Genomic DNA, 230,686 nt, shown 5'->3' on the forward strand with positions numbered 1-230,686 from the left:
GCTGTCCTCTTCTTCATGTTTGCTGAATTCGAACGGTGCTCTGAATTCCTGGTATTCTACAGGAGTGAGCCAATCATCTGGCTTGAAGAGGTAATGCCTTTGGGTTTCCTCTATGTAGGCTATCCTAGGTTCATTGTCAGAATCGAAACCATTGATATGCGTAGGCAGCTTACACCTTCCCGGAGACAGGTACTTCATGCCTTTTTTCTCCTCCAGATAATACTTCAGTTCCTTTTCATCTATCCTGTATTTGCTCAGTGCCGGATCATTGAGGTATTTGAGCATGGTCTTTCTATTGACCCTAATGGATGGAAGCTTGTAGGTGAGGAAAAGGTCTTTGATCCAGTTTTCTACCACCACATCAAGTCTGGCCTTGGTGACTTCGATGATCTTCCGCATTTGATCGGTTTCGAAGTCTTTGGGGTCAAACCACAGCCTTGAGGTTTTCTTGTGGAAGATTTTTCGGTTTGAAAGAAAGCTGATCCAAGCGGGGATTTCTGTTTTGAGCTTATTCTCCAAGTCTGGATCCTCTTTGTCGGTCTTTTTTACTTTGACCACAAACCAACGGGTATCTTCCTCCTCCATTTTCATCAGGTTGTCCGCGTCATTGGAACAGATAATCAGATGCCCGAAATATGGAATAGGCTTCACGTCGATTCCTTTGAGTTCCATGAATATCTCCTTGGCGGTAACCATCTGCTTGAGCCTTTCCCGTTCCGCTTTTTTCTCGACATCCAAGAAACCTTCATCAAGGCCGATGATAAACTTGGAAGCCCAGTGGGCGTTGAAGTTTTTCTTGAACTGGTCATTGTTCAGCACGATGCCATTGCCATTGTACACCATGCACAGCCATTCGAGAAAAGTGGACTTTCCTGTCTTTTGGTCCTTGGATACCAGGCAGGGAACAAAGGTCTTTTGGGTGGGATGTTGATGGAGAATGGTCAGGTAGTCCAATGCTATGGTGAATTGATCGCCCTTGTAAGCCGTTTCTTTGTACACTTTTTCCTCTTCATCCCATTCCACTTTTCCTTCTCCTTGGAATAGGTGTTTGACAAAGCCAAGTGTAGTGTCAATCCTGCCCGGCTTTGGATCCCACATCAAAGGTTCCATCAGGTTGTAGCAGCCGTATATTGTCCTTCGGTATCCTTTGGGGTCCCAAGAGGGCAGCGAAAAGAATCCGTCAAAACGTGGGATATCCTTATTGATCATCTGCTCTGCCTGGTGCTTGGGATAATCCCTTTTTATTTCAGTCACAGACCATTTTTCAATCCTTTCTTCCGTGATTCCTCTGTGGTTGGGCAGGCGGACTCGCTTGATCCAGTTGATTCCTATTCTGGCGAATCGGTCTGCTTCTTCCGACTTGACATATTTTAGCTCCTCTCCTGTCCACTCGTACTTAGTGCGGTTGAAGATGAAAGGCCTACTGCCAATATATTCCTTATAGATGGCGTAGAAATCAGACTGATTGTTAGTGCCGAAATAGCGGTATATCCCCGAAGTCTGACCGTCAGTAAGTGGCAATCCATCAAAGTAGGTTTTCGCAAAGTGCAGCTGCGAAAGGTCATCCATGATCTGCTGCTGCTTAGCCGGCAGCGAGACCAAAAGATCATCCAAGCCCTTAGTATGCTCATACATTTTGGTCTTGAGGTGCATAAAGTAGACATGCGTGAGGTTGACGCTTTTGTCTTCAATGAGCAGGTGAAGACTGTTGCGGAAATTTGCCACTGCATTGGCAAAAGACATGGGGCGTGTCCTTAGGTCTTTGTTGTCTTTCCACTTGACAGTAAGGGTATCTGCGTCAAGGAGCATGACAATATTTTTGACTTCACAGTCCAGAATAATCTGCTGTATGATTTCATTGATTTCCCGACGGTGGTTGGTGTCTCCTCCATAAAAGCCGTGAATACCTGGAATGCCGACAAATTCCCAGTTTTCCATTTCCCCGATTTTGTCCTTGACCATCCAAGCTTTGAAAGCCTTGAACTCCCCTTCCACCAAGACCAGAGTTTCAATTTTCTTATCCGTATTATATGCCTTGATCACCCCGGGGGTGAGATAAGGGACCAGCGGAGAGCCTTTTTCCTGATGGTACTTGGCAGTGTGGATATTACCGTCCTTTTCATAGGTATTTTCTTTGGTCAGACGGATTCGGGAAAAGTTCTTAGACCACTTCAGTCCATCAGGTTTCCAGTCAATCGGGTAACCGGTGGGCAGGAAGTAATTGATCTGAATTCCTTTTTCATGGATTTCAAATGCCTTGTTTTCTTTGGTTTTGGTGGTGCGTATCCAAGCTGAATTTTCTCCATGCTCATAGTCCGGACTGGTGATCGTATTGATCTCCTCGGTAATGCCGAGGCCGCGGAGTCGCTCCTCGTAATATAATTTTGCTTCATCGGGTATGGTGGTTTTCGGATTGCTCATTGTCGGGGTATACTTCTGCTTCGAGTTGCTGTATTTCGGTAAAAAGGGCGGTCATTTCTTTGGTCAACTGATCCAGTCGCTGTGAAGGGATGTCAGGATCTTCAAGGACTTTCTTCCGTTTGGCTTCCAGTTGGGCCTTGAGGTTGGAGAGTTGTATGGATTTATCCATGGTCAACCTCCTTTCCTGAGAAGCGAGATACGAGAGGCGAGAGATTAGACATGAGCTACCTCCTCTCCTATTACTTGCAGATGATTTTTGAGAATGGTTTCCTCAGATGGATGGCCAGTGCGGGATAGTTCTCTGAACTTGATCACCCATACCCAGGGGTTGGCTTGCCAAGAGGCTTGACCGTTGATTGATTTCCAGAGTGTTTTAAAAGAAGATTTTGCATTTGAAAGGTTATAGAGATTTGCTTCATAATCGTAATGCCAACCTTTATAGTCTATTCCTTTTCCAAATTGGATACCCTCATCAATCGCATCCTCCTCACTGATATGCTGCAATCTCTCTACCTTGACGTCCTCGACCATCAGCCAGATTCGGGCAGCTGCTTTGGGCATATGGATGGAGGGTTTCCATGTAAAATTATTCTTCTCTGTACTTGCTCTAAATCTTATTCCATTGTCTTCAGGTTTAGAGGCGGTCTGCATATTACACCAAGTCTCCCTCACCCAAAGGAGGTCGCCAGGTTTGCCGTAGGGGCAAAAGAAATCTAAGCCAGAACTATTAGGATAATTGATATGCTTAAAGAAAAATCTCTCTATTAGTCTTAAATCAAATATCCAATCCGATGGAGTGTTTATATTAAGATAATCAAGTCCTTTTGTTCTTCTAGTCTGCTTTTTCAATCCATGCAGCACAGACTTCACCATTTCTGTTTGGTATAGTATAGGCCTCTCAGTGATCAGGTGGCTGTCAAGGAGGAATTGGTTTGGTTTTAGCTTAGCCATTGGAGACCTCCCTTTCTGCCATTAAATGGATCTCATTGATATAGCGGGAAATGTTCTTTTCGTCCTCTCTGGCCATGCTCATATAGAGGTTGGCCTTGAGTTCCTGTAGCCTGTAATTGCTGTCCGTGTCTGGAAATTCTTCGAGATAATCTTCGAGTTCGTATTCCTCCAATTCCAGTTCCTTTATCATTTTGAGAAGTACTTCAATCTGGCTTTCGGCTTTGTTGAGTGCCTGGTGATAGAGCCATAGGGCAGTACCGATTTCCTCGTCTTTGGCGTCCCTTCCTTCCTTGTATATTGTGAGACTGGGGCCTTGGTCAAGCCGTAGGATCATAAAAAGCCTGTCACCCATAGGATAGGATTCCAAAGAATCGATGGCGTTGAGCTTGGCGGGGACCTTTTCTATAAGTGCTGAATTAGCCATTGGTGACCTCCTTTTTCTTAAAGTGTTGATCTCTGATGGCTTCAAATTCCTTTGAAGTGATCTCAATGATATTTGGGTCTGTTGGAATGTGCTTGTCATCGAGGAAAAGCAGGATGATATCACAGCATATTTCCATATATGGGATAGTGAATTTTCCATATATCCCTTCTTCTATCGATGCTGCTTCAAGGACATAGGAATAATTGCTAGATGGAAGACCTTGCAGAAATTCTCTAATTTCTCTTCCAAGCTTGTACCGTGTGTTTGACACAAAGACATCCGGAAGATTGGAGTCCCTTTTCCAGGTCTTAGTGTCCACTTTTTCAGGGTTTTTGAATACAAAGCCCGAGTAAATCAAAGTCCTTGTAAAAGTCTGATTGGTACTGGTTCCAAAATACTTCTGATAGTCAAGACCTGTTTTTTCTTTGATGGCCTTTTTATTGTCCTTGTCTATCTGAAGCTCTCTGGTCCTAAGTGCATGGAGCTTTTTGTATGCAGCACTGCTTTTTCTGGTGACTTTATAAAACATCCTTCACCTCCATTTCCAGATCGTTCTCCTGATAATCAATTCCACTGTATTCAGTAAGCTTAATCCCCATGCTTCCATCAATCGGGGCAAATCCTTCTTGATTCCAGGAATGTATTATCTGATAGTCAGAACTATCACCACCAACTCTTAACACTTCCAAGGCATATTTTTTCAATACTTCATCGATAGGATCTGCTTCCTTATCATAATCCCATGAAAAAAAATCAAGGGTTTCTCTGGCCATTTCCTCGGTGAATTTTTCGAGATCGACTTCAAATTCAAGCTGTGCTGTATAGAAGTCATAATTGAAACTGTAAATTTTCTTAGTCATTGGGTTGTGGTTTTTTGATTCGATTGAATTCTGATTTTTTGTGAGGATATTTTTCAAGAGAGCACATGTATTGCTCAGATGGAAAATCAGGTTTGTTTGCTGCGATCATGGCATCTACCTTTTTTTTGGGAAAGCCTGTGATGTTGAACTGTGCCACCCTTTCACCTGTATTGTAGGGCTTGGTGGTGTAGCAGAGGTATTTAAAGTAGTTAGGCATTGGATACCTCCTCTCTTTCTTTAAAACATGTAAAAGTCTGAACCATGGTACTATGCCGGCAAAGCCTTATTCTTTGGGTAGTGCCATTATAATCTACCGGTATAAATGGCTTAAAATAATGGCAATGCTTGCACGGAGGCTCTGTGATGGACTTGAGGGCTTCCAGGTTTTCGGGTTCCTGTTCGGCCTTTTTTCGGATTTCCTCAAACATCGGTGACCTCCATTTCTTCAATGTTCTCAATTGGATATCTTAATTGCATTAAATCAGGATTTCTATTGGTTACAAAAAAAATACGATCACCAGTTTTAAGTACCGTTTCTGAATAATTCACAAGCTTAGATCCTATCCATATACTTTGTTGAAATGGTCCACAATTCACAACTGTACCATCTTTATCTAAATCCCACCACAGAAAATCCTGTCCGTGATCCTCAAAGTGGAGTCTTTTAATTTTATCCATTGGACACCTCCTTTTTCATTTTTGCACTTCTTACTAGGAATAGTTCTTTGTCGGGAGCAAACTCGAAGGTGTTCTTTCCCCATGTGGTTATCTTGACGGTATCGGTTACTTCTATCGTATCCACCCAGTATTCTTTGTACACCATGGAGTTGGTTTTGAATACATCTCCGGGCTGTAGTTCTTTGGCTTTTATATGTGGTCTGTACATAGCTGATTTTTTAATTCTTGAAGTTCTTTTTCTTTGATTTCCTTCCAGTGGCGGAGTTTGATGCGGTCTTCCTCCTGAAGCTCATGGATATAGCGAAGTTTGTTTTCATAGACCTGTATATCGATTTCCAAAAGGAAGATGCCCGTGTTTACTTCTTCCTGTGTCATCTGCGAATCCTTTTGGTATCACACCAGAAAAAAGCAGGGTACACATCCCTGAGAAGTTCGCGTGTCATATTGAGGTCATTTTCTTCGCAGTACTTGACGATCTTGTTCTGTTCCTGCATTCTGCCGATCAGTTGACCGGCCATAAAAGCTATCCATCCGGCAAGTGCCATGAAAAATACCAGTAGCATTGCCATTGCTGAAGTTGTAATCATTGTTGTATGGGTTGAAGTGTGAGAATTGCTTTGAATTTTTCTTTGTTGACTATTCCCTCTCCTGGGACATAGTACCATTGGCCTGAATATGTGCCGGGTTCTCCAAGTGCGTCCTCAAAAAGGATGAAGACCCTGTCCGGCTCGGCTTTGAGGATGATACCCTCCGTTTTCAGCCCAAGCACTTTTGGAGTTCCGCAGCGCATGGCCATAAAGAGCAGGAGAAAACCGAAGATGATGGCTGTTACCACTGCCCGAAAACAGCCTTTCCCGCTGTTTTCCAAGCCATCGTCCGTATAATAGGGCTCTTGAGAATCTATCATTTGTAGGGATGTTTGGATGGATTGCTGCGCTGACGGATGTTGCTTCCCGGTCTGACCGGTACCTGAGTGATTGACTCGGCGCGTTGGGTTCCTTGGGACCAATTGGTCTTGGTGACAAAGTCAAAATAACCTTCGAGCACTTCTTCTATGCTCACACCTATCTTGCAGTAGTTCTGTCCCAGATAAGTGATATCAAGACTATATACTCCTTGCCCATGCACAATGGGCGGCAACTGATATGGGGCTGTGCCCATGATCTGGCCAATCAATACATCTCTGCTTTTCATGGCTTCTGGGATTTATATGCTCTTGGATTGTTGCCGAGGTCGATGCCCTGTCTCTTGGCATACTTGAGTTTATAGCCCTTAAAGCGTTTTTGCTTTTGGGTCTTTTTCACTACCGCTTTTCCGTTGCGTGGCTTGAAGATGCCATCTGCAAAAGCCGGAGTAGCCATCAAAAAGGAAAGGCAGATTACCAGGGCTTTTTTCATCATTCGGGAGATATTGAACAGTGGTGCCTCTCCGGTGATGACTACTCTTTTCTTTGCTTTTTTGGGGAATGCTTCTTTGACTTTAATGAATTCGCCACTGGCCTGGTCACAGATCAGGATCAGGTCGTCTCCGTAAAGGATGATCAATACATGATCACCCTGGTGTTCGTTTCCGTTTTTTTCAGGTCGGCAGAACTCTGATTTCCATTCTTCCAGCGTTATGGCCAGCTGGTCAAGGCTGTCAAAGACGTGATCATTTTGAAGGTGTTCCTCAATGGCAAGCAGCCAAGCCTCCAGGTGTTCAAGTGTGGGATTTGTGAGTTCTGATTTTTCTATTTCTAGTCTCATAATGTAAAAAGGTCAAATGTTTTTTTTCTTGCTCGTCGTACTTTTGATCGGAGGGCCTTTGAGGGCTTTTCCGTTTTCCATAAATCAGGTCTGATTTCCTGTGATATCATCACTGCGGATATGAGGCAGATCATGAGGAAAGACACAATGAATTTCAGTGTGAATTCCCTGGCTGTCTCAGTCGGGACTGCGAAACCCAGGTGTTGGGCTCTGATTGTAGCGTTCATCTGTTAAAAGTTTAAGTATCGGCACGTTGTGATCGGGAAAAAATGCCAATACGATTAGGTCTTCGATTTCATTTTCAATTTCTCTGAGTTCCAAAAGGATCTCCATGATGGATGTTGACAAAGCTTTGTCATTATCCGGAGAGCTTGGAGCATCGATAAACTCTTGTTCGAGGGATTTCAATCTGCGCTTGAGCATAATCTCGTCATCGAGCAGTAGCTTGGAATAGCGAATGTTGATTTCCTCCGGAAGCGGATACTTTTTCATGGTACTTGGTTTTAGCGGTGTTGATGAGTTCTAGCATATCAGCGCGGAGTTTGGAAAACCTGCTTTCTTCATGAGGAAGGAGCAGGATGATTTCAGACTCCAGCTGCAAGACAGCGTTCAGCTGTACCGTTTCTGACTTTTGGGAGAAAAAATCCGCCTTGAGGAGGATTTTGCTGATGGCCTTCGCTCTTGCACCATTGAGATAGCCGGTCATTCCATAGGCCTTTTCTCTTGCTTTTGCGAATTTTTTCAGTTTGGCTAAAGCTCCCATAAGTAGATATTACTTAATTAAACCTAATTTTTCAGTCAAACATGACTTTTCTGCAATCTCTCCAACCAATAAATCAGTGTCTACCATTTGAAATCCGGAAATCCACTTTTTGATTGATTCCAATTCATGTACATTAATTGGTGTTTTGTTTGTATTTTCTAGCAGTTGAGTGAATCTACGGCGAGAAATTTCCATTTTTTCAAGAGCCTCTTCAGTTGGTCTAGCTTCTTCAAGTCCTGCTCTTAGCAGTAATTTTTTCAGGTTTGTTTTGATCATAATGGTATTTGATATACAACAATTATGTATTTGTTACGTATCAAAACAAGTAAAAAGTATATATAAAGTCAAGTAATATTAATATATTTTATATATTTTTTGCGTAATCAACTGACATTCAATACGCTAATTTTACATAATACAAGTAAAAAGCATTTAATGAACGATTTCAGAAGCAGGATAGCAGAGGGTTTAAAATCTCTTAGACTTCAAAAAAATTACTCTCAGGAGTATATAGCTGAAAAGCTTGGTAAAAGTGATTATACAGGTTATCAACGTATTGAGTCAGGTCGAACAGAATTAAAATTTGAAGATGCTTATAAATTAGCGGACATATACAATGTCCCAATGGAAAAAATTTATAATCCGGATCTCAATGAATCCAGTACTTTTTCGGAAGGTTCTGTAGCTCCCTATGGAAAAAGAGAAGTCCTTCATCTCAACATTTACCTCGATGGCACAGAGACTCAACTTGATAAGCAAATAGAGCTTTTGAAGCGCGTCAATTCCTGCATTACATCTGACTAATTGAAACAGTTTCTGAAACAAAAGTAGGTTTTGAAACAGTGAAACAAGATTAAAAAACGCTGTTTTAGGCCGTTTTAAGGTATATGAAAAAGAATATGCGTGATCCTTCCGAGTGCACTATAAACATCGATTATTGGTTTAAAAACGGCTTTTTTTATAGCTTCACTTTATCATTTAGGATTAGAAGTTTGTTGATTAAGTCCATATTTGAGGAAAGAAAGCAATTTTGAATCAAATTATTTGTGATAGCATATAAAATACCCACTTCTGACAAGAGGTGGGTATTTTTTTGGTTTATATATAGTCTAAAAATTTACGAATTACACCTATTTTTTTCATCATCCGTGGTGTCACTCCCCTTAAATTAACTTATAACCTAAACTGAAAAACTCTTACCTTAAAGAATAAAAAAACTATAATTCAAAATGAAATTAAGGATGCAAAAACTATTGGCTTTTCAATTGTTCTTCTAAAAGTTTAATTTTATGCTCCATGGAAGCAAGTCTTTTTTCCAATGGAGTTTTATCCTTGACAGGACTATAAATTCCAAGCACTTCATAGAGACCTTTAGATTCTTTTAGGCTAAAGGTTGAATTATCTAGTATGATGCTATTTGGTTTATAGTCATCAACTTTTCCTATTTTATATACGCCATTTGATTGCACTACAAATAGTTTTCCCACAACCGGCTCATGCGGCACTGCAAAAATTATTTCATCTGGTTTTATATAAGCATTTGCTTCGACTTGATCAGATAAAATGAAAATTAGATTATTTGGAAAGATTCCCGAATTTTCTCTTGAAAATATCCCTGAAGATAATTGATTAACTGGGTTCTGAATGATTGTTGGTAAACTAAAGCCACTTAATTGATTGACAGTTACGTTGCTTGAAAGGAGGATATCAGTTGAAAGGTGAAATACTTCTGCTGTTTTCAATATGGTTTCAATTTTTGGTTCTGCCCTTCCCTCTTCATAAGAACTTATTACACCTCTGCTAACCTCTAGCAAATCTGCCAATTGAGTTTGTGTCAAACCTCTCACATTTCTTATTTTTTTTATGTTTTTACCAAATTTTGACATGCCTTTGATTTTCGTAAATTTATGATGCAAACAAAATTAGCATTAAATAGCTAATAATAATTGCAAAATTAAAATTTTTATTTATTATTGTAAAACAGTTGATCTAAATATAATTCATTTTTAAAAAAACCCTATAAAGAGTTGATTATGGAGCATTATTTTAAAATTGTAAAAGAATATGTACTTGAACTTGGTTCTGTCATCCAATATGAAAATGAGTCTGACAACTTATTGGTAATAGAAAATGAAGATATGGGAGTCAAGAACATGGTGATTGGTGTAGCAACTCCCATCATTATTATCGAACAGTACTTGTTCGACTTGAAGGATGAGGCAAATATTTACAAACAGTTGCTTATCAAGAACAGAGACATTGTACACGGTGCATTTGTATTGGATGAAACAGGCAAAAAAGTCATTTTCAGAAATACATTGCAGGCAGAAACTTTAGACCTGAAGGAATTGGAAAGTACCATCAATTCGCTCGGCCTTTTGCTTTCTGAGTATTCAAACGAAATATTATCATTTTCCAAATAAACCTTACTGTTATGAACGTTTTAAAAAGATTATTCAAAATAGGACAAGCAGAAACCAATTCAGCCATCGACAAACTAGAAGATCCAATCAAAATGATTGAACAGGGTCTTAGAGACATGCATGAAAATCAAGACCGTGCATTAAAGGCACTTGCGGAAGTTAAAGCAATGCATATTAGAAGAAGCAGGGAACTAAAGGAATCCATCAGTCAAGAAGAAGACCTTCAGAACAAGTCTGTCTTACTCCTGAAAAAAGCACAGACGGGTGAGCTGGACAAAACAGAAGCTGACAATTTTGTTAAAGAAAACCTAAGAAGAAAGGCCAAATTAAGCCAGGAAATCAAATTGATAACAGAAGATGTCAGCAACCTGGAAAAACAAGTGGCAAGTCTTGAACAAAATGTAAACAGAATCAAAGCAGGGATCAAACAGTGGGAAAATGAGCTTGGTACCCTGAGAGCAAGAATCAAAGTTAGTAGCGCCACTCAGAAGATCAACAAACAGATGACCAATATGGATAGCACAAGTGTGGTGTCTATGTTAGAGCGTATGAAAGACAAAGTCATACAAGATGAAGCTCTGGCAGAGGCTTATGGAGAAATGGCTGAAAGCAGTATTACACATGAGGAAAAGCTTAAAAAAGCCCTGGAAGATATTTCTGTAGAGGATGAATTGGCCCAAATGAAAAGAAACATGGGACTCTCCGATTCAAAGGAACAGTCAGAAAATACTTGAGTAAACCAAGTGTTCAAGAAATTAAAGACTGTCCAGCAAAACAAATCTTTCAAACTAACAGCGCAACATGGAAAGACTAATTGAAATATCTTTTGCCCCAGCCAATTTCATACTAACCCTCCTGGGGATTATCATGCTGATTTATTGGCTTGTAGTCATCTTCACAGGTTTTGATTTTGAAGTGGCGGATCTGGATGCAGAAGCTGATCTGAGCAACCCAGAGGTGGGTGTTGCTGAAGGACAGGGGTTTTGGAATGCATTTATGGAGTTTTTCTATATCGGAGAATTGCCTGTCATGTTTATCATTTCCATTGTCGTATTCACCATGTGGCTGATCAATGTAAATGTGACCGCAGTATTTGGAATTTCGGATAGTCTTTTGGGATTCTTGGTGTACATTCCAGGGTTGGTGGTTAGCATGCTCGTCACAAAAGTAGTTGCCAGACCCTTTGTAAAACTGTATGGGCATTTCAATCACAAAGGTGAAGTTGCAATAGATTTTATAGGAAAAACAGGACGTGTAGTCTCCCCTATAGGAAAAAACAAAATCGGTCAGATCGAAATACAGATTGAAAGTGATGTCGTAAAGGTCTACGCCAAATCGATTGATGAGGACTTTATTAAGTTCAATGAGACAGTCATCATTTTGGAAGAGTCCTCGGATAAAAAATATTTTTTAGCTCAAAAATATCAACTATAAACCAATAAAATCTTATGATGGAATCATTTTATGTAATAGCAGGAATAAGTGTAGTCGTGCTATTAGGGCTATTTGTTTGGCTCATTTCAATGTACAAAAAAGTTAGCCAAGGCCGTGTATTAGTTCGGACAGGTCAGGGTGGTGTAAGGATATTCTTCAATGCAGGATTGGTGGTACCAATCCTGCACAAAGAAGAAATCATGGACATCTCAGTCAAAAAGCTGGAAATCTCCAGAATGACGAAAGATGGTCTGATCTGCAAGGACAACATGAGAGCTGACATAAAAGTGGCCTTCTTTGTCCGCGTCAACAAATCTGTTCAGGATATCATTAATGTAGCCCAGACCATCGGATGCGCCAGGGCCTCTGATCATGAGACACTTGAAAGTTTGTTTGAAGCCAAGTTTTCGGAAGCATTAAAAAGTGTGGGGAAAAAATTTGAATTTATAGAGCTTTATGAAGCTAGGAGAGAATTCAGGGACGAAATTATCGACATCATTGGTACAGATCTAAACGGATACGTGCTTGATGACTGTGCAATTGACTATTTGGAACAAACCAAAGTAGAAAATCTGGACCGGGACAATATCCTTGATGCTGAAGGTATCAAAAAAATCACAGAGCTGACTGCTGCACAAAACATCAAAGCTAACTTGATCAGAAGAGATGAAGAGAAAATCATAAAAAAGCAAGATGTAGAAGCTAGAGAAGCAATTTTGGAGTTGGAAAAACAACTCAAAGAAAAAGAAGAATCCCAAAGACGTGAAATTGAAACCATAAAGGCCCGAGAGCAGGCAGAGATTGACAAAGTAACATCTCAGGAAAGGCTTAAGTCAGAGGAAGTACGTATCCGTACTGAAGAGCAGTTGCAAATCCAAGAAGAAAACAAACTTCGACAGGTAATTATTGCATCCAAGAACAAAGAACGAGCAGAGGCTGTAGAAACCGAAAGGGTGAAAAAAGACCGTGATATTGAAGCCACAGAACGTGAGCGAGTAGTTGCCCTTGCTCAAATTGAAAAAGAGAAGGCCGTTGAAATTGAAAAGAAAAACATTCAGGATGCCATTAGGGAGCGAGTAGCTATGGAAAAGACTGTAGTGGAAGAGCAGGAGAAAATCAAAGATGTAGAAGCACTAAAAGAGGCACATAGACAGAAAGATGTCGCCTTAATAATTGCTTCTAAAGAGGCTGAGAAAAACCTGATTGAAGAAGTGAAAGCTGCAGAATCCAAAGAAAAATCTGCCAAGCACGAAGCAGCTAAAATCATCATCGAGGCCAATGCACGCAAAGATGCAGCTGATAAGGAGTCTGATGCAAGAAAAATCATTGCCGAGGCAAAAGCCAAAGAAGAAGCTACCATTGGTATGTCAGAAGCACAAGTGATGCATGCTAAAGCTGATGCTATGGAACGTCAGGGAACTGTAGATGCCATAGTAATTGAGAAAGTGGCTGAAGCGAAAAGAAAAGAAGGATTGGCAGAGGCTGAAGTAATTCAAGAAAAAGCTATTGCAGAGGCGAAAGGTATTCAGGAAAAAGCAGGTGCTATGAAGCAACTCAATGATGCTGGGAAAGAGCATGAAGAATTCCGATTGAAGCTTCAAAAGGAAAAAGATGTCGAGTTAGCACAAATCAGCATTCAAAAAGATATCGCAGATGCGCAGGCGAAAGTACTTTCAGAAGCATTTAAAACTGCTAAGATTGACATTGTCGGAGGAGACAACACCTTCTTTGATAATCTTATCAAGCAGATTTCTACCGGAAAAGGAATTGATAAAATGGTTGAAAACTCAACTACCATCACACAATTTAAGGATGCACTTATAGGAAACGGTATCGACGATACGCCTACGGACTTGATAGAGAAAATAAGAAGCATTGCCCACAAATACGGCATAACCACAGAGGACCTCAAAAACATCTCGATTGCTGCTCTAATAGCACAAATTCAGATGAAAGCAAGCGATGAGGATAAAGGCTTTTTGGCAAGCATGCTGACCATGGCTAAAGGAATGGGAGTAGAAAACAGGAGGATCTTATAAGATTCTCCTATCTTACCCATTTCCATCAAAACCATCCTGGACTTGACGACAACTATTTATTGATTTGTCAAAGTTTAGAAAATTAAGCCTTGGTTTTCATTTTAGTCTGTTAAATAACCCAACCAGTTTTATTATAACTTTTATCCATTAATATGGAAACGAATATAGAAAGAGGTACTTACGAAATCATACAAGGCCGTCTCCAACAGCAACGGTCCCAACTGATCGAAAGGCTGCAAAAACTTAATAGAGAAAGGCAACAAATATTTGGCGCCGTTGATTTTAAACTGCTCTCAAATGTCCGTATCAATACCCAGCACAATTGTATTGCGAGGGATATTGTGTCCGTTGGCGGAATATGTCTTTTCGGATATAATGTCCGTCTTGGTCTGAAATCAGTCCTGGAAGTTGCAGATGTATTTAGTGCCTTCCGCTTTACAGAAAACGAATTTCACCCCCTCTCTCTGGATATTATTCAGGACAAAAGTTTTGCTGATGAACTACAAAACCTATATAAATTTTATAGGTATACCCAGTTTTCCAGATTTTTTGTCAAAGGAAATTTTCTCTATATGGTTTTTCAGCTTTCGGAAAGTCCTACAGATATCAAAGCTTTTAAATGGTTGATCGAAGAGGAAAAGCTTCAGTTCCTAAATTCCAGAAGTGCTGCGGAAGTCACTTTTCCATTACAACACGAATTTGAATGGGTGAGAGCTACCCGTGACATGCAGAGAATTGGAAAAAACCCTCATGTTTCAGTGGTAGATAAGGTATTTGTAGAGACTACCAAAGGTAACTTGACCATCAAAGTAGAAGACAATACAGATGACGGATTGGGGATATACTCTGAAGATGTGGAACATGCCGATCAGTCTTTGGATGATGGTGAAATACATTATTGCGACTTGGGAAACCTTGTACTGTTAAAAATTCGCCCTTATTTAGAAAGTGACCGATATTTTATTTTTAATCATCGAATTAAAAATGTGGTAAGAGTGGATACTCTCAGGGATGCCGGAATCCTTTTACCAGATGATCAAGGCATCATGCTTTCCAATGGTTATTATTTACAGACTGGGGAAAATAAGATTTTTGACAGAAAAATTGAAGGAGTCAAGTTTTTAAGAAAAATACAGTCTCCAAATGGAGAAGATTACCTTTTTATCTTCTACGAAGAAAAAAACCATGACTTTGTGATTCTGTCCTATAATGTCATAGAACAGACAGTAAAAACCCCGATTTTCTGTAATGGCTTCACTCTTTTCAATGACGGTGAACTTTGCTATTTTAATACAGAAAAAGACCCGAGTAAGCATCACCTGATTCAAATATGGCAAACTCCCTATACCAAGGAGCTCTTACCAAACGAGGCTTTCAAGGATCATGAACTTTACAAAATTGGCAATCGGCCAATTGTAAAAGCCATGGCCGAAATCCAAGAACTTGTTGTTTTGCTGAATAAAGAAGACAGTTATAATGGCTTGTATGAAGATATTGAAAAACGAAGTCAAAGCATTCTGGACGGTTACTTTTGGTTGAAAAACAATGCCCCGGAAGGACTACAGCAACCCTTACAACAAGTTAAGGAAATAGCCCTTTCAGCCATTGATGAGTATGAAAAAGTAGTCCAAATCAGAGAAAATACGGTCGCTACTTCGAATAAGGTCAAAGAAAAAGTAGAGAAAATACTTTTTGACACACGTAGCGCCAATTTTGACAGCCTTGACAAATATGTTTCATTGCTTTCGCAGATGAGGGGAATTCGAGGTGAGATTATCGGACTCAAAAATCTGCGGTACATAGACATGGAAATGGTGGATCAGCTTGAAGATCAGATGTCTAAAAGATCAGAAGAGCTATCCAAAGGTTGTGTACAGTTTTTGTTGCAAGACAATGCTCTTGAGTATTATCAGACTCAAATGGAACAATTGACGGAGTCAGTTGGAGGGCTGTCCAAGGTCATAGATGCTAAGGAATTGGAAAAGGAATTAAATGCCCTTTCTCTACAGTTAGAGTTGTTGATTGATATAGTAAACAACCTTAATGTAGAGGACACTGCGCATTCCACCCAAATCATTGAAAACATTTCCTTGATTTTTGCCCAACTTAATCAGCAAAGGGTTGCCCTTAACAACCGAAGAAGGCAGCTTGGAGAACGGGAAGCCAGAGCTGATTTCCAAGCACAAATGACCTTATTTGAACAATCTATAGTCAACTATTTAGACTTGGCCAATGATCCGGTCAAATGTGACGAATACCTCACAAAGCTTTCAATACAGCTAGAAGAACTGGAAGGACGTTTTGTTGATTTTGATGAATTTATAGACAAAATAAGTGAAAAAAGGGAATCAGTTTATGCTGCTTTTGAATCCAAAAAAGTCAACCTAACTGAAGCTCGAAATCGCAGAACCAACTCTCTATTCAGTTCCGCTGAACGTATCTTGAAAAGTATTAAATCACGGGCCGGAAGTTTTGAAACAGATGTTGAAATTAACGGCTATTTTGCATCAGATCTGATGATTGAAAAGGTACGTGATGTGGCTTCGCAGTTACAGCAGTTGGATGATGCAGCCAAGTCAGAGGATTTACTGTATCAACTGCAGGTATTACAACAAGAATCCATACGTGCATTAAAAGATAGAAATGAGCTTTTTGAAGATGGTAATCAAGTCATCAAACTTGGGGAATACCGCTTTGCTGTCAATCAGCAAAAACTAGACCTTACTTTGGTGATAAAAGAGCGCCAATATTATTTTCACCTTACAGGAACCTCCTATTACGAACAAGTAAATGCTCCTGAAATCGAGGCTTTGAAAGACCTATGGGAACAGGAACTGCCCTCAGAAAATCAGACGGTTCATAGAACAGAATACTTGGCTTGGCAGGTTTTTCATACGCTCGATAAAAGCAAACCATTAACAGAAGCCGAATTAATAAGTAGTATAGCGAAATATACCTCCAAACATTATGGGGAAGGTTATGTCAAAGGCGTACATGATCAAGACGCCCTGTTGATCTTGAAAACGCTGCTTGAAAAAGACAGAGACCTAGGGTTACTCCGCTTTGCTGCCGATACCAGAGTATTGGCACAACTTTTCTGGCATTTCTTTGCTGAGGATCAAAAGGCTTTTTTCAAAAAACAGTTTGTCTTCCTCAACTTGCTCAAACAAGCTTTTAGCCACTCACGGGAGGAGCTACACTTACTGGAAACACTCAGGAAAGCCATTTCACAATTTTCTAAAGCACACAAATTATTTGAAAGTACCGATCCATATCAGGCTGCTCTATATTTGGCAGAAGAACAGGCATCAGAAGGCGTTGTGATGGAGGCTAATGCATTTGACTTGCTTCAAAACTTCAAAAAGGAACTGAAATCAAAAAATGCAGACTTAACTTTTACTGAAGCACAACAAGAGATCGCAGCATTCCCAGCTGAAGTCTGGCATCTATCAAGGCAATGGCTCAGTACCTATGCTGAAAACCAACAACTTTCACTCCCTGATAGCATTTTGGATGAAGCCACAGCGTATATAGTTACCAAAGCTGCAAACATTCAAAGTGTTCAACAAATTTCAGGTAAAGCCAGTCTAGAAGGGCTAAAAGAAGCCATAGGTCAACAGGATGGAGAAGAGAATCTTTACCAATTCGATTACCATGACTTTACCCGTAGACTAAAGCATTTTACAGAAGAAATTCAACCCAGATATCAGCAATTGCAGAGTTTGAAACACCAGCTAATTTTGCAGAAAAGACAAGCTCTTCGTTTGCATGAATTCCAAACGCAAGTTCTGACCAGTTTTGTACGAAATAAGTTGATCAACCAGGTATACTTCCCTTTGATCGGAGCCAATTTCGCCAAACAGTTGGGGGCATTTGGCGCAGACAAACGAACCGACCGGTCAGGGATGCTGCTGCTTATTTCCCCTCCTGGATATGGCAAAACCACCCTGATGGAATATGTAGCAGATCGCTTGGGATTAATTTTTATGAAGATAAACGGTCCTTCCATAGGGCATGAAATCACCTCGGTGGATCCTTCAGAAGCAAGAAATGCCGCGACTAGACAGGAACTACAGAAACTGAACTTGGCATTTGAAATGAGTGACAATGTGATGCTCTACCTGGACGATATTCAGCATTGTAATCCGGAATTTCTTCAAAAGTTCATTTCTCTCGCAGATGGACAAAGAAAGATAGAGGGTGTTTTTAACGGCGTTTCTAAAACTTATGATTTCAGAGGCAAGCGCTTCTGTGTGGTTATGGCAGGTAATCCCTATACCGAAAGTGGGGATAAATTCCAGATCCCAGATATGTTGTCAAACAGGGCTGATATTTACAACTTAGGTGACACCGCATCCAATAGAGCTGATTTGTTCAAGCTGAGCCTAATAGAAAATGGATTAACTTCCAATTCCCACCTCAAATCCATTACCCAGTATGGGTTGGATAATTTATATAAACTGGTGGAATTTATAGAAAGCGAACAACAACAGTTGCCTGATTTGGAGGGCAACATAACCTCCCAAGAAATCCAAGATTGTGTGCAAGTATTGCGAAAAACGATGGTTATCAGAGATGTTGTATTGAAGGTCAATGCCCAATACATTGCTTCTGCAGCCATGTCCGATGACTATAGAACTGAGCCACCGTTCAAGCTACAGGGTTCTTATCGGGATATGAATAAGCTGATGGGTCAAGTAGTACCGATTTTGAATGATGGTGAAATAACTCAATTGCTGTTGGACCATTATCAAAACGAATCCCAGACATTGACTTCCGATGCTGAATCCAATTTATTGAAATTATCCGAAATGATGGATTTGCTAGATCCCAAAAAACTAGCCAGATGGGAAGCTATTAAAACTGCATTTGTTCGAAACAACCGGGTTAAAGGCATGGGAGATTCTGACAGGATGGCACAGGTAATTGGTCAAATGACTCTGTTTGTTGAAGGTTTGGAGGGCATAAAGAATGCTCTAAATCAATTCAACAAAAATGATAAATTATAAAATATCTATAGCTTGAAAGCATCAATGCCTAAGCAATTGAGTCATTATACATGATTAAAATTCAGACCTTAAATACTTAAGATCGCATGAGAAGCGGGCAGCTTAAACAATGCTATAACATCCAACTCAGTATCCAAGGTTGCTTTTGGTCAACTATATACCTTGTACCAAAAAAAAATACGATGCCACAACATTCATCCCACTTAAGAATACCTACAGGCAGATATGCGGGACTTACCCCGAAACACTGACTACTGATGGGGGTATGTAAGCCAAGAAAATGGGAAGTATTAGCAAAATTTATTTCCCATTTAAATGAATTGATTTGAACACTCAAAAATCACCCCCATACTTATAGAGAACTCCTCATAGTCCTAAATATTTGGTTTAGATTTTATCAATTTCCATGAACATTATATAGGCTAACCCTTACACAGAAATCTAAACTGCTGTACCAGTGATTACTACTAAACCAATTATAGGTAGAATTTAAGTTATAGAGGAGTTTTCCATTGCATTTACTCCTTGACTAAGATTTGATGTAGTGATTTTAATAATACTATTCAGTAAAATATTTTTATCCAAGATACCTGGCCCAACATTGACGATATTACCTTCACAATTCACAAGATTATTCCCAGTGAACTGAAACATCTTTTGGGTATTTATTTCAAATTTCCCACCCATACAATTATTATAATTGAATCTGTTTGCAAACCCAAAACGGCTACCGTAGAAATTACGAATATCAAATGGACGCTCGCAATTGTTGAAGTTATTCTTATAAATATTGTTCCCAATAGCATAGTTGAAAAATTCAGGATTTGTCACTCCAAAACTCCCGAATCCAGCTAGATGCATTCCATGCTTGCATCCATCGACGGTATTGTTTTCTACATTGCAGTAAAAACTGGCACCCCAAAGACTGATACCATGTCCCGGTTGTCCACTGGCTGGTATTGCACCATAGACTATGTTACCAGATATGTCACAATTGTATGCGCCGGTAAACAAAGCGACTTCTGTCCCTTTTGACAGTTTTGATTTATCTAAACTTGCCTTTAAAAAAAGTCTATAAGTAGTACGCCCTTCAAAATTAATCACTTCTGATCTCTCAATAAGGGATGTGGTTAACTCCAATGCACCAGATTCAATCAAAAACAGGAAATTTTTCGGGTCATCAATTTGATCAGCATTTATTGTTCTATGCTCAAAACCTCCCCCATTATCCTTTTGTTGAACAAAAATCAATTGCTGAAGGTCAATGATTCTACCTACGACAAAATCTCCCTTCATCCAATCTCTTACATTTTCGATTTTTGTTCTTGCTATTACCGGAAACAATCCAAGATTATTTCCAAAAGCATCAATTGAAATACTTTCTTCTGTACAGTTCTTTACCTCATTATCCCTGATTTTTACATTTCTTAATAACTTTCTCCTTTGAGTTGCTACCTGAATACCAGTGGTCCCATTTTTTACTTTATTTTTTGACACATCACATGCACCAATGAAATCATTTACCCGAATCGGATGCGAAGACGATTCTATATTCATATCACAGTATTGAATTTCCACATTATTTGCTGTACCCACCCAAATACCACAATAGACGCTATCGGCATTAATTTTTACACCATGACAATATATATTTGATTTTGAATGATTAACATTGATAAGATAAGTTGATGATGTAGTAATGGTCTTGAAATTCAATTCAACGTTCTTAAGATAAAAATCCCTATCCAAATGTCTGCTTCCCGTTGAAGGAATAATGTTGTGCAAAGTCAGGTTTTCGAGCTTGCTATCGATTGAGGCGATAATGTCAGGATTAGTGCTGACACCGATCAATACCGAATTGCCCGACCCTTTTATTTTCAATGGTTGCTGATCAAAGAAAAGTGTATTGAGTCCATGCCCTTGTAAATGAATAAAAGTGCCATTCGGAACCAGCACTTCGCAACCGCATAAATTGTATTTATTCAAATCATCTGCTGAAATAAAACCAATTGCATTTTCAAGTACGAATGAACCATTGTTATTTTTCAATATATGAGGTGATATTGACTGTATGCTAAAAGTAGTAGGTTGACCGTTGGTCAAAATATTGTTATAAGTCACATCACCTTTCTCTGTAGGATATAAAATATAATACACTTTCTCATTACTATTTTCAATGACTATTCTACTATGATAAGTATCCTTGAATGTATAGCCATGAACTTGTGAATCGATTGACCTTGCCCCTAGTGAAGTGATATCAATAGTCCCGGCAAGGCCTTCAGAGGTAGGTTGAAGGCTTGAATGAGGATTAGGTTCCGGATTTGAATGAGACGCCTGTACAGGAACTGATTGGGAAATAGGCACAGGAATAACGGCAGGATTTGGTTCTGGCTGTTTTGAATGAGTTTCAATATTATCAACCAACTCTTTTAAGGTTTTAAGCCTTGAAGTAATATCATTCGCCAGATTTACTATAGTGTCAGCATCTACTCTGATTGTCTCTGCATTTTGAATAATTCTTTCTTTATTGTTCATTTTTCAAATCAGTTGTTTTTCGGTTTTTACTTCCGACTAGCTCCTGCACAAAAAATTAAATCCTAACGTCCAATCGGCTTTCTTTTTTTAGATTTTTAACATTTTTTTAATTTAATATATTTTTTTTAAAGTCCAATTTGGGAACGTTACGATTTTTCAAACAATATACTGTCAACAGTAGCACTCATTAAATTTTTATACTTGTCACATTCTGAAATTGTTATTCAAATAAGGGTATTGCCTTTTAACTAGGTTTCCACTTAAAGCTATATATTTCTGCAATAATACCAGTAAGCATGGGACTTTCTTGTGCTCATCATTTAGTTACATATAGAAATTTGTGACCAATTTTAATGGTTAAGATGCGGGTAATTATAAAAAACATTTTACAGTCTTGTGTATCTAATTGGTAATTTGATTTTTATCAAGCTGTTCACTGATTTTGATCAGGGTTTTGGGGTAATTTTTCACCTACTTTTACTCATGAAATTTAACCCAAACAGATAGAAACCATGAAAAAAATCCTAATTCCTACCGACTTTTCCGCCTGTGCAAAAACAGCTGAATCATATGGGATGGCATTAGCCAAACAGATCAAAGCGGAATTGGTCTTTCTCCATATCATCATCACACCAGTAAACTGGTCTAAGCTGACCAAAGAGCAGGAAAATTTATTTCCTGAAACCAAAGAAAAAATTAGTAATGCCAAAATGGAGTTGAAATCCCTGATCGAACAAGCTGAAAAATCCGGCATCAAAGCAACAAAGCTACTGGTCTTCAATAGTGGCAATGAGAAAATTCATCAGTTTATCGATTCCGAAAAAATAGACCTTGTGGTAATGGGTTCTCACGGCCAATACGGCTTCAAAGAGCATGTGTTAGGGACAAATACCTACAGTATGCTAAGAAGGGCTGAAATACCTGTCATAGTTGTCAAAGAGGAAAACCCTAAAGCGGCAATTAAGAACCTGGTATTCGCTACTAACTTTAAAGAGGAAACAGGGACCTCCTTTGCCCATATTGAAAGAATGGCTGAAGAACTTGGTGCAAAATTACACATACTCTTTGTGAACACACCGACATACTTCATGGAGACCAATGATATTCTTTCAGTTGGCAATTCTTACTTAAGTGAATTTGGCAACTATAATTATGATATTACAATAATTGATGCATTCAAGGAAGAAAGAGGTATACTCCAGTTTGCGGAAAAATTAGATGCTGATGGCATTGCAGTGATAACATTTGGGAAGTCTGATTTGATGCAATACTTCTCTCCTAGCATTACTGAAAACCTTATTGCCATGACTGAATTACCAGTGATAAGTATTAGAAAAACAAAAAAATAGTTTGCAGAATAAGTAGAATCTGTGGTATTAAAGCAACTTCATTTTGGAGTTGCTTTTTTTAAATAAAAAAGCGGGAGAAACTCTCCCGCTCTTTATATGAAAACTAAACCAACTATTATTTAACTACCACAATTAAAACAAAAATAGCACTTAAATATAAAATTCAAAATTTTTATCAAAAAAGGTAAACAGATACCTATTTTTTGTTACTCACTTTATATAAAATGCCCAATGCCAGAGCTTGGCTATATTGAATTCCAGGATCCATATCGATATCATAAACATTAATACTAGTCAAAGTAACATCAACAAATTCTGTGATTTTTGCAATCACAGTAATATCCAATCTATGATCAATTGTATTGAAAGCTAGTGTTTCGTAATTGGCGAATAGCTGATACCTGGTGTTGATAGCAAAATTTTCAGTGATTGCCTTATTGTAAGTCATGAAAACTTGTGCTGCAAGCCACTCAGTTCTTATTTTACTTCCAATTGGTACACCATAATTTTCAGGTACATTATCAGCTATAGTGAGGTTGTTGACAAAGGTAAGTCTTGGAGATATGGGAGCAATTCTAAGCGCAAACTCATCATTAGGCTTATATTCTGCACCAAAACCCGTCATTAGGAAGGCTGGTGCGAAAAAACTTGAAATTAGCGTTGGTTCATCAGGCCCGTAATCAAAGCCATCAGCGAATTGAGTTATAAAATTAAGAGAACCAAAGTAATTCCATTTGTCTGAAATTTTATACCCCACTTTGGAATCGAAGAATATCCTATCATTTGATTTCCTCAATTCTTGACCTTCATTTTTGACTACTCCAAAAATCATTTCTAGCTGATTATCCCAAGTCCATTTATCTTTGGCATAATTAGCATTTCCTGTCAATAATGACCCGAAGGCGACTGAGTTGACACCACCTGCTTTCCAATTACCACTGAAGGAGGCTTGGTTGAAGTTCAACCCAAAACTTAATCCCGAATCCCAATAAGTAGTATCCTGAACTATATCACTATCTAAATCTTGAGCGGAGGCCTGGTAGATTAAAACAAAACAAAAACATACAAGTAGAACTTTTTTCATCGTAAATAATTTAAGTTAAAGAATTATTCAAAGTAAATAATTAATCTAAAGAATTTGAAATGCGTAAACATAATACTAAAAAAAAATAATAAGTACCTTCTGTTCTATTCACCATTCAATAAATAAAGGCATAAAACCCATATCTCCTATAAAATGCTTAACCACCAAACTTTCAAAATCGTGTTATTCCTTTCTGTTTTAGCTCTCAGTAGTTGCAGCTCTATTGAAATGTTCAAAGAAAAAACCGAATTTGCTCCCTATAAGAAATACTCCACATTTGCCATATTAAATAAAGAGTTTGACCAAAAAGGTTTTAATGATCCATTTTTGGACGCTTTAGTTTTGGATGGACTTGAATTCTTGTTGGCAGAACAAGGCTTGGTATATGATGCAAATGAACCGGAAATTATCCTGAGATATACATCTAATGAAGATCCTCGGCAAAAGGAAATAGTAAATAACAGAATGCCCATGTGGGGATTTAGGGTTTGGGATCCTTGGATGTATGATCCTAGATTTATGAATCAATCACCTGTAAGCACGAAAAACTATGAATTGCTGCAACTTATCGTCGATTTTATAGATCCCAAAAATGACAAAATGCTAATGAGACTTACAGCTGTCTCAGAAGTGACTTCAGTGAAAGACAAAAGAAAAAAAGTGAAAAAATCAGTTCAAAAAGTAGTTGAAACCTATACTGCACATATCAAAGTCAATTAGTTTAAACCCCTATCATTATGGAAAAAAAATTCAATTCACTTAGAGATTTTTACCCATATTACCTTTCCGAACACCTAAATCCCACGTGTAGAAAGCTACATTTCATAGGCACAGCTTTACTTTTTGTTATCTTGGCTTATGCCCTTTTCACAGCCAACTACTTGTTTCTACTTCTAATACCTGTGGTCGGATATGGGTTTGCTTGGGTTGGACATTTTTTCTTCGAAAAAAATAAACCAGCAACTTTTCAATACCCTTTTTACAGTCTTGCTTCTGATTTTATCCTCTTTTTTGACTTATTGATTGGTAAACAAAAGTTCAATCCTGATTAATTATTTTTATATACAAAAAAACGTTATTTAAATATTGGATATAAAAAACAATATGCTATTTTTGTAATTATATTTTTGCATTTCAAATTAATAAAATTGCATGTTGATGGTAAGGATAGTTCTAATAGACGATGATCCAATAAGTACATTCGTGACAGAAAAGCTGATTTCTAAAAATATCAGATTCCCTCATCAGATATTTAAATACGATAGCGCCGTAAACGCTCTAAAAGAAATGGATAATATTCAACCTAATTATCTATTTCTAGATTTGAATATGCCGGAAATGACTGGATGGGACTTTTTAGAAGAATTTGAACCCTGTCAATCATCCCCGGAAGTTTATATTCTCAGTAGTTCTGTTGATGAAAGAGATATTGATAAAGCAAGAAATTATTCAGTCGTCAAAAAATATCTTTCTAAACCTCTTATCAAAAAATACATTAAAACCATCTTCAACTGATTTACTTTTTGCTGTTGGTATCAATTTCTGATTGATACTTTATCCATGATGTAATTATTTAACTTTTACTAAAATCAACTTCCACTACTTTCTTATCCTTAGGAGAGCAATACGGCGTGCACTAAAACTGTTTTTTACTTTATCAGATTTTATTATGGCAGGATAGTCTTACTTTTTTTTTAAACGAACAAACAAGTGAAGCTTCAAATTGGTTAATTTTAAGAGTAATTAATTGAAACCATTATGGCGAAACCAAGCGAACACCTAATAGAAGCTTTTAGAAAAACTATTTACAAACTAAAACACAATGCTCCATATCAGTGGGGACACATGGGAGCGTGCAATTGTGGTAATTTAGCCCAAGAACTTACAAAACTCAGCAAAGGTGAAATTCACAGCTTTGCAATGCAGAAATCGGGTGATTGGAACGATCAATTAGTCGATTATTGTCCTACCAGCGGTTATCCTATGGATTTGATGATAAGCAGAATGATTGAGGCTGGCCTCACAATTGATGAGTTGAAACACCTAGAGACCTTATCTGATCAAAGAATACTTGAAAAGATTCCTTTTGAAAGAAGAATGAAGATGAAAAAAAATTCAAAGGAAGATGTAATTCTATATATGGAAACATGGTTAGGAATCATTGAGGAAGCATTTTTGAAAAATATTGAAATTCAACTTCCTGAAAATAAAAGGTTAAAATCTTTTGCTTAAAAGAGTAACAAAAAATAAACTTTCGGAGTATTAGCGTAAAACAATCCTTTTAATATATTTGGGAAAATAATTTAATCACGCTATGGAAGAATTCGACGACGATTTTGATGAGTTTGATGACACTGAAGATGATGATGAGTTTGCAGAAGAATTTCAGGATGAAGTCTATGACCTAGATGAAGATTCTGAGTTTCTTGATGACAACATCATAGACTTCGATGATGATGACCTTGAAGAAGACTTCGACGATGATGATCTCGAAGATGATCTTGACGATTAAATGAAACTAATCTCAAACTGAAAAGCAGGTTATATTTAATCTGCTTTTTTTATTTTCCCTTTGAAGGCTTAATGTTGTCCCGTATATTTCGGAAAATTTATAGAACTAAAAACACAAAAATATGACCTTGTTAGAAATATTTAGCTCTCCGATTGCTTCCGGTGCCCAAACTTTTATCCTGATCGTATGCATCTTGATTGGACTTGGAGCAGGAATCAGCGCTATTGACGTAAAAAACACTAAAGAACCAAAAGAAAAATAAAAGAGGTCGATAAGACCTCTTTTTTTATAAATGATTTTTTAATGGACATTGCCCATCAACTTTCTTATGGGCTTGCTAATCAAGAGTAATAAGAGCCCTGCACCAACAGCAATAGATACAATCAGAAAATACTGGCTGGGCATTTCAGCCAAAGCATCTTCTGTGCCCCCACTTACTTCTCCTGAGATCAAACCTGCAAAGAGATTTCCCAAAGCAACTGAGATGAACCACATGCCCATCATTTGGCCTTGAAATTTCTTAGGGGCCAGTTTAGTAGTAAGACTTAGTCCAACAGGACTCAGGCTCAACTCTCCAAAAGTATGGAGCATATAAGTAAACACCAGCCAAGTCGGTGCTGCTAATTCTCCTGATGCAGCAATCTTAGCTGCAAAATACATCACCAAGAAGCCCAAACCGAGTAAAATCAAGCCAAAAGCAAATTTTGCTGGTGAACTTGGTTCAAGATTTCTCCTGCCTAACCACACCCACATAGCCCCAAAAAACGGAGCGAATATGATGATGAACATCGAGTTGATGGATTGAAAATAACCGGTAGGTATTTCCCAGCCTAAAAACGATCTGTCTGTAAATCTTTCTGCAAAAAGATTCAGCGTACTTCCTGCTTGTTCAAAGCCTGACCAAAACAAGGCTGAAAATAAAATTACAATTACTATCGCACCTGTCTTTTTCTTTTCGTCCGACGTAAGCCCTCCAAAAGCAAAAACATAGGCAAAATATACTACTGTAATCACTCCTATAATCTTATACGATAACCTAGCGATACCAAAAGCATCAATTTCTACAAAACCGGTAAAAACTATTGCAACCAACAAAAACAATGCAACGACAAAAGCCAATCCACCCCTTTTCATCGATTTCAATTTTCTTTCCTCGGATTCACCTTGAGGAGGCAATAGTTCTCCTTTACCTTCTAGGGTTCCCAATGACATCTTATATTGAATCAAACCTATCACCATACCAAGTCCAGCCAATCCAAAACCGAAATGCCAATCGTATACTGCTACAGTGGAACAAGCTATAGGCGCTATGAATGCCCCTAGGTTGATACCCATATAGAAGATAGAAAAACCCGCATCCCTTTTAGTACTGCCATCTGGATACAGTTGGCCTACTATCGAACTGATATTTGGCTTCAGCAAGCCTGTACCGACAACAATCAGAATCAATCCCAGGAAAAATGAATTGGTATCCAAGCTATCCAATGAGTTTTTTTGGAGGGATTCTCCGAAAAGGCTGAATATGCCGGGAAGTGCCATTGTAAAATGCCCTATAGCTATAATGATCCCACCATACCAAACTGTCTTTTTCAATCCAAACAACCTATCCGCAAACCATCCCCCTGGCAAGGCTAGCAAATATACCCCCATAGTGTAAAGACCATAGATAGCACCTGAGGTCCTATCATCAAATCCTAAGCCTCCATCAATCACCGCTGTGGTCATAAAGAGGATTAGCAAAGCCCGCATTCCATAATAACTGAACCTTTCCCACATTTCTGTGAAAAACAGGGTCATTAAGCCCTTGGGATGACCAAAAATAGTTGGCCCAGGAAATAATTCTAAATTTCCGTCTGTAGGAACCTTTCCAAATTTATTTTCCAAAATACTAGAGTTAGTTAAATCAAAATTTTTTATTGGCTACAATGATAACTCAAATTTTTGAAATCTACTATTCTAAAAATCCACTATGATAAGGGGTTTTTTGATTGCCAAACAACAACTTTTAAGCATTTTTATTCTATATGACTATTCTGATTTATATTCTATAATAATTTAGCAAAAAAACTTTCCGTAATCGATTGAAACGCTTAATTAAGCCTGTTCTTTGTTTTTATTAAAATATAATGAGTTATCTTTGAAAGCATAATTTTAGACTATAAAAATAACCTTATGAGTACACAAGAACTCGAAAGTCAAGCTATGCCTAAAAGCTTATCAGATTTAGGGATTGAAACCTCTAAAAAAGTTTTTTGGAATCTTCAACCTGCAGAATTGGTAGAACATGCAATCAAAAATCAAGAAGGTGTCTTAACAGATACAGGAGCATTGATGGCTGACACAGGTGCATTTACCGGACGTTCGCCAAAAGATCGTTTTATTGTAAAAGATGAGCTTACCAGAGACAGTATTTGGTGGGGAGATATTAACATTCCAATAGAGGAACAGAAATTTGATCAGATTTATAGCAAGATGCTTGACTTCATAAAGGACAAAGACCTTTATGTAAGAGATGCTTATGCTGGTGCAGATCAAAAATACCGTCTCAATATAAGGGTAATCAACACCTTGGCATGGCATAACATGTTTTGTTATAACATGTTTTTAAGGCCTTCAAAAGATGAACTAGAAAACTTCAGTAATGAGTTTACCATCATTTGTGCTCCTGATTTCAAAAGCGATCCAAGTGAAGATGGTACACGTCAAGAGAATTTTGCAATCATCAATTTGAGTAAAAAAATACTTTTAATAGGAGGTACAGCTTATGCTGGAGAGATGAAAAAAGGAATTTTTTCCGTTTTGAACTTTATACTTCCCCACAAGCACAGTGTACTTTCAATGCATTGCTCGGCCAACGTTGGAAAAAATGGTGACAGTGCAATCTTCTTTGGACTTTCTGGCACTGGAAAAACTACTTTATCCGCAGATCCAAACAGAGGACTGATTGGCGATGATGAGCATGGCTGGAATGAAGAATCCATCTTCAACTTCGAAGGAGGATGTTACGCTAAGGTCATCGACTTGACTAGAGAAAAGGAACCGGAAATATGGGATGCCATTAGATTTGGTGCTATAGTAGAAAATACGCGTTTCCTGCCAAATACAAGAACTGTAGATTATACCAATAAAGAGGTGACTGAAAATACAAGGACCTCCTACCCGATCGAACATATTTTCAATGCCATAACACCATCAAAAGCGGGTATCCCCAAAAATATTTTCTTCCTTACTGCGGATGCATTTGGAGTCATACCTCCTATTTCCAAACTCAATAAAAGTCAGGCGATGTATCACTTTATATCAGGCTATACCGCAAAAGTAGCTGGAACTGAAGTTGGTGTAGTAGAACCTAAAACAACTTTCTCTGCATGTTTTGGGGCTGCATTCCTTCCTCTCCATCCAACAAAGTACGCGGCTTTATTCGGTGAGAAAATGGAAAAACATCAAGTCAATGTGTGGTTGATCAATACTGGATGGACTGGTGGACCTTACGGAGTAGGCAAAAGGATGAAACTTGCCTATACAAGGGCAATGATCACAGCTGCACTCAACGGTGAACTGGATCATGTTTCTTACCGTCAACATAGCGTTTTCGGAGTTTCTATTCCTGAAAGCTGTCCAAACGTTCCAGTTGATGTATTGAGCCCAAGAGCTACTTGGTCAGATAGAGAAGCGTATGACAAAAAAGCCAGGGAGCTTGGAACGGAATTTATCAAAAACTTCGAAAAATACAGCGATTACGCTACTGAGGATATTTTGGCAGGTGCGCCAAAATTTTAGTCAATTGACACTTTAGAGTATAACCCAAATGACAGGAGTGCTTCGGCACTCCTTTTTTATTCTTTCTTGCTTTACTAGTAGAAATGAATTGCTAATTTTGAAAAAAAATAAAATGAAAAAAGCTGAAATACTTACCGAAAAAGGCACAATGCTAGTAGAGTTTTACGAGCAAGATGCCCCAAAAACTGTCGAAAATTTTATTAACCTTTCAAAAGATGGATTTTATGATGGACTTACTTTTCACCGCGTAATCCCAAACTTTGTGATTCAAGGTGGCTGTCCAAAAGGAAATGGTACAGGTGGACCAGGTTACAAAATTGATTGTGAATTGAACGGAGACAATCAGTATCATGAAAAAGGAGTGCTTTCAATGGCTCATGCTGGTAGAAATACTGGGGGATCACAGTTTTTCATATGCCATAGCAGAGACAATACCAGTCACTTGGACAGAAACCACACCTGTTTTGGAAAAGTGATAGAGGGTCTTGAAATTATCGATGACATCCGACAGGGAGATAAAATAGAGAAGATCACCATAATTGAAGAATAACAATTTGAAAGGCTGTTGAAAGACAGCCTTTTTTGTTTTACCCAAACAGTGCTCCAGCTATGGTTGCAGTCATCAAACAGGCTAAAGTAGCTGCCAGTAATGCGTGCATTCCCAGCTTTGAAAGATTTCCTTGTTGGTTGGGTGCGATGCTTCCAATACCTCCAACTTGAATTGCTATCGAACTGAAATTTGAGAAACCACAAAGTGCATAGGTTGCAATCACCACTGACTTTGGAGATAGACCGCCCGCACTTTTCATCTCTGCCAAACTCAAATAGGCTACAAATTCATTGATTACCGTTTTTTGACCTAGTAAGGAACCTACTTGAAGTGAATCTGACCACTCTACACCAATTACCCATGCAAAAACCCTGAAAATTTGACCTAATAAGTATTCCAATGAGAATCCGGCAAACTGTCCGTTTGTAGAGGACACCACATAAGCATTCAATCCTGTGTACTCACCTATCAATCCTGAAAGGATATAATTCAAAGCAGCAATCACAGCAATAAATGCCAGAAGCATACCACCTACGTTTAATGCCAATTTCAAACCTTCGGAAGCACCGATTGACATTGCATCAATCAAGTTTACTCCCATGTTTTCACCACTGACCTCGAGTTTGTCATTGACGACCTCTTTATCAGTTTCCGGTATAATGATCTTAGAAATGACAATTGCTGCCGGAGCATTCATAATACTGGCACCAAGAAGGTATGCCGCAAAACGACTTTGTTCCTCTAAACTATCTCCTCCCAAAAAGGCAACATATCCTGCCAACACCCCACCTGCAATAGTTGCCATTCCTCCAGTCATGAGACACATGAGCTCAGACCGGGACATTGTAGGTATAAATGGTCTTACCAAGAGCGGGGCTTCAGTTTGACCAAGGAAAATATTTCCTGCGGCAGAGAGACTTTCAGGTCCTGATAATCTCATGGTACGGGACATCACCCAAGCAATGACAAACACCACCTTTTGCAATACTCCCAGATAATATAGACCAGAAGAAACTGTAGAGAAGAAAATAATAGTAGGAAGTACCTTAAATGCGAAAATGAATCCAAAAGTATCCGTAGCTAAGTCCCCAAAAATAAATAAAGCTCCGTCTTCAGAAAAGCTCAACAACTTTACAAATGCCCTACTGACAACGGCAAAAATCCTTGCAACGAAATCAACTTTTGTAATCAAAAAACCAAATATGGCCTGTAACACCACTCCTATTCCGACCAATCTCCAATCGACTGCTTTTTTATTGGCAGAAAATAAAAAGGCGAAAGCTAGAATAACAATGATACCAATGAAACCTCTAAGATAATCCATAAGGAGGGTGCAGAATGGTTAAATAATAAATGAGCCGATTGAACTTTTGACAATATTGGAAGCAATAATCTCTTTAAAAAAGAAAAGCCTGGATAAACCAGGCTTTCTAATTTCTCCTGTTGATTTCGTCCCTTATTCTCGCAGCCTTTTCATAATCTTCATTATTGATAGCCTTGTCCAAGAGTTGATTCAATTTATCTAAACTGAAATCTTTCAGGGAATCAGAACTTTTACTTGAACTTGAAGCAGAAGCAGGAGTTTTTTTGGATTTCCCACTCTTTTCATGCTCTCGTCGTTCATCTTCTTCATTAAATTCTATACCTGCTTCTGACATTACTTTTTTAGAGCAATAAATTGAGGCGTCAAATCTAACCGCTATAGCAATAGCATCAGAGGGACGGGCATCTATTTCTACAGTTTTATTGGAATCTTTACACACGATTTTTGCGTAAAACACCCCTTCTCTCATATCTGAAATCAGAATATGATCTATAGAATAGTTAAAATTTGAGGAAAAAGATTTAAAAAGATCATGGGTCATTGGCCTATTGGGAATGATTTTTTCAATCTCAATAGCAATGGCCTGAGCTTCAAACATCCCAATTACGATTGGCAATCTTCGAATACCACCCACTTCACCCATCACGAGTGTAAATGATCCTGATTGGGAATGATTTGATGATAATCCAAGAATTTCAAGTTCTACAGTTTGATCCACAGGTTTTATTTTATGGCTTTTACAGCTTCAATTAATTTAGGTAAAACCTCAAATGCGTCCCCAACAATCCCATAATCTGCGGCTTTGAAAAATGGAGCCTCTGGGTCTTTGTTTATGACAACAATATATTTAGAGGAATTTACTCCCGCAAGATGTTGAATAGCCCCCGAAATTCCAACTGCTAGGTACAAAGTAGGTGCAACTTTTACTCCAGTCTGTCCTACGTGCTCATGATGTGGCCTCCAGCCAATGTCAGAAACAGGCTTAGAGCAACCTGTTGCAGCTCCTAACTCTTTTGCCAATTCCTCTATCATTCCCCAGTTTTCAGGGCCTTTCATTCCACGACCTCCAGATACTACAACATCAGCTTCGGGTAATAGAATTTCTCCTTCGGCTTTGTCCGTTGAAGTGATTTTTGCAGCAAAATTTTCATCCGCAATCGATAAACTCACCTTTTCAACTGTAGCTTCAGGACCGTTTGTCAAAAGATCTACAGCATTCTTTTTAACTGCTAATATTTTATGGTCTTTATTTACAGTGGTCTCGGCAAATGCTTTTCCTGTGTAAATGCTCCTTTTGACCTTATAACCTCCAGTAGTGTCAGGAAGGTCAACAACGTTGGAAACCAATCCTGCATCCAGTTTTACAGCAAGTCTTGCAGCCACAGCATCTCCTAAAGATGACTTGGACAACACCAAGGTATTTGCTCCTACTTGCTTGTAGACCTGCGCTACAGCATCAGCATGCGCCTGAATTACTCCGGCATCCAAATTTCCATCAGCTACATGCATCACTTTTGATGCTCCAGCTGTACCTGCTATTGCCAAAGCTTCATCAGAAATTGATCCTAAAGCCAATGCAATTACTTCACCTCCTGAGGTTTTATCCGCTAGGGCTTTACCAAAAGAAACAGCCTCTAAACTTGTTTTCTTAACCGAACCTTCAGCGTGTTCTATATATACTAAAATTGACATATCTATCTTATTTTCAATTTATTAAATATTTTTAATTAAAGCACTTTTGCTTCATTTTTCAAAAGTTTCACAAGCTCTTCCACATTGTCTTTGTCGACTAATTTGACAGAACCTTTAGCTGGTGGAAGTTTGAAAGCTGTCACGTCCGTTGCTACTTCACTATCCACAGCTTCCACCACATTCAAGGGTTTGGTACGGGCTGACATGATTCCCCTCATGTTTGGGATTTTCCATTCGGCTATTGGTTCTTGGCAGCCTGCGATCAAAGGTAATTTTGCTTCAAGATATTCTTTTCCACCTTCGATTTCTCTTGCCATTTTGACTGTCTCTCCTTCCACATCAAGTTTCATAACAGGAGAGATTGAAGGCATTCCCAACAACTCACCTACCATTCCATGAACCATTCCTCCATTAAAATCGATTGACTCTCTACCCATAAGGATAAGATCATAACTATTTTCTTTCGCAATAGCGGCAATCTGTCTTGCAACAAAAAGTGCGTCTGTTGGAAAAGCATTTACACGGATAGCGTCATCAGCACCGATAGCAAGCGCTTTTCTCAAAGTAGGCTCTGTGTCGGCTTCACCTACATTCAAAACAGTCAAAGAGGCACCCAATGCATCTTTAAGCTCTACCGCTCTGGCAAGGGCATAATCGTCATATGGACCTATTATAAACTGAACGCCACTTTTATCAAACTTGGTGTCGTTGTCAGTAAACTGAATTTTGGATGTAGTATCCGGTACGTGTGTAATACAAACAAGAATTTTCATCTATGAATATTTAGGTTATTTATTTTTAAATTGCGTGAATTTAGTCATTAGACCATAATTAAAAAAAGATTTCATGAGCAAAATGTCCCGTCTGGAAATGCTTAAATCGTTTGCAGAACAAGAACCACAAAATCCTTTCAATTGGTATGCTTTGGCCTTGGAGTTCAAAGAGCTTGATGTTGAAAAGACAGCTGAATACTTTTCTAAACTTCTTGAAGAATTCCCAGACTACTTGGCAACTTACTATCAGGCAGCTGAATTTTTTGCGGAAATAGACCAGCTCTCACTCGCCAACTCTATCTATCTCAAAGGCATTGCTCTTGCTGAAAAACAACAATCTGCCAACACCCTTAGAGAACTCAAAAACAGCTATCAAAATTTTCTGTTTGAATATGACTTTGAAGACGATTAGGAAACTTGAATTACCAATTTCCCTAACTGATTGCCTGATTTCATCTTATTAAAAGCTGCCACAGAATTCTCCAAGGAGAAAACCTCATCTACAATAGGCTTAAGCCTGTTTTCGTCTACAAATTTCAACATGTTGAGGAAGTCAGTATCTGAGCCCATAGTACTGCCTATCAATTTGATCTGATTCCAGAATACTTTCCTTGTGTTAAATCCTTTAGGATTGCCCTGAGTAGCCCCATAAAATACAATTCTAGCTCCAGGTGCGCTTGCATTGATCAAATTATCTAAGGTGTCTCCCATTGCACTATCTATAATCAAATCAAAACCACCTGTTTCTTTCAAGGCATCTTTTACCCAATTTTCATGGTTGTAGTTGTACACCCCTGAGACGCCAAGCTTTTTAGCTTCCTCAAGTTTGCTATCACTGCTGCTGCTCGTGTAAACTTCTGCACCTAATGAAAGCGCAAACTGAACAGCCATCTGTGCTACTCCACCACCAAAGCCGGTGACCAATATCTTTTTGGAAGCTTTTGCCTTTCCTTGAACAATCAGAGCCCTATAAGCTGTAACTCCAGCCAAGGGAAGTGCCGCCGCTTCATGCCAATTCATGTGTAGTGGCTTATGATGCAATCTGTCTGAAGCAACAACCAGATATTGAGCTATCGTACCATTATCTGGCATTCCTAAAATCCTGAAATCACTTCCCTGAGCCCTTTGGTTTTCACCCCAATGCATTGCAGGATTAATGATGACCTCTTGACCGATCCACTTACTATCTACTTGACCACCTACCTCTTTGACTATTCCTGCACCATCGGAGCCTAAAATCACTCCATCTTTTAAATTTGGATATAACCCTTGCCTACACCATTCATCCCGGTGATTCAAAGCGGCTGATTTGATCTGGATCAAAACCTGATCTACATTCAAATCAGGAAGTGATACATCTGAGATTTTAATCGCATCAGGTAATTCCCTGTCTAAAACTAAAGCTTTCAATATATTTGGATGTATAAAGTTGAAAATAACAAGCTCCATTTTTGGAGCCAGCGCTAAAACTACAAAATTAACACCCCGCTAAAAGTAAAAGTTTTGATTATACCTTTAAATTCAAAAAGAAGGTACTAAAAAGGGGCTGGTTCATTGCTTCCTACTCCACCTGGAAAAGAAGAATCGTTATCACCTCCGTTGGCTTTACTTTGCAACCTGATGGTATTGCCAGACTCAAATTCCTGACCACTTGCCGCTGACGGAAACTTATTGCCATAGAGTGCATCTTGGGGTTGGTAAGCAACATTCATTTCCAAATCAGTAAACTTGGTATACTTTCCTATAAATCTAAGTTTAACATTTTCAAGAGAACCATTTCTATGTTTTGCAATGATCACTTCTCCTACTCCTAAAGTAGAATTGCTGTTTTCATCCTCTGTGATACCATAGTATTCAGGCCGGTAAAGGAACATTACCATATCAGCATCCTGCTCAATGGCGCCAGACTCCCTCAAATCTGAGAGTTGAGGTCTTTTATCACCACCTCTTGTTTCTACAGCCCTTGAAAGCTGTGAAAGGGCAATAACAGGAATACTCAGTTCCTTTGCAATTTTCTTCAAAGCCCTGGAGATACTTGCAATTTCCTGTTCCCTGTTCCCTCCAGGTCCACCGGATTTGGAATCTCCCGACATCAACTGCAGATAATCAATTACCACCATTTGAATATCGTGCTGGGCTTTTAGTTTTCTACATTTTGCCCTCAATTCCAAGATAGAAAGTGCTGGGGTATCATCTACAAACAAAGGTGACTTAGAAAGTTTTCCTGTTTTATGAATCAACTGTTCCCACTCATAATCAGCTAAATTACCTTTTTTTATTTTTTCTGAGTCAAGTTCAGCTTCAGAAGAAATTAACCTGTTGACCAACTGCACAGACGACATCTCCAAAGAGAAAATGGCTACAGGCCGGTTGTGATCTACAGCTGCATTTCTAAGTACTGACAATACAAATGCTGTTTTCCCCATTGCGGGACGTGCTGCTATGATCACAAGATCTGATTTCTGCCAACCGGAAGTAACCCTGTCTAAAGCTGTAAATCCACTTGGAACACCCGTAAGCCCATCTTTTTGCCCCTTTTTTGACTCCAGTTCAACAATGGCCTCTTTCATAATATCCCTCAGGTTAGAGTAATTCTTCCTGATATTTTTCTCAGATATTTCAAAAAGCGATTGCTCCATTTTGTCAAGCAATTCAAAAACGTCAGTGGTGTCTTCATAGGCATCTTTCTGAATCTCCGAAGCAATACTGATCATTTCCCTTTTCATGGACTGCTCCGTAATGATTCTGGCATGGAATTCAATATTGGCGGCAGAAGATACTCTTGAAGTAAGTTCGGTGATGAAAAATGCACCACCTGCAAGCTCCAACTGACCATTTTTCCTAAGCTGATTGGTGACAGTCAGCAAGTCGATTGGTTGGCTATCTCCGAAAAGATCCAAAATAGCTGAATAGATAGCTTTATGCGCTTCTTTATAAAAACTTTCAGGCTTAAGGATATCTACTACCGAAGTTAAAGCATCCTTTTCCAGCATCAAGGCTCCCAATACAGCTTCCTCAAGATCAATGGCTTGGGGGGGTAACTTCCCCATTCCAGAACTTAAATTTAAATCAGGTTTCCTTTTGCCTGTAGGTCTGTTGCTGTTGCTGAATGTATTCTCTGCCATGGAAACAAATGTAACGGCTTTATACAAGAGTTTTTAAACAAGTTATTCACTAGATATCCACATTAACTTAATAACGATTGATTATCAGTTCTATATGAATTTTTCTCCAAACTTTATTTTAAACTTGATAACAATGGGATCTCATTTTTTCAAAGTAATCAGAAAATCAAAATGCAACCATTTTTTAATAACAGAAAATATAAAAGGAGAAGATACTTTTGAGATTTTAAAAAAAATGGTCCAGTCTCTTCTACCATATGCTTACATTTGAGTTTCAATTTTTACCCAACATGAATAAGAAATATCATTTTATTGCCATTGGTGGGGCGGTAATGCATAACCTCGCACTTGCTCTACATCAAAAAGGATACACCGTAAGTGGTTCAGATGATGAAATATATGAACCTTCTAGATCAAGGTTGCAAAATGCGGGTATCTTGCCTCAAGAAAAAGGCTGGTTCCCCGAAAAAATCAATCAGGACCTAGATGGCATTATATTGGGGATGCATGCCCGGATAGATAATCCCGAACTGGTCAAAGCTAGAGAACTAAATATCCCAGTATTTTCTTTCCCTGAGTTTATCTACGAACAAAGTAAGGATAAAAAGCGTGTGGTGATATCAGGATCTCATGGCAAAACCACTATCACTTCGATGATTTTGCATGTGCTGAATTTCCACAAAATGGAATTTGACTACCTGGTAGGTGCACAGATAGAAGGGTTTGACCTGATGGTAAGCCTTTCCAATGCACCGGTCATTATCATTGAAGGTGACGAGTATCTCACCTCTCCACTCGACAGAAGACCCAAGTTTTTCCATTATTTTCATGATATACTCCTTATGAGTGGCATTGCTTGGGATCATTTCAATGTGTTCCCAACATTTGAAAACTACAAGGAACAGTTTGAAAGATTGGTGGAAATGACGCCGGATAGCGGTACTTTTATTTACTGCAATGAGGATCCGTACGTAAGAGAGATAGGCGAAAAAAAATCCAAAGAGAAATTTTCGCTTATTCCATATAAAGCACATCCATTTCTAATCAAAGATGGTCAAACATTATTGATGGCAAATGATGGGGAGATGCCTATACATATTTTTGGTGAGCACAACCTGCAAAATCTGATGGGAGCTTTGGAAATTTGCCTTGCTTTGGGACTAACGAAAGAGCAGTTTTATCTAGCAATCAAAAGTTTCAAAGGAGCAGCTAAAAGACAGGAAGTATTGGCTAGTTCCGATAATAGCATATTTTACAGGGATTTTGCACATGCTCCATCCAAACTAAAGGCGACTACAGATGCAGTAAAAAACCAGTTTCCTGACCGAAAACTTATAGCTGTACAGGAATTACACACTTACAGTTCTTTGAATAAAGACTTTGTAGTCAATTATTCGGGCACTATGGATGCCGCAGATGTGGCGATTGTCTATTTAAATCCAAAAGCTGTATCTTTGAAGAAGCTGGAACTTATGGATGAAGCTACCTTAAGGACTGCCTTTAATAGAGAGGACTTGATACTTTTTACTGAAATAGAAAAATTGAAATCCTATCTTGAAGCCCAGAAATATGACGCCACAAACCTTTTGCTTATGAGCTCTGGAAATTATGATGACATGGACCTGAGTGTATTGAAATCAAAAATTAACAAATAAATTTTGACATGAATTTAAAACTAAAAAACCCTATCGCATTTTTTGACATTGAGTCCACAGGGATAAACATTTCTACCGACAGAATTGTAGAAATATCCATTCTTAAACTTCACCCTGATGGTAAAAAAGAAATCAAGACGGAATTGATTAATCCTACCATACCTATTCCCAAAGAGACTTCATTGATTCATGGTATATATGATGCCGATGTCAAAGACTCTCCTACTTTTAAAGAATTAGCAAGAGATTTACATCAATTTTTGGCGGGTGCTGACCTATCCGGTTTTAATGTACTGAAGTTTGATATTCCAATATTGGTAGAAGAGTTTTTGAGGGCAGGGATTGATTTTGATATCGAAAAAAGGAGTATTCTGGACTCTCAGAAAATCTTTTTTATGATGGAAAAAAGAAACCTTACTGCCGCTTACAAATTCTATTGTGGGAAAAGTCTGGAAAATGCGCATTCAGCTGAGGCTGATACAATTGCTTCTTATGAGGTCTTTGAAGCCCAGATAGAAAGGTATTTAGGGGAGGAAGCAGAAGACTTACAAGGAAACAAGGTTGGTGTTTTTGAAAATGACATGAAAAAAATCCATGCCATTCTCAACGAAAAGATGGTAGACTTGGCAGGGAGGTTTATTTTCAATGATGAGGGGGTTGAGTGCTTCAATTTCGGGAAACATAAGGGTAAACCCATTGCTCAAGTATTGAAAGAAGAGCCTGGATACTATGATTGGATGATGAAAGGTGATTTCCCATTGGATACCAAAAGGAAATTTACACAAGTGAAGCTTCGAGAATTCCAACAACGCTAGGAAGCATTGTGCATTCCTAATGCTTGTGCGGTTGAATCGTCAAGAAGGAATAAGATAATATAAAGGCATTTTATAAACTGCATATAAAGAAAAAAACCTGCCAAAATTGGCAGGTTTTTTTTATCTCTTTTGGCTTCTTTCGTAGTATTCCATAGCCTGAGGCATATTATTATTGAGTTGATCGATCCTTCTGTTTGGACCAGGGTGGGTGGATAAAAATTCAGGTGGACTTTCACCAGAACTCGCATTACTCATTCTTGTCCAAAACTCAGGAGCATCTCTTGGGTCATACCCGGCCAAAGCCATAAAATTCAACCCCAATTGATCAGCTTCCAATTCATGTCTTCTTGAAAATTTAAGCATTCCTAGTTGTCCTCCTACACCAAAAGCCTGAAGGAAAAGATTCTGCGTCAAAGATGGGTTTTGACCCATAGCCGCCTGAACTCCTCCCAATAGCCCATTGAGCAACATACCATTAGACATTCTTTCTCGACCATGATGCGCTATAGCATGTGCTACTTCATGTCCCATTACAACAGCAATACCTGTTTCATCTTCGCAAATCGGGATAATACCAGTGTAAAAAGCAACCTTTCCCCCAGGCATACACCAAGCATTGACAATATCTTCCTGAATAAGATTAAACTCCCAAGCAAAACCTTCTAAGGTTTCATCATAGCCTTTCTCTTTGAGATAAACTTCTACCGCATCGGCTATCCTTCTGCCCACTCTCAATACCATCTGACCTTCTGATGTGTTGGTCACCACCCTACTCTCTGCAAGCACTTGATCGTACTGTTCGTATGCGAGTGGCAACAATTCTTCATTCCCGATAAGGGCAAGTTGATTTCTTCCGCTGAGAGGAACTCTTGCACATGAATAGATTAAAAGTCCAAGCGCAAACAAAAAACTTATTTTTTTCAACATATTGATTGATTTTTTCCCGAAAATGACCAAAAAAGGTGCCATTTCAAATTAGTCCATTTAATTTTTCGCTAAATTAAAAACTTAATTTATTTACCTATGAACGAAGAGGCAAAAAAGTATTTAAAGAGAATGACCAATCCATTCATATTTTGGTGGGCAATGTTTTTCAAACTTCCCTCGGCTGTTTTCTGGAGGCTAAAAGTCAAGTCCTTGGACCTCAATTCATGTACAGTTACCATCCCCTATTTTTGGAGGAGTCAAAATCCCTTCAATTCAATTTATTTTGCTGCAATGGCAGGTGCTGCTGAATTAAGTACCGGAGCTCTTTGTCAATTGGCCATGGCCGGAAAAGGAAAGTTCAGCATGCTAGTAGTGGATTTTAGAGCTGAATATTACAAGAAAGCAAATCAAAGAATTGCCTTCTCATGCACTCAAGGTGATGAACTTTGCCAATTGATCGATTTTCTAGAAGTAGATGAGAGTGATAAATTGACCACGGTATCAACAGGGGTTTCCCCAAGTGGAGAAATTGTGGCAAAGTTTTATGTTACTTGGTCTTTTAAAAGAAAAGCTTAATCTCTGAACCTACTATTTCTAGGATCAATCGGGTTTCTTCTATCCAATTGAAGTGGTTCTTCTTTTCTATACCTTGTTCTTTGATTGAGAAAATCAGTCAACATCTGTTCCACCCTTTCCCAATCCATATCCAAAAATTGATGATCTAAATTGGCCATATTAAATTCAATGATCAAATCATCCATATCTCTGTCAGTCAGATTATACTCCAACTTGAGTGCCTGCATAACAGAATCCGATTGGATCAGGTCAAGGTAATCTTTCTGTCTTGCCAAAAATGTCAACTTCTTGGCATATTGACGTTTTTGTCTCTCACTTTTCATAAAATACGAAATTGGACCATCGATAGTCAGACCAGGCATCAAGCTTTCATTATCTGCAAGTCCCATGTAAACTTTCCCAGGTCCTGTAGCCCTGTCTCCTAAGGAACGCATGGAAGATTGGTTTCCTGCCTTGAATGGAATCACCAACCTCTCACCATACAAATCAAACATAGGGAGAGTTCTGGCATCAAGATAGATGTCTGTAAAAATGTGTGTATCTTCTCCAACCACCATTTTTTTGGGAATGTAATAGTCTCTCCTGAAAAGGAGGCTGTCTCCTTTTTGTCCCTTTACCCTGAAGTACCCTCTTTCATTGGTGATAATACTGTCTTTTTTATCCAGGTTTATTACCCAGACATTGTCCAAAAAATTCCGATCCATTCCCTCTACCACATTTCCAGTGATCACCTGTGCTTGTGCTTGGGCAATCAAAGAAATACCCAGGAAGAATAATATGATATATTTCGCTTTCAACATTCTAAATTACCAACACACATTGTAGCTAAAAAATTTATCAGGTTAAAAATTATTAATCCATTCAATTATCGGAAATCATTCCCTGTTTTATCAAAATTTCCAATAAAAGTACCCATAAGATTATTGCTATCCATTTAATACTTGTATTTTGAATGCCATTGTCCAACAACTCTTTTGGCTTCATGAAAATGACAAAATCACATAGCATAAGCAGGTATGCGCCGACTCCAAGTGGATATTTACACTTTGGAAATATTTACTCTTTTATACTCACTTACCATATTGCAAAAAAGGAAAATGCCAAAACCCTTCTCCGAATAGATGACTTGGACAAGGAGCGAACTAAGAATAATTTCCTCCATGATATTTTTAACACCCTTGATTTTTTAGAGATTCCTTATGATTTGGGACCTAAAAATTTTTCTGATTTTAAATCCAATTATTCTCAGTTGTCGAGAATGAGCTTGTACAAAGAGGCTTTGGAAAACTTAAAAACAAAAAAGTTGATTTTTGCCTGTGACTGTAGCCGAAAAAAGATCCTAAAATCAAATCCAAAAGGTTTCTACAATGGTTTTTGCAGAAATAAGAAACTTGATTTCAACAAGTCTGATGCTGCTTGGAGGGTCGCAACTCCAAAAGATATAGAAGTTAACCTCAATGATTATTCAGGAGTAACTGTCTCAGGAAAGCTGCCATCACTTTTAAGTGATTTTATTGTTAGGAAAAAAGATGGTTTCCCATCCTATCAACTGGCATCCTTGGTAGATGACCTACATTTTGGTGTTGACCTCATTGTCAGAGGAAAAGATCTCTATGGCTCAAGCTTGGCGCAGGTATATTTGGCTGATATTATGGGCAAAAACGATTTTCCAAAAAGTACATTCTATCACCATCAGATTATCAAAAATGAAAACAAAGAAAAACTTTCCAAATCGGCAGGCAGCACCTCCGTTTTTTATTTGAGAAATCAGGGTAAAAAGAAAAGTGAAGTATATCAGGCTTTGGCAGAATTACTAGGTTTGCAAGGAACATTCACGCAACTGCAAGACTTCAGCATCTTGGTAAAATAAAAAAGCCGATCATATCGACCGGCTTTTTAAATCTATTTTTTCAAATCTTCCCGCTATCGGGACTAGAATCTTAAATCTAAAATCTAAATCTAAAATTTAAATCAATACTTAGCAGGTATGCCATCACCTGGCAAACTCATTTTGATAAACTCTCTGATATCTTCGTTGGAATTAGCCAAATCTTCAGCTCTCAAATACATCATATGTCCTGATCTATATCCTTTGAAGTGTAACCTATCTTGCATTTTTCCAGCTGGATCCATTTGCCACATGTTGTATTTGGCATTAAAATAATCAGTACCACCATCAAAATATCCTGACTGAGTCATTACGTGCATGTATGGATTTTGCAACATGGCTTGAGCCAATTGCCTACCGGTGTTTTCATTACTTCTATCCCATGGGTGAACTGGACCAAATAGGTTGTAAGTCAAGTCAGTATCATACTTCAAGATGTTTTTAGCATAATAGTTCATGGCTGGTGAAAAAGCATGGTTCCATGAAGTAAGGGCTGGATCATAATCATAACGCTCTCCAGCATCTGTTTGATCTATGCCTCTATATCTGCTGTCCAATCTACCAATTGTCAGGCCTTGATCTCTCATAACTTCTTTCCAGTAATAGCTCGTAGGAACTGCCAATGCATGCTCTAAAATCACTTTTTCACTAAGACCAGTATAATATGACATTTTTTTAGCAATTTCTTTTCTTTCAGCTGGATCCAAAGTACCTCCTTTAGATAAGGCAGGAATCAAGACGTCAAGCGTATATGCCTCTACTTCAGGAATGATTTCATCCAAATCTTTGCTCTGTAGCTCTGAAGGCAGCACTTTATGGTACCAAGAAGTTGCTGCAAAATACGGCAAGTAATTAGCCGCAGCTACAGGCCCACTTCTATCTAAGCCCATTCCTGTTGGAGAAACCAAGATTACCCCGTTGAGGTACATCCAATGTGCGTTTTGTAATTCATGTGCCATTCCGGCAACTCTTGTAGTACCATAACTTTCGCCAATAAGATACTTTGGTGATTGCCATCTGTTATTACGTGTAGTGAATGTCTTTACCCAATCAGAAAGGTATTTGATGTCACTGTTGATACCAAAAAAGGTCGATCTCGGTTCGTCTTTGTCTACCACTCTAGAGTAACCGGTATTTACTGGATCTATATATACAATATCAGCTACATCCAAAATAGAATGTGGGTTTTTGCTGACACCATAAGGCTGTAAAGGATTCCCTTCATCATCAATATTCAATTTGTAAGGACCAGTGTAAGCCAAATGCATCCAAAGAGAACCTGAACCAGGACCTCCATTGAAAGAGTACACCAAAGGTCTTCTTGCCTTGTCAGTTACGTCAGTTCTTTCGTAATAAGTGTAAAACAAAGTCGCTATTGGCTCACCAGCCTCATTCCAAACAGGCATAGTGCCGGCTGTGGCTTTATAGGGGACTTTTTGACCTTTGATGGTCACTTCTCCATTGGTGACAGAACTGGATTCTACTTTGACTTCTCTTTTTTCCTGAGCCATGCTCCAGGTGAAGGTTAGAAGTATTAGGGTGAGTGTAAGTAAGTTTTTTTTCATAGTATGCGCGATTAATTATACTCGAATATAACACATACAAGCCCAAGCCAATTGGAATTTATGTTACACCACTGCCTTTTAGGATGAGTGGAAAATAGGGCCTAGTTCCTTTGATTCGTGAGTTTTATACTGAAAGGCCATTCAAAAAATAAAGTCTCTCAACTTTTACCGCTTGTGTAGGAATGTTGTCATTTCACAAATTTAGTTTAAAGACAAAATGGATTTGAATTAGTTTCAAAGATTAAAAAAGAAATTATTGATGAAAAAAGTAATTGTATTGATCAGCATATTCCTTTCTGTGACCGCTGTATTTGCACAGCAGTCAAGCACTAAAGGAAACTATGAGTTGGCATCGGGATTTTCCCCTGAAAAGCTGAAAAAGATGATCTTTTCTACAGATGTCAAAGCTCATTGGCTTAAAAATTCAGACCGTTTCTGGTATGAATATGAGACTACGGAAGGGAAAAACTGGTATTTGGTAAACCCTGCCAACAGAACTAAAACTCCTCTGTTTGATAAAGATGTACTCGCAGCCCGTCTGACACTGATTGTCAAAGATCCTTTTGATGGACAGCACCTTGACCTGAATGATCTTAAATTCATTGAAGATGAAAATGAAGTTCAGTTTAAAGTAAAGAGTACGGAGGAAGTGCTCAAGAAAGATTGGGAGGAGATTAAAGCCAAAAATAAAAGTGCCAAAGACTCACTTGAGAAAAAGACTTTCTTCTTTAGATACAATCTCGGAAATGGCACCTTGACAGAAATAGAAGATCCAGAGGAAAAAAAGAAAAGGCTCTCTTGGGCAAATATCGCCCCTGACTCTTCTAAAATAGTTTTTGCTAAAAACGAAAACCTGTTTTGGATGGACAAGGAGAATTTCCTGAAGGCAGTAAAAGATGAAAAAGACAGCACTATTGTAGAACACCGCATTACTGAAGATGGTGAAAAAGACTATTCATATGGTGCTTCTGGAAGGGGTGATGACAATGAAGAAGAGGAAAAAAAGAAAGATGACCGCAAAAGAGCTTCGGTTTACTGGTCTGCCAACTCAAAAGAGTTTGTATTGACAAGAACTGATTCACGACATGTCAAAGACCTTTGGGTCATTCACAACACCAAGAATCCAAGACCAACACTTGAAAGCTATAAATATGCCATGCCGGGTGAAAAAGATCAGCCGCGAACGGAATTGAAACATTTTTCTTTTGATACTAAATCAATGTCTGAACTTGATGTCAATACATTCAAGGATCAGAGTTTGAGTGTATGGTCAGCTGACTTGAAAGCCAATCAACAAGACGATGAGTTTAAACCAGTCAAATGGCTTGGAGATGAAAATTTCTTCTATTTCACTATTACCTCAAGAGACTTAAAGCGGGTGGATGTTTGTAGATGGAATTTAAAAGAAAGTAAAAAGGAAATATTGGTTGAGGAAAGAAGCAATACTTATATAGACATACAAAAACCAAAAGTATTGACCAATGGAACGGAATTTATCCATTGGTCAGAGCGCGATGGCTGGGGTCATTATTACCTTTACGAAGTAAACGGGACTTTGAAAAAACAATTGACCTCAGGTCCCTACCATTCCGAAAGTATAGAACAGGTAGATGAAAAAAACAGAACGTTATATTTCACTGCAAATGCCAAAGAAAAGGGGGAAGACCCTTATTACCTACACTTGTATAAAGTAAGTCTAAACGGAGGCAATGTCACCTTGCTGAATCCAGGCAATTACGACCACAGTGTGTCGGTAAATGACAATGCTACTTTTTTTGTCAATAATTACTCAAGGGTAAATACCATTCCTACAGCTGTGTTGCATGACAACCAAGGCAGAAAAGTCATGGACCTGGAAGAAGCTGACCTGACTTCTTTATTTGCTGCGGGGTATCAATTCCCTGAGCCTTTTAAAGTAAAAGCTGATGATGGCATTACAGACCTTTTTGGTGTCATGTACAGACCTTTTGACTTTGATAGTACCAAAAGTTACCCAATAATCGAATATGTATATCCAGGACCACAAACTGAAGCAGTAAACAAATCCTTTGGAAGGTCTATGGACAGGATAGACAGACTTGCCCAGTTGGGTTTTGTAGTAGTTACCGTAGGTAATAGAGGTGGGCATCCGGGAAGATCTAAGTGGTATCATAATTATGGCTATGGCAATCTTCGCGACTATGGTCTTGCCGATAAAAAGGCAGCTGTAGAACAGTTAGCGGCAAGACATAATTTCATCGATAAATCCAGAGTAGGGATCCATGGTCACTCAGGTGGTGGTTTTATGTCCACCGCTGCGATGTTGGTTTATCCTGATTTCTTCAAAGTTGCTGTTTCTTCTGCCGGAAATCATGAAAACAACATTTACAATAGGTGGTGGTCTGAAAAACACCATGGAGTAAAAGAAGTCATTACCCCTAAAGGTGATACTACTTTTATCTATCAGGTAGAAAGGAATCCTGACCTTGCCAAAAACCTCAAAGGCCATTTGCTTTTGGTTACCGGAGATGTAGATAACAATGTTCACCCAGCCAATACCATCAGAATGGCGAATGCCCTAATCAAGGCCAACAAGAGATTTGATTTCATCATCCTTCCCGGCCAAAGACACGGTTTTGGAGATATGACTGAATATTTCTTCTGGAGAATGGCAGATTACTACGTTCTGCACCTATTAGGGGACAACACGCCACCTCCAGTGGATATGTTGGAGATTCAGCGCGAAAAGCCAATGAGCAAATAACTACATATTGATATTTTATTTGAGAAGGCCGTGCCATTTTTTGGTACGGCCTTTATTATTTGATAACTTAAAGGACAAATTCAGAATAAAATTTTTAACCAAAAAACTACACCAATGAAAAGACATGCAACTGCCGTTTGGCAAGGATCCGGAAAAGAAGGTAAGGGAAATTTGAGTACTCAGACTGGCGTACTTGATAGCACCCAATATTCATTTTCTTCAAGATTTGAAGAAGGAAAAGGTACCAATCCGGAAGAGTTGATAGCTGCCGCACATGCTGGATGCTTCGCTATGAAGTTAAGCTTTGTCTTGGGAGAATCAGATCACAAAGCTGATGAACTGAATGCCAAGTGCACCATCACACTTGAAGATGGCAAAATCACTCAGTCCAAAATAGAATTAAAAGCAAAAGTACCTGGCATCTCTGCTGAAAAGTTTGCGGAGGCTGTTAAGGATGCTGAGAAAAACTGTCCAATATCTGTATTATTGGATACGGAAATTGTGGTGGAACACAGTTTGGAATCTTAAGACTATGGCGGGTGATACCCGCCATTTTTTTTACCCAAGGAATATTTGACTTCAAATTGAGCATGCCCTCAACTTTTGACCTTCGAGATTTAGCTCCTTTTTACCTAAACCAATATAGATGAACACAAGGATTTTTCAATCACCCCATTTCTGGTTTTAAATATTCATTGTAAAAATTAGCTGCCGCCAATTCATGAGGCATCAGCACATTTTTGGCACCAAGATCCACCAAATATTTCTTATCAAAAGAATTGATAGCGGTTAGGTACAATTTCCCTTTGAAATCAGACCTTTGAAGTTTGAGTAAAAGGTGCTTGGCAGACTCAGGCACCGGGACTGTATTGATGATACATTTCGCATTTTCATAAGGTATATGTGTCAATAACTCCGGATCTTCAATATCGGCATAGATCACCTCTTTACCTCTTTCTCTATATGATTTGACCACGTTGGGATCAAAATCAACACCAAAATAGGTGCATTTTTCTTTCTGATCCTCTATGCGTCTTGTAATTTCAGACCCGATTCTACCCAAACCAATGATCACAGTGTGAAATTCCTTTTGTTTTGATGCTTTCTGATTCTCATTTGCATTTAATTTTTTTCTTTCAAAAATAGAAAGTGCTGGAGCTATTACTTGATAGATTTGATGAGAGTACAAAATCAAGTAGGTAGAAAGTGCTATGGTAATCAAGCCAACCAAAGTGATGAGTCCTAGAATTTCCTCATTGATATGGCCCACGCTCAGACCTAGGCCGGCAAAAATCAATGAAAACTCGGAAATTTGTGCAACTGTAAGACCTGCAAGGAAACCTGTTCTCTTTTTATAGCCCATTATCCCCATGATGATCAGAACGATAATAGGATTACCAATCAATACAAAAAATGAGAATATAAATGCACTGGGAACTTGCTCACCAATCACAGAGAAATCTAGCTCTGAGCCTAGATTGACAAAGAAAAACAATAGTAGAAAATCCCTGAGGCTTGTCAATCTTCCTGACACCAAATCCTTGAAGGGTGATGAGGCCAAGGTTACACCAGCTAAAAATGCACCCACCTCGCCACTAAATCCAATCAATTCTCCAATTCCAGCCAAGGAGACAGCCCAAGCTATCGCAAATAGCGTTAATAGTTCAGCTGATTTGGCCAGAAAATGACTTACTCTTGGGATCAGATATCGCATCATCAAAAAAGTAAATGCCACGAATATCAAACTATACAACAAAGTTTTCCCTATCTCTTCAATTACAGAACCGTCTCCTTCCCTGCCGATTGTAGCCAGTACGATCATCACCAGTATTACTACCAAATCCTGTACAATCAAAAAACCAATTGCTATCTGACCATGAAGGGAGTCAATTTCTTTTTTATCTGAAAGAAGTTTGACAATAATTATGGTACTACTGAAAGTGAGAGCCACAGCAATGTAAAAACTCTCCAAGTTTCCAAAGCCAAGAGCGAGCCCAATCATGTATCCAAATAAGGAAGTGAACAAAACCTGACCAAGCCCGGTAAGTAAAGCAATTTTTCCAGTGGATTGAATCAACCTCAAGTCTAGCTTTAAACCAACAATAAACAAGAGAATGGCTATTCCTATTTCTGCCAGAAGGTGGATATTCTCTTTGGATTGGACGATGTCTAAAAAAGAAGGTCCTAATAAAATCCCCAAGAAAATAAACATTACAATCAAAGGCTGCTTCAAAAATTGCCCAATGCCACCCAAGATAGCAGCAAATAAAAAAATCAAGGCAAATTCAGTAAATGGATTTTTTGCAAGTTCCTGTAAATACTCAATCATGGAATTATAATTAAAGGAGCAAAATTATTATATACCAATTCATTTACCATAAACTTTCGGAAAACATGATCTGAGAAAGATCTTGAGCCTCTTTGCACCACTAAAAAGGTATGGTCAAGTTCTCCATAAAATTGTTTTAGCGAAGTCAATGCATTTTGTCCTTCAAATGTTTTAAAATCTGTTTTTACTTGAGACGAAAATGGCCCTTGAATTTGTTGAAGAAATGAATCGGTTTTAGCTTTATCTTCATCAGCAGCCACCACAGATACGAATTCAACAAAATTCAATGTTGGAGAGATCAAATTTAATAAATCAGAAAAGCTTTTGTTATTCAATCCTGATTTATGATGTATGCCTACCATAAGTTTCTCAGGATACAATTCTTTCAAATCAAGAGGCACTGCAATAATCGTGTGATTGAGATTGTCTATCAATTGGGTAGTAGTGCTTCCTATTAATAGCTGTGTAAGCATTCCGGCACCTTTCATCCCGACTACAATAATATCCTCTTGGCTTAGTGATTTGGAATTCAAGATAAATGCCACCAAACTTTCAGTGAAAATGTATGTAGGAGTATTGATGTCCAAGCCTACTTCTTCCAATAATTCATTCACTTGATTTTTAGCTTCTCTTTTTAACTCATACTCCATTTTAAGGCGTATATCAGCACTTGATAACGATGGAAAAACCAAATTTATCTTATGCAGAATCACCAAATCAACATCATATTGTGATTTCCAGGAAGCTGCCAACCTCAACTGTTCTTTAGCAAAGGGGGAAAAATCTATAGGAATTATAAGCTTTTTTTTCATCGTAATTTGTTTGAATCCTACTCTGAAACTAAAATAACTCAATTCTTTTTAAGAAGTGAAGTGGAGCATTAAAAAGAAATAAAAAAACAAAATAAGGAAAAAAAGGCACCTGAGTTCAGATGCCTTTGAGAAAATATAATTAAGCTGCATTTCTCGCAGCATTGATAATCGCAAACATCGTTCGCAGGATAAGCATTTGCAGGTTTCTATCTTCTTTGCCGGATTCCAACATGGATTGAATGGCATATTGCTGAATAGTGATTACAGGGAGAACAATTTTTTCCCTGATGGCTATGGACTCCTTTGAGGTAAGGTTGTCTTGTAGCAAAGTGTCCATTCCCGAAACGTCCAAAAGCATATCGATTGAACGCTGATACTCCTCAAACATCAATTTCCAAAACTCAGCATAGTCATCATTATCCTTCAAATATGCCGTAGCCTTGTAAAAAGACTTGGCCAAAGACTGCATGGAGTTACCCAGCAATGACCTAAAGAACAAAGAGTCTTTGTAAAGTTTCTTCGCTTCTTCAAAATCCCCCTCGTCTTTCAATTTTGACAAAGCAGCACCTACCCCAAAGAAACCTGGAATATTCTGTTTCATTTGAGCCCAAGATCCCACAAATGGAATTGCCCTTAGGTCTTCAAACTTCAAGCCTGAGTCTTTGCCTCTTTTCAACGGTCTAGAACCAATATTGACTTGACCAAAAAACTTCAATGGCGTGACATGCTCTAGATAAGGAACAAATTTAGGATGGTTTTTAAAGTCCTTATAAAACTGATAAGATGTCTCGGCCATTTTATCAATCAACTTGCGCTGTTCTTCACTAAGATTCTTATCAGATGAAGGATAAAGCTCATTTTCCAATCCTGCACAAAGTAATTGTTCAAGATTATAAGTACAGGAAACCTGTTTTCCATAATTAGCAGAAATGGTCTGTCCCTGAATAGTAACCTGAATTTCAGCGTTTTCTACCTTTTCACCTAAAGAAGCATAGAAGTTGTTCATATTGCCTCCTCCTCTTGCAGGAGGTCCACCCCTACCATCAAAGAATACCACGCTTACATCATATTCCCTTGATACTTTCGTCAGTTCTTCTTTGGCTCTCAAAATAGACCAATTGGCTCGGATGTATCCACCATCTTTGGTGCCGTCTGAGAAGCCCAACATGATGCTTTGCTTGGATTTTCTATTTTTGAGGTGCTTTCGGTAATGCTCGTTTTCGTACAATTGCCTCATGATATCCGGAGCAGCTGCCAAGTCATCAATAGTTTCAAACAAAGGCACTATATCCAATGGAAGGTTTTCAATTTCTTTACCAAATCTCAGTTTGGACAATTGAAATACTTCCAAAATATGCAGCACTGACTGACAGTTTGAAATGATATACCGATGTAGCCCTTCCTCGCCATTGCTTTGTTGGACAGTCTTGACAGCATCAAAACTCTTCATCATTTCTTGATGAAATTCATCTTTAAGCTCTGACTGATCAGGCAATCCTTCTATTTCCAAGAGATATTTGACCTTTTCTTCCTCAGACAAATCATGATATTTGTCTAGTTCAGGTTTTCCTGATTTTACCTCTATCAGCTCATCCCATAGGCCATCATGTTTACGGCTGTCTTGCCGGACATCCATATAGGCAAAGTGGAATCCGAAAATTTTAACCTTAAGAATAAACTCATCCAACTGATCCAAAAACAATCCGTCATGTAGGTCTATTAGTCCTTGCCTGGCTTCCATCAAGTCTGCAAGCAGTTCCTCTTTGCTATTGTAATAACCTTGGTTTTCAAAAAGAGAACTGAACAGACCATTCTCTACTTTGATCATCACAGGCTCAACATTTTTGAAAGTCAACCTTCTTCTGAGTTTTCTTACATCCCTGTAATAACATCTCAAAATCCACTTTTGAAGTCTTTCTGCAACTTTGACCGTGATGTCATGTGTGACAAATGGATTGCCATCTCTATCACCTCCTGGCCAAAACCCAACCTTCAACAATCCAGGATTATCCCATTCATGAAGAGGCACGTCCAAACTTCTTAAGAGTCTTATCAGGATATCCGGTATACTTTGATAAAAAACATTGACCAAAAACCAGATCAAACTCACAGCTTCATCGAGCGGGGATGGTTTTTCTTTATTGATAAAAGCGGTTTTACCAAGTTGCTGTAAAAGCAAGTCGATGTTACCGAGGTCATTATTTCTGATAGCTGTTTCCAAGTCAGTGATGATTCCCAGTACGCTTCCAGGATAAAATTGGGTAGGGTGCGCTGTGAGTGTCAGCCTGACAGAAAAGGTCTTAAGTTTCTCGATTAAGGCTTCCCTTTTCCCGTCATTGCCAGCCCTGGCTATCAATGCAGCTACACTTCCTTTTCCCTTTAGGTCATGGATTTTTTCAAAAGCTGCGTCCTCAATAGAATCAAAAAGCACAACTTGACGCTCTACGTATTGTACCATTCTGAAAAGGAGGTCATGTTTATCCTGATCAGAATTTTGTGCCATCATTTCATCAAAAAAGCCCTGAATAATTTCCTTAGGTGTTTTGTCCTTTTCAAAACCTTCGTGACACTTAGATGATAAAATAGGTAAAAGCGTACCTGTTCGGTGAATGTCACTAAATGGCAGATCTAAAAATAGACTGTTGTAGATAGTAAAGCGCTTGGCTACTTCTGTTTGGTATGTGTTTATTGACATAATAGGTTTAATGGTTAATCGACGTGAATTTAGCAAAAAATAAATAAAACACCGTTATTATATCATTTTGATCAATGAAAAGACTGATTTGTTACTTAAAAAACAACAAACAAACCATTTATTATGAAAAAATGTAACTAAAGCTGATAAAACTTATCAGGAACGAAATATTTTAGGTTAAGATAATATTTGTACTTTCGTGTCTTTCATTTATCCTTGAATTCAAAGCTAACTATATGATTTTTGCAGTTATTTCCGGACTTATATCAGCTGCGATTTTACCTATATTTTCCCGTTTCAAAAAAGATTTAGTCCCTAAGTTATATCCATTTATTCCTTTGGGTATTTTCATTTATCTGGCTTCATTTCTACAACATGTTGTAAGTGAAGGTGCACAGTTTTGGTCTTACTCTTGGATCCCAAGTTTTGGTATCAACTTGGACTTCAGGCTAGATGGACTTTCTTTACTGTTTGGCTTGATGATTACCGGAATTGGTGCTTTGGTTTTCTTTTACACTTCATATTATTTAAAAGAAGACAAATACCTGGATAGGTTTTATGGGTACCTGAGTATGTTTATGGCCGCTATGTTGGGCTTGGTATTGTCTGACAATTTGATCAGCCTTTTTATATTTTGGGAATTGACAAGCATTAGTTCCTTTTTCCTGATTGGTTATAAAAATGAGGATGATTCCTCGCAAAAGTCGGCCCTAACAGCATTGGGAGTAACTGGATTTGGTGGTTTGGTATTGCTTGCCGGTTTGATTTGGATCGGGCATGTAGGCGGTACTTTTTCTTACACAGAGCTACTTAATTCCTCCGAAATATTGCAAAATCATCAATCTTACATTTGGATTGTAATACTGGTATTTGTCGGGGCTTTCACCAAGTCAGCACAATTCCCTTTTCACTTTTGGCTTCCTGGAGCCATGAAAGCACCTACCCCGGTGAGTACTTACCTGCATTCAGCTACTATGGTAAAAGCTGGGATCTACCTTTTGGCCAGGTTTACACCTTTATTGGGCGGAACAGACATCTGGAATTGGACTTTGATCATTGTTGGTGGTTTTACGATGTTATATGCCGCCATTCATTCACTTTTCAGGACAGACCTTAAAAGCATTCTTGCTTATTCCACGATCTCTGCACTGGGCATTCTGGTGTTTCTATTAGGAATTGGCACAGAAGACGCTTTGTTGGGTGCGGGTATTTTTATCCTAACCCATGCATTATATAAGGCTACACTATTCCTCATCACAGGTATCATTGACCATGAAACAGGCACAAGAGAGGTGACTTCTTTGGCTGGCTTGCAAAAAATCATGAAGCCAGTAGCTCTAGCAGGGTATTTAGCCGCTCTATCAAGTGCAGGTGTACCTTTTTTACTAGGCTTTATCAGCAAAGAAGTCATGTATGAAGCCAGTTTCCATTTTGGATCATGGGCTATATTGTTAACAGCTGCTTTGGTGATTACGAAGATAATACTGTTTGTAGCGGGATTTTGGGTGGGTATCAAACCATTTACAGGTTCGTTGCCTGAAGAACACAAGAGCGCCAAAATGCCAAGCCCACTCTTGTGGGTTCCTCCTGTTTTATTAGCATCTCTATCCCTGATTTTCGGAGCTTTACCCTGGCTCTTGGACGGACTCATGCAGTCAGTTTTCACAAGCATGCTGCCTGAGGCACCTGAAATCCACCTTGCTGTATGGCATGGTTTCAACTGGATCTTAGGTTTGAGTTTGATTACTTTAGCAGTAGGGTTAGTTCTTTATTACACCTTAAAACCATCAAAGAAATTAATTGAAAATGTCAAGACATTTGACAGAATAGCTCCTATCCAATTAATGGAAAACATCGCTATGTCATTCCAAGGTTTTGCCGAAAAATGGACAGGCTTTTTTCAAAATGGCTTTTTGCGAAATTATGTGATTACGATCTTATTGTTTTTGACCGTTTTGGCAGGATATCGACTCTATGATGGTGTAGATATCCATTTGGATTGGAATCAGATATCCCAGATCACCCCGTCTGAGTTTTTGGTGGTGATATTGATGGTGACTTCTATAATCTTCGCATTGGTGACCAAAACAAGAACCGGGGTCATTGTAGCATTGGGAATCATAGGCTTGGCAAACTGTCTGTTTTTCCTTTACTATTCGGCTCCGGATTTGGCCATGACACAGTTTTCAATAGACATTTTGTTGGTTTTATTGTTCATGTTAGTCTTGTTTCAACTTCCCAAGAACAGATCTTTTTCTACTAGGAAGATCAGGTACAGAGACGGTTTGCTTTCACTTATGTTTGGCTCCTTGATAGCCATTCTTGCATTGGAGGTATTTGAAGCTCCTTCTTATTCGGAAGTCTCTGATTACTATGCCGAAAATGCCTACATTTTAGCAAAAGGGAAAAACGTAGTCAATGTAATTTTGGTAGATTTCAGAGGCATAGACACCATGGTCGAAACTGTAGTATTGGTCATAGCCGCCATTGGAGTGTTCAGTTTGCTCAACCTTAACCTCAACCCGAAAAGTAAAGATTGATATGAAATCATTAATATTTCAAACCGCATCGAGGTACTTACTTCCTTTATTGTTGTTGTTTTCAGTATTTATCCTTCTTAGAGGACATTACCTTCCAGGAGGAGGATTTGTAGGAGGCTTGATGGCTGCGATCGCTTTTATCCTTTATTCCTTTGCTTTTGGGTTAAAGGAAACCAGGTCAATTGTAAAATTGAACCCAAGATACCTCATGCCTATCGGACTTGCTATTTGCATCTTGTCCGCCATCAGTCCTTGGCTTGTTGGTTTGCCGGTAATGACGGGGCTTTGGTACGATGAGCCGCTGCAACTGATCGGAATGGTTGGTTCTGCGCTTTTTTTTGACATAGGTGTGTATTTGGTGGTGATTGGCTCTACGCTTACCATCATGTTTTCAATTATAGAGACAATTTGAAATGGAGTTATTGTTAATATTTATCATAGGTCTTTTACATGCAGCTGGTATCTACATGTTGCTCAGAAGAAGTATGTTCAAAATGATCATAGGCCTGATTCTTCTGGGAAATGGAGTCAATTTACTGATATTTCTTCTTGGAAGGTTGGTCAAGGGTAAGCCACCTGTCATTGATGAAGCTTCAAAGGTCTTCACTGAAATTTATGCAGACCCTGTGCCACAAGCACTTATTCTTACCGCGATTGTAATAGGTTTCGGACTTCAGTCTTTTGCCATCATATTGATCAAAAGGGTGTATAAAGTTCTCGAAACAGATGATTTGGATGAGTTGAATTCAACTGACGAAGAAATATGAACAGCACTTGGATAGTATTACCCATAATTTTCCAAATGGCATCAGCGGTTTTGTTGTTGTTTTTCTGGAGCTATATCAAAGCGCAAAAATTCCTTAGTGTGATCCTGTCTTTAGTTGGATTGGGAATTTCTATTTGGCTATTTTCAGCTGTATATGATGGAGGCATGCTGGTTACCCAATCGGGAAATTGGTCAGCTCCATTCGGCATTTCCTTTGTAGCTGATACTTTTGCAGTTACTATGGTACTTCTGGCTGCAATTGCAGGCTTCGCCGTATCCGTATTTGCCACAGTCAGTATGAACAAGGCCAGGTTGCAGTTTGGCTTTTTTCCAATGCTTCATTTCCTGATTATGGGGCTTCAAGGAGCCTTTCTTACTGGAGATATTTTCAACCTTTATGTATGGTTTGAGGTCATCATTATTTCCTCCTTTGTCTTGATTACAATAGGTGGTAAAAAAGCACAACTCGAGGGAGCAATCAAATATGTAGCCCTAAACCTACTAGCTTCCATCTTTTTCCTGATTGGAATTGCCTTTTTATATGGATTGACAGGATCTCTAAATATGGCAGATCTGGCGCTCAAAGTACAGGAAATTGAAAATAAAGGTCTGATCAATGTCACAGCAAGCTTATTCCTGGTTGCATTCGGTATCAAATCAGCTGTTTTTCCACTTTACTTTTGGCTTCCAGCATCCTATCATACCCCTCCCCCAGCGGTAGCAGCTATTTTTGGAGGTTTGTTGACCAAAGTAGGTGTGTATGCTATGGTAAGAACTTTTACTTTGATATTTGTGGGAGATGATTTCCTGAGTTTGGTCCTTTCTGTCATGGCCGCTTTGACCATCTTATCCGGTGCACTTGGTGCTATGGTACACCAACACTTAGGTAAGATATTCGGATACCTGATCATTTGTCATATTGGCTTTATGATGGCTGGTATAGGTATGATGACAGAATTGGCCATAGTGGGGACAGTCTTTTATTTGGTGCACGATATTATTGTCAAAACAAATCTCTTCATGGTTTCTGGAATTATCCTAAAAATCAACGGTACTCAAAATATCAAAGAGCTTGGTGGAATGTATAAAAACTACCCTTTACTTTCACTTCTTTTGGCCATACCCTTATTTTCTTTGGTGGGAATTCCTCCATTGTCAGGCTTCTGGGCTAAATTATTTTTTATCCAAGGTGGTCTAGAAAGTGGTGAATACATTTTAATTACCTTTATCGTACTAGGTTCCTTTCTGACTTTGTGGGTGATAGCTAAGGTATGGGTTGAAGTGTTTTGGAAAAAAGGAGTAAATCTTCCCAAAAAAGCAATTGGCAGGTATTTCCATGAGTTACGCCAAAGGGAGAAGTGGGTTTTGCTACTCCCTATTGTTTTCCTAAGTATTATTTCTTTGTACATTGGATTAGGAGCTGAAAATATCATTTCCTTATCGCAACGCATTGCTTCTGAATTGATGAATCCGGCAGCTTACATTGAGAATGTAATGAGCCAAAACCAAATTGAGCTATGACAAAATCACTTTTATTGAGCAATATTTTATTGGCTTTGGTTTGGGTCTTTGCTACAGGAACACTTACCCAAGAAAATTTCCTGTTTGGCTTTATCATCAGTTTTGGAATACTTTGGCTCATTACAATCAATAGGGTTGAAAACAAGTATTTCACTATTGTGCCAAAAACGATCTGGTTTTTTATCGTGATCTTGGGGAAAATTGTGCAGGCTAACCTTCAGACAGTCAAAGAGTCTTTGTATTCAAAATCAAAGCTCAACCCAGCCATTATAAAAGTCCCTTTAGAAGCTGAAAGTGATCTTGAAATTACATTTTTGGCTAACCTTATTTGCCTGACGCCAGGAACAATGGTATTGGATGTTTCCACTGATAAAAAGGCCATGTTTGTCCATACACTCCATTGTGAAGACAAGGAAGAATTTATACAGGAGATCAAAATCAAATTAGAACACCGCTTATTGGAATTGATGAGATGAGTTTACAGGAATATTACAATTATGTGATTTTGCCCATACTGGGAATTTCAGTGATTTTGGTTTTTATCAGATTTCTGAAAGGTCCTAGTATACCTGATAGGGTGATTGCCCTGGATATGTTGATATTGATTGCGATTGGTATCATTGCTATATATAGCATGCAAAATGACCAAAGTACCTTTTTGGATATAGCCATGCTATTTGCATTAATTGCCTTTTTAGGCACTGTGGCTTTTGCCTATTTTCTAATTCAAAGAAGTAAAAATGATGAGTGAAATATTGATCATGATCATGATGACCTTAGGGTCACTTTTTATCCTTTCCACTGCTGTAGCTGTGCTCACAAAGCCTGATGTCTATATGCGTATCAACATTACGACCAAAACAGCAACACTGGGATTGGGTCTTATCTTGTTGTCGGCAGCCATCTATTTCCAAGATTATTCAGTGACTACCAGAGTGGTGTCCATCATTTTATTTATATTTTTGACCGCTCCTATTGGTGGTCATATGCTGATGAGATCGGCTTACTTCACCAAAACCGAAAAGTGGAAAGGAATGAAAATCGATGACCTCGATGGTCAGTATGATCCAATCACCAAAGAATTGTACAGCGAAGACAGAAAAGAAGGGATTTCACCAAAGACTTCAGAAGAAAATGAAAATCAATAATCAGATATTTTTCAAAACTTTAAGTCTGACACTGCTCGCAATGAGTATATGGTCATGCGATTACCAATCCGAAGAAGAAATGATTGAACCCAAATATACCTTTTTGATAGGTGCCTACACAGATGATGATAAACAGGGTATTGGAGTCCTGGAGTTTAACCCTGAAACCGGACTTTTAAATGCCAATGTGATAGCTTCTGAAGTGATAAACCCTTCATTTGTCATCAGCAACAAAGCACAAAGCCTTGTTTTTGCTGTTGAAGAAACATCAGGTGAAAGTGGCGGTAAAGTCAAAGTTTTTGATTTTGATAGGGATCAATTGAAGCTAGAACTCAAGGAAGAAAAGCCTTCATTTGGGGATCATCCATGTTACATAAGCTTAAGTCCAGAGGAGAACTTTTTGGTGGTCGGGAATTATTCCGGGGGTAATTTTTCGGCATATCAGATTGAAAACGGCAATTTGACTCACGTTCAGACTCTGCAACATGAAGGCCAAAGCATCAATTCAGCAAGGCAAGAAAAAGCTCATGTACACAGTACAGTTTTTCATCCTAACGGCAATAATCTCTTGGTTGGTGATTTGGGCACAGATAAAATACATCTCTATGATTATAATCCAGGTTACGCGGTACCATTTCAGGGCGCTTCCTTCCCTTATATCGAAGTAAATGCTGGAGCGGGACCAAGACACTTGGTTATCCATCCCAATGGAAAAGTGGTTTATCTCATTCATGAACTATCGGCAGAAGTGGGTGTTTACAGCTTTGATGAGGGAAAAATGAGTCCTATACAGGCAGTAAGTTTGACCGATAGGGAGTTTATTGGAGATGTAGGAGCCGCTGAATTAAGGTTTTCTCCAGATTCAAAGTTTCTTTATGCGTCCAATAGAGGCGATGCCAACGAGATCACAGCTTTTGAAATTGATAAAGAAGGAAAGCTGGAATTCGTAGAAAGAACCAAAAGTGGTGGAGTAATGCCTAGGAATTTTATCATCACAAAAGATGGCAAGTATTTGTTAGTCGCACATCAGGAATCATCTGATATAGTGGTGTTTGAAAGAAATCTAAAAAACGGAAAACTTAGACTTACCGATTTAAAAGTGACTTTCAACAAACCTGTCTACTTATTTGAATTGGAATAATTCAGAATTTTTCCCTGATATATATGGCTTACCTAGTGGTCTCATGAAATTATTTTTGGCCAATCCGCTAAAATACTTTTGAATTATTTTTACTGATTAGTTTTATATGTGAAAACTATCCGTACCTTTGAACTATTATTAATTCAATATCAATTATCATGAACACAGGAAAAGTTAAATTTTTTAATGAATCTAAAGGATTCGGTTTTATCGTAGACAACGAATCATCAAAAGAGTATTTCGTTCACATCACAGGCTTGATCGACGAAATCAGAGAAGATGACGAAGTTACTTTCGACCTTAAAGAAGGAAGAAAAGGCCTAAACGCTGTGAATGTTAAAGTAGTCTAAGCTATATACAACATTGACATCAATTGAAGAAGTCCCGAATATTTCGGGACTTTTTTTATGCCTTTACTTTTCAATTATTGTCCAATTAACCAGATGTTATTTTTCTGACTACAATCTTCTTTATCTATTTCATTAAATAAAAATACAATGGTTTTAAAATTGATATTCTACAGTCAAAGTATAGATTGCAAAAAATGTCAATTTTAAGAGGTTTTACCCAAGTCGCCCCATTCTTCCTTATCTGGATCATAAAACAAAGCACCTGATTCAATTACCAAAGGAGAAGCTACATTGTTATGGTACAATTGGCCAGTGCCGAGACCTTGAGGAAGCACTGTCTGAAATGTAGAAGTGAACTGTGCTATTGCGTTGAGACCGATATTGCTTTCCAATGCTGAAGTCATCCACCAATCTATCTCCATAGAAGAAGCAATATCAATCCATTCCTTGCTTGAGGCTATCCCACCCAGCAAAGTAGGTTTGAGAATAATGTATTGAGGTTTGATTTTTTCCAAGAGAGCTATTTTTTCATTCCGCCCATAGATCCCAATCAACTCTTCATCCAAGGCAATTGGTAAAGAAGTTTGCGCACACAATTCTGACATTGCTGCTAACTGCCCCTGTTTAATCGGTTGTTCTATACTATGCAAATCGTACGACGCAAGCTTTTGCATTTTCTGAAGTGCTTCTGAAGCTGTGAATGCACCATTTGCATCCACCCTCAAGGTGATGGTTTTTGCATCATACCTTTTTCTTATATAGCCCAAAAGGAAACATTCCTGATCAAAATCGATGGCACCGATTTTCATTTTGATACAATCAAAGCCTGATTCCAGTTTCTCATCAATCTGCCTGAGCATAAAATCCTTATCTCCCATCCAAATCAAGCCATTGATTGAGATTGGTTCTCGGGAATTATAAAATTCCGTGTTGAATATTTTCTTTTCGCCACCGTTTTTTAAATCCAGTAAGGCTGTTTCAAAAGCAAACCGCACACTTGGCAGTTCATAAGGAATGTGTTGGCTCACCCATTGATAAATCTCTTTTTCGTTATTGGGGATATTTTTGCCAGATAAATCAATACAGAGCTTGGAAAATAAATCTTCAAAGTCCGGAATATCATCTGGACTTAGATTCGGTAAAGGGGCTGCTTCACCCCACCCTACCAAGTCAGGAAGATCACTACAATAAGCTTTTAAGAAAAATGTTCTTTTTTCTGTCAAAGTACCTCTTGAAGTTCCAGCTTCAAATCTGAATTTGAGCAAATGAGGATAATAGGAGAAGCTAATTTTATTTAAATCTTGTGGCATTAGGACTATATTTGCAGGCTCAATCAAAAACAGAACAAGCTACCGATGACTTTGTTGAAATCAATTCAAAATATAAGGTTAACAGATTACGAATATACATTGCCTGATGAAAAAATAGCCAAATTTCCCCTTGAAAAAAGAGATGAATCTAAGCTACTGCATTATGACGGTTCAAAAGGTATCAGCCATCATGCTTTTAGAGAATTGCCACAACTAATTCCTGAAGGAAGCATGATGGTATTCAACAATACCAAGGTTATTCCAGCTAGGATGATTTTTCAGAGAGAGACAGGTGCTCGCATAGAAATTTTTCTATTGAAGCCTATACTTCCCAGCACAGTAATCAATGAGGTCATGATCAATACGCAAATGGTCACCTGGGAATGTATGATCGGAAACCTGAAAAAATGGAAAACCGGAGAAACTTTAAAAGGTGCTATTGAAATCCAAGGTCAATTGATTGAGCTAAAAGCAACTCTCACTGATAGAGAAAATCGCCTGGTGCAATTTGATTGGTCAGGCAATTTGGTGCCTTTTGTGTCGCTGGTAGAGGCTTCGGGGGAGGTACCCCTTCCGCCCTATCTCAACAGAAAAGCTACTCCAGAAGATAAGCCAAGATACCAGACTGTCTATTCCAAAAAAGAAGGTGCTGTAGCTGCTCCCACTGCCGGTCTCCATTTTACAGAGAATGTATTTGACCAGCTCAGGGATAAAGGCATAAAAGAGGAATACCTTACGCTACATGTAAGTGCTGGCACGTTTCAACCTATCAAATCTGAGGTGATTTCAGAGCATAACATGCACAGTGAACAAGTAGTGGTATCTTTTGAGAGCATTACAAATATTGCAGCCCACGATGCAAAAATAGTAGCAGTAGGGACTACATCTATGCGAACGTTGGAAAGTCTTTATTGGTACGGCGTGAAGTTACTGCATAACCAGAAAAGTGAATTTTTAATTGAAAAACTCTTTCCCTACGGTTCTTTCGAATCCCTCCCAAATAGGACAGAAAGTTTTAGTGCAATTAGTGAATACATGCAAAAAAATGATCTAAGAGAGATCACCGGATCAACTGAGATTTTTATCATGCCCGGATATAACTTTAAGGTATGTGATGGCTTGGTGACTAATTTCCACCAACCATCATCTACACTAGTTTTACTTATAGCAGCATTCACAAACGGGAAGTGGCGTGATATATATGATACTGCTTTATCCCAAGATTATAGATTCCTAAGCTACGGAGACAGCAACTTATACTGGAAGGAAGGCTGATTGTTATTCCCCCCCTCCAGAACCAAGTTTATTGATTCCGTTTAATAAGTTTTGATAATAAGTTCTTCCAACAGGAACAACATCTTTACCCACCGTCAATTCTTTGGGATTGATGGTGGTAATTTCTTCAACTCTTACAATGTAACTTTTATGAATTCTAATAAATTCTTCTGAAGGTAAGATGGACTCAAACTCTTTAAGAATGTTTCTCAAAGAATAAACACTGGTTCTAGTGACAAGCGTAGTGTAATTACCATCACCTTTCATCCACATGATGTCGCAGAACTTAACTTTGACCAAATTTCCTTTGTTTCTAACAAATATTGCGTCTTTTACTAATAAGCTGTTTTCATTCTTTAGAGCCCCATTACCGTTACTGTTTCCATTGGACTTTGATGAATATTCTTTCAAAACCTGATTCATGACTCTATTTCGTTTATTTACAGTGGTAACTTTTTGTTTTCCTAAATGTTTGTTGTAATCTGAAATCTTCCTTAGTTCAATTCAAATGCAGGATTTAAAAAATCAATTGTGAGTATGCGCTTAATGGATTAGATTTGATAAAATTAAATATCTCACCCTCCATGAAAATTAAAAACCAATATGTAATTCTGTTTTTCTTTTTGCTTGGCTGTGAGAAAAAAGAAGAACCATCTTTAAATGAAGGTCAAGTAAGGTTGAGTGCCATAGAACTGCAGGTATACAACCAGGGTAACCCTAATGCAAAATTGAGTTCTGGCTCAACTTGGACCCATGTATTTGATTCAGAGGCGAAAATCATCTTTACAAGCCAACAGACAGGTGAAAAGTATGAGCTTATTTATAACCCAAATAATTTTGGAAACAGTTCCTTGAGTCTACCTTACGCAGATTACACCTATAGCACAGTAGTGACAGGGAGTAATTATGAGGATTATTTACCCTACACAGCTGAAGGTGAATTCAGGCTAAATAGTCCATCAATACAGATTAAATTGGAAGCTGAAACGGAATATGGTTTGGTAACTGTGGAAAACAAAAATCTTGAAACTCCACCAGTGTTGGTAGATGCGGGAAACATTGAAATGCCACTTTTAGGCAATCACTATTATAAATATGCGATTTCAGGCAAGGAACCTGTTCTGGAAATAGTTGAAAGCATCTTTCAAAATACCATCAGAAGGACCATTACTGTAGAAGCATACAAACATTACAACTACAGGGTTGTCATTTCTAGCGGTTCGGGAGAAGTCATTAATCTACAAATGAGAGATTTCGAATTAATCGAAGAAGATCTGTTGGTAAATATTGAAACAGTACCTACATCACAATTGCCTCAGTTTGTCACCAACCTCGTCTCCGAGTTAAGAGAAAGTTCTGGATTGGCCTATTTCAACAACCAGCTTTGGACAATCAATGATAGTGGGAATGAAAACATTATCTATCAAGTAGACGAGACCAATGGCACTACTTTAAAAAGGGTGAGGGTCAGCAATGCCCCCAATGTAGATTGGGAAAGTTTGGCTCAAAATGATCAATACTTGTATATTGGAGACTTCGGTAACAATTCAGGAAATAGAAAAGACCTGACAGTTTATAGAGTAGAAAAATCCAAAATCATAAGTCAAACTGATGTTGAAGCTGATAAAATCACTTTCAATTATCCTGATCAGGTTGACTTTACACCAGCATTGAACAATAACAACTTTGATTGCGAAGCATTTTTTTTTGCAAATGGAAAACTCCATCTATTCAGCAAAAATTGGCTTGATAACAAAACCAAATACTATACGCTACCTAGTTCGCCTGGGGATTATGAAGCCGAATTCATTACTGAATTTGACAGTCAAGGTCTAATCACAGGAGCAGATATAAATCCTACAACTGGAGACATTGTAATGATTGGGTACACCAATCAGGGTTTTTCAACACAATGTTTTATTTGGCTTTTTTCAGGATACTCCTCATTTGATATATTCGAAGGCAAAAAAAACAGGATAGTTCTTGGGAGTCCAGCTGTCTTGGGACAAACAGAGGCAATTTTTTTAAAAGCTGATAATACCGGTTGGTTGTCTTCAGAAGAGATCTCAGCAGGAGGTTTTACAGTACCACCTAAACTTTTTTCTTTTGATTACAGCTCTTTTTTTTAATCCAGGTCAGAAACTTTTTTTGAATTTTGGCGGATAATTTTGTCTAAGTCTTGTGCTAAAGGCTTTAAATATGAGATATACTTCTTGTTTTCTTTATCAAGCTGAGTATCATCAACCAGTTCTAACAATCCTAGAATTGATGATAACGGAGAACGTAAAACTGTATTTTGATTATGTAAAATATCCCTCATTACCTTATTCTGTCCCTTTATTTTATTCAAAAAAGCTGTTTCATCATTGATATCTTTGCTGGCATATCCAAAGCCTACAATATTATCATGGTTGTCTATCAAAGGAAAAAACTTATGGGAGAATAAAACCTTGTCTTTTTTGCCTTTTTTAGAAATAGCAAGTTCAAAAGACTTGAATTTTCCGCTCAATATAGATTCAACCTCTTTGAGGAAAACATCATCAAGACCTTCAAATAGGTAATTGATAAATTTATCTCCATCCTGCAAATTTTTATTGAAATATTGCTTTACTAATTTTTCAGCCGCTGAATTATATCCAACTAATCTTAGGTCTTTACCTACTAAAAAAATATTTTCTTCTGCATTTTCCAAGACCGATTGTAAGGTAAATTGAAGCTGTTGGATCTCGTCAGACAAATTTTGAATCTGAGAAATATCCTTGAAAATGACATCTAATCCTGATTTTCTGGGTAGAATATACATCTTGTACCACCTGCCATTGAGGCTGTTGAAATCCTCAAAAACACGCATGGTTTTGCTTTCTTTTGCTTTCTTAAATTCTAAAGCATACCTGTAAATGTCTTTTTCAGGATAAATCTGCCAAATGGTATTGCCTATCAGATTTTCCTTTTTCAATTCAAAAAACTTTTCAGCGAGCTCATTGGCATTTTTAATCTGCCAATTATGGTTCAATTCAAAATAAATATCAGTGGCAGGATTTACCTCTTTTGGAAAAGTATAATCAGTCTGGGATGTACTTACCACCACTTGCTTTGGATAACCTACACCCAAAATACCTGAAAAGTCTCCTTCTGAATTCACAAGAGCTGTAAACTCCCATTTAGCAGGTTGTCCATTATGGTTCAATTCTACTGTTGCTCCTTGGTTAGGCTTTCCTGTCACATCAATCAAAAAAGAGTGAAGGTCAAATTCTTGGTTTTCTTTTATGCATTCAGAAAAATTCACCTCGCAAGTTGACAGACATTTTGAACCGATTAATTTTTGAAACTTATCATTAGCAAACCAAATCTGTCCTTCGATATCAATTACACATACATAAATCAAATCAGATTGCTTAAAATATGGGGGAATCATTGACTCAATTTCTGTAACCTTCAACATATCATCATTATTAATGTGGACTCAAACTTAAGGCATAAAATGCTTTAAAGAAGTTATAAAGTTAAGGATAGGAATATTTAAAATAAAGTATTGATCAACTAATAATTATAAAATTTTATTCTTTTTATAAATAATAAGTAAGATAAAATTTTGCCTATATATTTTTAAACTTCAAACTAAAATAAATGGATTTCATAAATAAATCAACTAATAAATCAATTGAATTTTTTATTGGGTTTTGGTTTAAAATAAGACAACAAGTACCTGTTTGTCCCAAATTTTTCAGAAATACCAGATGATCTTAAAAAATTAGAAGTCAGAGCTCAAGGGTTTCTAAATTAAAAATTATGAACTTTAAAGTGAAAAATTACTTGACTAAAGTTTGGTCAGAATTAAAGCTTGATTCATCAAAAACTTTTTCAAAATCAGTATAATCGATTTCTTTTATCATCATAATTAGAATATGTGCCAATTCCTGCTTGCATAAGTTGACAGAAAAATTAAACTTATCGTAACTCAGCAATGAAATTCTTTTTTCATCAAAAATTCTCTGAAGAGCTTCTTTTTTTCGTGCTTTGATAACTAACTTATCAGGATCTTCTTCTTGGATGCCAATTGAAAAGACTCCATATATTGATGATACTAGCATAATATTAGCGTAATTCTGATTAAATCATTTAAAAATAAATTCGAATAAGTCAAAATTGACTAGTCAAAAGTATCACTATTGAATTTTAAAAAAAATACCCTGTACAGGGTATTTTTTAATTTTAAATTCCTGAATATTTCAAGGAATGAAGGCATTTCTGATGATGATGTATCAAGATGGATGTTATTGAAGAAAATAATTGAAATAATTTTCAAAATTTTATTCTTGATAGACAAGACGTTAAAGCCTCAATACTTCAAAAGCCAAAAAATGCCTACGAAAATGAAGAATACATTTTGCTTAATTGTTTATTAATCATTTATATTTGCAGGGAATTCAGACATGATATAAGTCTGAACATACAGAGAGTTGGGTGAGTGGCTTAAACCAGCAGTTTGCTAAACTGTCGTACGCGTAATAGTGTACCGGGGGTTCGAATCCCCCACTCTCTGCTTTTTTAGTTTCAAATCTTTCAAAACCTCCCAAAATCAAGGAAATATCTGATTTTAACTAAAAGAAATAAGCTTAAAAAACGACCTATAAAGCCTTTTAAGAGCGATTTTCTAAAGTTATTCACAAATTTCATCATAAAAAGCCTGTATTTCACCAATACAGGCTTTTTGCGTTTTGGTGCCAAAATCACCAAAAATTACAAGACTAATCAAAAAAGATTACCTCGAAGCGGTGAGTCATTTTTACAATTGAAAATGAGTCACCGAATTAGCTATAAAATACTGATTCTCAGTATGTTTTAAAGATGAACATCTTACCGAAATGCAAAAGGGAAGACAAGCTGTATTCCTGCCAGAATTACCGTTGACGGTCAACGAACTGAAATTTTCAATAAACACAATGAAGAAATAGAAGCTTTAGTTGTTAAAGAGTATGCATCTGCGACATTGGAAAGGTATAGAGTAAAGTATCGAAATTATAATTGAGCTTTTTCATCACCTTGACCCTCATGATTCCCTATGAGAAGGATTAGTATTCTTGTTAAAATCAGATACACAAACCTTAAAATCCCTCAGGTAGATTTCTTTTAAAAGGAACTGATGCCCCTTAATTTGACAAGTCTCTCTTATAAATCCCTGAAGCGTCTGAAAAGCCGCATCGGTTAAAGTTTGGGTGCAGGTGATTTCTTTACCGTCAACTTTCCTTTCGAGTTTGATCACATATTCTTTCATGGCTATTTCGCAGACTTTTCACTCCTTGCGCTGGAGCTTTTGTTTAGCCCCCGCAAAGGAGAAATCTGACACTGAATGCAAGGTGGAGCGGAATAAATCCTCCTCTGTCACCCCTTACTGTTTATGCCGTCTATCTTGAAACCCATCAGAAAAAGTCCTCAGACATGTGTGGCTGATTTACTCCTAATTTTGAAAAATGACAAGGCCAAAACTAAATTTAAAATTTTCGGATTTTAGATTTTGAAATGTTATTTGTCTAGGAAAAATAGTTTTGTGATTACTGTTTTCAAATTTTTCAATTAAAAGGTCTGATTGCAAACGTTATTTTCACTAAAGTTTAGTCAAAACACAGCTATTTAATTTTTTTATTCTTCACTAAAGTATATTTACCAAATAAACATTTGCAAAAAATACATTAACCCAATTTTCTGTTTGAATAAAAATAACGGATAATGTAGGGAAAAATTCAAGTCAGGCTTAGGCGATATTGGCAACTATAATGCATTGAATGCTGATTGAGGTAAAATGAAGATGTCAATCCTGAAATTGTTTAAGTCTAAAATTTTATCATCGATTTTCTTCCATAAAAAACTATTCAAAACCCAAAAATACTATGAAATATAAATTTGACAGCTCTTGAATACAGCCATTTAGGTTTATGAATAGTCATCAGAAAGGTATGCTTTCAGATGAAACCTTTAATTATTTACTTAAACTTTAAACCCTCTCGAATACCACTATGAAAAGAATAATTACAACAATATTCGCAAGTATGCTGTTCCCGTTGCTTTTTGGTAGTTTCCTTTTTGCTGAAAATGATACTAATAAAAATAGCAGCCTTCAGTTCTCGGTTTCAGGAATAGTTGTTTCTGGTGAAGACAATGAACCAATGCCTGGAGTAAACATTACGGAAAAAGGCACTTCAAATGGAACTGTTACAGATATTGATGGGCGTTTCTCATTGACTGTTGCAAACCAAAGCAGCGTTCTTGTTTTCTCATTTATAGGATTTGAAAAACAAGAAATCCAAGTTGGAACAAGAGCAACCATAAACGTTACATTAAACCCAGACCTCAGCCAGCTAAATGAAGTAGTTGTGGTGGGTTATGGTACAGTAAACAGATCAGATTTAACAGGTTCAGTTTCTTCGATTTCAGAAAAGGATCTTCAGTTGGGAGTGAATGCTTCTTTAGATCAAATGATGCAAGGAAGGGCTCCTGGAGTTCAAGTGATTCAGGCTTCCTCTGCACCTGGAGGTGGAGTAGCTGTTAGGATCCGTGGTGGTAATTCAATAAGTGGAGGAAATGAGCCACTATATGTGATTGATGGGTTTCCTATATACAATAGTGGCAATGAAGTAAATCCTGGAGGTGGTCAATTCAATGAATTTAGAGTAGCACCTAATCCATTAGCATCAATCAATCCCAATGACATTGAGTCTATGGAAATTTTGAAAGATGCTTCAGCAACTGCAATTTATGGTTCCAGAGGCGCCAATGGTGTGGTAATCATTACTACAAAAAGAGGTAAAGCAGGCAAAGGTGAAGTCTCTTTTGATGTTTACCGAGGCATACAGACAGTTGACAGAAAAATAGATGTTTTAGATGCTCCCGGATTTATGAGAGGGGTCAATGAATCTGCCGCTATACAAAACCGGGTACCCGCTGGAGAAAGCGTAGGATCTTGGCCATTTTCACAAGAGGAAATCAACAATCCGGAATACAATACCAACTGGCAGGATGAAATATTTAGATCAGCACCTGTATCCAACTATCAGATAGGGTTCAACGGTGGCACAGAAAACATGGTTTATGCCATTTCTGCAAACTATTTCTCTCAGGATGGAGTCATCAGAGAATCCGGGTTTGATAGGTATTCAATGAGAGTCAACCTGGACGGAAAAGTAAACAACTGGTTGAAAATAGGTAATAGCCTGACTTTGAGTAGGTCAATCAACAATCAGATATTCGATGGCGGATCTGGTAATGCCAATGCCAGTGCAGTTCATGCTTCCCTTAATTACCTTCCTATTTTACCCGTTTTCAATTCCCAAACAGGGCTATACTCCCAAAGAGCAGATGCCAACAGGGCGGGATTTTCTCCATTTGACAGAAGAAATCCCGTTCAATTGATCAATGAAACTACTGACAATACAATAGCAGACAGGGTTTTAGGAAATATTTTTGCTGATGCCACCATAGCTAAAGGTCTAACTTACAGGATACTTTTGGGAATTGATTCAGAAGCCCGAAGAAGAAATTTTTACTTCTCAAACAATTTAGATCCTTTGAACAGGGCATCCAACACTTCCATAGGTACAGTCAACGCATTTACTTGGTTAAATACCCATCAACTCAATTATGAAATGCAGGTAGGAAAGCATAGACTTAATCTGACTGGGGTCTATGAAATCCAAAGAAGGGCAGTCGATAGGACATTTATGGGAAGAAGCCAATTCGATAATAATGTCACTAAATTCTATTCGATCCAAGCTGGAAATGATGTCCCAGGTGTTAGTTCGGGAAGAAACGAATGGTCATTGGCTTCCTATATGTTACGTGCCAATTATGTCTTTAATAACAAATACCTGATGACAGTGACAGCCAGGGCTGATGGTTCTTCAAAATTCGGTTCTGACAATAGATGGGCATTTTTCCCTTCTGTAGCTTTTGCTTGGAGGGCAAGTGAAGAACAGTTCATACAAAATCTTAATGTATTTAGTGACCTGAAGGTCAGGGCTTCAGCCGGGCAGATAGGCAATCAGGAAATAGGTTCCTACAATTCCCTACCCAATTTTGCTCTTCAGAAATACAGTTTTGGAGGAGTACCTGTCAATGCCTATTCTATGACAAGACTGGCCAACCCTGGCCTTAGATGGGAAACAACCACACAGGCTGACCTGGGAGCAGATATGGGGTTTTTCAATGACCGTGTCACTTTCTCAGTAGATCTATACTACAAAAGGACAACTGACCTTCTTATGAATTTTGAGATCCCTATAGAGTCAGGTTTTGGGTCGGTGCTTGGCAACATTGGTAGCGTAGAGAATAAAGGTCTAGAGCTAGCCTTAGGTGGTCACATTGTCAATTCAAGGAGAATAAAATGGTATTCTGACATTAATTACTCCATAAATAGAAATATGGTTTTAGATCTTGGCGGCACAGAGCAGATCCGGGGACCTAGAATAAGCTATGATTATGGTTCTGCTTTTGCGTCAGGTTCTTATGTCAGGGTTGGACAGCCTTTGGGTGTATTCTGGGGCGCCATATATGATGGTGTATATCAAAATCAGGAACAGATCGATGCACACGGAGTCACTTACAATAATGGAATAGTCCCTACCATTGGGTCTGGCAGATACCGTGACGTAGCCGGACCACCGGATGAAAACGGTAACCTTACAGGACCTGACGGAATAGTAGATCAGAATGACCTGACTGTCATCGGCGATCCAAATCCGGATTTTATATTTGGCTGGACCAACAGAATTTCTATCGGTAACTTTGAACTTACCACTTTACTTCAAGGAGTAATCGGAGGTGATGTTTTAAATGTCAACAAAAGAGATCTTTACGGTGATGCGGTTGCTTTCAATCTTTCAACCGACAGGCTGGAAAATGCTTGGAGAGAATCCAACCCCAATGCCATTTATCCTATGCTCCATCCAACTATTGGTCTTGTAAACAATACTCCTGGAGGTGGTATAAGCTCCATATTTGTTGAGGATGGATCATTTGTAAGACTTAGAAACATCATGCTTGCCTATAACCTACCGGTCACGAGTAAGATTTTTAAAGGTGGACAAGTCTATGTAAGTGGACAAAACATCCTGACTTTCACAAGATACTCAGGATTTAACCCTGAAGTAAACCAGGCAGGGCAAAACAACATCAATCAAGGGATTGACTTTGGCTCCTACCCTATGGCTAGGACTTACATGATTGGTATGAATCTAAGATTTTAATTTAAAAAGTTGAAGCCATGAAAAATTTAAAAATATCTATACTCTTAACCTCAATGTTTTTTCTCGGAGCTTGCCATGAAAGTTTCCTTGACGAACGAGCTTTTGACATCATTACTGAATCAAATTTCTTTACAAATCAAAATGATGCTATTACTGTCACCAACAGCATATACCAGTCGCTGTATGGAAACTATACTACCAATCTTCTTCAGTTGAATGAATATCCAACGGAAGCTGTAACAACACGTCTGGAGCTGAATTCTTCCCAGGGAAGATGGGATACCTGGCAGTTTCAGGTTGGAGATTTCAGCGGCATTTACGGAGCGAGCTATCTAACCATTAACCGAGCAAATATTCTGCTTGATAACATTGAAAGGATAGATATGGATATCGCTCTGAAAGAAAGACTAAAAGGTGAAGCTCTATTTTTACGTGCACTATCCTATTTCAATCTTGTCCGAGTTTTTGGTGGGGTTCCAATTAGAGTTACCTCTACCGTTGGGGTAGAAAATCTGGAACTGCCCAGAAGTTCTGCTGAGGAGGTCTATGAACTTGTAATCGATGATTTGAACCAAGCAGCTGAGTGGTTGACCTCCAAATCAGCACTTACAGGAAACAATAAAGGAAGGGCAAATAAAACTGCAGCATATACACTTTTGGGGAAAACATATCTGACAAGAGCAAGTGACCCTTCATCAGTCCAAAGTGGGGACTACCAAAGAGCCATTGATGCGCTAAACAATGCCATAACGGTTGGTGACAGCAACTTGCTTACTGACTATACTGCCATATTCGAAATTGGAAATGAAAACAATGAGGAAATCATTTTTGATATTCAGCGCATGGATGCACCAGATCTCGGTGGAAACTTGACACCTTTACTTGGTACTGCTGTTACCAATGAGCTGTTTCAAATCCCTTGGCATGATTACCTTGCCAATGTTGATTTCTACAAATCTTTTTCTGATGGAGACAGCAGAAGGCCTGCCACTTTCTATGATAGGATGCAAGTTCCTGAGAGTGCTGGTGGAGGAATAGTTTATTTTGACCCAAACCTCAGCCCAATAGAAGGTTCATGGAGAAGAGCAGATAACGATGAACAAGTTCCTGCAAGCCTTATTGACGTGCATGTTCCCGGTTTCAGAAAATTTGTTGACATGGGTGCTATTCAAGCCAATAGAGATCGAAATAATTACGTAATCTTAAGGTATTCGGACGTGTACCTGATGATGGCAGAAGCCATCAGTGGCCAAAACAATGGCCCCACTCCTCAAGCATTCGAATACCTCAATCGAGTTAGACGAAGGGCCTATGGAGTGGATATTTACAGCCCAAATCCCGACGTTGACCTTTCAGGACTAAATCCAGTGGAATTTACAGAAGCTCTTTACCGGGAGAGAAGAAAAGAGTTTGTAATAGAAGGGCATGGTTGGTTTGATGGAAAACGTATGTTTGACATATTTAGAAAAGTCATTGTGGAGTCTGCTTCCTCGGGTGGCAGCTTAGGCTTAAACAACAGGCCAAAAACAGTTATCGAAGCAAGTAGGATAGCCGATCCTAGATATTTCTTGATGCCTTTTGGATTGAATCTGTTTGAAAGAAATTCTTTACTCACCCAAAACCCTGGTTGGGAATAGTAAATTTCATACTATAAATCTAAGTAATAAGATACAACATGTTTTAACAAAAAAGCAGATCGAAAATATCTGCTTTTTTGTTAAAACATCTAGGAGTCAGAAAAAGAGGGCTTTTAATCAATTTGACTTTGATAAAAGTTACCTTAATTTTTAATTATAAGAATCAAACATAATTGTTAAGTACTTGCTGCAAACGTTTCGAAAAGGAAGTTTTTAACTTTATACACAATATTAGGTAGGTACAAAAGTGAAAAACTATATTTGACCTAACAGTTGGAAAAAGTTGAAACCCACTAGAGGGATAACGAATGTAACCTTTTTGAGATTTCTCCTGATTAATGAAATTTCAAGAACAATTATCAAACCCATGAAAAAAAACCTACTGATTGCACTTCTATCCACAACCATTTTTTTATACGCTAAAAACTCTAAAGGACAGGCAGATGACTTCAAAGCAGTAAAAGCCAAAGTTGACTTTAAAGACAAGTTAAGGGAGTGGGATGGATTTGGATTTAATTATGTTGAGACGGCCCAAACCTATGATCACAATAAAAACCCTCAGGATTATGGGGGATTCAAATATTTAAATGAAACTGCCAAAAATGAGATCATTGAATTGGTTTTTGGAGAAGAGGGACTAAGACCTTCATTGATCAAAATGTTCCTTGACCCCCTACATCAAGCAGAAGAAAACGGTGCATACGACCATAAAACTACCACTCAAAATATGCGATATTTTGTGAAGGCTGGTTTAGAGAAGAGCAAAAAAAGAAATGAGTCATTACAAATCATTACTACCCTTTATGCTCCACCTGCATATATTACCAATCAAAAAGTAATGAGAGGCAGAGATTTAGATCCTGATAAAATAGGACATCTGGCAAATTACCTAATTAATTGGGTCAAATTCTTAAAAGAAGAAAACCTACCTGTCAGTCATGTATCCATTCATAATGAGGGAGAGTCGTGGCTGAGATGGCCAGAAGATGGTACTACTGGTGGCGCCTTAGACGAAGGCCACGATTACAATTTCTTTTGGAACCCTGAGCAGACTTTAGAATTCATCAAATTCCTTAGACCTAAAATGGACAATTCCGGACTTCAGGATATTGGGATTACCAATGGGGAATATACCAATTGGTACAGGTTTTACCATTGGGGATTTGCCAAAGCTTTGGCATCTGACCAAAAAGCTCTGGACAACCTATCACTTGTTACTTCTCATGGTTTTTATGTCGGACCCGTTCAGTCCGGCCGCTGGCATGGTCCCCATAGCAATTTAGGTATCGATCTTATAAGGGAAAAACGACCTGAGTTAAAGTCATGGGTCACTTCTACTGCCTGGAATGTATTCGAAATGATCGATGGGAATCGAACCGGAATAATGGACTCCCACTTTATCAAAGAAATCCATGGGAACATTTATGAAGCTAAAGTAAATGGAATTATTCCTTGGGCCGGCATTCAAAACCACGTAGAATGGTGGAAGCCTGACCCTAATCCCGGCACTGCAATCAGAACATTCAAAGATGGAACATATGAAGTCCCTAAGGCCTATTATTTCTACAAGCAAGTATCAAGGGCTGGTAAACCGGGAATGGACATAGTCTATACAGAAGCAATGGATTCAGAATTTTCCCTGATTGGTTTTGCTCCGGGAAGCACTGCTCATCCAGGTGCTCTCGTGATCACCCATACAGGTAAGGAGGATAGATGGATCAATGTGGACATGATGGGCACCAATGAGGTCATCAAAGCTTATAGGACTACTGGATCAGAAACTTATTTTCAAAAAGAAACAGCACGAACAGAACCTCTTTCGGGAGACAATCATCTTGAGATTGACAGCTATAAAATGGAAAACAACACTTTGATCTACAAGGCACCTGCAGGATCTGTAACCACTTTCTATCTAAATCTAAAGCAATGAGAATAAAATCGCTCCTTTCATTTTTACTCCTTACACTCATACTCAATCCGGATGTTTCTGCCCAAAATCTAAAGATAGAATCTTTGGGAGAATCTTTGGAAAGGAATTCCCTTAACATCATTGATTTTCAGGATCTGTTTTCCACTGGTGGAAGTACCAGTTTGCGTAATAACCAACAAAATAATCTGATCTGGAAAAATCAAGGGTATTTTCAAAGAAATAGGGATCTTGGACAAGTCTTTCAAGCGCCTGCAAATTTTGAGATCAAAGCCATCATCCTTCGTACAGGTCCAAGTACTACTGCAATTCTAGAAAACACACCAGGAACAAGGGTTTTTATTCAATTGTTTGAAGTTTTTGGCACTCCCGTAATTCATGAAAATGATACCCAGGAAGGAAACCAAGCAAGCCATGGTTTTACCGAAAACCATAAAGGGGACGATTATATCGCAGGAATTTCCTATAAATCTATTGCAGTTATAAGAGGTGGGATTTTCCCTGAGATCGCACCTACTCTCATTGGTGGAAAAGAGAATAGTGATCAAAGTGGCAAACTCCATTACCTAAAGTTTCTGATTGAAGGCCTCGATTACAAATTTAAAAAAGATAAAAGATATGCCTTCCTCATAGGGTTTGAAGACGAGGGTGAAAATGTGGGGTTCACCTTAGCCAACTTCAACAGAGCATCTCATGACGATATTCCATCTCTCAATAGTCCCAACGATCCATATCCCGCAGGATGGGGAATCAGACGGGAAGGCAATGGGGAAAATCCACCAACACTGGCACCTGATATTTCAGCACCAACTGACAAGCAATTACTGAATTTGTTAATTGGCCAATCTCTTTTTCCAAATGGTAATCAACGGTTCAGAATTCCTCCCACCACAGATGGATATCCTGATGTTGACACTTACCGCGACCTGGAGTTTTACATCGAAGCGCTTGATTGACCGTTTACAGGATGCCCGGAGGATTCCCGGATGATAAGTTCTGTATTTAGAATCCTGGTTTCAGGTATAAAATCGGCTCCTTCGTCCAGCATTTCAATAAAAAGTTTGGCTGCTGTTTGACCTATCTTATTAATAGGCTGGGAGATAGTAGATAGACTTGGTTCAAAAATTTCAGACAAGGGCTCATTGGTAAATCCAACCACCGCTATATCTTCTGGAATTTTCATCCCGCTTTTCTTAAACACATGCATTGCCCCATATGCGGCTGTATCACAGACGACAAAAACTCCATCTGGCTTAGTGGATTTTGAAAGCAACTCTTTTGCGCAGTCCATTCCACTTTCTATACTGAAATCGGAATAAACGATAAGGTTTTCATACACTTTTACCTTGTAATGGTTCATTGCATCCAAATAACCCCTTAGCCTATTTTTACTAAGGGAAAGGTTATCAGGACCCGTAATATGGGCAATTTTTCTCTTTCCTAATTTGATCAGGTGCTCTGTAGCTTTATAGCCGCCTTCATAATCATTGACCTGAACTTTACTGAAATTCAAGTCACAGGTTCTATTAAACAACACCAATGGTATACCCTTTTCTTTTAGCTTTTCGAAATGGCTATAGTCTTTTGTTTCCCGGGCTATTGACGCAATAATTCCGTCTACCCTACTTGCCAATAAGAGTTCAATGTTTTTCTTCTCGGCTTCATAACTCTCATTTGAATGACAGACCATGACATGATACCCATTGCTTTGGGCTATTTCCTGGATTCCACTGATCGCTTGGGAATAAAAATATGTAGTAAAACTGGGTATAAGAACTCCGATTGTTTTGGTTCTTTTTGTTACCAAACTCAAAGCTACCAGGTTAGGCTTATAACTCAGTTCCTCCGCCAATTTATGCACAGCAACTTTTGTTACAGGATTGACATCAGGGAGATCCCGCAAAGCCCTTGAAACTGTGGAAGTTGAAATATTGAGTTTCTTGGCAATATCCTTTATGGTAATTCCTTCACTTTTCATCATATCAGTTTATTTTGGGTTTACTAAATTAATAATCGAAATGAAAAGCTCCATTTCCGCTTGTAGCTACATATGCTCTATTTAGACTTTCATCCAAAGCCAAACCTTTTATCCGTAATGCTCCTTTGGACTTATCGTAACAGTTTTTCCAATTTCTCCCTTCATCCAAACTTATCAGAACAGATGGGTTCATCCGTGACCAAAATAGATCTTCTCCTCCAATAATCAGGACTTCTGAATCATTAACCTCCTTCAAATCCAGCGCAGTCACATTAAATACACCTTGGTCAAGTGGATATATTTTCTCCCATGATACACCGAAATCTATTGACCTCCACAACCCTTCCTTTATAAAACCAGCATAAACTGTTCCTTCCCTTTGAGGATGAGCTTTTAAAACGGTCAATACAGATGCTGTATCAGACTTAATTGGCAATCCAAAATTCCTGCTTTCCCAGCTTGACCCGTTATCATGACTTACAAAAATCCCTTCTGTCCATTCGCCCAAATAGATGGTACCTTCTCGTTTTTGATCAAGAGCCAATAACTTGTCTGCACCGACCACATTCTTCCTTTGTCCTTTGACAATGTTCAATAGTTCATCTTCTATAAAATCTCCGTTGACAGGTATAAAATCCACCTCATTCTGAAGAGGATAATTTAAGCGTTCAATTTGTCTCTTGAAACTGTCCCACCTATACAGCCCCGCAGATTGATTCAGGTCTCCTTCCACAAGGACAAAAAATTTGCCTTTTTCCCAAGGATTGTTTTCAATTGCCTGTACATACGACTTTGGCAAAAACTCCTGTATCAAGTTTGGTCTGGAATCTACATATTCAAACAAGCCTGCTTTTTGCTTATTTCTCAAACCATAGACTATCGATTCACTTTCACCAAAAGAGATGGCTGTGCTGGATGGCATCCCACCGGATATAAAGCTATTAAATGTGGCACCATGGTCATTGCTGACCATAGGGTTATGATCCGCTAAAGTAGAATACACCTTACCTCCTGATACTTCAATGTTTTCCAGGCAACTGGTTTCCAGACCAATAAAATGGTTCCCATCCCAGCTGACCCCACTATCTTCTGACACAGAAACACCATACCAGTTGGAAAACAACAGTCTTCCTTTATCACTGACATCCAATCTTATTTTGGAAACCGCCCAACCAATATGATCAAGGCTTCGGATATAGGAAGGGTAGTTTGAAAAATCCTCCCATGAATATGCTCCTTTCAGTCTCCAAGATTCTCCCCCGTCCTCGGTAAAATAAATCGGTAAATTGGATAGGCTATGACCCGGCCTTGCGTCCGGAACAGTAAACATCCTGTTGGGAGAGCTTTCATCCAACTCGATCGTATTATATTGAAATCCCGAAGGAAGGCCATTTTTCAACTCCTTAAAAGTCAAACCTCCATCTACGCTTTTGGCCACACCTCCAAACACAGAAGTCCGGTCATTGGCAGTGGATACGTTGGTCTGAATAAAAGACCCAATCAAAACCTTATAATCTTGAGAATGAAATGTCAATTCTGTGAAATGCCAATCAGGGTTTTCAAACAAAAGCTGCCAGTTTTGACCTGAGTCTTGCGATTTAAACAACTTCCCATTTTTGGATGCTGCAAAATAATTTCCCGGTAAATAAGGACTGATGGAAATAGCTGCGAAACTCTCCTGCTCACCAAAAACATACTTCCAGGATTCACCCTTGTCTTGACTTATATAAATCCCCCCACTATCCCCTGCTGCCAATACATTTCCTTCAGTTTTAGGGTCAAAAACAATAAGTTCTCCAAACATTCGACTTGGACCATTTCCGAAAAATCCCATTTCATCATTCACTTTATTCCAAGTTTCTCCTCCATCAGAAGATTTGTGAATACTTCCAAATAAGCTACCATTTCTCAAATCTCCTGAGGCTCTCATCATAATATCTGCATCAAATGGGTCTATAGCAATGCTCCTGACCGAATGGCTGAACCAGTCTTCCAGTCCTCCATTTTTGGCAACCCAGGATTTTCCTCTATCATAACTCACAAAGATTCCTGCCACATCGCAGCGGGCAAACCAAGTATCCGTTTTTACAGGATGCTGTACCAGGCCTGTAATATAACCGCCTCCACCTGTAGCTGATTGTACCCAATTTACAGAATTGTTGTGAGGACTTTGACAAAAAACCATCTGCAGAGAGATGGAGATAGTCAGGAATAAATTCCCGATAGACTGACTAAAACTCATTGCTGGATCTTTTTTAATTCAATCTAAATTTTTCGAACAAAAGATCTGGAATTTTACCTCAAAATGTTGTAAATAAGCTAAAATAACGTTCCCGGGAACGTATAACAAAATAAAGGATCAGAGAAACCTGTCAAGTAAGAGGCAATAAAGTAAGCCTGTAATTGCAACCAGACACTCCATCACTGTCCAAATTTGAAATGTCTTCTTGACACTCACATTAAAATATTCCTTGAACATCCAGAAACCTACATCATTGAAATGGGAAAACATCAGACTACCTGAACCGGTAGCCAAAACCATAATAGCAGGATGAATTTGGTAATGAACTGCGATAGGCAATACTATTGGTGCTGCTGTCATGGTCGCCACGGTTGCAGAACCTACCGCAAACCTAATGATGGCAGCTATTCCAAAAGCAAGAAGGATTGGGTTGAATTCTATTGCAGAGGCCAAGTCACCTATATAATCGTTAATTCCTGCTTGCAAAAGCACTTCTGAAAAAGCTCCGCCTGCTCCGATAATCAATAGAATCATTGCAATTCCCGTCACCGACTTGCCCAGTTGTGCTGTGAGGTTATCGAATGATTGGCCTTTTCTGATAAAAAGGAAAAACGAGGCCACCAAAACGGCAGTCAATAATGCCACTGTGGCTTCACTGAAAAATTTAATGACCACCACTACATGGGACAGCACCTTTTGAAAGTCACTGCTCATCCCATAAGATCCCAAAGCATTGAAATAAAACTCTAATGAATGTTCACCCGCCGGAACGGGACTGATGACCATATCAACGAATGTCCCACCCAACATGCATAATACCGGTGAAATGGCCACCATTACGCTTACTTTGAAAGATGGTAAATTTTGTACTTCCACTTGCTTGTTCTCAAACAGGTTCAGTGGTATTTCTGCTTTTGAATTTTTAAAAACCCTAGAAAGAAATATACCAGCTATAAGGCAAGCCGGAATCACAGGCCCTAGCCCTACCAAAAGAACAAAGTTCAGATCTGCTCCAAAAACTGTTGAAACATAAGTCGGTGCCGGATGGGGCGGCAAAAATGCATGGGCAATAGAAAGTGTGGCAGCCAAAGGAATTCCTAAATATAACAATGGCAATCCTGTCCTCACACAAAGGGTATAAATCAGAGGAATCATTACCAGAAAGCTGGCATTGTACATCATGGGCAGACCGACCAAAAATCCTGTTAGCAAGATAGCATATTGGATATTTTTGAGTCCAAAAGCTTCCACCAACCTATCTGTCAATACCTGAGCTGCTCCCGAAACTTCAATAAGTTTTCCCAGCATAGCTCCAAAGACGATTATCAGGGCAATTTTACCCATGGTATTCCCAAACCCCAGCTGAATGGCATAGATTATCTCTGTCAAGGGCATTAAATTGATAATACCAACAAAAAAACAAGTCAAAATCAGTCCCAAAAATGGACTGACTTTGAACCTGAACATGAGAAATAAAAGAAAAACTATTCCAAAAAGGACAGTAAGCAGTGGCATAGAAACAGGTTTACTTTAGAATCTCCTCAGCATATTTTTCAAACATAGTTTGATATCGGCCATATATAAACCTACAAAAATTTCCACCTAATATTCTCTTCTGAACATCCTCATCGATTTTCACTTTATTTTCGGGAAAACTATTACCGCTATTGGATAGTGACCTCATTTCTTTCAATAATCCTTTAAAGCCCCAAACGTTCCAGGAAATTTTCCCATAAGGCGCGTCACTTGCAAAATAGAGGTTTTGATTGAACGGATAGCCTTTTCTCTCAAAAGAAATAATATCAGATTCAATATGGGTATCCCGCTTGGCGCTTAGGGGAAATTTCAAGTTGCTGTAAACCAAACCCAATTGCCGGATGCTATGGTAATTGATTTCAGCCTCATTGTATCCGGCACCTCCTCCTCCCATATGTACTGCCAAAATGGGAGAATCTAAGAACTTTTCTGCTAGTTTTTCAAGCGCTGAAATAGGAGTATAAGGTGTATCACTCCCAATATGGAATGCCGGCACTGCCTTCAATGCAACAATTTTTTCTACTATTTCGAAAACCTCAGGGCTGTCCAGGTAAAACTGATTCTGGGCAGGATTCATCTTGACAATAGGAAATCCATATTCTAAAATAAGAATATCCAGAGCCTTCAGGCAATTCTTGACTCCAAGAGCTTTAGGATCTACCCAACCGGCAGGTATAAATTTTTGAGGGTATCTTCTCGAAGAACAATAGATGTATTCATTTGCGCTCATCAGCATCTCAAAATTCTTATCCTGGTCTTCCACATAATCAATACAGGAAGGGTTCTGCCAAGTCAAAGCCATGTCCACTTTGCTGATTTCCAATTCTTCCAAAAGATTTTCTGCAGAAATGGGTTTTCCTTGGAAGTAATTAACTGATGAAGTCATTTTCAACTTCATTGATTCACTCACCTTATTGAGGTCAGATATATGGGTATCTGTATCTACAATAAGATTAAATTCCTTTTCCTCGAGGAATTTCATTTGAGTCCTGATAAACTCAATTGCTTCAATTTTCATATTTCTTTGATAAGGTTAATAGGTTGTATTGAGATTTTGTATTAGGTGGGAGTTGGACTTTAATTCGTATTCATAGTTTCTGGAAACGGGAATCTCCCTGATGTCTTTACCCTCATGGACTTCAATCAACATCTCTCCTTTCTTCCTCCCCATTTCTTCCTCATTTTTGATAAAACCCATAGTGACAAAGTCCATCATAAATGAATCAAATGAAAAGGTTGGAACCTTGGTTGAGGTAGAAACCAGTTTTAATGCATCTTTTTGGTCCCAATCCTTAATGGCTCCATTGGTAGGCAAACAGATCAATGTTTGTTTTTCATTGAGTCGCCTAAATTCCGTTGACCAATCAGCATAGTTATCTGTGAAATAATAATCCACTTCAAAACCTGCATTTTCAAGGATCTCTTTTATGAATTTAGCACTTTTCAATTCAGATAAGGAATCCTCTGTCAAAACAGAAACTTTTTCCAAATACTGATATTGAGAAGATTTGACAAAATCTACAAAACTGTCTACCGGTAGAAACTCCAATACACCTGAAACCTGTTTCCCATCAATATCATATTCGTCCAAAGACCAATTCACTCCGCTGAAGAGGATTTTTATATTACTTTTTCCAAGAACAGGCATGGCTACATATTTCATAGCCGGATCATCGGAGATGACCAAAAAATCAGGAGACTTATCTACTACCTTATTTACTATTGCATTTCCAATGCTGTCTGCAAAATGGGACGAAGTGTGTTTTTTTGTGTCCATATAAATGATTTCCAAACTGTGCTCCACTTGATTAATTTTATCTTTAAAACCATTCAATATATTGTCACTGGGTTCATATCCTGGATGATATGAATTTACATAAATGATATTTAACTTATCTTCTTCTTTTTGATCATGGTTGAAGCAAAGGTGAAGTGAAATAAGTATCGAGAGAAATATGTGTAACATAGGTGGTTTTAAAATCTTAAAATAAAGAGGGCGGGGCAGGAAGTGATTCCTACCCCAATTTTACCCAACCAATCAATATCCGTTGTTTTGAATAATCAAACCGTTTGTTCTGTCAATCTCATCTTGGGGGACAGGAAATCTCTCATGCACTCCATCCCTGAAATTGGATCCTTTATCAGTATTGTACTTTTGTGCAAAAGCCCTGAGTACATTTCCTGCTCTACCTTGTCTTACTAGGTCATAAAACCTATCTCCTTCAAGCGCTAATTCCACCCTTCTTTCATTCCAGATAATTTCACGGAGTCTACTCTGGTCTGTTTCTGAAATCTCAGGCAAAACCATATCAGGTGTGGCCAATTCAAAATTTATAAATGTTCTATACCTGTCTATAGTACTTGAGTTTCTGGCCCTATCCCTTACCATGTTCAATTTGTCCAATGCCTCTATAGTCTGTCCCAGTTCATTAGCAGCCTCAGCATAGATTAATAGCAATTCCGCATACCTCAGAATTCTTACATTCTCACCGTCATTTGCAGAATTCCCAATAAGAGATCTAGGTTTAAAGGCCTTCATGCTGTGCATTTGGTCAGGGTTATCATATCCTGAATGATCATGTTGATCACCTTCAGTGATGTCGCCATGAAACGTAATTGTATGTATTGTTCTGGGGTCTCCCGGTTCGAATGCATCCAATAAGTCTTGTGTTGGACAATTCAGTCCCCATCCTCCAAATAGATTTCTTGATCTTTGGGAGATAGCATGATAAGTAGGATTGGTCATCTGATCATTTTCAGCGAAGGTTATTTCGAAAACTGATTCGGGGCCATGCTGAGATTCTCTTGAAAATATTTGCCCAAAATCCGGTTCAAGATGATATTCTCCTGAATTGATTACTTCCTCTGCATGATTTAATGCTTCTGACCATTTTTGTTGATACAAATAAACCTTTGACAGTAATCCTTGGGCACTTCCCTGAGTTGCTCTGCCTAAATCTTCAAGCCTGTATTCACTTTTACTTGGCAAAAGATCTATAGCTTCCAATAATTCTTGTTCTATAAATGCATAAACTTCAACCTCAGAGGATCTCACTTTGTCATGCTGATCAGAGGAAAGAGGTTCTTCAACTATGGGAACTCCACCGTAAGCCCTCACAAGCCAGAAATAGTGCATTGATCTTAGGAATTTCACTTCTCCTAACAACCTTCGGTTAAGAGCAATTTCCTGATCTAAACCCTGCAGGTTTTGGATGGCCCAATTGAACCTAAAGATCCTTCTGTAATACATAGACCAAACATCTCTAGGGATAACATTACTTGGTATGGTTGCAAAAATATTCATCTGATAGATATCTATTTGGTCTGTCTGGGAGCTTCCTCCCTTCCAGGCATCATCAGATAAGGCATCACCAAGGATAAGAATTCTCCAATCAGACCATCTATTATCAAAATTCCCCATAATGTTATAACAAGAAGTTACAGCCATAACGGGATCAAAATTAGCATCACTTACCAAGGCTAAAGGAGGTACGTCCAGAAAGTCTTCATTACAACTTACAGTACTCAATGCCAAAATCAAAAACGATATTTTATAGAAATTTTTTATCTTTTTCATAGTTCTTTCATTTTAGAGTTTAATCAGAAATTCACCATAATGCCACCCATAAAAGTTCTGGCCACGGGATAGACATAAGTATTCATCCCAGCATTTAAGGTTCCATGATTGACTCCAACTTCAGGATCCAATCCCTCAAAATTGGTGAAGGTCAATAAATTTTCACCACCTACCCAGATCCTTATTCCGGACACGCCATATCTGCTATAAAGGCTGGCTGGCAACTTATAGCCAAGTTGTAGGTTTTTTAATCTTAGGTATGAACCATCTGAGATGTACCAATCAGAAACTCTGAAGTTATTGTTCGCGGTACTTGAAGAAATTATCGGTTGAGTATTGGAAGTACCTTCTCCTCTCCATGCAATATCCTCCAAGCCCCTGACCGTATTGTAGGACCCGTCCCCTACCCAACTGAAATACTTCTCATACATGAAAACATCATTTCCGGTCTGTCCTTGGAGAAACAGGTTGAGGTCAAAGCTTTTGTACTCCAGAAGAATATTAGCCCCAAAAGTCATTGTCGGATGCGGATTACCTATGAAGGTCCTGTCATCATCTGTAATTTGACCATCGCCATTAAGATCTCTGAACCTAAAGTCCCCGGGGCTTGCATTTGGCTGATTGCCGGCAGCTACTTCTTCCTGATTTTGAAAAATACCATCTGTTACCCATCCATAAAATGCTCCGATAGGATGGCCTACGGCGGTTCTACTAAAAGCTCCAGCTCGTGTATTGTCACCTGAAATAGGCTCACCTGAGGCCAAGCTCATCACTTCATTGTCTAAGAAACTTATATTTCCATTTATACTGTACTTTAATGCCCTTTCATAATTCCTATAACCCAGGGCGATTTCAACACCACTGTTACGTATCTGCCCAGCATTGGCCCAAGGAGTCAGATTACCTGCATACAATGGCTGGGGAAGCAACAATAGGTTATCTTTGGTGTCCTTGATAAAGTAGTCGGCAGTAAGTGTAAACTTCCCATCAAACATTGAAGCATCAAAACCGATGTTAAACTGTTCAACTGTTTCCCATTGTATATTAGGATTACCTACATTGTTTGGCCTCAATGCGGGATACATTGTTTCTCCCGGTCCAAAAGCATACCTATCTCTGTCATTTCCAGTCAGTAAATTTATGAACGCATTATTGACAATTCTTTGATTTCCGATTTGACCCCATCCCCCTCTAATTTTCAATTCACTGAAAAGGCTTCCTGTCAAGGGTTCAAAGAATTTTTCATCTGAAATTCTCCAACCTGCGGATAAAGATGGGAAGTACCCCCATCTATTGCCTTCTGCAAATCTTGAAGACCCATCAGCTCTGAAACTAACTGTCAACAAATACTTATCATCGAAGGAATAGTTTACTCTTCCCAAATATGACAACAGCGTATTTCTGGCTGCCTCACCTGTCAAATTCCCCAACACAGAACCTGCATTGAGATACCATAAAGACTCATCATTGGTGGGGGTATTAAACCTTGCACCTTCTATCTCTTCGAAAAAAAATTGTTCTGTAGTAATTCCAGCTACAGCACTGAAACTGTGTTTATCAATTGACTTTTGATATGTCAAAGTATTGGCGAAAACCATATCAGAATTTCTGGTATAGGATCTTCTCACTATACTTTCGTCATTTCTATCATTTGGACCAATCCAATATTGTGGGTTAAAGCTGCTGAAATCATTGAATCTTAAATGAAGACCTAAATCACTTCTAAAAGTAAGTCCTTCCACCAATTCAGCTTCAGCATATATATTTCCCAACATCCTCATTTCTGAAGTACGTCCGTTATTCCTGGATAATCTTCCAACAAGGTTACTCCTGTTTGTATAAAGGGACTGTGCATATCTATTGTAGGGATTATTGATATCGATCCCTTCAGTGATAGCCTCTTGCTCCAACTGTGCTTGAGTTTTATAAACTGGTGATATTGGGTCTAGTTGATAGACAGATGCGATTACTCCTCCGCCTTCACCTTCGTTTTCTGTAAAACCTCTCCTGCTATTGTGAATTAGCGAGAGGTTATTTCCAAACTTTATTCTTTTGGAAAGGTCATATTCTGTATTTATCCTAAAGGTAAGCCTGTCAAATTCAGAAGTTTTAAGGTATCCCTTATCAGCAAAATATGCCAAACTTGTAGAATACCTTAACCTGTCAGTGCCTCCCATCATAGAAAAGTCATAGTTCTGTACAACCCCAGTCTGATTGATTTGATCCCACCAATCAGTACCTGTTCCCCAGGATTCAGGACTGGCATTTGCTATTGCAGGTATTGGGCTGGTACCACCGTTTTGATGTGCCAAAAGATGAACTCTTGCAAACTCCGTCCCATCTGCCATTTCAGGTCTCCTCCAGGCATTTTTTACCCCATAATATGAGTTGAAAAATATCTTTGGCGCACCTGAAACTCCTTTTCTTGTAGTGATCAAAACTACACCATTTGCTCCCCTTGATCCATATATAGCAGCTGCAGAAGCATCTTTTAATATTTCAATACTTTCAACATCTGCTGGGTTCACAATCTGTTCTATACCACCCACATTTTCACCTAAAGGCATTCCATCTACTACATAAAGCGGGTCATTATTTCCATAAATTGATCCAGTACCTCTGATTCTGACAGTAGTACCTGATCCCGGTGAGCCACTATTGGCAGCGATTGTCACACCCGCAGCTCTTCCCTGAAGTGCCCTATCAATCCCGGCTACGGGCAGATTCATCAATTCATCACCCTTCACTTGACCAACAGCACCTGTGATGTCACGCTTTTGTTGCGTACCATAGCCAACTACAATTACTTCTTCCAAAGACTTTGAATCAGTCTCCATCGTAATATCCAACACAGATCTTGTACCTATATTTTGCCTAACTGTTTGGTAGCCTATATAGGAGAATATTAACACAGCATTTTCTGACACAGAAATGCTGTACCTCCCATCCAAATCTGTTATGGTACCAGTAGAACTGCCAGAAACTGTGATAGTAGCCCCGGGGATCGGTTCCCCTGCATCGTCTAATACTTGACCGAATACTTGGATTAATTCGGTCTGATTTTGGGCAAAAACAATATTATTGGTATAGCCAAAAAACAATAGAAATATTAAGAACCAGATCTTATCCCAAAATACTTTTTGATGTTTTCGTAAAATGTGTTCCATGATTAAATTTTAAAGGTTATTGGATTTATTTTTATCAATCGAACTCGTCTAAAACAGAATATTAAAACATATAAGACCTCTTTTGAGGATTTAAATTCTATTAAAAGAGCGCTATTTGATATTTATATTTGAAATAAAGCTACTTGCACAAATCGAGAAAAAACAGTTTTTCGGGCTTTCAAAGAATTTTTTCCAGAAATAACGTTTGCAGAAACTAGACGGAATTAATTGTTTCAAAGAATAAATGAAATTTGAAAATTATATATTAAGTTCTTGGCAGGAAAATGCAGCTCAATGGGTTGAAACCATTGAGCAAACAAAAATTCCATCAAGGGAATTTACCAATCCGGCTTTGATTGATTGCATAAAAAATCAAATTCAAAAATCGGTTTTGGAATTTGGATTCGGAGAAGGCTGGCTGGGCAGGAGTTTAATGAAAGAAGATTATAGTGTTTTTGGACTTGATGGAACACAAGCTCTAGTTACGGCAGCAAAACAAAAGTCAGACACCCAAAATTATGCATTAGCTACCTTTCAGAAAATCGTTAACAGGGCAAACTCAGAAATACAATCTAAGACGCTTGATCAAATTCAAATCCAACAGTTTCATGGAGCGGTTTTTAATTTTTGCCTTTATGAAAAAGAAGGCATTTCTGAAATACTCAAATCAGTTTCAAAACTGATAAGTACTGAAAGAAAAATAATTATACAGACTATACATCCAAAATCGATGCTGGCGATGGAACTCCCTCATAGAAGTCAATGGGTTGAGGATTCATGGCAGGGATTAAACGGCAATTTTAAAAATGGGCACCCTTGGTATTTCAGGACATTGGAAGATTGGCTGTCCATATTTGAGTTCTCTAAGCTGCAGGTAGAAAAGATATATGAACCTTTGGGAAAGGAAACCGACCGGCCGGTCAGTATTATTTTTGTCCTAAGAAATGCATCAAACCAGTGAAATTGAAAAACGGCTTTTTCCTCAATTCAATATTTTCGAAGTGAATATTGTGGATAAATCATATCCATAAATTGGGGTTCAAAAAACAACATTTCGCATTAGAGTCTGGCCAAAAAAAGAAGGTCCCACTCCTCTGATGCCTACATCAGTCCTTCGTCTTTAAAGCTAAAGTATCCGCAGTCGGTAAAAATCACATGATCCAGTACCGGGACTTCCATCAGTTATCCCAGCTCAACAAGCCTCCTTGTCAGTCTTTTATCCAGCTCGGATGGTCTCAAGTTTCCTGAAGGATGGTTGTGTACGAGTATTTCACCAATACAGGCTTTTTGCGTTTTGGTGCCAAAATCACCAAAATCTGTAAGATTAATCCATGATAGCTCTACCGGGTATCCTTCATGATACCTAATCAAGTTCTTGGGAACTTTGTAAAACGCAGGTTGGTACCGTTAATATTATGACTTATATTGAAAATATCTTCGTATTAGCGCGCTTCGCAAAATAATTAATCAATTTAAGTGTTAAACTGAAAGTAAATTGCTTCAAACCACCCAAGAGGCCTAATTCCTTTCCGTGTTTACCTATCTGATTGTCAAAAAATAGTCCCTCTATTTACTGGGGTGAAATTACAGAAATAATATATCTACCCTATGAAAAATACCCAATTTAGCAATCTGATACTCGACCAAAGCAAGGATCTCGTTTGGGCAGTGGATAAAAACCTTGATTTGGTTTATGCCAACAGGGCCTATTCAAACCTAATGGAGGAAGTAACAGGAGTGAAAAAAGAACTGAACACTCCAATCTTGGTAGAAGGTTTTGGCGAGGGCTATATTGAAAAATGGAAGGCCTACTACCAAAAAGCCTTATCTGGAGAACATTTTGAAATAGAGGAACATTTTTACAACCCGGAAACCCAAGAAATACAGTATGGGCATATTGCCTTCTCCCCCATTCGTGATAAGGAAGGTGAAATTCTTACTGTAGCCTGCCGTAATACAGATATCACACCGGTCATCAGACAAAAAGATCATGCAAGTCGGCTAATGGATGCTTCATTGGATGTTTTCTGTACCATTGATGAAGAAGGAAATTTTGTATTTGTGAGTTCTGTTTCCGCTAATCATTGGGGGTATCATCCTGAAGAGCTGATAGGCAAATCTTACAGAGACTTGATAGTTGAAGAGGATCTCGAAAAAACTGATTTGGTAGATGCGGAAATATTGGCAGGTAAAGAATTTAAATCCTTTTCCAATCGATTCCGCAAGAAAAACGGCGATATCGCTTATAACCTGTGGTCAGCCCGTTGGGACAATGAGACCAAGCTGATGTACTGTGTAGCCAGAGATGGGAAGGAAAAAATCGAAGAAGAATCAGAAAAGGAATTACTCAGCCAAATCAGCCAAAGTTTCAACAATGATAAGGAATTGATTCCTTCGGGTAATCATCTTTGCGAAAATTTATACGCATACGGGAAATTTGATTTGATTGAACTCTGGTGCCCCAGTATGGAGGGGACAAAAATAAACCTAATTGGAAAGAGTGATCATAATCAGGATTTCTATGAATTTGAACCATCAGAAACTTCCTTTCAGAAGGATAAAGGCTTGCCGGGAAAGGTTTGGAACAAAGTAAAACAGCTTCTTTGGGATGAAAAACAAATCAATAAAAACTTTATCAGGAAAAAAGGAGCCTCTCACCTGGGGCTGAAAGCCATACTTGGGATACCTTTGTCCTTTAACGATGAATTGGTAGGTGTGCTACTGATAGGAACCAAAAGGGAACCGGAATATCTGGAGAAACATAGTCCGGTTTTAAGCCGCCTGGAAAAATTTATCGGTTCGGAAATTAACAGGAAAAGATTGGAAGATAATCTCAAGCACTTGTACAAGGCCATTCCTGATATTCTATGCATTGCAGATTTTTACGGTCGATTTTTGAAAATTAACCCCGCAGGTTGTGAATTGCTGGGCTATAAAGAAAAAGAAATCCTATTTCATACCTTTGAGGACTTTGTCCATCCTGAGGATAAGCATGTATCTACCAGAGAAGTAAAGAAACTTGAAACAGGCGCAAATACCTTTCAATTTGAAAACAGATACATTACCAAAGATGGTAAAATCATTTGGCTAAGTTGGAGTTGTAATTCATCGGTTCAAGAAGGGTTGATTTATGCTTCAGCCAAGGATATTACCGCTATGGTTCAATTAAGGGAGTTAAATACCCAAGCCGGAACCCTGGCAAAAATTGGCTCATGGGAAATTGATTTGGAAAAAAACACCGTTTTCTGGTCTAAAATAGTGCATCAACTACATGAAACGGATCCTAATACTTTTACTCCCGATATACAGGCGGGAATTAATTTTTATCGTGAAGACTGTAGGGCTTTGGTTCAGAACAGTATTGAAAAAAGCACCTCAACAGGTAAGGGGTTTGATTTTGAAGCAGTGATCATCACCAAAAAGCTTAAAGAAAGATGGGTGCGGGCTATAGGCAACGTGGAAATCTTTAAAGGAAAAACCAAAAGAATCTATGGTAGCTTTCAGGATATCACAGACAGAAAAGAATCTGAATTGAGGTTACAGTCATTCGCCAATAACCTGCCTGGGGTAGCCTTTCAGTATTACATATATCCTAATGGCAGTGATGACTTAAAGTATGTAACCAATGGAGCAGAGAAGGTTTGGGGTTTTGATGAAGAAAGCGTTATGGAAGAAAACAGCTTAGTTTGGAAGCAAGTTGAGCTTGGAGGAGAGCTTGATTTTGTCAAGAAAAGCATCATGAAATCAGTAGAAACCAAATCTGAATGGAAGGCTCAGTGGCGATATATCATGCCCAACAATGAACTTCGTATACATGCCGGATATGGAACCCCTACGATTCTACCGGATAAGAGCATCGTTTTCAACTCGCTCATTCTGGATATAACTCAGGAATACAGAAGCGAAGAACTCTTGGAGCAAGCTTCTGAAATGGCGAAAATCGGCAGTTGGGAACTTAACCTGGCTGATCAAACGAATGACCGCATGTACTGGTCACCCATGACGAGAGAGATTTTAGAAGTAGATGACGACTACAACCCGTCATTGACGGGAGGCTTTGAATTTTACTCTGGTGAGGATAAGGAAAAGATTCAAAAGGAAGTAGCTCAATTGATAGAAACGGGTCAGGAGTTTGACTTGGAGTTGCTCATTATCACTCAGGACGGAAAAGAAAAATGGATAAGGTGTATTGGTAAAAGTGAATGGGTTAAAGGTGCATGCACAAAAATCTATGGCAGTTATCAGGACATTCATGTAGCCAAATCCAATGAGCTTAGGTTAAAAGAAATACTCGAAAGTATTTCAGACGCTTTTTATGCTGTAGATGCCAATTGGAATTTTACCTATTTCAACCGTGAAGCTGAACAACTTTTGAAGAAAAGCGCAGATGAGGTACTGGGTGAAAACATTTGGGGAATTTTCTCACCTGCCAAAGGAACTGTTCTGGAAAAGATTTACAGGCGAGTGGCCGAAAGCGGCCAATCTGAAAACTTTGAGTATCATTACCCGGGAAATGGATGCTGGTACGAAATATCAACTTATCCTTCCAGTGGAGGCATTTCATCATATTTTAAAAATATTGATGAACGCAAAGAGTCTGCAAAAGAACTTGAAAAAGCTTACAAAGAAAAAAATGAAATACTGGAAAGTATTGGGGATGCTTTTTTTGCCGTAGATGAAGATTGGATAATAACCTACTGGAACAAACAGTCCGAAATCATAATGGGCAAAAATAAAGAGAGTGTACTCGGTGAAAATTTATGGGAACTTTACCCAGATGCCGTAGACACTGATTTTTACGTGCAGTACCATCGGGCTATGGAATCTGGTGAAATGGTCAATTTTGAGGAATACTATCCTACTCTTAACATTTGGGTAGAGGTAACTGTTTACCCTTCAGAAAATGGCTTATCCATATACTTTAAGGATATTACGCTTAGGAAAGCAGCGGATATCCGATTGCTGAAAGCCAATGAACGCTTCGAATTGGTGACTAAGGCGACTAAAGATGCGATTTGGGATTGGGATATAGAAAATGACAATTTCTATCGATCAAATAATATCCATAAGATTTTGGGAATTGGTGCATCTACGGAATTGAAGAAAAATCAATTTTGGAAAGATGCCTTTCACCCCGAAGATTTGGAGAAAATAAAGGAAAGCATTCAGAGAGAGCTAAATGATCCCCAATCTGAGCGATGGGAAATGGAATACAGGGTGCTAAACGATAATAATGAAGAACTTTCAATAATCGACAGAGGGATTATCGTTAGAAATAAAAATGGAAAGGCTGCCCGTATGGTGGGGGCAATGACTGATTTGACCAAGCAAAAAAGGCTTGAAAAAGAATTATTCCAACTCAATGAATCACTCAAAAATTATGCAAAGGAACTAGAGCGTTCCAATGAAGAGTTGGAACAATTTGCCTTTATTACCTCCCACGATTTGCAGGAACCACTTCGGATGATTTCCAGCTTTATGGATCAGTTGAAAAGGAAATATGCTGAGCAATTAGATGACAAGGCGCTACAATACATTCATTTTGCTACGGATGGAGCCAAACGGATGAAGCAGATCATATTGGATTTATTGCTTTATTCCAGAGCCAACAAGCCTTCCGAGCACCTTGAGGAGATAAACCTAAATGAAATATTAGCTGATTACACTCAATTGAGAAGTAGGGTAATTGTTGAAAAAAATGCGTCTATTAAATTTGATAAACTCCCCGTTTTAAATACCTACAGGGCACCAATTACCCAGATAGTCCATTGTTTACTTGACAATGCTTTGAAGTATGTGAAAGAAAATATACCTCCGTGTATTGAGATTTATGTTAAGGAAAAAGAGACGGTTTGGGAGTTCGCAGTAAAAGACAATGGAATTGGTATTGATGAAAAATTTTATGATAAAATCTTCATCATTTTCCAAAGGCTTCATAACAGAAATGAACATGATGGTACAGGTATTGGCTTGTCCATCGCCAAAAGAGGTGTTGAATTTTTAGGAGGTGAAATTTGGCTGGAATCAACAGTAGACAAAGGCTCTACTTTCTATTTTACAATAGCAAAAAATCAATAATTTCATAAAATATGAGTACTAAAAATTTAAAATTAGCACATATTCTTCTTGTAGAAGACAACGAAGGAGATATACTCCTCACGCTTGATGCTTTTGAGGAAAGCAAGTTTCAAACTCAAGTCAGCGTCGCCAGGAATGGACAGGAAGCATTAGATTTTTTAAACAAAACAGGAAAATTCTCTGATGCTCAAAGGCCTGATTTGATTTTGTTGGATATAAATATCCCCATTTTCAATGGGCTTGAAGTATTGGAAGAGATCAAAAAGGATGAAAGCCTGAAAAAGATTCCGGTAATCATGCTGACCACTTCCTCCAATCAAAAAGATATTGAATTGGCCTACAAAAGCTACTGCAACAGCTATGTAAAAAAACCATTGGAGATGGAAGATTTTATGGAGGCCATTCTTAAAATCGAAGAGTTTTGGCTGCAGCTATCCGTTTTATCTGAATAATATATTCTTCAATAGGATACTCAATTAGAATAAAATGAAATATTGTGAGGACAAAAAACCTGTCTTTTCTAAGGAAATTATTTGAGCTTTTTACCGACCTTTTCAGGGAAAGAGAATTTGATTAAAATGATTTTAGAAGGTATGCGAAATTTTTGGGGACAATAAAAGTTATTTAAAAATGTAAAAATGAAGCTGGTGTGTCTATACATACCAGCTTCATTTTTACGGCACCTGGAAGACAAGGATATTCAGTTAAGAGCCTAAATACTCCAAATCCATACTCTCATAAATCATTGTCCTTTTTGACTTCCAATCAAATTCAACTCCCAGGCTTGTTGAATTTTTTTTTAATCATATACCGCAATCCCACATACCAGAACAACATGAAGGTAATCATGAAATATTTACCACTTGAATCTACCATGGAATAGTCTTCTGATTTGAAGAAATTCACTATTTCCAAAGAAAAGATGATTATTCCACACCCTAGGAATATGTAGGAAAGGATGTTGATGAGGGGATTTGCTGAGTTGTATTTAGATTTATTCATTTCAATTATATTTTTTTTTACAATTATTTCAGACTCATTTCAAAATCTTTTCCTCTGAGTTGTACTGCCATCCATTTTAGGATCAAAAACAGGATCAGGCCATTAAGGCCAAACAAGAGTGCATTTTCAACCAGAAAGTCCAATTTTTCCAGAAAGTCCAATTTTGACTGAACTTTGAAAAAATCATAAAGGCCGGAAAACAACCTTAATAATCCCCCAAAGAGCAACAGATAAGCAATAACATTTAGTCCTTTTAGATTTCCGAATTTAAATTGAATTTTCATTTTTGTGATGTTTGGTTTGTTTAACAAAGGTATGTGGCCCAAAACCGCTAAAAATTGACCTATGTTAAGTTAATCCTTAACTTGAAGATCAATCTGAACCTCAAGCCCTCCATGGATAAAACACTGTCAGAAGACGCATACGAAGGACATTTAAATGCAGCAAGGGAGCTCCTTTATGATTACCTTCCATTGACCGATGAACAATGGGAAGTATTCAAGCAGGGCTTTAAAATCAGGAAATACAGAAAAGGAGATTTTATTTTAAATGAAGGAGAAACTGAGCGTTTTCTCTCCATTGTGATAACTGGGTGTACAAGGCATTTTATTTTGGTCAAAGGGGAAGAAAAGTCATTTGATTTCTCTTTCCAGCATGAATTTAACTGTTCCTACTCCAGCTTTATCCAACAAAATCCTTCCAATTTTTATATAGAAGCCTTAGATGAATGCATCCTTGCCTCCCTACCCTACACATTTTTGGAACAGCTTTATGCACAATACCCAGAGAGCAACAAATTTGGGAGAACAGCTGTAGAGCAATACTACATATGGAGAGAACAAAGAGAAATTTCACTTCTGACTGACTCTGCCAGTGAGCGGTACGAAAAGTTAATGGAAAAATACCCTGTTTATCTGGAACAGGTCCCTTTAAAATATCTTGCCTCCTATCTTAATGTGAAACCTGAGTCCTTGAGCAGGATCAGAAAAAAGCTGATGAAGTAAAAGTATGTTCTTAACCTAGATCAATTTTTTACCATTTACCTTCTCCCACCTTTGTACCTGTCAAACAAACAGTTACAAAAATGAAAACGATTAGATTTACAAAAGTTTCAATTTTCCTACTTTTCTTTGTCCTAAGCCAAAATTTAATGGCACAGAATGCAGAACCATCTTCAAAAAAACCTTATAAATCACAAACCTACTTCAGTTTTGGAGCAGGGTTAAGTGTATTGCAGGGTGTTCCTGACAACTTTTACCAAGATGGACATGGTAATATTCAAATAGGTTTTATGAAGGAGATGCCAATAAACAGAAGACTTTCATTCCTTACAGGTTTGGAGCTCGAAAGAACAACCTATAACCTTGACTTCTTCCCTGTTTTGGACGAAAGCAACAATACTTTAATCCAAGCACCTGATGGAATAAAGTATTCAAGGATATACCAGAATAGTTTTAATCTCTCCGCACAGGCAAGGCTTTATTTTAAAGACAACAACAGTAAAGAAAAACCAAACATTTTCTTGCAAACAGGTTTTAGAGGTGGATATAACCTTAGCAGTACTTACTCCTTCAGGGAGAATAATGAGAATCAATCCATTAATTTGTCAGAGCTGGCCAATCCCTTCAACCTTCAGGCAGAACTGATGCTGGGCTTTAAAGGCAATTATTTCAAAAAGCTGGAAATCTTAAATGCATCAAGCTTTGGTATGACCTACCAGTTCAATCCTCTTCTGACTGCCGGAAATGTAGAAAATATAAAACCCATACACCTGACTTGGAGATTCTTGTTTTAAAAACAGTATTCCCCTTTGTCTTACCTGCTATTAAAGAAAAGGGGAAATACTTTTGTTTCTCCATGCTGTTTCCAAAAAAGCTTATACATTTCTGCTTTAATCTCTATATTCTATAGTTAAAACGCTTGATGCATTTTCAGGTGGAGATCCCTGAAATGACGCCAGTCGGACATTTTTAATGAGTATGGTTTCCCTGGCTTAAAAAAACTTACAACTAATCCCGCTATTATTTCATTCAGCTTTGCCTAATTTTCAACTTCCCACTCTCTGAATTATGCCAAAAGTGTAAGAGCAACTTATGGGGGGTTGGGAAAGAAGGTTTTGATCCAAGAAATGCCAGACTGCCTGATTTTTATGGCAAAAATGCCTTGGCAGAAATCACTAAAAATGGTTCACCTTCCGATTTGACATTTATGAAAGCTATGAAAGTGAAATTTTTAATTTGAAGTCCTGAATTCGGTAAACACTTTTAAACAAAGGGAAGGCTAAACCTTCCCTTTTAGGTGAACTTCAAATATCATCTTATCCATGATAGTCCTTCCTTAGTCAATACTTACATTTACTATATTATCTTCCGGAATTCTATCAATTAGTTTATTATATGGGTCTATTCCTGCCTTTACCGGAGCTTCCCCCTTTACTTTGATTTTCAGAATCGTCTCACCCGCCACAATTTTGTGCTTCTGCAGGTACAAAGGATTTGTCCTGTTTCTCCCGTTCTCATCTTTGTCTTCTCTGGCAAAAATTCCGATATCTATATAATCGCCTTCATAATCTGCAGGGGATTCCCTACCTAAGCTATCCGCATAAACTTTCCGGGAATTCACAGTCAAGGTAACCAAGTATTCATTATCTCCCAGATTTTCAGCTTTTGCTTCCTGTGCCTTATTTTCATACAAAGTGATTTTATTCCAGGTATCATCCAGAAAATAATGCATAGAATCAGGCGTGTGATGGGTAAGATGCCGAAGTAAGTCAGAACTTCCCGCAAAAGGAGGCGTTTCCTTCAAACCAAACTCATCAACAAAATTCTTTAAAGCAGCATCCATGGCAGCATCCCCGATGTAATCTCTTAATGCATATAGCACAAGAGCACCTTTTTGATACCAGATATACCCCCTGTCTGCATTGATGAATACATTTTCTTTTTTGCTTTCATTTGATCTCCCGGACAGATAACTGTCAAGTTCCTGCTTAAGAAATCGTTTCATATTGTCTCTACCGTAGGCTTTTTCTGTCAAAATCAGAGCAGAATATTCTGCCAAAGCTTCTGAAATCAGATTGGATCCCCTAGTGTAGTTTGGAGGCACCTGATGGCCCCACCATTGGTGGGCAAGTTCATGGGCTGTGACAAAATAGACATAGTCAAAATCATTGGGGTCACTGAAATCTGCCACCCAGCCAAAACTTTCTGAAAAAGGCACTGTGTTAGGAAAAGACTGGGCAAAGCCAGCATACCGAGGGAATTCCAAAATCCGCATTTGCCTGAATTGAAATGGGCTATATTTTTCAGAAAAATAAACTAAACCATCTTTATACGCTGCCAGGAACCTGTCCAGATTATACTTGTGTTCCCGGTGATGGTAGATTTCAATGGTTACTTTCTGACCATCAGGCAAAACAGCCTCATCCAATAATACATCAAATTCCCCGGAAACTACAGAGAAAAAGTATTGAATTGGTGTATCCTGAATATAATGAAAATACCTTCTTCCATTTTCCTCCCACTCTTTCTGTAAATATCCCGGTACCACTGCAATCTGATCAGGATGCGTACTCACTACTGCCTCAAAGTTTACAAAATCGGCATCTTGCGAAAACAATAGATTAGTCAAACCAAAAGGGTCATCATGGGGCGGCAGATCGGTATCCTTCTTTTCCAGTCCATGCTTTTTACGTATTTCATCTGAAGTCAATTCGATGGATGGATTGTAACCAAAGCTCGGCAAAAAAGCAGAAGTAAACGTCCCATTATATACCAGATCCCTTCCATAGCCGGAATTTGGGAAACCTTTTTTGATCAGACTTGCCGAAACCTCCAGTTGTAGCGTATCTCCCGGTTGCATGCTTTTAGGAAGTGCCAATATTTTATACCATTCCTTTTGATTGTATTTATTTAAAACATCAAACTTCCTTCGACCAAATGTTAAAGGAAATCGATAAGGCAGGGATTGTCCGTCCAACCTGACTTCAAACTCAGTAAGATCATTTGCATTCATATGCAGGGAATCGATGGGACTATCTGTTTTATTCACAATAGTCAAAAGAAGGTTGAAGTAGGCATTTCTTTCTTCCGGAACAAGATCTGCTTTTAACAAAACTGAAACTACTTTGGGTTGTGGAAGTCGCTCATACTGCTTTAGTTGTTTTTCGTATTCTGCCCTGTCTTTTTGACCTTCCTTAACAGTTTGATAGCCATTTTCATAGACCACTGATTGGAAAATATAGGCACCAGATCCCAATCCTATCAATAAAAACACCAACGAAAGACCAACTGCTGGTGACTTCAAACGCTTTTTGGCAGTATTTAACCTGCTGGAAAAACTTACTTCTGTTCCCCTGATAAAGAAAATACTGAAAAACAACACCAGGAAAAGACCAATGGCAGACCAATAAATATTAAACCAAAGCAATGAACCGGAAAAATGGCCTAATCCATTCATGTCTGACCAAAGGTAAGATGGCTTGAATGAATAAAGGAAAAGATTGAAATTGACATTTGCTAAATCCATAACGACCCCAAGTACCACCCAAATGGCAATACTAGCTGCATGGCCAGCAAATTTATTGTTAAAGAGCATATGAACAGCAAATACCAACATAACCATTTGCAGGTAATCCGGATAAGTAATCAGAAAACTGTCAACGAGATAGACTGGGAGCTGATAGTTAAAGTATCCTTTCAATGTCTGAACCAACATGCCAATTGGGATTGGGATGAAGGCAAGAATGAATGTCACCGTTGCCATGGCAAAAAACTTGGATGAAAGCAATACACTATCCTTCACTGGGAAAGTATCACTGATCACAGCATAGCCTGAAGCCTGATTTCTATGAATGGATTCTCCGGTGAAAAACACAATAATGATGAAAACAAAAAGATTGTAATCAAAACCCTTGAACTCCATCAAAAAGCTGGTAACAGGGAAATTTGAGACTGAATAAATCGTAGAGCCTATCCAAAAATCAATTATCAAGAACACAAGGCCACCCAAGAGAATAGATCTAAAGTAAACATCTTTCAACACATTGTTCACCTCAATTTTGGTCAATGCTAACAAACTCATCCATTGGTATTTACCCGAAAAAACAGTTTGAACCTTTCCTATGGTTGCTACAGGAGCTATTTCTTCTCCAGCTGACTTTTCGGTACGCTTCAAACGCTCCTGAAAGAAGTAGCTGAAGGAGAATCGCCAATATGCAGCTAAAAAAAAGCATAATCCTGCCAGTGACCAGATGACCCTATTCCAAAGCAGGTTTCCTTGCATTGGAGCAATAAAAGAATTTTGTTCAAAGGGTGTTAAATAGCGGGTTTCATAATTGAAGGCATTGAGTGCAAATGGATCCAGTAATTGTACCAAGTTTTTATTTTCAATATCCTGCGCCAGGAAATTCGAAAGTAAATAGGCGATGAACAAAATAATACCCCCTGAATAAATGGATTTGATATTTCTTGTGAAAATTATCAGTGCGAAAAACAAGGTTCCTGCGATCCACATATTTGGCAGAACCATAGTCAGCCAAGGGTGAAGGTAATTCATGAGTTCATGGGGGCCATAGCGATCTGCGTCAGTCCAGCCTGTGGTACCTCCGATAATACTTCCAACAAAAATACCCAACATCACTCCTGAGGTAATTCCTAGTAAAACCACAAAAGACCCCCAAAACCTACCCATGAAATAGGCAAACTTACTCAATGGGTAGCTGAACATGAAGGTTCCTGTTTTATGTTCTAGATCCCTGTATATCGGAACACCCATTACAGCAGAGGCAAGCAATACCCCAAAGAGTGATATAGTCACTTGTAATTGGGCTATCACATATGGTGAATTGTGAAAAACCGTCTCTGCAGCGGGTGTAAATCCACCTCCTAATAGCACAAAAGCAACTGCAAACAATGCCCCAAAATAAGCGTAGGTTGCCGGTCTTGACAGCCTGTACCTGATTTCAAACTTGAATACGTTCCAAAAATCCCTCATGGCTTACAAAGTTATAGGGTCCATTTTTTGGGAAATATGGCTGAAATATACATCCTCCAGATTGGCTGGAACACCCTCAAAATCATTTTCAGGCAAAGCCTCGCTAGTAATCCGCAGGTTTAGTTTCCCCTCTTTCAATTGCGTTGAAATAAGGTTATACTGCCCTCTATACTTGTCCAATTCGGACTTGTCTATACTTTTTTGGTAAATCATACCCTCTAATTCTTTGACTCCATCAGAAGGTTTACCTTGCATCAGCAGTTCTCCTTGACAAATTATGGCCATATTTGAGCACAGGGTACTTACATCTTCCACAATGTGGGTTGATAAAATGACAATTGTATTTTCACCCAATTCACTGAGTAAATTGTAAAACCTATTTCTTTCGGAAGGATCCAATCCAGCCGTAGGCTCATCAACGATAATAAGAGATGGATTACCTGCCAATGCCTGGGCAATCCCAAACCGTTGGCGCATCCCCCCTGAAAAAGTACCTAAAGCCTTTTTTCTATCCTTATAAAGATTGACTTTTTGCAAAAGAGAGGCCACCAGGTCTTTCCTTTCAGAACCCTGAATCACCCCTTTCATCTGGGCAATATGATCAAGCATCACCTCAGCACTTATCCTAGGATATAAACCGAAATCTTGAGGTAAATAACCGAGCTTTTCCCGCAACTGTTGCTTATCCTTCAAAACATCCAGGTCATCTAAAAATATATTACCTGAATCAGCATCCTGTAGTGTAGCTATAGTACGCATCAAAGTAGATTTACCTGCACCATTTGGCCCTAAAAGGCCAAACATACCTTGAGGTATCGTTAATGAAATGTCATTCAAGGCCTTAACTCCATTGGAATAGGTCTTTGAAAGGTTTTGGATTAAAAGTTCCATATTGCATAGTTTGTGGTGAAAATTCTATAATTAAGGTTTTAAAAGTAAGGTATAAAATTCCAAAAATTTCCAAATTATCTGATTAATTTAATTTTAACAATAATAAATTTTGTTAATTGATGTAAAAGCGGACATTTTTCACTTTTGCACTCTTTTCGATTTATCAACACAAAAGCATAAACTAAAGCCAAATAAGACATCTTTTAAGGATTTGTCAGATAGATGACATCAGGAAGCATTTGAAACCAAAAAAGAAGGTACTTAAACAGTTGATCAAATGAAGCAGTCATTCACGCATTAACTGCATTAATTAAAAATTAAGACTAGAGCAAATACAACAAATGGAATACTCAGATTGAAAAAAGTCCGGAAATGGACCTTTGGAAATAGAGCCAATGGAAACTCAAAAGTGAATATGTTACCTAACAGTAGAAATCTTTTATCGGGAATCAGATTAAAAACATATAAAAACAAAAAAACTCCCCAATTGGGGAGTTTAATTATCTAAAGATTACTTTTTTGAAGCTTCCAGAGATTCCTTTCTGAATTCTTTCATCAGTTTGGTAAGTTCTAAGGTAGATTTACGTGCCCTAGTTCCTGCAGCTTTATTCCCTTTTTCTAATTGAAGTTCAGCGTCAGCTTTGAAGGCTTCAAATTCAGCATTGATTTTATCAACAAGACTTTTCATTATGTTATATGTTTAATGGTAGAACACAAAAATATGATTTTATTCGAGTTTTAATACATTGATTGGCCTTAAACAATTGGATTCTGTCAGAATTAAGAAGAAATCCCAAGATAATATTGACATTTTATGCCGATATGAGAAAAAATGAGCAATTTTCACTCAACATGATTCGTGGAAAGCAAAACCCGAATCAGTATATTTAATTATGAAATGGAAACATTTTCTCTTTAAAGCAGAGCCAAAAAGCTGACAAATCCTTTTCAAGGAAAAAATCAGTCACGCCTACCTGACCAATAATTCAATGAATTTGCAAATTTGCTACTTTACCTAAGTTTGCTGTTATGGAAGGATTTCGCAAGAAGACTTGTAGTAACTTTAATTTATCTCTAAAATGACAATAACCATTTCCGAAATACGAGAAATTGAGCTTGCAAAAATAATCGCACTTTATAAAGCAAACCAATGGAGTTCGGCTGACAAACCTGAAGAACTATACAAAGCATTGACCAATTCGCACAGCTTAGTTTCAGCCTGGCATGAGGATATGCTAATTGGTATTGGAAATGCCATTTCGGATGGATACCTGGTAGTATATTACCCGCATTTACTGGTCCATCCCGATTATCAAGGCAAGGGAATTGGGAAGATGATAATGAACAAAATGCAAGAAAAATATGGACATTTCCATATGCAAATGTTGACCGCAGACGGCAAAGCAATAAATTTTTACAATAAAATCGGATTTGAGAGAGCAGGACAAACGCAACCAATGTGGATTTACAAAGGCGATGAACATTAATATTCAGGTTATCTTGGCTGTTATTTTTTTATCCCTTCCCAAATAGGATGAAAGTGGACTTGACAATTGAAAGTCAGCCATCTCTGAAATAAATGACCGCAAATTATATTTCGTTCTTTTTCAAAAGTAAAAAAATGTCTATATTATTAACATAAAAATGTTAATTTATTAGACAATGGATGTATTCAAAATTTGTGCAGAATTGGAATTAAGAGAAAAACAGATCGATCTAAAATTGAATAAAATCATTCAGGCCAATCTTGACCCCTTCCCGTTTGAAAGATTAGAAAAAGGAAAACTATTGTTACGGTTGATCTACGAAATCAAAAAGCATATTGAGTCCGATGAATACATACTTGCAGGAATGAAGCTTCGGGATTTGGAGTTGCAAGGGCTGCATATATTGGATAAAGAAACGAAAGCTTATCATGATCCAAAAAGATACCATTCATAAATCAATAATGATTTTAGTCCATCTCTTTTTTGACTAAAAAAATTAAAAATCAATTGACAGAGTTTAAAATAATCTAAGATTATTTTAAATTCATAAAACAAAATGATAAATTGAAAATGAGGTTGTTAGGCGCTTAAAACTCAACACCCCTGAGCCAAATAATTGTTTATTAAACTTGATATCTTTTTTACCAAACAGAAAAAAATATGAATACTCGCGTAAAAAAAACACAGGAAGTTGACAACCGGAAAGCTTTCAATAGTTTTACTAAATATCCATCAAGTGGTAAATCAGTATTCCAGTTTATAGACAATAGAGAAGAATCTCTTACCCAGTCTGATCTGAAAGAAATGGCTAATAACAGTAAGGAAATCAGACAATTAAAAACACTTCAAGAAGTGGCCAATACACGCTTAGCGAAGCCGATGAAAGTCAGCACTCCTGTTATTCAAAGACAGGTACCCCAAGGAAGTGATAGCAAACAAAAAGAAATACCTAATACAGTTTATACCGCTAGAGGGGGTGAAAATAAGATGTTTAATAAAGACAGGTACCCTAGAAAAAACTTCAGTTTTGGTGCGCATACGAGAAATGCTGTTTTCATGAGGTATAATCCTCAATTTGCCGGAAACCGAATCATCAGCATAAGAGGAAATAGTGGTGAACAGGTGAATGTCGAGGGTGTTCAATTGGATCACCAAATAAGCTGGGATACCATTGCCAATGCTATGCATGACCACAACATAAATCATGGTAGAGATTGGAAGTATTCTTTGTTTGATGCTAAAATGTACTATAACGATATAGAAAATCTTCTCCCGGCACTTGGTGCCATCAATGCCTCCGCAGGAAAGCTCGGTGTAAATGAAATGCCTAGAATTCACCACGGACTCGAAATTTATCAGGGAAATCTCCAAACAGCATGGATGAATCTGCAGGCAGGATTAGTTGCTGTAGGCCATGGAATCACGGATGAAAATGCAGAAAAAATAGCCATACTTCTTCATAATGTAACTTCATCAATGAATGACGTTACTGAAGAAATATTATAGAATGGTTGTTCTTTCCACACTTTAGTGATAGAAGAGGTCTTATACTTCCAATCTAAAATGACCTTGGTCTATGTGTGATTAAATCCCTTCTTTTTCGATACTTTTCATTTGAAGTTCTTCTTCGTCAAACGCCTTCATCTGAAGCTCATCTTCTTCAAAACTTTTGAGTTGAATTTCTTCTTCCATTAACTCAGCCCTTTGGATTGGAAAATTTCCGTTTTGCGTGTTGATAATTTCCGAAAATTTAAGTTGAAAAGTGTTTTCCGCCCTGTTATCCTTGATTTGAATGGATGGGTTTGGGGAGTTAATTTTTGAATCCTCCTGTTTTTTAAATTGAGCGATCTTACTTGACTTTCTGTTATTTTTCATGGTTAAATGGATTATGTTTTATGGCAAATCTTTATTTGAATATTTTCTCGACATGATCAGGTAATTGATGATAACACCTGATAAAATACCCACCGTGAATATCAACAGCACCATAGCCATTGTCACTTCATTACTACCTGCTCCCAGAAAGCCGATATGGGTACTAAAAAAGGCGTAAAAAAACACTGAAATCAAAGACAATAAGCCCATTCCAATAGATATATGAGTAAGAATAACTCTCCATACCCATTCATCTCCATGTGTTTTGACCCCTAGAAAAATTGTAACTCCCGCTACAAATAGAAGTACAAAAAGAATTATTGCCGCTTTTCCATTGAGTTCGGCATACCGGTCCCATCTCCCCAATAAACTGATACATTGTTGGTAAGAATCTAAAGCATTGAATTCTGTATTGTCATATTTTTTAAATCTTTTTGGGTGTAGCCAAAAATCATCAATTTCATACTGAGCTTTTAGCTCTTGAATGGCTTCCCTACTTGGGTAAGGATCAAAATAACAATAATCGGAGTTATTGGGATCACCGAGATAAATATCATTCACACCTGCCCATTGTACGTCATTGAAATAGATCTTTACATAGTTCCAAAATCCTAGTTTTGTTCCTTCTTTTTTGCTTAAAACCTTCGTGGTGTCTAAGACCATAGAGTCTATATAGATAAGGTTCGCTCCTATCGCATCCCATAATTCTGTATACCCCTCATCGAAACCCAGTCCCCAAATGCCAACTCCTCCAACTTGGTTTTCAAGTGCCCAATTATACTTTTCGGAAAGACTCCTGGCATCTTCAAACCAAAGCTGTTTGAGGTTCCCAATTTCTCCGTAGTTCAAATAGGCTGCGGCCTGCTCAGGGTCATACCCTAAAACTGCACCATCATACTGCCCTACAGAGGGCAAAATTGTTTGCTGTATGCTATTGAAATTTATTGAAGTGCCAAGTCCTGTAGCCCTGCTTCCCGGAATAAAGTCTGGCATGGGCCATGAAATCCCCTGATAGCTAACTGTCATCACCAACTTGTTGATAGGCACTTTTCCATTTGAATATTGGGAAAAAGTTCCTTCAATAGATCCTCTTGGGTTTGCTTGATCAGGATACAATGGACTTCTTGAAAATGGGATTCTCGTGGCAGTGATGTTGAGGTTTTGGGTCATCACCATATAGTAATCTACCAGTGCATTCAATGATGGAAAATCCAGTGCACTTGCTATACTTAGGTTTTCGGTATTGGAAATTGCAGGTATGCCAACTGTCAATAATAAATTGGGGCGCATGACCGTCAGTTCACTTCTAAGTTTGGCAATAAATTGTGTAAATGCGGCACTATCTTTAGGCCGTATAGTTTCAAAATAAATAGAAATGCCTTGAAGGCCATGAGATTCAACCAGTTCTTTTATTCTTCTAAGAAAGCGGTCCTGCGAATTTTTTTGGTTTAAAAAAGAGCTTGTAAGTGGTGCTGAGTAACTGTAAACTGAAAGTGAGGCATGTTTTCCCGAATGCTCAAGTCTTTTTAATATTCCTCCTTCAAGCATTTTTTGGAGCACATCAGGATTGTTTTCCAGTCCATTTCCTCCTAACTCATAGCCATGAAGGATCAAGTCAGAAAGATAATTAAAGTTGTAATTTTGATACTTATTTCCCATTTCAGCGAGGTGCCATCCAAAAATACGGGTCTCCGCTTTCAGGCAATTCTGATACCTAACCAAAAGAGAATCTCCCACTGTCGTTTCATAAGTGGGCAGTTCGGGAGAACCACATGAAAACTGAATCTGCCTTAACGCAGAAAGCTTTGCCATCATGGCTTTTCTTTGGGCCAAATTTGCTTCTTTGGTTTCATCCATCAGACCCTGAAGCACATTACCCAGTTGCACCTTAACCGAATCAACCAAATCCAATGGTGCCTTTAAATCAAGTTCTACCAAGGCTTGATGAATCTCTTCTTCTAATCGAGCAGAAGTCTTTTGGGCATCTTCTTGTTCATTGGTCAGGTTGATCAAATCATTGACAATCGCACTGACCGTTGCCGTATCAATATTCAAATCTCCTTCCTCGGTCAATCTCCGGATAAGAAGGACCATTCTTTGTCTTTCTTTTTGAATCTGATTCTCCCTAAATCGAAAAGGTTGAATGATTTTATTGATAAACCCATGTCTACTGCTATCTCCCCAATTGATGGAATCGCTTAAAACTATCTCAGATGGAGGTATTTGTCTTGGTTCTTGTGCAAAAGCAGGATTCAGGTTTGCAAGAAATGCACTACATACTAAGGTCCACAACAGCACCCTGTACAGATTGGTCCTTGCATATGATTCTGCTGAAAATCGTGGGATTAGATTCATATTAGCGCCATTTAATTTCTAATGATTTTTCCATCCATGGTAACTTTACCATGGAAATATTCCACGAAATACTATCAAGCAAAATATCAACTCCTGTTTTGGGAATTCTCAGGGTATTGGCAAGGGAATCAAATTCAAGGGTTCCTTCTCTTTGCAAAAAGGTTTCCCTGATTGCGTCCGCAGAGGCATTTTTCATTTTTTCCCAATTGCTTTTCATTCCATTTATAAGGCTTACAGCCATGTCTTTCTCTTCTTGTTGAAGTTCCACTCTTTCTAGGTGTTGGCTGACCTTCATGCCCACCAGCAATTTGTTCAGCACAAGTTCATACTCAGGATAATCTGTATGGCCATAGACAATATATTGCAGCAAGTAGACCGCTTTTGACTGTGACACTTCTGGGATTGATCCTTTTTCACTGATATTCAATCTGGAAAACAGCGCGGATAAAAACGGCCAGCAAAGTACTAGCCCCGCATTCGATATTTTTACCAATTCGCCTTTTTCAGGATCTTGGATTGTGGCTTCTGAAGCCATTGGGAATTGTTTCAATACCTCATTCCTGTACATTTCCATTGCTTTTCCCTCAAATCGCCGCTCCAATTCCATAGCCTGAAATACAATTTTCCAATTAATTTCCGACCTGTTTTTTATGAGGTGTTGGAGGAATTTTCCAAAAAACGATTCGGTATCCCTATTTCCCTTTTGAATATAATAATCATAGGCAAAGACAAGAAGCCAAACTTTCCATTTGCCCGGATTCAAATTCCCGAAATACATATAGGAACCAAAAGCCAAAAGGGTTTTGATATTTCTCAGCACTTCTGAACTGGAATTAAACCAAATTGAAATGACTTCATTTTCTTTGGAAGAATTCACTTTTTTCCTCACCCAGGATTCAGCCTCAGCTGTGGTACCAAAGAGATAGGGACTTTTTATAGAGTCATGCCGCAACTCATTCTCCTTCTTGGGACTAGGTAGAACGGAGGTATTGCTGGCATAATTCTCCAAAGCCATTTCTATAGCTTTCAAAAAGCTGGGATAATACTTTTTGTATTTTGACGAAAGGACAACCTTGTAAATTCTTTTCAACTGATTTTCGCTAAGATCCTGTAACAAGCTTGATGTTTTCCCTTTTTCAAAAAGCAAAATCAATAAAAAGGCATCATTTTTATTGCTGAGTTGGATTTCGTTCAGCACAGCTAAAAGGAGTTTGGCCTTGTGTTGAATAGGAGACCACCAAGGCAGATAGCCTTCTTCTTTGAGGTGAGAAATGGCAGCAGAAAGCTGTTCAGTCTCTAAAGCATTGGGAGAATTCCCTATTGGTTTTTTAAGGATTTGAACAATTGATTTCTTCAAACTAGCCTTGGCTTTTTCATCCAAATGCTTAGAATTCAGGATGCTGACCCAATCCATTGAGGCCGCATTTAAACTATGGCGGTATTTACGAAGTGAGCTTGAGAAAATACTCCAAAACACATCCATCTTAATGGATGAATTTGAGCTGTAAAGAACATGAAACTGAAAAATACTGGTGAAAATGGATTCCCGCCATGCTCTGTAGGCTGATTTTTTAAAGAATGCTGATGAGGGTAGCCCAATTAGATACTCCAGCCCTTTAATTGATTTCAAACTGCTAGGCAGTCGCAATGCTTCACTTGCTCCTATAGCTGTGGCATTTGAGTTGGATACTTGCAGGTATTCTAGAATTTCTGAAAATTTAGCGGAATTAAGACCATCATTTTTGTGCAAGGCTCCAAGGAACTCTTTGAGATTTATAGATACATCACCAAGTTTTTCAAGAACTGGATTTTCAATACCTATATGAGGGACAATATCGAGCTTGAACCAGAGGGAAAATTTTTGCCAGTCACTTTTAGTCAAATGTGTATACAGGCCAATAAGGAGCGCCGGCAATTGTTTTTTCTGTCCCTTGAATAACCTGATAATGGCTGTTTTCTCTATTTTTGAATACAGCATTAGCCTCTTGGAACTCTCGAGCAATTGTTTTTTGTCATATCCCGCAAGATTCACCTTTAAGGTCAATCGAAGGAGCAGGGACATGTCCTTTTCCACAATATTTAATGCCGTTTCCTTTAGGCTTTTAATTTTACCTTTATCTAAAATCAACTCCTTAAAATCAGCATCCGCACTCTCCTCTTGAAGCAATTCGAACAAACGATTCTGATCAAGTGAGATGCCTTTGATATAATGGTTTACAGCATTTTTATGGGTCTCTGAGATATCTTGTGTAGTAGGATCAACTTTACCTTTCAGATTAAGATCATCAGCTACTTGTGAATCAGATTTTTCATTTAAGTGCTCAATATCATCAATGTTTTCTCGCTTATTCGATCCAGCAAAACTCTTTTTGTCAGTGTCTACATTGCTTTTCGAATTAAGTTCATCAGCCCTTGATGAATTAGAGTCTACAAACCCTTGTTCATTGAGGTTAATATTTCCCTTTTGAATGGCTTGATCTACCTTTTTCCCACTTCCATCAACGATCTCAAATTTGTTGGTGTCAGCATTCCATTTTTTTCTCAGGGCAGCATTTTCCCCCATGTCCAAAGCAAAGAAGCCTTGGCTAAATAAACGGCTCATTCCAGCTGTCAAGACAGGTGTTAAGAACGATTGGTTTTTGCTACCCAAAAACATAGCTAAAGCCAATTTTTTCAAAGAGGAAAGGTAAGGGGACCCTTCTGTTGAATTCCTTGAAAAGTAAAGTATTACGTATTTTTTGTATTTCAACTTGGCTAAGGCTGTCCTTAGGGCGTCGACCCGATATCCTTTTTCTTCAGTAAGCTTAAATACTCCAGATAGAAAAGCTTCATCCTCCCATGAAGCACGGTAGTCAAAACCAATGGATCGCTTAAGCTTTTCAGTGGAACTTTCTTCCAGTAAAAGTTCCCATACTTTTTGATTTAAAAAAACCTCCAACCTTGGGTAAGCACCTAAATTCTTGAGCAGTTTTTCATTGAATCTGTTTAAGGACAATGTTTTTTGAGCTCCATACCTTTGGATAAATGCTTGGAACTCCTTCCGGTCTATTCCTTGAGCTATACTTGCAAACCTCTTGGTGATAGCATTCCCATTTTTCCTATTTGCCATACTCAAAGCATCCAACAAGCGGGAATCTTGACTTTGAAGAAGGTTGTTGACTATCCATAAAAGGTCTGACTGACTCAGTTCACGGTTAGAAAATCCCAGCATCCCCGCATTCAGGTATTGTTGTAATACAAGAAGGGCTAATTGATTTTTAAGAAATAATGGGTTTTTCCTTTGGTCATCTTTTCTTGGATCAGATAGCTTTAATCGATCCTCATTGAATCCATTTAGACCGGAAAAATCACTTTTAGACTTGATAGCCTTGGATTTTGCACTTAATAATATTTGCCCTGAGTCGGAAATCCCTGCCTTTTTTCCTAATGCCATGAGGCTCTTTGACACCAGGTAGTGTTCACCCAATTCGGTGAAGGCATGATAGGATAAAATCATGAACCAATCATCGGTTTTTTGGAATGCCAATCCATTGAGAGAAAGGTTGTCAGCTGTCAGGCTAAAAACATCTTTGAGTACTTCCCCATCATCAGCATTAGAATTAGGTGATGTCTGAGTGTACCATTTCAGGTAATTATGTGTCAGAGGTAACCATTGGCTTTTGCTGTCATCCAAAAGAAGTTTGAGTAGGTTGAACAAACCATTTTTGGATAAGGATTTCCAGAATCCGGGGAAGCGAATGGCCAGCATCTCGAACAATACCCCTGATACTTTCCATTTTTCTAAATATGTCTCAAAAACCGGAATAGCTGTACCAACATTTAGCCATTGTACAAGCTGCAGAAAAGTAGGCTCTATACTATTTTCATCCCATTGAGTATCAGGATTGTTTTTTTCATTGATTGTATTAATTGTTTCTTTAAACTCCCTAAACAGGTTGCTTTCGCTAGAAATCTTGTTGATGATGCTATTGATTTCGGAAAGAAAAATTTCAAATGCTATATTATAGTGTGCCGCTATTGACCTTAAAAAACGTTCCGAAAAATCAAGCCGGTTGAATTTGGGGCCTGACTTTCCCGCCAGATAGGTTAAAATAAATAGGTTTAAGGATTTTTTGAGACTTTCTTCAGGACCGGGCAGGTGGTTTTTAGCCTTGTGCACCTCCAAGTAGGTATTTCTATAGCTGATCATCCATTCCGCGTCAGTGGTGGCCAACACCCTGATTAATTGATCAAAATAACCTGTTTCCAAAAAAGCAATCCTCTTTCTTGCTGATTCACTTTTCTGAATGGTGGCTCCCAGCATCCTTTTTAGATGAGTAGGATCATTAGAAAAAACAAATTTCAAAAGACTATATATGTCAAATTCCACCTTGAGCCATATTGGTAAATAACCTTTTAAAAAGTACATCTGTAAGGCTAACAGGTACAGGTCTAAAACCTGGGAATTTTGGTGTAAGCCCTCATTGCCAAGATGCCTTTTTTCCCATATAGCATCTAAAAGGGCCTTGGTTAACAAGGAACTTATCCTTGTACCAAACCCGATGGAAATATCCTCTTCCTGTAGCAAGCCAAGGTCAATTTCCAATGACTCTAACTCAATGTCAATTCCTTTAAGCCCCAATTGATCAAAGGACTTTCCCAATTCCGGAATGATATCAAACTGCAGCAATTGTTGGAGTTTGGAATTGCAGCGGGTTGCCTGTTGCCGATTTGGGTAAAGAAAAGAGAACATCAAATTGTCGACTGCATCTGAAGAGGCACTATGCATTCTCCCCTCCTTTCAATTTGGATAAAAAAGAATAGAGTCGAAATGCTTCTTTGGTTTTCACTTTTTCAGAATCACTACTCGATTCTCCACGCCATTTGGAATAAGTATTCTCAAATGCTTCAAATTCCCTAAGGTTCAACCAATAAATACCGACTTTTACATGAGCTGGAATTCTTTCTCTGACTTCTTTTTCAACAAAATACTTAAAATGGTTTTCTTGAAAACGTGCCGGCCAATCAGGTAGCAAAAGAGATGCATTTAAATCAAAAAAATTCTCTTTGATTTCAGTACCGTCTTCCCGTTTTTGCACAAACACCATAGAGCGCTGTCCCACAACTTTGTCGTTGTGAAGCGTACCCATAAATCTCAGATCCTCTACATCTTTCAGTGATAAAAACCCTGACAGTTCCCGATCTCCCGACATCATTGTAGCAAAGCTGGAGGTGATGTCAAATACAGTATCTATATCGACTTGGCCATCGGCATGGTAAGCTCCTAATAGCCTTCCTTGCCCATCATGAATGGACAATTGCTTCCCGCTCAATCTATATGCTTTTTTGTCCTTTGCCGCTGAGTAGAATAATTCCAACTGCTCTTTTCTTTTTGAATAGGAATTGTACCAGGGAGACCTGAAAGTAGGTTCTCCGTATTGATCCATCATCACAAATCCAAATTCTGAATTATCCAAAAGAGATCTCAAGGTAATATGATCCACAAAATATATTCCTTCAGAGCGGTGATTCATTTCCCTGAAATATTGTATGGCATTGGCAATTGTTTGGACAGCTTCTTTTTCATTTCTTCCTTCCCAAACCCCAACCCAGTTTGTTGCTGATTTTTGGAAAAGGACTTCAATAGAACCCTTAAAAGTGAGTTTTTTGGAGATCCAATAGCAATCGGGATTGAGGGTTCTGGCGAATAGGTCTTTAATGCCGATCTTCCCAAATGAAAACTGAGGTTTTTCAGGATTCTCTAGCCGTGGGAAATTTCTTTCGCTTTTATACAGTGGACGGTATTTTTCTTTTAGTTCAGTATAAGAAATCTGTGATTTAAGAAAGCTTTCACTTGCATTCTGATCCTCAAGGGTGACTTTTTTTGGCAGAAAGTCAGGTAAAAGGGATCCGTTTTTCAATGAGATTCCCAGTAGTGTTGATAGCAAAACTTCAAGTGTTGAGCGTGTTTTCACATGATCAAGCACATTGAAACGTGCCCTATGCGTTGCGTAATTGAGCTCCGGGACAATACGCAGGAAGCGGGATTTTTGTAATAATTGCAAGGCAAGCATTTCCTCCTGTGTTCCTGAAATATTCATTTTGAGTGACAACTGGAATGGAAGGTCTTGTACACCCTCTCCGAATCTTGCCAAAAGATGATCCAAAACCCTGTTTTTTCGTTGTAACCAGGTGATTCTTGATTCTCCGGTTTGTGGATTCACTCCCGTTTTGTCAAAGCCTGGCATCAGGCTTTCTTTGATCTCAATTTCATCTTTACCTACATGGGTTTCGAAGTCCTGTGAAAAGTAGGTTTGCCCTTCTTTTTGAATATCATAATCAAAAAATTCAGGGACTTTTGACAGCTGAGCAAGGTAGTTTGCCAAATGCTTTTCCATCAACATCAGGTAACCTTTCAATTGTCTTACTTTTGCATGCCTATCAGGTGCTTCATGCTGAGAAAGACCTTCCTTGCCCAATCCATAAATTTTTGGGAAATGGTGTTGGATGGATACATAGTTTTCCGGATTTCGGTACCTCCCAGTGATTGATGTTTTCCAGAAAGTATCCTTAAACAAATCTTCTTGGTATACCCTGAAGTTTTTGCTCCAAAGTTCCAGTAAAAGATCCGCTACTCGGGAAGAATTCAGGCGCTGCCTGTTTTGATTGACAACAATACTGATTTTGAAATACACACTCGCGGGATCATTTGGATCAGTATTTATGGAAGCATAATAACCTTCAGGAAGAATGATGTTTTTTTCTTTCCCATCTGTATCCAATGCAAGGTCATGACATTTTTTTACCCCTGATATTTTTGAAATCAAACCCTGAAACTGTTCTATATTAAGGACTTTGCTGCGCTCTTTGAGTTGAGTGTCCAATATAAATCCACGGGTGAGTTTAGGTCCTGAAAAAATATCTTCTATCCTAAGGCCAGAATTCCTTAGCTCCTCCAAATTGGAGTATGCAACAGGGTGATAAAGAAAAACTTCCAGAGCAAAGATTAATTCTGCCATTATTTTATCTGGGTCGCTCTCTGGCAAAATTTCAACACTTGCTTTAATAAAAATAGGCTTGGGTGACAATAATCTGGGAGGTTCAAAATCCTCACAAAGATTCCTGTTGTTTTTGAGGTATTCATATAGCCTATCCTGAAAAGACAGGGCGAGTTCAGGTCTTTTTTTCAGGTCTTTCTGGAATGACAGAGCAGGTAGAATTTCAATTTCATATACTCCGTTTACACCTTCTTCCATACCAGCTGCTGAGGCTTGGCCGAGCCAGCAATTTTGAATTTCAGGAAAAGTATCGATCAGTAATTTTCTAAAATCCAATACAGTAATTGGGTGAGAACTAAAAACCAGTGATGGAGAGAAAAAAGCATTTTTATCCCAATTGATCTCACCTTTTGATTTTTCGGTCAGTAGGTCTTCAATAGGAAAAGCTGTTTTGTAACCAAGATCTGTAAGGCCATAGCAGAACTGCTCCAGAATAGTCACTCCAGGATCATGTAAATTATAATCTGTCCAACGTTCTCCGCTGAATTTCTGCACATGCCGTATCCCTTGCTCCATGAGGAGTTTGAAATCTTGGCTGTGTTTAAGCGCTTGGTCTTTATGAATTGGGCCTTTTTTTTCCATCATTATTCTTGCTCATCGAGGAAACTGTCATCCCATAATTTTGCTATTCGAAATGTGATTACTGCACCTTCGCCATAATTACTTTTGGTTTTGATTTGAAGCCTGTAATTCTTTGTTTCCCCAATCCAGCGACAGCTGATTCTATTCCACCAAAAGCCATAGTGGGCACAGGTTTTTGAAATTCTGGCTTTGGAGTTGCCATAAGTACTGAGGGCTGTAGCATGCGTAAGAGCATATTTGCCTTTTTCTTTCTTTCCCGCATGTGCCATGATCTCAAAGCCCTGACAACCATTTAGCTCTGTTATGACATCATGCCATTTACCATCTGCCGGCACTTTCCCTTTTTTATATACTCCTTCCCTACCCTGGGAAGCAATCAAACCAGCCACCTCAAGTTTTTGGCTCGGTCTGTTGGTTCCTATCCCTACAAATCCTCCTTGTTGAAAGAAAATCGTAGGGTCCTTTTCACCCTTTTGCTTCAGGATAATTCCTTTGGTTTCTCCCTGACCGTTTACCAGTATCCAACTTGCCTTTTTATCCTTAAGAGAATCATAAAAGCTCAATAGAATCTCTTCGTCACCCGCAGGAAAAATCATTAATCCATCCTTATCATCCTTATTGATCCCATCATCCACTTTATTGAACATAGAATCAATCAGAATAGCAAAATGCTTTTCAGTCGGAAGCATGCCACTTCTAAAATATTTTTTAAGCTGTTCCCTGTCATTGATGACCAAGGTATTTTCATTTAATTCTTTCATGTAACCGTTCTTCCTGAGAATATTTTAGGTTTTTTTGACTATAAAGTCCGCTTCGATGGAGAGGTCGCCAATACTGGATAGTTTTGGATCTGTCATCATTGACTCATTATTGATTTCAAGCTGGTGTGAATCAGCTGATGTAAGGATCGCGTAAGGACTGACTGTTCTTAACATTTCGATCTGAAAATCAGGATTGGCTGTATCTATGATTTTGTAATTACCCTGAACTTCCACAATCTGTATGACAGAAAATCCCGTCACAAAATCGACATAAGACCTGGACTCGATAAAATTCTGAATTTCAGCTTTATATATAGCACTAACGAAACCTTTCCCTTTCTGAAAATCCATTGGATTGGGAGATAGGTAAGCGATGATTTCCTTTTCGAGGATATCCCTGTAATACCCTGATTGTTGGATGTTTTTGAATTTTACATGGCCACGGACTTTGAGTTTTTCAAATACCGGATTGCAGACTTCCAGCCTGGTAAAAGGGGACACCGATTTCCGAAGGAAAAATTTGATTTCCTGCAGTAATTCAAAGGGTGCTCTGAATCCTTCCGATTTAAAGGTGTCATCCAAAGGTGCATTGGGAATAACCACTACCTGAATATTGCTATTTTTCACCAAGTGCTGTGCAAAATCACTTCTTCCATACACCATGACTCTTCCAATTTGAGGAAAGCGTTCAAGAACAAGCCTTTCCATATCCCAGGTACTTATTCCTCTTCCTCTATGCCTAAGGGTTTCACTGATGCGTATATTATCCTGTTTTTGGGATTTGGGCAAAGAAGGCGCATTCATATGGTAAGGGCCGATGACTTCATTTAAAGGTAAGTTACCATCTGCAAGCACTTGTAGATTGCCTCTCAGCTCTTCAAAATCCACTGCTGACCCTGCCTTATCATGCATTTGGCTAATCCATGTGGCATTGGTAAAGATGGATATCAGCCTGCTGTTGATATCATGGTTACCCGAATAGGAAATCCTGATCCAAAATTGGTTTTCGGGTAGTCTTGTATTGTTCAATTCCAGCACTTCAGGAAGTTTGAACTTCACTATTCCCGACTGAAGCATCCCAAATGTGGAATCCTCCATCAGCAAATTCCCGAGGGGAAGCCACTGATTCTTTTCCATATATTCCCATTTGATCTTAGGCGGGTGTGTAATGGTATGAATAAAGTATGCTGGATAGAGTTTAAAGCCCAGGTTGACCACTTGATTTTCTTTTAGCTCAGACAAGCCAACTATCAAATTGCCGTTTCCTTCAAGTTGGGGAAGCAAGTAGGTTGCTGTCAATCCAGGGTTGGGATATACACACTGCTGCCCAAAAGGATAAAGGTGAAATACCTTAATACTCCCGCCATTTTCGCTGCCTTTTCTGATTAGGTTTTCTTTGGTTTGGTTGCTGTAGCTGCACACTATTTTTTCAAGCTGTGGCGTATAAGGTGCCCTTGGAAGTGCTTTCTGTCTTTTGGGAAATCTGCTATTATAAAAGGAAACATCTGCATACAATTGAGTGTAATGCTCATGGCCAAATGCAAAGGGGGAGGGTTCTGAAAGTTTGAGGGAAAGGAAAGGATCCTCTTCTAGTTCAAGAGAGTGATTTACCGGATTCTTAAGGATATTGATATCCACAAGGTCAAGGTTTAACTTCAACTCCCTGTAGTTTTTGAGGTAGACTTCTCCGGCTTTCTGAACGGTCTCGAATAACTGTACTTCTTGTGCCACAGCATGGCCTGCCTGTTTGCTTTGATGAGCCTTCGACTTAAGAGATAGCATACCCTTAAAACTATTGTTATCAATAGTACCTGGGTATACTTTATACAATTCTTTGAAGCCTGATGCTTCTTCAGGCAAACCAATCCAATCCAGCCTTAAGGACAAAGAGGATAGATACTTGTTTAAAATCAAAGGGTTTTTGAGGTTGAAATAGGAATCCTTTGTCGGATTGGATCCAAAAGGCAAAAAAGGGTTACCTGTATCAAGCTTACCTATCTGATTGCTGCATTCAAAACCAGCATTTACATCTTTTGACTGTGTAAGGATCTCTATTTCTATGATTTCCAACACTTTCAACAACCTATAAGGAGGATAATGGGCATAGGAGTTTAACATGAAACGGATACAAGGCCATTCTGTATCCAAACTCCCCTCATGGATTTCTGAATCAAAGGGAACGGGCATTTCCGATGATCCTTCAGGTTCGAGTTTGAAGACAATTTTATTTTGGGTATCAAAAAAATTGACTGCCAGAAAATTGAGTCGCTGCCATCCTTTGATACCTGAAATGTCTACAAAAAAGGCATCATTGAGCAATAAGTGGGCAAAATCCCTATACTCGTTGGTATGTATCTCAGTCAACTTGTCGCCGCTGGCTTTCTTTTTTTCACCAAGTAGTTCAGCTACCAAGTTTCTGAACTTTTTGAAAGAGGACTCATTCAATTCAAATGAAATTTCAATGTGTACTTCTCCATTTTCCAACAAAAGGGCAGGTGAACTGACAATAAACCCGAGCTTACTTGTTTTCATTGTCCTCCGGTTCAGTCCTTTGAGGTTTTGGTTTTCTCCTAATAATGCTGGAAAGTCCATTTTGGAATTTCCATGAAATGCAATATCATGAAGGGCTTCACCTTGATACAATTCCGCTTCATAAATCCAGTTAAGTGCAAGACGATCAACTTTATAGCCTGTAGAGAATGGGAAATCGTTACTTATATATAAGGATTTAAGTGATGATATTTTGGCTTGGGAAAGCTCTGTTTGAAACTGGTTTTGAAAAGGAATTGTCTTTTTTGAGGGAAAAACCAGCGTGAATCCTGAATTTTCCTCCAACAAAAGTTTTCCTGGTTTGGGAACCAACCCCACCAACAAGCTAATCCGACCAGGTAAAGGCACAACCTGATTCAGGATTCGACGGTAATAAAAATCCAGGTGTTTTCCTGTCAGCTCATTGAGGTCTTTTTGGATTTCAACAAAAAGCTTTAGGGCTGACAAAAGAAGACCGATATGTGGCTGATGCTTGCCAGAAGCCATATCCATCAAGTCATCAAAGCTTCTATGTGCCTGATCTACAATAAAGACAAGATTCTTATAAGAAACTTTAAAGGCTTCTGCAATATTGATATGGGTATCTTTGCCAGATTCGTCTGCTTTGATATGTTGAAAGTCAGATGCCTTGTGCTTATGTTGAAATTGAAGGGTACTTTTAATTATTGGCTCTAAAAACCTTCTACTGTTTATGATTTCATTGAGCAAGGGGCCTGCATAATTACAATCCATGAAAAGATCTTCCCATTTGTAAATATTCTTGATCATGGAAAGCAGGTTATCTGCCATTCCTTCTCTAAATTTTTTATTCCCTTTTGGGTTATTTTCTGCTTTGGAGGCCAGGTCATCCTGTCTAATCTTGTAGCTTTCCAGAGAAGTGGAAGCGATCATACCTGTGATGAAAATCGGGTCATTTAGTAAAAATGGCTTCCAATTGCCTAGAGGTTTGTTGTGAAAATCAAAATAAGAAACTGATTTAGCGTAAGAAAGCGTGAATTGAACCAATTCTAACAAGTTCCTTTCATCCGGAACCACATAATGCGGTTCCAGTTCCTGGATCATTCTTTCAGACTGGGTAATTCCATTTTTCATAATTGATCAATTCGCGCCATTATCAAAGGTTGGTACCTTCATTTAAATAAAAAGGATACACCATATTACTTCTTGAATTGGTGATGATCACTGTGTAGTCGATATCGATAAGAAGTATCCCATCATCGAGCTTTCTTTTTCCAAATTTGATTTCCTCTACTTTAATCCTAGGTTCAAAATACAGTAAAGCATCATAAATGGTATCTCTCAAAAGCGTCATGTAGGTCGGATCAGATGTTTCAAATACAAAGCTGAGCATATCACAACCGAATTTTGGTTCCATAACCCTTTCAGTCGGTATGGTTCCCATAATGATCCTTATGCTTTGTTGAATATCTGTTTCGGCAGATGCCATTTCTGCCATCTTGGACTCAACATCAAATGAAGGTGGAAATGACCATCCTTTTCCGAGGAAATTATTTGAAATTTCATCCATATCAACCTCCAATCATTACAGTGGGACATCCCAATACGATAGAGCCACCATGTGCTGTGGTATCGCCCATCCGTGCAGCTGGTTTCCCTCCAATCATCACTGTAGCGGATCCCTTTATAATAGAATCAGGAGGCCCCACACAGACGCATGAGTCTCCCAGTACAGCGGCGGGAAGTTTTCCTATTAACACAGTGGGTGCCCCTGGCCCAATCACAGGACCTCCCACGTGGGGAATCGGGGGAAGCCCCGGGGTTTGCATGGGGCATGTATGCATATCAGTCAATCTTGCGGCTAGTGGCATAGTTTTCTTAATTTATCATGACCATTGCCCCTTTTAGGGTGGTCTGTCCTGCGGCAGAAAATTCAGCTGAGGCATTTCCTGCAGCTTTCATGGCAACTTGTGCTTCCAGCGAAACATTCAAGCCTTTTCCCTCGAGGTCTCCACCAGATGCTGCCATCTCAATACCTGAGACTGCCTTAAGGCTGATTTTACCCTTTGCATCCAGTACAATATTTTTGGGGCTGGAGAGTTTGATACCGTCTTTGTTGAGAATGGCCTCGTTCGAATTCATATCCTTCACTGAAACCTGCTTTTCCTTATCATCTAAGATGACAGTATTGCCTCCAGGGGTTTTTATCGTGAAGATTTTGTCTTTATCATTAAAGATTATAGCCAGGCCTGATTTGGTGTGGATTGCTTTTTTGGTGTTTTCTGCATCTGTTTCAAACTTAGGCTTTTGCTTGGAGCTGTAGATACTACCTGTAATGACAGGGAAACGTGGATCGCCATTAATAAAGGTGACCAATACTTCGTCTCCTATTTCGGGAAAGAAGAAAAATCCGGCTTGATCTGAAGCATAGTTAAAAGCTATCCTAGCCCACAGCTCATTTGAATTACTTGTATTTTGAAATGCACCAAGTTCGATCAAAACCCGGTATTCTCCATCGGGATCTTGATGGATTTTTTTGACTTTAGCGATTTGACTACCTTTTGTTGCAGGAAGCAGACCCAATGCACCTACTTCTTCTACATCATTGAGCGTAGAATGCCATCGGGGATTGAGTCCAACAAAAACAGTTGTTTTCCAATCGCCCTCTGAGAATTCTTGTTCAATTTTTGAAATGAAAGCATTTCCCTCATACCTTTCCCCAAAGCTTTTGAGTCCAACAAGTTCACCCGGCTTGAGTTGGGAAGTCCCTGCAATAATGATTTTCCCTTGTATTTTGGTAAGCGAGGACTTGCTGATCCAACTTTTGGAAAATGCATTTAATTCGTCGGCAGAAAGTGGTGCCGAAGTAAATTTATTGAGCGAGGGTACTGCAAGATTGCCTGCTATCTTCTGAGCTGTCAGGTTTCCAAATGTGGCGGGGTCTACCATATTGGCACTGACCTTTGTAGTTACCTGGTTTTTAGGATTCCAACTGGTGAAATTAAATTCTGAGTAGGTGTTTTCTCCATTGATTTCCAAATCTACCTCCAAGGCAGAAACATCTGCTTGAATTGTGAATTTCGGGTTTTCGGAAAGGTTAAAAGCCTTTATTTTAACTTTATTTTCATCTGTAGTCACAAAAAGGTTATTGGCTTCGGCTCTGATGACAATGTAATCCCAGTCTGAGGTATTGTACTGAAAAAGAGGATAATTAAACTTTTTTGTGCTTTCTATCTCAGCACTTAATCCAGCATCGGAAACGAGTTTACTGAAAAGGTCATCATCTTTGGCGTCAGACATGACGGTATTGGACCTTGATTTGGTAAGCTTGAACGATTTGTCTTTACAGGAAACTTGCAAAAAAGAGGTATTACGACGCACAATCATTCTTTGTGCAATGATGACTCCTTTAAACACTGTTTTTCTGTCATCTCCATATCCAAGACTGATAGTAATTTCATTTCCTGGTATAAAGTCAGAAGAGGCGCTATTAGAAAAGGGTTCATTTTCAAGTCCAAAGGCACCACCATCCGAAATTTTAAGGTTGGCTGAAGCGATCCTGTTCACTTCAAGGCTGACAGACAGAGAAATGATTTCTATTGCCCCTGACAATACTTTGCCATTGATGGATACTTCAAAAGACACAGGTAAATCATTTACCTTCAGTATTTCAGCCATAAGAAATTAAATTAAAGGGGGAAATATAAGCTGGTCACCGGGGCTGATCGAACGGATTTGATCTAATCCGTTGTATTGTGCCACTTGAATGAAATACTTGCTATCTCCATATATTTTAAAACACATGGCAGGCAAGGTGTCACCCGCTTTTACCATGCGGATATGGGTCAGATCAGAAGAATTTCTTCGTTCCTCAAGGGCTTTCTTTTTGACAGGCACTGACCTGACAAATGAGGCTTTGACTTCAGCCCGCATTGGGGTGCCATCAAGATCCATCATAGTAATTTGAACGTCCCAACTTTTAAGACGTCCTTCAAACAGGGATTGCGTTCCCCATATGATCTTTATATAATTGGGCTCATGGATATCGCCATTGTAGGAATAAATCAAGCCTTTCAATTTATCCATTTGCCGGTCCACAGGTTCGAGTGTAATTACTCCCGTACTGTCGAAGAAAAAATCCATTTGAAAATTATTCGAACCAGCTCCGCGAAATTTAACAGTTTCGGCAGAACTCCCAACCGGTGAAGAATTGGTGGAATACCTCAGTTCGGACTTTGAATTATACTTTTCGGGGTTGATCAGCACATCATAATCTCCCACTTTGTCAGAGAAATCGGGCTTTTTATATGCTACTAGTTTTACTTTGGTCAGTTTTCCAGTATCCATATCAGCGGGTTGAAGTTTTTTCGATCAATTCAAGCATCTTTTCTTGATACTCTTTTTCAATTTCTCTTTTGGTCTCCTCGATCAACTGAATGAGAGCCTCCTGATTGGGGTGCTCCTCTTTGCTGTAATGGGAATTATCCTCAATCACTTCGCCACGGATCACCAACTGCTTAATGATTAGCGTCATTCTAACTGTCTTTTTTAAAGGATTTGTATTTTAAGGTTAAGGTTTCAATGGCGAGTTCGTTTTTCGTACTGGATAATGAGGACAATTCCCAAGACATGGGAATGGCCTGAAACACCGTCCAAGAAGTCATGGCCTTTCCATCAGGCCCAAGAAGGAAAACCTGAAAGTCTAAAGGCTTGAATTTAAAATTTTCCAAAGCGTTCCTGCACCATTGGTCTAGGCTTGAATTTTTGATCAGACAACGTTTGAGTACCAGATCACTGTACTGGGAAGATGAAGGGAGGTAATGAATACGGGTATTCTCCCCCCCTTCTCTTTTCTCAGTGACTTTAACGGTAACCTTCAAGCCAGTAACTTCCTGGAAACTGCTGTCCATTTCTGGAAATTCTTTGAATTTCACTTTAAAATAGAATGCTGTTGGTGGAGCATAGCTGTCCTGAAAGAAACTGTTTTCTCCCATTAGAATTAACCGTTGGTTATGGTCAAGCCTTCATGTGAAATCTCAATGCTTTCTACGGCCACTTCATTGGCATCAGACTTCAAGTCTGTTGAGCTGATTTTTGAAGGCCAGGCATTGTTTAATGTCCAAGTCATAGTAGGTGAACCAGACTCATCCAATAATTTGATCACCACATTTTGCCTTTCTATGGTATTCATTTTTATTTGATTGTACCAATCCCAGAAAGCATTGTCATTAACAAAAACGCCCTTCTTCATAGTAACATGGCTGTTTTTAATGATCCCAGGCATATTAATCGTAGAAAATACAGGGCTATTGCCGTGTCTGTATTCAATTGGCTGTGCTTCTATTTCAAGGCCACTGACTTCCTGGAAAGGAATATCCGTAGTACTTCCCCAGTCTACTGAAAAGTAAAACTTGGGTAAGGGCCAATTACTGTCTTGTGCTTCTCCTGCCATGATATTATGTATTTAATATTTTAGAATTTTTTAATTGAATTTGAACTGATTAAGATTTCTGCATTTGCTGTTCGAAGGACACAACAATAAATTCAGCTGGTCTCACGATAGCAAGCTTGACGGTAATCAACATTTTACCTTCCAGGATATCAAGTGATGTCATGGTGGTTCCCAATCCTATCTGCACATCGAAGGCATCTTCAGGAGAAGAACCTGCAAGGGCACCCTGCTTCCATTTTTCAACAAGGAAATTTGAAATAAGACTTTTTACCGTCACCCAGGTATTTGCATCATTCGGTTCAAAGACATAAGCCCTCAAAGCCAGTTTGATAGATTGTTCGAGCATAATCATGGTACGCCTCACATTGATATACCTCCAATCCAAGCTATTTCCATCAAGTGTTCTGCCACCCCATACCAAAGTGCCTACTCCAGGGAATGTCCTGATCGCATTGATAGACTTACCTGAAAGTGCATTTACATTGAGATCTTCCTGCTGGTCATGAGTGATATTCACTGCCGGTCTTACCACTGCATTGAGTCCTACATTTGCAGGAGCTTTCCATACACCTCGACTATTATCCACCATGGTGAAAATCCCTGCCATAGCTGCGCCTGCCGGAAGGAGATTCATGATTGCTCTAATCTCATCAAGTAAAGCCGCGTAAGTCGGGCTTGTAGCCAATAGGCCTAGGTGATGGTTACTTTCTTTATTTTTAATATAACCAGGAAGAAGTCCATCAATTTGCTCTTCGGACAACTCCGGTCTGTCAGCTTGCAGTTGAGCCTTAAATTCATCTGAATTCTTAGGGAAGGCTTCAAGTAAATTTTGAGCTCTGGCTTCTGGAAGAATTTCAGACAAGGCCACAGATTCATCAAAGTTTTTGAAGGTGATCTCTCCCTTTTGAACAATATTGGTCTCAAGCCATGGATAATAAGCGGCCGCATAGCTCAAATATTCGGTGCCGATTTTCTCTCTAAATACTTTGATATTGTCGTCTTCTCCATCATCCCTACTGTTGAATCCATCATACACATCTAGAATTGCAACCCTATTCTGCATTTTTGCACAATGGGCAAGCATCTGCTTGTAGATTTCATAAGAATCCGCTCCAAGAGCAACAGCATCAGGGATTACTACCATAGTTGGCTCCAATTCCTTGGCAAGTTTCAACAAGCCGCCTTCAATTGGCTTTCCATTTTCACCTTTACTTGTTCCTAGTAGGTCATCTTTTTTAATTTCAATGCCTTCTTTCCCGGCATAAGTGCCTACGGAAACAATATAACAGGTACCTCCTCCATTCATGAAGAATAGGCGTATACTATTAAAGAGGTATACAAGATTGTTATCTTTGTACTTAATAGTTTTTTCCTTACCGCCTATAGTTACTGTATTCTTATCGCCGGCTTGGGTATCTTCAAGATTGAATTTGGGGTTAAACCCAGCTCCAAATAGTTCGAGGTAGTCAGCAAAAGAAGTGATCCTTGTAGGTTTATTGACAAGAGATTTTCCGTTTTTGGAAGCTCTTTCCGTATATCCAACAAATGCTGGAATAGCAGTAGCTACTTCTACAACAGAACCGGGGAATGCATTTTTCTCTTCAATGTAAACTCCCGGAGTCATGAGATTTTGTGCCATAATTGTTTTTTATTAATGTGATTAATTGGTTATATATAAATATGTGAGTAGAAAATTCCAGTATTGTCTCCGTTTAGGTGGATTTGGTCCGGTTTGGCCTCAGGTAGTTGTTTATGTATGAGTTTGCCATTTTGCCTTCCTTCCTTTGATTTTTCCAGTACCTGAAAGCGTCTATTCAAATCTATTCTAAAAGGAATTTCTGTTTCAGATTCAAAACATTTCACCTTCCAATCAGGACGAATTTCAAATTCCCCTTCTTTGAAGCTTACTCCATTTTCCTGAGTATCCATAATACTCAGGTCAGTGAATTTTTCATACACTTTGTCTGTCAGGATATATTTCCAAACCGTTTTCCTGTTTTTAAATTTAATTTCGAAGCTTGCCATCTTTTCTGATTGCTTGTATGCCGAATAAATGTCATAAACATTAAGGGCTATCAAGCCAAAAGGCTTTTTCTCCATTCCTCCCCTTGGTTTATAAAAAGCTTGTCTGTTTTTATTCTTCTCTATAAAGAAAAATTTTTCACTTATCTCACTCATTAGGCCAGTGAAATGTCTAAGTTCTAAAACAGGTTCAATTCCCTCCCATACCTGAAAATCACTATCATTGAATTTTGATGCGATTTCCTGGACAATCTCCCTATTGATTACTTTGATGCAATCTTTAGTGCTTACATAGTCTTCTTGGTGCATTACACCATCTTTGTTAATTCCCTTATGATTGGAAAAAAGAAATATTCCAGCTTTTGGACTGAATTCTTGTCCAAAATCAGTGTAGTTGAAGAACAATGGATCTTTTGGTGATATTCTTAAAAATATAGTACTGTCCTCACTGCTAAGGAGTTCTATATCGGAACAAAGAATGCTTATTCCACCAAACCCAGGTTTTACCATTAGCTGAAGGTTATCCATCAACGAAGCTGTTTCACTCGTCCAGTTTACAGTAAACCCATTGAACTTATCCCCACCATAATATTCATGTAAAAATTCAATGTTGGAGATATGGTGGTAGTGTTGGTTCATATCAATTTATATTTTCAGAACCAGTACCTGATATAACAGGAGTAATAGACCTAATGGGTGTGTCATCAAAAATCACCAAACCTACTTTGTATATCGCAGCCGGTAATACTTTTGAACCAATGGCAGACCAAATCTGACTGAGATTGTCGTAGGAAAGATTACTAAGTTCAAAGGATATTTTATCAGTCTTATTGGATAGCCCTTGAATATTGCCAAGGTTGATAATTCTGTTCTGATGAAAAAAACTAATGGTTTGGGAGAGATAATTCAATCCTTCCAGATAATTTTTACTTTTGAAATTTGCACAAAATACAACTTGAAGATTGAGGTAGAGAGGTGCGAATTTATCCATTACTCCTCCGGAGCTGCCCCCAGCTCTCCCATTTTTATTCTTGAGGATGGTTTCTTGTTCAATGGAAAGTAAAAAGCAGACGATCCTATTCTCGAGCTCGGCAGGAGATGTAGATGAGTTATCCAAAAGGTTAGAAACTACAACCTTATTATCAGAAACCCCATACTGGTTTTTGAAATTCTGATTTAACAGATCTCGTACATGGATGAGTAAAATATCAATCATCTGATCTTGGAGGAATTGAGAAAGTGGATAGCTAAAATTTGGGTTTCGGAGATTTTAACTAGCTTTATGAATTACTATATTACAGAAACTAAATGCCACAAACAAGTAGTTTTACACAATACCTAGTAATTTGGTTTTAATATCAGCAACAACATTTCTTTAAAAAATTTTCATGTATACAATATTTCCTTTTGTACTAACAATTGTCATCTTTATAATATTTCTTGTTTATTATAGAAATCAGAAGGGAAAATTATTTTTTCTTGAAGAAAATGTTAAGAGGTTAAAAATGGAAAAAAAAGTAAAGGAAATGGAGATATCCGACAGTCTATCAATGATTGACAAGTTGGAAGAAGACCTTTTTGAATCTAGAAAAATACAGCTTGATTTGATGGGTAAAAATAATTTTTTGGCTGATGAAAATGAAGCACTGAGGAAGGTAGTCTCAGAACTAAAGAAAATAAAAGAAGAAAAATCTGATGACGTAATAGTCGAATATATTTTCAAAAAATAAAAACTAAATTTTACACTATACTTTTTCCTTCTTTCACTTTTTCAAGTCTCAACCCCTGAATTATATCAACTTTTCTTACAACAAGTTCTTCTCTTTCCATTGATTTAAGACAGCAAAATTGAAGGATATTGATAATTGAAGCCGCGCTGAGTTCATGGCTTTCTGCTAATTCTTGAAGGTTGACTTTATTTTCATAATCAAATTCACCCATCAAAGCATTTTCCCAAATCTTCAACCTTTGGAAATAATCAGGGAGTTCAAAATCGATGACCAACTGAAACCTTCTAAAGAAAGCCTCATCGATGTTGTTTTTATAATTTGAGCACAGTATCACCAAACCATTGAAATCCTCAATGCGCTGAAGCAAATAGGAAACTTCCTGATTGGCATATCGGTCATGGGAATCCGAGGCCTGACTTCTTTTTCCAAAAAGTGCATCAGCTTCATCAAAGAAAAGTATCCAATTTCTATTTTCTGCAAGGTCAAAAACCCTTGAAAGATTCTTTTCAGTCTCTCCGATGAATTTCGAAACTACCAGTGAAAGGTCTATCCTGTAAACATCCAATTTGCAAGCTTTACCTAATAATGTAGCTGTAAGTGTTTTGCCTGTTCCTGGAGGACCTGTGAACAAAGCTTTGAATCCAGGTTTAATTTTTCTTCCAAATTGAAAATCATTCTTGAGTCTTTTTCCATGTACAAGCCAAGTTTGGATTTCCTTGATACCTTGGAACACATCATCACTTATGACAAGATCATCCCATTCCTGTTCGGTTGTAATTCGTTTTGCTGGAAAATCATCACCAAAATCAGGTTTGAAACCCTCTCCCGTAGTAAGAATACTAAGGTATTCCTTGGATATCCTCAGGATCCCGCTAAGAATAGGTTCATCTTTTGAACTGCTTTCCAGAGAAAGGATTTTTTCTTGGGCAAAGAAATGAGAAGAATCAAAGAGCTTTAATAGATCAAAACGCTTTCTTAAACTAGAACCAGCCAGTAAAAAGATAGCAGTCTCCCCTGTCGGTAAAAAACCACGGTGTTTTTCTCCTTTAATCCCTCCAAACTCGGTGAATGGAGTGTCATAGGTTTGGTTTTTGATATGAAGGATATCCAGTAAATGTGGCTTAATATGTGGGAGTAATGCCAGAACCAGCACCAATCTTTCTTCCAGACCCATTGAATGTCTTTTGATCAAACGGGCATAATTTGAATCTGAACCGGCAAAATCCGGCAAAACGATCCGATCAATGTCCGATTCTTCCCGAGATTGCTCAAAGGTGATTTTTCCTCTTATCATTAAAAGCTCCTGAAACCAAATAAGCTCCTGTTCTAAGCAATCTGAATTGGATAAAGAGTTGGTCGACATATCTATTGGAGTTTAAAATCTCTTCAAAAAACGGATTATTTACCAGTATTATAGGCAATCTATTTTAAGCTTAAATGCTTAAAGATAAACCTGCCCCTAACCTCAGTGTTTGGTGTCAACGAATGTTATGCTAAATGGGTGTAATTAACCAAATTATTTCAATGCCTCCCTTCCCATGACATCCGCTTCTTTTTCCAAACCAACATCATCATTTATATTGACTTTTCCTTTCAACTGCATAGTTGGTTTAACCCTTCCTTGTTTTTGCTGTACAACATGCCAAGCCTCATGTGGCAAATGTTTTTCTTGTCCGGGAGCTAAATGTATATCAGTACCCTGCGCATAAGCATGAGCATGTAGTTGAGAGGGGGTATTGGAATTATAGTGAACTTTTACATCATCCAATGAATATCCTGAAAGGCTTTCCACTCCAGATTTAAGTTCATCTGGTAATCCAGTATTATTGACTTTTTTTGAAGTAGAATTGGTATTTACAAGTCCGTTAAAATTCCGTTGAAAAATTGCCTCCGACCTGTTGTCTACGAACTGTAAAGGTGATCCTTGCAAATTCTGCATTTTCGATGTATCAGAGTGAGGCCTTTGATTTTTTCTTTCGGATGACTTTTGTACATGAGATGACATGTTTATTATGATTTAAATGAACACTGATTTCCAATTTCACTAAATTCTCAAAGGTCTTCCAACCACCTACTATACTTATTGTACAGTCCAAATCCTCATAACCAATTTTCAATCATAACTTTTAGAAAATAATCTAGTCTAGAAAAGTAGATTGATCAAAAATTTCTCCTGTTTAAAATCTCTGTCAGTATTATCGCATCTTTTACTGATTCAGGATTTTTCAAAAGTGATTTATATTTGCTGTTTGACTCAGGCGCATCAAGCTCTTCTACTTTTATAGAGGATTTCAAACCTTCAATTTCATCATCAATCATCACCTGCTCGTCCAAGGTTTTGTGTCTTGGCTTTTCTTGTTCGGACACCTCCCCTTGAAACTTCCTAAAAGCTCTTGGTTGATCTACACTTTTTGGCTGATAGGAAGGGCTAGATACAGGTTTTTCAATAGACCTATCCCGCCTTTGTGGCTTTTGCTCCAAAACATCACCCTGCCCAGACTGGTCAAAATCCCGCTCTTTCTCTTGTTGACCTTCACGGATTTCCCGTAACAAATCTTCAAAGGAAGCAGGTCTTCTTGGACTATCTTCTATCTCCTTTTCAGGAACATCTATCTCTTCAGGACCCTTGCTTTTTTTCATAGCAGAGTATATGAAGTAAATGATGATTGCAATGATATATATAATGTTACCGGCGTCCATAGCTTATAATTTGATTCCAATATACACATTAAAAATATGTGCTGAAAAGTATGAAGTGATATTATATGGTAATCCAAGGAAAATGAAAATGTTCAATATTACCAAACCGATGGATTTTGCAATTTTGGTCTATATAATAAGGTACTGATCAACAGTGCCACAAATGGATTTTCTTGGTAAATTTCTGAATTGAGTTAATTTTGTTCAATATTCATTTTCAATTTTGATGTAGGATGCTGCTGAGTAAGCTAGAAATTAAGGGATTTAAAAGTTTTGGTGACCGAATGGTAATCCATTTTGATAAAGGAATTACAGGTGTGGTGGGTCCAAATGGATGCGGCAAATCAAATGTAGTGGATGCTATTCGCTGGGTATTGGGAGAACAAAAAACCCGTATGCTGCGGTCTGACAAAATGGAGAATGTTATTTTCAATGGGACTAAAAACCGTAAGCCTACCAATCTGGCAGAGGTTTCCCTTACTTTTGAAAATACCAAAAACCTTCTTCCTACAGAATATACTCATGTCACTATCACAAGACGCTATTATAGAAGCGGTGAAAGTGAATACTTGCTCAATGGTATCACTTGTAGACTCAAGGATATCACCAATCTCTTCATGGATACTGGCATCAACTCTAATAGCTATGCCATCATTGAGCTCAAAATGATAGATGAGTTACTCAATGACAAAAACAACTCCAGAAGAGACCTATTTGAAGAAGCTGCAGGCATATCAAAATTTAAGACGAGAAAGAAAGAAACACTCCGAAAATTAGAGGATACCGATGCTGATTTGGAGCGTGTAGAGGATGTTCTTTTTGAAATAGAAAAAAACCTGAAAAGCCTCGAAAAACAGGCAAAACAAACTGCCAAATATTTTGAGATCAAAAAGGAATACAAAAGAGCCAGCATCAATCTGGCAAAAAAATCTGTTAGCAAACACAGTGACTCCCTCATTGGAATTCATAAAAGAATACAAGAGGAAAGTGACAGGAAGTTAGAGATCAATACTAAAATCACTGAAAAAGAAGCTTTTTTGGAAAGTGCCAAAGCTGATTTAATTCAAAAGGAAAAATTACTTTCCTCCAGACAAAAAACACTCAATGAACATGTCAACAAAATCCGACAGTTTGAAAGTGATAAGAAAATCAAGAATGAAAGGCTTCGGTTTTTGGAAGATAGGGCTCAAAAACTCCGGGAACAGATAGATATTGACCGCAAGTCAAATGATAGAGCGGGTTTCAGTATCAGGTCCTTGGAGCAAGAACAAGAAAGTGCACAAAAACAGCTGGCAGAGAAGGAGTATATAGTTGAAGAATTAAGGAGAGACTTTGAGTCCAAAAAACTCCAACAAACTGATATTCAGGAACAACAAAAAGTAGCCAACAAAGACTTTGTAGGTAAAAAAGACCGTGTCTACCAACTTTCCAAAGATCAGGAAATCAAGCAGATTCAATTGTCTACGTTGAAGCAAGAACTGGAAAAAACAGCTTCAGATGATGACAATCAGGAGGCAAACCTGGCAGAATTTGAAGAAAAAATAGTTGTGCTAAAGGAGGAGTTGGATGCTAAATCTGATGCTTTGTCCAAGATAAAAGCCAAAGAAGAAGACCAAAGCCAAAAGCTAGAAGAAACCAACCGCGTGATTGACATGATTCGGGAAGAAGTCACCCAGCTTTCCCGCAAACTCGATGCAAAACAAAATGAATTCAACCTGACTAAATCTTTGGTCGAAAATCTTGAAGGTTTTCCTGAAGCCATCAAGTTTCTCAAGAAAAATTCCTCTTGGGGGAAAGATACGCCGCTATTGTCTGATATCTTGACTACTGAAGACAAGTATAGGGTTACGATAGAAAACTACCTAGAAGGCTATATGAACTATTATGTAGTCGAAACAGAAGCTCAAGCCATTGCAGCTGTTAACTTACTTAGTGATGCAGCTAAAGGAAAAGCCAATTTCTTTGTCCTGGAACACTTCAACAGCTTCCAGCCAAGCCAAACCAAGCTTTTTGCCAATGCCATACCCGCCACCGAAATCATAGAATACGATGAAAAATACGGCAAACTCATCAGTTTTATCCTTGACAACACCTATATAGTAAGAGGTGAGTTCAGTGATTTTCCTGAAGACAAAACTGCCATTTTTATCACTGAAAGTGGGAAATTTACCAAAAGGAGGTTCAGCATCTCAGGTGGATCTGTAGGTTTGTTTGAAGGCAAAAGAATAGGTAGGGCCAAAAATCTCGAAAAACTTGAAAAAGAAATCAAAGAGCTCAACAAAAAAGTGTCCGCTACCCGTGCAAACCTAGACAACAAACTCAGTGACCTCTTGAAGCTCAAAGAAGTAAGTTACAAAAAGGACATAGAAAGCCTGCAGCAGGAGATCAATGAAATCAATCAGCAGTATGTGTCTGTTCGTACCAAAAAAGAGCAATTGAGTGAACTGCTCAGCACCAATGCCAATAAGCGCGAGGATATTTTGGACAGAATCGATAGTTTACAAACCAGTCTTGAAGAAATAGGTCCCGACTTAGAACAGGAGAAAACCTCTTTCGAAGCATTGGAAGAAGAACTGGAAAAACTCACAGCACTTCTAGAAGAGGAAAGCGAAGAACTTAGCAAGAGATCCCAGGCTTTCAACCAAGAAAACATCTTATACCATCAACAACTCAATAGGGTAAACAGCCTAGAACAGGAAATCGAATTCTAAAAATCAGCTTTTGAAAGCAGCAAAGAAAGAATAGAAAAATCACAATCAGAACTCAGTGCCACAGACCAGGAAGTCCGCTCACTCATCGACAACAATGAGATCAAAGACGACGAGTTGATTGAATTGTATTCAGAAAAAGAAGGCATTGAAAAAGGCGTCATTGAGGCTGAGAAGGACTATTATGCCATGCGTGGTGAAATAGACACCTCGGATAAGCAGATCCGTGAATTACAGAAGTCCAAAGAATCCATGGACACACTGATTCAGGAATTGCAACAATCTCTAAATGAAGTCAAGTTGAAGTTGGCCAGTCTCAAAGAGAGATTGAGCGTTGAATTCGAAATTGACCTAGACTCCTTAATGGATGAAAATCCAGAAGTGGAAGAAGAGTATATTGAATTTTCGGAAGAAGACTTGAGGCAAATAGTCCAAAAAGCTAAAGACAAGTTGGAGAAAATAGGCCCCATCAATCCAATGGCGATGGAAGCTTACGATGAAATCAAAGAAAGACATTCATTCATTACAGCTCAAAAAGAAGATCTGGAAAAAGCTAAAAACTCTTTGATCGAAACAATTAAGGAAATCGATCAAGTGGCGAAAGAGACATTTTTGGACGCTTTTGGCAAGATCAAAGAAAACTTTATCAAGGTATTCCGCTCTTTATTTACAGAAGAAGATCAATGTGACCTTACCCTGCTTGATCCCGATAATCCACTTGAAAGTGCAATCGAGATCATTGCCAAACCAAAAGGAAAAAGACCTTTGACGATCAACCAACTCTCAGGTGGCGAAAAGACCTTGACGGCTACTTCTCTCCTATTTGCCATTTACCTGCTTAAACCGGCACCATTTTGTATTTTCGATGAGGTGGATGCACCACTGGATGATGCCAATATTGACAAGTTCAACAACATCATTCAGACCTTTTCAAAAGAATCCCAATTTATCATTGTTACCCACAACAAAAGGACAATGGCCAGCACGGATATCATCTATGGAATCACCATGATAGAGGCAGGAGTTTCCAGAGTGGTGCCTGTAGATTTGAGGGAATTGGTATAAAGAGGTTCAGGTTTAGATTTTACTGAATTATCCGATTAATGACAGATATTTAGGCAAGTTTTATCTCTTAGGGGTCTAAGCTTAACACATTTGTATCAAGCCCTTTATTGGTAATGGGATTCCAAAATTCCTGCTTTTGGATCAAAAAGGAAAAATAATTGCCCATCTGCTGACAGGCCGTCTTTAGATATTAGAACCACAATTGACAAGTACCTTTAAAATGTAAAGAGAGCGAGGAAATTCCCCACTCTCTTTGTTTTTATATCCTTGCCTGGTAAGTGTACAGTTGGTAATACCGTCCTTCACTGGCGATCAATTCATCATGTTTTCCTTGCTCGGCAATCCTGCCCTGTTCTATAACCAAAATCTGATCGGCTTGACGGATAGTACTCAACCTATGAGCGATTACAAAGGTAGTCCTTCCCCTCATCAACTCTTTTAAAGAAGCTTGAATCAAGGACTCACTTTCAGTATCAAGGTTAGAAGTGGCTTCATCCAAAACCAAAATTCTAGGATCTGCCAAAATTGCCCTAGCAATGGCTATGCGCTGCCTTTGACCTCCTGATAACTTTACGCCTCTTTCACCAATCAATGTATCCAATCCATCCTCAAACCTATCTGTAAATTCATGTACGTGCGCTGCAGCGACCGCTTGTTGCAGTTGCTCCTCACTTGAATCAGGCCTGGGAAATAGGATATTTTGTTTGATCGTACCTTCAAATAAAAAGTCATCTTGCAACACTACTCCCAACTGAGACCTGTAAGAGTCCAATGTGATTTTTTGCAAATCGTGTCCATCCACAGTAATGATTCCTGATTCAGGATTTAAAAAAGAGGCTGCCAAACCGGCAATAGTGGTTTTCCCCGATCCCGAAGTACCTACCAAGGCAGTCACAGAACCCGCCGGAGCATTGAAACTGATATTTTTGATCACATCTTTCCCCTCTTCATATGCAAAGGATACATCTTGAAAAGTCATATTTCCTACAATTTTCGGGAGGGCGATTGTCCTTTGACCTGTTGAATTTTCTAAAGGATAATTCATTATTTCTTCAGTCCTGTCCAATCCCGCAAAAGCCTCTGTAAACTGACTTCCAATATTACTCATCTGTACGATAGGAGCTATCATAAATCCTAGGTAGAGCGTAAAAGCCAAGAAATCACCAAAAGTCATCTGACCATCCATTATCATATACCCACCAATACCCATGATACCTGCAGAGGCCAGGCCTAGAAGAAAAGTAGCAGAAGATGTCACAATACTTGTGGCCGTGAGACTTGATTTGACATTCAGAAATAACCTTTCTACGCCTTGCTCAAAAGTGAGAATCTCTTGGGCTTCAGCATTAAACCCCTTGATGACGCGAATTCCACCCAAGGTTTCTGTTAATCTACCTGTAACTTCTGCATTGATTTTACCTCTTTCACGAAAGATTGGCCTGATTTTGCCAAAAGCTTTTAATGAAATCAATCCAAAAATAATTACCGGAACCAACACATAAAGTGTCATCAATGGGCTGATATAGATCAGCAAAACCAGCGAAATCACTGCAGTAAGCACTCCTCCAATCATCTGGGCAAAACCTGTCCCAACAAGATTTCTGACACCTTCTACATCCGTCATGATCCTGGATACCAACTCCCCTGTTTTGGTATTGTCAAAAAACCTTATAGGCAATTGGATGATGTGTTTTTGAACTTGAGATCGCAGCTTAGCAATCAAATGCTGAGCTTCTACGCTTAAAATTTGAGTCAAAGCGTAAGAAGTGACAGCTTGAATGGTAATGGCAGCTACCACTACTATTACCAACCACTTTAGCATCTGAAGGTCGTTGGAAGGTATGACATCATCTATGAGGATTTTACTTGCCCCGGGGAGTACCAATCCAGAAAGTCTTGAAATGACAATTAAAAATAACCCTAAAAACAACTGTTTTCTTCTTGGCCAAATGATGGTTTTGAAAACATGGCTCATGGTGACCTTGCTTTCGGTTTTCTTTTTTGTAGTCATAGCTTTTCTAAAATCCATTCAAAACATGGGACTCGACGAAATTAGTTCTATTTTGGTTAGAAATAATATCAATGCCAACTCAATACGGTTGATTGATAGGCTATAATATATTATATGATTATCCGCTTCTTTGTTGGGCGGATAAATTCACAAATCAACCAACTGATTGAGAAAAAACCTGCTACTGGTAGGTAGGTATCAATTAATAACTTGTCCTGTGGCGGATCCAGCTCGCCTCCCGAAGGGCAGGTATCTAAATGATGAGAAAAAAAACGTAATCTGCTTAATTGCAGAATTGCGGACACACATGATATTTCAATACCTAAACATTCAATTACCATGAGAACCTTATTCATTGTATTGCTCCTTGGATTGTTTCTTCAGAGTTGTTCGAAAGAAACTACTAGCGATTCAAGTCAAAACCTCCTTAAGGTCGGTGTATCCAAAGCCGTTATCAACCCTCCATTGGGAAGTTTCATTGCAGGGGATAAGCAGAACAGGAAGTTTACAGGTGTTTTGGATAGTCTCTTTGTAAAGGCATTTATAGCCTTTGATGGTTCCTCTTCTTTGGCCTTGGTCACGGTAGACTGTATAGGACTGATGTATAGCGACTTGCTAAAAGTCAGATCAGAATTGACTCGAATGGATTTTCCTATTCCATTTACACCCGAAAGTCTTGTTATCAGTTCTACCCATACCCATTCTGGTCCTGACGTGGTAGGGCTTTGGGGTAAAGATTACAGCGAATCAGGTGTGGATCCTGATTATTTGGAAAAACTGATCAACACTATAGCCTCTGAAATCTTGAAGGCTTCACAAAATCTGATCGAGGTAGAAGGAAAGTATGCCATGACTACACATGGAGATGATTGGGTAGAAAATATCAGTGAAGAAGAAATTGACAGGTCAATCACTACCCTGCAATTTGTAGATCTTGATGGGAATAGCATTGTTTCCTTGACAAATTTCGCATGTCATCCAACATACTTAGATGGTATTGTATCAGAAGTTTCTGCTGACTATGTAGGAGGTTTTTATAAAGGTATGGAAGATGTATTTGGTGGTGAACATCTTTTTCTTCAAGGTGCTATTGGGGGTTGGATTCAGCCTAATGATAAAGATGGAAAGCATCATACAGCTATCAAAAGAGGGGGAGAACTGGCAAAGGCTACCATAAGTGCATTGATAAACAAACCCCAAACGCTTAGGCAAAATCAAATCATTTTTAAAAAAGCCTATGTTTCCTTTGAAGCAGAAAACCAAGCTTGGCAGCAGTTGGCAGAAATGGGGATTTTTAACCGGTCAATCGGAGAAACAGTAGAGTCAGAGGTTGCTTGGTTCAGCATAGGTGAAGCTACTTTTGCTACACACCCTGGAGAAACAGCTCCACACTATAGCTTTCAAACGAAAGAATTGATGCCACAAGGGCCAAAATTTGTTTTGGGATTGGCACAGGATGCGTTGGGTTATATCCTCAAACCTGAATACTTTGAAAACCCAGAAATACCCCATGCTCCATATCTCACTAGTATGTCTTTGGGTAGCAAAACAGGCCCCAAGTTGATGGATGAATTAAGTGCATTGTCAAAGGAAGAATAATTTCTAAAATCTAAAAGTATAGGCTAGTTTTATATTAGTCCTGTCTTCAATGGATATAAACCTTTCCATAAAACGCTGCCAATTGTGATTGTACACCACAAAAAAGGTGTTTCCCGGATCTATTACCCATGAAAACCTGGTGTTGGTTCCTACAAAATTAGTGATATTGTCATATTGTATATTAAAATTGAGAGACACCCAAGGGGAGAAATCATAGCCGGATACCAGTCTAAATATATGTGTATCAAAATCCCCCTCAGCTAGCCTTACTTGACTATGTTCCCAACTTGCTGTCATATTAAGACCAACAAACGGCCTCATAAATATATTGGCAGTTACATTGGCCTGTGTACCTGTCCAGAAACCAATCCGGGAGTATTCCAAGGTACCTCCTATTTTTCTAAAAGGTGCCGATGAGGCGGTCAAGACATAACCCAAATTCCTATAATCACCAGGCTGAATGACATATTCACCATCTCTTAAAATATCAAAAGGTCTGTCAAGCCACTCATAATTGTGGTCTAGTCTCACTTGAAAAATATCACCAGTTTCGAACCTTAACCCTAATATCCTAACTCTGTGGTTGACTGTTGCAGGTCGCCAATCCATTTCCATCAAATACTCAAAATAATACTGCCAACTCAATTCTCGTATCAAACTGCTTTCTTTCCATAAAGGATTGTAAGTAAGAGATGGCTGTAGCCTTCTGAATCCTACCCTTGGAGCAAAGCCTACGGCGGGATCATAATTAATTCCAAACTCCCTGTAGGAAACATGTGCATCCCATGGTTGATTTGGGAAGTTGATCCTGCCACCTCTGACCGACCTGTCCCAGAGGCTGCTTTCGTCTCCAATAAATGTTTCAGTGTGTCCCACAAAAAATGCTTCCATCTGTAAGTTTTTATTTCCCAAAAATTTGGAAGTACTCAAACTCAAATCCGCTCCAAGTGTCTGTCTTACAGGCAAGCTGTCTCCGTCTGTATCTCTACGGGTATATACTACACCAATTGTACTTTCATCTGAAATATTCTGTACTACCCTACCCACAGTGAAGTTTTCACCAGGCCTTTCGCCTTCTGCCCCTGTTCTTACCTGCAAAAAACCAACATCTGTATCTTTGATCCTTCCGATCAACCTCCCTCCGTGACGGATAGGTATAGGCCTACCCTCTTGTAATCCAATTCTCCTACTAAAATACGGGTTTGGGCCGCTCGAAGGCGCAAACAAAAAGATATTAGACCCTTCCAAAAAGAAGGCCCTCCTTTCTGGGAAAAACAGGGGGAATCTCGTAAGGTTTATTTGCCTGTCATCCACCTCTGTCTCCGCAAAATCTGTATTGACCGTAATACCAGCTTTAAGGTTAGGGCTGATGTTGTAATTGATCTCACCCCCCATATTGTATTGATAATCAGCTGTTTTTTCTCCATTCACCCCCTCTCTTTGTCTCACTTGAGATGCTATTGCATAGGGTATTGCCTCTACTCCCACTCCTTGGTTTAATCGGTGTAAACCTACCAGCTTGCCTGCATCCTGCGGCCTATTGATACCTTGGTTTCTTTGAAAGCCTGTCCAGAGTACATCTTCATTTTTCCTTCTTATTGTGCGGAGAAAGTTGATTCCCCAAGTGTCATTGTTGGGATCAAAATTCAAAGTCATAAACGGAATACGGATTTCCGCTGCCCAGCCTTCTGGATTTTGAACAACCCAAGCCCTCCAAATACCATCCCAAGACCGATTGATAGAAGTTCCTTGCCCAGTTCTCAGAATACCATCCCCCATGAGACCAAGTGGATTGATTTCGAAATAAAAAGATGACCGCTGATCATTATATGTGTCTAAAATAAACACAAACTTATCATCTGTATCCAGTGGGGAATCTCTTCTTCTCTGAAAGGCTTTGATTTTTTCAGGCTCTGAGTCAAAAAATTTGGCTGATATATAGAGGTTCTGGTCATCATAGGCTATCCGCACTTCTGTTCGCTCACTCGCCGGATTGCCAGGAACTGGTTCCTGTTGTCTAAAACCTGTAGCCACTTGAACCTTATCCCAAAATGCTTCATCCGCTATCCCATCCAGCACTATGCTCTCCTCTGGCAACATACGATAGGCTTCCAATTCTTGCGCAGATATTACACTGGAAAAAAGGGACAATAAAGAGCAGAAAAAGACAAAACAAATACTTGGCTTAGATTTCACAATACAAAATTGAATGATTTTGCTCCCCATACCAGTCACAATATTACAAATGGTAGTATTCGCTTTTTGGAAAAACTATTTGATTATCATTGGCAATAGTGAATAACAATTTTTTCGGCTTCCGTCCAATTGTTTCCTTTAGAGGCTGCAAAAGTGAAAAATAAAGTCAAAATTGCATCCCAAACACATGTACACATGAACTGGATCAAAGAACTTGACAATATTAACAAGGTAGTTTCAGAGGAATTTGCCTCAATTCCTGATGAAGTTTTGAATAAAAAGCCGGGTTCAGAAAAGTGGAGCGTCTCTGAAAACTTTCAACATATTATGAAAGTTAATAATAGCTACTTTCCTCTTTTTGAAAAACTAAAGAAGGGAAATTTTCAAGCACCATTTATCGCTAAAATACCTTTTTTCAGCAAACTATTCGGCAATATGATTTTCCAGTCTGTCTCTGATGGCGGGAAGAAAAAAGTTAAAACTTTCCCTGCTTGGCAACCTGAACCTGTGTTTTATGACAACACCATTTCTGACTTCCTTCAACACCAAATACTATTGGCTGAAAAAATCAAAGAAATGGAGCCTTTTACAGCAAAGAAAGTAATCATTCATTCTCCTGTAAATAAGCTGATTGTGTATTCTTTGGATCAGGCAATTGATATTATTATTGCGCATGAATGGAGGCATCTCGACCAAGCCAAACAAGTTTTGGAAAATTCAAAATAGCATCTTGTATCTTGCAGATTTGTAAGAAATCACTTCCTGAAATCAATCCTTTTAGCAATTATTTCTAATTTGCACTTATTCTGACACTGAGTAATCTTTCCAAAATGCACTCCAACCTCAAAAAAGAAGTTCTACCCCATTTTATAGGCATCGCCATTTTTTATTTGATTGTCCTTTTTTATTTCTCCCCTGCAGTATTTGAAGGGAAAATTATCTTTCAATATGATATTCTACAATGGGAAGGAGCTGCAAAAGAGATCTTGGACCATAGAGCTGAAACAGGCGAAGAGGCGCTTTGGACAAACAGGCTTTTTGGAGGAATGCCTGCATATTTGGTGAGTTTTGAGGTTCCTGGTGACATCACCAATTTCATCACAAAAGTGATCACTTTAGGCCTTCCCCACCCCGTCAACTCTTTGTTTTTTGGGATGGTTTCCATGTATATACTGCTGCTTTCCTTTAAGGTCAGGCCAGAATTTTCCATTGCCTCAGCGGTGGCTTTTGCATTCAATACTTTCCACATCATCAGTTTGGATGCCGGTCATAACGCCAAAATTTGGGCAATTTGCCTTATTCCATTGATTTTGGCCGGAATCCACATTGCCTTTGAAGGCAAAAAACTACTTGGACTAGCCCTGTTTGCTTTTGGACTACTACTACAACTCAAGTTCAATCACCTCCAAATCACCTACTATACGGTCATCATCGTACTGGTATATGGTATTGGCAGGATAGTACAAAGCCTTAAACATAATGAACTTCCTGATTTTGGAAAAACAGTAGCCATATTGTTGGTAGGCCTCATCTTAGCTGTAGGAGGTAATCTGAGTAGATTTCTCACAGTGCTGGAATATGGCACATATTCTACTAGAGGTCAAACCAATCTAAGCAGTCAAAAAAGTTCTCAAGATGGACTCGACAAGGACTATGCATTCAATTGGTCACAAGGAAAAATGGAAACCTTAACGCTTTTGGTTCCAAACCTGTATGGACCTGGAAGTACCAAGTCTTTTCCGAAAGATCCTGAAACGGAGAGAGTACTTCGCAACAATAATATTGAGGTGGCTCAGGTAAAAGACAATATTGATTATGCCAGAAAATACTGGGGAGATCAGCCTGGTACCGGTGGGCCAATTTACGGAAGTGCCATCATGCTTTTTCTCTTTATTCTTGGAATTTTGTTTGCTCCCAAGCCCTACAAAGGTATTTTTCTAGCAATTGCATTGATTGGGATTATTTTGGCTTGGGGTAAAAATTTCCAAGGCCTCAACTATTTCTTATTTGATTACCTGTCCGGATACAACAAGTTCAGGGCAGTAACCATGGCGCTAAGTATCAGTCTTTTTGCTATTCCAGTTTTGGGAGCGCTAGGACTGGAGTATCTATTTAGAGGCAAAGAAAGAAAAGCAGCCATCAAATCCTTAGCAATTGCTTTTGGAGTCAGTGGAGGCTTAGCTTTGTTATTTTGGCTATTTGCCGGTGCTTTTAACTTAAGGGCGCCATTCGATGACAATTTTCCTGAATGGCTGGTTGAAGCCTTAAAAGAAGATAGAAAGGCTATTCTAAAATCCAGTGCCTTAAAAAGCTTTGTAATGATACTAATAGCCGCAGGCTTGGTATGGGCAGCTGTGGTAGAAAAAATTTCCACTTCTGTTTTAGGCTTAGGGCTTGCTCTGATTGTCATCATTGACCTTTGGACGATAAACAAACTCTTTTTGAATGAAGATGACTACCAATACAGTCCTGCAGAACAGTTTTTTGCAAAAACTCCGGCAGATGAGACCATTCTTAGAGACAATGATTACTTCAGGGTATTGAACATCAATAATCCTTTCAACGAGGCCAGGACCAGTTATTATTTCAATTCAATAGGCGGGTATCACGGAGCGAAAATGAAAAGGTATCAAGAATTGATTGAAAACGCTCTAAATCCTGAGATTCAGAATTTCGTAGCAAAAGCCCAAGAAGGTGAATTCAGCTGGATGGAACTGAGTGTGCTTAACATGCTCAATACCAAATATATAATGGCTGGAAGAGCTGAGAATGCAGTTTTCCAAAATCCTGAAGCCAATGGCCCAGCATGGTTTCCAGAGGAAATCATGATTGTAAAATCCAATGATGAGGAAATTCAAGCTATCCAAACACTTGACACAAAAAGGAAAGCTACAATCAATGGTAATGAATTTGACAATGTTTTCGCGGGTTCCGGTGCTGTGGATTTAAGTAAAAATGAGCCTGGCACTTTGGAATATAATGTAGATGCACAGAAAGCAGGGTTATTGGTTTTTTCTGAAATATTTTATCCAAAAGGATGGAAAGCGACCATCAATGATCAACCGGCAAGTATCATAAGGACCAATTACCTCCTTAGGGGAATAGTAGTACCAGAAGGCAAATCAGTGGTGAAAATGACTTTTGAACCTTCTTCTTACTACTCGACCAAAATCTTTGTGGTTATATTTCAATACCTAGTAGTGTTGCTGCTTTTGGGAAGTATTTTCATGACTTTCAGAAAACCTTCCGCCGATGGTCAAGCCTAAAGCACTGATAGTTGTTCCTTCCTTTCAATCCTTTATTCTTCAGGACATTCAGATCCTTTCATCACGCTATGAGTTGGTAATAAATCAATATGACTGGAAAAAAAAGGAACTTGCTCCTCTTTACCTTATTTTCCAGTTTTTCCATTTGCTATTTTCAATTGGAGAATGCCGGTTCATTTTGATTCATTTTGGTGGGTATTGGTCATTTTTGCCAACTTTATTTGGGAAAATATTCGGCAAACCTACCTACATCATCCTGCATGGAACAGATTGTGCCTCCATACCTGAACTGAATTATGGTAGTTTAAGAATACCCTTTCTTAAATGGTTTTGCAAAAAATCCTATGAGTGGGCCACTTTATTACTTCCAGTAAGTGAATCTTTGGTAAGAACAAGTAGTGACTTCTATCGTCAGCAGTCGCCGCTGCCAAATGGTTTTGCACACCATTTCCCCACAATCCGCACACCTTATCAAGTCATCGCAAATGGTTTCGATACTCAGTATTGGCAAATTAGTCCAGAGCTCAAAAAAGAGGGAAAGAGTTTTATAGCTGTGCTTTCAGAGGAACAATACATCTTAAAAGGAGCTGATTTGATTATTGAATTGGCGAGAAGATTTCCCGATTGTCATTTTAAGATTGCAGGCATGCAAAAGCCTGAAGGACTAAATGGTCAATTATCAAATTTGGTGTTTCTGGGAAAAATTCCGCGAGAAAGACTTCTTCAAGAATTCCAAAAAAGCACTTTCTATTTTCAGCTATCGGTGTTTGAAGGATTTGGCTGTGCCCTGTGTGAGGCAATGCTTTGCGGTTGTATTCCTGTAGTATCTGCTGTGAATGAACTCCCTACTATTGTAGGGAATCATGGTCATGTCTTATACAAAAGAGATATCAACCTGTTGGAAAAGATGCTGAGAAAAATCATGGGTAATGAAGCTACATTGGAAGAAAGACAAGAAATCCGTGAGCGGATTATTGAACGGTATTCCCTACAAAATAGAAAGAATCAGCTTTTCAGTGTTTTGCCTCATTAAGATTTTACAATGGAAAAAATAGCAGCAAACCTATCTAGACAATTGTTTCGTGTTCCCGGAGGGTTCTTCATTGTACAATTTCTAAGGCATCTTTTCACTACAAATGATTCGAAAAATACGGCCCGTACTTTTTCCTTCAGAGGAATTACTTTGAAAGTAGATATTTCCAAGTCTATGGGGGCAGCGATTTATTGGAGAGGAGCACATGACTGGGCTCCCATTTTTGTTTTGGAAAAAATGGTTAGTCAGGGAAATACGGTCATAGATATTGGGGCAAATCAAGGAGAGTACAGTTTATGGGCAGCACGAAAAGTGGGTAGACAAGGTAAGGTGATTTCATTTGAACCGATGGACCAAATATTTGAAGCTTTCGAGGAAAATATATCCCTGAATCCTAGCTATAGCAATGTGTTTTTTCCAATAAAAAAAGGCTTGTCAGATACTCCTGGCAAACTTCAACTTTATGGTAAACCAGGTGATAATGAAGGGGTCAACACCATGTTTCCCACTTCATCACATTCTGTACTCATTCAAGAAATAACCTTAAGCACATTAGACAAGGAACTTGAAGGACTTGGCGTCGAAAAAGTAGAGTTCATCAAACTGGATGTCGAAGGTGCGGAGTTGCAGGTACTGAAAGGTGCTAAATCGACCATTCAGAAATTTAAGCCAAAATGGATGATCGAAATCAATGAAGAGGCCTGCATAGCAGGAGGATATCAGCCTCAGGATATTTTGGATTTTTTAGATGGTTTTGGATATGAATTTTATAAGATTGGACTAAGAGGCAGGTTGGCTAAAATTAATACTGTAACAGATTCATTTGTGAATATTGTAGCTCTTCCAAACGCATAATTTTTATTTCACACACAATGTCTATTTTTACTTAAAATGAAAACTGTAGCCAAGCAAAGTATTTTGACCACAATCTCCTCCTACATAGGAGTGTTGATTGGTTACTTCAATGTGCTTTGGCTCCTGCCCTATGCCCTCGATCCAGATCAAATCGGACTCTTCAGGACCATTCAGGATATGGCTTTGCTATTTGTACCTTTTGCACAACTGGGTATTGGAAATGGCATAACACGGTTTTACCCAAAAGTCAAAGCCCAACAATTTGCCTTCTTCTCCATGAGTCTGATGGTAAGTTTGGTAGGCTTTTCGATCCTCTCAATACTCTTTTTTGCTTTTAGAGAAACTTTAGTGGCTGCTTTTGCCACCAATTCGCCTGAAGTAATTGATTTCTTTGGGGTGGTTTTATTCATTACGTTTTTCTCTGTTCTAAACTCCGTATTAGATGCATTTTGCAGGTCTTTCCTCAAAATAGCCATTCCTACATTTTTCAGAGAGGTAATACTTAGACTACTGGTAGCCTTATTGATCTTGACCTATCTGACTCAATTGATCACTTTTGATTGGCTGATGTGGGGTTTGGCTATAGTTTACCTCAGCACCCTGATCGGCATGATCCTTTATATGAAAAGCAATCAAATTTTCAAGTTAACATTTGATTTTGGGAACTTCCCGGAAGGTTTTATTCAGGAGTTTTTGAAATACAGCCTGATTACTTTACTTGGAACCACCGGTTCGCTTTTGATCATGAAAATTGACAGCTTGATGGTTACCTCTTTGATTGGTTTAGAGGCAAATGCCATTTATACCATAGCGTTTTCAATCGCAATAGTCATTGAAATGCCAAGAAGAGCCATTTCTCAAGTGGTGATGCCAGTCATTGCCGAGCACTTCAGCACCGGCGAAAGCGACAAAATAAATAAACTATACAAGGAGGTTGCTGTTCATCAGACCTTAATCTGTCTATTGCTTTTTTTGGGAGTTTGGTCTAATATCCATAACCTTTATCATTTTGTGCCAAATAATGAAATCTATGAAGCGGGTAAATGGGTAGTATTTTGGATTGGTCTGGGAAAAATCACGGACATCCTCTTTTCGGTAAATGGTGAAATTATAGTGTATTCAAAATATTATGTTTTCAATATCACCGCTACGATATTGATGAGTATCGCTGTCATCACCCTCAATTTATTTTTAATCCCTGCTTATGGAATAGAAGGTGCCGCTGTAGCTTCTTTTGTTGCCATGCTCTTATACAATCTTATTAAATATTTTTATGTCAAATTCCGCCTTGGTTTTGATCCATTTTCATGGGATATCTTAAAAATCTCTATGCTTGGACTATTTACTTTTGGGCTTCAATTTTTCCTTTTCAGGGGAATAGACTCAGGAATTATAGATATTGTAATCAGATCCTCAACAATCACGATTGTATATTTGATTGGGGTGTATTTCTTGAAAATTGCATCAAAAAGTCAGGAACAATTATTTGAAAAAATAAAAAGGCTCAGGCCTTAGAGTGTTACCAAACCTCTTTATCGACAAGATTTGAGCTGCCTTAAATCCGCAAACTTCCACTGTTATCCTGAATCCTAAGATACGAGGTCCTTACCCGAAAGGGAATGGATGAGGCCTGTTTTTGGAAAGGGCTTCACTCGGTATTGTAATTTAATTGTGAAGTTGGAACATGTCAACGACCTGAGCTTGCACAAATATACGGATTTAAATAGCAATCGTTCACATCTGTAAACCGCTAAACATGCACCAATTTAGAGAATGTGATAAATATTTACCTAAAATCATAAAGCTTGGGAATTCAACCAAAAAACATTTTGTCGGAGCTTTATTAATACTAATTTTATTGCGTAAAATAAATTTGAAAAACTTTGCTTCCGTAAGAATTCTTACCAAAAGATGATTCAAACTCATAATTCAATCAATTCTCGAAATAAATTATTGATTTAAAAAAAATAATTGTGAATCTTCAAAATAATATTTCTCAAACATCTATTTTTCATAGATCTAATCGTTTATTTTTGCAACAAGAATCTGCACTATAACCATGTACGAAATTAAAAAACTGATCGTTTGCCTTGACAGAAGTGAAATGGACGAAACCTTAGTCAGGTTTGCTTCTTTCATATCAAAAGTAAATCAAACAAAAAAGATCTACTTCACCAATGTAATCAGGAACCTTAACATCCCAAAGGATGTGCTAGAGGAATTCCCAAACCTGATAGACAATATGGTAGAGGAAAGAAAAGGTCAAATGAAAGCCGTGGTGGATAAAGCCTACGGGGAAAAAGACACTGCTGAGTTTTCTTTTGTGGTTAAAGAAGGTCAGCTTTCAAAAAAAGTGCTCAAACTCGCTCATGAAAAATCTGCAGACATGATTATCGTCGGTAGAAAAGTGAATTTGCCTGGGACAGGAGTAGTATCTCAAAGACTAGCCAGACGAGCTTCATGTTCTCTTTTGATCATTCCTGAGCATTCGAAGCCTAAAATAGACAAACTTTTAGTACCATCAGATTTTTCTGATTATTCTAAAGATGCTTTAGAAGAGGCTATTTTAATTGTAGAAAAATACGGAAATCAAGCTGAAATTGTCTGTCAAAATGTTTTTACAGTTCCTTCAGGTTACCATTTTACAGGAAAGAGTTATAAAGAATTCACCGGTATTATGGAAATGCATGCCGAAATCAATTTCAAAAAGTTTATCCGTAAAATCGATACCAAGGGTATAAATATCACTCCTGTCTATACCCAAGACGAAGATGATGATCCGGTTGAAGATATTTTGGCCAAAGCTAAAGAAATCAGTGCTGATGGTATTATCATAGGCGCCAAAGGACGAACTGCAGCTACGGCTCTTTTTATTGGTAGTATGGCTGAGCGTCTGATACAACTAAATGACCAATTTCCTTTGTTGGTTACCAGGCCAAAAGGCAAAAATGCCGGTATTCTGGACTATATATTGGAAATTTAAAAGAATCGAACAGGACTTAAGGTCCTGTTTTTTTTTGCCTTTTTTGTCAAAAGACAGCATTATAGCTTTATTTTAGAATACAGATTAAACCCTCTCCTTTTCTACTTGTCAAAGACGCAATGATATCATTGAGTGATTTAGACCTTTTGAATTTAATTCAACATCCTGAGACCAAAGAAAAAGGTTTCAGGTTATTGATCGAAATGTATCAAAAAAGGGTCTATAGCATAGCTAGAAAAATGGTGTTAATTCATGAAGATGCCGATGATATTACTCAAATCACCTTTATAAAGGCTTATAAAAATCTTCATAAATTCAATGGGAAGTCTTCCTTATTTACTTGGCTATACCGAATAGCAACCAACGAAAGCCTGAATTTTCTTCAAAAAAAGAAACGAAGGTTTTTCGCAAGTATTGAAGATCATGAGGAAGTTATGAAAAAATATGTGGACAGTTCACCTTTGGTCGATGGAGACGCCATTGAAAAGAAACTTCAAAAAGCACTTTTAGCTTTACCGGAAAAACAGCGGTTGGTTTTCAACCTAAGGTTCTATGAAGATTTGAGCTATGAGGAGATCAGTCAAATTACTGAAACATCAGTGGGTGGATTAAAAGCAAGTTACCACCATGCGGTAAAAAAACTTGAAAATGAATTGAAAGATGGATAAACCATTGGTCTATAATACTGTCTAAAGAATGTTATGCTAGAAAACCTTCCAAAAAAAGATATATTCAAAACACCTGAGGGTTACTTTGAAACCTTACCTGAGAAAATCCTGGAAAGGAAAAAAGGTCAAGCCAAGACCATATACATGATTGCAGCCAAATATGCTGCTGCAGCAGCTGTAGTTTTCGGGCTGATCTATTTTTTCATTCCTAGCGAAAAAACTGAAAACAGTTTGTATCAAAGTGTACAGATGGAAAATGAAATAGAGTTGTATATAGATTCTGACCATTGGCAAGCTGAAGATATTCTGGCATTTATAGATAATCCTGATGACTTATTGGATCAAATGATTGAACAGGAATGGAGTTCCTATGAATATTTTGAAGATGAAACCGATGATGAATTATGGTATTAATAACTGATATGAAAAAGATAAATTTAATAATCATATTTCTTTTGATTTCTTTGGCTACTTATGGCCAAAGACCAGAAAGAAGCTACGATAGAGAAAAACTTGAATCTGCTAGGGTTGCTTTTATTACAAACAGAATTGACCTCAAACCCGAACAAGCTGAAAAATTCTGGCCTTTGTACAATCAATACCAAGAGAAAAGGTCAAAAATGATGGATGAAATTTCCTCTCTCAATCGAAAGGCGAATACTCCGATTTCAGACTCCGAAGCAAGGGAGCTTGTCAATGAAAGACTTACCAAACAACAACAAATGTTGGATATGGAGAAGAAATTCATGACTGAAATACAGGATGTAATTTCTTCCTCTCAAGCCGTCAAGCTTCATGACGTCAATCGACAATTTACCCGTCAGTTATATAGAATGAATCAGGGTAGAAACAGAGGTGAAGGGAGGAATAAATAATATTTCTTTGTACACAGTTTTGATAACAGCTAATTTATTTATACGTAATTCTATCAGTGAGAAAATCAAATACAATAAAAAAAGCAGCTTAAAGCTGCTTTTTTTAGGATGACTATTTTTTCAACAAATCTCTGATTTCTTCTAATAATACTTCAGATTTTGGTGGTGCGGCCGGTGCTGCAGGAGCCTCTTCTTTTTTCTTTTTCAATCTATTGATTCCTTGGATCACCATAAAAATCACAAAAGCGATGATGACAAAATCAACCACATTTTGGATAAAATTTCCATAACTCAAGGTAACAGGAGCCATTTCCTCTCCCCCTTCACTTATATAAGCATCTCTTAATACATAGCCCAAATCCTTAAAATCAACACCACCTAAGGCAATTCCAATGGGTGGCATGATAATGTCATTGACAAAAGAGGTAACAATCCTGCCAAATGCTCCTCCTATGACCACGGCAACAGCTAAATCTACGACATTGCCTCGCATCGCAAATTCTTTAAACTCCTTGATTAAGCTCATAAATAAAGTGTTAAGATTATAAATAAAATGTAATGGTTTAAATAAAATAATTGTTGGCAAAATAATAAAAAAAAGTTGTGGTATTACTTTTATGTAAAACAAAATTTTGTGTTCTGAATTTATCCCGTTTTCTGCCTAGGTAATTTGATACAAATTGAATTCTTAAATATTTTAAAAAAAAATTAAATTATTGAGTTAGCGGCAGGATATTGTAAATTAAGCTCACTATTTTGGGAAAAACTTTTATACTAATTCTACGGATTTCTTTTATCCACTTTATTGTATTTTGAATCTCATTCAAAATAACCAAATCATTAATTATTCATTTACAATTTCAAGAAGAATTAACCCTTTGCCAAAAATGAAGTCTGAAAATTTTATAACTTACGGGCTCAAACCTATTAATCAATTGTATGAAAATTGCCCTAATCGCCCACGATGGGAAAAAAGCCGACATGGTGCATTTTTTAAGCGGCTTCAAAAGCCAATTACACCATGCCGATATTGACCTAGTGGCTACTGGAACCACAGGTTCACATATAGAAAAGGCAGGATATAAAGTAATCAAATTACTATCCGGCCCAATGGGAGGTGATGCACAAATTGCCTCAATGGCTGCGCAGAAGGAACTTGCAATGGTAATTTTCTTCAGAGACCCTTTGGACAAACACCCACATGAACCTGATGTTCAAATGCTTATGCGAATATGTGATGTCCACAATATTCCTCTAGCTACCAATCCGGCAGCTGCAAACTTAATGTTCGAACAATTAACAAAAGACTTTGATGGAAAATAAAACTATAAAGAGAATCGCTGTACTTACCTCAGGAGGTGACGCACCTGGGATGAATGCCGCTATTCGTGCAGTAGTAAGAGCTGGTTTTTACTATAATTTGGAAATGTTTGGTATCTACCGTGGATATGAAGGCATGATTCAAAACGAAATTAAAAAACTTGAATCCAAAAATATTGCCCATGTGTTGGAAAGAGGAGGTACTTTTCTAAAGTCTGCAAGAAGTGCTGAATTCAGAACAGAAGAAGGAAGAAAAAAAGCCTATGATAATTTAAAAAAGCATGGAATAGATGCTTTGGTTGTTATTGGAGGAGATGGTTCACTCACTGGCGCCCATTTGTTTTATAAGGAATATGGCATCCCTGCAATAGGTTTGCCGGGAACCATAGACAATGACCTTGCAGGTACTGACTTGACCATAGGATTTGATACTGCTTGTAATACTGCCATTCAGGCTATTGACAAGATTAGGGATACCGCCACATCTCATGATAGACTGTTCTTTGTGGAAGTAATGGGCAGAGATGCCGGATTTATCGCCATCAATGCCGGAATAGGAAGTGCAGCTGCTGCTACCCTTATTCCAGAAAAGAAAATGCCAATTGAAAGGTTGATAGAAAGGCTCAAAGCCCGAACTAAAGCAATGAAGACCTCAAACATTGTGATTGTTGCTGAAGGTGGGAAAAGCGGAGGTGCGACAGAAATCGCTGAAAAAATCAAAAAACAGCTACCTTATTACGATATAAAGGTAACTATTCTTGGTCACCTACAGCGTGGTGGAGCTCCCTCCTCCTCAGATAGAGTGTTGGCCAGCAAATTGGGAGTCGCAGCGGTAGAAGGTTTGATTCATGGCAAGTATGATGTGATGGCCGGTGTCATCAACAACAAGGTAGTATATACTCCCATTGCAAAAGCAATCTTGGGGGACAAAGAAGTGGATGAAGATGATTTTAGAGTTGCAAAAATCCTATCTACCTAAATTTCAAAACTATTAATTAAAAAAGCCTTTGAGTCTATAAACTCAAAGGCTTTTTTGTTTAATAATAAATCAAGTAAGAAAATAGTCTATAAAAGTAAATGGCATTTACTGCCGCCAATTTTAAGACAAATATCGAATTCAAGCTTACTTTTCAATTACAATACTGGAATAAGCTGGTAAGTAAATTGATTTATTATCTGTACCAGCACCACCATAATGAAATAAAATTTGGTCATATCCATCTGGAATTTCAAGTTTTTGTTCAATATCACTCAGATTATGAACTACGAATACGTTTTGATCCTCATGGATTCTGAAATACGCCATCAAAGGTTTCGCAAGGCTTCCCTCGTAAAGCTCCAATTTACCCAGTGCCAATGCCCGATTTGAATTTCTCAAATTGATAATTTCTCTATAATGGTTAAAGTAGCTTGTACTCATAGATTTTTGTATGGCAAGAGGGGTGACTGTCTCATCCATTGAATACCTTGGTTCAATCCATGTTGCACGCCCTTTATCATTGGCTTCTATATCCCATAGGTATGGTTCTCTGATATATTCGTCTGGCTTTTTCCCCAGCATTCCAATCTCTTCTCCATAATACAAAAATGGCGCTCCTGGCATTGTCATAAGAATATTGATCGCCTGCTTCAATTTTCTTGGGTTTTCATTCAGAGAATTAAGCAATCTTGGTTGGTCATGATTAGATGAAAATGTTGCATCGATAAATTCATCAGTGATGTCTTGATAGAAATCCAAAACTTCTTTCTGCTTTTTGGCAAGTATCATTCCGTCTTCTTTTTCATAGCTTTCCAATAAAGTGTAATGAAAATCAAAATTGAAAAGTGCCGGAAGCCCTGGAAGGTAAGGAGCAACGATCTCCTTCATATCATATACTTCTCCTACCAAATAAACATCTGGCTTAACAGCCTCCATTTTTTCTCTAAACTCTCTCCAGAACTCATGATTATCTTCAGGTCTATCATCCGGAAAAATATGCTTGGCTGCATCTAACCTAAACCCGTCGACACCAACTTCTTCAAGCCAAAATCTCCCAATATCGTAAATCTCCTCCCTTACATTAGGATTATCAAAATTGAGGTCTGGCATACCTCCATAGAAAAATCCATAGTAAAAATCTTCCCCAAAACCTGGATCATGCCATTGCTGAATATTATCTGAATCCAGTGTGATTGTCTTTTTGTTGATGTAATCAGCTATTGTATCCTTTTGTGCCCACACATAAAAGTCTCTATATGGATTATCTCTGCTTTTCTGTGATTCAAGAAACCAAGGATGTTCATTGCTGGTATGATTGATAATCATATCAATAACAATCTTGACATCTCTTTTATGAGCTTCTTTGATAAGTTCCTTGAATTCATCCAAAGTCCCATAGTCTGGATGTACGTCTTTGTAATCAGTTACATCGTACTTATGATAACTTGGAGAAGGCATAATTGGCATAAACCATATGGCATTTGCACCAAGCTCTTTTACGTGATCCAATTTTTTAATTACACCTTTGATGTCACCGATCCCATCTCCATCAGTATCATAGAAAGATTGGATAAAGATTTCATAGGTAACACCTGCATGAGGCCAATGATTTTCAACTTTATTGCCTGATTGTCCAGTACAGGCTGCTGATATTAACAAAATCAGTATGATTATCTGGTAAATATTTTTTCTCATTTTAAAAAGGTTGTAATAAAAAGAAAAAGTCACTCGCAAGTGACTTTTTCTTTTTCAATTAAGTCTATGATTAGTTTCTATCAATTGCATTTAGCATGTCAAAAGCCAACTCTAGCCTTTTGATAAAGGTTTCTTCACCTTTTCTCAACCAAACCCTAGGGTCATAATATTTCTTATTAGGACTGTCGTCTCCATCTGGGCTACCAAGCTGAGTCTGCAGATATGCTTCTTTAGACTGGTAGTAGTTTTTGATACCTTCCCAGAAAGCCCACTGCTGATCAGTATCAATATTCATTTTGATAGAACCGTATCCATTTGCTTCTCTAATTTCTTCTACGGTAGAGCCGGATCCACCGTGGAACACAAAGTAAACTGGCTTACTTCCCGTATTGTATTTTTTAGAGATGTACTCTTGAGAATCTCGCAAAATTGTAGGTTTCAAACTAACATTTCCAGGCTTGTAGACACCGTGTACATTACCAAAAGAAGCTGCTACTGTAAACAATTCACCTACTTGCTTTAAGTTTTCATAAGCATATGCTACTTCCTCTGGCTGGGTATATAGTTTTGAGCTATCTACATCTGTGTTGTCTACACCGTCTTCTTCACCTCCAGTGATACCAAGTTCTATTTCAATAGCCATTCCTAGCTTGCTGAACTTCTTGAAGTAATCAACTGAAATCTCTATATTTTCCTCTACCGACTCTTCCGAAAGGTCAAGCATGTGAGAACTAAAAAGTGGTTTTTTATTGGCTTCGTAAAATGCTTTGCCTTCTTCAAAGACACCATCTATCCAAGGGAGAAGTTTTTTGGCACAATGATCTGTATGCAAAATCACAGGAACTCCATAAGCTTCCGCCATCTTGTGTACATGCAATGCACCTGAAACAGACCCAGCTATTGCTCCTATTTGATTTTCATTACCCAATCCCTTTCCAGCATAGAACTGGGCGCCACCATTCGAAAATTGTATAATTACAGGTGAATTGACTTTTTTAGCTGTTTCGAGTACACCATTGATTGTACTTGTATTGATTACATTTACAGCTGGCATCGCAAACTCGCTTTCTTTTGCGTAATCCAATAAGTCTTTGAGTTCTTCACCGAACTTAACTCCAGGTTTGAATTTCATGATTGTTTAGTAAAAAGGTTAATTAATAAGGTTGATTAATGTTTGATAAATCTCTTTCTGAGAACCTTACGACTATCAAAGACTTCAAAGATATAAAGACCTGCTTTAAATTCCCTTATATCAACCTGTAAATTGTCCCCACCTGTTAAATGACTCCCTTCCGAAAGTACAGCACCGGTAACATCTATAATTCTGTAATTGAACTGATTAAGATCTTTTGGGAAATTGACATTGATCTGATTAGAAGCGGGGACAGGAAAAATTTTAAAACTTGATAGATCTACTTCCTCCTTATCTATTGATGTGATCAATTCTTCCATAAGTATTTCTCCTTCTGGCATTTCTAATGGTTCACTTGTGAAAAGTAAAAATTCGTTGGCCCTAAGCCTAAAGGTTTTTGAGGTACCTGTCACCTCGATTTCTTCTCCAGTGAAGTAATTGTACCATTTACCGGCCCTTGGAAAATCAAGTGAAACATTGTTTGCCGTAGTCAATGCAAAATTACCGTGTAAAACCACTTCAAAATTCCCGTCCTTAAGCAGAATTGATTTGACCGCCTGACTTAGATTAAGTTCTGCATTTTCGGGATTGTTAAAAGCATTATGGTCATTTTTCAGGTTTATCATAGCCTTATATAACCTAAAAAGCCTTTGCCTTTCTGGATCATCCAAATATTCCCAACGGGTTGGTTTGATTCCCAGTCTGTCATTATTCAACTCCAGGTCATACCCAAACTCCTCAAATTGCCACAACATTTTTGGACCTGGGATACTAAAAAAGAATGCTGCCATCAGTTGATTACGGTTTACAGCATTTTTCAGCTGCCGTATATTCACTGGTGAGGTTTGACCACTAGTCAAAGACTCCCACATCGTTCTTTCCTCATCATGGCTTTCCATGTAGGCAATCAGGTTATTTTTTGCCCAACCTCTTGTCTGATAATACCCCCAATCAAAATTCCTATTTGCACCTTTAGCAATCTCCCGAAAATCATTATTCAGATTGCCCCAGAACATCATACCATAATCTGCAAGCTCTCTTTCTTCAGAATTATCTGCAAAATGCTCTAATATCACGTAAGCATCAGGGTGTTTTTCCTTAAGTCTATCATAAATGTTCTTCCAAATCGCAATCCTCGACTCGTCTCTCTGACTCCAAAAACCAACATCTCCACCAGAATTAACCTGTGTAAAACCTTTACTTAAATCAAACCTATATCCATCAATTTTGTATTCAGTAAGCCAATAATTATTGACCGTGTCTACAAAAGCCTGAGTATATGGACTTTCATGATTGAAGTCATACCCCACATTAAATGGGTGCTTGGCTACTCTATTGAGCCAAGGGTTATCTTCTGTAGGTGCGCCATAATCACCATCATTGTATAACCTCACAAAAGGATTTTGGCCGAATGCATGGTTGAGAACCATGTCCGCAATTACCACCATATCCCTTTTATGTGCCTCATCTATAAGTTCTTTAAGATGGTTTTTGGTGCCGTAAAACTTATCTACCGCAAAGAAGAAAGATGGATTATAACCCCAAGAAAGATTCCCTTCGAATTCCTTTATCGGTAACAATTCTATGGCATTGATGCCAAGCTCTTTTAGGTAATCCAAGCGCTCAATTACTGCTTTGAATGTCCTTCTCTCATCAAAATCTCTGACTAACAATTCATACACAACCAATTCTTCTGGAGCAGGTTTATTGTAATCAAGGTACTTCCATTCATATGGTTTCTGGGCTGTCTGCAAAAAAGTGGCTTGAAACTCAGTTTTGCCATCAGGATATGGCTTGAGATCAGGATACCTATTTTGCTGAATAATCTCATTGTCATGAAAAGGATCTGACACTTTATCTGCATATGGGTCACCAATTCTTAATGTGCCATCAACTAAATATTGAAAAATGTATTCTTCTTCGGGAGTCAGACCGCTAAGCTTAAACCAAAACAATTCACTATCTGGTGTCTGATTCATCTGATAATCTCCACGTATTTGCCAGTCATTGAAGTCTCCAATCACAAATGCGTTTCTCTTTCCTGGAGCTTCTAATACGAGAATTACTTCAGTATCGGAAACATAGTTTATTCCTTTGATAGCACCTGCTGGAAGAGGGATTTGTGGACTTGCGCCTACCACAGAAATGGTTAGATTGGCACTATCTTCTTCAGCTCCTTTGGAGGCTTTTGCCTCTATTTCAAATGTCCCTTCTGCTATGGCTGTAAATGTGTAAGCTAACTCAGAGGCATTATCGGCAGAAGCAACTTCATCTCCATTGACAGAAAGTGAAAGCTCCGCCTCTTCAGATGAAATAATTCTGATTTCTTCACTCTCCCCTATTCCAAGAATAATAGAAGATGAAGAAGGTCTTGTAAAAACAACCTGAAAACCTTGGCTCAAATCAATAAAAAAATCTTGGTTGGTCTCTGTTTTTCCTTCCCTTGTCCCATCAGCATTCCTAAAAACTATTCCAAGCCTATATATTATTTCCCCCTCATTCAAATCAAAAAAATCATTTGGGTTTAGCTCCCATTCCCAAATCGTGTCTTCTCCTTCTACTTTGGTCATTAGTGCATCAGGATTGGCTGTGCCCCACTCAAAGGGAACATTGGCCCATGTGCTGGAATTTGGACCTGCCAGTACTGCTCCAATATGAACATAAACAGCCGTAGCGTCTTGTAATCCAGTGGCACCCTTACTGGCATCATAAATGATTTTAATGTCTTGATCAGCCCTAGGAAATGAAGGGATTGTCGTTACCTGTGCTGTGGTTTCAAAAGCAATCAGGAAAATAAATAAAAAGACACTTAAAATAGAATAAATATACTTCATGGTATTCTTAAAGAAGGTAATCAATCTTTGATATTGAACTTATCAAATATAAGCTTATTACATTGCTGGAAATATTGACTAAACAAAAAAGTACCAGAAAAAACCGGTACTTTTTTGTTTAGTTTTTAATAAAATCAATTCATTTCAATGGTATACTTCACACTTCCAGGGGTTTTAAAATCCAAAGTGATGGTATAATTTCCATCTTCACCAATTGGAATATTTGGACCATCGTGTGAAAGCACTCCTTCATCATCACTAAGTCCAAAATTATTATCCCATGATTGGGTTCTAAATTTCATTTCTCCTTCTACCAAATCAGCGGTTATTTTCAAGATATTTTCAGCTGCGTCGAAGGTCATTGGAGTTTCAGAGTCCCAACCACCTGCAGTGGCATCACCTATAATACCCCATATTCCTACTCTTTCAAGTTCATAAGTTAGGTTGTTCAAATCTGCCATTACCCTGTAAGTTCCAAAGTCACCTGGAATCTTGATATTTCCTCCATCAGAATCTAATTCTCCTTCAGCACCCATTCCAAAATCAGGGTACTCATCCCATACTGGTCCAGTGATAAATTTAAATTCGCCTGAACCACCTAGAATATGAAGGTATCCCTCATAAACATCATCTGAGTTTAAAGAAGAAATCACTGTGTTGTCATTGCCTGGATTCCAGTTTTGATAATCACCTGGAACTCTCAATATCGGAAGGTCTACAGCGTCAGAAAAAGGAGTCACACTGATGGCTACCGGACTGCCCACGATATCTCTCATTGACTTGTCAATCATGGCTCTCACCCTGAATTCAACCTGTCCTGCAGTTCCTCCTTCTACTCCTTGAGCCAATACCCTTCTATTGAGCTCACCGATTTTCACTTCTACAGTAGTGGTAGTGGAAGCACCTACGCTTACCGGACTTGCGAAATTATTACCAGCCCTATCGATTTCTATGGTATGCGTCACTTCACCAGTTGTACCGAAATCAGCACGTGAAACCTCGAAGATCAACATTTGCTCAGCCTCTGACTGATCAAGAACTATACTTGAACCTGCAGCAGGACTGGTAATGGATGAAGGTGTTTGTTGAATGACAGGTGGCAAATCCATTTCACCACATGATAACAGCAAAGGAAGCGCGAAAGCTAATCCTAGGAATTTAGAAAGTACTCTCATAGTTAATTGTTTTGGTATTTATTGTTTCAGATTGTGTAATTTTTGTTTAATTTTTTATTTAAATATTACCATTACGAGTGAATAAACAGGCTTTCATTACTTGTATTTGGTATCTATCGTATGGAAATATTAGAGAATTAGGAAGGTATAAGCAAGTGTCTAAGTTAGATTTTAAGCAAAAAAACGCATGCAAACGTCGCCGCAAACGATTGCACAAAAAATTTTTTTTTAACGAAATTGAACCTCATTTATTTTTTTGATCGTTAATCATTAAAATTTAATAATCACCTTTTAACCAAATTGAGTTTTTATAACCTATATTTAAAATATAAGAATAATATAATTTTTATGAAATTAGGACAAGCTACTATAAAGGATATCGCAAGAGAATTAAATGTTTCATCATCAACAGTATCCAGAGCTCTAAAAGACTATCCTGGAATCAGTGATGAGACCAAAAGAAAAGTAAAAGAGCTTGCCGATAAATTAAACTACCGACCCAATGCCGTTGCTCTAAGTCTCAGAAAAAGTAAATCCTTTACTATTGGGGTGATCATTCCAGAGGTGGTTCATTTTTTCTTCTCTACAGTCATAAGTGGGATTGAGGAAGTTGCATTTGCGAACAATTATAATGTGATTTTATGTCAAACCAACGAGAGGCTAGACCGTGAAAAGAGTAGCATTGATACCATGCTATCGAACCAAATCGATGGTCTATTGGTAAGTTATTCGAAAGAGACCACTGATTTTGAGCACTTCAGCAAATTGATGGATCTTGAGTTTCCCATTGTTTTTTTTGACAGGTTACCAGAAATATCAAATGCAGTCAATGTAACTGTAAACGATTTTGAGGGAGCGTACCAAGCGGTGACCCATCTAATTTCTCAGGGTTATAAAAAAATTGTGCACCTCGCTGGGCCAAAAAATTTAGCAATCAGTAAAAAAAGAAAAGAAGGCTACATTCAAGCCCTCCTAGATGGGGGAATTACACCTGATGAAAGCCTTATAGTCGAATGTGCGGCCGGTACCGAAAAGGAAAGCTTTGATGTTACAATTGTTTTGTTCGATAATCCAGAAAACCGACCTGATGCGATTTTTGCTCACCATGACATCGTAGCGGCCGGCGCAATGATGGCACTCAAATCTATAAACCTACGCATTCCTGAAGATGTGGGCTTAGTGGGTTATTCCAACTGGCAGTTCTCTTCCATGATCGACCCTCCTCTTTCCACTGTTTCCCAACCAGGATTCAAAATAGGTGAAACGGCCATCACCATGCTTTTGGAAATGATTGACAAGAAAAAGGATTATCAAAAAGAGCCAGTTCACGTTGTACTAGACACTGAGTTGTTGATAAGAAAGTCCTCTGTAAGATTATAATTTAAAAATTTTACCAAAAAATTAACTTTTTTATGCAATCGTTTGAATAGCGTTCATTAATTCAAATAAGCCAAATCTTCTCAACAAAACACCTTAAAAATGGGCTATATTGCATTTATCTGCATTTTTTACTAAAGATTAACTTTATAAATTAGCTCGATCACATAAGTTTATATACCTCTTTACGTCACAAACACCGTGAATTAAATGGCCACATTGATTAAGAAAAACAATAACCGGAATCTTGCTATTGGTGATGTTCAGTTTTGGAAAAAAGAAAAGCTCGGGTTAAGCGGCAGCACCTCAGTTGCCAATTTTCAGATAACAGTCTTCAGAGATGATATCATTAGGATACAAGTCAGTCGTGAAGATTGCTTTAGCACAAACCCTTATTCTGTTGTGATGGAGCCTCAGGAAACTCACTATATCATAGAAGAAAATGAGGATTTCTTGCTTTTAAAAACCAAAAAAATCAAAGTTCATATCCAACTTTATCCCTTCTCCCTAACCTACCTCACCCTCGATGACAGAATAATAAATAAAGATGACGCAGCCTTTGCTGTTTCTTGGCTTGGCACGGAAGTAACAAACTATAAATCTGTTCAACCAAATGAGAAATTTATTGGTCTTGGTGAAAAGACAGGTGGACTGAACCGTGCAGGAAGTGCTTATACAAATTGGAACACCGATTATTTTGCATATGGGGTCAATGACGACCCATTATATATGTCAATTCCTTTCTATATAGGTGTTCAAAATAATTTATCCTACGGTATCTTTTTTGACAATACGCACAAGACAACATTCAATTTTGGAGCTTCTACCAATAGGTTTATTTATTTTTCAGCTGAAGATGGAGACCTGGACTATTACTTCATGTATGATGAAAGCATTTCCCAAATAATTTCAGCATATACTGACTTGACAGGGAAAATGGAAATGCCTCCTATGTGGTCTCTAGGTTTTCAGCAATGCCGGTATTCATATTACCCTGAGTCGGAAGTCCTGACATTGGCACAAACATTCAGAGACAAAAAGATGCCTGCTGATGTGATTTATCTTGATATCCATCATATGGAAAAATATAAGGTTTTCACTTTTGATGGAGAGAAATTCCCGAATCCAAAAGCCATGATTACAAAGCTTAAAGAGAAGGGATTCAAAGTAGTTGTCATCATGGATCCAGGAGTAAAAACCGAAAAAGGATATCTCCCTTTTGATGAAGGTCTAGAAAAAGACCTTTTTGTAAAATATCCTGATGGTGAAGTTTACGAGGGTCAAGTCTGGCCTGGCTGGTGCGCTTTTCCTGACTATACCAAACCAGAAACAAGAAAGTGGTGGGCTGAAAAAATGGAGTTCTACAAAGAAGCAGGTGTAGATGGATATTGGACAGACATGAATGAACCGGCTTCTTGGGGGCAACACACTCCAAATTTGATTGACTTTTCCTATGAAGGAGAGGATGTCAGCCATCGAAAAGCAAGAAATATCTATGGAATGCAAATGGCAAGAAGTGCCAATGAAGGAAGTAGGTTACAAAGACCTGGTGAAAGACCTTTCATTCTTACTAGATCAGGATTCTCGGGGATTCAAAGATTTGCAGCAGCTTGGACTGGAGATAATGTGGCTACCGAAGACCATATGCTCGCTGGAGTGCGCTTGGTGAATAGTCTTGGATTGAGCGGTGTGTCTTTTGCTGGATATGATGTAGGTGGATTTGCTGGTGAGGCAAGCAAAAGCCTCTTTGCCAGATGGATGAGTATTGCAACCTTTTCTCCTTTCTACAGAGCACATTCGATGATCAATTCAAACGATGCCGAGCCGTGGAGTTTTGGAGAAGAAGTAGAGGAAATTTCAAGAAATTATATGAAGCTAAGATACAAGCTTTTACCTACTATATATTCAAGTTTTTATAAAAGTACTCTTGATGGGCTCCCTCTATCCAAAAGTTTGGCTATAGATCATCCTCATGACGAAAACATTTATGAATCTTCTTTTCAAAATGAGTATATCTTCTGTGATAGTTTACTGATAGCGCCAGTGGAAAGCACGAAGGAAATCACCAAAGTGTACTTGCCAGCTGGAGATTGGTATTACCTCTACAATTCCCAATTCCATCATGGCAGTCAAGTTATTTATCAGGATTGTCCTACCTCTTACTTGCCTGTATTTGTCAAAGCTGGATCTATTTTGGTCCTACAATCTGAAATATACCATACAGGAGAAGTTCACGATGGTGCTTTGAGAATTCATCTTTACAAAGGAAAAGGTCAGACCACTTATCTTCACTATGAAGATGACGGCAAAAGCTTCAATTATAAAAACGGCATAAGCTTTTCGAGAAATATTCATTGGGATAGCGATAACATGACATTAAGATTTGAAGAAGGCCAAGGTGAATATTCAAGCTCATTTTCAAAAATCATGGTCTTCTGTCATGGATTCGACTCAGAAAAAGCCAGTGGTGGTTTTGGTGAAATGAAAGCTGAGAAGCAAAATATCGCTTTCTTAGGAAGACTTACTGAATTTGATCCACTTCCGGACCATCTTCATGAATACCACGAAAACAGTAATATTGACACCTTTAGTTTCGATCATCTCAGGGATGAATTTGAAATAAAATTCTCCTGATAAACCGCAACAATCAACCCAAAATAATGCAGATAAAGCAAGACAAACCAAAACTGAGTTTTTGGCAAATCTGGAACATGAGTTTTGGATTTCTTGGGATACAATTTGGATTTGCCCTTCAAGGAGGATTTATGTCCAGAATATTCCAAACCTTAGGTGCTGAAAAAGATGCTATTCCACTGCTATGGATTGCCGCTCCACTGACAGGATTGTTGGTACAACCAATCGTGGGCTATTTGAGTGACCGTACCTGGCACATGAAATTCGGGAGAAGAAGACCTTACTTTCTCATTGGAGCCGTATTCAGTACGATTGCGCTTTTTTTCGCCCCATATTCAAGTGCACTGTGGATGGCCGCAGGTGCACTGTGGATTTTGGATGCTTCCATCAATATTTCTATGGAGCCATTCCGAGCTTTGGTTGCAGATAAATTACCTGATAGTCAACGCTCATATGGATTTGTAGTGCAGACATTGATCATAGGTATAGGTACTTGGATTGCCAGTAATCTCCCATGGTTTATGACCAAAATAGGCATTCCCAACACTGCCGAAGCTGGTGTGATACCGGATTCTGTCAAATTTGCATTTGCGATTGGAGCAGTAGTACTTCTTAGTTCAATCCTTTACACCATTCTCACCACAGACGAATACCCTCCTGAGGACTTGGACGAGTTCCGAAGGAAAAATGAGGAGAGCAAAGGATTTTTAAACGGATTTAAGGAAATTTTCAAAAATATAGCTGGAATGCCCTTGGTCATGAAGCAACTTGGAGTAGTACAGTTTTTTTCTTGGTTTGCATTTTTTACCATGTGGAGCTTTGCAACTCCAGCCATTACGGAACATGTCTTTGGTGCTACTGACACCTCATCTGCCGCTTACAACGATGCAGCAGATAGCGTAGGAAATTACCTCGGAACTTACGGCTTGGTTTCTATGATTTTTGCTTTGATCTTGGCTTTTATTACAAGTAAAATAAAAATCAATAGAAAACTCGTCCACATGATGAGTCTTTTTGCAGGAGGTTCTGGCTTTATCTTGATTTATTACATTTCCGAGCCTTGGATGCTGCATATCTGTTTTGCTCTAGTGGGTATAGCATGGGCCAGTATTCTTTCAATGCCTTATGCCATGCTTTCCAGTTCAGTCAATCCTAAGCAAATGGGGGTATACATGGGGATATTCAACATGTTTATTGTAATCCCTCAAATTATTGCAGCTCTAGGAGGTATCAATTTTATGTACAAATTGCTTTTCGGCGAAGCGGTGGTCTTTACTATGGTACTGGCAGGTACATCTTTGATCTTAGCTGGATTAAGTAATTTATTGATTACTAACAAAAATGCTACACATGATGGGTAATCTCTAGGTTTTATCATTCATTGTAATACCGTCTATGAAAATATACGGTATTTTTGTTTAGCAAAATAAAAGAATCAATCGTGGAGCAAATCACAATTACAGGCGTACCGGAACACTTTAATTTTCCTTGGATTGAAGTAGTCAAAAGCCAACCTTTCCTAAAAGAAAACATACAACTACAGTGGTTGGATGAGTCAAAAGGTTCGGGTGCTATGAATAAAGCTCTCAGAGAGGGAAAAACTGATATTGCCATCGTGCTTACTGAAAGCTTTATCAAGGACAGAATTGAAGGGAATTCAGCAAAGATCATTGGCTTTCATGTTTCAAGCCCTTTGGTTTGGGGTATACACAGCTCTTCAAAAAGCAATATCAAATCACTTAAAAGTCTGGAAAAGTCTCCTTTTTTGATCAGCCGATTCGGATCAGGATCACATTTAATGGCTTATCTTTTGGCAAAAAGAGAAGGATGGAAGATTGACGATTCCCGCTTTGAAGTCATTGGAAATTTAGATGGGGCTATTCAAGCGTTTCAAGAAAGTACACCAAGAATGTTTTTATGGGAAAAATACACCACTAAACCTTTGGTAGATGAGGGCTTGTTTGATAGGGTTGGAGAAATCCCCACTCCATGGCCATGTTTTGTTATAGTTGCGCGTCAAGAAGTCATCGACGAAAAGCCTCAGCTTTTAAAATCTCTTTTATCAAAACTTTACGCCACATCTTCAACCTTAAAGTCTTCTCCTCAAACTGTAAGTTTGATCAGTCAGAAGTACAGAGTTCAGGAAGCCGACATTCTTGAATGGATCTCACAGACCGACTGGCAAACAGACAATCAGGTGAAAAGGAAGGATTTACATCATACTATGGATGTATTGAAAGAGCTTGGATTAATTGAAGCGGTTGTTTCTGAAGAATTCTTGGTGTCAAAAGATTTCGTCCAACTCATTTAAGGTTTGATATGGCCCATTCCTTCAAAACCTTTGCTTCGAAATGCAACTGGATCTAGGTAATCAATTGGATAGTTTTTGACATAGCCATCAGACTCTATAGAGCCAAAAACCCTCAATCCAGCTACGTGAGGTGCAGACATGGAAGTGCCTGAAGAATTCCTATATGTTCCACCTCGCCATGTGGAAAAAACATTTACACCTGGAGCTCCAAACTTGATAGGATGCCCAAAATGAGAAAACCAAGCCAATCGGTCTGAAGCATCTGTTGCGGAAACTGTAATGGTATACTCCCCATTGACTCTGGCTGGTGTGAAGGTGTTGCCGGGAAGTCGTGAATTCCCTGATGCTATAACCATCCAAATTTTACGCCGCTCAGAAATCCTAAGAACAGCTTCTTCCAAAAGTGGGAAAGGCTCTGTACTGTCGTCCCAGCCAAAACTCAAATTGGCCACATCGCCAGGTCTAGCCATACGGCCAACATATTCTACACCTGCAAGAATCCCTGAATCTGTAGCTTCAGCTCGCGGACCAAAAAACACTTTTATGGGAACCACTGGCACACCTGCAGCAACACCTACCACCCCAAAATGATTATCCAAAGCACCAATTGTTCCAGCTACATGAGTGCCATGACCGTGTTCATCATTAAAATCCCAATTCCTCCTATCATTATAAGCATCGAACCCATGCCTATGATCGACATTGAGATCTGGATGATTTAGGTCTATTCCAGTATCTATCACCCACACTTTTCTTGTGCCTTTGTATTCGAATGGCCCCCCTACCCTTTTGACTCCCCAGGGAACAATTTGTGTATTTTCAATCTCTATTGATGGGCTTTCCTTAACAGGTCTATTACCTTGCTGAATATTCAAAAATCTTTTCTTGTCAGGAATAATAACTTTCACTTTCGGATCAGAAAGCATTTCATTTTTTTCATCCTCTGACAATTTCATTGCAAAACCCTGAAACCCCATAGAATATAATTGACTAATAGAATCTTCAACTATACCATATCTTGATAAAAACTCATTGGTTTCTTTCCTTAGCAACTCATGACTACCTTGGTAATCATTAGGGTCAACTCGGAAGTTTAAACGCTCCTCCTGATAAACCACTATATACTGTCCATCAATTACTTGACTTTCTTGGTATGAAATAGAGTGTAGATTAGAATGATCCAAAGAAATCAGGTCTTCCTGATTTATATCTTGACACGATGTCAATCCAATAAACAGGGTGGATACAAAAACGTGAATGATAAAGAGATGCGAGAAAAAATGATTTTTCATTGTTTTGATTTTATTAAGTTGATCAACTCTGTTCACTTGCTACTGCAGGTACTTTGGATCCAGTAAATACTTGCACAATTTTCAATTGTATCTTGACTTTGGTTCCCTTTCCTTTTTCACTTTCAAAAGTCAATTCCCCATCCATCAATGCCATAAATTCTCTGGATATACTCAAGCCCAATCCCGTACCTTTCTCTTTCTCCGTTCCTGGACTGGATTGCACGATAGAAAAGGCTTCATTTTGAAAAGACTTTAAGATTTTTGGTGGCATTCCCATCCCGTAATCCTGTATTTCCAAAGTCACAGTTTTATTTTCAGCATACGAACGAATCTCTATTTTTGACCCCTTTCTTGAAAACTTAATCGCATTGCTTAAAATGTTCCGGACAATCACTTGTAGAAGATCAGGATCTGCCCATACTTTTTCTTTGGTTTCCAAATGAGTGGAAATGGTGAGTTCTTTGGCATCTGCTTGATTTTGCAATAGGTCCAAACATGGCTTTAAAACAGTATCCAAGTGAATTGGGCTTAATTGCACTTTAAATCCTTCCATTTGAGATTTTGACCAAGACAAAATATTATCAAGCACCACATATAAGCTATCTACATTTCTTTTCAGTATCAGCGATATGGTAGCAAATTCTTCAGGTGTCAATTCTTGTGCATTAACTAGACCAAGGACTGATTGTAGCTGAGAAACAGGAGACTTAAGGTCATGCCCAAGAATAGAAAACAGTTTGTTTTTGAGGTTATTGGATTTTTCAAGCTCTTTGGATTGTTTCTCCAGAACCTGTTTTTGCTGATTTACTTTATCCTGCTTGGATACCAAGTCTTTGTTGATTTCTTTGGATTTTTTATTTAAAACAAACAATCTGATCAATAGCCCTCCTAGCAGCAATACCGCAAGGGTAATTACAAAAATAAATAACCTAAAATTGCGAAGCCTTAGATCCTGTAGCAAATTTTCGGATCTGAGTACTTTGACCTCAGCATCGGATTTTTCAACCTCAAACATCCCTTGTATCAAAGCTAACCTGTCTAAATCCGCCTTTTCATTCAAAGTCTCGCTGAGATCGGTAAATGCTCTCAGGTTTAAATAGGCATTATCCACGTCTCCCAAATCTTCATATACCAAAGCTAAATTTTTCAAAGTATTGGCCAGCTCATCTTGAAATCCATTTTCCAAAGCTAATTTTTTACCCCTTTCCAATAATTCTACAGCTTTTTTACTATTCTTATTCATGAAATATGCCTTGCCAAGCCTGTGCAAAATAGAAGATTCAAAAGATGACAATCTCTGATGCGAGGCCGCACTCAAAGCACTTGCATAAGTAGAAATAGCTTTTTCTATCTCACCTTGAGCAAGATATACATCTCCTATTACCCTATTGGTGAAACTTGTGAAATAAATGGAACCAGATTTTTCATTTTCCCGAATAGCTTCTTGAGCAAAATACATGGCAGAATCCAATAAATCTGTTTTACTGTAATTCAAGGCTATATTATTCAAACTTCTGATGGTGATGTAAGAATCCTCAAGGTCTTTACCAATCTTATAAGCTTCTTTAAATTTTCTTATTGCTTCCTCATAATTCCGCTGTTGGTAGTAAATGGCTCCAAGATTATTCAAAGTCATGGCTATCTCAGCCTTATCACTTTGATCCAAACCAATGAGGTATGCATCTCTTGAATACCGAAAGGCTTTATCCCATATACCCAACCTGTAATGTATCCAGCCAAGATTCCCCTTGGCTTTTGCCAATTGAACGCTGTCTTTCAACACAATCGCCAAAGATTCAGCTTCATTACCCAATTCCAATGCTCTAGGAATATCTCTTTCCCTTAAAAGAAAAACTAACTTGTTAAGAACTTGTAATTTCCCCTTTTCATCAATTTCATTTTGCAGTAAGTTATCCAAACTGTCAAATTCATCTTGCTGGGCAACGAGACCATGGCTAACAAAAAATACCAAAAAAAAGATAATCACTCGTTTTATGGCACCTAATCTGTTTAAAAAAACCATTGTAATAATATTAATTTTTTCTACTAAAATTTTATACCCTACTCAAACTTCCTAATGTGAATTACCTTTAATTATATGAAAAGCATTTAAAGGTATTTTTCATACGATTAAACAGCTCTATAATTTCACTTCTTCCACTACCACTAAACAATGGGTAATTAATTCAAAAAACACAGAAAAAACTAATCTTAAAGCCAAAAATGAATATTTGAATTTTGGTGAATTGCAGGTTAAAAATTCATCTTTTTTTCAAAAAGCTGAAAAAAAAAGCCTGACAATTTTTGATCAGGCTAAAATTGAATTTGACACTATATATATCCGGGCTCTTTCAAAAACCCAATGTAAATGTTGAACAAAGATTATGGGGGACCCTCTTAAGACAATTCGGCCCAATCCCAATCTTCATTCATCTGCTTAATCGCGTGGTGCGCAGTAAGGTCGTATTGGCAGGGAACGATAGAAATATAATTATTGCCTATTGCCCACTCATCGTTGTCTTCTCCTTTGTCAAAATTCACAAAGTTACCCGCCATCCAAAAATACTTTCTACCATTTGGATCAAACCTTTCAGAAAACTCTTCCTGCCATTTGGCATGAGCTTGCCGACAGACTTTTACTCCTTTTATGGCTTCATTTCTTTTGGGCGGAAAATTTACATTCAATGCTACTCCTTTTGAAAGGCCGTGATCTAAAACTTGCTTGGCTATTTTATATACATAGTCTTCTACGTGACTGAAATCGGCCTTGGAAGAATAGTCACACAAGCTGAAACCTATCGATGGTAACCCTTCTAAAGCGCCTTCTATAGCTGCTGACATTGTTCCTGAGTAAAGCACTGATATTGAGGTATTACTCCCGTGATTGATTCCAGAAACGACCAGATCAGGTGTTCTATCTTTCAATACATAATGCTTGGCTAATTTCACACAATCGGCGGGTGTTCCACTTGACTTATATGCTTCGACACCTTCAAAAATATCTTCCTCGTAAAGCCTAAGGGTTTCTCCTATAGTAATCGCATGCCCCATTCCTGATTGAGGGCTGTCTGGAGCGACTACTATGACTTCCCCCAGTTTTTTCATAACATTTACCAATACACGAATCCCCTTCGAAGTGATGCCGTCATCATTCGAAACAAGTATTAATGGTTTTTTTGACATAAAAATTATTTGATTTGATTGTAATAGGCAGTGATTCTCAAAAGATCTCCTCTTTTATCATGTGAAAGTCTATTCTTTCTCATAAATAAATTAACCTCTTCTGCCCTATCGTCAAAGATATCAAGAAGCTCTTTCTTCTTTTGAGAATACCTTTGGATTTTTCCATCTTTTATAAAGTAATAATTGAAAGACAATTTATACGCCCCTCCAATCTGTGGCCCCCACATTGGATTCATGGCCATTGGCCCATATCCCATACTTCTGTTATCCACCACAATTTGCTCGCGACATAACAAGATCGCATCTTCTCCTTCTGTTAGAATTTCGAAAAACACAGGCGTTTCGTAATCACCGGTAAGCGGAAATGGCAAGGTATAGAAAGTACGTATCCCTCCGTATTGCTCGTCAAATATTTCAAACTGTTTGACATTTGAGGAAGTGAAGGTCTCAATTCCTTGGTTTTGAAGCTGCACCAAGTTGTTTTCCAAGTCATACTTTACCATTCCCTGATATACAGTACCCGCATTCATCTGGATCTGACCTTTATGCCAAACCTGTGACGGAAACTGCCCTTGACCTAGTACAGAAAAGCTGATTAGAAATAAACTTATTAGAAGGAATGTGCTATTTCTCATACATAACTGCTATTGATGGATATTCAAGTTAACGAATCCTAACTTAAATAAGTTGGTCATATGAGGTCTTAATTACCTTTAATATGCACGTAATCGCTACAATTTTACTTTTTTAAAATAGAGTGACCCATTTTATCTCTTTTTGTAGTCAAGTACTTTTCGTTATGAGGGTTAGGGGTGATTTCGATAGGAATCTGTTCTACTATCTCCAAACCGTAACCAAGTAGGCCCACTCTTTTGGTAGGATTGTTAGATATCAACCTGATCTTACTTACATTCAAATCTCTCAAAATCTGTGCACCTACACCATAATCTCTATTGTCCATTGGAAGGCCCAAGGCCAAATTAGCCTGTACAGTGTCCATACCCTGCTCCTGCAATTTATAGGCTTTTAGTTTATTGATTAGACCTATTCCCCTACCTTCTTGATTCATATAAAGCACAACACCTTTACCCTCTTTCTCTACCATCTCCAAGGCACTGTGTAACTGAGGACCACAATCACATCTGCAGGATCCAAATATATCGCCTGTCATACAAGAAGAATGTACCCTTACCATGACAGGTTCGTTTTCATCCCATGTGCCTTTAATCAATGCCATATGGACTTCATTGGTATTGGTTTGCCTAAAAGCAATCAAATCAAAATCACCGTGAGCGGTAGGCATTTCAACCCCGATTTCCCTTTTTATAAGGGATTCATTTTTTAGCCTATAGGCAATAAGATCCTTGATAGAAACCAATTTCAACTTAAATCTTTCTGCTACTTTGACCAGATCAGGCAGACGGGCCATAGTCCCATCTTCATTCATGATTTCAACCAACACTCCTGCAGGAGATAGATCAGCCATTCTAGCAAAATCTATGGCAGCTTCTGTATGACCAGCTCTTCTTAGTACACCACCTCTTTTGGCCTTCAAAGGAAAAATATGACCAGGTTTACCCAATTCATCAGGGTGTATACTGTCATCTACCAAAGCTTGAATTGTCTTGGCCCTATCACTTGCTGAAATTCCTGTAGTGCAACCATGACCAATAAGATCAACAGAAACAGTGAAAGGTGTTTCATAAGCCGCAGTATTGTTGCCTACCATGAGTTCAAGCCCAAGTTTATCACATCTGTCTTCTATTAAGGGTGCACAGATCAATCCACGACCATGTGTGGCCATGAAATTGATGATTTCGGGCGTTACTTTCTCAGCAGCACAGACAAAATCACCCTCATTTTCGCGATCTTCATCATCTACTACAATGATTACTTCACCGTTTTTGATCGCTATTATTGCCTCTTCAATCGAGTCTAATTTAAAATCTTGGGACATAATGGTATTTAATTCTATTTGGGTTTAGAAAACGCCAAAATTACATTCTTTTTCAGGTTTAACAGTGCGAAAGCATTTAAAGTTTGAGCTAGAAGCTTATCACAATCCCCAATTGCTTGTCTATTTCTACTTGATATTGTTTGAGTTCCATATAGATAGAAATGCGCTCACTCATCATATTTTCATCCAGTTTTTCTTGTTCGGCTTCTTTAATTTTCAGTTTTGCCTCCTCCATCATTTTCTTGATCACTTTTTTCTTCAAGTGTAAAATACTGTCATATACCGTTTTGGCAAGATCATCAGCTTCATTATGTGTGAAAATTTGAAACCTTGATTCCCACAAAGTGGAAAGCTCATACTTTCTTGTAATCAGATTGATAACTTCTTTTTTCACTTCCAAGTCATCATGTTTCAAGAAGTACTCAGGTTGAGGGAGAAGGTTGTTTGAAAGGGCATCTTTGTATATATCCAAAATCTTTTGGTAAACTGGTGTCTCAAATTTCAATTCATCAGTCTCTTGCAAAAGGTATTGGCAAACATGAAGGTCATCTGAAACCATTTCAAATCCATAATTAACCAACAGCCGTAACATTTCCCTTTCCTGTAATTCTAAAATATTGACGTAGGATGTAACTTCCTTTACAGGCAATAAATCTTCAAAAGGTGTTTCCTGTGTTTCTCTTTTGTCTTTAAAGAACTCGTCCTTTTTCCCTTTTAGGTAAATCTTGTTCAGCTCAGTCTGAATGATTTCCTCATCTAATTCTAACAGAGCCGCTGACTTTTTAATATACACAGTCCTAATTATAGGATCAGGTATTTTGGAAAGACTTTGAACAACATCTTTAATAAGGTTTGCCTGCTTGATAGGATCATTTGCCGCTTCATTTGCATGAAGGCCAATTTTAAAGGAAATGAAGTCCTGTGCATTTTTTTCGAGATAGTCTTGAAACTCTTGAGAGCCAACTTTTCTTGCATAACTATCAGGATCTTCTCCATTTGGAAAGACAACTGCCTTGACATTCAAACCTCCTTCAAGAATCATATCAATTCCCCTCAAAGAAGCCTTGATGCCAGCAGCGTCACCATCATACAAAACAGTAATATTATCAGAAAATCTCTTGATCAGCTTGATTTGATTTTCTGTTAGGGAAGTACCTGAAGAAGCTACTACGTTTTCAATACCTGACAAATGCATGGATATCACATCCGTATATCCTTCTACGAGATAGCAATTGTCTTTTTCTCTGATTGATTTTTTTGCTTGAAAAATCCCATAAAGTACGTCCGATTTGTGGTAAACCTCTGTTTCGGGAGAGTTGATGTACTTGGGTTGCTTTTTATCCTGTGTTAGTATCCTTGCTCCAAAAGCTATGGGTTTACCCCCTAGGTTGTGTATGGTGAATATTACCCTGCCCCTAAACCTATCGTACATCCGCTTAGGATCTCCTTCTTTTTGAAGGATCAATCCTGCCTTGAGAAGGATTTCATCCGAATGTCCTGCAGACTTTGCTGCCTCATGCAAATGACTCCATCCATCCAAGGCATACCCAAGGTCAAACTTTTCAATTACATCTTGATTGAAACCTCTTTCTTTGAAATAACTTAGTCCAATGGCCCTACCCTCTTCTTTACTAAGGTTTTGAGCAAAAAAATCTTTTGCGTAATTAAGCACTATATATAAACTTTCGCGCTCATTGTAGGCTTGTACTGCTTCCGGTGTTTGTTCTTGATCCTCTTCTACCTCAATACCATACTTCTTGGCAAGATGTCTAATCGCTTCATTGAATCCGACTCCTTCAATGTCCATCACAAATTGTATCGGGTCTCCGGCTTTACCACAACCGAAACACTTATAAATCTGCTTGGCAGGAGAAACCGAGAAGGAAGGTGATTTTTCATTATGAAATGGACAGCATGCCCATAGGTTTTGCCCTTTCTTTTTCAAAGGCACATAATCATTGACCACATCTTCTATGTCCGCTCTATCCTTTACTTTGTCTGTAGTTGCTCGACTGATTCCCATTGCTCCTTGATTCAATTTTCAAAGATAAAAAGTATTGCTTCAAAACATAGAAGGACAGACATGCGAAACTATTTTAGAATTCCACAAGTTCTTACCTAGATATATTCTTATTTATGAGGCTTCTTTTAAATTAGAACAATTATAAACTAAATTGCGGAGGATTAAGTAACCAAATAATGTCAATCAGTAAAGAAAACGTACTCAAAGCCCTATCCAAAGTAGAAGATCCAGACTTAAAAAAAGACTTGGTAACATTGGGAATGATTCAAGGAATTGAAATCGAAGGGAATAAGATAAAGTTCAAAGTAGTATTGACTACTCCAGCCTGTCCACTCAAGGAAGTTATCAAGAATAATTGTATTGAAGCATTGGAGGAGAGTTTTGGTGCAGATATCGAACTTGACATCTTCATGACTTCCAATGTAACAACTGCAAGAAATGATGCCCCACTGCTCCCAAAAGTCAAAAACATAATTGCCATTGCCTCAGGAAAAGGTGGTGTTGGCAAATCTACCACATCCAGTAATCTTGCTGTTGCCTTAGCCAATACAGGAGCCAAAGTAGGACTTATTGATGCTGATATTTCAGGTCCAAGTATCCCTACAATGTTCAACGTTGAATCTGAACAACCTATGGTCAAGCAAGTTGATGGCAAAAACGTAATCATGCCTATTGAGCAATACGGCGTGAAGCTGATGTCTATAGGTTTTTTGACTCCGTCAGAATCAGCAGTGGTGTGGAGAGGTCCAATGGCAAGTTCCGCATTAAAACAATTCATTGGAGACGTAGAATGGGGAGAGCTTGACTACTTATTGATAGACTTGCCTCCGGGTACATCAGACATACATCTCACAATGGTGCAGACTGTACCAGTTACAGGTGCTGTAATCGTTACTACACCTCAAAAAGTGGCTTTAGCAGATGCTACAAAAGGACTGACTATGTTCAGACAACCTCAAATTAATGTTCCAGTGCTAGGTGTTGTAGAAAATATGGCTTATTTTTCTCCAGAAGAGTTACCTGATAATAAATATTATATATTTGGGAAAGAAGGTGGTAAAAAATTGGCGGAAAAATACGAAGTGCCATTCCTTGGGGAAATCCCGATAGTCCAAAGCATCAGAGAAAGTGGTGATACAGGCTATCCAGCGGTATTCAAGAAAGGGATCACAGAAAAAGCCTTTAGCGAATTAGCTGAGAATGTAGCCCAACAGGTGGCTATTAGAAATGCTGAAAAAAATAAAACAGAAGTAGTTCAAGTCAATATATAATATAATGGATGTGGAATTGATTGATAGAGTTGAAAAGGCATTAGATACTATCAGACCTTATTTGGAAGCTGATGGAGGAAATGTGAAAATTGTAGAAATAACAAATGATAATATTCTAAAGTTAGAGTTGACTGGAACCTGCAGTTCCTGCCCTATGTCCACGATGACGTTAAAAGCTGGAGTAGAAGAAGCTATCAAAAGGGACATACCGGAAATCATTAAAGTAGTGGCAGTAAATGTTGCAGTTGCATAACATCGTTCAGTTTTTAATTAACTTAGTAGGAATAAGGGTAAGACTCATCTTAACCTTATTCCTTTTTTTGATATCCTTTTCCGGTTTTTCCCAACAATTTTTCGGGCAAGTTTACCAGCATGTGCATGATGAAAAATGTGCTGCGGTTCCTATGGAAAAATACATAGAAGATCATGTAGGTGTACTTGGTTCTAGAGAGTATTTTGAATCATGGATGGAAGGCCAAATTGAAGACCAAAGAAAAGCGCCCTCTATTCAAAGAAGTTTAGAAAATGAAGTTCGGGTAATTCCTGTTGTTGTCCATGTAGTACACAATGGCGAGGACATTGGCGTAGGAAACAATATTCCTGAAATACAGATTTTAAATCAAATAAGGACTTTAAATGAAGATTTCAGGAGACTCAACCCAGACACAATCAATACCTCATCTATTTTTAGGGATGTAGCTGCTGATTCAAGGATAGAATTTGTATTAGCTAAACAAGACCCAGATGGACTACCTACTTCAGGAATAATCCGAGTAGAAGGGACAAAAAATAATTATACTGCAATTTCTGATGCACAACTGCTCAGCCAGTTTTCTTATTGGCCAGCTGAAGAGTATTTAAATATCTGGGTTGCGCCAATTGCTGGTAATGTCTTGGGATGGGCAAGTCCTCCCCTAGCCAACCTTCCTGGTTTAGGAGCCATCGTTTTCCCTAGAGAAATAGATGGCGTATACGTCACCTCGCGTTGGTTTGGACAAGATGGCAATGCCGATTCAAGAGCAAGAGGACGTACTTTAACTCATGAAATAGGTCATTTTCTCGGTTTGCGCCACATATGGGGTGATGGTAATTGTAGTGTTGATGACTTTGTAGATGATACACCAAACCAAGATGGACCGAATTTTTTATGCCGAATAGATAATTCAAGATTTACATGCGAAAGTCAGGACATGTCTGAAAACTACATGGATTACACTACCGATGCATGTATGAATATTTTTACACGTGGTCAAGTGGAACGATTTGATGCTGTGCTTGCAAGCAGTCCAAGGAGGGCAAGCTTGGTAAACAACAGGGCAACTGAAGAACCGATTCTTTTGCCAAATAACTTATCCATAGACAGATTGATCAATCCTTCTGATCTTATTTGTGATGTCAATATCATTCCCGAACTCTTACTAAGAAATAGAGGAGAAAACACCATTACCTCTGCACGCATAGAAATCCTATTAAATGGCAATGTCATAGAAGTTAAAGATTTTGAACTGAGTTTGAGCCTTGGAGATACTACAAGAGTGTTTTTTGCGCCAATCCAACTTTCCGGATCAGATGACGAATTTATCGCTACAATTACACAAGTAAACGGAATAATTGACCCAGAAATAGTCAACAAAACCGTTACTTCAAATCCAATAATACAACCTACAATCACCTTACCCTACACATTTTCATTTTCGGATTTGAACGACCTTTGGATCATCCGAAATCCAGATGACAGCTTGACTTGGGAAGTAGGAGAATTGAATTTAGATGGAAACATCCAACAAGTTTTACAGCTCAGAAATTATGAATATGAGGCTTTCAACGAATTGGATTTTCTGATTTCTCCTCAGATTAATCTGAACGAATTCCCCAATGCACAAGTCACATTCCGAATGGCTTATGCTCCGTATAACGCACAAGGCTTTGGTGATGACTTAATCGTTGCTATATCGGATGATTGTGGCAATACTTTCTCAATCCCAACCGCACCCTACAATAAAGACCGTCAATTTCTTCAGACATCCAACCCTACTCTAGATTTCTTCATCCCGACACGAGAAAATCAATTTCGTAAGGAAATAGTCAATCTTGCGCCCTTTGCAGACATGGGGAATGTCAGAATTGCCATCATCAATCGAAATGGCTATGGCAATAACATCTATGTAAAGGATATTGAAATACTGCCTGAAGCGGAATTTAGATATAAAGTAGATTTGGTAGAGTTAATCACACCTTCACCGGTTTCGACGGGTGAGCATGAGCAAGAAACTGTAAGGGCTGTCAACACGGGAAATCTCCCTGTCGATGCTTTTATTTTTAGACGAAGGCTAGGCCAGGGAACTGCAGTATCGTATATAGGAAGGGGAATTGGATTGGAACCAGGAGATAGTATCAATATAAATGTACCAAGAGGACCAATTGGGTCTGATGTAAGTAGACTCACCTATTCAGTAGATTTTCCTAATTTTGATCAAAATCCAGATAACTCCGATGAGCTCACAAGATTTGTCTTGATTAATTCAAATTTCACAAGAATTCCATTCAGACAAAACTTTAACAACACCACCCAAATAGCACCTTGGGTAGCTATAAATCCTGAGAGCAATAATAATAACTGGATATTAACCCCATTGCAAACTGAAGGATTTGGATCAAACTTAATCCGTCTTGAAGAATTTGAGACAGACAATTCCTATTGGTTAGGATCTCCATTATTTGACCTATCTGAGGCAATACAAGCCTCAATTTTCTTCGATTTTGCTTCTGGACAAATTGCAGAAAGTACAATACTTAAAGTTATGGCCAGTAGAAATGGCGGAGAGACTTATACTGAAGTCTTCAGAAAAACAGGTAGCGATTTGAATACTGCACTTTCTGCTGAAGCAAATCCAAACCAAAGAGGTGATTTTGAAAGACAATTTATAAACTTGACAGAATACGCGGGTAGCGATAACATACGGGTAGCAATAGTATTGGAAAATGCAGAAGTAGAAAATAGCACTGCATACATTGATAACATTGAGTTGTTCTTGTCAGCTAACCCCCAACCCGTAGACCCAGGGTTAGGCAATACTATAATCTATCCTAATCCAGCTAGAGAGGTGTTTAATATTGTTTTCAATTTGCAAACCTTCGAAAATGTGAATATCCAAATTACTTCGGTTGCAGGTCAATTGGTGCATGATGTCAATTATCCAAATACACTAAACCAAACATATACATTCAGCTCACAGCTATTCTCAAAAGGATTGTTTATTGTGAAAATTACGAGTAATTCCATTACAGAAACCAGGAAACTAATCATTCATTGAAATACAATTTGACAGTCAAAAGCCAGAAAACTGTGATTTTTTTTCTGGCTTCTCCTGTTCTATGAGAAATTTTGGCTGATTTCTTGCCTCCTTATCAATAGATTTGTGTCACAAAACATAAATTAATTTTACCTTTATCCGTTAGTCTTTTACAATACGTTTTCAATAGCAAGAATTTAAAAAGCAGTGAAAAAAATAGCCATCCATCTGACTTTAGTCATCACAGCAGTTATCATAATTGCCTTTATATTTTTCAAGATTTTCCTACCTTCCTACACCAATCATGGTCAGACAGTTACTGTACCTGATCTAGAAGGGTATGACTACAATGAACTAAGTACTTACTTAGATGAAAGGGGTTTGAGATTTGAAGTAACCCTTGACAGTGGTTTCAATAATGAGTTAAAGCCGCTATCAGTACTAAAACAAAATCCAAAAGCTGGTAACAAAGTAAAAAAAGGACGAAAAGTATATATTACACTCAATGCCAAAAATGCTCCTTTGATCAAGATGCCAAACCTAGTCAACAGTCTTCTTAAAAATGCTCAGGAAATCATAGGAAACATAGGATTGGTCAGAGGGGAGATTGTTTACGTTCCCGATATTGGTATCAATGTAGTTCTCGAACAAAAGTACAGGGGTAGAAACATTCCTGAGGGCTTCGAAATCCCAAAAGGTTCGCAGATAGACCTAGTTGTTGGAGACGGCCTTGGAAATCAAATATTGGATGTACCTAGTCTGATCGGGATGGATGAAATAGACGCCGAGTTCTTGATTATCGGTTCTGGCTTGAGAATGGGTAAGATTAATTACGTTCAAACAGATTCAGTGCCTCAAGGAACAATCATACAACAGGTTCCGCCGGCTGGAGCAGAAGTAAAGACAGGTGAACCTATAGATGTTTGGATTTCTGACCTGAAAAAAAATACTGATTTTTGAGATGACAAAAATTTCCGCCATCACTTCTTTAGTCGTCCTGTTGCTTCTATTAGGCTTCAGTCAAGAAGTATTGGCTCAATTTCAACAATTACCAACACCTGTTTCACCATCAAAATCAATAAACAAAAACTTAAGGCAACTTGAAAACAAGCTTTCCCTTCCTTTTTGGGATGATTTCTCTACAAAAGGAATAGACAGTACAAAATGGATCAATGAAGGGGCTACACATTCATTCACAGTAGCAAATGCGGCCCCCTCGATCGGAGTATTGCTGTTGGATGGAGTGGATGAAAGAGGTAGACCTTATTCCAATGTCTTGGTTGAGCAAGGGATTACTGACGCTATAAGTTCTAACCCTATTGACCTTTCCTCAATCACATCAGAAGAGGAAAATACAGTTTTCTTGAGCTTTTTTTGGCAGGCTGGTGGAAAAGCTGAAATGCCTGATATCAATGATAACCTCTCACTCTTTTTTAGGGATACTTTAGGGAACTGGATTAATGTATGGGAAATAGCAGGAGACTTGCCAGCGGAACAGTTTTTCTTTACACAAGAAATCATTCAAGTTGACCCTAGCTTTCAGCATGAAGATTTTCAATTTAGATTTCAGATCAATGGCAGAGCTTCCGGTCCTTTTGACAGCTGGTTGATAGATTATGTTTATTTAAATAAAAACAGGTCGGAAGCTGACCTTTTTTATCCTGACCGTACATTGACAAGGGATAATATCAGACCAACAGGTAAGTATTCGGCTATTCCGCTTTTTGAAACTACCAATACTGATGAAGAATTCTGGACCAGAACTGGCAATGAGTTCAAGAACCTGGAAAATAGGTTCAGAGCAATGGAATACAGCTTTGAGGTTCGAAATAAAGCCGACAATTCACTCATATCAAGAATAAACAACAACACACCTTTCAACCCTGTACCATTGGGATCCGAAAGGAGAATTTTTGAAAGTAATTCCATTACTGATATTCCTTTTCCAGAAGATGAAACAGATTATGAGTTTACCGCATATATAAGTTCAGGTGATCTCAACTTGTATCAGATTATAAATGGAGACAGTATTTTCTTTGAAGACATCAACCTTAGGATAAACGATACCGTGAGGTCAGTAGTAACTTTCAGGGATTATTTTGCTTATGATGATGGGAGTTTAGACTATTCCGCTGGCATCAACCAAAGGTCAGGTAGCCTTGCCAATAGGTTTGAGACGTCCATCAATGCATATGTAAAAGGAATTAGCATCAATTTCACCAATCAAATCCAAGCCAACCAGATCATTGACCTAGCCATTTGGCAAGATCTCCAAGCGGACCCTGTTTATGTTAAAGAGATATTTATTCCAGAAAAAGATAACCCAGAAGACTTTTCATACTTTGAATTGGAAGAGAATGTAAGGGTTAGCGGAGTATTTTTTGTTGGCTTCACACAATTCACCAATGATTTTATCCATGTAGGGCTTGACAAAACATTTGACAATGGAAGAGAGATTTTTTATAACGTGGCTGGACCTTGGCAACAAAATGAAGAAGTTGAAGGATCTTTAATGATTCGTATTCATTTGAGTGAAAATCAAGTAGTGGAAGAAACACCAGAGGAGGAAGAGGGCAGTATTCGTGTTTTCCCAAACCCAGTAGAAAACAGATTGTTCGTTGAAGGAATGGTGGATGATCTTTCAATATTTGATCCTTATGGAAGACAATTAGAATTACCAATTGAAACAAATGGTGATGGAAAAATCATTAATTTTGCAGGACTTCAAAAAGGCATATATGTATTGAAGTTAATTCAGAATGGAAAGAGTATTTCAAAAAGAATCTTAGTCAATTAAATATGGAAGACATCACAGTATCAGAATTAAGAGAAAAATTACAAAAGGGAGATGAGTTTATATTCATCGACGTCAGAGAAGAATGGGAATATGAAGAAGACAACCTAGGTGCAAAAAACATCCCTCTTGGACAATTGCCTTACGAGCTTGACGAACTTGAGGAATTTAAGGATCAAGAAATCGTTGTACAATGTCGATCTGGCGCTAGAAGTGGAAACGCTAAGAAATTCATGGAAACGAGAGGTTTTACTAGTGTTAGAAACCTTTTGGGTGGGATCATGGCCTACCGTGAAATGGAAGAAGAGGGCTAAAAAATAAATGTCTTATAAAACACCCTATTTGAAACAAAATAGGGTGTTTTTTTATGCCTTATTCCATAATAAAGGGCTGAGGTGTGAAGCAAAGAATAAAAATCAAAATAGCCAACCAACCCAGGATCTGTCGGTTTTTATCCAAATTTTTGAAGCCACTCACTTCCGGATGTTCTATCCCCATCAACCTTCCCAAAAGCAATCCAAATAGTAACCACCCAGAGTATCCTTCCAGACCAGGCCAGATATTTACTAAAGCATATTGAACAGAAACTATCATTAATATAATTGTCCATTTGGTTTGTGATGGCAAGCTCGTTCTCCTGTAGCAAACATATAAAAAGCCTATATACAGAGGCATCCTAATCAATAATTCATCTATAGAATGAAATGGGTTGATGATACCCAATCCTGCATAGAAAATGAATGCTGTATAGGCTACCAGTGAAATTTCTTTATGTCTTTTAGGAAACAAGCCAAAAATGATATGACCTCCGTCGAGCTGCCCTATCGGTAGTAAATTGAGAGCGGTAAAAAACAAGGCCAAATAACCTGCAAAAAGGTAAGGGAAATGGATTATTTCAGACATCACCGGCATTTTCTCCGGATCAGCCAAAAGCTTTTCCATTCCATAAAAAAGGAGGTTATATCCTATTTCTAAAGTAATATAGCCATCTTCAGCAGAATGACCTTCAAAATCAGGGTCAAGATATTCAGGATGGATTTGATAAATATAATCTGCTTCAGGTAGATTCGTAAAGCCAAACCAAAGTACTCCAATAGCAATAACAAAGCCTGCGAGCGGTCCAGCTATACCGATGTCAAAAAACTTTTTACGGCTATTGATAAAACTCTTCATTTGTATGATTGCTCCAAAAGTACCGATAGACGGCGCACCAATAAATCCCAACCAACCCGGTACAAAATATGGAAGAGAGGATTTTACCTTATGGTAAATCGAAGTAAACAAATGACCAAGTTCATGTATCAATAAGATACCTATAAACGGAATAGAAAAATGTAGAGATTTGAGGAAGTATTCCCAATTAAGAAAATGCTCTCCACTTCCCATGATTGACCTTCCAAATAGCCATTCCCCACCCGCAAAAGTTGCTGTTATTAATGTAACGATGAACAGTAGTCCATGCTTGAGGTATTCTTTCTTACTGTACATCTCCAAAAAATTCCATCAGGGCTTTTGAATTTGTGATTTGGACAGCATTCATTCCGATTTTTTTTGCTCCTTCTACATTTGCAGCCAGGTCATCGAAAAAAATGGTTTTTTCGGCTTGAGTATTCAATGATGTTACGACCTTTTGATAAATCGCTGTATCTGGTTTTGCTAGCCCCATTTCATGACTTAAAAACACATGGTCACATAAATTATGTATTGAGCTGTAATCAGAGATTTCCTGCAACATCTCATTGAATTTTACAATATGTATATCGTTGGTATTGCTCAAAATAGCTGTTGTATATTGTTGTCTCAATTGAGACAACAATTGCAGCCTTTCCTGCGGAACAACAATGAGAAGGCTATTCCATACATGGTCAATTTGATCGTCAGACCAGTTTTCTTCATACAAATCTCTTACAGCATTTCTGAATTCTTCATTACTGATAAGTCCTTTTTCATACTCTTTATGAAAAGAAGATGGAAAAAACTGTGAAGTAAGGTGATGTTTTTTCGAAGGGAGTATTTTTTTCAACTCATTGATACTTACATCATAATCAATATCGATGATTACATTTCCCAAATCAAAGATCAAAAAATCAATTTTATCCAGCTTTTTCATTTGTATTAGAGTTGTAAATTTAAAACCAAATATGTAACATTGCAGTCCCAAAAGCAAGGTCAATTGCTTAAAAAAGGGTTCCCGATATGGATCGGGACGAAGTTGGTTAGAGCTTCTGACTCTCCCGATAGTTATCGGGACAGGAGGTCAAAATAAAATTGAAATAATCGCGCTCCCGATATGGATCGGGACGAAGTTGGTTAGAACTTCTGACTCTCCCGATAGTTATCGGGACAGGAGGTCACAATAAAATTGAAATAATCGGGCCTATAGCTCAGTTGGTTAGAGCTTCTGACTCATAATCAGGAGGTCCCTGGTTCGAGCCCAGGTGGGCCCACTAGGCCGGAATTTACTTTCCGGCCTTTTTTTATGCTTTAAACTTTTTCCTTATGAAAGCATTTGTCTATATCCTTTTCTCCGAAAAGCTTAACCGATTCTATTCAGGTATAACTACTTTAGAGGTAGATCAAAGAATACAAAACCATATCAATAAAGTTTATGGAAAATTCAACTTCACTCAAAAAGCTGATGACTGGATTCTTTTTCATTTCATTGAATGTCAGGACTTACCACAAGCACGAAAAATAGAAATCCATATCAAAAAAATGAAATCCTCAACTTACTTAAGAAATCTTGCCAAGTACCCTGAAATGTCTGACAAACTCCTCATTAAATTCAAAAGCTGAAGACTCCCCCGATCCTTTATCGGGGCAGGAGGTCCCTGCGCCGATAGTTATCGGCGGAGCCCAGGTGGGCCCACTAGGCCGGAATTTACTTTCCGGCCTTTTTTTATGCTTTAAACTTTTTCCTTATGAAAGCATTTGTCTATATCCTTTTCTCCGAAAAGCTTAACCGATTCTATTCAGGTATAACTACTATTTTATTCAAAATCAACCTTTGTTTTCCCACTTCTCTTTGATATCTTTCTTCTGATTCAATCCTGACCCAAAATGACCTTTTTCTCCAAACGTGACTTGTATTTCCAGCTTTTTGAAAATCACCAAATCGTCGAATTAACTCAATTCGTCTATTTCAAGGACCATAATAAGGAAACCTTTGAATTTGTATTGGATGCTGCAGAAAAAATTTCCACAAACCATCTTTATCCTCTGCTGATTGAAATGGACCGGAATGAACCACAACTCATAAATGGCAAAATTAAGGTACATATAGGCATGAAAGATATCATCCGTCGGTTTGGTGAAGATGGATGGATCAATGCAACTTTTTCATATGAGGAAGGTGGTCAACAGCTACCAAATGTTGTACATCAAGCGGCAGGATTCATTTTCCAAGCGGCCAACTATTCAGCTTCGGTATTTCCATTTTTGACTACAGGCGCAGCAAATCTTATCCGAAATTTTGGAAGTAGAGAGTTAATTGAAAGATTCACTCCAAATATGTATAGTGGCAAATGGCAAGGTACCATGGCCCTGACCGAGCCGGATGCCGGGAGTTCACTTTCGGATTTAAGCACAACAGCATTTCCTACTGATAATCAGGGTATTTATAAAATAAAAGGACAAAAGATATATATTTCTTGTGGTGATCATGACGCATGTGAAAACATCATTCATTTGATGCTTGCCCGAATAGAAGGTGCGCCCTTAGGTACAAAAGGTATTTCTTTGTTTGTGGTTCCACAAAAACGTGTCCCAAGCTGTAAAGACAATGACGTACTCACACAAGGCATTTACCATAAAATGGGTTACAAAGGAGCTCCCATTGCTCATCTGATGATGGGAACAAATGATTCCTGTGAAGGATATCTTGTCGGAGAGCCGAATAAAGGGCTGACATATATGTTCCAAATGATGAATGAGGCAAGAGTAGGTGTTGGTATGAATGCTTGCGCTATCGGTACAGCTGCTTATTATGCTTCTCTGGCTTATGCAAAAGAACGTCCACAAGGTCGGAAACTTACGGATAAAGACCCTTCTATGCCTCAAGTGCCCATCATAGAACATGCTGATGTTAAGAGAATGCTTCTTTTTCAAAAGTCAGTAACAGAAGGAGCATTGTCTCTCCTCCTCTATTGCTCAAAACTCAGCGATCTCATTCATGTAAAAAATCAGCAAGAAAAAGAAGACTTAAGCTTGCTATTGGACCTTTTGACTCCAATAGCTAAAACTTATCCTTCCGAAATGGGCTGTTTGTCTACCTCTGCTGCAGTACAGGTACTTGGTGGTGCAGGATATACTACTGACTTTCCTGTAGAGCAATATTATAGAGAAGCCAGGATTCACCCCATTCATGAAGGCACCACAGGTATTCACGGCATGGATCTTCTCGGGAGAAAAGTTCTCATAAAAGAAGGAAAAGCGTTAAAATTATTGTTAGGTGAAATAAATAAAACCTTAGAGGAAGCATATTCAATCCCTTCTCTTTTGGAAAAGGGAAAACAGCTTGGCTTTTACCTGTCTGTCGTTCAAAAAACTTTTGGCTTACTTATCAAAAAATCCTCAACAAATACCGAAGCATATTTGGCTGATGCAACTTTGTTTCTGGAAATAATGGGAATTATAGTAATATCATGGCAATGGCTCAAGCAGGGCATTGTAGCCAAGAAAGCTTTGGATGAGAATAAGGATCCAAGGGGATTTTACATGGGTAAAATCATGTGCTTGAGATACTTTTTCGAGTACGAACTTGTCAAGGTGGATGGCCTATCCAAAAGATTAAATTCCGATGATCAGGTGACTATAGAAATGAAAAAGGAGTGGTTCTGATAAATTGTCTCTTATAATTTAAGGCTTTTCACTAACTGGATGAGATTATTCTTTGCTGTATTCACAAAATCCTTCTGTTGAAAATTCAGGTCAGGCAATATTAAAACATCATCGAATCCTGCATTCAATGCTTCATCGCCAGAGCTGATCAAAATGCATTTTTTATTGTATTTTTTTGCCATTTGTAACAGCTCAAAACTTCCCTTCCCTCCTTTTGACTGATTGTCAAATTTCCCTTCTCCTGTCAATATATAGTCCGCCCACTTCACTTTTTCCTCCATTCCCACTTGACCAAAAAACCAATTTGCCCCCATTTCTATTTCAACAGGGAAAAAGAACGAAAGACCATAAGCAATACCTCCCGCAGCCCCGAATCCAAGACTATCTTCTATTTTCCTCCCTGTCTTATCAGAAAAGAGGTTAATGAGCTTTTGCGTAGCTGTTTCAAAGGCTTCAAGTTCTGATTGTTCTATCCCTTTTTGAGGACCAAATACTCGAACTGCTCCTTTATCCCCAAAAAAAGTATTGTCGACGTCACACAGACAAGTGAATTTGACATCAAACTTTAGAATTGGTTTTTGTATATGGGCTACTTCTTTCAGAAAAGTATCTGAATAGAAAGGTATTTGTCGTCCATTTTTGTCTAAAAACACATAACCCAAAGCCCCTAAAATCCCAAATCCTAAGTCTACAGTTGCAGACCCGCCCAAACCAAGAACAATATGTTTAGCGCCCATTTCAATAGCAGAAGCTATTAACTCACCTGTACCAAAGGTTGTTGAAATCCATGGCTGTTTTTCATAAGTTTTGAGATGCTTGATTCCCGAAACTGTGGAAACATCCAAAAAGGCGGTTTCCTTATTTTTATTCAAAAAAAAGTAACCTCTGACCGGCCTTCCCAAAGCGTCGAGACAGAATCTGTTAACTTGGTTTAAGCCCATAGCTTTACCCAACAAATAACACGTTCCATCTCCCCCATCAGCAATTGGGCAAAGACTTAGATTCGCAACAGGATATTTTTCTATCAGCGTTTTGGCAATAAGCGCTGCGGCATCTTCCGCTTCTATAGTACCTTTAAATGCATTGGGGGCTATGAGTATATTCATTGTATTAGGACTTACCTTTCATCCTTTCAAAATAATCTAAGGTCGCAGCTTTTACTTTTGGTGCAAGATAAATCGTCGAAATCATTGTCGGAATAGCCATAATAGCATACATTCCATCAATAAAACTTACGACTACTTCCAAAGAGGCTACAGCTCCAGCCACTATTGTCACCAAATAAAAGTAGTTGTAATAATCTGCTTTTTTGGAACCAAAAAGATAATTGAAGCACTTGTGACCATAATAAGAGTAAGTAAACATAGTCGAAAGCGCAAAAACCAAAACAGCCAACATTAAGAGGTATTTCCCAAGTCCTGGCAGTGCCATTTCAAAGGCTGAAAGTGTAAGCCTTACACCATCATTCTCGGTTGATTCCCAAACTCCGGTAAGTAAAATCACCAATGCGGTCAAGGTACAAACTACAACTGTGTCTATAAATGGACCTAACATGGCAATCAAGCCTTCTCTTACAGGTTCATTGTTTTTGGAAGCACCATGAACCATAGGTGCTGTACCTATGCCTGCTTCATTCGAGAATGCCGCTCTACGCGCTCCAATCACTATTACAGCACCTACTGCACCGCCCATGGCAGCCTCTCCAGTGAAGGCATCCTTCACAATCAACCAAAGCATATCCGGTACATCACCTATGTATTTGAACATAATGATGACGACCGTAACAAAGTACAATGCAACCATAAATGGAACCAATCTCGACGCAACCAATGCTATTCTTTTGATTCCACCCAATATCACCACCGCAACAATCAACATCATGGATATACCTAGAATCCACTTTGTCCCCTCTCCTGTATCAAGCCCATAAGGCACCAACAAAACTGATCTTAAAACAGCTGTAAGCTGATTAGCCTGGAAAATCGCCAAAAGTCCCAAAACACCTGCAACTGAAAACAAAATTGCAAGGGGTTTCCATTTCTTCCCCATTCCTTCTTCTATCACATACATTGGACCACCCTGAACTTCTCCAGAGTCATCTTTTCCCCTGTACATAATGGCCAAACTACAGGAAAAGTACTTCGTTGCCATACCCACAAAAGCTGACATCCACATCCAAAAAATAGCGCCTGGTCCCCCCATATTGATTGCAATGGCAACACCACTGATATTTCCCAAACCTACGGTAGCCGCGATGGCAGCAGATAAGGCTTGTCTTGAGCTGATTTGACCAGGTAGCTTCTGATCATCGTATTTGCCACTTACCAGTGAGATCGCATGTCCGAGGCGACGAAAAGGAATAAATCCAGAATAAACAAAAAGGATAAATCCTCCTCCCATCAACAAAATAAGCATTGGGGTATCCCAAATCCAATTACTGAAATCAACTATAAATTCTCCCATTAAATATTTTGATTAAATGGCCATATTAATGGCATTTTTTTGAAAAGACAAGTAAGCCTTAGAAATATGTATATATAGTTTAATTGATCAGTGGCATGATTGCGGATAATCATTTTATCCATCAACCAAAAAAAGTGATCCTCCAATGGCTGATCACTTTTTCTTAAATAGTCAATAATTCTTTTGTAATTCTAAGGTATTTAAGTTCAATAAATTCGTCATTCCCAATCAACTTTTGGGGACTTATAAAAATTGATCCCCTCAGTCTCCCATCGTTTACCGTGAAATTTTACTCTCCTTGAAAAACTTTCCCAATCTCTCTTCTCTTTTGGTGACCAAGCTACTTCAGCAATTGCTGCTAATCTTGGGAAAGTAAGGTACTCTATTTCACTTCTGTTGGTGACTGTTTCTGTCCACAATGGCGCCTCAACACCTATTACATGCTCTCTTTTGATTTTTTCGTCTAAAGTGGTTGGGTCCCAATTGTAAGCTTCATCTAATTCGATATATGCCGCCCAACTTAAGCCGATATGCGTTGTGGAGTCATATTTCATATCCAAATACACTTTAGTGGCAGGAGAAATGAGCACTTTTGCTCCCTGTTCTATAGCCATGACAGCATTTTCCGATTTGGCCCAATATTGAGCCACGGAAGTTGGCAATAACTGTGCATGAGCCACTTCATCCCAGCCCAAAGTTCTCTTTCCATACTTTGTTACCAAATCCTGCGCTCTTTCTATAAATGGAATGTAATCCTCCATTTCAGTCACATGAGATTCATCACCACCTATGTGGAAATAAGGACCTGGCGTAATCTCAGAGATTTCCCTTATGACATCCTCTATGAACTGATATGTTACAGGATTATCTGTGTCCAAGGTGCTAAATCCTACTTCAGTACCTGTATAAAGTGGCGTTGGTTGACCTGCCACTCCCATTCTCGTTTGCTCAGTGACAACAGCACCTTTTTCAGGCACCTTGATGCCGGGATTAAGTTCTCCGTATGCAGCCAAAGCTGAATTGGTATGACCCGGCATATCAATTTCGGGCACAATGGTAATATGTCGCTCTTGAGCATACCTGACGATTTCTTTGTAATCTTCTTGTGTGTAATAGCCTCCAGATTCTCCACCCACTTGAGTACTTCCACCTATTTCTGTCAATTTAGGCCATGATTTGATCTCAATTCTCCACCCCTGATCATCTGAAAGATGTAAGTGAAGGTGATTGATTTTGTATTGACTGATCTGGTCAATTAAATGCTTGATTTCAGCAACAGGAAAAAAATGACGTGCCACATCCATCATCATTCCTCTATATTCATACTCAGGATAATCTTCAACTGAACCTGATGAAATTTTAAACTGGGGATTCGGCCCAAAATCAGTTCTTTCTACATTCGGAATAAGTTGCAACAATGTCTGTGTTCCCCAAAAAATTCCAGAGGCTGTTTTTCCGGTGACAGTGATTTTCTCCTTCCCTATTTCCAGTATATACCCTTCATCTGGCAAAGAGGCATTGGGGTTTAGTGAAAGATCTATGACATTATCTATAGCTCCTTCTTCAATTTCTAAATCCAAACTGGTCAAGGTCTTTAATCTTTGGATTAGAAGCTGAGCTTCATTGGCTAGTTCAGGTTGGAAGGAAAGTTTCGTTTCCGAATTTATTGTAAAAGATCCCTGTGCATCAGTCAAAGAAACAGGAATAGGTATAATCGATGATTGACTCATTTTGACATTTTTTCCTGAATCGCAGGAAAAGAGTAAGGCTCCTGAGATAAGTAATACAAAGGTTTTACCTATCAAATTTTTAAGTTTCATATGAGGGTAGGTTTTGGGTAAAATAGATAACCAAACTTAATCAATTTTTTTTCAAAAGTATTTACCATTCATTTAAAAGTTAACATAAGAGCTTTCTTTTTCCACTTATCCTCATAATTGCCCATTTTTAAGAAAGAGGAATACTAAACATGTGTCCAAGAAGAATTTTTTAATAAATTAGAAAATTGAAAACACTTGAAAATAGCCAAAAAACATTCAAATAATGAAAAAAGAAGAGTTAACAAAAATCCCAGGGTCAAGGAGGAATTTCATTAAAGCATCTGCAACAGCCTTGGCAGGGTTTTATTTTGTACCCCGACATGTATTGGGAGGGCCTGGGTTTATAGCCCCCTCTGACCGGTTAAGGGTTGCTGGTATCGGTGTCGGAGGAATGGGTGGAAATGATGTCCGTGGCGTCTTTGCAAGTGGTAAAGCTGATTTTGTAGCCCTTTGTGATGTAGATGATACAAGAGCCAAGCAGAGTATTGAGGCGCATCCTAAGGCAAAATATTACAGAGATTATCGTGAAATGCTTGATAAGGAGTCTGACAACATTGACGCGGTGACGGTTTCTTCACCAGATCATATGCATGCAGTTCAAGCCATGGCAGCCATGAAAATGGGGAAGCATGTCTATGTGCAAAAACCACTTACACATGATATTTACGAAGCAAGAGTTCTAACGGAAGGAGCCGATAAATATAAAGTAGTGACTCAGATGGGAAATCAGGGTTCTTCAGGTGATGGGGTTAGAAAAATGGTCGAGTGGTACAATGCAGGACTAATTGGAGAAGCCACCAAAGTGTATTGTTGGACAGACAGACCTGTTTGGCCTCAAGGAATTCCCTGGCCAGAAACAACTGCAACACCTCCAGCTGATTTGGATTGGAAGCTTTGGTTGGGTACTGCCCCTTACAGGGATTTTGTTCCTAATTTATTGCCTTTCAACTGGAGAGGCTGGTGGGATTATGGAACTGGAGCACTTGGGGATATGGCTTGTCATATCATGGAGCCTCCTTTTAGAGTTTTGGGACTTGGCTACCCTGAGTCTGCAGAATGCAGCGTAGGTTCAGTCTATGTTGGTGAATTCCAAAGGGGTTACTTCCCAGAAAGCTGTCCTCCTTCCTCTCATATTACTTTGAGGTTCAAAAGAGAAGGCAAGGAAGACCTACAATTCCACTGGATGGATGGCGGTATACAGCCTGCAAGACCAGAAGAACTAGGCCCAAATGAGGTCATGGGTGATGGCGGAAATGGTGTGATCATTGAAGGTACCAAAGGAAAAATGATGTGTGGTACTTATGGTAGAGATCCAAAGCTTTTGCCAACTTCGAGAACTAATGACATCAATGTAGCTGAAACTGAATATAGGGTACCTGGAGGGGATAGAGGCCATTATAATAACTGGGTTGATGCATGTATTGCGGGATATGGAAGTGAGGAATACAAGAAATTAAGCTCTCCGTTTTCGGTAGCAGGTCCTTTGACGGAATCGGTATTGATGGGTAATCTTGCTATCAGAAGTTATGATTATAGAGTCCCTCAAGATGGAAATCCTAATAGATTTGACTATCCGGGAAGAGGAATTAAGTTAGTCTGGGATGGTCCAAATATGAAAATAACCAATTTTGAACCTGCCAATCAATTTGTCAGACGTGAATATCCTGAGGGGTACAGTTTATAAATTTAAAAATCCCAAAAAACCCGTTGAATTTAAAATTCAACGGGTTTTTTGTTTTATTTATTGTGGGTCAAATCCCAAACCGGCAGCGTTCAACATTTTAGCGTAGGCAGTTTTCCTTTTTGCTGCCAGTTGGTTGAGTGTCTGCTGTGCTTGAAAAAGACTAACTTCTCGGGCATTGACCAGGAACAAGGAACTTTCTCCAATCTGGAATCTTGTCATTTCTCCGTCAAGGAGTCTTTGTAACCCTGTAACGTTGTTTGTAAATGTGACCAATTGTTGTTGGACAGTTTCAAAATTGAATATTTCGGTTTCCAGTTTATTTCTCAATTGAATAAATTTCAAATCCCTTTGATAATTTTTGAAGTCTAGTCTTGCCTTGGTGAAACCGAGATTTCCTCTTTCTCTTCTTAAAAATAGAGGTGTAGATACTGTGAGTCCCCATTTATAATCATTTACGAAAAATGAATTCATAGGTACGTCGTTTATTGATGTGGTAAGGAAATTATAGTCTACTTTCAGAACCGGCTTAAGCATTTCTGCTCTGAAACGTCTTTCAACTTCCAAATTAGCTATATCAAAATCTGTCAATTGAAGTTCTGGATGACTGACTACATACTCTCTCAATGCATCCACATTGTAATCATAGACAAAAGGATCCAAAACATCTTCAGGAAAAACACCAATCAACAATTCCGCTGGCGCTTCATCTGCATCCCAGAGAAAAGTATTCACCATTTGAGTGGATTCAAAGAAATTAATTTCAGCTTGTTGGAATCGATACTGCCTATCCATGACTTGCGTGTAAGCTTCTACCGTATCAATAGCTGGGAAATCCCCTTGAATAAAGCTCTCTTTGACCATATCAAAGCGCATTTCTGCAAGCCTTAGTCCTTCCTTGACTACCTGCAAATTGTTGTAATCAGCGGCCCATTGCCAATAGCTATCAGCTGCGTCAAGATAAAGGTCATTGAGAATCAAATCCCTTTCAGCCCTAGTTGCGTCTCTGTAAATTTGAGCTTGTCTTAAAGCTGCTCGGCGTCTATCAATAAATAGACCTTGACCTATATTGACAGAGGCTCCTAAAGCGAGCAGTCCGCTATCGGGTACTCTTTGTTCTGGATTCAGAAATGCTCCCCGGTTTTGCTCTCCAATACCTTTCAGCTCAACACCACCCCATGTAGGAACCACTACCCCGGCTGTACGACGGTCATAGTAATCTGTATCATTGAATCTCTTGGCATTGACATCCATAAAAGCGACAGGGTCAAATCCACCTCTCGCTGCCAGAAGCTCTTGGTCTCCAAACCTCAAAGTGACATCTGCCTGTTTGGCAACAGGATGATAATCCCTAACCCATAACATGTATTCCTGATAGGTCAACAAATCCTGGGCTTGAGTATTAAAAATAAATCCGAATGCTATTATTGCTAAAATCAGCCGCATGTTTAAATACTACTTTTTACGATTATCACTTTTTTGCCTTGCAGTATAATAATCAGGTGGGAACCCGTTTAGCTGTCGCCATATTTCATACCAAAGCGGCACGTCATTGAGTAAGGCTATTCCATCAGCTCCTGATCCTATTCTCAGTGCTTCAGGCCAAGGTTTATCATTTGGATCTTCTACAACCAGCATTCTATACCTTCCGTCTGCCCCTGAGAAATTGTCAATAGCATGCACAACTCCTCCAAAGGTACCATTGGTGATTTGTGGCCATCCTGAAAATACAATTGCAGGCCAACCATCGAAGATAAACCTAACTCTATTACCAACCCTCATCAGTGGAAAATCCACAGGTGAAACATACATCTCTACTGCCAATTGGGCATTGGCAGGCAAAATGCTGATTATTTCCGCTCCTTCTTTAATTGTTTCACCAATACCTACCTGGATGGCTCGGGTGATGTACCCCTCTTGCGGTGCCAAAATGTACCTAAATCCTGTCCGCACTTCGTAGTTGGAAAATTGATTTTCCAGCTTTGTTGCGGTGGCTTCTGCATCATACCTAGATGATAGTGCCTCATACATATCTGCAGATGATTTGGCCATTCTATCTCTGAAATCATTATCTATGGCATTCAACTCTATGAATGCCGCAATTCTTGCATTTTGACTTTTTAAAAGGTCATTTTCAGCTGCAATCAAGTTTGCTTGAACTTCTTGAAATCTCAATTCTCTCTGCTCAAAATCTGTCAATGACCTTAGACCTTCCTCATAAAGATTTCTTGCACGCCCCAATTGGTCCTCTCCGATTTTGTAGTTGACTTTTGCTTGTTCGAACCTTATACTATCAGAAGTCACCTGAAGCTCTGCCATTCTCAGCCGGTTTTCAGCCTGCTCACGCCTCAATACATTGTTTTGCTTCAAAGCATCGATTTGTATTTCAAGAGATTTAACCTTTTCAGAATAAGACAAAGCTGCTAGATTTTTCGCGTCCACTTGTAGCCTGGTTCTTTCCAAAAGTTGTGGATCGAAGTAATCGTCTTTAATTTCTGAAATCCTCAATACGGTGTCTCCACGTTGTACATAATCTCCTTCGGCCACATACCAGTTTTCAATTCTACCGGCGATGATTGAATGCACTGTCTGAGGTCTTTGATCCGGTCTTAATGCCGTTACAAAACCACCTGAGCGCACATTCTGGGTCCAAGGCAGAAATAAGAACAAGAAAGCTCCTACCAACAGCCAGACCAAAATCCGAATTCTTTTTTTAGCTTCATCCTGGGGATAGGACATGCCCATACTTTTATACTTTTTAAAAGTAACTTTCTCCCCAATTTTATTTTGTGAAATGTCTATCATATCTAATTGGGCTATTTCTTTTTGCCTTCTAAATAAACTTTCGCGTCTCCGTCAAATTTCAATTTCCCTTGGTTAAGTTCTACTACCCTTGGGAACCTGCTGATGATATCTTCATCTTCACTCACCAAAACTACCGTCCAATCTTTCTCTAGGATATAATCCATTATCCTTTCTTTATCTTCTTTTTCAAAAGGTGAAATAATGTTTTCAAGGAGCAAGGCCTTAGGTTTATTTACCAAACATCTAGCAAGGATAATCTTACTGATAATCAACCTACTTAGATTTTTACCTTCTGGTAGTAATTGGGTGTCCCAATCATCTTGAAGCCTAAAGATATATTCTTTAAGACCTACCAGTTCAATGATTTCGCGGACATGTTTGTCATCCACTTCTTTTTGAAGGGTAATATTTTCATAAATCGTCCCATAAAATATAGATTGGTAGGTAAGGCTATCCCCAATAAAGCTTCTCAACTTATCTAGATTCATCGTATCAATTGGCAGTCCATTGACAATAATCCTTCCTCGATATTCACTGTACAAACCCGCCATCAAATTCATCAAGGTACTTTTTCCGCTTCCACTATTTCCTGTCAACACCACTTTGTCACCAGGACTCAACTCAAATGAAAGGTTATCAATGATGTCAAAATCAGCTTTGTTGTTTTTATAACTCAGGTTTCTTATGTCAAAATGAAGTCCATAGTAATCAGTATTCAAGGATTTTTCAGTACCCGAAATTCTTTCCATTGGAAGGTCCATAATCTGACCAATTTTCTCCGTTGCCACTAATGTGTCATATACCGTTTCCAATGAAAGAATCACTTTTTCCACTGAGCTAACGATCAAAATGATGATTACTTCTGCGGCAATAAATTGACCTATACTGATCTGATCGTCTATCAACAATAAACTACCAACTACCAAGAGCGTGGTCACGATCAATGCCTTAAATACAATCATCACCTTGTATTGCAGCACTAAAACGGCAAAATGCTTATTCCTGAAATCCACATAGGACTCCAAAAGCTTATCTATGGTGTTAAAGGGAAGGTTGGAGTTACCTGCCAATTTAAACGTAGCCATGGTTCTTCCGATTTCTTCCAGCCAGTAAGCAGTCTTATATTTTTGTGTAGATACCTTGAGGTTAGTTTCCATTCCCTTGGGACTTGTGTAGTAGAAAATCACTGCTACCAATGCCAAAAGAATCACACTGAATATCACAAAAAACACATTATAAAGCGCCAACAGTATCATTCCAAAGAAGATTTGAACTGTCGCAAAAGAGAAATCTATAAGGATTTTGGCCATACCTTTTTGCAGGTTGACAGCATCAAAAAATCTATTTACCAATTCAGGAGTATGTTTTTCCTGAAGCGCATCCAACTTTAACCTAGGAAGCCTGTAAGCGAAACTAAAGCCAGTTTTGGTAAAGATCCGCTGCTCAAGTTTCTCCGTTAGATACAATTGTGAGATCTGCAAGAATCCTCCAAAGGTAATCCCTATTGCTACTACGAGGACCATTATCAGCCATGCTGTGGTAACCCGGCCACCTAATACGAAGTTGACAATTGCTTGAATACCCAAAGGCAGAATCAAAGAAACTGCACCATTAAGTAAAGAATAGAAGTAAATCGCATATACTTCCTTTTTTTCCTCTTTGAGAAGTTTAAAAAACCTCTTCAGAGGGGTAATAGTATAATCAATTTTCATTTTCTATAGTTTTGAAGACTAGGTTGTTGAAAAAATCTATCCTTCTATCGTCTCCAGGCTGATGTTCGGTCAGTGCTGGTAAGTGTCTGGAATAATATGATTGCATAAGACTTGATTCCATTACTGTAGAAACCAGTGTTTTGGGAAATTCAAACCTTGGATTGACTTCAAGGACTAGATTGGCAATTCTTTCTCCTAATTTGTTGTAGTGGTTGAAAAAGCCTTTTTTATATTCCTCATCGACTTCTTTGGTCATAATAGCCTTTGTTGCTTCATCTGTCAATAATCGTCTAAGCTGAATGGGGTCTATGAAATCGTTTTGGGTGAATATAGGCCCTTTCACTAGAATTTTAATGGCAATTTTTAACTTTTTACAGGAATCAGTAAGATTGGCAGTAGCATAGACAAGATTTTGCTCCAAATAACCCCAATACCAAGAGGTGAGATAAAGCAATAGCTTATGTTTGTTGTCAAAATACCTATAAATGGCAGATTCAGTACAACCGATTTGACTAGCCAACTTTTTGAAAGTGAAATGCTCAAAGCCTAGATCTATTAATAAATCTACGCTGACAGAGATTAACTCTTTTCCCAAATCAGAGCTGAAGGGATCTTTTAAATAAATATCGGGGTTAACATCTACCCGTATTTTTTGTAGGATACTTTCCATTTGATTTTTTAGAACAAATCGATAACGGCAGTGACTTACCAAAAGTTTATACAAATATTCAAAAAGTTTGTAATACTCACTAAAACAGCAAGAAAAAAATCCAAGCACTTACATGGTTGGATTTTCTTATTGTTCAAAGGTTCTATTTTTTCATATACGCATCTCTGACACTCTTAAATTCTGAATTATCTTTCCATTGAGGCCAAAAATCACTGTTGGAAAGACGATTTCCAACATTAAACAAAAGTTGGACATCGTCTACAGCCCCATCCAAATTCCACCTTTCAAGATCATATTCATCTGCTGGCTTATGATAGTATTGCATGGTATAATTTTCCTGCAACTCTTTCCCATATTCCTTACCTTTTTCTACATGATCTATACCAGTTCCTATATAAAGTGCCGGAATTCCTATTTTTGCAAAATTGAAGTGATCAGATCTGAAATAATACCCTGCGGATGGATTTGGTTCAGGTGCAGAATACCTTCCCAATTTTACCAATTCCTCATTTAACAAATCCTCCATTTCAGATTGCCCTATACCAATCAAGGAAACGTCTTTCATCTTCCCATAAGGATTGATTCCATCCATATTGATGTTGGCTACAGTTTTTTCTTTTGGGAAAATGGGGTTTTCTGCATAATAAGCTGATCCCCAAAGCCCCTGTTCTTCGGCTGTGACAGAAAGGAAAACGACAGATCTTTCGGTTTGCCCGCTTTCTTTAAAAGCCTTTGCTAATGCAAGCAGCGCAGCTGTACCACTTGCGTTGTCAAGGGCTCCATTATAAAGACTGTCCCCAAATTCATCCGGTGTGCCATAACCCAAATGATCCCAATGAGCAGTGTAAATGATGTATTCATCAGGTCTTTCACTTCCCTCTATCATGGCCACCACATTTCTGGAAACATCATAACTTGCTTCCACTTCCATGGAAGTACTTGCTTTTAGCCCTAGGGATATGGCTTCAAAATCCTGCCTCCTCGCTTTCGCTAACAGTTCACGCTCATTGACTCCAGCCATATCAAACAATCTATTGGCCACAGGTAAAGTCACCCATCCTTCAAAAGCTGGCTGATAGACTTCTTTTCCTCTGCTATCCAAATATAATTTTGCTGCATTCCAGTTGTTCTGTACCACATTAAATCCATAGCCGGCCGGAATGGTATTGTGAACGATCAAAGTTCCTAGTGCACCTTGTCTGGCAGCTTCCTCAAACTTATAAGTCCAACGGCCATAATAAGTCATGGTATTGCCTTTGAACAAGCCCTCATCCTCGGTTCCAAAACCGGGATCATTGACCAAGACCATCACTATTTTATCTTTGACATCAATGTTTTTATAGTCATTCCAGCCATATTCTGGTGCTACTATTCCAAATCCCGCAAACACAATTTCAACATCTTCGAAAGATTGCTCAGCTTCTGTCCTTTGTGTCCACAGCACATAATCTTTGAGCCCTTCCAAACTCATAGTTTCATTTTCTGAACTGATATTCATCACAGCAGAGGGTCGTGTAGTTATTGAAACCATAGGAACATCTTGGAAAAAACTATCCCCATTACCTGGAGCAAGTCCTAAGGACTTAAACTGACCTTCCAAATACTGAATGGTTAACTCCTCTCCTTTTGTAAATGGCATTCTACCCTCAAACTCATCTGAGGAAAGGGTAATTAAATGGGGCTCTAGGTCTGATGCTGTGATTACATAATTGTTCTTCTCATTGGAAGTGCAAGCCATTACTGAGATGGCAAAGACCAATAATAATAGGAATGGTGATCTGATCATTTGATTATAAATTAAGGTGGTAGTATCAAAAGTAAGAAATATCAACTCAAAATTTCCTGAAAATTACGCTTAGGTTAAGAATTACCAATTGTCGCCAGACGACAATTCAAGAATCCAGTACCAAGGTAGATTTATGGTCATAAACCATAATTATCTACCAAAATGAAAAAAACTTTACTATTAACGATTTGGCTTGTTGCTATGACTTCGCTCATGATGAGCCAAAGCTTTGGCCAATCAGCTTCCGCTTCTCTTTTTGGAGTGGTACGGTCAGCAGACGGTGAAACCCTGCCTGGAGCCAACGTTGTGATCAGAAACGAGTCAACTGGCTTCACTACCGGAGCAGTCACCAACTTAGAAGGCCGCTTTCAGATCAATCAAATCCCCTTAGGTGGACCTTATAGTGTCAAGGCATCATTTGTAGGGGAAGGAAGTCTTGAGAAAAAGGGGTATCAATTGAATTTGGGTGATCAAGTAAGGGTCGACTTTGACCTAAGAGACGGAGACGGAACACTTGAAACCATAGTCATCAGTGCAGATGATTATGCGCCAAACAGAGTTTCTCCAATTGGTTCAGGGACTAGACTTGGAATGACAGAAATCAAATTCATGCCTACCAATGGCAGGAGTTTTCAGGATTTGGCGAACCTAGCACCTACCACCTCGCCAGGAGGTTCATTGGCTATTGGTGGGACAAGGGTGAGTTCGACAGCTATTACTTTGGACGGAGGCAACCAAAGATTCATGATGAATGGGGGCTTGATTTCTCAATACACCGTCTCAATGGAAGCTATTCGTGAATATGAAGTAACTACCAATGAATATAGCGTAATGGAAGGTAGGCAGGGCGGTGGTGCCATCAACGTGGTGACCAAGTCCGGAACCAATGAAATGTCAGGTTCTGCCTTTTTCTTCAACAGAAATCAGGCCCTTACTGCAAGTGAAGATTATATAGGAAGACCTATCAATGATTTCAACACCAACCAATATGGTTTTTCTTTGGGTGGTCCAATCATCAAAGACAAGCTTCACTTTTTTACAGCTTTGGATTTTGAAGATAGAAGTGAGCCTTTTGCCATCATAGATGTAAGGGATTCACAAACTGAGCGACTGGAACAAATTACTCAACAAAGCCTAGACCGGTTTATCAATATCTTAGAACAACGATATGGCTTAGACCCTAATAGACAACAGACAGGTTTGTTTAATGTCAGACCATCCAATAGAACTGTTTTTGCGAGATTGGACTGGCAGATTAATGATATTCATAAATTGACTTTCCGAAATAATTTCTTTTGGGGTGAAAATGAATTTGTAATCGGTGGTGACGCAACAGCCTTGGCTGATTCCAGAGGTGATATCAAAATTTTTGGAGCCAATAGCCAGTTGGCATTGAGGTCGACATTTTCGTCAAAGCTTACAAATGAACTGAAAGTACAATACCTAAGAGCCCAAAGAGATTTTCCAGCCAGGTCTTTCGCACCTAGAGGATTGGTAGGCATAGAATCATTCCAAGAGGACGGAACCAGGTTGTTTAGACAATTTCAATTTGGAGGGAATAGGATAGCCCCTGAGGAACAAGGTGAACAACAACTGCAATTGATCAACACCACCTATTTACAGACAGGAAAGATTTTCTGGACTTTTGGGACAGACAACATGGTAACTTTTACAAATACCTTAAATACCAACGAACAAGGAGGTCTATTTCAATTTGCAAGTCTTGATGCACTTGAAGAAGGTACTGCTTTCCAATACTCAAGACTGGTTCCCAACAATCCTGATGGAAGATATGCACCTAAGTTAAGACAAACAGCTCTGGACCTTTCTGCTTTTGTGCAAGCAGAAACCAACCTCACAAATAAACTCAGTGCATTGTTCGGGTTAAGATGGGATGCTACAGTCTTTTTGACTGCACCAGAGTTCAATCCATTGGTACAAAATGAACTTGGAAGAAGGACAGATGTAGTTGCTAGAGATTATAACAACATTCAACCAAGGTTTCAATTGACATATGATTTCAATGAAGATCAAAGAAATGTTTTAAAGTTTGGAATAGGTGGCTATTCAGCAAACATTGTTCATTGGGCCCAATTGTCAAACATTCTTCAATCAGGAACTATTCTTACAGATTTACTTCTTACAGGAGAAAATGTCCCCTCCCCTGATTTTCCAAGATTTATTGCAGACCCAGCTGCTGTACCAGGTGTACCTGCCGGAGGAACAGGAAGGTCTCCTTACATCAACTTGATCGGAGAAAACTTTGAGGCCCCTTATACTTGGAAAGGAAACCTTGCCTATAGAAGATTTATTACCAACGAATTTTACCTAGGAGCAAATGCTTATTTCGCCAGAACTATCAACAACTACAGATACCAAGATCTTAATTTAAGAGAAGACTTTGCATTCAGGTTAGCCAATGAAAACAACCGTGGTGTATATGCAAGTCCTGATCAGATCACAAATGTCAATCTTAACAATCCAGGCGTAGTAGTCTACCCTATTAATCCTTCTGTCGTCAATGCAAACCCTAATCTTGGAAGGGTTTTAGAACTTAATGGAGATTCTGATATCTGGCAAAGAGGCGTAATTTTCGAAACTGGCTATGTATTTAGAAAAGGTGGCAGCATCACAGGTACTTTTACCGTAAACCGAACAGAAGACAATAACTCTTACAATTGCTGTATCGCAAGAACTTCTGTCTTGACAGCTATTGTAGATGATCCTAGGGATCTAGCGGCCAATAGAGGCGGTGCAAATACAGATTTTAGACATAAGATTGTACTATTCGGAACCTCTCCTGCATTTAAAAACATGAGGATTTCGGCCCGTTATGTTGGACAATCTGGTCTGCCATGGACTCCTTTGGTTTTTGGTGACATCGTAGGAGATGGCGCAGGCCTTCTTATCAACGCCAACAAAAGAGCCTTTATCTTTAATCCAGAAACAATTAGAAGTAACCCTAACGCCACGCCATTTGAAAATATAATTGCGGAAGGTATGGAAACTGTTTTGGCCAATCCTGATAATATTGCAAGAGAACTCCTGATAGGTAATCTGGGGGAAATAGCCCCAAGAAATGAGATCTACAACCCATTCTGGCACAATGTTGATGTAAGGTTTACTTTCAATATCGACAACAGTATCATCAATGGCATGGGTAAAGGGAATTTGGAGTTGATTGCTGAAGTCTTCAATTTTACAAATCTACTCAATAGCGAATGGGGTGGTGCACCTACTGTACCGGGCGGTAATCAGGTTTTACTTCAAACCTTAGGTCTTGACCCTATCGCAACACAGCAAGGTACTCCACAATATGCTTACAGGGTAAATCCAACGTTTGGAGAAACAGTAAGAGCAAACCCTCCTTATCAAGTACAAATCGGAGCAAGATATACTTTCTAATTTCTTTTCTTATTTCAACAACTGACAAGAGCCGTAAAAAAACGGCTCTTGTTTTTTTAATGTTAATTGAGAATTCAAAAACCTTAATATTCTCTTTACACCTAATAATATTTTTAAAACTAATTTCAACATCGTTTTAATTAGGTAAAAGAACATGGACGCCTTAATAGAATTAATCATTTCAGCTGGTCAAAAAATAGACATAATACAATTAAACCCAATTCCAGAATCTTCCTCTAAACTGGTTTTGGTAAAGAAAGGAATTGCTAAAATTTTTGCATTCAACGATAGTGGTCTTAAAGTTAATACTGATTTAATTTTTGAGGGAGAGCTATTTTTACTTTCAAAAGACAATTACCAGTGTCAGGATTTATTTTTTCTCGAAACACTTAAATATTCAGAAATGTATTGCGTCCCATTGAGTTACTTGAGCCAAGATCAGTCGGTTATCCTTCACAATAAACTGATGAAATGTTATAACAATAGACTGAGGAGGATTCACCAACAAAAAGTAAAAAACCATGACCTCACATTGATTGATAGACTCTTTTATCTTTTGGTGGATTTTTGTCGTATTTATGGATTAAAATCAACTGATTATTACTTAATGCCAAATTTTTTCACACATGAAGAACTGGCCAGTATGTTGAAAACCTGTAGGCAAAATATCACATCCTGTTTAAATGAGCTTAAAAAATCAGGTTTGCTTTTTTACAACCGCAAAGAAATAAGGTTTGAAAAAGGTATATTTGAAAATAATTCTACATTTCAAACTGCTCTCCATACAGAATACAAAGCCAAACCAATATGCTAAAGAAGATCTTGATTTTTGTCATGGCTATTGCAATGATTGCTGCGATAGGATATACATTCGGTCCAAGAGAAACGATCCAGACGCTTAGTGGGGATTATCCAACTGTACCTACCAGAATGGGGGAATTGGAGACTTATATATTGGCCAAAGATGACACAGTCAAAGGGCTTAAGCCAGGAAATGAGGCCAAAATCATTTGGGCTGATAGTATTCATAAAAGTAAGACACCTTATTCCATAGTATACATTCATGGTTTTGGAGCAAGTGAAAGAGAGGGCAGTCCTGTAAATAGAGAACTTGGGAAGCATTTCGGTGCAAATGTTTATTTAGTACGTCTTCCAGAACATGGGATTAAAAGAGAAGATGCATTCAAGCACCTTACAGCACAGAAACTCGCGGATGAAGTAAGGGAAGCCTATATGATTGGAAAAAGCCTTGGAGATTCTGTCATTGTGGTAGGCACTTCCATGGGTGGGGCTTTGTCATTGATGCTTGCTTCTGAAAGACCTGACATGAAAGCTTTGGTGCTTTACTCCCCTGCCATAAGAGAAGGGGGCAATGCCTTAGATCAATTCTTCAATCCATGGTCAAAATACTTGGCTGAAAACTTTTTGTATAAAAATGGAATGTTAAACACCCCAAGAGAAGGAGACAAAGCCAAATACTGGTCAGAACAATACCATGTAAATTCTTATGCAAGTCTAGCTGTACTTTTGAGAAGTAAAATGACTGAAGATACATTTGAAAAAATAAGTCAGCCTTTGTTTTTAGGGTACTATTACAAGAATGATGAGGAACAGGATTTTGTCGTTTCTGTTCCGAAAATGCTGGAAATGTTTGAATCTGTTTCTACTCCTCCAACAATGAAAAGAAAAGTAGCATTTCCTGAATCAGGAGACCATGTGATTGCTTCTGATATCACATCCAAAGACTGGGAAGGTGTATTGGATGCGACGATTGACTTCTTGGAAAATGTAGCTAAAATTAAAACGAAAGCTGATCTGGAAGAAGAAAGCCTTCAAGAAGCCGCCTAGTGTTTCCCGTAATTCTTTTGTCCCGCAGTAATTGCCAAATCCAATACATTCTGCCTTGGCGGTAAAGGACAAGTGGCATAAGCGGTGTATACACAAGGAGGATTATAAGCTTTATTAAAATCCAGAATAATTTCATTATTTGAAAAATCCCTGTCAACATACATATACCTGCCTCCACCATAGGTTTCATCTCCGCTGGTATTGTCAGCAAACATCAAAAACAGTTCTATATCATCTGGATTGGCTAAAGCGTCAATCTGATACTTTTTACCTTCAATTTCAAACTCAACATATCCAGCTGAAGCATTAGGGCTAACCTGCCCTACAACATTGGTTATCATCACCTCTTTTATAGGATCATAAGGAACAAAATTAGCTTTAACCCGCCATTTCATATCCACAGGATACCGCTCTACCCCATCAAATTCTTGAACTTCTTGGGCATTCAAGTCTCGAAGACGAATACCAAAACTATCCCCCCTTTTAATTATATTCCAATAGAGGCTCTTATATTTCATGTGTCCATCAATGCCCTCCATCAAATCAAAGACCAAGGCTCTTTCTTTAAGTTCCTCACCTTCCAGAAGGACACCGTCAACTGAAGGAGAAAAGTAAACGCTACTATTCTCCAAAAAGAAAGTCCCGATTTCGTTCGGAAATTGTCCTTCATGTATTTTGATATCAACTCCATCTGACCCGAAAGTATTTACTCCTTCTTCCAGCCAATGCAAGCCAATGAGATTGAGCCACCCTTCATCAGAGCGCAAAAAATCCATTTGACCTTGATGCCATTCATTAATCTCTTCCAAGTGATCTTCTTCTGACAATTCTATGTCTTGCTCTTGACCACAGGCAAATAATCCTAAAAAGGCTAAAGTGAGTAAATATGTTCTATTCATTGTCATTCGATTGGGCACCCGAATATAAACAGTTTTTAGACCTCCTGAATACTTTAGGTGCTAAATTGCCTGAATATGTATATATCACACAATAAATTCATGAAATTGCTTAAATTAAGCAATCAACCCAAAGAACCTATGAAAAATATAGCCCTCACCTTAATTTTGTTTTTAATCATTTCCCTTAATTCTATAGCACAAGTTGGAATAGGTGTAGAAAGACCTCAGGGTGCTGAAGTACTCTTTGACGGCAGTAGAGAGATGCTCGATGAAAAATGGACATACTGGGATGGCCCGAGGTTGGCTGCCCAACTTCCTATCAAATGGGAAATAGTAGACGATCCCATTGATCCTGGCACTGCCATGAGTAGCAATGACCCTGCTGGTGCCGGAGGAAAGTATGGCGCAGCCGATATTGTTACCAAAAAAGAATTCGAAGATTTTAGGTTACATGTTGAGTTTTTGGTAAAAGAAGAAGGTGGCAACTCTGGTGTATATCTTCAAAATCGCTATGAAATACAGATTTTAGATGGAGATTATGGCATTCATGGCATGGCAGCTATTATCAATGAGCATCTACCTTCCCAAGAGGCTTACAATGGTACAGGAAAATGGAATGCTTACGATATTAATTTCAGAGCTGCTCGCTTTGAAGGAGGAGAATTGACGGAAAAAGCCAGAGTAACCATATATTTCAATGGAAAAAAAATCCATGAGGATAAAGAAATTCAGCAAGTATGGGGAGGGCCTAACTCAGGCATAGATGGTGGCAATGATGGAGGTAAAGGAATCACAGATCGTCCGGGAGGAATCAAACTTCAGGCTGAGGGGTATCATGTCCTCTACCGAAATATCTGGATCCAAGAAAAGGAATTGACAGACAAGAATACAGATTTTTAATATTCTCAGTCAGTCTCAAAAAATAAAAATGCTGTTTTCAAAAGAATTCAGCATTTTTATTTTGGAAAACCCTTAAGCAATTTTGCTCATTGTTTAATGATTCCTTAAGATTTGCCTATCTTTGCAGCTCAAAATTTAACAGCAATTCATGATTTCAGTAGATAATCTTTCTCTCAAATTCGGTAAAAGAACCTTATTCGAAGACGTTAACTTAAAATTCACCCCAGGCAACTGTTATGGTGTCATCGGCGCCAATGGTGCAGGGAAATCAACATTTTTAAAAATTCTCTCCGGAGATCAAGACAGCACTTCAGGAAATATCAATATCACTCCAGGCCAGAGAATGGCTGTTTTGAAACAAAATCACTTTGAGTTTGACGAGTTAGAAGTACTCAAAACAGTGATCATGGGGCACAAAAAGCTCTATGCCATCATGACTGAAAAAGACGCAATCTACATGAAGGAAGATTTTTCTGAAGCCGATGGTATCAAAGCCTCAGAATTAGAAGCTGAATTTGCTGAAATGGACGGATGGAATGCTGAATCTGATGCAGCTTCTATGCTGTCAGGACTAGGCATATCCGAAGACCTGCATTACATGCAGATGAAAGAACTTGCCGGTAACCAAAAAGTAAGGGTGCTATTGGCACAGGCTCTTTTTGGCAATCCTGACATCCTTATTCTCGATGAACCTACCAATGATCTTGATTCTGATACCATCAATTGGCTTGAGGATTTCTTGGTGAATTTCAAAAACCTTGTGATCGTAGTTTCTCACGACAGACACTTTTTGGATGCTGTTTCCACACATATTGTGGACATTGATTTTGGAAAAATAAAAATCTATTCCGGTAACTATACTTTCTGGTATGAATCTTCCCAGCTTGCTGCCAAGCAACGTACGGATCAAGGCAAGAAGGTAGAAGAAAAGCGTAAGGAACTTCAGGAATTTATTGCCAGATTTTCTGCCAACGTTGCAAAATCAAAACAGGCTACTGCAAGAAAGAAAATGCTCGAAAAACTCAATGTGGATGATATAGAACCATCTACAAGAAAATATCCGGGCATCATTTTCAAACCGGAAAGAGAAGCGGGTGATCAGGTATTTATGACCGAAGGGCTCGAGTTGAAGGATGACAATGCTATATACTTTACTGATGTCAATTTGATGGTCGATAAAGGAGACAAAATCGCCTTTATATCAAAAACCAAACAAGCTGTAACCAAATTTTTCCAAACCATTATGGAGGAAAAATCAGGTCATAAAGGCAGTTTTAAATGGGGTGTCACTATCAATAAAGCCTATTTGCCAAATGACAATTCCAAATTTTTCCAATCTGATCTCAATTTGATTGATTGGCTGAGACAATACTCCACCAATCAGGAAGAGGCTTATGTAAGGACTTTCTTGGGAAGGATGCTTTTCACAGGTGAAGAAACTTTGAAGAAATGTTCTGTACTTTCCGGAGGTGAAAAGGTAAGATGCATGATTTCCAAAATGATGTTACAAAACCCAAACCTTTTGGTAATGGATGAACCGACCAATCACCTTGATCTGGAATCTATCACGGCTTTTAACAATTCAATTATCGACTTTTCGGGAACAGTATTGATGAGCTCTTATGATCATGCATTTGTGCAAACATCTGCCAACAGAATCATAGAATTCACTCCAAAAGGTACCATTGATAGAAGAATGCCTTATGACGATTACTTAGAGTCAGCGGAGATTAAAGCGCTTAGGGAAAAGATGTATTCCTAAATTATATAACTTCAACAATATTTCATTGTTATTTACCACTGAGCGAATATTCTGAAAAGAAATAAATGGCAATATGCTGAAAGAGAAATATGGTAGAAATATATTTTGCTAAGTATTTATAAAGATACTTTTGTGAAGTTGTTCTCCATGTTTCTATTTTATTTCAACTGAATTTCAATCATATTTCAATTATATTCCATCCTTAGTGGATCTAAAATAAAATAAGTTGCTAGTCACAGCAATAATCATCTACATAGCAATTACCGTATTGGTAGGTGCCTGGTCGTCACGGCTAGTCAAAAACTCAAATGACTTTGTCTTGGCGGGCAGGCAATTGCCCCTATTCCTTTCTGCATCGGCTTTGTTTGCTACCTGGTTTGGTTCTGAGACCATTTTTGGCGCTTCCTCCGAATACCTTGATCATGGCCTATTAGGTGTGATAGAGGATCCTTTTGGCGGCGCACTCTGCCTGGTATTGTTCGGTATGTTTTACCTAAGACCCATGTACAAGATGAATGTGCTTACTATTGGGGATGTCTACAAAAACATATTTGGCAAAAGAGTGGAATTTTTTGCTTCCATCTTTATGATTCCTCCTTACTTCGGATATGTGGCTGCTCAGCTTGTTGCCTTATCCTTAATATTTACCTCGATTTCAGATATCAGTATTTCAGTTGGAATTATGCTCAGTGCTGGAATTGTAGTATTCTACACCTTTTTAGGAGGAATGTGGGCAATTTCAATTACTGATTTTATCCAAACCACTTTGATAGTGGTGGGGCTAATTTGGGTAGCAGTTTTGGTATCCCAAAAAGCAGGCGGGATAATGCCCATTTTAGAATCTGCCCCTGATGGGAGTTTTACATTTTTTCCTGAACCCAAACCCACTGCCTGGATAAACTACCTTGGTGCCTGGGCCATTCTAGGCTTAGGCAGTATTCCAAGTCAGGATATTTACCAAAGAGTCATGTCCGCCAAATCTGAAAAAGTTGCCATCAGATCCACCTTCCTAGCGGGTGGTTTTTATGTGACTATTGGACTTCTTCCCTTGTTCATAGCCCTAGCGGCCAAACACCTTTATCCTGAAATTTACCTGGAAAACAAACAATTATTACTTCCTGAAATGGTCCTGAGACACTCAGGCATCCATGTGCAGATTCTTTTCTTTGGCGCTCTTATTTCGGCAATTATGAGCACCACAAGTTCAGGATTATTGGCTCCCTCAGCCATTATTTCAGAAAACCTCATTCGCCCATATTTTGGCAAAAAACTCAAGGACAAACATTTCCTTTGGATATTGAGAATCAATATCGTGTCGGTTGCCATCATTGCCACATTAATGGCACAATGGAAAACAAACATTTATGAACTGGTAGCGGGTGCTTCCATATTGATGTTGGTCTCTTTGTTTGTCCCTCTTACTGCAGGTTTGTATTGGAAAAAAGCCTCAGAAATGGGTGCATTGATGTCAATTGTTTTTGGCATGATTTCGTTTTTGGCACTCTCTGCCTATGACCTTCCTTACTACCCACATATGCCCGCTTTATTGATAAGTGCTATCTTTATGATATTGGGGTCTTATATTTTCCCAAATAAAAAAACTACATATGCTGCCATATCCAAAAGTACAACTTCTTAGAAGTAAGGAAATCTCCATCTTGCGCAAACATCATTGGATATTTTCCGGTGCAATTGCTCAAAAAGATGATGACCTCAAAAACGGACAATTGGTCCAAGTCTTCAGTGCCAAAGATATATTCCTGGGAATAGGTCACTTTCAATATGGCTCTATCATGGTTCGCCTGATTTCTTTTGAAGAAAAACCAATTGACCTTGATTTTTGGACTGAAAAAATCCAGCGGGCATTGGAGCTCAGAAAAGCTCTTGGTCTATGGAAAAATGAGGAAACAAATGTATTCCGACTTATTCATGGTGAAGGGGACGGACTCCCCGGTCTGATTATCGACTTCTATAATGGAACAGCCGTCATTCAAACACATCATGTTGGGATGTACCGTCATGTCAAAGATATCGCTGATGCGCTTAAATCAGTTCTGGGAGATGACCTAAAATCGGTATATGAAAAAAGTGCTGAAACTTTACCTAGAGACATCGGAGTAGAAAACAGGGTTCTTTTTGGAAGTCCTGACACCAATGTAGTCTCAGAATATGGCAGTAAGTATGAAATAGACTGGGAGAAAGGACAGAAAACAGGGTTTTTCATCGACCAGAGAGAAAACAGGCATTTATTGGCAAAGTACAGTCAAGGCAAGAAAGTGCTGAATACCTTCTGCTATTCGGGAGGGTTTTCGATCGCTGCACTAAATGCCGGTGCCCAAGAAGTACATTCAGTGGACATCTCAGCCAAAGCCATTGAGCTTACCGAAAGAAACCTTGAATTGAATGCAGATGTGAAGGGTAAACACGAGTCAGTAGTCGCTGATGTAGTCAAATACATCAGAGAAATTGAAAATGATTATGACTTGGTAGTTTTGGACCCACCGGCTTTCGCCAAAAACATCAAATCACGTCATAATGCAGTTCAAGCCTATAAAAGGTTGAATGCCGAAGCTTTGAAGCGGATCAAAAAAGGAGGAATTCTCTTTACATTTTCTTGCTCTCAGGTCGTAGATAAGCAGCTTTTCGCCAACACCATCACTGCCGCAGCGCATGAAATTGGCCGAAACATCAAAATCTTGCATTACCTCTCCCAGCCTGGAGATCATCCAATCAATATCTTCCATCCAGAGACAGAATATTTGAAAGGATTAGTTTTATTTGTAGAGTAGTCCCTAGGTGAGTATTTTCGCCCTATCTTTATAACATCAGAAAAAATATTTAAAAAATGTATACAGGTTTACAACATCTTCATTCAGGTCTCGCGTACCTGGTTTTAGTCATCTTGGCTGTGGTATTTATTTCAGCTTTGATTGGTTCTTTGGCCAATAGGTCATTTACAGAAAAAGACAGAAAATTGGCATTGGTTGGTTTTATTTTGGCCCATATCCAATTGCTTGTAGGTCTTATCCTTTATTTCGTCAGCCCAGTTGGCTTTGCTCTTCTCAAAGGTGGCGGTGCCATGTCTGACAGCGCAGCGAGACTTACTGCATTAGAACACCCATTGATTAATATTGTGGCAATCATATTGATCACGATTGGTTATTCGAGAGCCAAAAAACTGACTGAAAGCCGCGCTAAATTCAGGTCTATCTATATGATGTATGCCATTGGTCTGCTTTTGATTTTGAGCAGAATTCCTTGGAGCAGCTGGTTAGGATGATAAAAAAATAAGTGTACTCGCAATTCTGCCTGAGAGCAAATTATTCTTTAAATCTGGTCAGTTAGATATTAATTCTATTTGATATTGATGGATATTGATCCACAAAGAAATGGTTCAATGAAGCAGAGTTAAAATACAAATATTACACATTCATATCAGGGTCAATTCTTAATTGAATTGACCCTTTTAATTTTTATCTCTTCCAAGACCAACTTTGTAATCATCAGGAGTACCGCTCATGGTCACATTTACAAACCTCACTCTAGAATTGGGATCCCTTTTTATGATATCATCTTCTTGATCAGCATCGACTTCTTCTCGGGACTTACCACCAAAGAGAGACCTAAATCCGACCTGAGTCACTAAACCTAGAGGAATCCTTATAAAATAATCCATATTCATATCAAGACTTTGTTTTCCTGATAACTCGATAAAGCCTAAACTTGTATTGATATTCATTTTGGGGATATTGAGCACACCCTCCTTGAGTTCAAAGGTGTTTTGCAGCGTATCAAAACGTACATTACTCAAGTTTCTATCTTTAAAATACTCGCCCATAGCTTGCAATGGTGCAAACTTTACCAACCTACCCTGATAGACTGTCAATTCCATTTTAGCTTCGGATTTCTCTATAATTGGAGTCAGATCGGGGTGGACAAGAAAATTACTTTCAATCGTACCGGAAACCAAGCCATGAAGGTTTTCATTGATCATTACATCCTGGCCAAAGTTATCAAACTTCACTAGCAATTTATCCAAGTCCAGTTTTTGGGCTTTCATTGTGCTGTTAAAATAGATTTTTGCAGGATCAGAACCATTGAAATAGCCTTTGATGCCAAGTGATCCGTCAGCAGCCTTGAGTCCAAGAGTGTCCACATAAATGTAATGGTTTTGGGTAGTTCTTCCTTTGAAAGTCACATCATCAAGCCAAAAAGTATGGTAATTCATTTTTGAAATATTGGCTGAAAAATCCATATCAGAAAACGGTACTTCAAAAATATTGAAAGCCTCCTCATGATTTACTTCCTTTTCTACTGAATCAAAACCCAACAAAGCATCTAAATCCAGTCTATTGGCATTGATGGAAAAGAAGTTTTTCTGTGTTTTCAAGGAATCTGATAAGTTATACCCCATATTGATTTTGAAATCAGAGGTACCCATTTTACCTTCAAAGTTTTCAACAAGTAAATACTGATTCTCAAAATGTACCCTGCCTTTAAAATCCTCCAATTTTAATGGATGTAACTTCATCCTACCTTGAAGTCTATCTAGATATAAATCTGCAGATTGAAATATTTCATCATAATTAAGGGCTACCCTTCCTTTGACCTTGACTTGGCTAATCTGTTCATCACGATAATCCTCTGGCAAGTAATTAACCCCTTGATAGGACAAAAGATCTTTGACAGCAATATAGTCTGACTCAAGGTCAAACTCAACGTTGCTTACCCCTACTGTTTTTTCTTCAAACCATTTAGGATAATTATCTATTCTGCCTGTAAACCTAAAATCTGTCGTGTCCAGCATCCCTGTAAATTCCTTGATGATCAGCTCTTGTTCACCTATAAGGATATCTACATCAAAATCATGAAACTCGTGTGGGTAATGCTTTAACTTTGCATGAAAATCCTCCACAAAAAATTCTCCTATTGGCAGGTGCTTGAAATCACGAAGCTGATTACCTGTAGACTCAAAGGCCAATTTTACCCTAAAATCAGAAATTACTTCAGTCATACTACTGTCTTCCGGCAACAATTGACCCAGATCAATCTTATTGGCACTGGCCTTCAGGTTTACCTTCACGATATCCGGTTCTCCATGAAGCACTGCGGGAAAATCATTCAGAGAACCATCTATTGAAAAATCAGAATCCAAAATTTTGAAGTTAAGTTTGTCAAGTTTAAGGTTTCCATCTTTCATGAAAGCATAAGCATTCATCTGATGAATAGGATATGGCAGATTAGGGAAAGCAAAATTCAGGTCTTTGATAATCAGCTCACTTTGAAGACTATTTTGAATATCTGAGACTGAACCAATTCCTGCCTCAAGATCAATCAGCTCGTCAAAATCCATATTGACAATCACCTGACCGCTGATTCCTTGCAGATTCTCAATTTCAAAAAACTGCCCTAAAAAGGCCAGATCAAGATCTGCATTGAGGTTGACTTTAATAAACGGATTTTCAAAGTCCCTTATTATTAGCCTTCCTTGAAAAGTTCCTTCTTCTGGACGTGCATTGAAATTCAGCAACTGAAACTCGGAAGTTTTGAGATTTCTATCTTTCCCATTGGTAAAAAAGCCAGTAAACCTTAATTGATCTATTTTTTTGTCACTACTCTGATTAAGGAAGTAAGCATTATCACAACCAAATTCAACGGATATTTTAGGAACATTTCCGTTTCCTGCTTTGCCATTTACACTCCCAATAAAAAATACCTCACCTTCGTTTTCATACTTTTTCAAAACTTCTGCAGTTTCATTTGGCAAAAAAGCTCCAATGAGAGAAAAATCGGGTTTTTCTCCACTTAATTTTAAATCCAAATCCAATTCATTGGCTAAACTGGCTTTTCCCGAAAGCTCAAAAACCGCCTCTTCCAGTTCAACCTTAGATTTTTGGACGCTTACCAATTCCAAATTTTGGTCGTAATCCAGTACCAATTCGAGGTTGATATGCTTGTAATTGAAAAAAGAAGGTTCCCCATTTTGATAAAGGTCAACTATCAAAGCTCCTTTTATGTCCACAAACATGTGTTCATCAGCAATTTTGAGAGATGTTTGAGAATCAGCAATATTTATTTCAATGGATGAATTATTGGATTGGTCTTGATGTGTGAGGATGATATTATTCAATTGTACAGATGATAAAGCCAAATCCATTCCACCTTCTTCTTTTTGGGGAGTGTCTTCCATGGCAATTGCTTTAAGTAAGTTTAACTTACCCGAAGCATCCGAAAAAAGATTCAATTCACCTGAACTTAGCCGGATAGACTTTACAGTATAATTTCCATTGATGATATCCATGACATCAAAACCCACATATATGTCTTGCACTGTCATGATGGTGTCTTCATATTGCCCTTTTTCTTCAAAAAGCACTACATCTTGAAGGTCTATGGAGATATAAGGGAAATTCTTGAATGGAGAAATATAGGAATCCCTGACACCAAGTTCTCCTTGAATACTTTCATTCAACGAAACAATGGCTTTTTGAGTCAGTTGACGCTGGTTTTTATACAATAAGAATACACCTAGACTGGGGATAACAATCAACACTGTAAACACAATCGCAACACTCCACCAAATATACTTACGCTTCATTCTTTTCCTTCCAGTTAATATTCACACAAATGAACGCAAATAAATCGTGCATGATTCTTAATTTTTGTAAAAACATCTGGTAATCAATCAATACGTCCCGGCAACCTCGAATTAAGCCCTTCTACGCCAGTTAAAGCATCTCCCATATCCTGCCTTGCTTTTTCAGCTGATGCCAATATACGTGTCACAACTTCAGGGTGTTTTTCAATAATATTATTTTGCTCCGAAGGATCAGAAGGGATATGAAACAACATCATCTCTTGCAAATCAATCATTTCATATTTTAATGGAATACCATCATTTCGGGATGCTTGCCCACTGGCTATGCTCCTGTACCTGTGTGGGAAATATAATTTCCATTCATCGATTACCACCGCCTGAAGTTCATTTCTATTATAATAAATGAAATAGGCTTCTTGAGGTGATTTATTAGCTGAATCTGAAATCATTTTTTCAATACTTTTACCGTCAATCGATAAAGCAGGTAAGGATGCCCCTGTGATTGTCGCAATAGTAGGCAAAATATCTATACTCATTGCAGGATTTTCTTGTATGCTACCGGATGGGATTTTGCCGGTCCAACGCATGATGGCAGGAACCTTCACTCCCCCATCCCAGGAAGTACCTTTTCCTTCTCTAAGGGGCTCAGCCGAACCTGAATGAGCAGAGTATGACAGCCAAGGCCCATTATCAGATATAAATATGACCAGTGTATTCTCTTCGATTCCATGCTTCTTTAAAGCATCCATTACCTGACCCACAGACCAATCAATCTCCATGATCACATCACCATAAAGTCCTCTTTCAGATTTGCCTTGAAACTTTTCTGATACAAAAAGAGGCACGTGAGGCATTGGATGCGCTAAGTATAAGAAAAATGGATTATCCTTATTTCTATCAATAAAATCCACTGAACGCTCTGTCAATCGGGTAGTGAGTAAACTTTGATCTGTATGAAGAGTATCAACTACCTTATTATTTTCATACAAAGGCAATGGCGGGTAATAGTCTTTTGTTTCGGGATGATTGGGCCACATATCATTGGAATACGGAATCCCATAAAACTCATCAAATCCTTGATTGGTGGGCAAAAACATTTGATGATGTCCTAAATGCCACTTTCCAAAAATTGCAGTGCTATATCCAAGTGGCTTCAACATTTCCGCGATAGTAGTCTCATCTGGATTGAGACCATGATTACTCATATGATCTAATGCTCCATGAATACCTAATCGATTTGAATATGTACCTGTAAGCAAAGCAGCGCGGGAAGCAGAACAAACTGCCTGAGCCACGTAAAAATTGGTAAACCTCATGCCATCTTCGGCTAGCTGGTCCAGGTGTGGGGTGAGAATATCAGGGGAACCATAAACCCCAAGGTCATTGTAGCCTTGATCATCCGTTAGAATTAATACGATATTGGGAAGCTTGTTTTCTTTTTGAGAAGTTGGTTTTTCTGAACAGCTAAAAAAACCAGTCAGGATCATGATTCCCAACCATAAATAATAGGTAGAATGGGTTATTTTTTCTAGATACATGATAATACAATTTTTGCTATCACAAGCGATACGACCATACATAAATATCCCCGATAAAGGGAATAAACGTGGGGAATCTTTTCCACACAGATAAACATACCATGAATTATCCTAATCCAAAAGCAGCTTTTTTTCATTGGTCTTAAAATTGCAAAAGTATCAACCGATATGGTCAATATTCATTCTAATTGACAATAAAATCTATTTTAATGCTTTCAACTTTGATCGATAAATCATAACTCCTATTGAATTGAAAGCTAAGGTATACACTTAAACTTTTGCGATTATGGACAAATCTCTTCTAAAAATTCTTATACTCACTTGGATCTTAATGGGGATCATACCTTCTGCCCATTCACAAAAAGTAATCAACAAGACAGTAGAAGAAGAAGTAAACAGTGAAAAATCAACCTTTAAAGTAATTCAACTTGTCGAGGGATTAGAACACCCTTGGGCTATGACATGGCTCGATGATGGCAGCATGCTGATAACAGAACGCCCAGGCAGACTTTTACATATAGACGGTGATCAAATCACATCTGTCAACAACCTCCCAAAAATAGACACGGACGAAGATCAAAAAACAGCCCCAGATGGAGGCAATCAAGGAGGTCTGTTGGATGTGGTAGTTCATCCTCAATTCAAATCCAACGGTTGGATATACTTTACCTTTTCAAGCCCTGGGGATGATGACTCCAATTTCAGCGATCATGATTATGCAACAGGTACGGCATTGGCCAGAGCAAAAATCTCCTCGGACAAAAGCGAATTGACTGATATGGAAGTGTTGTATACCCAAATACCCCGAACAGAACCAGGAAGACATTATGGAAGTAGAATTGTGTTCCCCGGGGACGGTACAGTGATATTTTCAATAGGAGACAGAGGTATCAGGTATCCTTCTCAGGATTTGACAGACCCTGCAGGATCTATGATCAGAATCAAGGAGGATGGTGGTGTACCAGAAGACAATCCATTTGTCAATACCGAACCGGGGAATCTTCGACCTGAGATTTTTTCTTTTGGACATAGAAATAACCAAGGTTTGGCGATAGACTCAAGCACAGGATTGATTTGGACCAGTGAACATGGCCCTTTTGGAGGTGATTTAATTCATTTGGTAAAAATGGGTAAAAATTATGGGTGGCCTCAAGTCAGTCAAGGGGTAGAGTATTCAAGCAAAGCCAAAGTTGGACTGGGTAATGAAGCTCCCGGAGTAGAAAAACCAAAGCATATCTGGGAAGAATCTATGGCACCATCGGGTTTGGCTTTTCATCAACAAGGAAAGATTGCAGCATGGGAAGGCAACCTTTTTGCTGGATCGCTCTACAAAGAGCAATTGCACAGGTTGGAAATTGAAGGTGAGGAAGTGGTGCACGATGAAGTACTCTTGACCAAAAAATTAGGACGAATCAGGGATGTAAGACTAGGACCAGATGGTTTTATTTATCTACTCACAGACCATAGCGACGGTGGACTATATAGAATAGAACCCAAATAAAAAAGGAGGCAGCCAAATGGCTGCCTTTAATTTTTTAGTGATCCAATAATCGCCTATGGTAATTGACTTGACCTAAGTGGTAATTCAAATGGGAGACCAGATGGATCATAAAATGCTCATAGGTCATTGACTCATTGAACACATCTTCAGGATAGGTTCTTGAAAACCAATCCTCAGGAAACTGAAGAATGGCATTTGTAATTTCCTGAATTGTATTCTCAGTCATCACAATAAGATCAGTTCTGCTTATTCCTTTTGTAGCAAATTCTGCTTCCCTATCCCTAGAATAAGCACTTTTACCAAGATGAACACCGATGTAATGATTCAAATTCCCAACAAGATGCAAGCTAAGGTTCCCAGTGGAATTTTTAATTTCTCCGCTTACCCTCCAGATATTCTCTTCATTCTGATAAGCATCGAGTTCTTTTATCAGCTTTTTTAAATCTCGTTCAAAAAAGTATATCAGTGCATCTTTCATGATTTTATCATTAATCTCCAAATTCAATTCCCAAACCTCTTGCTCCATCCACCAAGAAGCTGTCTTTATCCACTACATTATATTCTTTGGTCGCATTTTCCAGTGGAACGGATACAAAATCATTATTGACAAAAGCGGCCATCTTACCGAATTCCCCAGCCATTACCATATCGAATGCCTTTACACCAAAAAGAGAAGCCAATACCCTATCGTATGCTGTAGGCGTACCACCACGCTGTACATGACCAAGAACCGTTTCCCTGATCTCAGCTCTAATCCCAGCTTCTTTCAATTGTTCGGACAATTGATATGCAACTCCTCCCAATCTGACATGTCTTGAACCTTCGTCTCCTTCTCTTGACACAATGCTGCCTTCTTTGGGTTTTGCACCCTCTGCAATCACAATATTGACAAAGCCTCTATGTTTATCATACCTCGATTCAATTCTTTTCACAATTTTAGCAAGGTCATATGGTATTTCCGGGATAAGGCATATTTCAGCACCTCCTGAAATCGCAGTATGCAAGGCAATCCAACCTGCATCTCTTCCCATGACTTCCATGATCATCACCCTATGATGACTTTCAGCGGTAGTCACCAATTTATCAAAACTATCTGATGCTATCTGCACTGCTGTTTGAAAACCAAATGTCACATCAGTGGCTGCAAGGTCATTGTCTATAGTTTTTGGCACACCCACTATAGGAAGACCTTTATCAAATAATGCCTTTGATATCTTTTGGGATCCATCACCACCGATATTGATAACGGCATCGAAACCTAAGGATTTGATTTTATCTGCCAGCTCTTGGGTACGGTCTTCGAAAGTAATACTTCCATCGGCCCCTTTTACTGGAAAATGAAGAGGGTCAGCCTTATTGGTTGTTTTGAGTATGGTACCTCCCCTTACATGGATTCCCGCGGTTTTTTTTCCACTTAATTTTATAATTCTTGGAGGATCTTCGTTCACTCCATTAAATGCTTCTTTACTTCCATACACTTCCCATTGTTTGGATTTTTTTGCTCTCTTGCAGATTCCTCTTATCACTGCATTGAGACCAGGACAATCACCGCCACCGGTGGCTACCAAAAGTTTTTTCATGATTTAAATAATTGTTAACTTCTTGCAACTTACAAAAAATGCCCCGAATTAATAAGAGAAGCCATAAAGCGCAGACTACTTAGTTTTATTGCATTTTAAATGATTAAATTGAACGCTAAACAAAAAAATACATTTTTTATGCAAAATGATAAGAAAATTGCTGTACTAATAGATGCCGATAATGTTTCATCAAGCCCGATTAAGGAAATGATGGAAGAAATCGCCAAATATGGCAATCCTACTATTAAAAGAATTTATGGAGATTGGACCAAACCTCAACTCGCAAAATGGAAAAATGTCCTTTTAGAGAATGCCATCAATCCAATCCAGCAATATGGCTACACTACTGGTAAAAATGCTACTGATTCAGCAATGATTATTGATGCCATGGACATCCTATATTCCGAAAAAGTAGATGGATTTTGCCTGGTATCAAGTGACAGTGACTTTACCAAACTCGCCATGAGATTAAGGGAAGCGGGAATGTTGGTGTTGGGCATGGGAGAAAAGAAAACCCCCGGACCATTCATAGCGGCCTGTGATAAATTCATTTATGTGGAAATTCTACAACAAGAAGAACCTGAACAAGGCACCCTCAAAGGAGCTAAAAAAGAAAGGCCGCAAGTAGATAAAATCACACCTAAATTGATTCGATTAATTTACAATACCATTGCTGATCTCGCTGATGATGATGGCTGGGCATTTATGGGTGATGTGGGCAACCTTTTACAGAAAAAGCAACCAAATTTTGATTCAAGAAACTATGGTTACCAAAAACTCACACCACTAGTCAACTCAATCAATGCATTTGAGATCGAAGAAAGAGAAGCACAAAAAGGAAGACACAAATTAATTTTTGTGCGAAATAAAGACTGAAATCATACCTTTGCGAACCAATTGGGATAAACATCATGTTAAATCCACAATGAAACCTCATGGGACTTTACCCCATGAACAATTTCGAAATTATGGAAAATAAAAAGAGGGTAGTTATAGGTCTATCCGGAGGAGTGGACTCCTCAGTAGCAGCATATTTACTCAAAGAGCAGGGTTACGAAGTCATCGGGATGTTTATGAAAAACTGGCATGATGAATCAGTTACCATTTCAAATGAGTGCCCTTGGATGGAAGATAGCACCGATGCCATGCTGGTTGCTGAAAAGCTAGGAATACCGTTTCAGGCAATTGACCTCAGTGAAGAATATCGCGAAAGGATAGTGGATTACATGTTTGCTGAATATAAGGCGGGAAGAACCCCCAATCCTGATATTTTGTGCAATAGGGAAATAAAATTTGATATTTTTTTGAAAGCCGCTCAGAAACTCAAAGCTGATTATGTAGCCACAGGTCATTATTGCCAAAGGGATGAAATAGTAAAAAATGATCAGCCGATTTACAGGTTGATAGCAGGAGCTGATCCAAATAAAGACCAAAGCTATTTTCTATGTCAGCTCAGCCAAGAGCAATTATCCAAAGCCTTGTTTCCAATAGGCCATTTGCAAAAATCTGAAGTTCGTAGAATCGCAAAAGAACAAGACCTGATTACAGCCGACAAAAAAGATAGCCAAGGCTTATGTTTTATAGGGAAAGTAAGAATTCCTGATTTCTTGCAGCAACAGTTAAAACCCAAAAAAGGTGAAATTCTAACGGTAGATGCTACCCATAAAGCTTATCAAAATCAAAAAATCCCTGCTGGAATAGATTTAAACGACTTGGATCAGCAGTCTTTGGATGATATTTGTATGCCAATTGAGTATACTCCAGAAGATGGTAAAAAAGTCGGAGAACATAATGGTGCCCATTATTATACTGTTGGTCAGCGAAAAGGTCTTCATGTGGGAGGCACAGGTAAACCCTTGTTTGTAATTAGCACAAACACTAAAGATAATGTGATATACACAGGTCTCGGGGAAGATCACCCAGGGCTAAACAGGTTTGGACTTTTCGTACCCAAAGTGGATGTGCATTGGATCAGGGAAGACCTGAGGTTAAACCCTGGTCAATCCGCCAGGTACCAAACCAGAATCAGGTACCGACAGCCGCTATCTGGGGCTACACTTTTAATGAAAAATGAAGGCTTGTATATCCTATTTGACCAAGCCCAAAGAGGGATCGCTTCTGGACAATTTGTAGCTTGGTATCAAAATGATGAAGCAATAGGGTCTGGAGTTATATTTTAAGAAAAGCCTTTTCGGGATATTTCGAAAAGGCTTTTTTTGATTAACAAATTTGAACCTAATTCATAAATGTCAAAGTATTGGATAAGCCTAATCAAAAATATGTATGTACCCTTTCAATGAGACTCACAACAATTTAACTTTTACAAATTGAGACCACTTTTGACGATCCTTTACGAAGATGAGTACTTTATAGCCATCGACAAACCTGCCGGAGTCTTGGTCCACAAAACCAATATTGCAAAAGAAGAGGAGGAGCTTCTAGCTGTACAGATGCTTCGGGATCAAATCAACTGCAGGGTTTACCCTCTACACAGAATAGATCGTCCTACCACAGGTGTTCTTATTTTTGGGAAGTCTTCTGAAGCGGCCTCCTTACTCCAACCATTGTTCCCAACAGATGCAGTGGAAAAAGAGTACCTTACAGTAGTGAGAGGATTTATGCCTACGGAATCAGGTGAAATAGAATCTCCACTGAAAAAAAATCTTGTCGGTGAACTTCAAGAAGCCTTAACACTCTATACTTCGATTGCACAAACAGAAATCCCTTTCCCATCCTCTCCCAGGTACCCCACAAGCAGGTATTCTTTGATTAAAGCATTTCCAAAGACAGGACGAATGCATCAGATTAGACGGCATATGGCCCATATTAGGCATTATATCATCGGAGATTCCACTCATGGAGACAACAAACAGAATAACTTCTTTAGAAGTCAGTACGGTTTACAAAATATGTTGCTACATGCTTATAATCTCCGTTTTAATCATCCTATTCATAAAATTCAAATTGAAATAAATGCACCATTACCTAAACATTTTCTTGAAATCACCGATAAGATTGGATTAGATACGCCATTTTAAACCAGGTTATTAAAAAATATTTAATTTTGATTTTTCAGTACCCAAAAATGAATCCATTACCTATCCTTTCAAATATGAGATTTAAAATTACGTTAGCCGCACTGGCTATGACATTTTGTGCACAAGCACAGGGAGACAAAGAGCGCATAGAGCAGCACTTTAACGAAAAAGAGGCTATATCCAACTTCCGTTATTTGGCATCGGACGAACTAATGGGAAGAGACCCTATCAGACCTGAAATAGACGCAGCTTCGAGGTTTATTGCCGAGCAGTTTTGGAAATATGGTGCAAGGGAACTTGAAGGAGCAGATGCCTATTACCAAAAGATCCCTTTTCGACTTTCAGGACCTCCAAAAACAGGCACATTGAGTCTAGGTGAACAGAACTTTGTACAAGGGGAAGACCTACTTGTTTTGGATGGGATTGACTACAGCGGCTCACATGAAATCATTGTCCTAGGCTATGGTTTAGAAAGTGATTATGAAGGTAAGGATGTCGAGGGTAAAATTGTGGTTACCAACATTGGCGAACCGGGAAAATTGAGTCCTTCAGACTTATTTGCCGGAGGACGTAAAAAACTGGCATTGGCTAAAGCTAAAGGAGCCGTAGGTCTGATTGAGATCTTTAATGTACCTACCCTACCTTGGCAGATGGCTACCAATTTCCTTAATCGTGCGCAATTGACTATTGATGCCAATCAGGATGGAAAAAGCATCCCATACCTATGGCTCAAAGACCCAAATAATGAACTCATCAATGCAATGGGAAAAGGAGAGTACAAATCTGCGGAAATAGAAATCCAAGGAAAAGTAAATCGTTCTATCATAGGGAAAAATGTCGTGGCCTATATTGAAGGTACAGATCCACAGCTTAAAAACGAATATGTTATGCTTTCGGCACATTATGACCATGTAGGTGTTGGAAGACCAAATGCTGAGGGTGACTCAATATACAATGGAGCCAGGGATAATGCTGTAGGTACAGTGGCTGTAATAAAAGCTGCAAAATACTTTGCAGAAAATCCACCGAAAAGATCAATTCTTCTTTGTGCTTGGACAGCTGAAGAAAAAGGACTTTTGGGTAGTGCTTTCTTCGCCGACAACCCACTTGTACCGCTCAATCAAGTTATTTACAACCTCAATATTGACAATGGTGGATATAACGACACCTCTATTATCACCGTGATAGGATTTGGCAGAACCTCTGTTGATCCTTTGATTGCTGAGGCCACTGAAGTATTTGGTTTGAAAACCATAGGTGACCCATCTCCTGAACAAGGATTATATGACCGATCTGATAATGTCAATTTTGCCAGAAAAGGCATTCCATCGCCTACCTTCAGTTTAGGTTTTACGGCATTTGATGAGGAAATAACCAGACACTACCATCAGCCTTCTGATGAAGTAGACAATTTTGATCTTGATTACGCTGTCAAATATTGGAAATCATATATACTCACAGCTGAGAAAATAGCCAATAATGCTGAGCGCCCTCAATGGCAGGAAGGTGATAAATACGAAGAAGCAGCTAAAGAACTTTATGGTTTAAAAGACTGATTTTGATAATTTAAAGCACAAAAGAGCCCCTTAATTCCGGGCTCTTTTGTTTGCTACAAAAATGATCAGTGCTGATGTCATAAACATGATCAAACTGTATATGGCAATGGGTATCGTCATTTCTGAATTTTTGAGAAGGGTCGCAGCTATCATAATACCAAGCGTGCCATTCTGAATTCCTGATTCTATCGAAATTGTAAGTCTTTGTCGCTTGGGTAATAAAAACACAGTTGCAAGGAAAAACCCAACAGTCAAGGTTAAAATATTTAAAATCAACATCGCAGGACCCGACAAGACAAAATATTCTACAATGGAAGCTCTCTCCTTAAATATCGCAGCAAATAAAATTAAGGCGAAGAAAACAGCTGAAGCAAAGCGTACAGGCCTATCGGCTTTTATTGCCAGTAATGGGAATTTCTTCTTCAAAAACATACCTATAGAAACAGGCACAAGTGTAACTCCCATAATCTGAACGATAGTCTCCAAGACAGGAAGTGTTATACTCCCCTCCTCTCCAAAATAACTGATGGCAAAATTCACAATCAGTGGTATGGAAACAATCGTCACAAATGAGCTCACCGCTGTAAGACTAATGGACAAAGCAATATCCCCTCTTGATAGATGAGTGATCAAGTTTGAGGTCGCTCCACCTGGACAAGCTGCCAAAATCATGATGCCAACAGCCATGGCTCCTGTAAGACCAAAAACATGCACAAGAGCAAATCCAAAAACCGGAAGTAGAATCAATTGATTAGTAAGCCCCAAGAATATTGCCTTTGGAAACAACAAAATATTTTTAAAATCCTTGAGGGTAAGGCTAAGCCCCATGCCAAGCATGATGAAAGCGAGTGCCAAGGGCAAAAAAACAGCAGTTAAAATACTATCCTCCATGGTAATTTTGGGTTTGGTTAAGCATAAGCATAAACCAACAATTTAAAATTTTTTGATTGTATTTGATGTTCCCTTTATTTTTTTCTTTTTAAAAATTCTTTTGTTGGTTTGGATGGGCTAATTAAAATCTATTCCTAATATGGAAGGTGCTGAACTCAATTATCGGGAATTCGTTTTTTTAGTATAATTTTCCAGTCAATGAAAAAATCTTTCTCAATACTGATAATTGCTTTAATCACTTTTGCCTGCATAAATGGTGATGAGGATTTAAAAGTGGGTACTCAGCTTTTAACCAATACTGACTTTTCCCGGTCTGACAGCTCGGTGTCCCCATGGTCATCAATCACACCTCGGGGGTTTATTACAGGTGTGAGTAGAGACAACTTTAGATCCGGGAATCAATCAATATTTATTGAAAGCACTGATAGCTTAAGTACTGAATCCGCTATCTGGAAACAATCCTATTCAGGAGTAATGCCTGGACCAGGACAAAGGCTAAGACTCAGGGCATTTATCAAAGGGGATAACATTACTTCCAATGGGTCTGTTAGCAATGTTTTTATATCAATAAGAGCCTTCCCGGTAGAAGACTCGGGCGGAACTACAATAGGTAGGTTTGCATCAACCCAGAACCTTATCAGTGTCAACGGCACATTTGACTGGGAGCCTTTGGAAGTAGCTTTACCAAATGTCCCTTCTGAAATCGACCATATTATTGTGTATTTGGTTATGTCACAGAGAACATTCGGCAAAGTGTATTTTGACGATGTTACGCTTACTGTGGAATAGAAATCACCTAATACCCTGATCAGGATATTTAGCAGTTACTGTTCTGCCAAAGGCCATCATTTCTTCTACCTGGGCGTCTCTTTCACCATTTGGAAAAATTACAGGACCAATTCCAGCTTCTTTCTTTTTGTAGTCTAAATAACCAATCACTATTGGGACCTCCGCACCTAAAGCGATATGGTAAAATCCAGTCTTCCACCTAGGCGCATAACTTCTCGTACCTTCGGGAGTCACCATGATAACCAATTCGTCAGCTTCTTTGAGCATGTTTGTCATAGCTTCTGTATAGGTTTGTTTTCTACCCCCTGGTATTCTTTTACGGTCAATGGCAATGCCGCCCAATACCTTGATGAACCAACCAAGTGGCCCCACCATGACTTCCTTTTTAATGGTGAATTTTACGGGAATATCCATCAAATAGAAAGCTGCCCTTGCATAAAGTAAATCCCAATTGCTCGTGTGCGGAATAGCAATCAAAACAGCTTTTTTGAGACCTTCTGGCCAACCTATATTCAACTTCCAACCAGCAAGGAAAAACACAATCTTTGATAAAAATTTCATCATGGGGATACAATATTGGGATTGGAGTTTGAAAGTTCTAAAATACTGGGATTTTCTTCAATATAAATCAAGGCCGATTCATATCCAGCTTGGAAGATTTGCTGAGACTTTTTGATGTCAAATACACCATATCTCGCAAGACCTTTTGGCTCAATAAAGTAATCACACTTGTTTTTTCTGCTGTAGACATTATAATTCATGGACATAATCACTGTCCTTTCTATCAATTTCTTTATGTTATTGATGGTGTGTTCTACGGGAAGATGATTACAGTTTACTCCGATAATATAATCACAAGTACCTTCCAAAGGCTCAACAGGAAGGTTGTTCAACACTCCACCATCAACATAAAACCTATTGTTAATCTCTATAGGGTCAAACATTCCAGGGATACAGCTCGAAGCCATAAGGGGCCTGATAAGCGATCCTTCTGAGAAATAAGCCACCTTGCCTCTTTTTATATCAGTAGCGGCTACAGTAAGTGGTATTTTAAGGCTTTCAAAAGAATTGTCAGGAATGTATTTTAAAAATAACTCTTCTACCACATCCATCTTCAAGATCCCTGTCCAAGAAATGGCAGGTCTCAAAAACTTAAAATAGTTTGTCTTGACAATAATCTCCAGGATTTCAGAGGGATCATGTCCAGAACAATACAAAGCACCTGCTATAGCTCCGGCACTACTGCCACTTAAGCGATTAGGGTAAATACCTTGATCATTAAGCGCCTTGAGCACACCCAGGTGAGCGATCCCTCTGACGCCACCACCAGAGAGGGCAAGTCCTATTTTTTTTTCAGATTTCATCTAAGGAAAATGTTTGGTTCAACCTTACTCCTTTTTCGGTCATTTTTACTGTACAACACTCGTGAATGGGGTCGTGTTCCAGAAAAATGATATAGTCATTAGCAGCAGCTTCTTCCAAAAAACGTTTCTTCTCTTCCAAAGTAATCAAAGGCCTGGTATCGTATCCCATTACGTAAGGAAGCGGGATATGCCCAACTGAGGGGAGTAAATCTGCTGCAAAAACGAGGGTCTTTCCTTTGTATTTGACTTTAGGAATCATCTGTTTGTCAGTATGCCCATCTGCTGTGAAATAATCAAATCCATTGAAAAAAGTGTTGTTTTCAAGATCCAAATAATCGAGTTGTCCACTTTCTTGTATCGGAAGAATATTTTCTTTAAGAAAAGAGGCTTTTTCCCTACTATTGGGTTCTATTGCCCAATTCCAATGATCCTTGTTTGTCCAATATTTGGCATTGGGAAATCTCATTTGCGGAATCTTAGAGTCAGCATCTTTGTGAAAAACTCCACCGCCACAATGATCGAAATGCAAGTGTGTCAGAAAATTATCGGTGATATCATTGAAGCCAAGACCGGCTTTATGCAAAGACTTCTCCAAGCTATCATCACCATGAAGGAAATAATGAGAGAAAAACTTAGCATCTTGCTTGTCACCTATCCCATTGTCAATCAATACTACCTTTCCCTCAGACTCAATAAGTAAGCATCGCATTGCCCAAGTGCAAAGGTTATTTTGATCAGCAGGGTTGGTTTTGGACCACAAGGATTTAGGTACAACACCAAACATGGCACCGCCATCTAATTTAAAAAAACCTGTATTAATTACTTTTATATTCATATGTGTAAAATAAAAAAACACAATACTCTCTGGCATAAAAACCCAAAGAATATTGTGTTTAATCAGGTTTGATTTCACTATTCTACGAAAACCCCCATAGCACAGAACTTGTCAATTCTTTGTTCTGATCTCTTTTCGGGTTTAATCTTATCCAATTCTTTTAAAGCCTCAAGAATGGTGGCCTTAATGGTCTTGGCCATATTTTTCATATCCTTATGCGCACCACCCAATGGTTCTTCTATGATACCGTCAATGAGGCCATTTTGTTTCATGTCATTTGCAGTCAATTTCAACGCTTCTGCGGCTTGTTCTTTATAATCCCAACTTCTCCATAGAATAGAAGAACAAGACTCAGGAGAGATCACCGAATACCATGTGTTTTCCAACATGTACACTTTGTCTCCTATAGCTATCCCCAAAGCACCTCCAGAGGCTCCTTCCCCAATAATGATACAGATCACCGGAACTTTGAGCATAAACATTTCTTTCAGGTTTCTGGCTATTGCCTCACCTTGTCCTCTTTCCTCTGCCTCAAGTCCTGGAAATGCTCCTGGAGTATCTATAAGCGTCACAATAGGCTTACCGAATTTCTCAGCCATCTTCATAAGCCTTAAAGCTTTTCTATAACCTTCTGGATTTGCCATCCCGAAATTACGTTCTTGCCTCTGTTTGGTATTCCTGCCTTTTTGCTGCCCTATGAACATTACAGACCTGCCATCTAGGTCTCCAAGACCACCGATCATGGCCTTATCATCTTTGACTGTACGGTCTCCGTGTAATTCAACAAAATCATTGGTCATTTCATAAATGTAATCCAATGAATAAGGTCTATCCGCATGTCTGGAAAGCTGAACCCTTTGCCATCTGGTCAGGTTCTGGAAAGTTTCTTTTTTCAAAATCTGAATTTTTTCTTCCAATGACTGAATATCGGCAGATAAATCCACTCTCCTGCCCTTTGCCAAGTCCTTCATTTCCTGAAGTTTCAACTCCAAATCAGCAATTGGTTTTTCGAATTCTAATAGCATACTAAGGTTTTTTGACTAAGACAAAGATAAAAATATTCTTAGTAAGAAAAATTTTTAATTACACGACAAGAGCTCAAGTAATAAAGAAACGCCGGGATATACTATAAATTAACTTTGGTACATATATAGATCATAAATAAAAAACGTCTCAGATTTAACTGAGAATTTGCGGAATAGCCTGTCCCGTGGAACGGGAGACGGGACTCGAATCTACCTGGGGCAGACAGGCCCGCGACCTTCCCGATGTATCGGGACAAGCATTCTAGCCAGCTGAACTACCATTGATTAAAACTTCAATGTATTCCCTACTTTTCTGGGCTTTGATAAAATTTTCTCTTTTAAGTGCATCGGTTTTTGTTGTGTAGATTTCAGTATAAACCAATACCCATGGTTGTTTTTTACCTGTGTATCCTTTATGTGGGCGGTTGTGTTTCTCCAAGCGTTCACCTATGTTGTGAGTGACACCTACATAAAAACTTTTATCCTTCATGGATTGAAGGATGTATACAAAAAAGGCCATAAATAAAAAAAGTCCCAAGTTTTGCTTGGGACTTTGCGGAATGGACGGGACTCGAACCCGCGACCTCCTGCGTGACAGGCAGGCATTCTAACCAGCTGAACTACCACTCCTAATTATCTTTTTTTAATTTGATGATAAACAAATTTGCGGAATGGACGGGACTCGAACCCGCGACCTCCTGCGTGACAGGCAGGCATTCTAACCAGCTGAACTACCACTCCAATACTTTTAAGTTGTCACTTGTGCTCTTTTGCAAAATTTCAATCTTCGGAATGGACAGGACTCGAACCAGAGACCTTCCCGAGAAATCGGGACAGGCATTCTAACCAGCTGAACTACCACTCCAATACTTTTAAATTGTCACTTGTGCTCTTTTGCAAAATTTTAATCTTCGGAATGGACAGGACTCGAACCAGAGACACTCCCGAGTAATCGGGACAGGCATTCTAACCAGCTGAACTACCACTCCTAATTATCTTTTTTTAATTTGATGATAAACAAATTTGCGGAATGGACGGGACTCGAACCAGAGACCTTCCCGAGTAATCAGGACAGGCATTCTAACCAGCTGAACTACCACTCCAATACTTTTAAATTGTCCCTTGTGCTCTTTTGCAAAATTTCTATCTTCGGAATGGACGGGATTCGAACCAGAGACCTTCCCGAGTAATCGGGACAGGCATTCTAACCAGCTGAACTACCACTCCTAATTATCTTTTTTTAATTTGATGATAAACAAATTTGCGGAATGGACGGGACTCGAACCAGAGACCTTCCCGAGTAATCGGGACAGGCATTCTAACCAGCTGAACTACCACTCCTAATTATCTTTTTTTAATTTGTTGATAAACAAATCTTCGAAATAGACAGGACTCGAACCGGAGACCTTCCCGAGTAATCGGGACAGGCATTCTAACCAGCTGAACTACCACTCCTAATTATCTTTTTTTAATTTGTTGATAAACAAATCTTCGAAATAGACAGGACTCGAACCGGAGACCTTCCCGAGTAATCGGGACAGGCAG

Annotated in this window: 189 protein-coding genes, 4 tRNA genes and 2 pseudogenes (1 of these 195 running past the window's edge); 88 read left to right on the forward strand and 107 right to left on the reverse strand. The window is 38.5% G+C overall.

Annotated features, from left to right (window positions below; translation table 11 throughout):
- The 18 genes from CLW00_RS01360 to CLW00_RS01445 form a co-directional block, all read right to left on the reverse strand.
- Positions 1-2,421 carry the 5' portion of a primase-helicase family protein gene (locus CLW00_RS01360; RefSeq protein ID WP_106131848.1) on the reverse strand. It extends 108 nt beyond the left edge of the window, so 2,421 of the gene's 2,529 nt are visible here — the first part of the coding sequence; its start codon is at positions 2,419-2,421; its stop codon lies beyond the left edge, outside the window.
- Positions 2,390-2,590 (reverse strand): hypothetical protein, encoded by a 201-nt coding sequence (locus CLW00_RS01365; protein ID WP_106131849.1) that lies wholly within the window; start codon positions 2,588-2,590, stop codon positions 2,390-2,392. Before CLW00_RS01365 ends, CLW00_RS01360 begins: the two co-directional genes overlap by 32 nt.
- A 44-nt stretch (positions 2,591-2,634) precedes the next feature.
- Positions 2,635-3,372 carry a hypothetical protein gene (locus CLW00_RS01370; RefSeq protein WP_106131850.1) on the reverse strand — a complete coding sequence of 246 codons (738 nt, stop codon included), beginning with the start codon at positions 3,370-3,372 and terminating at the stop codon, positions 2,635-2,637.
- Positions 3,365-3,796, reverse strand: coding sequence for a hypothetical protein (locus tag CLW00_RS01375; protein ID WP_106131851.1), 432 nt, complete (start codon positions 3,794-3,796; stop codon positions 3,365-3,367). The genes CLW00_RS01370 and CLW00_RS01375 overlap by 8 nt, the downstream gene beginning before the upstream one ends.
- Entirely contained in the window at positions 3,789-4,325 is a 537-nt protein-coding gene (locus tag CLW00_RS01380; protein ID WP_106131852.1) for a hypothetical protein, read from the reverse strand. The genes CLW00_RS01375 and CLW00_RS01380 overlap by 8 nt, the downstream gene beginning before the upstream one ends.
- The gene (locus CLW00_RS01385; RefSeq protein WP_106131853.1) at positions 4,315-4,656 is read right to left on the reverse strand and encodes a DUF2528 family protein; all 342 of its coding nucleotides are present in this window, start codon (positions 4,654-4,656) and stop codon (positions 4,315-4,317) included. Before CLW00_RS01385 ends, CLW00_RS01380 begins: the two co-directional genes overlap by 11 nt.
- Positions 4,649-4,873, reverse strand: coding sequence for a hypothetical protein (locus tag CLW00_RS01390; RefSeq protein ID WP_106131854.1), 225 nt, complete (start codon positions 4,871-4,873; stop codon positions 4,649-4,651). The genes CLW00_RS01385 and CLW00_RS01390 overlap by 8 nt, the downstream gene beginning before the upstream one ends.
- On the reverse strand, positions 4,866-5,084 hold the full coding sequence (locus tag CLW00_RS01395) for a hypothetical protein (RefSeq protein ID WP_106131855.1): 219 nt from the start codon (positions 5,082-5,084) through the stop codon (positions 4,866-4,868). The genes CLW00_RS01390 and CLW00_RS01395 overlap by 8 nt, the downstream gene beginning before the upstream one ends.
- The gene (locus CLW00_RS01400; RefSeq protein ID WP_106131856.1) at positions 5,077-5,334 is read right to left on the reverse strand and encodes a hypothetical protein; all 258 of its coding nucleotides are present in this window, start codon (positions 5,332-5,334) and stop codon (positions 5,077-5,079) included. The genes CLW00_RS01395 and CLW00_RS01400 overlap by 8 nt, the downstream gene beginning before the upstream one ends.
- Positions 5,327-5,542, reverse strand: coding sequence for a hypothetical protein (locus CLW00_RS01405; RefSeq protein ID WP_106131857.1), 216 nt, complete (start codon positions 5,540-5,542; stop codon positions 5,327-5,329). The genes CLW00_RS01400 and CLW00_RS01405 overlap by 8 nt, the downstream gene beginning before the upstream one ends.
- On the reverse strand, positions 5,524-5,709 hold the full coding sequence (locus CLW00_RS01410; protein WP_106131858.1) for a hypothetical protein: 186 nt from the start codon (positions 5,707-5,709) through the stop codon (positions 5,524-5,526). Before CLW00_RS01410 ends, CLW00_RS01405 begins: the two co-directional genes overlap by 19 nt.
- Positions 5,706-5,921, reverse strand: a complete 216-nt coding sequence (locus CLW00_RS01415; protein ID WP_106131859.1) for a hypothetical protein — start codon at positions 5,919-5,921, stop codon at positions 5,706-5,708. The genes CLW00_RS01410 and CLW00_RS01415 overlap by 4 nt, the downstream gene beginning before the upstream one ends.
- Positions 5,918-6,241 (reverse strand): hypothetical protein, encoded by a 324-nt coding sequence (locus CLW00_RS01420; protein ID WP_106131860.1) that lies wholly within the window; start codon positions 6,239-6,241, stop codon positions 5,918-5,920. The genes CLW00_RS01415 and CLW00_RS01420 overlap by 4 nt, the downstream gene beginning before the upstream one ends.
- Positions 6,238-6,528 (reverse strand): hypothetical protein, encoded by a 291-nt coding sequence (locus tag CLW00_RS01425; RefSeq protein WP_106131861.1) that lies wholly within the window; start codon positions 6,526-6,528, stop codon positions 6,238-6,240. The genes CLW00_RS01420 and CLW00_RS01425 overlap by 4 nt, the downstream gene beginning before the upstream one ends.
- The gene (locus CLW00_RS01430) at positions 6,525-7,079 is read right to left on the reverse strand and encodes a hypothetical protein (protein ID WP_106131862.1); all 555 of its coding nucleotides are present in this window, start codon (positions 7,077-7,079) and stop codon (positions 6,525-6,527) included. Before CLW00_RS01430 ends, CLW00_RS01425 begins: the two co-directional genes overlap by 4 nt.
- 177 nt (positions 7,080-7,256) lie before the next feature.
- Entirely contained in the window at positions 7,257-7,571 is a 315-nt protein-coding gene (locus CLW00_RS01435; RefSeq protein WP_146131357.1) for a hypothetical protein, read from the reverse strand.
- On the reverse strand, positions 7,510-7,842 hold the full coding sequence (locus CLW00_RS01440; RefSeq protein ID WP_106131864.1) for a hypothetical protein: 333 nt from the start codon (positions 7,840-7,842) through the stop codon (positions 7,510-7,512). The genes CLW00_RS01435 and CLW00_RS01440 overlap by 62 nt, the downstream gene beginning before the upstream one ends.
- Before the next feature lie 9 nt (positions 7,843-7,851).
- The gene (locus CLW00_RS01445; RefSeq protein ID WP_106131865.1) at positions 7,852-8,118 is read right to left on the reverse strand and encodes a hypothetical protein; all 267 of its coding nucleotides are present in this window, start codon (positions 8,116-8,118) and stop codon (positions 7,852-7,854) included.
- Positions 8,119-8,277: 159 nt separating this feature from the next.
- Here CLW00_RS01445 and CLW00_RS01450 point away from each other — a divergent pair, with 159 nt between their 5' ends.
- On the forward strand, positions 8,278-8,646 hold the full coding sequence (locus CLW00_RS01450; protein ID WP_106131866.1) for a helix-turn-helix domain-containing protein: 369 nt from the start codon (positions 8,278-8,280) through the stop codon (positions 8,644-8,646).
- A gap of 446 nt (positions 8,647-9,092) precedes the next feature.
- Here the strand turns inward: CLW00_RS01450 and CLW00_RS01455 are convergent, their stop codons facing one another.
- Positions 9,093-9,728 (reverse strand): helix-turn-helix domain-containing protein, encoded by a 636-nt coding sequence (locus CLW00_RS01455; protein ID WP_106131867.1) that lies wholly within the window; start codon positions 9,726-9,728, stop codon positions 9,093-9,095.
- Between the two features lie 147 nt (positions 9,729-9,875).
- On the opposite strand from CLW00_RS01455, the gene CLW00_RS01460 reads away from it, so the two are divergent.
- The 5 genes from CLW00_RS01460 to CLW00_RS01480 all read left to right on the forward strand — a co-directional run bounded on the left by CLW00_RS01460 (position 9,876) and on the right by CLW00_RS01480 (position 18,747).
- Entirely contained in the window at positions 9,876-10,265 is a 390-nt protein-coding gene (locus tag CLW00_RS01460; protein ID WP_106131868.1) for a type III secretion system chaperone family protein, read from the forward strand.
- A gap of 11 nt (positions 10,266-10,276) precedes the next feature.
- The gene (locus CLW00_RS01465; RefSeq protein ID WP_106131869.1) at positions 10,277-10,999 is read left to right on the forward strand and encodes a PspA/IM30 family protein; all 723 of its coding nucleotides are present in this window, start codon (positions 10,277-10,279) and stop codon (positions 10,997-10,999) included.
- A gap of 67 nt (positions 11,000-11,066) precedes the next feature.
- Entirely contained in the window at positions 11,067-11,699 is a 633-nt protein-coding gene (locus CLW00_RS01470) for an OB-fold-containig protein (RefSeq protein ID WP_106131870.1), read from the forward strand.
- Positions 11,700-11,713: 14 nt separating this feature from the next.
- Positions 11,714-13,738 carry a flotillin family protein gene (locus CLW00_RS01475; RefSeq protein ID WP_211300131.1) on the forward strand — a complete coding sequence of 675 codons (2,025 nt, stop codon included), beginning with the start codon at positions 11,714-11,716 and terminating at the stop codon, positions 13,736-13,738.
- 152 nt (positions 13,739-13,890) lie between these two features.
- The gene (locus CLW00_RS01480; RefSeq protein WP_106131871.1) at positions 13,891-18,747 is read left to right on the forward strand and encodes a DNA repair ATPase; all 4,857 of its coding nucleotides are present in this window, start codon (positions 13,891-13,893) and stop codon (positions 18,745-18,747) included.
- A gap of 489 nt (positions 18,748-19,236) precedes the next feature.
- Here CLW00_RS01480 and CLW00_RS01485 read toward each other — a convergent pair whose 3' ends face one another.
- Positions 19,237-21,285: a hypothetical protein gene (locus CLW00_RS01485; RefSeq protein ID WP_106131872.1), complete on the reverse strand. Its 2,049-nt coding sequence runs from the start codon at positions 21,283-21,285 to the stop codon at positions 19,237-19,239.
- Between the two features lie 512 nt (positions 21,286-21,797).
- On the opposite strand from CLW00_RS01485, the gene CLW00_RS01490 reads away from it, so the two are divergent.
- Positions 21,798-22,634, forward strand: a complete 837-nt coding sequence (locus CLW00_RS01490) for a universal stress protein (RefSeq protein WP_106131873.1) — start codon at positions 21,798-21,800, stop codon at positions 22,632-22,634.
- A gap of 196 nt (positions 22,635-22,830) precedes the next feature.
- Here the strand turns inward: CLW00_RS01490 and CLW00_RS01495 are convergent, their stop codons facing one another.
- Positions 22,831-23,718, reverse strand: a complete 888-nt coding sequence (locus tag CLW00_RS01495; protein WP_106131874.1) for a DUF3078 domain-containing protein — start codon at positions 23,716-23,718, stop codon at positions 22,831-22,833.
- Positions 23,719-23,871: 153 nt separating this feature from the next.
- Between CLW00_RS01495 and CLW00_RS01500 the strand changes: the two genes are divergently transcribed.
- The 6 genes from CLW00_RS01500 (at position 23,872) to CLW00_RS21320 (ending at position 26,492) form a co-directional block, all read left to right on the forward strand.
- Positions 23,872-24,438, forward strand: a complete 567-nt coding sequence (locus CLW00_RS01500) for a DUF4136 domain-containing protein (protein ID WP_106131875.1) — start codon at positions 23,872-23,874, stop codon at positions 24,436-24,438.
- Between the two features lie 17 nt (positions 24,439-24,455).
- Positions 24,456-24,770: an Mpo1-like protein gene (locus tag CLW00_RS01505; protein ID WP_106131876.1), complete on the forward strand. Its 315-nt coding sequence runs from the start codon at positions 24,456-24,458 to the stop codon at positions 24,768-24,770.
- Positions 24,771-24,876: 106 nt separating this feature from the next.
- Positions 24,877-25,233: a response regulator gene (locus tag CLW00_RS01510; RefSeq protein WP_106132206.1), complete on the forward strand. Its 357-nt coding sequence runs from the start codon at positions 24,877-24,879 to the stop codon at positions 25,231-25,233.
- A gap of 243 nt (positions 25,234-25,476) precedes the next feature.
- A complete protein-coding gene (locus CLW00_RS01515) occupies positions 25,477-25,950 on the forward strand; it encodes a hypothetical protein (RefSeq protein ID WP_106131877.1) in 474 nt (157 codons plus the stop codon).
- A gap of 82 nt (positions 25,951-26,032) precedes the next feature.
- Positions 26,033-26,230 carry a hypothetical protein gene (locus tag CLW00_RS01520; RefSeq protein ID WP_106131878.1) on the forward strand — a complete coding sequence of 66 codons (198 nt, stop codon included), beginning with the start codon at positions 26,033-26,035 and terminating at the stop codon, positions 26,228-26,230.
- Between the two features lie 121 nt (positions 26,231-26,351).
- Positions 26,352-26,492, forward strand: coding sequence for a hypothetical protein (locus CLW00_RS21320; RefSeq protein WP_170073156.1), 141 nt, complete (start codon positions 26,352-26,354; stop codon positions 26,490-26,492).
- A 38-nt stretch (positions 26,493-26,530) separates the two neighbouring features.
- Here CLW00_RS21320 and CLW00_RS01525 read toward each other — a convergent pair whose 3' ends face one another.
- Positions 26,531-28,027 (reverse strand): peptide MFS transporter, encoded by a 1,497-nt coding sequence (locus CLW00_RS01525; RefSeq protein ID WP_106132207.1) that lies wholly within the window; start codon positions 28,025-28,027, stop codon positions 26,531-26,533.
- Positions 28,028-28,402: 375 nt separating this feature from the next.
- Between CLW00_RS01525 and pckA the strand changes: the two genes are divergently transcribed.
- Positions 28,403-30,010, forward strand: coding sequence for a phosphoenolpyruvate carboxykinase (ATP) (gene pckA / locus CLW00_RS01530; protein ID WP_106131879.1), 1,608 nt, complete (start codon positions 28,403-28,405; stop codon positions 30,008-30,010).
- 112 nt (positions 30,011-30,122) lie between these two features.
- Positions 30,123-30,560 (forward strand): peptidylprolyl isomerase, encoded by a 438-nt coding sequence (locus tag CLW00_RS01535; protein WP_106132208.1) that lies wholly within the window; start codon positions 30,123-30,125, stop codon positions 30,558-30,560.
- Positions 30,561-30,597: 37 nt separating this feature from the next.
- Here CLW00_RS01535 and CLW00_RS01540 read toward each other — a convergent pair whose 3' ends face one another.
- From CLW00_RS01540 to CLW00_RS01555, 4 genes are all read right to left on the reverse strand, one after another.
- Complete coding sequence (locus tag CLW00_RS01540) at positions 30,598-31,884, reverse strand: NupC/NupG family nucleoside CNT transporter (protein ID WP_106131880.1); 1,287 nt, start codon at positions 31,882-31,884, stop codon at positions 30,598-30,600.
- A gap of 106 nt (positions 31,885-31,990) precedes the next feature.
- The gene (locus CLW00_RS01545; RefSeq protein WP_106131881.1) at positions 31,991-32,602 is read right to left on the reverse strand and encodes a bifunctional nuclease family protein; all 612 of its coding nucleotides are present in this window, start codon (positions 32,600-32,602) and stop codon (positions 31,991-31,993) included.
- Positions 32,603-32,607: 5 nt separating this feature from the next.
- The gene (locus tag CLW00_RS01550; protein WP_106131882.1) at positions 32,608-33,576 is read right to left on the reverse strand and encodes an electron transfer flavoprotein subunit alpha/FixB family protein; all 969 of its coding nucleotides are present in this window, start codon (positions 33,574-33,576) and stop codon (positions 32,608-32,610) included.
- A 35-nt stretch (positions 33,577-33,611) separates the two neighbouring features.
- Complete coding sequence (locus CLW00_RS01555; protein WP_106131883.1) at positions 33,612-34,349, reverse strand: electron transfer flavoprotein subunit beta/FixA family protein; 738 nt, start codon at positions 34,347-34,349, stop codon at positions 33,612-33,614.
- A 73-nt stretch (positions 34,350-34,422) separates the two neighbouring features.
- Between CLW00_RS01555 and CLW00_RS01560 the strand changes: the two genes are divergently transcribed.
- Entirely contained in the window at positions 34,423-34,761 is a 339-nt protein-coding gene (locus CLW00_RS01560) for an enzyme of heme biosynthesis (RefSeq protein WP_106131884.1), read from the forward strand.
- Here the strand turns inward: CLW00_RS01560 and CLW00_RS01565 are convergent.
- Both CLW00_RS01565 and dnaB read right to left on the reverse strand, forming a co-directional pair.
- Positions 34,758-35,798: a zinc-binding dehydrogenase gene (locus tag CLW00_RS01565; protein WP_245917138.1), complete on the reverse strand. Its 1,041-nt coding sequence runs from the start codon at positions 35,796-35,798 to the stop codon at positions 34,758-34,760. The genes CLW00_RS01560 and CLW00_RS01565 overlap by 4 nt on opposite strands.
- 86 nt (positions 35,799-35,884) lie before the next feature.
- Positions 35,885-37,474: a replicative DNA helicase gene (gene dnaB / locus CLW00_RS01570; RefSeq protein WP_106131885.1), complete on the reverse strand. Its 1,590-nt coding sequence runs from the start codon at positions 37,472-37,474 to the stop codon at positions 35,885-35,887.
- Positions 37,475-37,764: 290 nt separating this feature from the next.
- Between dnaB and CLW00_RS01575 the strand changes: the two genes are divergently transcribed.
- On the forward strand, positions 37,765-39,129 hold the full coding sequence (locus CLW00_RS01575) for a UDP-N-acetylmuramate--L-alanine ligase (protein ID WP_106132210.1): 1,365 nt from the start codon (positions 37,765-37,767) through the stop codon (positions 39,127-39,129).
- Positions 39,130-39,137: 8 nt separating this feature from the next.
- Entirely contained in the window at positions 39,138-39,944 is an 807-nt protein-coding gene (locus CLW00_RS01580; protein WP_106131886.1) for a 3'-5' exonuclease, read from the forward strand.
- Positions 39,945-40,064: 120 nt separating this feature from the next.
- On the opposite strand, the gene CLW00_RS01585 is transcribed toward CLW00_RS01580, so the two are convergent.
- Entirely contained in the window at positions 40,065-40,871 is an 807-nt protein-coding gene (locus CLW00_RS01585; RefSeq protein WP_106132211.1) for a M48 family metallopeptidase, read from the reverse strand.
- 96 nt (positions 40,872-40,967) lie between these two features.
- Between CLW00_RS01585 and CLW00_RS01590 the strand changes: the two genes are divergently transcribed.
- Positions 40,968-41,447: a DUF4442 domain-containing protein gene (locus CLW00_RS01590; protein ID WP_106131887.1), complete on the forward strand. Its 480-nt coding sequence runs from the start codon at positions 40,968-40,970 to the stop codon at positions 41,445-41,447.
- On the opposite strand, the gene CLW00_RS01595 is transcribed toward CLW00_RS01590, so the two are convergent.
- Positions 41,444-42,247, reverse strand: a complete 804-nt coding sequence (locus CLW00_RS01595; RefSeq protein ID WP_211300132.1) for a hypothetical protein — start codon at positions 42,245-42,247, stop codon at positions 41,444-41,446. The genes CLW00_RS01590 and CLW00_RS01595 overlap by 4 nt on opposite strands.
- 182 nt (positions 42,248-42,429) lie before the next feature.
- Here CLW00_RS01595 and CLW00_RS01600 point away from each other — a divergent pair, with 182 nt between their 5' ends.
- Positions 42,430-43,317 carry a glutamate--tRNA ligase family protein gene (locus CLW00_RS01600; RefSeq protein WP_106131888.1) on the forward strand — a complete coding sequence of 296 codons (888 nt, stop codon included), beginning with the start codon at positions 42,430-42,432 and terminating at the stop codon, positions 43,315-43,317.
- A 101-nt stretch (positions 43,318-43,418) separates the two neighbouring features.
- On the opposite strand, the gene CLW00_RS01605 is transcribed toward CLW00_RS01600, so the two are convergent.
- On the reverse strand, positions 43,419-44,900 hold the full coding sequence (locus CLW00_RS01605) for a S10 family peptidase (RefSeq protein ID WP_106131889.1): 1,482 nt from the start codon (positions 44,898-44,900) through the stop codon (positions 43,419-43,421).
- 259 nt (positions 44,901-45,159) lie between these two features.
- Here CLW00_RS01605 and CLW00_RS01610 point away from each other — a divergent pair, with 259 nt between their 5' ends.
- The gene (locus tag CLW00_RS01610) at positions 45,160-47,643 is read left to right on the forward strand and encodes a S9 family peptidase (RefSeq protein WP_106131890.1); all 2,484 of its coding nucleotides are present in this window, start codon (positions 45,160-45,162) and stop codon (positions 47,641-47,643) included.
- Positions 47,644-47,757: 114 nt separating this feature from the next.
- Positions 47,758-48,171 carry an OsmC family protein gene (locus tag CLW00_RS01615; RefSeq protein ID WP_106131891.1) on the forward strand — a complete coding sequence of 138 codons (414 nt, stop codon included), beginning with the start codon at positions 47,758-47,760 and terminating at the stop codon, positions 48,169-48,171.
- 139 nt (positions 48,172-48,310) lie between these two features.
- Here the strand turns inward: CLW00_RS01615 and CLW00_RS01620 are convergent, their stop codons facing one another.
- The 3 genes from CLW00_RS01620 to CLW00_RS01630 form a co-directional block, all read right to left on the reverse strand.
- Positions 48,311-49,972 carry a cation:proton antiporter gene (locus CLW00_RS01620; RefSeq protein ID WP_106131892.1) on the reverse strand — a complete coding sequence of 554 codons (1,662 nt, stop codon included), beginning with the start codon at positions 49,970-49,972 and terminating at the stop codon, positions 48,311-48,313.
- Positions 49,969-50,784 (reverse strand): universal stress protein, encoded by an 816-nt coding sequence (locus CLW00_RS01625; RefSeq protein ID WP_106131893.1) that lies wholly within the window; start codon positions 50,782-50,784, stop codon positions 49,969-49,971. Before CLW00_RS01625 ends, CLW00_RS01620 begins: the two co-directional genes overlap by 4 nt.
- A gap of 139 nt (positions 50,785-50,923) precedes the next feature.
- Entirely contained in the window at positions 50,924-53,479 is a 2,556-nt protein-coding gene (locus CLW00_RS01630; RefSeq protein WP_106131894.1) for a phosphoenolpyruvate carboxylase, read from the reverse strand.
- Between the two features lie 236 nt (positions 53,480-53,715).
- On the opposite strand from CLW00_RS01630, the gene mbhE reads away from it, so the two are divergent.
- The 9 genes from mbhE (at position 53,716) to CLW00_RS01675 (ending at position 60,945) form a co-directional block, all read left to right on the forward strand.
- Entirely contained in the window at positions 53,716-56,019 is a 2,304-nt protein-coding gene (gene mbhE / locus CLW00_RS01635; RefSeq protein ID WP_106131895.1) for a hydrogen gas-evolving membrane-bound hydrogenase subunit E, read from the forward strand.
- Position 56,020: 1 nt separating this feature from the next.
- On the forward strand, positions 56,021-56,431 hold the full coding sequence (locus CLW00_RS01640) for a Na+/H+ antiporter subunit B (protein ID WP_106131896.1): 411 nt from the start codon (positions 56,021-56,023) through the stop codon (positions 56,429-56,431).
- 1 nt (position 56,432) lies between these two features.
- Entirely contained in the window at positions 56,433-56,786 is a 354-nt protein-coding gene (locus CLW00_RS01645) for a Na+/H+ antiporter subunit C (protein ID WP_106131897.1), read from the forward strand.
- Positions 56,783-58,306: a proton-conducting transporter transmembrane domain-containing protein gene (locus tag CLW00_RS01650; RefSeq protein WP_106131898.1), complete on the forward strand. Its 1,524-nt coding sequence runs from the start codon at positions 56,783-56,785 to the stop codon at positions 58,304-58,306. Before CLW00_RS01645 ends, CLW00_RS01650 begins: the two co-directional genes overlap by 4 nt.
- Positions 58,303-58,782, forward strand: a complete 480-nt coding sequence (locus CLW00_RS01655) for a Na+/H+ antiporter subunit E (RefSeq protein WP_106131899.1) — start codon at positions 58,303-58,305, stop codon at positions 58,780-58,782. The genes CLW00_RS01650 and CLW00_RS01655 overlap by 4 nt, the downstream gene beginning before the upstream one ends.
- On the forward strand, positions 58,779-59,057 hold the full coding sequence (locus CLW00_RS01660) for a cation:proton antiporter (RefSeq protein ID WP_106131900.1): 279 nt from the start codon (positions 58,779-58,781) through the stop codon (positions 59,055-59,057). The genes CLW00_RS01655 and CLW00_RS01660 overlap by 4 nt, the downstream gene beginning before the upstream one ends.
- Positions 59,047-59,454 carry a monovalent cation/H(+) antiporter subunit G gene (gene mnhG, locus CLW00_RS01665; RefSeq protein WP_342747894.1) on the forward strand — a complete coding sequence of 136 codons (408 nt, stop codon included), beginning with the start codon at positions 59,047-59,049 and terminating at the stop codon, positions 59,452-59,454. Before CLW00_RS01660 ends, mnhG begins: the two co-directional genes overlap by 11 nt.
- Complete coding sequence (locus tag CLW00_RS01670; protein ID WP_106131901.1) at positions 59,441-60,595, forward strand: lactonase family protein; 1,155 nt, start codon at positions 59,441-59,443, stop codon at positions 60,593-60,595. The genes mnhG and CLW00_RS01670 overlap by 14 nt, the downstream gene beginning before the upstream one ends.
- 158 nt (positions 60,596-60,753) lie before the next feature.
- Positions 60,754-60,945, forward strand: coding sequence for a cold-shock protein (locus tag CLW00_RS01675; RefSeq protein WP_009032438.1), 192 nt, complete (start codon positions 60,754-60,756; stop codon positions 60,943-60,945).
- Between the two features lie 203 nt (positions 60,946-61,148).
- On the opposite strand, the gene CLW00_RS01680 is transcribed toward CLW00_RS01675, so the two are convergent.
- The gene (locus CLW00_RS01680) at positions 61,149-62,255 is read right to left on the reverse strand and encodes an o-succinylbenzoate synthase (protein WP_106131902.1); all 1,107 of its coding nucleotides are present in this window, start codon (positions 62,253-62,255) and stop codon (positions 61,149-61,151) included.
- Positions 62,256-62,300: 45 nt separating this feature from the next.
- Here CLW00_RS01680 and CLW00_RS01685 point away from each other — a divergent pair, with 45 nt between their 5' ends.
- Complete coding sequence (locus tag CLW00_RS01685) at positions 62,301-63,530, forward strand: S-adenosylmethionine:tRNA ribosyltransferase-isomerase (protein WP_106131903.1); 1,230 nt, start codon at positions 62,301-62,303, stop codon at positions 63,528-63,530.
- A 3-nt stretch (positions 63,531-63,533) separates the two neighbouring features.
- Here the strand turns inward: CLW00_RS01685 and CLW00_RS01690 are convergent, their stop codons facing one another.
- Positions 63,534-63,953 (reverse strand): LytR/AlgR family response regulator transcription factor, encoded by a 420-nt coding sequence (locus CLW00_RS01690; RefSeq protein WP_106131904.1) that lies wholly within the window; start codon positions 63,951-63,953, stop codon positions 63,534-63,536.
- Between the two features lie 161 nt (positions 63,954-64,114).
- On the opposite strand from CLW00_RS01690, the gene CLW00_RS01695 reads away from it, so the two are divergent.
- Complete coding sequence (locus CLW00_RS01695; protein WP_106131905.1) at positions 64,115-65,659, forward strand: hypothetical protein; 1,545 nt, start codon at positions 64,115-64,117, stop codon at positions 65,657-65,659.
- Here CLW00_RS01695 and CLW00_RS01700 read toward each other — a convergent pair.
- Complete coding sequence (locus tag CLW00_RS01700; protein ID WP_106131906.1) at positions 65,656-66,972, reverse strand: PAS domain-containing protein; 1,317 nt, start codon at positions 66,970-66,972, stop codon at positions 65,656-65,658. The genes CLW00_RS01695 and CLW00_RS01700 overlap by 4 nt on opposite strands.
- Positions 66,973-67,339: 367 nt before the next feature.
- The gene (locus CLW00_RS01705; RefSeq protein WP_106131907.1) at positions 67,340-67,621 is read right to left on the reverse strand and encodes a hypothetical protein; all 282 of its coding nucleotides are present in this window, start codon (positions 67,619-67,621) and stop codon (positions 67,340-67,342) included.
- A gap of 363 nt (positions 67,622-67,984) precedes the next feature.
- Here CLW00_RS01705 and CLW00_RS01710 point away from each other — a divergent pair.
- Positions 67,985-68,073, forward strand: a tRNA-Ser gene (locus tag CLW00_RS01710).
- Positions 68,074-68,580: 507 nt separating this feature from the next.
- Here the strand turns inward: CLW00_RS01710 and CLW00_RS21235 are convergent.
- The gene (locus CLW00_RS21235) at positions 68,581-68,805 is read right to left on the reverse strand and encodes a hypothetical protein (RefSeq protein WP_146131358.1); all 225 of its coding nucleotides are present in this window, start codon (positions 68,803-68,805) and stop codon (positions 68,581-68,583) included.
- Positions 68,806-69,544: 739 nt separating this feature from the next.
- On the opposite strand from CLW00_RS21235, the gene CLW00_RS01715 reads away from it, so the two are divergent.
- From CLW00_RS01715 to CLW00_RS01730, 4 genes are all read left to right on the forward strand, one after another.
- Positions 69,545-72,769 carry a SusC/RagA family TonB-linked outer membrane protein gene (locus tag CLW00_RS01715; RefSeq protein WP_106131908.1) on the forward strand — a complete coding sequence of 1,075 codons (3,225 nt, stop codon included), beginning with the start codon at positions 69,545-69,547 and terminating at the stop codon, positions 72,767-72,769.
- 17 nt (positions 72,770-72,786) lie between these two features.
- Positions 72,787-74,406 (forward strand): RagB/SusD family nutrient uptake outer membrane protein, encoded by a 1,620-nt coding sequence (locus CLW00_RS01720; protein ID WP_106131909.1) that lies wholly within the window; start codon positions 72,787-72,789, stop codon positions 74,404-74,406.
- A gap of 367 nt (positions 74,407-74,773) precedes the next feature.
- Positions 74,774-76,336, forward strand: coding sequence for a glycoside hydrolase (locus CLW00_RS01725; RefSeq protein ID WP_170073157.1), 1,563 nt, complete (start codon positions 74,774-74,776; stop codon positions 76,334-76,336).
- Positions 76,333-77,289, forward strand: coding sequence for a hypothetical protein (locus CLW00_RS01730; RefSeq protein WP_106131910.1), 957 nt, complete (start codon positions 76,333-76,335; stop codon positions 77,287-77,289). The genes CLW00_RS01725 and CLW00_RS01730 overlap by 4 nt, the downstream gene beginning before the upstream one ends.
- Here the strand turns inward: CLW00_RS01730 and CLW00_RS01735 are convergent.
- The 7 genes from CLW00_RS01735 to CLW00_RS01765 all read right to left on the reverse strand — a co-directional run bounded on the left by CLW00_RS01735 (position 77,268) and on the right by CLW00_RS01765 (position 88,833).
- On the reverse strand, positions 77,268-78,314 hold the full coding sequence (locus CLW00_RS01735) for a LacI family DNA-binding transcriptional regulator (protein WP_106131911.1): 1,047 nt from the start codon (positions 78,312-78,314) through the stop codon (positions 77,268-77,270). The two genes, CLW00_RS01730 and CLW00_RS01735, sit on opposite strands and share 22 nt — an antisense overlap.
- Before the next feature lie 25 nt (positions 78,315-78,339).
- On the reverse strand, positions 78,340-80,553 hold the full coding sequence (locus CLW00_RS01740; RefSeq protein WP_106131912.1) for a WD40/YVTN/BNR-like repeat-containing protein: 2,214 nt from the start codon (positions 80,551-80,553) through the stop codon (positions 78,340-78,342).
- A 117-nt stretch (positions 80,554-80,670) separates the two neighbouring features.
- The gene (locus CLW00_RS01745; protein WP_106131913.1) at positions 80,671-82,068 is read right to left on the reverse strand and encodes a gluconate:H+ symporter; all 1,398 of its coding nucleotides are present in this window, start codon (positions 82,066-82,068) and stop codon (positions 80,671-80,673) included.
- 10 nt (positions 82,069-82,078) lie between these two features.
- The gene (locus tag CLW00_RS01750) at positions 82,079-83,107 is read right to left on the reverse strand and encodes an amidohydrolase family protein (RefSeq protein ID WP_106131914.1); all 1,029 of its coding nucleotides are present in this window, start codon (positions 83,105-83,107) and stop codon (positions 82,079-82,081) included.
- 15 nt (positions 83,108-83,122) lie between these two features.
- A complete protein-coding gene (locus tag CLW00_RS01755; RefSeq protein ID WP_106131915.1) occupies positions 83,123-84,055 on the reverse strand; it encodes an ABC transporter substrate-binding protein in 933 nt (310 codons plus the stop codon).
- 72 nt (positions 84,056-84,127) lie between these two features.
- Positions 84,128-85,666, reverse strand: coding sequence for a RagB/SusD family nutrient uptake outer membrane protein (locus CLW00_RS01760; protein WP_106131916.1), 1,539 nt, complete (start codon positions 85,664-85,666; stop codon positions 84,128-84,130).
- A 23-nt stretch (positions 85,667-85,689) separates the two neighbouring features.
- The gene (locus CLW00_RS01765; protein ID WP_106131917.1) at positions 85,690-88,833 is read right to left on the reverse strand and encodes a SusC/RagA family TonB-linked outer membrane protein; all 3,144 of its coding nucleotides are present in this window, start codon (positions 88,831-88,833) and stop codon (positions 85,690-85,692) included.
- Between the two features lie 244 nt (positions 88,834-89,077).
- Between CLW00_RS01765 and CLW00_RS01770 the strand changes: the two genes are divergently transcribed.
- Complete coding sequence (locus CLW00_RS01770; protein ID WP_106131918.1) at positions 89,078-89,794, forward strand: class I SAM-dependent methyltransferase; 717 nt, start codon at positions 89,078-89,080, stop codon at positions 89,792-89,794.
- A gap of 140 nt (positions 89,795-89,934) precedes the next feature.
- Here CLW00_RS01770 and CLW00_RS21580 read toward each other — a convergent pair.
- A pseudogene (locus CLW00_RS21580) lies at positions 89,935-90,108 on the reverse strand (JAB domain-containing protein); the annotation flags it as partial.
- Positions 90,109-90,441: 333 nt separating this feature from the next.
- On the opposite strand from CLW00_RS21580, the gene CLW00_RS01780 reads away from it, so the two are divergent.
- Both CLW00_RS01780 and CLW00_RS01785 read left to right on the forward strand, forming a co-directional pair.
- Positions 90,442-94,911 carry a PAS domain S-box protein gene (locus tag CLW00_RS01780; RefSeq protein ID WP_106131919.1) on the forward strand — a complete coding sequence of 1,490 codons (4,470 nt, stop codon included), beginning with the start codon at positions 90,442-90,444 and terminating at the stop codon, positions 94,909-94,911.
- Positions 94,912-94,922: 11 nt separating this feature from the next.
- The gene (locus tag CLW00_RS01785) at positions 94,923-95,363 is read left to right on the forward strand and encodes a response regulator (protein WP_106131920.1); all 441 of its coding nucleotides are present in this window, start codon (positions 94,923-94,925) and stop codon (positions 95,361-95,363) included.
- A gap of 319 nt (positions 95,364-95,682) precedes the next feature.
- Here CLW00_RS01785 and CLW00_RS01790 read toward each other — a convergent pair whose 3' ends face one another.
- Entirely contained in the window at positions 95,683-95,913 is a 231-nt protein-coding gene (locus CLW00_RS01790; RefSeq protein ID WP_106131921.1) for a hypothetical protein, read from the reverse strand.
- Positions 95,914-95,936: 23 nt separating this feature from the next.
- Entirely contained in the window at positions 95,937-96,197 is a 261-nt protein-coding gene (locus tag CLW00_RS01795) for a hypothetical protein (RefSeq protein WP_106131922.1), read from the reverse strand.
- Between the two features lie 111 nt (positions 96,198-96,308).
- On the opposite strand from CLW00_RS01795, the gene CLW00_RS01800 reads away from it, so the two are divergent.
- Positions 96,309-96,917 (forward strand): Crp/Fnr family transcriptional regulator, encoded by a 609-nt coding sequence (locus CLW00_RS01800; RefSeq protein WP_106131923.1) that lies wholly within the window; start codon positions 96,309-96,311, stop codon positions 96,915-96,917.
- A gap of 146 nt (positions 96,918-97,063) precedes the next feature.
- The gene (locus CLW00_RS01805) at positions 97,064-97,708 is read left to right on the forward strand and encodes an outer membrane beta-barrel protein (protein ID WP_170073158.1); all 645 of its coding nucleotides are present in this window, start codon (positions 97,064-97,066) and stop codon (positions 97,706-97,708) included.
- A 542-nt stretch (positions 97,709-98,250) separates the two neighbouring features.
- Here the strand turns inward: CLW00_RS01805 and CLW00_RS01810 are convergent.
- The 3 genes from CLW00_RS01810 to CLW00_RS01820 form a co-directional block, all read right to left on the reverse strand.
- A complete protein-coding gene (locus tag CLW00_RS01810; protein ID WP_106131925.1) occupies positions 98,251-101,907 on the reverse strand; it encodes an ABC transporter permease/M1 family aminopeptidase in 3,657 nt (1,218 codons plus the stop codon).
- A 3-nt stretch (positions 101,908-101,910) separates the two neighbouring features.
- Positions 101,911-102,798, reverse strand: coding sequence for an ABC transporter ATP-binding protein (locus CLW00_RS01815; RefSeq protein ID WP_106131926.1), 888 nt, complete (start codon positions 102,796-102,798; stop codon positions 101,911-101,913).
- A 511-nt stretch (positions 102,799-103,309) separates the two neighbouring features.
- Positions 103,310-103,486: a histone H1 gene (locus CLW00_RS01820; protein ID WP_106131927.1), complete on the reverse strand. Its 177-nt coding sequence runs from the start codon at positions 103,484-103,486 to the stop codon at positions 103,310-103,312.
- A gap of 391 nt (positions 103,487-103,877) precedes the next feature.
- On the opposite strand from CLW00_RS01820, the gene CLW00_RS01825 reads away from it, so the two are divergent.
- From CLW00_RS01825 to CLW00_RS01835, 3 genes are all read left to right on the forward strand, one after another.
- Positions 103,878-104,285, forward strand: coding sequence for a GNAT family N-acetyltransferase (locus CLW00_RS01825; protein WP_106131928.1), 408 nt, complete (start codon positions 103,878-103,880; stop codon positions 104,283-104,285).
- Between the two features lie 175 nt (positions 104,286-104,460).
- Entirely contained in the window at positions 104,461-104,739 is a 279-nt protein-coding gene (locus CLW00_RS01830) for a hypothetical protein (RefSeq protein ID WP_106131929.1), read from the forward strand.
- A 206-nt stretch (positions 104,740-104,945) separates the two neighbouring features.
- Complete coding sequence (locus CLW00_RS01835) at positions 104,946-105,791, forward strand: hypothetical protein (protein ID WP_106131930.1); 846 nt, start codon at positions 104,946-104,948, stop codon at positions 105,789-105,791.
- A gap of 78 nt (positions 105,792-105,869) precedes the next feature.
- Here the strand turns inward: CLW00_RS01835 and CLW00_RS01840 are convergent, their stop codons facing one another.
- From CLW00_RS01840 to CLW00_RS01915, 16 genes are read right to left on the reverse strand one after another with little or no spacing between them, the layout of a single operon-like run.
- Complete coding sequence (locus CLW00_RS01840) at positions 105,870-106,160, reverse strand: hypothetical protein (RefSeq protein WP_106131931.1); 291 nt, start codon at positions 106,158-106,160, stop codon at positions 105,870-105,872.
- Positions 106,161-106,178: 18 nt separating this feature from the next.
- Positions 106,179-108,515, reverse strand: coding sequence for a glycosyl hydrolase family 18 protein (locus CLW00_RS01845; RefSeq protein WP_106131932.1), 2,337 nt, complete (start codon positions 108,513-108,515; stop codon positions 106,179-106,181).
- 1 nt (position 108,516) lies between these two features.
- Positions 108,517-113,283, reverse strand: coding sequence for a contractile injection system tape measure protein (locus CLW00_RS01850; RefSeq protein ID WP_106131933.1), 4,767 nt, complete (start codon positions 113,281-113,283; stop codon positions 108,517-108,519).
- A complete protein-coding gene (locus tag CLW00_RS01855) occupies positions 113,276-116,137 on the reverse strand; it encodes a hypothetical protein (protein ID WP_106131934.1) in 2,862 nt (953 codons plus the stop codon). The genes CLW00_RS01850 and CLW00_RS01855 overlap by 8 nt, the downstream gene beginning before the upstream one ends.
- Positions 116,137-116,895 carry a hypothetical protein gene (locus tag CLW00_RS01860; protein WP_106131935.1) on the reverse strand — a complete coding sequence of 253 codons (759 nt, stop codon included), beginning with the start codon at positions 116,893-116,895 and terminating at the stop codon, positions 116,137-116,139. The genes CLW00_RS01855 and CLW00_RS01860 overlap by 1 nt, the downstream gene beginning before the upstream one ends.
- Positions 116,896-116,919: 24 nt before the next feature.
- Complete coding sequence (locus CLW00_RS01865; RefSeq protein ID WP_106131936.1) at positions 116,920-120,537, reverse strand: hypothetical protein; 3,618 nt, start codon at positions 120,535-120,537, stop codon at positions 116,920-116,922.
- 22 nt (positions 120,538-120,559) lie between these two features.
- Positions 120,560-120,973, reverse strand: a complete 414-nt coding sequence (locus CLW00_RS01870; protein WP_106131937.1) for a GPW/gp25 family protein — start codon at positions 120,971-120,973, stop codon at positions 120,560-120,562.
- 1 nt (position 120,974) lies between these two features.
- On the reverse strand, positions 120,975-121,274 hold the full coding sequence (locus CLW00_RS01875) for a PAAR domain-containing protein (protein ID WP_106131938.1): 300 nt from the start codon (positions 121,272-121,274) through the stop codon (positions 120,975-120,977).
- 7 nt (positions 121,275-121,281) lie between these two features.
- Positions 121,282-123,081: a type VI secretion system tip protein VgrG gene (vgrG, locus tag CLW00_RS01880; RefSeq protein ID WP_106131939.1), complete on the reverse strand. Its 1,800-nt coding sequence runs from the start codon at positions 123,079-123,081 to the stop codon at positions 121,282-121,284.
- Positions 123,082-123,087: 6 nt separating this feature from the next.
- Entirely contained in the window at positions 123,088-123,750 is a 663-nt protein-coding gene (locus CLW00_RS01885; RefSeq protein ID WP_106131940.1) for a CIS tube protein, read from the reverse strand.
- 1 nt (position 123,751) lies between these two features.
- Positions 123,752-123,937, reverse strand: a complete 186-nt coding sequence (locus tag CLW00_RS01890) for a DUF5908 family protein (protein ID WP_106131941.1) — start codon at positions 123,935-123,937, stop codon at positions 123,752-123,754.
- A gap of 1 nt (position 123,938) precedes the next feature.
- The gene (locus tag CLW00_RS01895) at positions 123,939-124,397 is read right to left on the reverse strand and encodes a phage tail protein (protein WP_106131942.1); all 459 of its coding nucleotides are present in this window, start codon (positions 124,395-124,397) and stop codon (positions 123,939-123,941) included.
- A gap of 5 nt (positions 124,398-124,402) precedes the next feature.
- Positions 124,403-124,855 carry a phage tail protein gene (locus CLW00_RS01900; RefSeq protein ID WP_106131943.1) on the reverse strand — a complete coding sequence of 151 codons (453 nt, stop codon included), beginning with the start codon at positions 124,853-124,855 and terminating at the stop codon, positions 124,403-124,405.
- Positions 124,856-124,904: 49 nt separating this feature from the next.
- The gene (locus tag CLW00_RS01905; RefSeq protein WP_106131944.1) at positions 124,905-126,494 is read right to left on the reverse strand and encodes a phage tail sheath family protein; all 1,590 of its coding nucleotides are present in this window, start codon (positions 126,492-126,494) and stop codon (positions 124,905-124,907) included.
- A 29-nt stretch (positions 126,495-126,523) separates the two neighbouring features.
- On the reverse strand, positions 126,524-127,516 hold the full coding sequence (locus CLW00_RS01910; RefSeq protein ID WP_106131945.1) for a hypothetical protein: 993 nt from the start codon (positions 127,514-127,516) through the stop codon (positions 126,524-126,526).
- Position 127,517: 1 nt separating this feature from the next.
- Entirely contained in the window at positions 127,518-128,093 is a 576-nt protein-coding gene (locus tag CLW00_RS01915) for a Pvc16 family protein (RefSeq protein WP_106131946.1), read from the reverse strand.
- A 172-nt stretch (positions 128,094-128,265) separates the two neighbouring features.
- Here CLW00_RS01915 and CLW00_RS01920 point away from each other — a divergent pair, with 172 nt between their 5' ends.
- Positions 128,266-128,607 carry a hypothetical protein gene (locus tag CLW00_RS01920; RefSeq protein WP_106131947.1) on the forward strand — a complete coding sequence of 114 codons (342 nt, stop codon included), beginning with the start codon at positions 128,266-128,268 and terminating at the stop codon, positions 128,605-128,607.
- Positions 128,608-128,617: 10 nt separating this feature from the next.
- Here CLW00_RS01920 and CLW00_RS01925 read toward each other — a convergent pair whose 3' ends face one another.
- The 3 genes from CLW00_RS01925 to CLW00_RS01935 form a co-directional block, all read right to left on the reverse strand.
- A complete protein-coding gene (locus tag CLW00_RS01925; RefSeq protein WP_106131948.1) occupies positions 128,618-129,970 on the reverse strand; it encodes an ATP-binding protein in 1,353 nt (450 codons plus the stop codon).
- 153 nt (positions 129,971-130,123) lie between these two features.
- Positions 130,124-130,546, reverse strand: coding sequence for an eCIS core domain-containing protein (locus tag CLW00_RS01930; protein ID WP_211300133.1), 423 nt, complete (start codon positions 130,544-130,546; stop codon positions 130,124-130,126).
- Between the two features lie 221 nt (positions 130,547-130,767).
- Positions 130,768-131,247: a hypothetical protein gene (locus CLW00_RS01935; RefSeq protein ID WP_211300134.1), complete on the reverse strand. Its 480-nt coding sequence runs from the start codon at positions 131,245-131,247 to the stop codon at positions 130,768-130,770.
- A gap of 293 nt (positions 131,248-131,540) precedes the next feature.
- Here CLW00_RS01935 and smc point away from each other — a divergent pair.
- Positions 131,541-135,080: pseudogene (gene smc / locus CLW00_RS01940) on the forward strand (chromosome segregation protein SMC).
- A 259-nt stretch (positions 135,081-135,339) separates the two neighbouring features.
- Here the strand turns inward: smc and CLW00_RS01945 are convergent.
- Positions 135,340-137,091: an ABC transporter ATP-binding protein gene (locus CLW00_RS01945; RefSeq protein ID WP_106132215.1), complete on the reverse strand. Its 1,752-nt coding sequence runs from the start codon at positions 137,089-137,091 to the stop codon at positions 135,340-135,342.
- Between the two features lie 339 nt (positions 137,092-137,430).
- Here CLW00_RS01945 and CLW00_RS01950 point away from each other — a divergent pair, with 339 nt between their 5' ends.
- On the forward strand, positions 137,431-138,690 hold the full coding sequence (locus tag CLW00_RS01950) for a neutral/alkaline non-lysosomal ceramidase N-terminal domain-containing protein (RefSeq protein WP_106131951.1): 1,260 nt from the start codon (positions 137,431-137,433) through the stop codon (positions 138,688-138,690).
- Between the two features lie 3 nt (positions 138,691-138,693).
- Here CLW00_RS01950 and CLW00_RS01955 read toward each other — a convergent pair whose 3' ends face one another.
- Positions 138,694-140,886, reverse strand: coding sequence for a carbohydrate binding family 9 domain-containing protein (locus CLW00_RS01955; protein WP_245917139.1), 2,193 nt, complete (start codon positions 140,884-140,886; stop codon positions 138,694-138,696).
- Between the two features lie 195 nt (positions 140,887-141,081).
- On the opposite strand from CLW00_RS01955, the gene CLW00_RS01960 reads away from it, so the two are divergent.
- The 9 genes from CLW00_RS01960 (at position 141,082) to CLW00_RS02000 (ending at position 150,566) form a co-directional block, all read left to right on the forward strand.
- Complete coding sequence (locus CLW00_RS01960; protein WP_106132217.1) at positions 141,082-141,612, forward strand: DinB family protein; 531 nt, start codon at positions 141,082-141,084, stop codon at positions 141,610-141,612.
- A 104-nt stretch (positions 141,613-141,716) separates the two neighbouring features.
- The gene (locus CLW00_RS01965) at positions 141,717-144,152 is read left to right on the forward strand and encodes a YfhO family protein (protein ID WP_106131952.1); all 2,436 of its coding nucleotides are present in this window, start codon (positions 141,717-141,719) and stop codon (positions 144,150-144,152) included.
- Entirely contained in the window at positions 144,139-145,185 is a 1,047-nt protein-coding gene (locus CLW00_RS01970) for a glycosyltransferase family 4 protein (RefSeq protein ID WP_106131953.1), read from the forward strand. The genes CLW00_RS01965 and CLW00_RS01970 overlap by 14 nt, the downstream gene beginning before the upstream one ends.
- Positions 145,186-145,194: 9 nt before the next feature.
- Positions 145,195-146,040, forward strand: coding sequence for an FkbM family methyltransferase (locus CLW00_RS01975; protein WP_106131954.1), 846 nt, complete (start codon positions 145,195-145,197; stop codon positions 146,038-146,040).
- Positions 146,041-146,076: 36 nt separating this feature from the next.
- Complete coding sequence (locus CLW00_RS01980) at positions 146,077-147,555, forward strand: oligosaccharide flippase family protein (protein ID WP_106131955.1); 1,479 nt, start codon at positions 146,077-146,079, stop codon at positions 147,553-147,555.
- Between the two features lie 544 nt (positions 147,556-148,099).
- A complete protein-coding gene (locus CLW00_RS01985) occupies positions 148,100-149,023 on the forward strand; it encodes a universal stress protein (RefSeq protein WP_106131956.1) in 924 nt (307 codons plus the stop codon).
- Positions 149,024-149,142: 119 nt separating this feature from the next.
- Positions 149,143-149,691, forward strand: a complete 549-nt coding sequence (locus CLW00_RS01990; protein WP_106131957.1) for an RNA polymerase sigma factor — start codon at positions 149,143-149,145, stop codon at positions 149,689-149,691.
- Between the two features lie 33 nt (positions 149,692-149,724).
- Positions 149,725-150,105 (forward strand): hypothetical protein, encoded by a 381-nt coding sequence (locus CLW00_RS01995; RefSeq protein ID WP_106131958.1) that lies wholly within the window; start codon positions 149,725-149,727, stop codon positions 150,103-150,105.
- Between the two features lie 8 nt (positions 150,106-150,113).
- The gene (locus CLW00_RS02000; protein ID WP_106132218.1) at positions 150,114-150,566 is read left to right on the forward strand and encodes a Spy/CpxP family protein refolding chaperone; all 453 of its coding nucleotides are present in this window, start codon (positions 150,114-150,116) and stop codon (positions 150,564-150,566) included.
- A 112-nt stretch (positions 150,567-150,678) separates the two neighbouring features.
- Here the strand turns inward: CLW00_RS02000 and mscL are convergent, their stop codons facing one another.
- Positions 150,679-151,092, reverse strand: coding sequence for a large-conductance mechanosensitive channel protein MscL (gene mscL, locus CLW00_RS02005; protein ID WP_106131959.1), 414 nt, complete (start codon positions 151,090-151,092; stop codon positions 150,679-150,681).
- A 413-nt stretch (positions 151,093-151,505) separates the two neighbouring features.
- Here mscL and CLW00_RS02010 point away from each other — a divergent pair, with 413 nt between their 5' ends.
- Together CLW00_RS02010 and pfkA are read left to right on the forward strand one after the other, a co-directional pair.
- Complete coding sequence (locus CLW00_RS02010; RefSeq protein ID WP_106131960.1) at positions 151,506-151,889, forward strand: methylglyoxal synthase; 384 nt, start codon at positions 151,506-151,508, stop codon at positions 151,887-151,889.
- On the forward strand, positions 151,879-152,865 hold the full coding sequence (gene pfkA, locus CLW00_RS02015) for a 6-phosphofructokinase (protein WP_106131961.1): 987 nt from the start codon (positions 151,879-151,881) through the stop codon (positions 152,863-152,865). The genes CLW00_RS02010 and pfkA overlap by 11 nt, the downstream gene beginning before the upstream one ends.
- 144 nt (positions 152,866-153,009) lie before the next feature.
- On the opposite strand, the gene CLW00_RS02020 is transcribed toward pfkA, so the two are convergent.
- The 4 genes from CLW00_RS02020 to CLW00_RS02035 all read right to left on the reverse strand — a co-directional run bounded on the left by CLW00_RS02020 (position 153,010) and on the right by CLW00_RS02035 (position 159,701).
- Positions 153,010-154,560 carry an alpha-amylase family glycosyl hydrolase gene (locus CLW00_RS02020; RefSeq protein ID WP_106131962.1) on the reverse strand — a complete coding sequence of 517 codons (1,551 nt, stop codon included), beginning with the start codon at positions 154,558-154,560 and terminating at the stop codon, positions 153,010-153,012.
- Between the two features lie 70 nt (positions 154,561-154,630).
- Positions 154,631-155,692: a class II fructose-bisphosphate aldolase gene (gene fbaA / locus CLW00_RS02025; RefSeq protein ID WP_106131963.1), complete on the reverse strand. Its 1,062-nt coding sequence runs from the start codon at positions 155,690-155,692 to the stop codon at positions 154,631-154,633.
- 35 nt (positions 155,693-155,727) lie between these two features.
- Positions 155,728-158,526 (reverse strand): alpha-amylase family glycosyl hydrolase, encoded by a 2,799-nt coding sequence (locus tag CLW00_RS02030; RefSeq protein WP_106131964.1) that lies wholly within the window; start codon positions 158,524-158,526, stop codon positions 155,728-155,730.
- A 134-nt stretch (positions 158,527-158,660) separates the two neighbouring features.
- Complete coding sequence (locus CLW00_RS02035; protein ID WP_106131965.1) at positions 158,661-159,701, reverse strand: SusE domain-containing protein; 1,041 nt, start codon at positions 159,699-159,701, stop codon at positions 158,661-158,663.
- Positions 159,702-160,049: 348 nt separating this feature from the next.
- Here CLW00_RS02035 and CLW00_RS02040 point away from each other — a divergent pair, with 348 nt between their 5' ends.
- The 4 genes from CLW00_RS02040 (at position 160,050) to CLW00_RS02055 (ending at position 166,023) form a co-directional block, all read left to right on the forward strand.
- Positions 160,050-161,081: a LacI family DNA-binding transcriptional regulator gene (locus CLW00_RS02040; protein WP_106131966.1), complete on the forward strand. Its 1,032-nt coding sequence runs from the start codon at positions 160,050-160,052 to the stop codon at positions 161,079-161,081.
- Between the two features lie 207 nt (positions 161,082-161,288).
- Entirely contained in the window at positions 161,289-163,712 is a 2,424-nt protein-coding gene (locus CLW00_RS02045; RefSeq protein WP_106131967.1) for a glycoside hydrolase family 31 protein, read from the forward strand.
- Positions 163,713-163,738: 26 nt separating this feature from the next.
- A complete protein-coding gene (locus CLW00_RS02050; RefSeq protein WP_106131968.1) occupies positions 163,739-165,073 on the forward strand; it encodes an MFS transporter in 1,335 nt (444 codons plus the stop codon).
- A gap of 80 nt (positions 165,074-165,153) precedes the next feature.
- A complete protein-coding gene (locus tag CLW00_RS02055) occupies positions 165,154-166,023 on the forward strand; it encodes an ABC transporter substrate-binding protein (protein ID WP_106131969.1) in 870 nt (289 codons plus the stop codon).
- On the opposite strand, the gene CLW00_RS02060 is transcribed toward CLW00_RS02055, so the two are convergent.
- From CLW00_RS02060 to dnaG, 6 genes are all read right to left on the reverse strand, one after another.
- Positions 166,020-167,315: a S8 family serine peptidase gene (locus CLW00_RS02060; protein ID WP_106132219.1), complete on the reverse strand. Its 1,296-nt coding sequence runs from the start codon at positions 167,313-167,315 to the stop codon at positions 166,020-166,022. The two genes, CLW00_RS02055 and CLW00_RS02060, sit on opposite strands and share 4 nt — an antisense overlap.
- Before the next feature lie 22 nt (positions 167,316-167,337).
- Positions 167,338-169,338 carry a tetratricopeptide repeat-containing sensor histidine kinase gene (locus CLW00_RS02065; RefSeq protein WP_106131970.1) on the reverse strand — a complete coding sequence of 667 codons (2,001 nt, stop codon included), beginning with the start codon at positions 169,336-169,338 and terminating at the stop codon, positions 167,338-167,340.
- Between the two features lie 374 nt (positions 169,339-169,712).
- Positions 169,713-170,498, reverse strand: coding sequence for a 5'/3'-nucleotidase SurE (surE, locus tag CLW00_RS02070; protein WP_106131971.1), 786 nt, complete (start codon positions 170,496-170,498; stop codon positions 169,713-169,715).
- 5 nt (positions 170,499-170,503) lie between these two features.
- Positions 170,504-171,133, reverse strand: a complete 630-nt coding sequence (locus CLW00_RS02075) for a hypothetical protein (protein ID WP_106131972.1) — start codon at positions 171,131-171,133, stop codon at positions 170,504-170,506.
- 104 nt (positions 171,134-171,237) lie between these two features.
- A complete protein-coding gene (locus CLW00_RS02080) occupies positions 171,238-172,455 on the reverse strand; it encodes a bifunctional 3,4-dihydroxy-2-butanone-4-phosphate synthase/GTP cyclohydrolase II (protein WP_106131973.1) in 1,218 nt (405 codons plus the stop codon).
- An 88-nt stretch (positions 172,456-172,543) separates the two neighbouring features.
- A complete protein-coding gene (dnaG, locus tag CLW00_RS02085; protein WP_106131974.1) occupies positions 172,544-174,478 on the reverse strand; it encodes a DNA primase in 1,935 nt (644 codons plus the stop codon).
- 176 nt (positions 174,479-174,654) lie between these two features.
- Between dnaG and CLW00_RS02090 the strand changes: the two genes are divergently transcribed.
- The 6 genes from CLW00_RS02090 (at position 174,655) to CLW00_RS02115 (ending at position 182,150) form a co-directional block, all read left to right on the forward strand.
- Positions 174,655-175,749: an Mrp/NBP35 family ATP-binding protein gene (locus tag CLW00_RS02090; RefSeq protein WP_106131975.1), complete on the forward strand. Its 1,095-nt coding sequence runs from the start codon at positions 174,655-174,657 to the stop codon at positions 175,747-175,749.
- 4 nt (positions 175,750-175,753) lie between these two features.
- Positions 175,754-176,002, forward strand: coding sequence for a NifU family protein (locus CLW00_RS02095; protein WP_106131976.1), 249 nt, complete (start codon positions 175,754-175,756; stop codon positions 176,000-176,002).
- 151 nt (positions 176,003-176,153) lie between these two features.
- Complete coding sequence (locus CLW00_RS02100) at positions 176,154-179,063, forward strand: zinc-dependent metalloprotease (protein ID WP_245917140.1); 2,910 nt, start codon at positions 176,154-176,156, stop codon at positions 179,061-179,063.
- A gap of 186 nt (positions 179,064-179,249) precedes the next feature.
- Positions 179,250-180,002 (forward strand): PASTA domain-containing protein, encoded by a 753-nt coding sequence (locus CLW00_RS02105; RefSeq protein ID WP_106131978.1) that lies wholly within the window; start codon positions 179,250-179,252, stop codon positions 180,000-180,002.
- A 1-nt stretch (position 180,003) separates the two neighbouring features.
- On the forward strand, positions 180,004-181,839 hold the full coding sequence (locus CLW00_RS02110; protein ID WP_106131979.1) for a T9SS type A sorting domain-containing protein: 1,836 nt from the start codon (positions 180,004-180,006) through the stop codon (positions 181,837-181,839).
- A 2-nt stretch (positions 181,840-181,841) separates the two neighbouring features.
- Positions 181,842-182,150, forward strand: coding sequence for a rhodanese-like domain-containing protein (locus CLW00_RS02115; protein WP_106131980.1), 309 nt, complete (start codon positions 181,842-181,844; stop codon positions 182,148-182,150).
- A 58-nt stretch (positions 182,151-182,208) separates the two neighbouring features.
- On the opposite strand, the gene CLW00_RS02120 is transcribed toward CLW00_RS02115, so the two are convergent.
- Complete coding sequence (locus CLW00_RS02120) at positions 182,209-183,324, reverse strand: site-2 protease family protein (RefSeq protein WP_106131981.1); 1,116 nt, start codon at positions 183,322-183,324, stop codon at positions 182,209-182,211.
- On the reverse strand, positions 183,314-183,946 hold the full coding sequence (locus CLW00_RS02125) for an HAD family hydrolase (protein WP_106131982.1): 633 nt from the start codon (positions 183,944-183,946) through the stop codon (positions 183,314-183,316). The genes CLW00_RS02120 and CLW00_RS02125 overlap by 11 nt, the downstream gene beginning before the upstream one ends.
- 263 nt (positions 183,947-184,209) lie before the next feature.
- Here CLW00_RS02125 and CLW00_RS02130 point away from each other — a divergent pair.
- From CLW00_RS02130 to CLW00_RS02140, 3 genes are all read left to right on the forward strand, one after another.
- Positions 184,210-184,283 (forward strand) — tRNA-Ile (locus tag CLW00_RS02130).
- A gap of 52 nt (positions 184,284-184,335) precedes the next feature.
- A complete protein-coding gene (locus tag CLW00_RS02135; protein ID WP_106131983.1) occupies positions 184,336-184,632 on the forward strand; it encodes a GIY-YIG nuclease family protein in 297 nt (98 codons plus the stop codon).
- Between the two features lie 264 nt (positions 184,633-184,896).
- A complete protein-coding gene (locus CLW00_RS02140) occupies positions 184,897-186,675 on the forward strand; it encodes an acyl-CoA dehydrogenase family protein (protein WP_106131984.1) in 1,779 nt (592 codons plus the stop codon).
- Positions 186,676-186,686: 11 nt separating this feature from the next.
- Here the strand turns inward: CLW00_RS02140 and CLW00_RS02145 are convergent, their stop codons facing one another.
- The 3 genes from CLW00_RS02145 to CLW00_RS02155 all read right to left on the reverse strand — a co-directional run bounded on the left by CLW00_RS02145 (position 186,687) and on the right by CLW00_RS02155 (position 190,958).
- The gene (locus CLW00_RS02145) at positions 186,687-187,781 is read right to left on the reverse strand and encodes a glycerate kinase (protein WP_106131985.1); all 1,095 of its coding nucleotides are present in this window, start codon (positions 187,779-187,781) and stop codon (positions 186,687-186,689) included.
- Between the two features lie 4 nt (positions 187,782-187,785).
- Entirely contained in the window at positions 187,786-189,138 is a 1,353-nt protein-coding gene (locus tag CLW00_RS02150) for an alanine/glycine:cation symporter family protein (RefSeq protein ID WP_106131986.1), read from the reverse strand.
- Between the two features lie 218 nt (positions 189,139-189,356).
- Positions 189,357-190,958, reverse strand: coding sequence for a beta-N-acetylhexosaminidase (locus tag CLW00_RS02155; protein WP_106131987.1), 1,602 nt, complete (start codon positions 190,956-190,958; stop codon positions 189,357-189,359).
- Between the two features lie 223 nt (positions 190,959-191,181).
- Between CLW00_RS02155 and CLW00_RS02160 the strand changes: the two genes are divergently transcribed.
- On the forward strand, positions 191,182-192,642 hold the full coding sequence (locus CLW00_RS02160) for a Gfo/Idh/MocA family protein (RefSeq protein WP_106131988.1): 1,461 nt from the start codon (positions 191,182-191,184) through the stop codon (positions 192,640-192,642).
- Between the two features lie 57 nt (positions 192,643-192,699).
- On the opposite strand, the gene CLW00_RS02165 is transcribed toward CLW00_RS02160, so the two are convergent.
- The 5 genes from CLW00_RS02165 to CLW00_RS02185 all read right to left on the reverse strand — a co-directional run bounded on the left by CLW00_RS02165 (position 192,700) and on the right by CLW00_RS02185 (position 199,612).
- The gene (locus CLW00_RS02165; protein ID WP_106131989.1) at positions 192,700-194,085 is read right to left on the reverse strand and encodes a TolC family protein; all 1,386 of its coding nucleotides are present in this window, start codon (positions 194,083-194,085) and stop codon (positions 192,700-192,702) included.
- A 9-nt stretch (positions 194,086-194,094) separates the two neighbouring features.
- The gene (locus CLW00_RS02170; protein ID WP_106131990.1) at positions 194,095-195,444 is read right to left on the reverse strand and encodes an HlyD family secretion protein; all 1,350 of its coding nucleotides are present in this window, start codon (positions 195,442-195,444) and stop codon (positions 194,095-194,097) included.
- Positions 195,445-195,455: 11 nt separating this feature from the next.
- Positions 195,456-197,156 carry a peptidase domain-containing ABC transporter gene (locus CLW00_RS02175; protein WP_106131991.1) on the reverse strand — a complete coding sequence of 567 codons (1,701 nt, stop codon included), beginning with the start codon at positions 197,154-197,156 and terminating at the stop codon, positions 195,456-195,458.
- Entirely contained in the window at positions 197,146-197,826 is a 681-nt protein-coding gene (locus tag CLW00_RS02180) for a TetR/AcrR family transcriptional regulator (RefSeq protein ID WP_106131992.1), read from the reverse strand. Before CLW00_RS02180 ends, CLW00_RS02175 begins: the two co-directional genes overlap by 11 nt.
- 142 nt (positions 197,827-197,968) lie before the next feature.
- A complete protein-coding gene (locus CLW00_RS02185) occupies positions 197,969-199,612 on the reverse strand; it encodes a M28 family metallopeptidase (protein ID WP_106131993.1) in 1,644 nt (547 codons plus the stop codon).
- 162 nt (positions 199,613-199,774) lie between these two features.
- Between CLW00_RS02185 and CLW00_RS02190 the strand changes: the two genes are divergently transcribed.
- The 3 genes from CLW00_RS02190 to CLW00_RS02200 all read left to right on the forward strand — a co-directional run bounded on the left by CLW00_RS02190 (position 199,775) and on the right by CLW00_RS02200 (position 204,865).
- The gene (locus CLW00_RS02190) at positions 199,775-203,017 is read left to right on the forward strand and encodes a TonB-dependent receptor (RefSeq protein ID WP_106131994.1); all 3,243 of its coding nucleotides are present in this window, start codon (positions 199,775-199,777) and stop codon (positions 203,015-203,017) included.
- 154 nt (positions 203,018-203,171) lie between these two features.
- Entirely contained in the window at positions 203,172-203,831 is a 660-nt protein-coding gene (locus CLW00_RS02195; RefSeq protein WP_106131995.1) for a Crp/Fnr family transcriptional regulator, read from the forward strand.
- Positions 203,825-204,865 carry an alpha/beta hydrolase gene (locus CLW00_RS02200; protein WP_106131996.1) on the forward strand — a complete coding sequence of 347 codons (1,041 nt, stop codon included), beginning with the start codon at positions 203,825-203,827 and terminating at the stop codon, positions 204,863-204,865. Before CLW00_RS02195 ends, CLW00_RS02200 begins: the two co-directional genes overlap by 7 nt.
- Here CLW00_RS02200 and CLW00_RS02205 read toward each other — a convergent pair.
- Positions 204,862-205,764, reverse strand: a complete 903-nt coding sequence (locus CLW00_RS02205) for a DUF1684 domain-containing protein (protein WP_106131997.1) — start codon at positions 205,762-205,764, stop codon at positions 204,862-204,864. The genes CLW00_RS02200 and CLW00_RS02205 overlap by 4 nt on opposite strands.
- Before the next feature lie 138 nt (positions 205,765-205,902).
- Here CLW00_RS02205 and CLW00_RS02210 point away from each other — a divergent pair, with 138 nt between their 5' ends.
- The 5 genes from CLW00_RS02210 to CLW00_RS02230 all read left to right on the forward strand — a co-directional run bounded on the left by CLW00_RS02210 (position 205,903) and on the right by CLW00_RS02230 (position 211,706).
- Positions 205,903-206,664, forward strand: a complete 762-nt coding sequence (locus CLW00_RS02210; RefSeq protein WP_106132220.1) for a 3-keto-disaccharide hydrolase — start codon at positions 205,903-205,905, stop codon at positions 206,662-206,664.
- A gap of 148 nt (positions 206,665-206,812) precedes the next feature.
- Entirely contained in the window at positions 206,813-208,426 is a 1,614-nt protein-coding gene (locus CLW00_RS02215) for an ABC-F family ATP-binding cassette domain-containing protein (RefSeq protein WP_106131998.1), read from the forward strand.
- 226 nt (positions 208,427-208,652) lie between these two features.
- Positions 208,653-210,065, forward strand: coding sequence for a high affinity choline transporter 1 (locus CLW00_RS02220; protein ID WP_106131999.1), 1,413 nt, complete (start codon positions 208,653-208,655; stop codon positions 210,063-210,065).
- Positions 210,034-211,215, forward strand: coding sequence for a class I SAM-dependent rRNA methyltransferase (locus CLW00_RS02225; RefSeq protein ID WP_106132000.1), 1,182 nt, complete (start codon positions 210,034-210,036; stop codon positions 211,213-211,215). The genes CLW00_RS02220 and CLW00_RS02225 overlap by 32 nt, the downstream gene beginning before the upstream one ends.
- Positions 211,216-211,271: 56 nt before the next feature.
- Complete coding sequence (locus CLW00_RS02230) at positions 211,272-211,706, forward strand: hypothetical protein (protein WP_106132001.1); 435 nt, start codon at positions 211,272-211,274, stop codon at positions 211,704-211,706.
- Between the two features lie 186 nt (positions 211,707-211,892).
- On the opposite strand, the gene CLW00_RS02235 is transcribed toward CLW00_RS02230, so the two are convergent.
- The gene (locus tag CLW00_RS02235) at positions 211,893-215,024 is read right to left on the reverse strand and encodes an AsmA family protein (RefSeq protein ID WP_106132002.1); all 3,132 of its coding nucleotides are present in this window, start codon (positions 215,022-215,024) and stop codon (positions 211,893-211,895) included.
- An 83-nt stretch (positions 215,025-215,107) separates the two neighbouring features.
- Positions 215,108-216,562, reverse strand: a complete 1,455-nt coding sequence (locus CLW00_RS02240; protein WP_245917141.1) for a sulfatase family protein — start codon at positions 216,560-216,562, stop codon at positions 215,108-215,110.
- Positions 216,563-216,848: 286 nt separating this feature from the next.
- Between CLW00_RS02240 and CLW00_RS02245 the strand changes: the two genes are divergently transcribed.
- Positions 216,849-218,063 carry a PQQ-dependent sugar dehydrogenase gene (locus CLW00_RS02245; RefSeq protein WP_106132003.1) on the forward strand — a complete coding sequence of 405 codons (1,215 nt, stop codon included), beginning with the start codon at positions 216,849-216,851 and terminating at the stop codon, positions 218,061-218,063.
- Positions 218,064-218,097: 34 nt separating this feature from the next.
- Here the strand turns inward: CLW00_RS02245 and CLW00_RS02250 are convergent, their stop codons facing one another.
- Both CLW00_RS02250 and CLW00_RS02255 read right to left on the reverse strand, forming a co-directional pair.
- Positions 218,098-218,541 carry a DinB family protein gene (locus CLW00_RS02250; protein WP_106132222.1) on the reverse strand — a complete coding sequence of 148 codons (444 nt, stop codon included), beginning with the start codon at positions 218,539-218,541 and terminating at the stop codon, positions 218,098-218,100.
- A 10-nt stretch (positions 218,542-218,551) separates the two neighbouring features.
- Positions 218,552-219,643, reverse strand: coding sequence for a 6-phosphofructokinase (locus tag CLW00_RS02255; protein ID WP_106132004.1), 1,092 nt, complete (start codon positions 219,641-219,643; stop codon positions 218,552-218,554).
- Between the two features lie 138 nt (positions 219,644-219,781).
- On the opposite strand from CLW00_RS02255, the gene CLW00_RS02260 reads away from it, so the two are divergent.
- The 4 genes from CLW00_RS02260 (at position 219,782) to CLW00_RS02275 (ending at position 224,237) form a co-directional block, all read left to right on the forward strand.
- On the forward strand, positions 219,782-220,519 hold the full coding sequence (locus CLW00_RS02260; RefSeq protein WP_106132223.1) for an NYN domain-containing protein: 738 nt from the start codon (positions 219,782-219,784) through the stop codon (positions 220,517-220,519).
- 92 nt (positions 220,520-220,611) lie between these two features.
- The gene (gene mnmA, locus CLW00_RS02265) at positions 220,612-221,823 is read left to right on the forward strand and encodes a tRNA 2-thiouridine(34) synthase MnmA (RefSeq protein ID WP_106132224.1); all 1,212 of its coding nucleotides are present in this window, start codon (positions 220,612-220,614) and stop codon (positions 221,821-221,823) included.
- A gap of 147 nt (positions 221,824-221,970) precedes the next feature.
- Positions 221,971-222,681, forward strand: a complete 711-nt coding sequence (locus CLW00_RS02270; protein WP_106132005.1) for a pseudouridine synthase — start codon at positions 221,971-221,973, stop codon at positions 222,679-222,681.
- Positions 222,682-222,755: 74 nt separating this feature from the next.
- Complete coding sequence (locus CLW00_RS02275) at positions 222,756-224,237, forward strand: M28 family peptidase (RefSeq protein ID WP_106132225.1); 1,482 nt, start codon at positions 222,756-222,758, stop codon at positions 224,235-224,237.
- Between the two features lie 30 nt (positions 224,238-224,267).
- On the opposite strand, the gene CLW00_RS02280 is transcribed toward CLW00_RS02275, so the two are convergent.
- On the reverse strand, positions 224,268-225,128 hold the full coding sequence (locus tag CLW00_RS02280) for a bile acid:sodium symporter family protein (RefSeq protein ID WP_106132006.1): 861 nt from the start codon (positions 225,126-225,128) through the stop codon (positions 224,268-224,270).
- Positions 225,129-225,326: 198 nt separating this feature from the next.
- Here CLW00_RS02280 and CLW00_RS02285 point away from each other — a divergent pair, with 198 nt between their 5' ends.
- Positions 225,327-225,917 (forward strand): hypothetical protein, encoded by a 591-nt coding sequence (locus CLW00_RS02285; protein ID WP_106132007.1) that lies wholly within the window; start codon positions 225,327-225,329, stop codon positions 225,915-225,917.
- 3 nt (positions 225,918-225,920) lie between these two features.
- Here CLW00_RS02285 and CLW00_RS02290 read toward each other — a convergent pair whose 3' ends face one another.
- From CLW00_RS02290 to CLW00_RS02320, 7 genes are all read right to left on the reverse strand, one after another.
- The gene (locus CLW00_RS02290) at positions 225,921-226,481 is read right to left on the reverse strand and encodes a 1-acyl-sn-glycerol-3-phosphate acyltransferase (RefSeq protein ID WP_106132008.1); all 561 of its coding nucleotides are present in this window, start codon (positions 226,479-226,481) and stop codon (positions 225,921-225,923) included.
- Entirely contained in the window at positions 226,478-227,281 is an 804-nt protein-coding gene (locus CLW00_RS02295) for a patatin-like phospholipase family protein (RefSeq protein WP_106132009.1), read from the reverse strand. Before CLW00_RS02295 ends, CLW00_RS02290 begins: the two co-directional genes overlap by 4 nt.
- Positions 227,271-228,116 carry an MBL fold metallo-hydrolase gene (locus CLW00_RS02300; RefSeq protein WP_106132226.1) on the reverse strand — a complete coding sequence of 282 codons (846 nt, stop codon included), beginning with the start codon at positions 228,114-228,116 and terminating at the stop codon, positions 227,271-227,273. Before CLW00_RS02300 ends, CLW00_RS02295 begins: the two co-directional genes overlap by 11 nt.
- 77 nt (positions 228,117-228,193) lie before the next feature.
- The gene (locus CLW00_RS02305; protein WP_106132010.1) at positions 228,194-229,141 is read right to left on the reverse strand and encodes an acetyl-CoA carboxylase carboxyltransferase subunit alpha; all 948 of its coding nucleotides are present in this window, start codon (positions 229,139-229,141) and stop codon (positions 228,194-228,196) included.
- Between the two features lie 262 nt (positions 229,142-229,403).
- Positions 229,404-229,661, reverse strand: a complete 258-nt coding sequence (locus tag CLW00_RS02310) for a GIY-YIG nuclease family protein (protein WP_106132011.1) — start codon at positions 229,659-229,661, stop codon at positions 229,404-229,406.
- A gap of 36 nt (positions 229,662-229,697) precedes the next feature.
- Positions 229,698-229,771: transfer RNA gene (locus tag CLW00_RS02315), tRNA-Asp, on the reverse strand.
- Between the two features lie 37 nt (positions 229,772-229,808).
- Positions 229,809-229,882, reverse strand: a tRNA-Asp gene (locus CLW00_RS02320).
- Positions 229,883-230,686 lie beyond the last annotated feature (804 nt).

Origin of the sequence: Mongoliibacter ruber (assembly GCF_003003005.1) — a bacterium.
GTDB classification, from domain to species: domain Bacteria; phylum Bacteroidota; class Bacteroidia; order Cytophagales; family Cyclobacteriaceae; genus Mongoliibacter; species Mongoliibacter ruber.

Excerpts from the sequence above, each read along its gene's own strand:
- CLW00_RS02275 (WP_106132225.1), top strand. The coding sequence starts at position 222,756 with ATGAGATTTAAAATTACGTTAGCCGCACTGGCTATGACATTTTGTGCA.
- CLW00_RS02190 (WP_106131994.1), top strand. The coding sequence starts at position 199,775 with ATGAAAAAAACTTTACTATTAACGATTTGGCTTGTTGCTATGACTTCG.
- CLW00_RS01485 (WP_106131872.1), bottom strand. The coding sequence starts at position 21,285 with ATGAACAATAAAGAAAGAATTATTCAAAATGCAGAGACAATCAGAGTA.
- CLW00_RS01960 (WP_106132217.1), top strand. The coding sequence starts at position 141,082 with ATGAACTGGATCAAAGAACTTGACAATATTAACAAGGTAGTTTCAGAG.
- CLW00_RS02185 (WP_106131993.1), bottom strand. The coding sequence starts at position 199,612 with ATGATCAGATCACCATTCCTATTATTATTGGTCTTTGCCATCTCAGTA.
- CLW00_RS01405 (WP_106131857.1), bottom strand. The coding sequence starts at position 5,542 with ATGTACAGACCACATATAAAAGCCAAAGAACTACAGCCCGGAGATGTA.
- CLW00_RS01510 (WP_106132206.1), top strand. The coding sequence starts at position 24,877 with ATGGTAAGGATAGTTCTAATAGACGATGATCCAATAAGTACATTCGTG.
- CLW00_RS01860 (WP_106131935.1), bottom strand. The coding sequence starts at position 116,895 with ATGAAAGAATTAAATGAAAATACCTTGGTCATCAATGACAGGGAACAG.
- CLW00_RS02080 (WP_106131973.1), bottom strand. The coding sequence starts at position 172,455 with ATGTCCCAAGATTTTAAATTAGACTCGATTGAAGAGGCAATAATAGCG.
- CLW00_RS01550 (WP_106131882.1), bottom strand. The coding sequence starts at position 33,576 with ATGTCAATTTTAGTATATATAGAACACGCTGAAGGTTCGGTTAAGAAA.
- CLW00_RS01935 (WP_211300134.1), bottom strand. The coding sequence starts at position 131,247 with ATGAAAAAAAGCAAGGGTCCTGAAGAGATAGATGTTCCTGAAAAGGAG.
- CLW00_RS01890 (WP_106131941.1), bottom strand. The coding sequence starts at position 123,937 with ATGACGCTAATCATTAAGCAGTTGGTGATCCGTGGCGAAGTGATTGAG.
- mbhE (WP_106131895.1), top strand. The coding sequence starts at position 53,716 with ATGATTTTTGCAGTTATTTCCGGACTTATATCAGCTGCGATTTTACCT.
- CLW00_RS02075 (WP_106131972.1), bottom strand. The coding sequence starts at position 171,133 with ATGAGAAATAGCACATTCCTTCTAATAAGTTTATTTCTAATCAGCTTT.
- CLW00_RS01895 (WP_106131942.1), bottom strand. The coding sequence starts at position 124,397 with ATGGGAGAAAACAGTTTCTTTCAGGACAGCTATGCTCCACCAACAGCA.
- CLW00_RS01655 (WP_106131899.1), top strand. The coding sequence starts at position 58,303 with ATGACAAAATCACTTTTATTGAGCAATATTTTATTGGCTTTGGTTTGG.
- CLW00_RS01720 (WP_106131909.1), top strand. The coding sequence starts at position 72,787 with ATGAAAAATTTAAAAATATCTATACTCTTAACCTCAATGTTTTTTCTC.
- CLW00_RS01580 (WP_106131886.1), top strand. The coding sequence starts at position 39,138 with ATGAATTTAAAACTAAAAAACCCTATCGCATTTTTTGACATTGAGTCC.
- CLW00_RS02165 (WP_106131989.1), bottom strand. The coding sequence starts at position 194,085 with ATGCGGCTGATTTTAGCAATAATAGCATTCGGATTTATTTTTAATACT.
- CLW00_RS01480 (WP_106131871.1), top strand. The coding sequence starts at position 13,891 with ATGGAAACGAATATAGAAAGAGGTACTTACGAAATCATACAAGGCCGT.
- CLW00_RS01515 (WP_106131877.1), top strand. The coding sequence starts at position 25,477 with ATGGCGAAACCAAGCGAACACCTAATAGAAGCTTTTAGAAAAACTATT.
- CLW00_RS01780 (WP_106131919.1), top strand. The coding sequence starts at position 90,442 with ATGAAAAATACCCAATTTAGCAATCTGATACTCGACCAAAGCAAGGAT.
- CLW00_RS01675 (WP_009032438.1), top strand. The coding sequence starts at position 60,754 with ATGAACACAGGAAAAGTTAAATTTTTTAATGAATCTAAAGGATTCGGT.
- CLW00_RS01555 (WP_106131883.1), bottom strand. The coding sequence starts at position 34,349 with ATGAAAATTCTTGTTTGTATTACACACGTACCGGATACTACATCCAAA.
- CLW00_RS01425 (WP_106131861.1), bottom strand. The coding sequence starts at position 6,528 with ATGAAAAGCAGAGATGTATTGATTGGCCAGATCATGGGCACAGCCCCA.
- CLW00_RS01470 (WP_106131870.1), top strand. The coding sequence starts at position 11,067 with ATGGAAAGACTAATTGAAATATCTTTTGCCCCAGCCAATTTCATACTA.
- CLW00_RS02305 (WP_106132010.1), bottom strand. The coding sequence starts at position 229,141 with ATGCTATTAGAATTCGAAAAACCAATTGCTGATTTGGAGTTGAAACTT.
- CLW00_RS01930 (WP_211300133.1), bottom strand. The coding sequence starts at position 130,546 with ATGCAGAATTTGCAAGGATCACCTTTACAGTTCGTAGACAACAGGTCG.
- CLW00_RS01390 (WP_106131854.1), bottom strand. The coding sequence starts at position 4,873 with ATGCCTAACTACTTTAAATACCTCTGCTACACCACCAAGCCCTACAAT.
- CLW00_RS01410 (WP_106131858.1), bottom strand. The coding sequence starts at position 5,709 with ATGACACAGGAAGAAGTAAACACGGGCATCTTCCTTTTGGAAATCGAT.
- CLW00_RS02040 (WP_106131966.1), top strand. The coding sequence starts at position 160,050 with ATGAAATTAGGACAAGCTACTATAAAGGATATCGCAAGAGAATTAAAT.
- CLW00_RS01560 (WP_106131884.1), top strand. The coding sequence starts at position 34,423 with ATGAGCAAAATGTCCCGTCTGGAAATGCTTAAATCGTTTGCAGAACAA.
- CLW00_RS01915 (WP_106131946.1), bottom strand. The coding sequence starts at position 128,093 with ATGATTGATATTTTACTCATCCATGTACGAGATCTGTTAAATCAGAAT.
- CLW00_RS02240 (WP_245917141.1), bottom strand. The coding sequence starts at position 216,562 with ATGTATCTAGAAAAAATAACCCATTCTACCTATTATTTATGGTTGGGA.
- CLW00_RS02125 (WP_106131982.1), bottom strand. The coding sequence starts at position 183,946 with ATGAAAAAGCTGGATAAAATTGATTTTTTGATCTTTGATTTGGGAAAT.
- CLW00_RS01755 (WP_106131915.1), bottom strand. The coding sequence starts at position 84,055 with ATGTTACACATATTTCTCTCGATACTTATTTCACTTCACCTTTGCTTC.
- CLW00_RS01415 (WP_106131859.1), bottom strand. The coding sequence starts at position 5,921 with ATGATTACAACTTCAGCAATGGCAATGCTACTGGTATTTTTCATGGCA.
- CLW00_RS02110 (WP_106131979.1), top strand. The coding sequence starts at position 180,004 with ATGACAAAAATTTCCGCCATCACTTCTTTAGTCGTCCTGTTGCTTCTA.
- CLW00_RS01970 (WP_106131953.1), top strand. The coding sequence starts at position 144,139 with ATGGTCAAGCCTAAAGCACTGATAGTTGTTCCTTCCTTTCAATCCTTT.
- CLW00_RS01440 (WP_106131864.1), bottom strand. The coding sequence starts at position 7,842 with ATGGGAGCTTTAGCCAAACTGAAAAAATTCGCAAAAGCAAGAGAAAAG.
- pfkA (WP_106131961.1), top strand. The coding sequence starts at position 151,879 with ATGGAAAATAAAACTATAAAGAGAATCGCTGTACTTACCTCAGGAGGT.
- CLW00_RS01685 (WP_106131903.1), top strand. The coding sequence starts at position 62,301 with ATGACTTTGTTGAAATCAATTCAAAATATAAGGTTAACAGATTACGAA.
- CLW00_RS01430 (WP_106131862.1), bottom strand. The coding sequence starts at position 7,079 with ATGAGACTAGAAATAGAAAAATCAGAACTCACAAATCCCACACTTGAA.
- CLW00_RS01475 (WP_211300131.1), top strand. The coding sequence starts at position 11,714 with ATGATGGAATCATTTTATGTAATAGCAGGAATAAGTGTAGTCGTGCTA.
- CLW00_RS02205 (WP_106131997.1), bottom strand. The coding sequence starts at position 205,764 with ATGAATAGAACATATTTACTCACTTTAGCCTTTTTAGGATTATTTGCC.
- CLW00_RS01605 (WP_106131889.1), bottom strand. The coding sequence starts at position 44,900 with ATGAAAAAAAACTTACTTACACTCACCCTAATACTTCTAACCTTCACC.
- CLW00_RS01990 (WP_106131957.1), top strand. The coding sequence starts at position 149,143 with ATGATATCATTGAGTGATTTAGACCTTTTGAATTTAATTCAACATCCT.
- CLW00_RS02065 (WP_106131970.1), bottom strand. The coding sequence starts at position 169,338 with ATGGTTTTTTTAAACAGATTAGGTGCCATAAAACGAGTGATTATCTTT.
- CLW00_RS01985 (WP_106131956.1), top strand. The coding sequence starts at position 148,100 with ATGTACGAAATTAAAAAACTGATCGTTTGCCTTGACAGAAGTGAAATG.
- CLW00_RS02300 (WP_106132226.1), bottom strand. The coding sequence starts at position 228,116 with ATGAATATAAAAGTAATTAATACAGGTTTTTTTAAATTAGATGGCGGT.
- CLW00_RS01730 (WP_106131910.1), top strand. The coding sequence starts at position 76,333 with ATGAGAATAAAATCGCTCCTTTCATTTTTACTCCTTACACTCATACTC.
- CLW00_RS01695 (WP_106131905.1), top strand. The coding sequence starts at position 64,115 with ATGAAAATTAAAAACCAATATGTAATTCTGTTTTTCTTTTTGCTTGGC.
- CLW00_RS02120 (WP_106131981.1), bottom strand. The coding sequence starts at position 183,324 with ATGTACAGTAAGAAAGAATACCTCAAGCATGGACTACTGTTCATCGTT.
- CLW00_RS01770 (WP_106131918.1), top strand. The coding sequence starts at position 89,078 with ATGAAATTTGAAAATTATATATTAAGTTCTTGGCAGGAAAATGCAGCT.
- CLW00_RS01585 (WP_106132211.1), bottom strand. The coding sequence starts at position 40,871 with ATGTTGAAAAAAATAAGTTTTTTGTTTGCGCTTGGACTTTTAATCTAT.
- CLW00_RS01850 (WP_106131933.1), bottom strand. The coding sequence starts at position 113,283 with ATGCATAGTGCCTCTTCAGATGCAGTCGACAATTTGATGTTCTCTTTT.
- CLW00_RS01910 (WP_106131945.1), bottom strand. The coding sequence starts at position 127,516 with ATGAACCAACACTACCACCATATCTCCAACATTGAATTTTTACATGAA.
- CLW00_RS02000 (WP_106132218.1), top strand. The coding sequence starts at position 150,114 with ATGAAAAAGATAAATTTAATAATCATATTTCTTTTGATTTCTTTGGCT.
- CLW00_RS02145 (WP_106131985.1), bottom strand. The coding sequence starts at position 187,781 with ATGAATATACTCATAGCCCCCAATGCATTTAAAGGTACTATAGAAGCG.
- CLW00_RS01625 (WP_106131893.1), bottom strand. The coding sequence starts at position 50,784 with ATGAAAAAAAAGCTTATAATTCCTATAGATTTTTCCCCCTTTGCTAAA.
- CLW00_RS02290 (WP_106132008.1), bottom strand. The coding sequence starts at position 226,481 with ATGATGAAATTTTTATCAAAGATTGTGTTTTTCCTTGCTGGTTGGAAG.
- CLW00_RS01945 (WP_106132215.1), bottom strand. The coding sequence starts at position 137,091 with ATGACTACAAAAAAGAAAACCGAAAGCAAGGTCACCATGAGCCATGTT.
- CLW00_RS02035 (WP_106131965.1), bottom strand. The coding sequence starts at position 159,701 with ATGAGAGTACTTTCTAAATTCCTAGGATTAGCTTTCGCGCTTCCTTTG.
- CLW00_RS01370 (WP_106131850.1), bottom strand. The coding sequence starts at position 3,372 with ATGGCTAAGCTAAAACCAAACCAATTCCTCCTTGACAGCCACCTGATC.
- CLW00_RS02225 (WP_106132000.1), top strand. The coding sequence starts at position 210,034 with ATGCTGCCATATCCAAAAGTACAACTTCTTAGAAGTAAGGAAATCTCC.
- CLW00_RS01450 (WP_106131866.1), top strand. The coding sequence starts at position 8,278 with ATGAACGATTTCAGAAGCAGGATAGCAGAGGGTTTAAAATCTCTTAGA.
- vgrG (WP_106131939.1), bottom strand. The coding sequence starts at position 123,081 with ATGGCTGAAATACTGAAGGTAAATGATTTACCTGTGTCTTTTGAAGTA.
- CLW00_RS02115 (WP_106131980.1), top strand. The coding sequence starts at position 181,842 with ATGGAAGACATCACAGTATCAGAATTAAGAGAAAAATTACAAAAGGGA.
- CLW00_RS01795 (WP_106131922.1), bottom strand. The coding sequence starts at position 96,197 with ATGAAAATTCAATTTAAATTCGGAAATCTAAAAGGACTAAATGTTATT.
- CLW00_RS02285 (WP_106132007.1), top strand. The coding sequence starts at position 225,327 with ATGAAAAAATCTTTCTCAATACTGATAATTGCTTTAATCACTTTTGCC.
- CLW00_RS01520 (WP_106131878.1), top strand. The coding sequence starts at position 26,033 with ATGGAAGAATTCGACGACGATTTTGATGAGTTTGATGACACTGAAGAT.
- CLW00_RS02095 (WP_106131976.1), top strand. The coding sequence starts at position 175,754 with ATGGATGTGGAATTGATTGATAGAGTTGAAAAGGCATTAGATACTATC.
- CLW00_RS02180 (WP_106131992.1), bottom strand. The coding sequence starts at position 197,826 with ATGGAAAGTATCCTACAAAAAATACGGGTAGATGTTAACCCCGATATT.
- CLW00_RS01455 (WP_106131867.1), bottom strand. The coding sequence starts at position 9,728 with ATGTCAAAATTTGGTAAAAACATAAAAAAAATAAGAAATGTGAGAGGT.
- CLW00_RS01610 (WP_106131890.1), top strand. The coding sequence starts at position 45,160 with ATGAAAAAAGTAATTGTATTGATCAGCATATTCCTTTCTGTGACCGCT.
- CLW00_RS01380 (WP_106131852.1), bottom strand. The coding sequence starts at position 4,325 with ATGTTTTATAAAGTCACCAGAAAAAGCAGTGCTGCATACAAAAAGCTC.
- CLW00_RS02170 (WP_106131990.1), bottom strand. The coding sequence starts at position 195,444 with ATGATAGACATTTCACAAAATAAAATTGGGGAGAAAGTTACTTTTAAA.
- CLW00_RS01500 (WP_106131875.1), top strand. The coding sequence starts at position 23,872 with ATGCTTAACCACCAAACTTTCAAAATCGTGTTATTCCTTTCTGTTTTA.
- CLW00_RS02210 (WP_106132220.1), top strand. The coding sequence starts at position 205,903 with ATGAAAAATATAGCCCTCACCTTAATTTTGTTTTTAATCATTTCCCTT.
- dnaB (WP_106131885.1), bottom strand. The coding sequence starts at position 37,474 with ATGGCAGAGAATACATTCAGCAACAGCAACAGACCTACAGGCAAAAGG.
- CLW00_RS01925 (WP_106131948.1), bottom strand. The coding sequence starts at position 129,970 with ATGTCGACCAACTCTTTATCCAATTCAGATTGCTTAGAACAGGAGCTT.
- CLW00_RS01785 (WP_106131920.1), top strand. The coding sequence starts at position 94,923 with ATGAGTACTAAAAATTTAAAATTAGCACATATTCTTCTTGTAGAAGAC.
- CLW00_RS01790 (WP_106131921.1), bottom strand. The coding sequence starts at position 95,913 with ATGAATAAATCTAAATACAACTCAGCAAATCCCCTCATCAACATCCTT.
- CLW00_RS01740 (WP_106131912.1), bottom strand. The coding sequence starts at position 80,553 with ATGAGTTTTAGTCAGTCTATCGGGAATTTATTCCTGACTATCTCCATC.
- fbaA (WP_106131963.1), bottom strand. The coding sequence starts at position 155,692 with ATGAAATTCAAACCTGGAGTTAAGTTCGGTGAAGAACTCAAAGACTTA.
- CLW00_RS01660 (WP_106131900.1), top strand. The coding sequence starts at position 58,779 with ATGAGTTTACAGGAATATTACAATTATGTGATTTTGCCCATACTGGGA.
- CLW00_RS01835 (WP_106131930.1), top strand. The coding sequence starts at position 104,946 with ATGAATACTCGCGTAAAAAAAACACAGGAAGTTGACAACCGGAAAGCT.
- CLW00_RS01900 (WP_106131943.1), bottom strand. The coding sequence starts at position 124,855 with ATGGCAGGAGAAGCACAAGACAGTAATTGGCCCTTACCCAAGTTTTAC.
- CLW00_RS01565 (WP_245917138.1), bottom strand. The coding sequence starts at position 35,798 with ATGGAGCTTGTTATTTTCAACTTTATACATCCAAATATATTGAAAGCT.
- CLW00_RS02200 (WP_106131996.1), top strand. The coding sequence starts at position 203,825 with ATGCTAAAGAAGATCTTGATTTTTGTCATGGCTATTGCAATGATTGCT.
- CLW00_RS01365 (WP_106131849.1), bottom strand. The coding sequence starts at position 2,590 with ATGGATAAATCCATACAACTCTCCAACCTCAAGGCCCAACTGGAAGCC.
- CLW00_RS21320 (WP_170073156.1), top strand. The coding sequence starts at position 26,352 with ATGACCTTGTTAGAAATATTTAGCTCTCCGATTGCTTCCGGTGCCCAA.
- CLW00_RS01845 (WP_106131932.1), bottom strand. The coding sequence starts at position 108,515 with ATGAATCTAATCCCACGATTTTCAGCAGAATCATATGCAAGGACCAAT.
- CLW00_RS01995 (WP_106131958.1), top strand. The coding sequence starts at position 149,725 with ATGCTAGAAAACCTTCCAAAAAAAGATATATTCAAAACACCTGAGGGT.
- CLW00_RS02030 (WP_106131964.1), bottom strand. The coding sequence starts at position 158,526 with ATGAAGTATATTTATTCTATTTTAAGTGTCTTTTTATTTATTTTCCTG.
- CLW00_RS01705 (WP_106131907.1), bottom strand. The coding sequence starts at position 67,621 with ATGCTAGTATCATCAATATATGGAGTCTTTTCAATTGGCATCCAAGAA.
- CLW00_RS01865 (WP_106131936.1), bottom strand. The coding sequence starts at position 120,537 with ATGAAAAATGGAATTACCCAGTCTGAAAGAATGATCCAGGAACTGGAA.
- CLW00_RS21235 (WP_146131358.1), bottom strand. The coding sequence starts at position 68,805 with ATGAAAGAATATGTGATCAAACTCGAAAGGAAAGTTGACGGTAAAGAA.
- dnaG (WP_106131974.1), bottom strand. The coding sequence starts at position 174,478 with ATGGGAATCAGTCGAGCAACTACAGACAAAGTAAAGGATAGAGCGGAC.
- CLW00_RS01645 (WP_106131897.1), top strand. The coding sequence starts at position 56,433 with ATGGAGTTATTGTTAATATTTATCATAGGTCTTTTACATGCAGCTGGT.
- CLW00_RS01715 (WP_106131908.1), top strand. The coding sequence starts at position 69,545 with ATGAAAAGAATAATTACAACAATATTCGCAAGTATGCTGTTCCCGTTG.
- CLW00_RS01820 (WP_106131927.1), bottom strand. The coding sequence starts at position 103,486 with ATGAAAAGTCTTGTTGATAAAATCAATGCTGAATTTGAAGCCTTCAAA.
- CLW00_RS01840 (WP_106131931.1), bottom strand. The coding sequence starts at position 106,160 with ATGAAAAATAACAGAAAGTCAAGTAAGATCGCTCAATTTAAAAAACAG.
- CLW00_RS01950 (WP_106131951.1), top strand. The coding sequence starts at position 137,431 with ATGAGAACCTTATTCATTGTATTGCTCCTTGGATTGTTTCTTCAGAGT.
- CLW00_RS01420 (WP_106131860.1), bottom strand. The coding sequence starts at position 6,241 with ATGATAGATTCTCAAGAGCCCTATTATACGGACGATGGCTTGGAAAAC.
- CLW00_RS01535 (WP_106132208.1), top strand. The coding sequence starts at position 30,123 with ATGAAAAAAGCTGAAATACTTACCGAAAAAGGCACAATGCTAGTAGAG.
- CLW00_RS02010 (WP_106131960.1), top strand. The coding sequence starts at position 151,506 with ATGAAAATTGCCCTAATCGCCCACGATGGGAAAAAAGCCGACATGGTG.
- CLW00_RS02135 (WP_106131983.1), top strand. The coding sequence starts at position 184,336 with ATGAAAGCATTTGTCTATATCCTTTTCTCCGAAAAGCTTAACCGATTC.
- CLW00_RS01750 (WP_106131914.1), bottom strand. The coding sequence starts at position 83,107 with ATGAAAATTGAAGCAATTGAGTTTATCAGGACTCAAATGAAATTCCTC.
- CLW00_RS02155 (WP_106131987.1), bottom strand. The coding sequence starts at position 190,958 with ATGAAACTTAAAAATTTGATAGGTAAAACCTTTGTATTACTTATCTCA.
- CLW00_RS02060 (WP_106132219.1), bottom strand. The coding sequence starts at position 167,315 with ATGAAAAATCATTTTTTCTCGCATCTCTTTATCATTCACGTTTTTGTA.
- CLW00_RS01885 (WP_106131940.1), bottom strand. The coding sequence starts at position 123,750 with ATGGATACTGGAAAACTGACCAAAGTAAAACTAGTAGCATATAAAAAG.
- CLW00_RS02255 (WP_106132004.1), bottom strand. The coding sequence starts at position 219,643 with ATGAAAAAACTTTTGGTAGCCACCGGTGGCGGTGATTGTCCTGGTCTC.
- CLW00_RS01735 (WP_106131911.1), bottom strand. The coding sequence starts at position 78,314 with ATGATGAAAAGTGAAGGAATTACCATAAAGGATATTGCCAAGAAACTC.
- CLW00_RS01590 (WP_106131887.1), top strand. The coding sequence starts at position 40,968 with ATGAACGAAGAGGCAAAAAAGTATTTAAAGAGAATGACCAATCCATTC.
- CLW00_RS01595 (WP_211300132.1), bottom strand. The coding sequence starts at position 42,247 with ATGTTGAAAGCGAAATATATCATATTATTCTTCCTGGGTATTTCTTTG.
- CLW00_RS02295 (WP_106132009.1), bottom strand. The coding sequence starts at position 227,281 with ATGAAATCTGAAAAAAAAATAGGACTTGCCCTCTCTGGTGGTGGCGTC.
- CLW00_RS02160 (WP_106131988.1), top strand. The coding sequence starts at position 191,182 with ATGAAAAAAGAAGAGTTAACAAAAATCCCAGGGTCAAGGAGGAATTTC.
- CLW00_RS01670 (WP_106131901.1), top strand. The coding sequence starts at position 59,441 with ATGAAAATCAATAATCAGATATTTTTCAAAACTTTAAGTCTGACACTG.
- CLW00_RS01575 (WP_106132210.1), top strand. The coding sequence starts at position 37,765 with ATGAATAAGAAATATCATTTTATTGCCATTGGTGGGGCGGTAATGCAT.
- CLW00_RS02280 (WP_106132006.1), bottom strand. The coding sequence starts at position 225,128 with ATGGAGGATAGTATTTTAACTGCTGTTTTTTTGCCCTTGGCACTCGCT.
- CLW00_RS01445 (WP_106131865.1), bottom strand. The coding sequence starts at position 8,118 with ATGATCAAAACAAACCTGAAAAAATTACTGCTAAGAGCAGGACTTGAA.
- CLW00_RS01615 (WP_106131891.1), top strand. The coding sequence starts at position 47,758 with ATGAAAAGACATGCAACTGCCGTTTGGCAAGGATCCGGAAAAGAAGGT.
- CLW00_RS02230 (WP_106132001.1), top strand. The coding sequence starts at position 211,272 with ATGTATACAGGTTTACAACATCTTCATTCAGGTCTCGCGTACCTGGTT.
- CLW00_RS01690 (WP_106131904.1), bottom strand. The coding sequence starts at position 63,953 with ATGAATCAGGTTTTGAAAGAATATTCATCAAAGTCCAATGGAAACAGT.
- CLW00_RS01805 (WP_170073158.1), top strand. The coding sequence starts at position 97,064 with ATGGCACAGAATGCAGAACCATCTTCAAAAAAACCTTATAAATCACAA.
- pckA (WP_106131879.1), top strand. The coding sequence starts at position 28,403 with ATGAGTACACAAGAACTCGAAAGTCAAGCTATGCCTAAAAGCTTATCA.
- CLW00_RS02045 (WP_106131967.1), top strand. The coding sequence starts at position 161,289 with ATGGCCACATTGATTAAGAAAAACAATAACCGGAATCTTGCTATTGGT.
- CLW00_RS01680 (WP_106131902.1), bottom strand. The coding sequence starts at position 62,255 with ATGCCACAAGATTTAAATAAAATTAGCTTCTCCTATTATCCTCATTTG.
- CLW00_RS01400 (WP_106131856.1), bottom strand. The coding sequence starts at position 5,334 with ATGGATAAAATTAAAAGACTCCACTTTGAGGATCACGGACAGGATTTT.
- mscL (WP_106131959.1), bottom strand. The coding sequence starts at position 151,092 with ATGAGCTTAATCAAGGAGTTTAAAGAATTTGCGATGCGAGGCAATGTC.
- CLW00_RS01980 (WP_106131955.1), top strand. The coding sequence starts at position 146,077 with ATGAAAACTGTAGCCAAGCAAAGTATTTTGACCACAATCTCCTCCTAC.
- CLW00_RS01815 (WP_106131926.1), bottom strand. The coding sequence starts at position 102,798 with ATGGAACTTTTAATCCAAAACCTTTCAAAGACCTATTCCAATGGAGTT.
- CLW00_RS02250 (WP_106132222.1), bottom strand. The coding sequence starts at position 218,541 with ATGAAAGATGCACTGATATACTTTTTTGAACGAGATTTAAAAAAGCTG.
- CLW00_RS01920 (WP_106131947.1), top strand. The coding sequence starts at position 128,266 with ATGTATACAATATTTCCTTTTGTACTAACAATTGTCATCTTTATAATA.
- CLW00_RS01465 (WP_106131869.1), top strand. The coding sequence starts at position 10,277 with ATGAACGTTTTAAAAAGATTATTCAAAATAGGACAAGCAGAAACCAAT.
- CLW00_RS01375 (WP_106131851.1), bottom strand. The coding sequence starts at position 3,796 with ATGGCTAATTCAGCACTTATAGAAAAGGTCCCCGCCAAGCTCAACGCC.
- CLW00_RS01725 (WP_170073157.1), top strand. The coding sequence starts at position 74,774 with ATGAAAAAAAACCTACTGATTGCACTTCTATCCACAACCATTTTTTTA.
- CLW00_RS02260 (WP_106132223.1), top strand. The coding sequence starts at position 219,782 with ATGCAAAATGATAAGAAAATTGCTGTACTAATAGATGCCGATAATGTT.
- CLW00_RS01855 (WP_106131934.1), bottom strand. The coding sequence starts at position 116,137 with ATGATGGAAAAAAAAGGCCCAATTCATAAAGACCAAGCGCTTAAACAC.
- CLW00_RS01460 (WP_106131868.1), top strand. The coding sequence starts at position 9,876 with ATGGAGCATTATTTTAAAATTGTAAAAGAATATGTACTTGAACTTGGT.
- CLW00_RS01975 (WP_106131954.1), top strand. The coding sequence starts at position 145,195 with ATGGAAAAAATAGCAGCAAACCTATCTAGACAATTGTTTCGTGTTCCC.
- CLW00_RS01495 (WP_106131874.1), bottom strand. The coding sequence starts at position 23,718 with ATGAAAAAAGTTCTACTTGTATGTTTTTGTTTTGTTTTAATCTACCAG.
- CLW00_RS01640 (WP_106131896.1), top strand. The coding sequence starts at position 56,021 with ATGAAATCATTAATATTTCAAACCGCATCGAGGTACTTACTTCCTTTA.
- CLW00_RS01700 (WP_106131906.1), bottom strand. The coding sequence starts at position 66,972 with ATGTTGAAGGTTACAGAAATTGAGTCAATGATTCCCCCATATTTTAAG.
- CLW00_RS01435 (WP_146131357.1), bottom strand. The coding sequence starts at position 7,571 with ATGAAAAAGTATCCGCTTCCGGAGGAAATCAACATTCGCTATTCCAAG.
- CLW00_RS01830 (WP_106131929.1), top strand. The coding sequence starts at position 104,461 with ATGGATGTATTCAAAATTTGTGCAGAATTGGAATTAAGAGAAAAACAG.
- CLW00_RS01540 (WP_106131880.1), bottom strand. The coding sequence starts at position 31,884 with ATGGATTATCTTAGAGGTTTCATTGGTATCATTGTTATTCTAGCTTTC.
- surE (WP_106131971.1), bottom strand. The coding sequence starts at position 170,498 with ATGTCAAAAAAACCATTAATACTTGTTTCGAATGATGACGGCATCACT.
- CLW00_RS01620 (WP_106131892.1), bottom strand. The coding sequence starts at position 49,972 with ATGATTGAGTATTTACAGGAACTTGCAAAAAATCCATTTACTGAATTT.
- CLW00_RS01825 (WP_106131928.1), top strand. The coding sequence starts at position 103,878 with ATGACAATAACCATTTCCGAAATACGAGAAATTGAGCTTGCAAAAATA.
- mnhG (WP_342747894.1), top strand. The coding sequence starts at position 59,047 with ATGATGAGTGAAATATTGATCATGATCATGATGACCTTAGGGTCACTT.
- CLW00_RS02310 (WP_106132011.1), bottom strand. The coding sequence starts at position 229,661 with ATGGCCTTTTTTGTATACATCCTTCAATCCATGAAGGATAAAAGTTTT.
- CLW00_RS01395 (WP_106131855.1), bottom strand. The coding sequence starts at position 5,084 with ATGTTTGAGGAAATCCGAAAAAAGGCCGAACAGGAACCCGAAAACCTG.
- CLW00_RS02235 (WP_106132002.1), bottom strand. The coding sequence starts at position 215,024 with ATGAAGCGTAAGTATATTTGGTGGAGTGTTGCGATTGTGTTTACAGTG.
- CLW00_RS02050 (WP_106131968.1), top strand. The coding sequence starts at position 163,739 with ATGCAGATAAAGCAAGACAAACCAAAACTGAGTTTTTGGCAAATCTGG.
- CLW00_RS01965 (WP_106131952.1), top strand. The coding sequence starts at position 141,717 with ATGCACTCCAACCTCAAAAAAGAAGTTCTACCCCATTTTATAGGCATC.
- CLW00_RS02215 (WP_106131998.1), top strand. The coding sequence starts at position 206,813 with ATGATTTCAGTAGATAATCTTTCTCTCAAATTCGGTAAAAGAACCTTA.
- CLW00_RS01505 (WP_106131876.1), top strand. The coding sequence starts at position 24,456 with ATGGAAAAAAAATTCAATTCACTTAGAGATTTTTACCCATATTACCTT.
- CLW00_RS02175 (WP_106131991.1), bottom strand. The coding sequence starts at position 197,156 with ATGAAAATTGATTATACTATTACCCCTCTGAAGAGGTTTTTTAAACTT.
- CLW00_RS02020 (WP_106131962.1), bottom strand. The coding sequence starts at position 154,560 with ATGAGAAAAAATATTTACCAGATAATCATACTGATTTTGTTAATATCA.
- CLW00_RS01765 (WP_106131917.1), bottom strand. The coding sequence starts at position 88,833 with ATGGAACACATTTTACGAAAACATCAAAAAGTATTTTGGGATAAGATC.
- CLW00_RS01905 (WP_106131944.1), bottom strand. The coding sequence starts at position 126,494 with ATGGCACAAAATCTCATGACTCCGGGAGTTTACATTGAAGAGAAAAAT.
- CLW00_RS02090 (WP_106131975.1), top strand. The coding sequence starts at position 174,655 with ATGTCAATCAGTAAAGAAAACGTACTCAAAGCCCTATCCAAAGTAGAA.
- CLW00_RS02150 (WP_106131986.1), bottom strand. The coding sequence starts at position 189,138 with ATGGGAGAATTTATAGTTGATTTCAGTAATTGGATTTGGGATACCCCA.
- CLW00_RS01810 (WP_106131925.1), bottom strand. The coding sequence starts at position 101,907 with ATGAGGGATTTTTGGAACGTATTCAAGTTTGAAATCAGGTACAGGCTG.
- CLW00_RS02140 (WP_106131984.1), top strand. The coding sequence starts at position 184,897 with ATGACCTTTTTCTCCAAACGTGACTTGTATTTCCAGCTTTTTGAAAAT.
- CLW00_RS02195 (WP_106131995.1), top strand. The coding sequence starts at position 203,172 with ATGGACGCCTTAATAGAATTAATCATTTCAGCTGGTCAAAAAATAGAC.
- CLW00_RS01800 (WP_106131923.1), top strand. The coding sequence starts at position 96,309 with ATGGATAAAACACTGTCAGAAGACGCATACGAAGGACATTTAAATGCA.
- CLW00_RS01745 (WP_106131913.1), bottom strand. The coding sequence starts at position 82,068 with ATGCCACTGCTTACTGTCCTTTTTGGAATAGTTTTTCTTTTATTTCTC.
- CLW00_RS01600 (WP_106131888.1), top strand. The coding sequence starts at position 42,430 with ATGAAAATGACAAAATCACATAGCATAAGCAGGTATGCGCCGACTCCA.
- CLW00_RS01490 (WP_106131873.1), top strand. The coding sequence starts at position 21,798 with ATGAAAAAAATCCTAATTCCTACCGACTTTTCCGCCTGTGCAAAAACA.
- CLW00_RS01385 (WP_106131853.1), bottom strand. The coding sequence starts at position 4,656 with ATGACTAAGAAAATTTACAGTTTCAATTATGACTTCTATACAGCACAG.
- CLW00_RS01630 (WP_106131894.1), bottom strand. The coding sequence starts at position 53,479 with ATGTCAATAAACACATACCAAACAGAAGTAGCCAAGCGCTTTACTATC.
- CLW00_RS01875 (WP_106131938.1), bottom strand. The coding sequence starts at position 121,274 with ATGCCACTAGCCGCAAGATTGACTGATATGCATACATGCCCCATGCAA.
- mnmA (WP_106132224.1), top strand. The coding sequence starts at position 220,612 with ATGGAAAATAAAAAGAGGGTAGTTATAGGTCTATCCGGAGGAGTGGAC.
- CLW00_RS01650 (WP_106131898.1), top strand. The coding sequence starts at position 56,783 with ATGAACAGCACTTGGATAGTATTACCCATAATTTTCCAAATGGCATCA.
- CLW00_RS01525 (WP_106132207.1), bottom strand. The coding sequence starts at position 28,027 with ATGACCCTGTTTTTCACAGAAATGTGGGAAAGGTTCAGTTATTATGGA.
- CLW00_RS01870 (WP_106131937.1), bottom strand. The coding sequence starts at position 120,973 with ATGGATGAAATTTCAAATAATTTCCTCGGAAAAGGATGGTCATTTCCA.
- CLW00_RS02245 (WP_106132003.1), top strand. The coding sequence starts at position 216,849 with ATGGACAAATCTCTTCTAAAAATTCTTATACTCACTTGGATCTTAATG.
- CLW00_RS02100 (WP_245917140.1), top strand. The coding sequence starts at position 176,154 with ATGGAAAAATACATAGAAGATCATGTAGGTGTACTTGGTTCTAGAGAG.
- CLW00_RS01760 (WP_106131916.1), bottom strand. The coding sequence starts at position 85,666 with ATGAAAAAGATAAAAAATTTCTATAAAATATCGTTTTTGATTTTGGCA.